Source organism: Pseudomonas cuatrocienegasensis (assembly GCF_900110925.1).
In the GTDB taxonomy this organism is placed as follows: Bacteria; Pseudomonadota; Gammaproteobacteria; order Pseudomonadales; family Pseudomonadaceae; genus Aquipseudomonas; species Aquipseudomonas cuatrocienegasensis.
Genome location: NZ_FOFP01000006.1, coordinates 50021 through 258601 on the forward strand (window position 1 = coordinate 50021; position 208581 = coordinate 258601).

A 208581-nucleotide genomic window follows, 5' to 3' on the forward strand; every position below is an offset into this window, starting at 1 on the left:
ACCCAGGCTACCTTTGCAACTTTTCATTTATTGGCTAGGCCATGGGCTAAGAGCAGTTCACCAGCAAGATTTAAAGCCTGGTGTAGCCAGAGCGGCCAACTGCAACCGCAGATCATCATCAGCCACCGCATGACCCTGGAGGAAGCAACCGAGGGGTATCGCCTCTTCGACAAGAAGGTATTTCTGCGGCGCGAAAATGAGGGCACCCCGTAATATCCAGAAAGTGCGGCCGCTGTCACTACCCCTCCCAAGGCTCAACCCGGATCACCAGGGTGCCCATAAAGCCTGGGCGCACGTTGGGGCCCGTTCCTACCTCAATGCGTATTTCTCGGGCGCCGTTGACCAACTCTTTTTGCTCGGCAATTTCCGGGGCGCTGAGTTGGCCGTGTTTAGAGGTGAAGCCGTATTTAACGCTTTTGTCGCGTACGGCAATGGTCAGGGTGTCTCGGTAGCTGAAGCCTTCGGCGTAGCCGTCAAACCAGAACTTGTGATCCACCTCAAAGGCCGGCACGTGCACACCCAGGTCGAGGGTGAAGACCAGGGCGAGGTCGTGAGCGTCTTTGCCACGGGCATCTTTGAGCAGGTAGCCGGTGAACAGGTAGATGGATTTCTTCCGCTCCTTGATGTCGTCGTATTTTTCCATCAACGCGGACGCCTGGTCGTAGCGCCTTTCGTGCAGGCTGTAGTTAGGCCCGTTGCGCACCCGCGCACTGACATCGAAGTGGTAGATGCCGCCGATGGTTTTGCCTTGGTCCTTTTTCTTTTGAATGTCGGTAGGTAATGGCAGATCTTCGACCTCCAGCGTCACGGTTACCTGGTAGTCGCCGAACAGGAAGCGCCGCAGGTTCTGATAACCCGCCTCAGAGTTGACGATGCCATAGGCGCCGGAATGGCTGCGCGAGATGACCGCCCTGGGCGCGTCCTTCACATAGGCGTTTTCCATCATCACCAGGCCGTCGCTGCTGGGGCCGGTGCCTTTTTTCGACAGGCCAAAAAAGGCTTCATAGTCGCGGTAGTTGGAGCCGATCAGGCAGAAGAAGCGCGATGCGGGGAAGGCGCCATGCAGGTCGTTGACGGCCTGCGTACCCTTTAACCGCAGGTATTCGCGCATGCGCTCACGGTCGAAGTTGCTGATCTGCAGCCGGTCAAACGAGCCGAGATCAGGCACGTTGAACCCCAGAAAATCAATACCGTTATGGGGCGTGCCGTAGGTGAAGACTTTGTCCACCAGTGGCTCGAAAGGCTTACCAGCGCTGACATCAAGGTCTTTGGCGGTGTGGCCCGCCGCCTTCATTTCGGCCTCTGTTAAGCCATGACAGCAGGTGTTCTGCAGGTAGGTTCGGCAGATAAGCCCGCCCATGGAATGCGCCACCAGATGCACGCGGAAGTTTTCCCGGGCCTGCGGGTCGTTACCGCAGATGGTGTCGCGCACTCTGACGATAAACGCGCGCAGGCCGATGGCGAAATCTTCCATGCTCCGCCGCCTGCTGCTGCCGAGCGACTTGGAAACGCTTTCGTAGTAGCGGTAGATCCAGATGGAGCGCACAGGCGCGAGTTTGTCCGCGTAATCGATCCCGCCATTCTGGAAGGCATCGGTATAGCCGTGGTCTTTGATAAGGCGCAGCAGTGGCGACTCGAAGATAAAGGGATGGGCGACCCCTTCAGAGTCCTGCCGGATCATCGCCGAGCCCAGGTTGAAGCCCATGTAGGGGTCAGCTGTGGTGGCTTCAATCTCGTTCATGGTGGCGGCAAAGCCGCGCAGGTAGATGATCGGGTAGTACGGGCGGGCAGTGGCGGCGGGCATGATCGGCACTCCTTGCTGAGATGATGGCCTGTTCAGGCTAGCTCAGTTTTTTAGAAGTGAAATACCGACATGATTATTTGTATATCGCCGAATTTGACGCCAAAAAGCCGCAACGCAATGACAGCATCCCATGCGTGAGAGCCCGGTAATGGGTAACCATACAGGCACACATTGATTGCTCTGCTCATGCCTATGCGTCGTGTTGATTTGACCCCGCCAAGCTCAGTGCATAGGGTGGCGCCCCCCCTGTTTTTCGTTGCCGATACCTTATGTCCACCAGACCACGACTGCCTTTGACCATCTACCTGCTGGGTGCCACGATTTTCTCGCTGGTGACGGCCGAGTTCATGGTTGCCGGGATGATGCCCGCCTTGGCCGAGGCGTTTTCCGTGTCCCTGGGTGAGGTGGGCAACCTGATCGCGTATTACGCCCTGGGCATGGCCCTGGGTGGCCCACCAGTCACGGTGCTGCTGTTGTCGCGCGGCATCGGCAGCAAGCAGGCGCTGGTTGGCTTGCTGGCGGTGTATGTGATCGGCGGCGCGCTTGCGGCGGCGGCACCGAGTTATGCGGTGCTGGCGGTGGCGCGGGTGATCATGGGGGTGTCCAGCGCCGCCTGTATCGGCCTGTGCATGACCTTGTGCGCCGCGATGGTAACGCGTGAGGAGCGCGGGCGCGCCGCCTCGGTGGTGCTCGCCGGGCTGATGTTTTCGCCTGTGGCAGGTGTGCCGCTGACCGCCTGGATCGAGCAGCATCATGGCTGGCGCGCGAGTTCCTGGGCGGTGGTGGCCCTTGCCCTCGCCTGCACACTGCTGGTGACCCTGCGCGTGCCGGCGAGCCAGGCAGGCGGCGAGCCGAAGCTCGGGCAGCAGTGGGCAACGCTGCGCAACCCCAAGCTGTGGAGCGCTTATCTGACCAGCGGGCTGATCATCGGCGCGACGTTCGCGGCGTTCAGTTATTGCACGCCCATCCTTATTGATGAGGTCGGCCTGAAACCCAGCCAGGTCGCGCCCATACTGGCGCTCTATGGCGTGGCGAATCTGATCGGCAATATGGTCGTGGGCCGCTTCGCCGACAGCCATACCTTCACCGCACTGGGCCTGGGGTTGGCGCTGCTCGTGCTCGCGCTGTGCGGCTTTGCCCTGGCGGGTGATCTGACCTGGCTCAACCTGGGCTGCTTTATCGCCATCGGCCTGACCGGCGTCGCGCTCAACCCCGCGATGGTCGCCCGCGTCATGAAGGCTGCCGAGCCCGGTGCGCTGGTCAACACGCTGCACACCTCGGTGATTACAGCGGGGCTGGCCCTGGGCAGTTGGGCGGGAGGTGCGGCGATTGAAGCGGGTTGGGGCTTGCGAGCGCCACTGTGGGTCGGCGCCGGATTGGCCCTGCTTGGGCTGCTCAGCGTGATTCGCCCATTGGCTGCACGCCGTCTGCAAGGCACCTGCGCCTAAACACAGGGACAGGCAAGCCCGCCCTTATTCGCGATTGTGCCGCCAATTTCGCGAATAAATTGGCTCTCATCAAAAAACCTGTATGTAATTGATTTTATGGATTATTACGTTCTATGTGGGAGGGGCCGGGCGGCGCTCCGCGTTAGCCGCGAATGCTTCGCGGTATAGCCAAAGCTTCGCGGCTGAAGCGGAGCGCAGCCCGGCCCCTCCCACAGCAGCGGGCCCCGCGCGCATCCAGTTTGCTGCGCGACAGCGCGGCGTCTGGACGACGGGGGATCTCCTACAGGCAGGCAACAGCCTATTGGGACATCGCCTATGAACAGGCTATGCCCAAAACCGTGTTGCATCCTGTGCAAGCCGTCACGCAGCACCAGGGTGAACGACCGAACACGCGTAGGAGCCCCGCCTCGGGGCGAATCGATTGCAGCCATTCAGTTATTTCGGCGTTGCCCTTGGCATTCGCCGCGGGGCGCGACTCTACGAGAGCGCTATGGCCGCAGCCATCTCGTAGGAGCGCCGCCCCGGCGCGAAGCTTTTGGGCGCGCAACGGCAATGCGCTATGGCTGCCATTCGCTGCGGGGCGGGGCTCCCAATAAAGCATCGTCGCCGTGCAACAGGGCACTGGGGCATCGCCCAAGAAAAGGGGCAGGTTGTTTATTGGCCAATGAAGTGCCAACAAACAAACCTGCCCCTGTTCTCGTCACCACGCGGGTTAAGCGTTAGACGCAGCCGGTAGCACGCGCTTGAGGATATCGGCCAACGTGACGACGCCGAGCAAACGCTCCGCGCTCATCACCAACGCCAGTTGAACGCTCGCTTTGCGCATACGCGCCAACGCCTCGTAGACGGGGGTTTTCGCGTCGAGCACAAAGGCTTCGCGTGCCAGCTCATGCGCAGGGCGCGCCTCCGGTTCCAGCAAGGTATCGCGCACGTGCACCACCGACGGCTGAATGCCTTCAGTGCCCAGCACAAGAATGCGCAGGTGCCCGGACTGGATCGCCGCCGCGCGAACATCCGCGACGGTGGCATCACGGGTCACATGAACCAGCACCTCACCTTCGACCAGCAGCGCATCGACAGGCAGCGTGCCCAGGTCGATCAGGCCGGAGATCTGCTGCTGCATCTGTGGCTGCAGCGTGCCGACCTCTGCCGAATGCTCGACCAGTTGGCGGATGGTCTCGATATCCTGGCCACCCACTGCAGCGCTTTCGACGGGCTCAACGCCCGAGGCCTTCACGAGGCGGTTGGCCAGACGGTTCACCCAGTTCAGCAACGGGCGCAGCGGCCAGATATAGAGGCGCGAGATGATGCCAATCGCCAGCGCGGACTTCTCCGGGTGGGCAATGGCCCAGGACTTGGGCGCCATTTCACCGACCACCAGGTGCAGGAAGGTCACCAGAAACAGCGCGAGGCCGAACGCCGTAGCACCGGCAGCCCACTCGGGCATGCCCCAGGCGACAAACACCGGGCCGAGCCAAAAATCCACCGCAGGCTTGGTCACCGCACCCAGCGCAAAGGTGCAGAGCGTGATACCCAGCTGGGCACCGGCCAGCATCAAGGTCAGATCATTCATGCCGCGCAGGGCCGCCCGCGCGGATGAGCTGTGGACAGCCAGCTCTTCGAGACGGTGACGGCGAGCGCCGAGCAACGCGAATTCGATGACAACAAACACGCCGCTCAACGCAATCAGCGCGACCGTTGCTATGGTGACAATCAGCGGATCATTCATTGCCCGTCCTCCGTCATCGCTATTTTGACGAGTCGCACGCGCACTGCAGTCGGCACATGGCGCTCAATGCGCAGCACATCCACGTCCAGTCGATACCTGATGGGTTCATCGGAGATCAGTTCGGCAGGGTCGATTGGCAGCTCGATGGTGACGGTGTCACCCTCGGCCGGCAGCGCACCCAGCTCGGCGATAAGCATGCCGGCAACGGTCTCGACATCCACACGCGGCAGGTCATGGCCAATCACGCGTCTGACCTCGTCGAGGTGCACGTCGCCCTCCATGACCCAGGTGTCGTCGCCCTCGGGAACAATGGCATCGCCCGCTTCGGCATCGTGCTCATCGGTAATTTCACCGACGATTTCCATGGCGAGGTCCTCAATCGTAAGGACGCCAGCAAAACCGCCGTATTCATCGATCACGCAGGCCAACTGGTTGGTGGTCTGGACCAGCTGGTCCAGCGCATCCGGCAGCAGCATCAGCGTCGGCAGGACCTTGGCAGGGCGCATCAGCGAGGCCACAGTTTCGTGGCCATTACCGGCATCGAGGCGCGCCAGCACGTCGGCCAGGTGTACGACACCGACAGGGGCATCGTCGTCGTCAATCACCGGGTAGCGGGTATGGGCACGCGCCATCAGGCCACGCAACTCTTCAAGCGTCGTATCGGGTTCGACCCAGTCCACTTGCGAGCGGGGCACCATCGCGTGCTCGACATTGCGCTGCGGGAAGTCGAGCATGCGATCCATCATCAGCGAGAGCTCACGCGGCAGGTCGCCGCTGTCACGCGAGTCGGCGATGATGTGCGGCAGGTCGGTAGCAGAGGCGCTCACGTCCAGGTCGTGAATCGGCTCGATACGCAGCAGCTTCAGCAGCAGGTTGGCCGATTTGTCGAAGAAGCTGATCAACCAGCCGAACGCCGACATATAGAACAGCGTGGAGCGGGCAAGGCCCAGCGACAGCGGCTCAGGGTTGGCAATGGCGAGGTTCTTCGGATACAGCTCACCGACGATCATCTGGATAATCGTCGCCGCCACCAGCGCCAGCCCCGTGCCCACGGCCACGCGGGCCTCAACCGGAATATCGGTCCCGGCCAGCAGAACAGCTAATGACTCGCCGACCAAGGGCTCAGCGACATAACCCACCAGCAAGCCGGTGACAGTAATGCCGAGCTGCGCGCCCGAGAGCATAAAGCTGGTGCGCTGGGTAACGGCCAATGCGCGCTGCGCTTTCGTATCGCCGGTAGCCGCCAGCGCGGCGAGCCGGGTACGGTCGACGGCCATATAGGCAAATTCTTGCGCAACGAAATAGCCGTTCACGGCGATGATCGCCAGGATGACCAGGATGCCAAGAAGGAGGGTAAGGAGAGGTTCGATCATTTGGCTGCAAGACCAAATTCAGAAAGGCTGTAGCGGCTGAGTGTTGCAGGGCTGGGGTCCACGAAGGCGTCCATGTAGAAAGGGACAGCGAGAATACGGCTGACAGCCCCATGTCGTCTAGCAGCAGATAGTTTTCCATTTGTAAGTGCCGTAAGCCCCCTATTACCGGGAGCTGAGCCTGAAAAGGCAGGCGCCACCTGTCGACTTAGGTGCAGCCGCCAAATTAAACCGCGAATACCCCTTGCGGCCTTCAGCCACTGCCCCGCTCGATCAACTCGAACCCCACATCCAGCCGCAGAGGCTCGCGCGCCAGGGTCGGATCGGCGATGCGGGCCAGTAGCGCTTCGGCAATGGCGTGGCCGATGCGGGCGCCGTCGACCCGCACGGTAGTCAGCGGCGGGTGGGTATGGGCGGCGCAGGACAGGTCGCCAAAACCCAACACGGCGAGGTCCTGCGGCACGCGCAGGCCGAGGTTGGCGGCCTCAGCGAGCACGCCCTGGGCGAGGGTGTCGGAGCTGCACACCACGGCATCGCCCGCGCTGCCCGCTTGCAGCAGTTGAGCGAGCCCTTCGCGCCCCACCGCCAGGGTCGCCGGCGCCGGCAGTATCTGCGCGGCCAGCAGTTCGAAGCCTTGTTGCGCCAGGGCCTGGGTCAGGCTGCGGTAACGGCGCAGGCCGCGCGGGTCGTCGAGAGTGACCACGGAAATGCGCCGGTAGCCTTTGCTCAGCAGGTACTGCGCCAGGGCCTGGCCCACCGCCTCGTGGGAGAAGCCCACCAGCATGTCCAGCGGCTTGGCGCACAGGTCCCAGGCTTGCACCACGGGTATGCCGACCCGTGCCAGGCGCTCGCGGCTGGTTTGGGTGTGCTCGGTGCCGGTCAGGACGATGCCATCCGGGCGGCGACCCAGCACCGCCTCAAGCAATGCCTCCTCCTGTTGCGGGTCGTAGCCGGTCAGCCCCAGCAAGGTCTGGTAGCCGGCAGCGGCCAGGCGGTCGGTGAGCGCTTGCACGGTGTCGGCAAAGATCGAGTTGGCGATGGTCGGCAAGAAGATCGCCACCAGACGGCTGCGCGCCGAGGCCAGGGCGCCGGCGGCAAGGTTGGGCACGTAGCCAGTGGCACGCACCGCCTCCAGCACTCGCCGACGGGTGGCGTCGCTGACCACCTCGGGCCGGCCCAGGGCGCGGGACACGGTGATGGGGGAAACCCCGGCGACCTTGGCCACATCAATCAGCGTGGGCGTACCGGGGGAGCGGGAACTGAGGGGTTGTCTGCTCATGGGCCTCGCGCATCGGTAGATGAACGGCCCTTAGCTTATGGGACTGGTTGTCACACAACCACCAGAACCTGCAGTGAGACGACCTAGCGCCACCGGCCTGGGGACTGTCGACGTCGCGTCGCGAGCCGTGCATTTATCTGTAAGGAGCGAAAGGGGCGTCTAGCCGTTAATTCACGAAATTCGCGAGACAATCGCGAATAAATTCGCTCCTACCGGGGGTAACAGCTGACAGGCCATAGCCTTTGCATGCCGCGATAGCCAAAGCGGCCACGCTCATATGGGTGGATACAGGCCCGCAGAGCAGCGCACCTGCGAAGACCTATCATCATCACGGCACGAGATACGTTGTCATACAACTATAGGTAGTCATCGCCCTGCCCCACTCAGCGCAAACGCACTGCACCCGCCAAGCAAAACAGCCCGCGGCCACTGCGCCCAGCCAGGAGTATCAGGCTAGAGCCTTCCAAGGCAAACATGCAGTAATCGTTAACGGCCCACTTGGCCCTTCCCCTCGGCGGACACGTGGACGACCAGTCACGTTAATTTTCCACCTAGGTCGCGTTGACATCAGCCCTCTGGGATGTTGATAATCGGTGCAAGTCATACGACAACGTATGACATCCTCATAAAAACAAACAACAAGAGTTCAGGCCCCGCCATGACCACGACTTCCAACGCCAACCCACCCTTCAACCGCCTGCTGCTCACGGGTGCGGCAGGCGGCCTGGGCAAGGTACTGCGCGAACGCCTCCAGCCCTTCACCCGTATCCTGCGTCTGTCCGATATCGCCGAGATGGAACCGGCCCGCGGCCCGCACGAAGAAGTGCAGCTGTGTGATCTGGCCGACAAGCAGGCGGTGCATGAGCTGGTCGAAGGCGTTGATGCCATCCTGCACTTCGGTGGCGTATCGGTTGAGCGGCCGTTTGAAGAGATCCTTGGCCCCAACATCTGTGGCGTGTTCCATATCTACGAAGCGGCCCGCCGCCATGGCGTCAAGCGTGTGATCTTCGCCAGCTCCAACCATGTCGTGGGTTTCTACAAGCAGGACGAAAGCATCGACGCCAGTTGTGCCCGCCGCCCGGACAGCTATTACGGTTTGTCGAAATCCTATGGCGAGGACATGGCCAGCTTCTACTTCGACCGCTATGGCATCGAGACCGTCAGCGTGCGCATCGGCTCCTCCTTCCCCGAGCCTGCCAACCGCCGAATGATGAGCACCTGGCTGAGCTACGACGACCTCACCCAACTGCTCGAACGCGCCCTGCGCACCCCGGATGTGGGTCATACCGTGGTGTACGGCATGTCCGATAACGCCACTGTGTGGTGGGACAACCACATGGCCGCGCATTTGGGTTACCAGCCCAAGGACAGTTCCGAGGTGTTCCGCGAGCAGGTCGAGGCGCAGCCGATGCCGGCCGCCGATGACCCGGCGATGGTCTATCACGGTGGCGCCTTTGTTGCCGCCGGCCCGTTCGGCGACGCCTGAACACCCCGCGACACCCATAACAAGAACAACCAGAGAACCGAGCTGCCATGTCTGCTGAACTGATTCTCGATGCCCGCAATGCCACCGGCGAAAGCCCGGTGTGGAACGCCCGCGAGCAGGCCCTGTACTGGGTCGATATCCCGGCGTGCAAGTTGCACCGTTGGGACCTGGCCAGCGCGACCAGCCAAAGCTGGGAAGCCCCGCAGATGCTTGCCTGCATCGCCGCAGGCGAGAACGGCGGCTGGATTGCCGGCATGCAGAGCGGCCTGTTCCGCCTGGATATCGACGCCCAGGGCGTGCTGCGCACTGAACAGCTGTGCCACGTCGAGCATGCCGACCCGCAGATGCGTTTCAACGATGGTCGTTGCGACCGCCAGGGGCGTTTCTGGGCCGGCACCATGCGCCTGGACATGGCCGCCGGCATCGCCGATGGCGTGCTCTACCGCTACGCGGCCGGCGATACAGCGGCCACCGCGCTGATGCACGAGCTGATCGTACCCAACGGCCTGGCCTTCAGCCCGGACGGTCGCACCCTGTACCTCTCCGACTCGCACCCCACCGTGCAGACCATCTGGGCCTTCGATTACGACATCGACAGCGGCACGCCTTACAACCGCCGCCTGTTCGTCGACATGAACCAGTACCCCGGCCGCCCCGATGGCGCGGCGGTGGATGCCGAGGGCGGTTACTGGATCTGCGCCAACGATGCCGGCCTGATCCACCGCTTCACGCCCGATGGCCGCCTCGATCGCTCCCTCGCCGTACCGGTGAAGAAGCCGACCATGTGCGCCTTTGGCGGGCCGAACCTGGACACGCTGTTTGTCACCTCGATTCGTCCTGCGGGCGACCTTACCGACCAGCCATTGGCCGGCGGCGTGTTTGCCCTCAACCCTGGTGTCACCGGCCTGGAGGAGCCTCGCTTCGCCTTCTGAACCTTATCCCGGAGTGGTCGCAGCAGCGGCCACCCCACCTTGCAACGCTGCACAACCAACAACAAAAAGATGGAGATTCCGATGAATTTCAAACGCAAGTTGCTGATCGCCGCACTTCCTTTTGCTTTCTGCGTGTCAGGTATGGCCCAGGCAGCCATGTCGCTGAAGATTGCTGAAATCCACCCGGCCGGCTACCCCACCGTGGTCGCCCAGGAAAACATGGGCAAGAAGATCGAAGCCGCCACCAATGGCGAACTGACCTTCAAGATGTTCTCCGGCGGTGTGCTGGGTTCGGAAAAGGAAGTGGTCGAGCAGGTGCAGATTGGCGCCGTGCAGATGACCCGCGTCAGCCTTGGCACCCTGGGTCCGGTGGTGCCGGACGTGAACGTGTTCAACATGCCGTTCGTGTTCCGTGACCACGACCACATGCGCAAGGTCATCGATGGCGAAATCGGCCAGGAGATCCTCGACAAGATCACCAACTCCGAATTCAACATGGTCGGCCTGGCCTGGATGGACGGCGGTGTGCGCAACCTCTACACCAAGGAGCCGGTGCGCAGCCTGGAAGACCTCAAAGGCATGAAGATCCGCGTGATGGGCAACCCGATGTTCATCGAAACCTTCAACGCCCTGGGCGCCAACGGTATCGCCATGGACACCGGCGAGATCTTCAGCGCCCTGCAGACCGGGGTTGTCGACGGCGCGGAAAACAACCCGCCGACCATGCTCGAGCACAACCACTTCCGTAACGCCAAGTACTACACCCTGACCGGCCACTTGATCCTGCCGGAGCCGATCGTGATCTCCAAGGCGACCTGGAACAAGCTCACCCCCGAGCAGCAGGAAATCGTCAAGAAGTACGCCAAGGAAGCGCAGTTCGACGAGCGTCGCCTGTGGGATGAGAAGTCTGCCACCAGCGAAGCCAAACTGAAGGAAGCCGGTGTCGAGTTCATCGAAGTCGACAAGAAGCCTTTCTTCGACGCCACTGCACCGATCCGCGAGAAGTACGGTGCTCCTTACGCCGACCTGATCAAGCGCATCGAAGCCGTGCAGTAACCCGCTCTCTCTGAAGAACGTCGTGGCAACGGCTCAATGCCGTTGCCACGTGCGTGGTGAAGTCTCATGAAAAACACGCTGTTACGCATCAACGACGTGATCTATATGGCCTGCATCTGGGTTGCCGGCCTATCGATCCTCGTCATGTCACTGATCATTCCCTGGGGCATTTTTGCCCGTTACGTACTTGGCACTGGCGCCGGCTGGCCCGAGCCGATCGCCATCATGCTGATGGTGGTGTTCACCTTTATTGGTGCGGCAGCCAGCTACCGGGCAGGCGCACACATGGCGGTGACCACGCTGACCGATCGAATGCCCGACCACTGGCAACCCCGCATTACCCTGCTGGTGCAGGTGCTCATGGCGGTGATCTGCCTGTTCATGACCATCTGGGGCATCAAGCTGTGCATCGCCACCTGGAATCAGTTCATGAGTACGCTGCCAACCCTGCGCGTGGGCATCAGCTACGCCCCAATCCCGCTGGGCGGCGCGATAACCCTGATTTTTATCCTCGAACGCCTGGCCTTCGGTGATCAAAGCCACCGCCGTGCGGTGAACTTCGAACTGCTCGAAGACAGCAAGGAGGCCGTGTAAATGGATGCGCTAATTCTGCTGGGTAGCTTCCTCGTACTGATCATGTTGCGCGTACCGGTTGCCTACGCCCTCGGGCTGTCGGCCCTGGCCGGCGCCTGGTATATCGATATTCCGTTCCACGCGATCATGATTCAGATCGCCGGGGGCGTGAACAAATTCTCCCTGCTGGCCATTCCGTTCTTCGTCCTGGCCGGCGCGATCATGGCCGAAGGCGGCATGTCGCGGCGCCTGGTGAACTTCGCCAGCGTGCTGGTCGGCTTTATCCGTGGTGGCCTGTCGCTGGTCAACATCATGGCCTCGACCTTTTTCGGCGCCATCTCCGGCTCGTCCCTGGCCGATACCGCCTCGGTCGGCTCGGTGCTGATCCCGGAAATGGAAAAGAAAGGCTACCCGCGCGAATACTCCACCGCGGTCACGGTCAGTGGCTCGGTCCAGGCGCTATTGACCCCGCCGAGCCATAACTCGGTGCTCTACTCGCTGGCCGCTGGCGGCACGGTGTCGATTGCCTCGCTGTTTATCGCCGGCATCGGCCCGGGCATGCTGCTCAGCGCGGTGATGATGGGCATGTGCCTGTACTTCGCGCGCAAACGCAACTACCCCAAGGGTGAAGTGATCCCGCTCAAGCAGGCGTTGAAAATCTGCGTCGATGCGCTCTGGGGCCTGTTCACCATGGTGATCATCCTCGGCGGCATCCTCTCGGGTATTTTCACCGCCACCGAGTCGGCGGCGATTGCCGTGGTCTGGGCGTTCTTCGTCACCATGTTCATCTACCGTGACTACAAGTGGCGGGATCTGCCCAAGCTGATGCACCGCACGGTGCGTACGCTGTCGATCGTGATGATCCTGATCGCCTTCGCCGCCGCCTTCGGCTACATCATGACCCTGATGCAGATTCCGTCGAAGATCACCGCGATGTTCCTGACGCTCTCGGACAACCGCTATGTGATCCTGATGTGCATCAACTTCATGCTGCTGGCCCTGGGCACGCTGATGGACATGGCGCCGCTGATCCTGATCCTCACGCCCATCCTGCTGCCGGTAGTAACTGGCATCGGCGTCGACCCGGTGCACTTCGGCATGATCATGCTGGTCAACCTGGGCATCGGCCTGATCACCCCGCCGGTGGGTGCGGTACTGTTCGTCGGCGCCGCTATCGGCAAGGTGACCATCGAAAATACGGTCAAGGCACTGCTGCCGTTCTACGCCGCACTGTTCATGGTGCTGATGGCCGTGACCTATATTCCGGCCATCTCGCTGTGGCTGCCGAGCGTGGTTCTGTAGACTGTAGGAGCCTGTCGGACTTAACGCTGTTCTACTGCGGAAAAGCCGGGCTCGGCCATTTTTGCTGCTCTTTCTCGTTAAATAGCGAGCTATTTGCGGGGCGGCCACCCGCCTCGAAAGACCAACAAAACTGGCTCAATCCGGACTTTCCCTCGCTACGAACGGTCAAGCCCGACAGGCTCCTAGCCTAGTCAAACGCCGCCTGCGGGCGGCGTTTTCATTTAGAGGCCCCTCGCATCTGGCCGCGCACGCGGTCCATCGCCACACCCCTGTACAAGGATGCAACCGCTCCATGCCCAACATCACACCCCTGCCCCGTCACTTCGCCGTGCTGATCCTCGCGACACTCGCGAGCTCGTTCGCCGGCAACCACATCGCAGCGCGCATCGCCTTCGACCACGACACAGGGCTGCTGTTGGCCATGCTGTGCCGTTCCGGGGTGACCCTGCTGGCGTTGATCGGTTTGGTGGTCTGGCAGCGCCACCACCTCAACCTGGGCCGCGCGACCTGGGGCTGGCAGGTGCTGCTGGGGCTGTTGATCGCCATTCAGAGTTTTTGCATCTACTCGGCGGTGGCGCGCATTCCGGTGGCCCTGGCGCTGCTGGTGGTCAACCTGGCGCCGATCATGTTGGCGTTGCTCACCTGGGCACTCGGCGGCCCGCGCCCAACCCGCCGCTCGGCCCTGCTGATGGGGCTGATTCTGTTCGGCCTGTTGCTGGCGCTGGACATCCCCGCGCGCCTGGCCGATGAGGCGCAGATGGATGCACGCTGGGTCGAAGGCGTGCTATTCGGTATTACCGGTGCGGCGGTGTTCGCTTGTGCGCTGTGGATCACCGATCACCGCCTGTCGAAGTTGCCGGGCACCGTGCGCAGCATGCTGACCATGGCAGTGGTGTTTCTCAGCTCGGCCCTGGCCGGTGTCGCGGGCTGGCTGCCAGGCGGCATGGACCTGCCCACGGCGAATGCCGGCTGGATCGCCTTGGCGTGTCTGATACTGCTCTATGGGATGGCGTTCTCGACGCTGTTCATCCTGGTTACGCGGCTGGACATCGCGCGCAATGCCCCGGTGATGAACATGGAGCCGGTGGCCGGCCTGGTGTTCGGCTGGCTGATTCTCGGCCAGTTGCTCAACGGGGTGCAGGTGATCGGCGGGGTAATCGTGGTCAGCGGCATCGTCATGCTGGCGATGCGCAAGACCGGCTGATTGATGTCAGGCCTTGAGTGCGGCGGCCTCGGCCGCTTCGTGGGCCTGGCGCAGGCGCTCGCGGCTGTTGGTCAGGTGCAGACGCATGGCGGCGCGCGCCGCATCGGAGTCCTGACGGGCGATGGACTCGTAGATTTGCTCGTGTTCGCGGCTCAGACGCGCCATGTAGTGCTGCTGGTCATCGTGGGCGATGCGCGCCGAATTCAGCCGGGTACGCGGAATGATACTGGTGCCCAGGTGGCTCATGATGTCGGTGAAGTAGCGGTTACCGGTGGCCTCGGCGATCTGCAGGTGGAACTGGAAGTCCGAACCTACGGCATCGCTGTCATGGGAAACGCTGTCATTCAGCACATCGAGTGCCGCGCGCATGCCGGCCAGTTGCTCGGGCGAACGACGTTGCGCCGCCAGGCCAGCCGACTCGACCTCCAGGCTGATGCGCAGCTCCAGCACGGCGAGCACGTCACGCAGGGTGACGATGGTCGCCGGGTCGATACGAAAACCACTGGGGCTGGGCGTATCGAGCACGAAAGTACCGATGCCGTGGCGGGTTTCCACCAAGCCCGAGGCCTGCAGCCGCGACAGTGCTTCGCGCACCACGGTACGGCTGACGCCCTGTTCTTCCATGATCGCCGACTCGGTCGGCAATTTGTCACCGCGTTTGATCACCCCGTCGCGGATGCGTTGCGACAGCTCGGTGACCAGCTCCTGAGCCAGGCTGCGATGCTTGCGGCGCGTACGCGGGGGGGTGTTCTGGGTTTCCATGGTGGCGATCTGTCTCGGCTGTCGGCGTAGCCGTCATGATAGCCCAGCAAGTTGTACGATGACACTCCATCACCGGCGAAGCTGTACGAAAAATCTGTGCACTATCTTTCATAAGGACCGGACATGCCTGCAACGCTTATTCAGCTTCACGACCGTTTGACCACCCTGACCCTGGCCCCCGCCTGTGGCGGCAGCCTGGTCAACTGGACAACCCGCGACAGCGGCCATGCCCTGCTGCGCCACAGCGACGCCGAGGCCCTGGCGGCAAACACGGCGCGGCGCCTGGCTTGTTACCCGCTGCTGCCCTGGTCCAACCGCATCGGCGCTGGTGGCTACCAGACACCAGATGGCTGGTTCGCCCTCAAACCCAACTCCCCCGGTGATGCCCTGCCCATCCACGGCAGCGCCTGGCAGCAGCCCTGGCAGGTCAGCGAGCAGCAGGCCGACAGTGTCTGCCTGACGCTCGACAGCCAGGTGCCCTTCGCCTACCACGCCGAGCAGCGCATCCAGTTACATGAAGGCCGCCTGCACATCGCGCTGCGCGTGCGCCACCTCGATGCCCGCGCCAACTGGCACGGCCTGGGTCTGCATCTCTATATCACCCGCACCGCTCACACCCAGCTGCAAGTGAGCGCGCAGCAGGTCTGGCTGAGTGATGAACAACAGCTGTCCCGTGAGCAGCAGCCCGTACCCGCCGCCTGGGACTTTCACCAGGCCGCGCCGCTGCCCGACAGCCTGGTCGACCACGCGTTTACCGGCTGGGACGGCAGTGCGAGCATTCTGCAACCCGACCTGGGCTACCGCATCGACTGCCAGGCCGAAGGCAGCGATTGTTACCTGCTGTTTTGCCCGGTCGAACGGCCATTCTTCTGCCTGGAGCCGGTCAGCCACCCGGTCAACGCCCACCACTTGCCTGGCCAGCCCGGTCTGCGCCTGCTGCAGCAAGGTGAAGAGGCGCACCTGACTTTAACGTTGCACTATCGACCTGGCCTCGATAACCAGCACGCCGCGAACGTCCAGTAACTGGACATTTACGCCGTGTTCGCGATAATTGCGCCTCGTTGCCGCAGCGCAGACCACAAAAGCAAGCGCGCGGCGCAGGCAGCATCAGCCGCAAGTGTCGACCTGCCTACCAACTTCCGGTGACCGTTACAGCGGTGCAAGCGCCCCGCGTTGTCACCACAGCCTTCAACCCTTGGAAATTTACGTGACGAAAGACGAACTGCGCGCCGAACTTGAGCGCCAGGCGCAGCGTTACAAGGATGTATACGGCGGGGAAGTCATGACCTACGCCGCTCAACCGGATCCCGAGCGCAAGCCGTGGCGCAAGAAGGCCAGCCTGCTGGACCAGGCCTTCGAGAAAGAAATCGAGAAAATCGAAAAAGACCTGGCAAAAGACAGCGAAACCTCACGCTGAACCCGCCCAGTCGGATCTTATGCTGAAGCCAGGATGGCGTAGGGTGCGCCCCGCGCAACTGGAAACTGCCGCTGGCGCCGGTGAGCACAGCGCACCCTACTTCCGCAAGCGATCCGGCAACAGCGCCTAGGGTCTGTTCCCGTTTCGTTCGCGGCCGCGCCGGAGCCCGTTTTAGCGCGAGGCAAGGCACGAGATGCGAAGTTTAGTGGGCTAAATGAGCCATCGAGAAACGCCGCATCGCGCTAAAACGGGCCCGGCCCTTTGGGTTGCGCGCAAAATCTCGCCATGCGGTGTTGGAGGACTTGGCAAGGGAACAACCATTCCCTGCGTCCTCCGCCTAGCGGAACGCCGCCCGGCCTGGCGAGATTTTTCGCAGCAACGCGGCTTGCGACGAAACGGGAACAGACCCTAGCGCCGCTTGCCACCGAGCAATGAGCCCATCAGCCCGCGCACCAGTTGCCGACCTATCTGGTTGGCCACCTGGCGCACGGCGGTTTTCATTGCCTGGCTGGCCAGGTTGCCGAGCAACTCGCCGGCCGCACTGCCCAGGCCTGGCGCCGACTCTGCCGCAGGCGCTGCATGCGCCGCGCTCTGCTGCGCGTCGGCAGCACGGGCCGCCAACACTTCGTAGGCCGACTCGCGGTCGAAAGCGCGGTCATAGCGCCCGCCCAGGGGCGACTGACGGATCAGCGCCGCACGCTCTGTCTCGCTCAGCGGGCCGATGCGCGACTGCGGCGGGGCAATCGCGACGCGCTGCACCATCGCTGGCGTGCCGCGCGCCTCCAGGGTGCCGACCAGTGCTTCGCCGATGCCCAGCTCAGTGAGCACCGCCAGGGTGTCGATCTGTGGGTTGGGCCTGAAGCCATCGGCCACCGCGCGCAGGGCCTTTTGCTCTTTGGCGGTGAATGCACGCAGGCCGTGCTGAATACGCAGTCCCAGTTGCGCCAGCACATCATCCGGCAGGTCGCTCGGCGACTGGGTGACAAAGTACACGCCCACGCCCTTGGAGCGAATCAGCCGCACCACTTGTTCCAGACGGTTCTGCAACGCCTTGGGCGTGCCGTCGAACAGCAGGTGCGCTTCATCGAAGAACAGCGCCAATACAGGCTTGTCGGCATCGCCACGCTCGGGCAGTTGCTCGAACAGTTCAGCCAGCAGCCACAGCAAAAAGGTCGCATAGACCTTGGGCGCTTCGTGCACCAGACGGCTGGCGTCGAGCAGGTGAACCCGGCCGCGACCGTCGCGATCCGGGTGCAGCAGGTCTTCGAGCTGCAGCGCGGGCTCACTGAATAACGCATCAGCACCCTGCTGTTCCAGGCTCGACAGGCGTCGTAACAGGGCCTGTGCCGAGGTGTTGGTGAACAGCGCCGCGTCTTCACCGAGCACTGCCGGGTTGTCCTTGAGGTGGCCGAGCAGAGCCTTGAGGTCTTTCAGGTCGAGCAACAACAACCCTTCGCGGTCAGCCACCTTGAAGGCGGCATACAGCGCTGCCTGTTGGCTATCGGTCAACTCCAAAAGCGCGCCCAACAGCAGTGGGCCCATTTCACTCAGGGTGGTGCGCAGCGGGTGCCCGCTTTTGCCGTGAATATCCCAGAGGGTAACCGGGTAAGCGCCAGGCTGATGCGCCAGCCAGGGCATGCTGGCGATGCGCTCGGCGACCTTGCCACTGGGCGCACCGGCGGCGCCCAGGCCACACAGATCGCCTTTGACGTCAGCGGCAAACACCGCCACGCCGGCATCACTGAAAGTTTCGATCAATCGCTGCAGCGTTACCGTCTTACCGGTGCCGGTAGCACCGGCAATCAGCCCGTGGCGGTTGGCCAGGCGCAGAGACTGACCCACAGCGTGACCATCGCCATCAGCACCCAAAATGAATTGCTGATCCAAAGACATATTCCGCCCCCTGAAATTAAAGCTTTGCAGGCCCTATGCCGATAAAGCCGCCGGCCAATGGCCGATTAGCCCTCACCTGCTGCCAGTAACGCGTTGGCAATCCCGCCAAAAACCGATTCTAGAGACTTATGGACACAAGGTGCCATGATTAGAAATCTGCAGTTCAGCCACAAGATTTTGCTGGCCGCGACCCTGGTAGTCACGGTCGCCTTCGCACTGTTTAGCCTGTACAACGACAGCCGCCAGCGCCATAGCATCCAGCTGGAGCTGCAGAGCAACCTCAGCCAGGCCAGCAAGGCGGCGGCAGGCAATATCGAAAGTTGGCTGTCGGGACGCATCCTGTTGGTCGAAAGCCTAGCGCAGAACCTGGAGCTGGCGATCGCCCGCGCAGACCTGCAAGAGGTTATCTCGCGCCCGGTGTACAAAGACGCTTTTCTCTCGGCCTATGTCGGCCTGCAAAGCGACGGGCGTTTTCTCTCCAGCCCGCCCACGCAGATGCCGGCCGACTACGACCCGCGCGCACGCCCTTGGTACAAGGACGCCGTCGCGGCCAACCGCGCCATCCTCACCGCGCCCTATGTCGATCAGATCACCAATACCCTGGTCATTTCGCCCATCGCACCGGTACGAGGCCCAGACGGCAAGCCCTTTGGTATGGCCGGCGGTGACGTGAGCCTGGATACCCTGGTCAAGATCATCAACTCCATCGAGCTCGGCGAGCTTGGCTATGCCTTTCTGGTCAGCAAGGACGGCACTGTGCTGGTTCACCACCAGGCCGACCTGGTGATGAAGAACCTTCGTGACCTCTACCCCAACATCACCATCGGCCTCGACAGCAAGCTCACCGAGGTGGACCAGGACGGCGAGCAACGCTTGCTGACCTTCGCCCCGGTAGTAGGGCTGCCCGATGTGCAATGGTACGTGGGTCTGTCCGTTGACAAGGCCCAGGCCTACGCCGCGCTGGACGAGTTTCGCTGGTCTGCTGCCGTCGCCACGCTGATTGCGGTGGTGTTGATCATTACCTTGCTGAGCATGCTGATTCGCGTACTGATGCAACCCCTGAAAACCATGGGCAAAGCCATGCAGGACATCGCCCAGGGCGAAGGCGACCTGACCAAACGCCTGAGCATTCAGTCCAACGACGAGTTCGGCGCCCTGGCCACGTCGTTCAACCAGTTCGTCGAGCGCATCCACAACTCGATCCGTGAAGTTTCTTCGGCCACCCGCCAGGTAAACGAGGTTGCGCAGTTGGTGGTCGGCGCCTCGAACGCCTCGATGATCAATTCCGACGAGCAGTCCAACCGCACCCACAGCGTGGCCGCGGCGATCAACCAGCTGGGCGCGGCCGCCCAGGAGATCGCACGCAACGCCGCCGATGCCTCCAACCAAGCATCTGAAGCGCGTCAGCAAGCCGAAGACGGCCGCCAGGTGGTGGAAAAAACCATCAAGGCGATGAACGATCTGTCCGGCAAGATCCGCGCCTCTTGCAGCCATATCGAGACGCTTAACGGCAAGACGGTGAACATCGGTCAAATTCTCGAGGTGATCAAAAGCATCTCCCAGCAGACCAACCTGCTGGCGCTGAACGCCGCCATCGAGGCCGCCCGTGCCGGTGAAGCGGGTCGTGGCTTTGCCGTGGTCGCCGACGAAGTGCGCAGCCTGGCCCACCGCACCCAGGAGTCGGCCCAGGAAATCGAAACCATGATCGAGGAGCTGCAGGTCGGCTCCCGTGAGTCGGTCAGCACCATGACCGAAAGCCAGCGCTACAGCGAGGAAAGCGTGGTGATCGCCAACCAGGCCGGCGAACGCCTGGGCAGCGTGACCCAGCGCATCGGCGAGATCGACGGCATGAACCAGTCCGTGGCCACCGCTACCGAGGAGCAGACTTCGGTGATCGAGTCGCTGAACATGGACATCACCGAGATCAACACCCTCAACCAAGAAGGCGTGGAAAACCTCAACGCCACCCTGCGCGCCTGCGGCGACCTGGAGCAACAAGCCCAGCGCCTCAAGCAGTTGGTCGACAGCTTCCGCATCTAAACCCTGCCGTAAACAAAACGGGGCGCTCACTGAGCGCCCCGTTTTCGTTTCGGCAATACGCTGCAATGAGTTGCGACGCTTGATTCTTTGCCCGTGCGTCCATTATGAATGGCGTCGCATACCGGCATTTTGCCAGCCCAGCCTCATTCAAGCTTTACGGTCCCCATGTCGACATAGGAAACGCCACCGCGTAGTGCGACTATCAGCCGCACGCCGGCATTAAACTGGTGCCAGATCTCATCGGAAGTAAGCCCCATGACCAACGCCCTCAAGTTCAGCCACAAGATCCTGCTCGCCGCCTCTCTTGTGGTCATTGCAGCGTTCTCGCTGTTCACCCTGTACAACGATTATCTGCAACGCAAGGCGATCCGCGCCGACCTTGAGAGTTACCTGCATGAAATGGGCAAGGTAACCGCCAATAACATCCAGAACTGGCTGTCAGGTCGCATCCTGCTGGTGGAAAGTGCTGCCCAGTCAATCGCCCAGGATCCAGCACCGCAACGCGTGGTTAGCCTGCTTGAGCAGAAGGCCCTGACCTCGACCTTCATTTTTACCTACCTGGGCAGTACCGACGGCATCTTCACCAAGCGCCCATACACCGACATGCCGGCCGACTACGACCCACGCAAACGGCCGTGGTATATCGCAGCCAACACGGCAGCGGGCACCACGCTGACAGAACCCTACTTCAGCGCCTCAACCGGGGTGCAGATGATCACCATCGCTACCCCTGCAAAACCCGCAGGTGTTGTCGGCGGTGACCTGGGGCTCGACACCCTGATCAACATTATCAACTCGCTGGATTTCGACGGCATCGGCTACGCCTTCCTGGTCAGCGCCGACGGCAAGATCCTGGTCCACCCGAACAAGGACCTGGTGATGAAGAACCTCAAGGACCTCTATCCCGAAAATACCCCGCGCATCGGCAGTGAACTCAGCGAGTCGATTGGCGAGGACGGCATGCGCATTCTCACCTTCGCCCCGATCGAAGGCCTGCCGTCGGTGAAGTGGTATGTCGGTCTGTCGGTCGATAAAGCAGGGGCCTACGCCGCACTCAGCGAGTTTCGTGCTTCAGCCCTGGTCGCGACCCTGGTTGCCGTGGTGCTGATCATCATCCTGCTGAGCATGTTGATCCGCGTATTGATGCAGCCGCTGACCGTCATGGGCAAAGCCATGCAGGACATCGCCCAGGGCGAAGGTGACCTGACCAAGCGCCTGAGCATCCAGTCCAACGACGAGTTCGGCGCCCTGGCCAAGTCGTTCAACCAGTTCGTCGAGCGCATCCACAACTCGATCCGTGAAGTGTCCTCGGCCACCCGCCAGGTCAACGAGGTGGCAGCCTGTAATATGTCCGGCAAGATCCGCGCCTCTTGCAGCCATATCGAGACGCTTAACGGCAAGACGGTGAACATCGGTCAGATTCTCGAGGTGATCAAAAGCATCTCCCAGCAGACCAATCTGCTGGCGCTGAACGCCGCCATCGAGGCCGCCCGTGCCGGTGAAGCCGGTCGTGGTTTTGCCGTGGTCGCCGACGAAGTGCGCAGCCTGGCCCACCGCACCCAGGAGTCGGCCCAGGAAATCGAAACCATGATCGAGGAGCTGCAGGTCGGCTCCCGTGAGTCGGTCAGCACCATGACCGAGAGCCAGCGCTACAGCGAGGAAAGCGTGGTGATCGCCAACCAGGCCGGTGAGCGCCTGGGCAGCGTGACCCAGCGCATCGGCGAGATCGACGGCATGAACCAGTCCGTGGCCACCGCCACCGAGGAGCAGACTTCGGTGATCGAGTCGCTGAACATGGACATCACCGAGATCAACACCCTCAACCAGGAAGGCGTGGAAAACCTCAACGCCACCTTGCGCGCCTGCGGCGACCTGGAGCAACAGGCCCAGCGCCTCAAGCAGTTGGTCGACAGCTTCCGCATCTAAACCCTGCCGTAAACAAAAACGGGGCGCTCACTGAGCGCCCCGTTTTCGTTCAGGGTCAAGCGAAGGCTTTACCAGCCGACACCAAAGCCGAGGCTGTAGCGGGTTTCATCCAGCTCGCCTTCCGAGCCATTGACCAGGTCACGCTCGGCCTTGACGTTCAAGGACGCCCAGTCAGTGACCTTGTAGCGCAGGCCGACGGCTGCATCGAAGGTGTAATCGGCGGCATTGGCCAGCGGCTTGCCGATTTCGCCATCGCTGAACAGCTCGACGGTCTTGCCCAGCAAGTAGCGGTTGTAGTCCCACTTCATGCTCAGCGAATAGAAGTTGTCCTTTTCACCGTTGGCGAACTCATAGTCCCCGCGGTTGACCAGGCCAGCTACCGAGAAGGCGCCCAGCTCGTTGTCCCAGAACTGATAACCCGGACCGGTACCCACGGTGCGCTGACGCGCCAGGTCTTCGATCTTGTCGCGCTTGTATTCCAGGCGACCTTGCCAGAACCAGTGCTCGTCGATAAAGCGGTCCAGGGCGTACTCGGTGCTCCAGTTGTCGGTAGTCACCACATCGTCGCGCAGCTCGCGGTTGTAGCCAGCCGTGGCATTGTGGCGCCACAGGCCATGGCGCATCTGCGTCTTGAAGTCGATGTCGTAGTCATCGGTGTCGTTTTCTGCGCGTTTGTAATCCAGCGCGGCATCGATGTTACCGGTGATCACCAGGTCTTCGACCAGCGGCTTGGGCTTCATGATCTGCTGAATGCTGGCCAGCTCGATGGTCCGTGGCGCATCGCCGTTAGCCAGCGTCACCTTGCCCGACTCGGCCGCCAACAGGGACTTGGCGCGCTCACCGGAGATCTGCCCTTCCTTGATCAGCAACTCCTGATCGCTTTCCAGGGTCGCGATCTTTTTCCAGGACAGCGGGATCGAGCCACCGTAATCGGTTTCCAGCAGCAGTTTGGTGCCGTCGAAGAACTTGATGGTACCGGTCAAGCGGTCGCCATTCTTCAACCACACGGTATCGGCCAGTACAGGGGTAACGGCCGCAGAAAGGGCCAGGCACAGCAGGGTTCTGGGAAACATGACGGGTGGTCACTGATTAGGTTGGCGAAGGAAGCCGGGCATTATGCGCAAGCGCGGCGGCTGAGCAAGCAATGACCGACGGAATAACCCCAAGTTCAGGCTTATGGACTGTTTTTTCGCTATGTATCCATAGTGTGTTGCAGAGGACAAACAGTGCTACTTAGCCAAGTAGGGTGCGCCGCGCGCACCAAGCGATGCCAGCCGCCACCGAACGCCGTTGTGGGGCAGTCAAAGGATTGTTTGAGCCCAAGATGGCGATATTCTGCCTACAGAAGGCAACAGTGAGGGGGCGGGGAATGACGCAAGAGCAACTCGAGAGTATGCAAACCGGGGCCGACCACCGTCGCCAGGCGCTCTACCTGACCCTGGCGCAGGTGCCCAGCGGTTGCGTGGTCAGCTATGGTCAGCTCGCTGCACTGGCGGGCCTGGGCCGTGCCGCGCGCTGGGTGGGCCGCACCCTGAGCCAACTGCCGGAAGGTTCCAGCCTGCCCTGGCACCGCGTAATTGCCGCCAGCGGCCGGCTAAGCCTGGCCAGCGGTACGCCCTCCGGGGAGGAGCAACGCGCCCGCCTGCGCGCCGAAGGCATCCTGGTTAACCAGGATCGGGTGGACATCCGTCGCCACGGCTGGCGTCCAATGGAGCACAGCGGTTAGAGTGCGCCCTTTATCAGGTCGGCCCAACTCCCTCTCAATGCCTAGAAAAAGCTGGCGCGAAGCCCTCGACGCCTACTCCAGTCCTTCCACCCTGGTGCTGTTGCTGCTCGGCTTCGCCGCCGGTTTGCCGTACATGCTGGTGTTCTCGACGCTGTCCGTGTGGTTGCGCGAGGCCGGTGTGGCCCGCGAAACCATCGGCTTCGCCAGCCTCATCGGCCTGGCCTATGCCTTCAAATGGGTCTGGTCGCCGCTGCTCGACCAATGGCGCCTGCCGCTACTGGGACGCATGGGCCGGCGCCGCTCCTGGCTGGTGCTGTCACAAGTGCTGATTGCCATTGGTCTGGCCGGTATGGCGCTGTGCGACCCGCAAACCCACCTCACCTGGCTGATCGCCCTGGCGGTGCTGGTGGCCTTCGCCTCGGCCACCCAGGACATCGCGGTGGACGCCTACCGCCTGGAAATCGTCGACGACACCCGCCAGGCTGCCCTCGCCGCCAGCTATATGGCCGGTTACCGGGTCGCCGCCCTGCTCGCCACTGCCGGTGCGCTGTATTTTGCCGAGGGCTTCGGCTCCACCGTACTGCTGTACCAGCACGCCGCCTGGGCAGGCACCTACCTGCTGTTCGCCCTGCTGATGCTGCCGGGCCTGCTGACCAGCCTGTGGATGCGCGAACCGGCTGTGCCGCTGCGCACCCAACTGGCCGCCGGGCGCTATGGTTTCAGCCACCAGATCGCCTCGGTGTTGGTGTTGATTGTGCTGCTGGTGTCGGTCCCGGCGCTGTTCACCCAGCTTTACAACACCGACTTCGAAAGCGTGATCAATGGCCAGGCGAGCCTGCTCGATCTGCTGCTGGAAGACCGCGCCTTCCTGCGTGCCCTGCTCTACGCCATCCTCACCAGCCTGTGCCTGTCGACCATGGGTCGGCGTGGCCTGGCGCCGGTGCTGACGCCGGTCAACGACTTCATCCTGCGCTACCGTTGGCAAGCCCTGCTACTGCTCGGGCTGATCGCCACCTACCGCATGTCGGACACGGTCATGGGCGTGATGGCCAACGTGTTCTACATCGATCAGGGCTTCACCAAGGACCAGATCGCCAGCGTCAGCAAGCTGTTCGGCCTGGTCATGACCCTGCTCGGCGCGGGTATCGGTGGTTTGTTGATCGTACGTTTCGGGATTCTGCCGATTCTGTTTATCGGCGGCGCCACCTCGGCGGCGACCAACCTGCTGTTTCTCATGCTGGCCGACATGGGCCCGCACCTGCAAATGCTGATCGTCACCATCAGCGCCGACAACTTCAGCGCCGGCCTGGCCACGGCGGCGTTCGTCGCCTACCTGTCGAGCCTGACCAACCTCAAGTTCTCGGCCACCCAGTACGCGCTGCTCAGCTCGATCATGCTGTTGCTGCCACGGCTGATCGGCGGTTATTCCGGGGTGATGGTGGAGAAGCTCGGCTATGCCCAGTTCTTCCTGGTCACCGCTCTGCTGGGCGTGCCGACCCTGATACTGATCGCCCTGCAGTGGCGCCGCGAACGCCGTGATGGCGCCCTGGTGCCCATCGAGCCGGAAGCAGAGACGGGCTCAAGACCACGGGCTTAACCCGTAGGGTGCGCCGCGCGCACCAACGCCGCCCAGTGAGACGCTGACCAAACAAAAAACGCACGGCACCCTGAGCCTCAGGATGCCGTGCGTTAGCCAACGCCGCCCATGGGGCGACGGCGTATTCAGGCTTGCGGGGCGATCATGTGCACCACGCGCTGCGGGAACGGAATACCGATGCCGACGTCCTTCAGGCGATCACGGGCATGCTCATTGAGCATAAACATCACATCCCAATAATCGGCGGTCTGCACCCATACACGCAGGGAAACAGTGATTGCGCTGTCACCCAGGGTCGTGACCACCGCCTGCGGCCCTGGCTCGGCCAGCACACGTGGGTCCTTGGCCAGCTCCAGCAGCACTTCACGCACCTTCTGCAGGTCCGCCTCGTAATCGACACCCACATCGAAAATCACCCGCCGCGTTGGCTGACGGTTGTAGTTGATGATGGTGTCGTTGGACAGGTTGCCGTTGGGCACGATCACCGTTTTGTTATCGCCGGTGCGCAACACGGTGTGGAAGATCTGGATACTGTCGACAGTGCCCATCACACCCTGGGCCTCGATCCAGTCACCAATGCGGAACGGACGGAACAGCAGAATCAGCACGCCGCCAGCAAAGTTCGCCAGACTGCCCTGCAACGCCAGGCCGATGGCCAGGCCAGCCGCACCAATGGCCGCGATAAACGAGGTGGTCTCGACACCGATCATTGAAGCCACACTGACCACCAGCATGATCTTCAAGGCGATCCCGGCCAAGCTGCTGATAAAACCGCGCAGGGCCTGATCGGTATTGCGCAGGGCCAGGAGCGCGCTGACTCGGTCGCTCAGTTTGTTGATCAGCCACCAGCCAATCAGCAGGGTCACGATGGCCAACAGCACCTGGCTACCGTACTGCACCAGCATCGGTATCCAGGTTTGCGACGTGGCAATGAGCTGATCGAGCTCAGCGTTTAAATCCATGGGTAATTCTCCTGTGCGAATGACGCGCGGCAGCGCCACAGTGAATGCGGTAACGGGCACGTTGCACCCGTTACCGGCGGACAAGGCCTGAACCTTGGTGTGCCCTCAAGGCACGCAGGTTCCGCGCAGCGGGGATCAGTCGCGGAAGTTGTTGAACTGCAACGGCATACCAAAATCTTTCACGCGCAGCGCAGCAATGGCTTCCTGCAGGTCATCGCGTTTTTTGCCGGTGACCCGTACCTGCTCGCCCTGGATGGCGGCCTGGACCTTGAGTTTGATGTCCTTGATGTGCGCGACGATCTTTTTCGCCAGCTCCTTGTCGATACCTTCACGCAGGATCACTTCCTGCTTGACGCTCTTACCGGACGGATAGGCATCCTTGAACTCCAGGCACTGCACGTCGATCTTGCGCTTTACCAGGCTGAGCTTGAGAATCTCGACCATCTGCTCGAGCTGGAAATCGGCATCGGCAGTCAGGTTGACCGTGAGGTCCTTGAGTTCAAAGCTGCCTTTGCCACGCAAGTCATAACGGCGCTCAAGTTCCTTCATGGCATTGTCGATAGCATTAGTCACTTCGTGTTTGTCCAGTTCGGACACCACGTCGAATGAGGGCATGGGTTTCCTCCAGATAGACGGTGCAACCCGACTCACGGGCGGGAAACACCTGGCTTGACGATAAAAACACCCGGCCATTATATATCCGTAGTGACACACACTGCCCGGCGACGTTTCCGGGCTTCGCGATCCCCCTCACGAGCCTGCCTCCATGCCCAACCCCCATCTCAGCATCCTGGTGGTGGACGACGCCAAGTTCTCCAGCGCCATGATCGGCCGTGCCCTGAGCCAGGCGAGCTATCAGGACGTGCGCTTCGCCAGCAGCGCGGCCGAAGCCATCGCCCTGCTCGAGCAGCGCCCGGCCAGCGTGGTGCTGGCCGACTGGCTGATGCCGGAAATGGACGGCCTGGCCCTGACCGGACACATTCGCCAACTGGATGAAATGACCGATCACTACACCTACGTCATCCTGCTGACCGGCAAGGAGGGTGAAAACGTATTGGGCGAGGCGTTCGACCGCGGCGTCGATGACTTCATCAGCAAGGCGGCGATGAACGAGCAACTGGTGCCGCGCGTCTACGCCGCCGACCGTCTGTGCAACACCCTGCAGCGCCTGCTGCAGGAAAATCGCCTGCTCACCGGCAATATCGCCAGCCTGGAACAACGCAACCTGGTCGACTCGTTGACCGGCCTGGGCAATGCCCGCTACCTGCTGCAAAAGTTGCACGACAGCCTGCGCCAGATCGAATCGCGCGGTGGCGCGCTCTGCTATCTGCTGATCGGTCTGGCAGACGCCGACGCCCTGCGCCAGCAGTATGGCCAGCTGTTCTACAACGAGCTGCTGCACGGGGTCGCTCGGCGCCTGCAGCAACTGGTGCGCCCGCTCGATGTGCTGGTGCGCCTGGATGACGGCCACTTCGCCCTGATCACCCTGATCGAAGATCTGCAGGAGTGCTCGCCAAGCAGCTTCAAACGCCTGCACGAGGGCATCAACCTCAAGGCCTTCAAGACCAGCGAAGGCTTTATCAGCCTCAAGGCCGGCATCAGTCTGGTGGGGCTGGACAGCAAAGGGCTGCCCGTTATCCCTGAGACCCTGATCAACCACGCCATGGCCCTGCTGCCCGACTCCTATGGCAGTGGCCGCGTCGCCGCCATGCGCCTGCCGCTGAACTGATGGCCGTCTGGCACATTCTCGGGGCCGGCAGCCTGGGCAGCCTGTGGGCCGCGCGCCTGGCCCGCGCTGGCGAAAGCGTGCAGTTGCTGCTGCGTAACGAAGCGCGCCTGGCCGACTACCAGCGTGCCGGCGGTTTGACCCTGATTGAGCGCGACCAGCCGCAGCACTACCCCATTCCTGCCACGACCCTTGAGCAGGCGCCGCCCATCCAACGCCTGTTGCTGGCCTGCAAGGCCTATGATGCGCCAGCCGTGGCCGAGCGCCTGGCACCTCACCTGCTACCAGGTGCCGAGGTAATCCTGCTGCAGAACGGCCTGGGCAGCCAGGACGAGGTCGCCCGGGCGCTGCCCCAGGCGCGCTGCATGCTCGCCTCCAGTACCGAGGGCGCCTATCGCCCGGCGCCCTGGCAGGTGGTCTTTGCCGGCCAGGGCCATACCTGGCTCGGTGACGGCCAGGCCAGCACCGCCCCCGCTTGGCTGGCCAGCCTGGACAACGCCGCCATCCCGCACACCTGGACAGCCGATATCCTCAGCCGCCTATGGCGCAAACTGGCACTTAACTGCGCGATCAACCCCCTGAGCGTGCTGCACGACTGCCGCAACGGCGGCCTGCTCGACTACCCCGACGCGCTGGCCACACTCTGTGATGAACTGGCGCAACTGCTGCGCGCCAGTGGCCAGGCTGCTGCCGCCGAAGGCCTGCTGGCGGAGGTAATGCGAGTGATCCAGGCGACGGCCGCCAATTACTCTTCGATGCACCAGGACGTCAGTCGCGGGCAACGCACCGAAATCAGCTACCTGCTCGGCTACGCCTGCGCCCAGGCCCATGCACAGGCGCTCGACCTGCCCCATCTCCAGGCACTGCAACAGCGCCTGCTCGACCACCTGACAGCACGCGGATTGCCGCGCCACTGAGCCGCGCGTTACCCTGCCGTTCCCCTTTGTCGAATCCGATTGCCATGCCGCTGCGCCAGCGCCTCGAAAACCTTCCTGTCGGCCGCAAGCTGCTCGCCGCCTTGCTGGTGCTGTTGACCGCCGTGCTGCTGGTGGCCAACCTGGCTTTTATCAGCGCGGCCTACTGGATCTCCCAGGAAAGCGTCGCGCCCCAGGCGCTGCACACCCTCGGCCGGCTGATCGCCAGCCCACCCTTGAGCCAGGAAGCCCTGAGCTCGGCCGATGCCGCCCAAGGCCTGCTGCAACGCCTGGACGATTATGCACCGCTGCGCGCCGCGGCGATCTACGACAACCAGGGCCTGCTGCTGGCCGAGCTGCAACGCGGCGGCATGCTTGAACTGCCGCCGCGCGTAGCCGACCTGGAGCGCTGGCGCCTGAGCGAGTTCCGCGCCAACCAGGTGGTCGAGTTGCCACAACCGGGTCGCCAGTCCGGCTTTCTCCTGCTGGTCGCCTCCAGCGAACTGCCGGGGGCCTTCTACACCGGCACCCTGACCGCCAGCCTGGTGATACTCGCGCTCAGCGTGGTGCTGTGGCTGGTGGTCGCCCGGCAGATTCGTCGCCTGGTGACCAAACCAATCCGCAAACTTGAAGAGCTGTCGCGTCAGGTCACCCGCGAGGAGAACTACGCGTTGCGCGCCAAGCGCGGTAACCGTGATGAACTCGGTAGCCTGGCCGAAGCCTTCAACACCATGCTCGAACGCATCGAGGCCCGCGAGCAGCAACTCAAGCGCGCCCGCGACGAGGCCCAGGGCGCCTATGACAAGGCGCAGAACCTGGCCGAAGAAACCCGCCACTCCAACCGCAAACTGGAGCTGGAAGTGCAGGTGCGCAGCAAGATCGAGAAGAAGCTCACCGGCTTTCAGAATTACCTCAACAGCATCATCGACTCCATGCCCTCGGCACTGATCGCCCTGGACGAGGAGCTCTACGTGACCCAGTGGAACCAGGAGGCCAGCGCACTCTCCGGCAACGCCATCGACGAGGTGCTCAACCAGCCGATCTTCCTCGCCTTCCCGCACTTGAAGCCCTACCTGCCGCACCTCAAGCGTACCGCTGAAAAACACCAGGTCGAGAAGATCGAGCGTGTCACCTGGCCCGGCGATGACGGCCCGCACCATTACGCCCTGACCTTTTACCCGCTGATGGGTGGCACCGGTCGCGGTGTGGTCATCCGTATCGACGACATCACCCAGCGCCTGCGCCTGGAAGAAATGATGGTGCAGTCGGAGAAAATGCTCTCGGTCGGTGGCCTGGCCGCCGGCATGGCCCATGAGATCAACAACCCGCTCGGCGCCATCCTGCACAACGTGCAGAACATTCGCCGGCGTCTATCGCCTGGCCTGGAGAAGAACCGCGAACAGGCAGAGCAGACGCAGGTCAGCCTGGATGCCATCGACCGCTACCTGGTGGCCCGCGAGGTCCCGCAACTGCTCGACGGCATTCAGCAGGCCGGCACCCGCGCGGCGAAAATCGTCAGCCACATGCTCAATTTCAGCCGCCGCAGCGACCGCCAACTGGCACCCTGCGAGCTGCCGGCGGTAATCGACCAGGCCGTGGAAATCGCCAGCAACGACTTCGACCTCACCGACAGCTTCGACTTCAAGAGCCTGGTCATCGAACGCGAATTCGACCCCGCCTTACCCCCAGTCCCCGGCACCGCCAATGAACTGGAACAGGTGCTGCTCAACCTGCTGAAAAATGCCGCCCAGGCCATCCACCAGCGGCCGGACAGCGACATTCCAGGGCGCATCGTGTTGCGTACGCGGCTGCTGCCGAACTGGGCCGAAGTGCAGGTCGAGGACAATGGCATGGGCATGCCGGAAGTCGTGCGCAAGCGCATCTTCGAGCCGTTCTTCACCACCAAGGAGGTGGGCGAAGGCACCGGGCTCGGCTTGTCGGTGTCCTACTTCATCATCACCAACAACCACAAAGGGCAGATGGAGGTGCAGTCGAAACTCGGCGAAGGCACCTGCTTCACCCTGCGCCTGCCGCTGGCGGCTGGCGCCCCCCAGAAGAGGTCATGACCATGGGCTATCGCCTGTCAAAAATCTACACCCGCACCGGTGACGGTGGCGAAACCGGCCTGGCCGATGGCCGTCGCGTAACCAAGGACCACCCGCGCGTGGATGCCATGGGCGAGGTCGACACGCTCAACAGCCACCTCGGCCTGCTGCTGGCCGAGCTACAGACTGCGCGGGCTGACTGCGCCGGTCTGGATGAGCTGATCGAGGTGCTTGAACCCTGTCAGCACCGCCTGTTCGACCTCGGCGGCGAGCTGGCGATGCCGGAGTATCAAGCCCTGCAGCCCCAGGAACTGGAGCGCCTGGAAGCGGCTATCGACCGCTGGAACGAGGAAGTCGGCCCGCTGGAGAACTTCATCCTGCCCGGCGGCTCCCGTCTGATCGCCCAGGCCCACGTCTGCCGAGCCCTGGCCCGCAGTGCCGAGCGCCGTTGCCAGCACCTCAACGCGGTGGAGCCGTTACGCGCCATCGGCCTGGCCTACGTCAACCGCCTCTCGGACCTGCTGTTCGTCGCCGCCCGGCTGATCGCCCGGCGCCAGGGCATCGCCGAGATCCTCTGGCAGGCCGCGCCAAAAACCACAGACTAGTGTCGCAACACGGATCATTTGTCGCTTTCTGTAGGAGCGAATTTATTCGCGATATATCTTGAAAACGCTGAAAGCGTCGCGGCTAAAGCGGAGCGCCGCCCAGTCTCTCCCACGCAGCCTGGCATTGACCGACACTTGATGTGAGACGCCACAATCACCGGTTACGCCGCTCAAAACAGACTGAGGCGACTCTCGAACTGGCGGGCCTGGCCCGTCACCGGGTCGCTGAAGGCCAGGCTGTGGGCCAACAACTTGAGCGGCTTGCTGTAATCGTCGGGGCTGTCCGGGGTAGCCGTCACCTGCGGGTAAAACGGGTCATTGAGGATAGGTGCACCCAGCGCCGCCAGGTGCACGCGTAACTGGTGCTTTTTGCCGGTCACCGGGTAAAGCGCGTAATGCCAGCGTTCCTCCAGCCGCCCAATCACCTCGATGCGCGTCTCGCTATTAGGAACGCCATCGACCTCCTGCATGCGAAAGAACGGCTCGCCCGGCCCCAGACGGGTGTGGCGCAGCAGCGGGAAGGCCAGCTGTGGCAGGGCCGGCGCCAGGGCTTCATAGCGCTTGTCGATGCGCCGCTCGCGAAATAGCGCCTGGTACAGGCCACGGCTGGCCCGGTTGGTGGAGAACAGCACCAGTCCGGCGGTATGCCGGTCGATGCGGTGCAGCGGCACCAGGTCGTCGTTACCCAGCTCGCGGGTCAAACGCGCCTGCAACGTCTGCTCGACATAGCTGCCCGAGGGCATGACCGGCAGAAAATGCGGCTTATCGACCACCAGCAAATGCTCATCAACATGCAGCACCTGGGCCTCGAACGGGATCGGCGTTTCTGCCGGCACTTCACGAAAGTAATGCACCTTGAGCCCGGCCCGGTACGGATGCTCGGCGGTCAGCGGGGTGCCATCGGCACTCAATACACGACCACGGGCCATGCGCTCCAGCCACACAGCCCGCTCGATTGCCGGGAAATGCGCGCACAGGCAATCGAGCACCGTGCTCCAGTTGCCAGGCGGCAGGTGCAGGGTGCTGGGGCGCATATTGGAAGGCGAACGGGCAGTGACGGTCATGGGCGGTCTCGCGGAGCAGGCGCGCATTAGGCCGCAGCCCAGGTGCCGGCGTCAAAGGGGCGTAAGCCCGCCCTGCCGCTCGATCAGGTACAGGCACAGCGACAGGGTCAGCAGCGCGCCCAGGGTCGAATGCAGAATCGTCCGTGACACCACAGAGGCATCCCTCCGGTAAAACTCGGCCAGCATAAACGGCCCCGTTCCCGTCGGCAGCGCACTGAGCAACAGTGCGGAGTACGCCCACAGCGGTGGCAGCGGTAGCAGGTGAAACGCCAGCACCCAGGTAATCAGCGGGTGAGCCACCAGCTTCAGCGCCACCAGGGCATGGCTATCCTGGGCCGACTGCGGCTGCTTCTGTGCCAGGAACAGGCCAAGGGCGATCAGCGCACAGGGCGCCGTGGCCGCAGCCAACAGTTCGAGAAACCGCTGCAGCGGGACCGGTAGCGGCAGCCCACCCATGGCCCACAGACCACCGAGCAGCGGCGCCACCACCAGCGGATTACGCGCCAGTGCCAGAGCGACCTTGAGCACAGCACGGCCCAGGTGTTTCTCGCTCTGCAGGGCCACCTCGATGCACACCACGGCCAGGGCGAAGAGCACGCAGATCACCACCAGGCTGCCGACCAATGCGGGCGGCAAGCCAGCATCGCCGAACACCATCAGGCACAGCGGGATGCCCATATAGCCGGTATTCGCATAGGCGGCGCCCAGGCCCTGCACGCTGGCATCGGCCAGGCCAATGCGGCGCAGGCGCCAGAGCAGCGTAACGACGAACACACTCAAGGTCGACAGGCTGTAGACCAGCACGAAACGCGGTTCCCACAGCGTCGACCAGGCGGTGGTGGCCGTGGCCTGGAACAACAGCGCTGGCAGGCACAGCCAGACCACCATGCGGTTGATCTCCGAGGCGGCGCCCGGGCCGAGCACGCTGAGGCGACGGCAGGCGAAACCGACAAGGATCAGCGCGAAGACCGGCAGAATAACCGTGAAAACCGAGGTCATAAGGCTTCAGCGCGCCACACTCGCCCCACACAGTTGCCTGCCAGGCTGACGCCCATCAACCGGCCTTATCCGCTGGCCAGAACGCGCGTATCCCGGCGACGCCCTGGGCGCCCACCGACCAGGCCTGCTGCAGATCGCCCGGCCCCACTCCGCCCAGCACATAGGCAGGCATATTCACACCTTGCAGCCAGTCCGCCACCTGCGCCCAGCCCAGGGGCACGGCGTCAGGATGGGTCTGGGTGGCCTGCACCGGCGACAGGGTGATGAAGTCCACGCCCATGCGCGTAGCCAGTTGCAGCTCCTCGATACTGTGGCAGGAGGCTGCCAGGCGACGCTCCAGCGGGAAGGGTCGACCGTGCTCAGCGTACTTGCGCAACTGCTTGGCAGTCAGGTGCCAGCCGGCCGCGGGAAAATCCCCCAGCCATTCCAGGGGGCCCTTGAGCATCAGTTGCGCCTTGCCGGCACACAGGCCCTGAATATCCAGGGCCAGGTCGCGGTACTGGGCATCGAACATGCCCGGTGCACGCAGCTGAATCAGTTGGATACCCGCCGCCAGCGCCGCGCGCACACCGCGAATCAGCGCATCGGGCGACAGCTCCTGCGGGGTGATCAGGTACTGCGCTGGCAGCCGCGCGGCCATGACGATGGGCGCATTGGCCGCCGGAAAGCTGTAATCATTGAGCTGTCGCGGGCTGACCCAGGCCAGCGGCTGGCCTTCGGCGCCATGGGGCTCACCGTCGAACGCCGAGACCTCCCAGACATCCAGTAGCACCTGCTTGTCCGGGTAGTCATGACGCACCTGGATCAACGGGCGGGCGCTGGTCGGGCGAATGCCCAACTCCTCTTCCAGCTCGCGGGCCAACGCAGCCTGCACCTGCTCCCCTGTTTCGACCTTGCCACCGGGAAACTCCCACAACCCGCCCTGGTGCTGATCCTCGCCGCGCCGGGCAATCAGGATGCGCCCGTCGGCACCGCGAATCACTGCGGCGGCTACATGTATACGCTTCACGCCAGTTGTTCCTCCTGGGCGGCTTGATACCAGCGCTGGAACGCCGGCCATTGATAGATCGTCTCGACATAGGCGGCCGCCGCTGCCGGCAGCGCCACCTGATAGCTGCGCAAGCGCGCGGCCACGGGCGCAAAGAAGGCATCCGCCAGGCTCGGCTGGCCGAACAGGTAAGGGCCGTCCTGGCCGAAGCGCTGCCGGCACTCGGCCCACAGGACGCAGATACGCTGGATATCCGCCTCGGCATCGGCCGGTATGGCGGCGAGCGCTTGGCTGCGCTTGAGATCCATCGGCAGGTGGCTGCGCAAGGCGACGAAGCCGCTGTGCATCTCGGCGCAGGCACTGCGCGCCAACGCCCGGGCAGCGCGAGCCTGGGGCCACAGCTGGGCAGCGGGGAAACACTCGGCCAGGTATTCGGCAATCGCCAGGGAGTCCCAGATCGCGCCGTCTTCGCTGAGCAGCAGTGGCACCTTGCCGGTCGGCGAGTGCTGCAGGATCCTTGCGCGAGTATCAGCTCGATCCAGGGCAATCAGTTCCTCACGGTACTCAGCGCCCGCCAGCTCCATGGCCAACGCCGCCCGTAACGACCAGGACGAATAGGTTTTGTTGCCGATAACCAGAGTCAGAGACATGGGCCACGCTCACTGCAGAAGGGTCTGCCCGACCTTAAAAGGCCATACCCCGAATAGCAAATTCCCGCGGCTTATGGGGCCATAAGCAGCGGGAATGCAGATCGTCAGAGCGCTCGAATCAGGTGCGATACTCGGCGTTGATCTTCACATACTCGTGGGACAGGTCGGTGGTCCAGATGGTTTCGCTGCAGGTGCCACGGCCAAGCTCGATGCGAATGGTGATTTCCTCACGAGCCATCACCGCTGCGCCCTGCTCCTCGGTGTAACTGGCAGCGCGGCAGCCCTTGCTGGCGATGCACACCTCACCGAGGTAGACGTCGATCAGGCTGACATCCAGCTGCGCCACGCCAGCGCGACCGACCGCGGCGAGGATGCGCCCCCAGTTCGGGTCGGAGGCGAAGAGCGCGGTCTTGATCAGCGGCGAATGGGCCACGGCATAGCCGACATCCAGGCATTCCTGATGAGTCGCGCCGCCGTTGACTTCGACAGTGACGAACTTGGTCGCGCCTTCGCCGTCGCGCACGATTGCCTGGGCCACCTCCATGCACACCTCGAACACCGCGGCTTTCAGTTGGGCAAACAGCTCGCCGTTGGCCTGGGTGATTTCCGGCACAGCCGCCTGGCCGGTGGCGATCAGCATGCAGCAATCGTTGGTCGAGGTATCGCCGTCGATGGTGATGCGGTTGAACGACTTGTTCGCCGCATCGCGCAGCAGGTCCTGCAGCACACCCTGGGCGACCTTGGCGTCAGTGGCGATGTAGCCGAGCATGGTCGCCATGTTCGGTTTGATCATGCCGGCGCCCTTGCTGATGCCGGTAACGGTGACGGTGACGCCCTCGTGGACGAACTGGCGGCTGGCGCCCTTGGGCAGGGTGTCGGTGGTCATGATGCCGATGGCTGCATCGGCCCAGTTGCCTTCGCCCAGGTTGTCCAACGCGGCCTGCAGCGCGCCCTCGATCTTCTCGACCGGCAACGGCTCACCGATCACCCCGGTGGAGAACGGCAGCACTGCGCTTTCATCCACACCGGCCAACTGGGCCAGGGCGGCGCAGGTACGCGCGGCATTGTGCAGGCCCGGCTCGCCGGTGCCGGCGTTGGCATTGCCGGTGTTGGTCAACAGGTAGCGTACTGCACCGCCGAGCACCCGCTTGCGCGCCAGGATCACTGGCGCGGCGCAGAACGCATTGAGGGTGAAAACCCCAGCCACGCTGGAGCCTTCGGCGCAGCGCATCACCACCACATCCTTGCGCCCAGGGCGCTTGATACCGGCGGAGGCAATGCCCAGCTCGAAACCTGGGACCGGGTGCAGGGTGGACAGCGGGCCAAGACCAACAGCCATAGAGTGCGCTCCTTGTGCGATGCAGCAATGAAAGTCGATGGTAAAACGCCGCGAACGGTCAGACCGTTCGCGGCGTTGTCGAGGCAATAGCTATCACAGCTAGCGCCCCTGCCACAGTCAACTCAGATCAGCCGATCTGACCGTGGCAATGCTTGTATTTTTTACCCGAACCGCAAGGGCAAGGCTCGTTACGGCCGACCTTCTGCTCGGTACGTACCGGCGCAGTGGCGACGGCCACATCACCCTCTTCAGCCATTGCCGCCGGCTCAGCCAGGGCCGAGGCCTCGGCGTGCTGGAACTGCATGCGCTGGGCCAGTGCTTCGGCGTCACGGCGCAGACGCGCCTCTTCTTCGGCCGGATCTTCGCGGCGCACCTGAACGTGCGACAGCACGCGGATGGTGTCGCGTTTGATCGAGTCGAGCAGTTCCTGGAACAGGGTGAAGGACTCGCGCTTGTACTCCTGCTTCGGGTTCTTCTGCGCATAACCGCGCAGGTGAATGCCGTGGCGCAGGTGGTCCATGGTCGACAGGTGGTCTTTCCACAGGTCGTCCAGTACGCGCAGCAGAATCTGCTTCTCGAAGGTGCGCAGGGCCTCGGCACTGGCCTCGATTTCTTTCTCGTTGTAAGCCGTTACCAGGGTCTCGAGAATCCGCTCGCGCAGGGTTTCTTCGTAGAGCTTGTCGTCTTCGTCGAGCCACTGCTGGATCGGCAAACGCAGACCGAAGCCGGTGTACAGCGCCTCTTCCAGCCCGGCGATATCCCACTGTTCAGGCAGCGATTGCGGCGCGATGTGCTCGTTGATGATGCCGGTGAGCACATCGCTGCGGAACTCGCTGATGGTCTCGCCGATGTTGTCGGCAGCCAGCAGCGTGTTGCGCATGTGGTAGATCACCTTGCGCTGCTCGTTGGCCACGTCATCGAATTCCAGCAACTGCTTGCGCATGTCGAAGTTACGGCCTTCAACCTTGCGCTGGGCCTTCTCGATGGCGTTGGTGACCATGCGGTGCTCGATGGCTTCACCGGCCTGCATGCCCAAAGCCTTCATGAAGTTCTTCACCCGGTCAGAGGCGAAGATGCGCATCAGGCTGTCTTCCAGCGACAGGTAGAAACGGCTCGAACCCGGGTCGCCCTGGCGACCGGAGCGGCCACGCAACTGGTTGTCGATGCGGCGTGATTCGTGACGCTCGGAAGCAATCACATGCAGACCACCGGATTCGATCACCTGCTGGTGACGCTTCTGCCAATCGGCCTTGATCTGCGCGACCTGCTCGTCGGTGGGGTTTTCCAGGGCAGCCACTTCGACTTCCCAGTTACCGCCCAACAGGATGTCAGTACCACGACCGGCCATGTTGGTGGCAATGGTCAGGGCGCCCGGACGACCGGCCTGGGCGATGATCTCGGCTTCCTTTTCGTGGAACTTGGCGTTGAGCACCTTGTGCTCGATGCCTTCCTGGTCGAGCAGGCGCGACACGTATTCGGAGCTTTCGATGGTCGCCGTGCCCACCAGGATCGGCCGGCCCTGGGCCTGGCATTCCTTGATGTCGGTAACGATGGCGGCGTACTTCTCTTCCTGGGTCAGGTAGACCAGGTCGTTGAAGTCCTTGCGCGCCAGCGGCCGGTTGGTCGGGATCACGATCACCGCCAGACCGTAGATCTGATGGAATTCGAACGCTTCGGTATCGGCCGTACCGGTCATGCCGGACAGCTTGTTGTAGAGGCGGAAGTAGTTCTGGAAGGTGGTCGAGGCCAGGGTCTGGCTCTCGGCCTGGATCGGCAGGTTTTCCTTGGCTTCGATGGCCTGGTGCAGGCCCTCGGACAGACGCCGGCCCGGCATGGTACGGCCGGTGTGCTCGTCAATCAGCAGCACCTGGTTGTTCTGCACGATGTATTCGACGTTGCGGTGGAACAGCTTGTGCGCGCGCAGGCCGGCATACACATGGGTCAGCAGACCCAGGTTGTGCGCCGAGTAGAGGCTCTCACCCTCGGCCAGCAGGCCGACTTCGCTCAGTTGCTCCTCGATGTACTGATGCCCGGCCTCGTTGAGTTCGACCTGACGAGTCTTCTCGTCGATCTTGTAGTGGCCTTCCTGGGTGACTACGCCCTCTTCTTCCTCGATGTGCTGCTTGAGGAGCGGAATCAACTTGTTGATTTCGATGTACAGCTTGGAACTGTCTTCGGCCTGACCGGAGATGATCAGCGGGGTCCGGGCTTCGTCGATGAGGATCGAGTCGACTTCGTCGATCACGGCGAAGTTCAGCTCACGTTGGAACTTGTCTTCCAGGCTGAACGCCATGTTGTCGCGCAGGTAATCGAAACCGAATTCGTTGTTGGTGCCGTAGGTGATGTCTGCAGCATAGGCCGCGCGCTTCTCTTCCGGCGGCATGAACGGCGTGACGATACCCACCGACAGACCGAGGAATTCGTACAGCGGGCGCATCCAGTTGGCGTCACGACGGGCCAGGTAGTCGTTCACCGTGACCACATGCACGCCCTTGCCTTCCAGCGCATTGAGGTACACCGCCAGGGTGCCCACCAGGGTTTTACCCTCACCGGTGCGCATCTCGGCGATCTTGCCCTCGTGCAGGGTCATGCCGCCGATCAACTGAACGTCGAAGTGGCGCATACCCATAACGCGCTTGCCCGCTTCACGGGCCACGGCGAACGCCTCGGGCAGCAACTGGTCGAGGGTCTCGCCCTTGGCCAGACGCGCTTTGAATTCTTCAGTCTTGGCACGCAGTTGCTCATCCGAGAGCGCAAGCATCTTCTCCTCGAAGGCATTGACGGCCGTGACCGTCTTGAGCATGCGCTTGACTTCACGCTCGTTCTTGCTTCCAAAGAGTTTTTTCAACAAAGGCGCAAACATATCGACAGGATCTTCCACGCGTATGGATGGAGGGCGGCCCCGTGAGTCGCCCATGCAGCCTTCATGGCTGCGTGCGAAGGGGGCATTCTACCCGGAAACGAACATGAGGAAAGCGGCGTTATTCGACGCCAGTGACGCGGGCAATGTAGATAGCGGGATTGACCAGACGGCCATCCTTGCTGACCTCAAAATGCACATGGGAACCCGTTGAGCGCCCCGTGCTTCCCACCTTGGCGATGGCCTGACCACGGGTGACTAGGTCACCAACGGCAACCAGATTACGCTGGTTGTGCGCGTACAGGGTGACATAACCGTCACCATGGCTGATTTCCACCGTATTGCCGTACCCTCTACGACGATCCGATGCGGTGACGACACCGGCTGCCACGGCGACCACATCACTGCCCGCCTTGGCGGAGAAATCCACGCCCTTGTGCATGCTCAGGCGCCCGGTCAGCGGATCGCTACGCCGGCCGAAAGGCGACGACATATAGCCCTGCAGCACCGGCCGACCCGCCAGGTACTCGGCCTCCCCCAGACGCCGATCAGCAAGCAGTTGCTCGAGCACTTCGAGCTGCTGCTCACGGCTGTCCATACGCAGGCTCAGCTCATCCAGAGTGGTCATAAACGAGGGCGGCGCATAGGCCGAGGCGCCCAGCGCGTCATCCGGACCGCCCTGACCAACGTTCAGCGAGAAGTCGAACTCACTGGCATCCAGGTCGGCCAGCTCGGTGAGGCGCTCGCCCAGAGCATCGAGCCGGGTCAGGCGCGCCTGCAGTTCGGCCACATGGGCGGAGAAGGCATCGAGCTGGCGCTGAGCATCGAGACGCACGGCCCCGACTTCGGCGCGCTGCTCATCGAGCGCCTGGGAAACCTCGGCGGTATGCTGAACCGAAGCATCCGATTGCGGCGCCCATAAGGCGCCGACCGTAACACCACCGGCCAAAGTCGCGCCGACCAGCAACAGCGCGCCAGCGACCAGCCAGCGAACATCAAGGCTGAGCGAGCGCGCCGCACCATGGCGGCGGCTGAGCAAAATGATGTGCATGAAATCCCCTATCAAGGTGAGCACGGCCGACGGCAGCGAGTCTGCTACCATGGCGCTCTCACTATTCCAGGCGTCCTGCCATGTCTTTTCGTCCGTTGCCGGCCAAGGCTCCCGCCGCGCTGCTGCGTGAAGCCAAGCCGCTGAAAGCGCTGTTTCATCAGGCACAACGCCTGGATCATCTACAGCGTCTAGTGGAAAGCCAGTTACAGCCGGCAGCCCGTGCTCATTGTCGGGTTGCCTCCTGGCGTGAGGGTTGCCTGTTACTGATCGTCACCGATGGCCACTGGGCCACCCGCTTGCGTTATCAGCAGCGCCGGCTGTTGCGCCAGCTGCAGACCCTCGAAGAATTCGCGACCTTAGCGAAAATACAGCTCAAGGTGCAACCGCCAACGGTCGAAAGGCATGCAACCAACCCGCCGATGACGCTGTCCGATAGCGCCGCAGAAAATATCCAGGCCACTGCCGAAGGGGTCCGCGACCCGCGCCTGCGTGAGGCCCTGGAGCGCTTGGCCCGACATACCCGCCCGCGCGATTGACGCTTGAATGCAGAAAAAAAGAGGCCACCCGAAGGTGGCCCCGAAAACATAAGAGAGTGTGTGCTGTACTACACCGCCGCAGCCGGGCGCATGTAGGAGATCGGCGCGGTCAGCGGATCATCGAAGGTCACGACTTCCCAGGCATCCGTCTGCTCGATCAGCGAGCGCAACAAACGGTTGTTCAGGGCATGGCCGGACTTGAAGCCGCGGAACTCGCCAATCAGGCTGTTACCGAGCAGGTAAAGATCGCCGATCGCATCGAGAATCTTGTGTTTGACGAACTCGTCCTCATAACGCAGGCCGTCTTCGTTCAACACGCGGTTCTCATCAACCACGATGGCGTTATCCACACTGCCGCCGAGCGCAAGGTTCTGCGAGCGCAGAAACTCGATGTCACGCATAAAACCAAACGTGCGCGCACGGCTCACCTCTTTAACGAACGAGGTGCTGGAAAAATCGACACTGGCCGACTGGGTGCGGTCGCGGAACACCGGGTGATCGAAGTCGATCTCGAAGCTCACCTTGAATCCTTCGAAAGGCACGAAGGTGGCGCGCTTGTCGCCCTCCTCCACCGTGACTTCACGCAGGATGCGGATGAACTTCTTGTGGGCGTCCTGCTCTTGCAGACCTGCCGACTGAATCAGGAATACGAAGGGACCGGCACTGCCGTCCATGATCGGGACTTCGGGTGCGGAGAGCTCGACGTAGGCGTTATCGATGCCCAGGCCAGCCATGGCCGAAAGCAGGTGCTCTACCGTGTCAACCTTGATGTCACCATTGACCAAGGTGGTCGACATGGTGGTTTCACCGACGTTGCCAGCACGCGCGGCAATTTCCACGACAGGGTCGAGGTCGGTACGACGGAACACGATCCCAGTGTCCACCGGGGCCGGCTTCAGGGTCAGGTATACCTTCTCCCCGGAATGCAGGCCGACGCCGGTGGCACGGATGATGTTCTTCAGGGTGCGTTGTCTGATCATGGGTCTGGCCGCTATTGCGCTAGTTGCGAATTGTTTTCAACAATGGCCGGCGATAATAGCAGAACCGACCTTTGCTGAACACCAATCACCCCAATACTCCTGATAGCTTTCATCAATCTGCCTGACGACGCAGGAAGGCTGGAATGTCCAGATAATCCAGATCGTCCTGCGGGTTCAGCTTGGCCGCAGTCGCGCCGCCGGCATGGCTTTGACGCTGCACGGTGGGGCGCTCGTAATCCTTGTAGTTGACGCTCTGCTCACCGCGAGACGGAGCCTGCTGAGCGGAGGCAGCAGCCACCTGGACGGTGTTATCGATAACCTTGACCGGCTTCTCCATCTTCGCACCCAGACCGGTGGCAACCACGGTGACATGCAGCTCATCGCGCATATCCGGGTCGATCACGGTGCCGACTTTGACGGTGGCGTGCTCGGAGGCGAATTGTTCGATGATGTTACCCACGTCGGAGTACTCACCCAGGGACAGGTCTGGACCGGCAGTGATGTTCACCAGGATGCCACGGGCGCCCTGCAGGTTGACGTCTTCGAGCAGCGGGTTGCGGATGGCTGCTTCGGTGGCTTCACGTGCACGGTTCGGACCGCTGGCGCAGCCAGTGCCCATCATGGCCATACCCATTTCGCTCATCACGGTCTTCACGTCGGCAAAGTCGACGTTGATCATGCCGGGACGCTTGATGATGTCGGAGATACCGCGCACGGCACCGGCCAGCACATCGTCAGCCTTGGCAAAGGCGGACAGCAGGCTTGCGTCCTTACCGAGGATGGTCAGCAGTTTTTCGTTGGGGATGGTGATCAGCGAATCGACGCTTTCAGCCAGGGCACGGATGCCTTCTTCGGCGATCTGCATGCGCTTGCGCCCCTCGAACGGGAACGGACGGGTCACCACGGCAACGGTGAGGATGCCCATTTCCTTGGCCACTTCGGCGATCACAGGCGCTGCACCGGTACCGGTACCGCCGCCCATGCCGGTGGTGATGAAGACCATATCGCAGCCTTGCAGCACTTCAGCGATACGCTCGCGGTCTTCCAGCGCGGCCTGACGACCGACTTCCGGGTTGGCGCCAGCGCCCAGGCCTTTGGTCACGCCTGGGCCGAGTTGCAGCACGGTGCGCGCACCGATGTTCTTCAGGGCCTGGGCATCGGTGTTGGCGCAGATGAATTCAACGCCTTCGATGTTGTTCTTGGCCATGTGATTGACTGCGTTGCCGCCGCCGCCACCGACACCGATAACTTTGATAACCGCGCTTTGCGGGATGTTGTCTACGAGTTCAAACATGATTTCTCTCCTTATGCTTTCTAGTTGTAACGCCTACTGCACACACTTTTTGAAACGTTAGAAGTTGCCTTGCACCCAGCGCTTGATGCGCTCGATGACGGGTAATTTGGGTTCGTCGTTGTAACCGCTTGCCGACAGGGAAATGCCATCGGTCTGCTTCTGCAGGCCGTACAGCAACAGGCCTACACCGGTTGAATAGATCGGGTTACGCACTACGTCGCCCAGGCCCCTGACGCCCTGGGGCATACCCAGGCGCACCGGCATGTGGAAGATTTCCTCGGCCAGTTCGACCGCACCTTCCATCTTCGCCGTGCCGCCGGTCATGACGATGCCGGCCGGGATCAGGTCTTCGTAGCCGCTGCGACGCAACTCGGCCTGGATCAGGGTGAACAGCTCGTCGTAACGCGGCTCGACCACTTCGGCCAGGGACTGGCGCGACAAATCGCGCGGCGGACGATCACCGACGCTCGGTACCTTGATGGTTTCCCCGGCACCGGCCAGTTTGGCCAGGGCGCAGGCGTAGCGAATCTTGATTTCTTCGGCGTACTGGGTCGGCGTACGCAGGGCCATGGCGATGTCATTGGTGACCTGATCGCCGGCAATCGGGATCACCGCGGTGTGGCGGATCGCGCCTTCGGTGAAAATGCAGATGTCGGTAGTGCCGCCGCCGATATCCACCAGGCACACGCCCAGCTCTTTTTCGTCATCGGTAAGCACGGCATAGGCCGAGGCCAACTGCTCAAGGATGATGTCGTCGACTTCCAGGCCGCAGCGGCGCACGCACTTTTCGATGTTTTGCGCGGCATTTACGGCGCAAGTAACCACGTGCACCTTGGCTTCCAGACGCACGCCAGACATACCCAGGGGCTCGCGTACGCCTTCCTGGTTATCGATCACATAATCCTGCGGCAGCGTGTGCAGCACGCGCTGATCGGCCGGAATGGCCACGGCCTGGGCGGCATCGAGCACGCGCTCCAGGTCGGCCGGGCTGACTTCACGGTCGCGGATGGCGACGATGCCATGGCTGTTGAGGCTGCGAATGTGGTTACCGGCCACACCGACAAAGGCCGAGTGGATACGGCAACCGGCCATCAGCTGGGCTTCTTCCACCGCACGCTGAATCGAGGCCACCGTGGACTCGATATTGACCACCACGCCCTTCTTCAGGCCACGGGAGGGATGGGTGCCGATGCCGACGATTTCCAGCTGGCCATCAGCCGTCACCTCGCCCACCAGCGCCACCACTTTGGAGGTACCGATATCGAGGCCGACGATCATCTTGCCGCTCTGCACATTTGCCATGGTTGCTGCCTTCTCCTGATTCACTGCACGACAGCGGTGTCTGCCGCCGTGGGCGCGACCGGTTCACGCCATGCCACGGCCAGGCCGTTGGCATAACGTAGATCGATACGCGCGATATTCGTTTGCTGCTCTTTCAACGCTTTGTCGTAAATCGCGTCGAAACGGCGAATTTTTTCCACCAGATGGTCGCGCCCCAACAGCAGTTCGATGCCCTGGTTAGTAGTCAGGAACCAGCTGCCGCGCTCGCGCAGCTCCAGGCGGGCGATGGAAAACCCCATCGGCCGAAGCATCTGGCTGAACACCTGGTACTGCTGCATTACCTGCTGCTGCGCACGCTTGGGGCCATACAGCTGCGGCAGGTTCTCGTAATGGTTGAGCTCCTTGGGCGCGAAGGCATCACCCTGGTTGTTGAGCAGTGCTTCATCGCCCCAGCGGGCAATCGGCAGTTGCTCTTCCAGGCGTACCAGCACCTGATCGGGCCATACGCGACGCACTTCGGCGTTGGCGATCCAGGGCATCTGCTCCAGCTCCTTGCGCATGCCCAGCAGATCGACGCTGAAGAAGCTGGCGCTGACAAAGGGCGCGATACGCTGCTGTACCGCCTGCTGGCTGATGTAGCTCAGGTCACCTTCGACGCTGATCCGCGCAATCGGCCGGTCGGCATAGGGCAGCAGCCGCTGGCCCAGCTCATAACCACCAAACCCCAACACCAGCAGCAACAGCGGCCAGGTCAGGCGCTTGAACACGCTGAGATTCGGCTTGGGCAGGCGCAGGCTGATCGGTTCCTTGGCCACCATACGGCTCGCACCGCGCGGCACAGGCTTACCACCGCGCAATGGGGCGCGGGTCGAGCCTGGCTGATGGCGAAGGACGGCGCTCATGCTTAACCCCGTGCCTCAAGGCTGTCGGCGAGGATCGCCAACACCAGTTGCTGGAAATCCAGGCCCGCGGCATTCGCCGCCATCGGCACCAGGCTGTGATCGGTCATGCCGGGGACGGTATTGACCTCCAGCAGCCAGAACTTGCCATCGGCGTCCTGCATCACGTCGGCCCGCGCCCAGCCCTGGGTACCCACGGCCTCACAGGCGCGCGCGGTGAGGTCCTTCAACTCGGCTTCCTTGGCGGCGTCCAGGCCGCAGGGAATGCGGTACTGGGTGTCATTGGCCAGGTACTTGGCGTCGTAGTCGTAGAAGCTGTGCGGGGTGCCGAGCGCGATCGGTGGCAGCACTTCGCCACGCAGCATGGCGATGGTGAACTCAGGACCGGCGATCATCTGCTCGACCAGCACCTGTGAGTCGTAACGGCTGGCGTCCTTCCAGGCGGCAATCAGCGCCTCGACATCAGCAACCTTGGCCATGCCGATGCTCGACCCTTCATGGGCCGGCTTGACGAACAGCGGGAAGCCCAGTTCGGCTGCCGCCACATGGCAGTCAGCTTCAGACGCCAGCGCCGCGTGTTTGGGCGTCGGCAGGCCCAGGCTCAGCCAGACCTGCTTGGTGCGCAGCTTGTCCATGGCCAGGGATGAAGCCAGGATGCCGCTGCCGGTGTAGGGAATCCCGGCGCATTCGAGCAGGCCCTGCATGCTGCCGTCTTCACCGCCACGGCCGTGCAGCACGATAAAGGCCCGGTCGACTTTCTCGGCCAGCAAACGCTGGAGGAAGTCATCACCGACATCAATGCCGAACGCATCCACACCCGCACTCTGCAGCGCGCTCAGCACGGCATTGCCGGATTTCAGCGAGACCTCGCGCTCGGCGCTCTTGCCGCCAAACAGCACGGCCACACGGCCAAAGGCGCTGACCGGCAGTTGGGATTTCAGGGTCTCGGCGCTCATTGGGCAGTACCTTTAGCCACGGCGAACAGCGGGCTTTGCAACAGTTGAGGAGCCAAGCCACCAATGTCACCGGCACCCTGGCAGAGCAGGATGTCGCCGGCACGCAGCAGTGGCTTGATCAGGGGTGCGAGGTCGACCCCACGCTCGATATAGATCGGGTCCAGCTGGCCACGCTGACGGATGCTGTGGCACAACTGGCGGCTGTCGGCGCCCGGGATCGGCTCTTCGCCGGCCGGGTAGACTTCCATCAGCAGCAGCACGTTGGCGTCGGCCAGGACCTGGACGAAATCGTCATACAGGTCACGGGTGCGGCTGAAACGGTGCGGCTGGTAGACCATCACCAGACGACGCTCCGGCCAACCACCGCGCACGGCCTTGATCACTGCCGCCACTTCACGCGGGTGATGGCCGTAGTCGTCGACCAGCATCACCGCACCGCCGTCCACCGGCAGCTCGCCGTAAACCTGGAAGCGCCGACCGACACCCTGGAACTGCGACAAGCCCTGCAGAATGGCGGCATCGCTGATGCCTTCATCGGTGGCAATGGCAATGGTCGCCAGGGCGTTGAGTACATTGTGGTTGCCCGGCATGTTGACCGAGACGTCGAGCGGCTCGCAGTCCGGGCGCAGCACGGTGAAGTAAGTCTGCATGCCCTGCTGGCGCACATTGATCGCGCGCACGTCAGCATCTTCCGCAAAGCCGTAAGTCAGGGTCGGGCGGGCGATCTGGGCGAGGATCTCGCGCACATAGGGATCGTCCACGCAGACCACCGCCAGACCATAGAACGGCAGGTTGTGCAGGAACTCGACGAAGGTTTTCTTCAGTTTATTGAAGTCACCTTCGTAGGTGCTCATGTGGTCCATGTCGATGTTGGTGACGACCGAGACCATGGGCTGCAGGTGCAGGAAGCTGGCATCGCTCTCATCGGCTTCGGCGATCAGGTAGCGGCTGCTGCCGAGCTGGGCATTGGTGCCCGCGGCATTCAGGCGCCCACCAATCACGAAGGTCGGATCCAGGCCGCCAGCGGCAAACACCGAGGCCAGCAGGCTGGTGGTGGTGGTCTTGCCGTGAGTACCGGCGACTGCGATGCCGTGGCGATAGCGCATCAGCTCGGCGAGCATTTCTGCGCGTGGCACCACCGGAATACGACGTTCCAGGGCAGTTGCGACTTCCGGGTTGGCGGTGTTGATGGCGCTGGACACCACCAGCACATCGGCCTGCTCGGCGTTCTCGGCACGGTGGCCGATGAAAATCTGTGCGCCGAAGTTTTCCAGGCGCTCGGTCACGGCCGAAGCCTTGAGGTCGGAACCGGACACTTCATAACCGAGGTTGAGCAGCACCTCGGCGATACCGCACATACCAGCACCGCCGATACCGACGAAATGGATACGGCGGATACGGCGCATGCGCCGTACTTCAGCCTTTACCGCTGCGGGCGATTTAGCCACGGGCCACCTCCAGGCAGATGTCGACGACGCTACGGGTGGCATCGGGTTTGGCCAGACGGCGCGCGGTGCGGGCCATCTCGGTGAGACGTTCGGGGTGCATCAAAACCTCATTGAGCTGCGCCGCAAGCGTGGCGGCGTCAGTGGAGCGTTGTGCCAGCAGGACGGCTGCGCCCTCGCTGGCCAGGTAATCGGCATTGCGCGTCTGGTGATCGTCGATGGCGTGCGGCAAAGGCACCAGGAACGCAGGCAGGCCAGCGGCGGCCAGCTCGCTGATGGTCAAGGCGCCGGCGCGGCAGACCACCAGATCAGCCCAGGCGTAGGCACGCGCCATGTCCTGAATGAAGGGGACGACCTGCGCTTCGACGCCAACGCTGCGGTAACGTTCGCCAGTAATCTGATCGTGCTGCTTGCCCGCCTGGTGGAACACCTCGGGGCGCAGCTCGGCGGCGACCTGGGCCAAGGCTTCGGGGAGCAGTTTGTTCAGCGGCTCGGCGCCCAGGCTGCCGCCCAGCACCAGCAGGCGCACACGGCGACCGCTCAGGCTGTCGCGCGGGGTTTCCAGGAACAGCTCCTCGCGCACCGGGTTGCCGGTGGTGCGGCGCTTGTCGCTACGGGCGAAGGTGTCCGGGAAGGCCTCGCAGACACGGCTGGCGAACGGCACCAGGCTGCGGTTGGCGGTACCGGCCACGGCATTCTGTTCGTGAATGATCAGCGGCACACCGGCCAGGCGCGCAGCCAGGCCACCGGGGCCGGTGACATAGCCACCCATGCCCAGTACACACACCGGCTGCAGCTCACGCACCACGCGGCGGGCCTGGAACAGCGCCTTGAGCAGTTGCAGCGGCGCCTTGAGCAGCGACAGCTTGCCCTTGCCGCGCAGCCCGCTGACGTCGATCAGGTGCAGCGGCAAACCGGCCGCCGGGACCAATTCATTTTCGATGCCACGCGGCGTACCCAGCCAATGCACGGCATAGCCGCGGGCCTTGAACTCGCGCGCACAGGCCAGTGCCGGGAACACGTGCCCACCGGTGCCGCCGGCCATGATCAGCACATTACCGCGCATGAGAAACCTCCTGCGGGGCACGCGAACGTTGAGCAGTCTCAGTTTCGGCGAAGTCGGACTCCTCGAACTCCACATCCTCGTTGCCCAGCAGCACGCGACGCTCCCATTCGATACGCAGCAGCAGCGCCACGCTCACGCAGCAGATCACCAGGGAACTGCCCCCGTAGCTGAGGAAGGGCAAAGTCAGGCCCTTGGTCGGCAGCAGGCCAATGTTCACGCCGATATTGATCAGCACTTGGCCAATCCACTGCACAGCGATGCCGTAAGCCACATACGCGGAGAAGAACTGCCGGGCCTTTTCCGCCCACAGGCCGATATACAGCGCCCGCACTGCAACAAAGACGAACAATCCAACGGTCAGCAACGCACCGACCATACCCAGCTCTTCGGCGAGCACAGCAAAGATAAAGTCGGTATGCGCTTCGGGCAGGTAAAACTGCTTCTGAATACTGTTGCCCAGGCCCACGCCCAACCACTCGCCGCGACCAAAGGCAATCAACGCCTGGGACAGCTGGTAGCCGGCGCCGTACTGATCGGCCCAGGGGTCAACAAAGTTGGTCAGCCGCTCGAGGCGGTAAGACTGGCTGACCATCACCAAGCCACCCGCCGCCAGCACCACACCAGCCAGGGGGATAAAGCGCAGCAGGTTGACCCCACCGAGAAACAGCATGGTGATGCACGAACCAACCAGCACCACGGTCGCGCCGAAGTCTGGCTCGGCCAACAACAGCGCCGCCATCGGCCCCAGCACCAACATCGGCTTGAGGAAACCGGAGAGGCGCTCACGCACTTCTTCCTGACGACGCACCAGGTAGCCGGCGATAAAGACCACGGTAAACAGCTTGGCCAGCTCGGATGGCTGCAGGTTGAACAGGCCAAAACCGATCCAGCGCTTGGCACCGTTGACCTCACGACCGATACCGGGGATCAGCACCAGCACCAGCAGAATAAAGCCGATCAGCAGCAGCGTGCCGCTGAAACGCTGCCACATGGACATCGGCACCAGCAGCGTAACCAACGCAGCACTCAGGCCAATGGTCAGGTAAATCAGGTGGCGGATCATGTGGTACAGCGGGTTGCCGGACAGCGCCGCCGCCACTTCGGTACTGGCCGAAGCGATCATCACCAGGCCCAGGCCGAGCAACGCCAGGCAACCAGCCAGCAGGGGGAAATCCAGGTCCATGCCACGGCGGCTGCGCAATGGCGATGAGACGGAGAACAGCGGGCTCAGGAGGTTCATTGCAACGCCTCCACAGCCTGGGCGAACAGACGGCCGCGCTCTTCGAAATTCTTGAACATATCCAGGCTGGCGCAGGCCGGCGACAGCAGCACCGCATCACCCGCTTCAGCCTGCTCGGCGGCACGCTGCACAGCTTCATCGAGGCTGGTGACGCGAATCAGCGGCGCAGCATCGCCCAGGGCAGCGGCCAGGCGTTCGGCATCACGCCCGAGCAGCACCACTGCGCGGCAGAATTTGCCAACAGACAGCTTGAGCGGGGAGAAATCCGCGCCCTTGCCATCGCCCCCGGCGATCAGCACCAGCTTGCCGGCGATATCTGCTCCCAAGCCTTCGATGGCGGCCAGGGCAGCGCCCACATTGGTGGCCTTGGAATCGTCGTAGTAACTCACGCCAGCGCGCTCGCCCACCCACTGGCAGCGGTGCGCCAGACCGGCAAACTGACGCAGAGTGGCCAGCATGACGTCCATCGGCAGCCCCACGGCATGTCCCAACGCCAGCGCAGCCAGGGCGTTAGCCTGATTATGGGCGCCGCGAATCTTCAGCTCGCGTGCCGGCAGCAGCGTATCGAAACGCAGCGCCAGGTATTTCTCGCCCTGCTCGTCGAGCAGGCCGAAGCGCTTGAAGTCCGGCTTGCCCAGACCGAACTCCCAGCACACCACCTGGTCGGCGATCAGCGGTCGCGACAGCGCGTCATCGCGGTTCACCACCACCTGCCGTACGCCACGGAAAATCCGGTGCTTGGCCAGGTGGTACTGCTGCAGATCGGCGTAGCGATCCATATGGTCTTCGCTGATATTCAGGCAGGTCGCCACTTCAGCATTGAGCTGATCGGTGGTTTCCAGCTGGAAGCTCGACAGCTCCATGACATACAGCTCGACTGCATCATCAAGCAGATCCAGCGCCGGCGTACCCAGGTTGCCACCGACGGCGACCTTCTTGCCGGCCGCTGCAGCCATCTCACCGACCAGGGTGGTGACGGTGCTTTTGGCGTTGGAGCCGGTGATGGCGACGATCGGCGCCTTGGCATAACGAGCGAACAGGTCGATATCACCCGACAGCTTCACCCCACGCGCTGCAGCGGCCTGCAACGCTGGCGTGGCGATAGCCAGGCCCGGGCTGACCAGCAGCTCGCGGGCGCGGCAGAGAAACTCCACATCCAGCTCGCCACAACGCACTTCCACCTGCGGGAACTGCTCACGCAAGGTGGCGAGCTCCGGCGGGTTGGCACGGGTGTCGACCACGGCGAACGGCAGGCCCTGGCGCGCGAGAAAGCGCACCAGGGACATGCCGCTCTTGCCGAGGCCGACAACGATGCGGAAGTGGTCAGACGCGATCAGGCTCATGGGTTCCTCAACGCAGTTTCAGGGTGGCAAGGCCGATCAGCACCAGAATCACGGTGATGATCCAGAAACGCACGATCACGCGCGGCTCGGGCCAGCCTTTAAGTTCAAAGTGGTGATGGATCGGCGCCATGCGGAACACGCGCTTGCCGGTCAGCTTGAAGCTGGCGACCTGGATGATCACCGACAGGGTTTCCACCACGAAGATGCCGCCCATGATGAACAGCACGATTTCCTGCCGCACGATCACCGCAATGGTGCCCAGCGCGGCGCCCAGCGCCAGCGCGCCGACATCGCCCATGAACACCTGCGCGGGGTAGGTGTTGAACCACAGAAAGCCCAGGCCGGCACCGATCAGCGCGCCACAGAACACGATCAGCTCGCCAGCGCCTGGCACGTAAGGAATCAGCAGGTACTGGGAGAAATTCACGTTGCCCGACAGGTAGCAGAAAATCCCCAGGGCGCCGCCGACCATCACGGTAGGCAGGATAGCCAGGCCGTCGAGGCCATCGGTCAGGTTGACCGCATTGCTTGAGCCGACGATGACGAAATAGGTCAGCACCACGAAACCGATGCCCAGCGGAATGCTGACATCCTTGAGCAGTGGCACGATCAGGGTGGTTTCCACCGGGCTCTGCGCAGTCATATAAAGGAAGATCGCCGCGCCCAAGCCAAACACCGACTGCCAGAAATACTTCCAGCGACTCGGCAGACCCTTGGAGTTCTTCTCGATCACCTTGCGGTAGTCATCGACCCAGCCGATGGCACCGAACAGCAGGGTCACGGCCAGCACCACCCAGACATAACGGTTGGACAGGTCGGCCCAGAGCAGCGTGCTGACCGTGATGGCCGAGAGAATCAGTGCACCGCCCATGGTCGGCGTGCCTTTCTTCGACAGGTGCGACTGCGGACCGTCGTTGCGCACCGACTGGCCGATCTGGCGAATCTGCAGGGTGCGGATCATCCAGGGGCCCAGGCACAGGGACAGGGCCAGTGCGGTGAGCACGCCGAAGATCCCGCGCAGGGTCAGGTACTGAAAGACCGCGAAGCCCTTGTGGAACTGTTGCAGGTACTCCGCCAGCAGCAGCAGCATTTAGTGAATCTCCCCGGATACGCCACACAAAGCCGCCACGATGTTTTCCATCGCGGCGCTGCGTGAACCTTTAATTAGAATGGTGGTGTCGCTCTGCTCGGCGCCAAGCGCGGCGATCAGGCTGGCTTGATCGGCGAAATGCCGGCCATTTTCTCCGAACGCAGCCACGGCATGGGCCATCAGCGGGCCAACGGCATACAGGGCCGAAACCTTGCCTGCAGCGTAAGCACCCACCTCGCGATGGCTCGCCTCGGCCCAGCGGCCCAGCTCCCCCATATCGCCCAGCACCAGAACGGTGCGCCCGGAAAAGCCGGCGAGTATATCAATGGCGGCACAAATAGACGCGGGGTTAGCGTTGTAACTGTCGTCTATGACGCGTAATCCGCTGCTAGTGAGCTGCGCAACCGCGCGCCCCTTGACCGGCTGCAAACGCTCCAGACCGGCCTTGATATCGACCAGCGGCACGCAGAGCACATGGGCCGCGGCGGCAGCGGCCAGGGCATTGTTCACATTGTGTTCGCCCAGCAGGTTCAGCTGGATGCGTGCCTGGCCATCGGCGCAGTGCAGGGTAAAGCTCGGGCAGCCGCGGGCATCGCGGTCCAGGTCACTGGCATGGAAGTCGGCGCGCTGGTCATGCCGAGCGAAGGACAGGACACTGCGCTCACCCGCCCGCGCACGCCAGATGGCAAACGCTGGGTCATCCAGATTGAGTACGGCGACGCCGCTTTCACCCAGTCCCTCGATGATCTCGCCTTTGGCCTCGACGATTTTCTCCGGGCCGCCAAACTCACCGACATGGGCGGTGCCGGCATTGGTGATGATCGCCACCTGAGGGCGGGTCAGGCCGACGGTGTAGGCGATCTCGCCGACGCGCGAGGCGCCCAGCTCAATGACCGCACCCTTATGTTCAGGCCCCAGCTCCAGCAGGGTCAGCGGCGCACCGAGGTCGTTGTTCAGGTTACCGCGGGTAGCGAGCACGGCATCACCCTGCTCAGCGAACGCCGTGCGCAGGATGCTGGCGAGCATCTCTTTGACCGTAGTCTTGCCGCTGGAACCGGTAACCGCCGCCAGCGAGCCGCCATAGCACTGACGGTTGAGCGCGCCCAACTGACCCAGGGCGAGGCGCGTATCGGCAACCACCAACTGTGGCAGGCTCACGCCGGCGACCTCACGCTCAACCAAGGCCGCGACAGCGCCCTTGGCGGCCACTTCGGCCAGATAATCATGGCCGTCAAAACGCGGGCCGCTGAGGGCGACAAACAGTTGCCCTGGAGCAATGGCACGGCTATCGCTGCTCACGGCTGCAAAGCTGACATCAGAGCCGACCACACGGCCATTCAGTGGGCCGGCCACCTCGCTCAAACACATGGTTTTAAGCATGGGCGGCCTCCCAGGCGACCAGCGCTTTAGCGGCTTCATCCAGGTCGGAGAACGGCAGGCGCTCGCCCTGGATTTCCTGATAATCCTCGTGACCTTTACCGGCCAGCAACACCACGTCGTCGACATCGGCCGCAGCAACGAGCTGGGCAATCGCCTGACCGCGACCGGCGACAAACTGTACGGCGTCGGGGTGAACGAAACCGCCACGAATATCGTTGAAAATCTGCTCAGACGTTTCGCTGCGCGGGTTGTCATCGGTGACCACGACAGCGTCGGCATGCTGTTCGACCACGGCGGCCATCAACGCACGCTTGCCACGGTCACGATCGCCACCACAGCCAAACAGGCACAGCAGGCGGCCTTTAACGTGCGGACGCAGGGCTTCGAGGACTTTTTCCAGGGCATCCGGGGTATGGGCGTAATCGACAACCACCAGCGGCTGTTGCACGCCACCCAGGCGCTGCATACGCCCAACCGGGCCCTGTAGCTTGGGCAGCGCCTTGAGTATTTCGTCCAGTGGATAGTCCATGGCCAGCAAGGTGCCGACCACGGCCAGCAGGTTACTCAGGTTGAAACGCCCGAGTAGCACGCTGCGCAAGCTGCCTTCGCCGCGCGGCGTCACCAGGGTGGCGCGCACGCCATGCTCGTCGAACTGCGCATCGCGGCAATACAGGTAGGCGCTCGGGTCGATCAGGCTGTAGCTGATCAGCCGCGAGTCATGCACCTTCGCAGCCAGATCACGGCCAGTCTCGTCATCCAGATTGATCACCCGGCAGCGCAGCCCACTCCAGGCGAACAGCTCGGCCTTGGCCGCGCGGTAGGCGTCCATGCTGCCGTGGTAATCGAGGTGATCGCGTGACAGGTTGGTAAATACCGCCACGTCGAAGGCCAGCGCAGCCACGCGGCGCTGGTGCAAGCCATGGGAGGAAACTTCCATGGCCACAGCACGGGCACCGGCATTTTTCAGCTCAGCCAGGGTCGCCTGCACGCCAATCGGGTCAGGCGTGGTGTGACGCCCCGCGGCCAGCGCGTTGTAGAAGCCGTTACCCAGGGTGCCGACGATCCCGCAGGGCTCACCGAGCATGTCCAGGGCCTGGGCCAGTAACTGGCTGACGCTGGTCTTGCCGTTGGTTCCGGTGATACCGACCAGATGCAGGCCACGGCTCGGTTCACCATAGAAGCGCCCGGCAATGGCCGACAAACGCGCGCCCAGGCCCTTGACCGCAATCAGCTCGGCGCTGTCGATGCTCATGGCAAAGGCGCCTTCGGCCTCATAGGCCACGGCGGCGGCACCACGGGTCAGGGCATCGGCGATATGCAGACGGCCGTCCTGCTGGGTGCCCGGCACAGCCAGAAACAGGTCGCCCGGACGCACCTTGCGGCTGTCCAGGGTCAATTCGCGAATCAGCACACTGCTGGCGGCCTCAGGCAGCAGTTGATTGAGTGGCATGGGCATCAGCTACGCCCTCCTTTACCAGCGGCAGCCGATGCGGTCTGCGGTTCCTCGGGCGGCGGCAGGTTGTCCGGCGCAATATTCATCAGGCGCAGGGCTCCGGCCATTACCTTGCCGAACACCGGTGCGGAGATCAGACCACCGTAATAACCACCCTTGCTTGGCTCATCGATGACGATGGCCACTGCAATGCGCGGGTCAGCCACCGGGCCGAAACCGGCGAACAAGGCGCGGTAGGCATTTTCGGTGTAGCCCTTGGCGCCGACCGTGGCCTTGCGCGCCGTACCGCTCTTGCCAGCGACGTGATAGCCCGGAACCTTGGCGCGATAAGCGCCGCCTGGCGCCTCGACAACTTGCTGCAACATGCCCTGAATGGTCTGCGCGACCGATTCGGGAATCACCTGCACGCCTTCAGGCTTGCGGTCCATGCGGGTCATCGACAGCGGTACGCTGCGGCCATTGTTGGCCAGCACCGAATAGGCATGCACCAGTTGCACGGCGGTCACCGACAAGCCATAGCCATAGGACAGGGTGGCGGTTTCTGCCTGGCGCCATTCGCGGTGATTCGGCAAATTGCCCACGCGCTCACCGGGAAAGCCCAGGCCTGTGTCCTGGCCCAAGCCGACCTGCTGCATCAGGGTGTAGATCGACTGACCACCGATATCGAAGGCAATTTTGCTCATGCCGACGTTGCTGGACTTGATCAGAATACCGGTGAGGTCGAGCTTGCCACCTTCGGCGCGAGACACATCGCGGATGGTGTAGCGGCCGATACGCAAGGTGCCCGGATACACATCGACGATGTCCGTCGGTTTCCAACGTCCGCTTTCCAGGGCCGCAGCCATAGAGAATGGCTTCATGGTCGAGCCGGGCTCGAACACATCGATCATCGCCCGGTTGCGCATGGCCGCCGGCTGCAGGTTACGGCGATTATTCGGGTTATAGGTGGGCTGATTGACCATGGCCAGGACTTCGCCGGTCTTCACGTCGATCATCACCAGGCTGCCGGCCTTGGCGCCGAACTCGACCAGCGCATTGCGCAGCTCGCGGTGCGCCAGGTACTGCAGGCGCAGGTCGATGGACAAGGCCAGCGCCTTACCTGCCTTGGCATTCTGCGAGACCTGAACATCCTTGATCAGACGGCCGCGACGGTCCTTGAGCACCTGACGCTTGCCCGGCACGCCGGCAAGCCAATCGTCGAAGGCCAGTTCCATACCCTCGCGACCACGGTCATCAATATCGGTAAAGCCGACTACATGGGCAGTGACTTCGCCGCCTGGATAGAAGCGCCGGAACTCTTCGATGGCGTAAACACCCGGCACCTTGAGGTCGAGCACCTGCTGGCCCTGCTCCGGGGTCAGCCCACGGACCAAATAGAGAAACTCGCGCTCGGAGCTGGCCTGCAGACGCTCGGCAAAAGCTTTCGGCTCCTGCCCCAGGGCCGCAGCGAGGGTTGGCCATTGCGCCTTGCCAGCCTGCAGTTCCTTACCGTTGGCCCACAGCGTGGTCACCGGGGTGCTGACAGCCAGCGGCTCGCCATTGCGATCGGTCATCAGTCCGCGATGAGCCGGGATCGGAATATGCCGCACACTGCGCGCGTCGCCATGGGCCTTGAGGAAGTCGTGGTCGAACACGTGCAGGTCAACGATGCGCCAGACGATAGCGCCAACCATCAGCGCCAACAGCAGCAGCACCAGGCGGAAACGCCAAGGGTAGAGCGCACCCTCAAGACGGATCATGGCGCCACCATACGGACTTCAGCCGCTTCGGGAATACGCATCTTCAGCTGTTCGCTGGCGATGGTTTCGATCCGGCTATGGGCCGTCCAGGTGCTTTGTTCGAGGATCAGCCGACCCCACTCGGCCTGCGCCTTGTCGCGCACACTCAGCTCGGCATACAGGCTGTTCAGCAACTGCCGGTTCCAGTGCGCGCTGTACGACACGGCCAGGGCCGATGCGAGCACACAGAGAAACAGCACCAGCATCAGAAAGCTGCCCCGTGGCAGCCCGCGACGCAGGTTGGCGTGGCCGAACAGCGCGCTCATCGCAACTTCTCCGCGACACGCATGACGGCGCTGCGCGAACGCGGGTTGGCCTTGAGCTCGGCCTCGGAAGCGAACTGCGGCTTGCCGATGAGCTTCAGGCGCGGCTGGAAGGCTTCGGGAATAATCGGCAGGTCGCGCGGCAGGGTATCGGCCTCACCCTTGGCATGCCGACGCATAAACTGTTTGACGATGCGGTCTTCCAGCGAATGGAAGCTGATCACCACCAGCCGACCACCAATGGCCAAGGTTTCCAACGCAGCATCCAGGCCACGCTGCAGGTCACCCAACTCGTTGTTAACGTGAATGCGCAAGCCCTGGAAAGCACGAGTCGCCGGGTTCTTGCCCTTCTCCCAGGCGGGATTGGCCACTGTGAGCACCTGAGCCAGGTCAGCGGTACGCTCGAACGGCTGTTCCGCGCGGCGCTGCACCACAGCGCGCGCCATGCGCTTGGCGAAACGCTCTTCACCGTATTCCTTGAATACCCGGGCAATCTCCTCCTCGCTGGCGGTGGCGATAAAGGTCGCCGCACTGACCCCGGCATCCGGATTCATGCGCATGTCCAGCGGGCCGTCATGCAGGAAGCTGAAGCCGCGCGCGGCATCATCGAGCTGCGGCGAGGACACGCCCAGATCCAGCAAAATACCGCTTACAGCACCGGCCAGACCGCGGACCGCAACCTCATCGGAAAGTTCCGCAAAACTGCGCTGCACAACGACAAAGCGGCCGTCTTCGGCCGCCAGCGTAGTCCCTGTCGCGATTGCCAGAGGGTCCTTGTCGAACCCCAGTAGACGCCCATCAGGCCCAAGCCGCTCTAGAATGAGGCGACTGTGCCCACCGCGGCCAAAGGTACCGTCCAGGTAGCAGCCATCGGGGCGCACGGCGAGTCCGTCGACAGCTTCGTCGAGGAGCACGGTGATATGGCGCAAGCTGCTGGTCATGGTCACAGGATCAAATCACGTAGGTCGTCGGACAAAGCACCCGGTTGCTTGATGGCGGCCAGATCGGCATCTGCCACAGCATTCCAGGCGTCCTCATCCCACAGTTGAAATTTATTGAGCTGACCGACCAGCATCGCCCGCTTGTCCAGCTTGGCGTACTCACGCAGACGCGGCGGAACCAGGAAACGACCACTGGCATCCAGCTCCAGGTCCACGGCATTACCGATCAGCAGACGTTGCAGGCGGCGGTTCTCTTCACGAAAGGAGGCCAACTCACGCAGCTTGGCTTCGATCAGCTCCCACTCGGCAAGGGGATAGACACACAAACAAGGGTCGATGGCATCGATGGTGACGATGAGCTGGCCGGCACAACGCGAAACGAGCTCGTCACGATACCGACTCGGCATCGCGAGGCGCCCTTTGGCGTCGAGACTTATAGCGTTAGCTCCGCGAAACACGTCTGCGCTTCCCCTTAAATTAGCTATCCATGCCCAAAAAACCCCACTTCATGCCACTTCTTACCACCCGCGCACACTATAGGAACGCGCAGGCCCCACCGTCAAGGCGCGTCAGAAGGGAAAAACCCTTATAGATCGGAGATTTAGCGCACCAAATCGCAAGTTGAAGCACAACTTACGCAAGAGGAAAAAGATAAAGCTGAGCGCAAGCAAAAGCCTGAGCTTCGAACTTAAAGTGATTTATGAAGAGTGAAGTTTTTTTGCTTGACGGTAAAGCGGGGGATAAACGGTCGCACAAGGCGAAAAGAAAGGTGGAGAGTCGATCTGTAAGCCGGGTTCTGTCGAGGACAGTCATTCCTCTACGACGTACATCACTGCACGTCTTTAGCAACCTACCCGGTTCCAGCGCGGGCCACGCCAATGGAACCCTATTTGGTCTTGCTCCGAGTGGGGTTTGCCTAGCCACGAACTGTTACCAGACGCGCGGTGCGCTCTTACCGCACCTTTTCACCCTTACCGGCACCGAAGCGCTTAGGCGGTTATTTTCTGTGGCACTTTCCGTAGGCTCACGCCTCCCAGGCGTTACCTGGCACTCTGCCCTATGGAGCCCGGACTTTCCTCCCCCGCCTTTCGCAGAACGAAACGCGGCAGCGACTGTCCGATCGACTCTCCGCTAACAAGGGTAACAAAGCCGCAAGCGACAAGCCACAAGCGACACGTAAAAGCCGCTTTACTGCTGCCGTTCCAATGCCACTTGATACAGCAGGTTCTTGCGCACCCCGGTAATTTCCGCAGCCAGTGCCGCAGCGCGCTTGAGCGGCAGCTCCGCCAACAGCAGATCCAGCACCCGCAGCGCCTCGGCACTCACCGCATCTTCACCCTCCGGCGCTTGCCAGCCGGCAACCAGCACCACGCACTCTCCACGCTGCTGATTGCTGTCGGCCGCCACCCAGGCGCACAGCTCGCCCAACGGTAAACCCTTGAGGGTCTCGAAGGCTTTACTCAACTCACGCGCCAGCAACGCCGGGCGCTCCTCGCCAAACACCGCACGCATGTCCTCCAGCGATTCAAGGATGCGGTGTGGCGCCTCATAAAAGATCAAGGTCCGCGGCTCCTCGCGCACCTGCTCCAGACGCGCACGCCGCCCCACCGCCTTGGCAGGCAGAAAACCTTCGAAGATAAACCGGTCCGATGGCAGTCCGGCCGCCGACAACGCCGCGATCAAGGCACAAGCGCCAGGCACCGGGACCACAGCAATACCCGCAGCCCGCGCCTGACGCACCAGGTGGTAGCCCGGATCGGAAATCAGCGGCGTACCGGCATCGGAAATCAGCGCCACATTCTCACCGGCCTGCAGGCGCGCGATAAAACGACTGCCCTCGGCACGCTCATTGTGCTCATGACAAGCCGCCAAAGGGGTCGCGATACCAAAATGCTGCATCAGGCGCGCCGAGTGACGGGTGTCTTCGGCAGCGATCAGACTGACCTCTGCCAGCACCTTGAGCGCCCGTGCACTGATGTCATCCAGATTGCCGATGGGTGTAGCCACCACATAAAGGGTGCCAGGGGACATGGAGCTGGGTGCGGCGGAAAACGACACGGGCCTGCCTCTCGAAACGCGAAAGCGCCCATTGTAGCCGGTTTGCCGTGACCGGCGGCGTCCCACCCGACACTGCTTGCGCAGCTCAACAGCCAGGCCGTGCACCAGTTCTCGACCTTCGGGTTCGCGCCACTGCCCAGGCTTGGGTACAATTCGACGCTCATCTGATCGAATACCAGGACCGTATTACATGATCGCTTGCCTGCGCCCGTTCTTAGTCCTCTGCCTGGCCGGCCTGCTTGCCGCCTGCGCCAGTTCACCGTCATCCACCCTCGGCGAACTTCCGCGCACCCCTCAGGCTACTCTCGAACAGTTGCTGCAGCAGGCTGAGACCAGCGAACCCAATAAGGCAGCAGAGCTACGCTTATCGGCCGCCGACCTGGCGGCACGTCAAGGCGATAATAGCCGCGCCAGCCAGATTCTCGGGCAAGTGGCGCTCGACCAACTCAAACCGGCCCAACAGATCTACGCCAGCACCCTGGCAGCTGAAATGGCACTGGCCCAGGACGAGCCCAAACGCGCACTCCAAGCCCTCACCCACCCCAGCCTTGAGCGCCTGGCCGAGTTGCCTGTCGAACAACAGATTCGCACCCAGTCCGCCCGCGCCAACGCCCTGGAGGCCGATGGACAACTGCTGGCCGCTGCCCGCGAACGCGTCTTCATTGCCCCGCTACTCAGCGGCGAAAACGCCCAGCGCAATCACGAAACCATCTGGCGCCTGGTCAGCGCCCTGCCGGCCGAACCTGCACCAACCAGCCAGGACGCCGACCTGGCCGGCTGGCTGAATCTGGCCAGCGCCACACGCACCCGCGGCACCTTGCAACAACAGCAAGCCGCCATTGCAGCCTGGCAGAGCCAGAATCCCGATCACCCAGCCGCCCGACAACTGCCGCAAGCCCTCAACGAGCTGATGAGCCTGACCCAGCAGCCGCTTGAACAGATCGCTCTGCTGCTGCCCCAGGACGGCCCTTTGGCGTCGGTCGCACGCGCCCTGCGCGACGGCCTGCTGGCCGCGCACTACCAGGCACAGCAGGCCGGCGAGAACCCACCGAACATCCAGCTTTATGACAGCTCCCGCCTGAGCTCACTCGACGACTTCTACCGCCAGGCCCAGGCCGCCGGCGTGCAACTGGTGATTGGCCCCCTGGAGAAACCACTGGTCAAGCAGCTCAGCGATCGTGAAGAACTGCCCATTACCACTTTGGCACTGAACTACAGCGACGCAGGCCAGGAAGGCCCGCCGCAACTGTTCCAGTTCGGCCTGGCCGCTGAAGACGAAGCCCGCGAGGTGGCCCGCCGCGCCTGGGCAGACGGCATGCGCCGCGCCGTGGCCTTGGTGCCACGCGGTGAATGGGGCGAGCGCGTGCTCGATGCTTTCCGCCAGCAATGGCAGGCCCAGGGCGGCGAGCTGCTCGGCGCCGAGCGGGTTGACCAACCGGTCGAGCTGGCCAATCAGATTGCCAGACTGTTCCAGCTGGGCCAGAGCGAAGCACGCAACAAAAGCCTGCAATCGGCAGGGGGGACTGCCGTTGCGGCGCAGCCAACACGCCGCCAGGACGTCGACTTCATCTTCCTCGCCGCGACACCGCAACAGGCCCAACAGATCAAGCCGACCCTGGCGTTCCAGTACGCTGGCGACGTCCCCGTCTATGCGACCTCGCACCTGTTCACCGGAGCACACAGCCAGGCCCAGTACAGGGACCTCAACGGCATCCAGTTCTGCGAAACCCCCTGGCTGCTGGACGTCGACGACCCACTGCGTCGCCAGGTCGACAGCCAGTGGCCACAAGCCGGCGGCAGCCTCGGACGACTCTACGCGATGGGTGTCGATGCCTTCCGCCTGGCGCCGCGTCTGGGCCAACTCAAGGCACTACCGGAGACGCGTATCGACGGCCTTTCCGGCAGACTGAGCCTGAACCCGTCGCAGCGCATCGAACGCCAGTTGCCCTGGGCCGAATTCCGTGACGGCCAGATCCAGCGCCTGCCCGACACCGTCAATTGACCGAGCGCACCAGCACGCAGGCCAGCGGCAGTGCGGCCGAAGCCAGGGCGCTGGCCTACCTGCAAGCGCAGGGGCTGCGCCTGATTGCGCAAAACTGGCGCTGCCGTCGCGGCGAGCTCGATCTAGTCATGCTTCACGCCGATACAGTAGTATTCGTCGAGGTTCGCTACAGGCGGCATGCCGCCTGGGGCGGGGCCATGGAAAGTGTGGATGCACGCAAGCGTGAAAAACTTACCCTGGCTGCGACCCAGTTTCTGCAACAGACGCCACGCTGGGCGCGACAGCCCTGCCGTTTCGACGTAATCGCACTGAGTGGTGCGGCTGATAACGACCTCAACTGGATTCAGAATGCGTTCGACACCTGAGCGCCCGACACTCGACTTAAACCGCCATTGCCTGCACGCAGGACGATGGTCAGTGCGTGCACCCATGCCAGTAATGGTATGCCGACACGCCAGCAGACTCCGCACCGGCTCCGAGCAGCCGCTTTATTGAAGGTTATCTACCCGATGGATATGCACGCCCGCATTCGTCAGCTGTTCCATGCCAGCATCGAAACCAAGCAGCAAGCCGTGGAGGTTCTGGTTCCTTATATCGAACAGGGCAGTCTGGCCATGGTTCAGGCCCTGCTCAGCGAAGGCAAGATCCTTACCTGCGGCAACGGCGGCTCGGCGGGCGATGCCCAACACTTTTCCTCGGAGCTGCTAAACCGCTTCGAGCGTGAGCGCCCGAGCCTGCCAGCCATCGCTTTAACCACCGACAGCTCGACCATCACCTCGATCGCCAACGACTACAGCTACAACGAGGTGTTTTCCAAACAGATCCGTGCCCTCGGCCAACCCGGCGATGTCTTGCTGGCCATCTCGACCAGTGGCAACTCGGCCAACGTGATCCAGGCCATCCAGGCCGCCCATGATCGAGAAATGACCGTGGTTGCCCTCACCGGCCGCGACGGCGGCGGCATGGCTTCGCTGCTACTGCCCGAGGACGTGGAGATTCGCGTGCCAGCCAAAGTCACGGCGCGCATCCAGGAAGTACACCTGCTGGTAATCCACTGCCTGTGCGACCTTATCGACCGTCAACTGTTTGGGAGTGAAGAATGACCCGTTCCCCTCTGATCATCGCGGCCCTGCTGGCCAGTGTCGTGCTCGCCGGCTGCGGCAGCCGCAGCATCGGCAACAAGATCGACGACCAGTTCCTGGCGCCTGCGGTGAGCAACGAAATATCCAAAGCCCATGCCGACCTCGCCGGACCGACCTCGCACATCGTGGTCACCGCCTACAACGGCGTCATCCTGCTTGCCGGGCAAACCCCGCGCAGCGAACTCAAGGGACAGGCAGAGCAAGCCGCCCGCAAGGTTCAGGGCATTACCAAGATTCACAACGAGATCCAGGTTCTGCAACCCACCTCGCTGCTGGCGCGCAGCAACGATTCGCTGCTGACCACCAAGATCAAAGCCCAGATGCTGGCCGACTCGTCCGTGCCAAGCTCGAGCATCAAAGTGGTCACCGAAAACGGCATCGTTTACCTGCTGGGCCTGGTCTCGCGCCAGGAGGCCAATCAGGCAGCCAGCGTGGTGCAGAGTGTTTCCGGCGTACAGAAAATCGTCAAACTCTTCCAGTACACCAACTGACCAACTTAGCGGCATGAAAAAGGCGATCCGAGGATCGCCTTTTTTATTACTTGACCACCTTCAGGCTGGGCCGCCCGCTCGGACGTGGCGGCTCGCCATCTGGCGGATCCTGATCGTCACCGTCACCGTCCTCGACCTGCTCCGCTTCCTGAGGGGCTTCCAGGTCAAACACCATACCCTGGCCATTCTCCCGCGCGTAAATCGCCAGCACCGCTGCCGTAGGCACGTACAAGCTATGCGGCACGCCGCCAAAGCGACCCTCGAAGCTCACCGCCTCGTTATCCATGTGCATGTGACGCACCGCACTGGGCGATACATTGAGCACGATCTGCCCATCACTGGAGAAGCCGGCGGGCACCTGGACTCCGGCATGCTCCGAGCTCACCAACAGGTGAGGCGTGCAGTCGTTATCGACGATCCATTCGTACAGGGCACGAATCAGATAGGGGCGACTGGAGTTCATCAACAAAGCTCCTCAAACGGTAAACACCCGACCTGCGGGCTCAGCGCATATCGCGCTCGACGGATGAAAGGCTAGCCTGAAAGGCCTCACGGGCAAACAACCGATCCATGTAATCGAGCAACGGCTTGGCCGGACGTGGCAGCTCGATACCCAGTTGCGGTAGACGCCAGAGAATCGGTAACAGACAGCAGTCAACCAGACTCATCTCATCACTGAGAAAGAACGCCTTGTCGGCGAACAGTGCCGACACCCCGGTCAGGCTCTCACGCAACTCCTTGCGGGCCTGCACGCGGGCCGGCTCCTTGCTGCGCGGGTCGAGCACCAGATCGACCTTGGTGCACCAATCTCGCTGAATGCGATGGATCAGCAGGCGACTATTGGCTCGCGCCACTGGGTAAACCGGGAGCAGCGGCGGATGCGGATAGCGTTCGTCCAGGTATTCCATCACTACGGTCGACTCGTAGAGCGCCAGATCGCGATCGACCAGTGTCGGCAGGCTGGCATAAGGGTTGAGCTCGAGCAGCCTGGGCGGATAGCGCCCTGGCTCGACAGTGATGATCTCGGCGCTGACACCCTTCTCGGCGAGCACGATACGTACGCGATGCGAATAGTGGTCGGCGGGGTCGGAATAACAGGCCAACCGATTGGTCACGCCCATGGCGATCCTCCTCGCTTATAAAGTTATGGATAGCAGAAAGACCTGCGCGCCCAGGAGGGCGCGCAGGTCAACAACGAAGCGACAGCGGATTAGTGCACGTCCTTCCAGTATTCACGCTTGAGCAGATAGGCGAATACGAAGAAGAACGCCAGGTACAGCAGCACATAGGTGCCAATGCGCTGGCTTTTAAGCTTGACCGGGTTGGCCGAGTAAGCGAGGAAAGTCACCAGATTCTGGATCTTCTCATCGAATTCTGCCTCGGTCAGCGAGCCGGTCTTGGGTTCGATGGTCAACTGGTCGCAGGCCTCATGCGTGATCGGCGTACCGGTCAGCGGGTCGAACTGCTTCTTGCCATCCTCGACGACCTGAACCTGCTTGCAGCCGATGTACTGGCGACCCTGCAGGCCCACCAGCACGTTCGGCATACCTACGTTCGGGAAGACCTTGTTGTTCGCACCCAACGGACGAGTCGGGTCTTCATAGAAGGTACGCAGGTAGGTATACAGCCAATCGTTGCCACGTACCCGGGCGACCAGGGTCAGGTCGGGCGGTGCAGCACCGAACCAGGCCTTACCATCCTCGGGCTTCATGCCGATCTTCATGTGATCGCCGATCTTGGCGTCGTTGAAAATCAGATTCTCCAGCATCACTTCGTGGGGGATGCCCAGGTCGTCGGCAACCCGCTCATAGCGCTGATACTGAGCCGAGTGACAGCCCATGCAGTAGTTGGCGAAGGTACGCGCACCATCCTGCATGGCCGCCTTGTCGGTCAGGTCGATATCAACCTTATCCAAAGCGATACCAGGGCCTGCAGCAAAAGACAGTGTCGGCAGTGCAGCAATTACGAATGCAGCAAATAGCTTTTTCATCAGCCCGTCACCCTTTCCGGAACCGGTTTGGTTTTTTCCATCCTGGTGTAGAACGGCATCAGGATGAAGTACGCGAAGTACAGGAAGGTACATACCTGCGACAGCAACGTACGACCCGGAGTCGGCGCCAGCACACCCAGCACACCGAGGATCACAAAGGAGATGCAGAACACCAACAGCCAGATCTTGCTCAACCAGCCCTTGTAACGCATCGACTTGACCGGGCTACGGTCCAGCCACGGCAGGACGAACAGCACCGCAATCGCCGCGCCCATCGCTACCACACCCAGAAGCTTGTCCGGAACGGCGCGCAGAATCGCGTAGAACGGGGTGAAGTACCACACCGGCGCAATATGCTCAGGCGTCTTGAACGGGTTGGCCGCCTCGAAGTTTGGCTTCTCGAGGAAATAACCGCCCATTTCTGGGAAGAAGAACACCACAAAGCAGAAGATGAACAGGAACACCACCACGCCGACGATATCCTTGACGGTGTAGTACGGGTGGAACGCAATACCGTCGAGCGGAATACCGTTTTCGTCTTTCTTCTTCTTGATGTCCACGCCATCGGGGTTGTTCGAACCCACTTCATGCAGCGCCAGAATGTGCAGTACCACCAGGCCGAGAATCACGATCGGCAGGGCCACTACGTGCAAGGCGAAGAAGCGGTTCAGGGTAATACCGGAAATCAGGTAGTCACCACGGATCCACTGGGTCAGGGCATCACCCACGACCGGGATGGCACCGAACAGCGAAATGATTACCTGGGCGCCCCAATAGGACATCTGGCCCCACGGCAGCAGATAACCCATGAAGGCTTCGGCCATCAGCATCAGGTAAATCAGCATGCCGAAGATCCACACCAGCTCGCGCGGCTTCTGGTACGAACCATAAAGCAGGCCGCGGAACATGTGCAGGTACACCACGACGAAGAATGCCGAAGCACCGGTGGAGTGCAGGTAGCGCAGGATCCAGCCGTATTCGACGTCACGCATGATGTATTCGACGGAGGCGAAAGCCTGTTCCGCCGACGGCGTGTAGCTCATGGTCAGCCATACGCCAGTGACGATCTGATTGACCAGCACCAGCAGGGCCAGCGAGCCGAAGAAGTAGAAGAAGTTGAAGTTACGCGGTGCGTAATACTTGGTCAGGTGGTCTTCCAGCATTTTGGTTGCTGGAAAACGGGCATCGACCCAATCCATTAACTTGCTCATCATGCTTGCTCCTGGTCCACACCGATGATGATGACATCATCCGTCTCATACGTGTGCGGCGGTACCGGCAGGTTCAACGGCGCCGGCTGGGACTTGTAGACGCGGCCGGCCATGTCGTAACGCGAACCATGGCACGGGCAGAAGTAACCCCCTACCCAGTCCGGCCCCATATCGGCAGGCGCAACCTCAGGACGGAAGGACGGCGAGCAGCCCAGGTGGGTGCACAACCCCACCAGCAGCAGCAGCTCAGGTTTGATCGACCGGGTCTTAGGGTCGACGTAGGTCGGCTGGACCGATGCCTGAGAATCGACATCCGCCAGTTGCGATTCGATCTTCGTCAGGTTGCTGAGGATCTCTTCGGTACGGCGCACGATAAACACCGGTTGCCCCCGCCACTCGGCAACCATTTGCTGGCCTGGCTCGATCTTGCCCACGTTCACCTTCACAGGTGCACCGGCAGCCTTCGCCTTGGCGCTAGGGAACCATGACCCCACGAACGGGACCGCGGCACCCACCGCTCCAGCAGCACCCACCACAGAGGTGGCCGCCACCAAGAAGCGACGCCGGCCTGCATTCACGCCGTCATTGCTCATTCAGTCGTCTCCCATCAGCGTTGTAGCCTGTTATTCAGGCTTCTACTAAGTAAAAATCGGGTAGCGCAAAAAATTCGCCAAATGGTAAAGAAAAGCCCCTTTTCTGACAAGGTAATTACCCAGGCAAAGGCCCTTCAAGACCTTGGAGGATGCGGCCCGCAACGCTGCGGCATGATGTCGCAAGCGTTCGAGCGCGCATAAAAAACGCCCAGTTCCGCAAGGAAGCTGGGCGCTTTTGAACGCAGGTAAGCGTATTAACGCTTGGAGTACTGCGGACGCTTACGCGCTTTACGCAGACCAACCTTCTTACGTTCAACTTCGCGGGAGTCGCGAGTTACGAAGCCAGCTTTACGCAGTGCAGGGCGCAGAGCTTCATCGTAGTCCATCAGCGCACGGGTGATACCGTGGCGAATTGCACCAGCCTGACCACTCACACCACCACCGATAACGGTGATGAAGATATCGAACTTCTCGGTCATTTCAACCAGTTCCAGCGGCTGACGAACTACCATGCGGGCAGTTTCGCGACCGAAGAAACCATCGAGAGTACGGTTATTGATGGAGATCTTGCCAGTGCCCGCACGCAGGAAAACGCGAGCGGTTGCAGTCTTGCGACGGCCAGTGCCGTAATTTTGAGTCGCCGACATAATCAACTATTCCGTTAAAACTTCAGTTCTTGGGGCTGCTGAGCAGTATGAGGGTGAGCAGCGCCCGCATAGACCTTCAGCTTGCGGTACATGTCGCGACCCAGCGGGTTTTTCGGCAGCATGCCTTTTACCGCGGTCTCGATCACGCGCTCAGGGGCCTTGGCGATCAGCTTCTCGAAGTTGATCGACTTGATGCCGCCCGGGAAACCGGAGTGGGAGTAGTAGATCTTGTCGGTGGTTTTGGCGCCAGTAACACGAATCTGCTCAGCATTGATCACAACGATGTAGTCGCCGGTATCAACGTGCGGGGTGTACTCGGGCTTGTGCTTGCCACGCAGACGGCTCGCGATTTCGGTGGCCAGACGACCCAGGGTCTGACCAGCAGCGTCGACGACGAACCAGTCGCGCTTTACTGTTTCCGGTTTAGCAGTAAAAGTTTTCATTCTTTATAGCCTCAGGGGCCGCCCTGATAAATAAGACGGCGGATCTTACTGAATAGTGCGTACTTTGACAAGGTCAAAGGCAGCCGGATACAGACGCTATCGGGGGCTCGGGTCAGCGCGTCCGGTATACGGCAAGATTCTTCGGCAGGCGGCGCATCACTTCCACTGCAGAAAGAGGTCGACGATTATGCGCATTGCGAAAAAAATTTCAACCTGCTTGTATGACTCTTTTCAGCGAAGGAGCAACACATGGATTATCGCCAACTGGGCCGCACCGACCTGAATGTCAGCTCCCTGTGCCTGGGCACCATGACCTGGGGTGAACAGAACAGCGAAGCTGAAGGCCATGCGCAGATCGAGCGCGCCAAGGCCTGCGGCATCAATTTCATCGATACTGCAGAGATGTACCCGGTACCACCCCGCCCCGAGACCTACAGCCGTACCGAGCAGATCATCGGTAGCTATTTCAAGCAGCGCGGCGATCGTGCCGACTGGATTCTGGCGAGCAAGATCGCCGGCCCGGGAAATGGCATCAACCATATCCGCGGCGGCAACCTCAAATTCAATCGCGAGCACCTAGTCGCGGCCCTGGATGCAAGCCTAAAGCGCCTGCAGACCGACTGGATCGACCTCTACCAGCTGCACTGGCCGGAACGCCCGACCAACTTCTTTGGCCAGCTTGGCTACCGCCACCAGGAAGTGGACTTCACACCACTGGAGGAAACCCTGGAGGTGCTCGACGAGCAGGTCAAGGCCGGCAAGATCCGCCATATCGGCCTGTCCAACGAAACGCCCTGGGGCACGATGAAGTTCCTGCAACTTGCAGAAAAGCATGACTGGCCGCGTGCTGTATCGGTCCAAAACCCCTACAACCTGCTCAACCGCACGTTCGAAGTGGGCCTGGCCGAGGTGGCGATGCGTGAGCAATGCGGCCTGCTGGCTTACTCGCCACTGGCGTTCGGCATGCTCAGCGGCAAATACGAAGGTGGCGCTCGCCCGGACGGCGCACGCATCAGCCTGTTTAACCGCTTCACTCGCTACACCAACCCGGAAACGGAGGCAGCCTGCTCACGCTATGTCGCCCTGGCCCGCGAACACGGCCTGGACCCGGCACAGATGGCTCTGGCGTTCGTCACCGCCCAGCCGTTCGTCACCAGCAACATCATCGGCGCCACCAACCTGGAGCAACTGGACAGCAACCTGGACAGCGCCGAGCTGAAACTTTCCGACGAGGTGCTGGCCGGCATCGAGGCCATTCACAAGGCGCAGCCAAACCCGGCGCCATGACGATCGTGCAGGAGCGAACGGGCGATACTGCGCCTTAAGACTAAGGCGCCCCCCTTCGCTCCTACATCAGCTGCTTCCTACACCAGCGAGCGGGCAATGATCTCTTTCATGATCTCGTTGGTCCCGGCATAAATGCGCTGCACCCGCGAGTCCGCCCAGGCTCGCGCCACCGGGTACTCCCACATAAAGCCGTAACCGCCGTGCAGCTGCACGCACTCGTCGAGTACCTTGCACTGCAAGTCCGTACCCCAGTATTTGAGCATGGCAGCCGTCGGTACATCGAGCTTGCCCTGCAGGTGCAACTCCAGACAACGGTCAACGAAGACCTGACCAATCTGTAGCTCGGTGGCCATTTCCGCAAGTTTGAAGCGGGTGTTCTGGAAATCGGCGATCGCCTTGCCGAAGGCCTTGCGCTCGCGGGTGTAGTCCAGCGTCCATTGCAGCGCCGCACGCGCCGAGGCGATGGCCCCCACGCCGACGGTCAAACGCTCCTGCGGCAGCTCCTGCATCAGGTAGGCGAAGCCCATGCCTGCCTGCCCCAGCAGATTCTCCTTGGGCACGCGTACATCCTGAAAGAACAGCTCAGCGGTGTCCTGGGCCTTCATGCCGACTTTCTCCAGGCGCTTACCCTTATCGAAGCCAGGTGTGCCCGCCTCGACCAGGAACAGGCTGGTGCCCTTGGCGCCGGCCTTGGGATCGGTCTTGGCGACGACAACCACCAGATCCGCCAGGTATCCATTGGTGATAAAGGTTTTCGAGCCGTTGATCACGTAGCTGTCGCCTTCCAGCACCGCCGTGGTCTTTACCCCCTGCAGGTCCGAGCCAGCACCCGGCTCGGTCATGGCGATGGCGGTGATCAGCTCGCCGGAGACCAGGCGTGGCAGGTATTTCTGCTTGATTGCCTCGCAGCCGTAATGCAGCAGGTAGGGCGCGACTATGTCCGAGTGCAGGGAGAAACCGATACCGGTCAAGCCAAGCCGGCCGATCTCCTCAATGACCACGGTGCTGTAGAGAAAGTCAGCCGCCATTCCGCCGTAAGCCTCTGGAATGTGCGAGCACAGCAACCCGGCTTCGCCGGCCTTGCGCCACAGGTTACGGTCGACATGGCCGTCCTTCTCCCACTGGGCGTGGTAGGGCACCGCTTCCTGCTCGAGAAAGCGCCGTACCGTATCGCGGAAGAGTTCATGCTCGGCACTGAAAAGCGTTCTTGGAATCATAAGGGCACCTGAACCTGCAGCGGATTGAAGTCAGGCTGCGACTGTAGGACAGTCCTACCAGGCACCACACTGGACACAAGCGACAAAAAATAAGACGATCACGCCGCATGCTGACCATTTCCCCATGGCGGCGGTCCGCCACCGAGCGGCAGCCAAACAAAAATAAGAACAGCAATGACCGATCAAGCCCACCCTCCCCTCGTGCGCGTGAGCATCCTCGCCACCGAGGGCGTCTTCGCCTCGACGCTGATGCAGGCCAAAGACTTCTTCCACATGGCCAGCCTGCGTTTTGGCAAGCAGCAAGGCCGTGGCCTGACGCCCACCTTCGCGATTGACCTGGTCAGCCCGGACGGGCAACCGGTGCGCAGTTTCAGCGAGATGATGATTCCCGTGGATGGCAGCCTCGGCGAGGCCGACCTGATCATCCTGCCGGCGTTCTGGGACGACTTCGACGCGCTCTGTCAGCGCCATCCCCAGGTGCTCGATTGGCTCAAGCAACGCCATGCAGCCGGCAGCATAATCTGCGGCGAGGCCACCGGGGTGTTCTGGATGGCCCAGGCCGGCCTGCTCGACGGCAAGGAGGCGACCACCTATTGGCGCTTCTTCAATGAGTTCAGCGAACGCTTCCCAGCCGTCCAGTTGAACCCCGAGAAACACCTCTCGGATGCCGGCAACCTCTACTGTGCCGGCGGCGTCACCTCGGCCTGCGACCTGTATATCTACCTGATTGAGCGCTTCTGCGGCGCCAGCGTGGCCCAGGGCGTGGCCCGCGATATTCTCTACGAAGTGCAACGCAGTTATACCCCAGGGCGCATCGGCTTCGGCGGCCAGAAGCTGCACCACGACCTGACCATCCTGCAGATACAGCAATGGCTGGAAGAGCACTTCGCTGAGAAATTCCGCTTCGAAGACGTGGCCCGCGAGCACGGCATGAGCATCCGCAATTTCATGCGTCGCTTCCAGAGCGCCACCGGCGACAAGCCCCTGCACTACCTGCAGCGTTTACGCATCGAGACGGCCAAGGGCCTGCTCAGCGCCACGCGCAAGAGCATCAAGACCATCAGCTATGAAGTCGGCTACGACGATGCCAGCTTCTTCGCCCGCCTGTTTCGCCAGCACACCGAACTGTCGCCCAACCTGTATCGGCGCCAGTTCCTGCACAAAGACAACCTTAGCTAAACGAAAAAGGGGCGGCCTCTGGCCACCCCCTTCTTTACAACCAGTAAAGCTAAGGCTTGTGCGCGCGCGACAGGAACTCGTGAGACTGCATTTCCAGCAGGCGACTGAGGGTACGCTGGAACTCGAAGTTCAGCCGGCCACCACTGTACAGATCCTTGAGCTCAACCTCGGCAGAAATGATCAGCTTGACGTTGCGGTCGTAGAACTCGTCCACCAGGTTGATAAAGCGCCGTGCCATGTCCTCCTTGGCACCACCCATCTGCTCGACGTTGGCCAACAGCACGGCATGGAAGATCTTGCCCAGCTCGATGTAGTCGTTCTGGCTACGCGGCCCATCACACAGCTCGCGGAACTCGAACCAGGCCACGTCGTCGCCGACCTTGCGCGCGGTGATGGCACGGTTCTCGATTTTCAGCGGCTCGTTTTCCAGTACCTCGCAGTGCTCGGGCAGCAGGCTGACGAAGCTCTTTTCCAGACTTTCTTCGGCCGCAGGGCCCAACGGCCAATGGAACAGCTCGGCCTGCTCGAGTGCGCGCAAGCGGTAGTCGATGCCGCTGTCGACGTTGACGATCTCGGTGTGCTGCTTGAGCAGGGCAATGGCCGGCAGGAAGCGCGCGCGCTGCAGACCGTCCTTGTACAAGCCGTCCGGCACGATGTTGGAGGTGGCCACCAGGCTGACGCCGTTCTTGAACAGCTCTTCGAGCAGTGTTGCCAGAATCATCGCGTCGGTGATGTCAGAGACGAAGAACTCATCGAAACAGATGACCCGCGACTCGTCCGCAAAGCGCTTGCCGATAATGGTCAGCGGATTCTTCTCACCCTTGAGGGTGGACATCTCCTCATGCACTCGCTTCATAAAGCGGTGAAAGTGCGTGCGCGTCTTCCGCTCGAACGGCAGCGCATCAAAGAAGGTGTCGACCAGATAGGTCTTGCCACGTCCGACGCCACCCCAGAAATACAGGCCCTTGACCGGCCCCTGGGGTTTCTTGCTGAACAGCTTGCCGAACAGCCCTGACGCACCCTTGCCATCCTGAGCGACCAGGTCGTCATAGAGGCGCTGCAGGTGGCGCACGGCCGTTTCCTGGGCAGCGTCATGGAAGAATTCGGGCCGTTTGAGATCGGCCTGATAGCGCTCGAGCGGAGTCATAATTCGTTAGCCAGACACGTAAAACGGGGGCGTCACTTTAGCGGCGCCCCCGTTGCTTGGCAATCGGCTTATAGACGGCCTACCGGTCCGCGGGACGGGCTGGGCGGCACTCCGTTTTAGCCGCAACGCGGCGATAGCGAAAAGATGTCGCGGCTAAAGCCCCTCCTACACAAACCTCTAACCGCACGTCACTCCTGAGGCGCCAGCGTCTCGCGCAAACGCGCGATAGCCGCCTCACAAGCGGCGCTGTCAGCGAATGCCGGGCTGTGCGCCACGCATTCGCCGTCCAGCCACACAGCAAAACCGCCATCCTGCTCGCGCACATCCAGTACATCGCCGGATTGCAGGCGTTTATTGACCATGCCCGCAGCCTTGCCATCGGCAAACGCCTTGGACAGCAGTACCTGCTCGCCATCGGCATCTAGCAGGCGGAAACGGAAACGCCCGTCGTCGTCGCGAAAGCTGACGAAACGCGCGCCCTTGGCCGATTTCTTCTTTTCACTAGACGCCACCCGGACCTGCTCACGGAACGAGCGCAGGCCAACAGCCTCACGCAATTCACCGAGAAACGGCGTGGCGATCTTGCGCGCTTTGGCGGCGCCGGCCAGCAGGATGTCTTCGAGGTCCGCCGGTTTCGCGATCAGGGCGTGATAGCGTTCGCGCGCCTCGCCCAACTCCGCCTCGAGCAGGCTGACCAGCGCCTGCTTGGCCTCACCCCAGGCCATCCCGCCTTCCAGCGCAGCGCGGAAATCCGCCTGCTGGGTCGGCGCGGCGAAGGCCTGATACAGAGTAAACAGGTGCGAATTGTCCGGGTCTTTCGGCTCGCCGGGCAGTTTGGAGTCGGTGACGATCCGCGCCACAGCATCCTTGAGCTGCTTGGCGCTGCCGAACAACGGAATGGTGTTGTCGTAGCTTTTGCTCATCTTGCGCCCATCCAGGCCGGGCAGGGTCGCCACGTCTTCCTCGATCACCGCTTCAGGCAGGGTGAACAGTTCCTTGCCCTGGCCAAACAGGTGGTTGAAACGCTGCCCGATATCCCGGGCCATTTCCACATGCTGGATCTGGTCACGGCCGACCGGCACCTTGTGTGCGTTGAACATCAGGATGTCCGCCGCCATCAGCACCGGGTAGCTGAACAGGCCCATGGTGATGCCCGCATCCGGGTCTTCACCGGCTTCGACGTTCTTGTCTACCGAGGCCTTGTAGGCGTGGGCGCGGTTGAGCAGGCCCTTGCCCACCACACAGGTCAGCAGCCAGCACAGCTCAGGAATCTCGGGGATGTCCGACTGGCGGTAGAAGGTCGCCTTGTCGGTATCCAGGCCCAGCGCCAGCCAGGTCGCAGCGATCTCCAGGCGCGAGCGCTGGATACGCGTCGGCTCGTCGCACTTGATCAGCGCATGGTAGTCGGCGAGAAAGTAGAACGAATCCGCATCGGCCGCGCGACTGGCAACGATGGCCGGGCGGATGGCCCCGGCATAGTTGCCCAGGTGTGGCGTGCCGGTGGTGGTGATACCGGTCAGAATACGAGTGGTCATGGCGTTCGCTTGTCAGAATGGGGCGAGTCGGATCAGAGGCGCGGGAGCACCAGCTCCTTCAGATCGGTGAGCTTGCCGTGAAAAAAGTGGCCGCATTCTGCCACTTTCAGCAGCTCATGCGCACGCCCGAGGTTTGCCGACCAGGCGTAGACGGCATGAGGGTCGATGACCTCATCGGTTTCCGGCTGAATCACCACCAGCGGGCACTGGCTGGCGGGCGGCGTATCGGCAGTCAGGCGATGCACCGCCGGGGCAATCATCAACAGCTTGCTGAGGTGCTCGCCTTGTGCCTCCAGGCGTGCGCCCAGGGCCGCGGCGACAAAGCCACCAAAGGAGAAACCGAGCAAGGTCACAGGCAACGCTGGGTGTTGCTCACGCAGCCAACGGGCAACCGCCTCGGCATCATCGACTTCGCCACTGGCCATATCATGACTGCCGGCGCTGCTACCCACGCCGCGGTAATTGAAGCGCAGCGTCGCCAGGCCAGCATCGCGGGCAGTGCGTTGCAGGGTCGAGACCACCTTGTTGAGCATGGTCCCGCCCTGGATCGGGTTGGGATGACAGATCAGCGCAACGCCACGGGCGTCGGCCACATCCAGCCAGAGGGCTTCCAGTTGGCCGCAGGGGCCATCGATATAAAAGGGGGTTTCGCGGGTGAGCAACAGTGAACTCCGTGACCTCTCGGGGGGTCGATTCGTCTAGCTGAAAGCCTGCGCCGCACACACTTGGGCATTGCATTGCGGTATACAGCGCAGGTTCGAGCCGTTAACGTAAAGCAAAGCCGTTTAGAGAGGAAGGACTCGTGGAACAGACGCTCACTGCCTGGTTGCTCCCGGCCATTACCCTGATTGCCGGTATCGCTATCGGCTTCCTGCTGGCTCGCCTGGCACCCAATGCTGCACCTACGCGCAACCAGCGTCAGCTGGACGACATGCAGAACCGTCTGGATGCGTACCAGAGCGAAGTGGTCAGCCACTTCAACACCACCGCGACCATGGTCCGCAAACTCACCCAGAGCTATCAGGACGTTCAGGAACACCTGGCTGACGGCGCCAACCGCCTGGCCCTCGATGAGCTGACCCGGCAACGTCTATTGGCGGCCCTGCACGCCGATGACACGGAAAAGCGCGAGCGCCTGACACCGCCGAAAAACAACGAAATGCCCAAGGACTATGCGCCGAAAAGCGCTGATGTACCGGGTATGCTCGATGCGACCTATGGCCTGAAAAAGCAGCGCTAAGCCTAGCATCGCTGCAGTTCCTGCTGAATAAAAACGCCGCGCCGCCTCTGTGCTCGCGGCGTTTTTTATGGCGATGTCCCAATGCGCCGCCACAACCCTGTGCAGGCCATAACGCAAACTCCCGTAGGAGCGCCGCCCCGGCGCGAAGCGTTTGGACGCTTAGCTATACCGCTGAATGGCCGCTATTCGCCGCGGGGCGCGGCTCCTACGAGAAGCAGCGGCGCCGCAAAACACTGCTGGGACATAGCCATAAAAAACCTCGCCGCAGCGAGGTTTTTTCAGTGAACGCGAGCCTTTACAACGCGCCGCGCTCGCGCAGCAGCGCCAATACCTGCTTGACGCCCTCTTCCACCGACAGCGACTGCGTATCGATCACCAGATCGGCATTCAGCGGCACGTCATAGGGGAAGGACTCGCCCGGGATATTGTCGCCACCGGCTGCGTACAGGCCCTGCGGATCACGCTCAGCGCAGACCTGCGGAGAAGCCTGGACATAGACAGTGATCAGACGCTCGGCGCCGATCAATGCCTTGGCCTGCTCGCGGCCTTCGGCATCCGGCGCAACAAAGGCTGCCAGGGTCAGCAGACCGGCCTCGTTGAACTGACGCGCCACGTGAGCCGCACGACGCCAGTTCTCGGTGCGCCCGGCGCGATCCTGCGGCAGACCTTTGTTCAGGTCATGGCGCAGGTTCTGGCCGTCCAATACATAGACCGCGCGGCCCATGTCGAACAGCTTGCGCTCCACGGCGTAGGCCAGGGTGCTCTTGCCGGCGCCGGACAGGCCGCTGAACAACACGGTGGCCGGCTGCTGGCCAAAGCGCGTGGCACGCTCTTCGGTGGACACGTGTGCCAGCTTGCCATGATGACCACCCGCGCCTGCACCGACGGGTTCGGCGATGATCATCCCGGCACCCACAGTGCCATTGGTCAGACGGTCGATAATGATAAACGAGCCGGTGGTGCGGTTGTGCGCGTAACCGTCCAACGCAATCGGTGCATCCAGGGCGATGCGCACCTGGCCGATTTCATTGAGCTGCAGGCTGCTCGCCGCACCGTGTTCCAGGGTGTTTACGTCAACCCGGTGGGTGATGCTGACAATCGAGCCCGGTACATAGCTGGTGGCGCGCTTGATGTCGTATTTCTTGCCCGGCAACATCGGCTCTTCGGCCATCCACACCAGCATGGCGTCGAAGCTGTCGACCACCTGCGGACGGTTGTCGCCGTGCACCAGCATATCGCCGCGCGAGACGTCGATTTCGTCTTCCAGGGTGATGGTGATCGCCTGACCCGGACCGGCCTGCTCCAGTTCACCTTCGAAGGTGACGATGGATTTGACCTTGCTGCCCTTGCCCGATGGCAGGGCAATGATTTCGTCGCCCTTGCGCACGATGCCGCTGGCCAGGGTGCCGGCGAAACCACGGAAGTTCAGGTTCGGACGGTTGACGTACTGCACCGGGAAACGCAGGTCGGTGAAATTACGATCACCCGCCACTTCCACGGTTTCGAGGATTTCCATCAGCGACTGGCCGGTGTACCAAGGCGACTGCTCGCTCTTGTTGACCACGTTGTCGCCTTTGAGCGCCGACATCGGCACGAAATGCAGCGAGCTTGGCTTGAGCGCGATACCTTCGGCGAACTTCAGGTAATCGGCCTTGATCTGCTCGAATACGCCCTGATCGAAGCCCTTGAGGTCCATCTTGTTGATGGCCACAACGATGTGTTTGATACCCAGCAGGCTGGCGATAAAACTGTGGCGCTTGGTCTGGGTCTGCACACCGTAGCGCGCGTCGATCAGGATGATCGCCAGGTCGCAGGTGGAGGCGCCAGTGGCCATGTTGCGGGTGTACTGCTCATGGCCGGGAGTGTCGGCGATGATGAATTTGCGCTTGGCAGTACTGAAATAGCGATACGCCACGTCAATGGTGATGCCTTGCTCGCGCTCGGCCTGCAGACCATCGACCAGCAGCGCCAGATCCACCTCTTCGCCAGTGGTGCCGGACTTCTTCGAGTCACGGGTAATGGCTTCCAGATGGTCTTCGTAGATCATCTTGGAGTCGTGCAGCAGGCGGCCAATCAGGGTGCTCTTGCCGTCGTCGACGTTGCCGCACGTCAAAAAGCGCAGCAGCTCTTTACGCTCGTGCTGGGCCAGGTAAGCGAGGATGTCTTCGCTGATCAGATCGGATTGGTGCGACATATCAAAAGTACCCCTGACGTTTTTTCTCTTCCATGGAACCGGCAGCATCGTGGTCGATGACGCGGCCCTGACGCTCGGAAGTACGGGTCAGGAGCATTTCCTGGATGATGTCAGTGAGGCTGGTGGCCGTGGACTCCACCGCGCCGGTCAGCGGGTAGCAGCCGAGAGTACGGAAACGCACCATCTTCTTGGTGATCCGGGCTTTCTCTTCGTCGGAAAGGTGCTCGAGGATGCGATCGTCGTCGATCATGATCAGCGTGCCGTTCTTCTCGATCACTTCACGCTCAGCAGCGAAGTACAGCGGCACGATCGGGATCTGTTCCAGGTAGATGTACTGCCAGATATCCAGTTCGGTCCAGTTGGACAGCGGGAACACGCGGATCGACTCGCCCTTCTTGACGTTGCCGTTGTACACGTTCCACAGCTCGGGACGCTGATTCTTCGGGTCCCAGCGGTGCTTGCTGTCGCGGAAGGAATACACGCGCTCCTTGGCGCGGGATTTCTCCTCGTCGCGGCGCGCGCCACCAAAGGCGGCGTCGAAGCCGTATTTATCCAGCGCCTGCTTGAGCCCCTCAGTCTTCATCACATCGGTGTGCTTGGCACTGCCGTAGGTGAAGGGGTTCATATCCTGGGCCACACCATCGGGGTTGATGTGGGTGATCAGGTCCAGGCCGTACTCGTTGACCATCTTCTCGCGGAAGCTGTACATCTCCTGAAACTTCCAGCGCGTATCGACGTGCATCACCGGGAACGGCAGCTTGCCCGGAAAGAACGCCTTGCGTGCCAGGTGCAGCATCACGGCGGAGTCTTTACCGATGGAATAAAGCATTACCGGGTTATCGAATTCGGCGGCCACTTCACGAATGATGTGGATACTTTCCGCCTCCAGCTGCTTCAGGTGGGTCAGTTTATCGAGCATGGCTACTCACGAATGACGGTGTGTTTAGGCCGGCGGGCCGTGGACGAGGGCGCACTCTAGCACAGCACCATCTTCTATTCAGGAGCCTGGTTAGACCGAAACGATCTAGCTTTATACCTGCAGGAAAGGCCGTAATTGCGCCTCAGATTGGGTTTTGACAGTCAATGAAAAGGTGTTCAATGGCAAAACGTCGCGCCAGATAATCGCCCAACGCCTGCACACCGTAACGCTCGGTGGCATGATGCCCCGCGGCGATAAAGCTCACGGCATTTTCCCGGGCGCTATGGAACGTCTGTTCGGAGGCTTCGCCGGTCAGGTAAAGATCGACCCCCGCGGCAATCGCCTGGTCGATATAACCCTGGCCACCACCGGTGCACCAGCCCACCCGACGAATCATCTCGGCGCCTTCGACCAGCAACGGTTCACGACCCAGCACCTGATGCACATGCCGGGCGAAATCACGTGGACTCATGGCCTCGGCCAGTGAGCCGACCAGCCCCACCGTACGCGGATTGCCCGGCTCCAGCGGGCCTTCCACAGTGATGCCGAGCTGGGCAGCCAACTGCACGTTGTTACCCACTTCAGGGTGAACATCCAGCGGTAGGTGGTATGCCAGCAGACTGATATCGGCCGCCAGCAGCGCTTTCAAGCGACGCTGCTTCATACCGGTGACGCAAGGGTTCTCGCCTTTCCAGAAGTAGCCATGGTGCACCAGCAGCACATCGGCATCCGCTTCGATGGCCGCGTCGATCAATGCCTGGCTGGCGGTCACGCCACTGACGATACGCCGAACCTGGGGACGCCCCTCAACCTGCAGACCATTAGGGCAATAATCCGCAATCTTTGCGGCATCGAGGTAGCGGTTGGCTTCCTCGACCAGGGTTGTTAGCGCAATGGCCATTCTGATGTCCTTTATAAACGGATACATGGCGCTACTTTTTATTGCCTGGCGCGCCTCTATAATGGCGCACCTTAAGGGCCTGTTCCGGCCCTCGCAACCCTCAGGATTTCATCGATGCTCCAGGCCCTGCGTTTTCTTGGCTGGCCCCTGCTGACGGGTGTGCTGCTGGCACTGCTGATCATTCAGCACTACCCGCACTGGGTCGGTTTACCGAGCCAGGATGTCGAGTTGCGCCAAGCCCCCCTCCACAGCCGCAACCAACAGGGGCCAGCGTCCTATGCCGATGCGGTGACCATTGCGTCGCCAGCAGTGGCCAACCTGTACACCACCAAGTTCGCCAACAAGCCAGCCCATCCGCTGTTTGAGGATCCGCAGTTCCGCAAGTTCTTTGGCGACAACCTGCCCAAACAGCGGCGCATGGAATCGAGCCTGGGTTCGGCGGTGATCATGAGCCATGAAGGCTACCTGCTGACCAATAACCACGTGACCGCTGGCGCCGACCAGATCGTGGTGGCGCTCAAGGACGGCCGCGAAACCCTGGCGCGGGTAATTGGCAGCGATCCGGAAACCGATCTGGCGGTACTCAAGATTGACCTGCAGGACCTGCCCGCGATTACCCTGGGGCGCTCGGACAACATCCGCATCGGCGATGTCAGCCTGGCCATCGGCAACCCCTTTGGCGTCGGCCAGACCGTGACCATGGGCATCATCAGCGCCACAGGTCGCAACCAGTTGGGCCTCAACACCTACGAAGACTTTATTCAGACCGACGCGGCGATCAACCCGGGGAACTCCGGCGGCGCCCTGGTCGATGCCTACGGCAATCTGGTCGGCATCAATACGGCGATCTTTTCCAAGTCCGGCGGCTCGCAGGGGATTGGCTTCGCCATTCCGATCAAGCTGGCACTGGAGGTGATGCAGGCAATTATCGAGCACGGCCAGGTGATCCGTGGCTGGCTGGGTATCGAGGTACAGCCGCTGACCCCGGACCTGGCCGAATCCTTTGGCCTAAAGGGCCGCCCCGGCATCGTGGTGGCAGGCATCTACCGCGACGGCCCGGCAGCCAAGGCCGGCCTGCAGCCAGGTGATCTGATTTTCAGCATCGACGGCGAAGCAGCGGGTGATGGCCGTCGCTCGATGAACCAGGTGGCACGCACCCGGCCCGGCGAGAAGATCAGCATCGAGGTGATGCGCAATGGCAAGCCCATGACCCTGACCGCCGAGATCGGTGTACGCCCGCCCGCCAACGGTGGCTGACCCTCACCCGATAAAAAAGGCCATGTCGAAAACCCTGTTGTAACCTCAAATCGGCTTGTGCAGGAGGAAGGGGCGCCTAGCCTTTATTCGCGATTGTGCCGCGAATTTCGCGAATAAATTCGCTCCTACAGGCATGCAACAGCCTATTGGGACATAGCCATAAAAAAGCCGGCGTATCCTTTAATAGGCGACGCCGGCTTTTTTCTGGCTGCGTGATTTACAAGCTGGCCAAGGCCTCCAGCAGCGCCTGGTTCTGCTCGGGCGTGCCGATGGTGATACGCAGGAACTGATCAATCCGCGGTTTGTTGAAGTGCCGCACGATCACCCCCTGCTCGCGCAAACCGGCCGCCAGCGCTGCGCCGTCCTTGTGCGGATGACGGGCAAAGACGAAGTTGGCTGCCGACGGCAACACCTCGAAGCCCAGCGCCTGCATGCCCTGAACCACCGCCTCACGACTGTCGATCACCTGCGTGCAGGTCTGCTGGAAGTAGGCGCGATCCTCGAACGCTGCCGCGGCACCAGCGATGGCGATGCGGTCCAGCGGGTAGGAGTTGAAGCTGTTCTTGATCCGCTCCAACGCTTCGATCAGCTCCGGGTGGCCGACTGCCAGGCCCACCCGCAGACCGGCCAGGGAGCGCGACTTGGAGAGGGTCTGGGTCACCAGCAGGTTCGGGTATTTATCCACCAGGCCGATGGCTGACACGCCGCCAAAGTCGATATAGGCCTCGTCTACCAGCACCACACTATCCGGATTGGCCTGCAATAGCTGCTCGATGGCCTCCAGAGTCAGCAGGCAACCGGTCGGCGCATTGGGGTTGGGGAAGATGATCCCACCGTTGGGCCGCGCGTAATCCTCGACCTGAATCTGGTAATTCGCATCCAGGGCAATGGTTTCGTAGGTGATGCCATACAGACCGCAATACACCGGATAGAAGCTGTAGCTGATATCCGGAAACAGCAAGGGTTTACCGTGCTGGAACAGCCCATAGAACGCATGGGCCAGCACTTCATCGGAGCCATTGCCGACGAATACCTGATTGAGCTCTACGCCGTAGTATTCGGCGACGGCCTGCTTCAGGCGTTCACCATTGGGGTCCGGGTACAGACGCAGCGCGTCGCTTACCTCAACCTGCATGGCCGCCAGCGCCTTGGGCGAGGGGCCATAGGGGTTTTCATTGGTGTTGAGTTTGACCAGCTTGCTCAGCTTGGGCTGCTCACCCGGCACGTAAGGCACCAGGTCCTTGACGAAGGGGCTCCAGAATTTGCTCATCTGCCCTTCTCTCCTCAAATTCGTTGCGTTTTTGATGGGCAGCGCGGCGCGACACCCACTCCACGTTTAGCCCTTGATGCGGTATTCGGCGCTACGGGCATGAGCCGTCAGCGACTCGCCGCGAGCCAGCACGCTGGCGACCTTGCCCAACTCGGACGCACCTTCGGCCGAGCAGTGGATGATCGACGAGCGCTTCTGGAAGTCGTAAACCCCCAGCGGCGAGGAGAAGCGCGCAGTGCCCGAGGTTGGCAACACATGGTTGGGACCTGCGCAGTAATCGCCCAACGCCTCAGCGGTGTAGCGGCCCATAAAGATCGCGCCGGCATGGCGGATCAGCGGCAGGTATTGATCGGGGTTCTCCACCGACAGCTCCAGGTGCTCCGGCGCGATGCGGTTGGCCACCTCGATGGCCTGGGCCATATCGGCCACCTGGATCAGCGCACCACGACCTTCCAGCGAGGTGCGGGCAATCGTCTCGCGATCCAGGGTCGGCAGCAGTTTGGCGATGCTTTCAGCGACGCGATCAAGGAAGGCGGCATCCGGGCTGACCAGAATCGACTGGGCGTCTTCGTCGTGCTCGGCCTGGGAGAACAGGTCCATGGCGATCCAGTCCGGGTCGGTCTGACCATCGCAGACCACCAGAATCTCCGACGGGCCGGCGATCATGTCGATGCCGACCTTGCCGAACACATGGCGCTTGGCCGTGGCCACATAGATGTTGCCGGGGCCGACGATCTTGTCCACCGGCGGTACGCTCTCGGTACCATAGGCCAGCGCCGCCACGGCCTGGGCACCGCCGATGGTGAACACCCGATCGACGCCGGCAATGCAGGCCGCCGCCAGCACCAGCTCATTGAGCTCACCACGCGGGGTCGGCACCACCATCACCACTTCTGGCACGCCGGCGACCTTGGCCGGTATGGCATTCATCAGCACGGATGAGGGGTAGGACGCCTTGCCGCCCGGCACATACAAACCAGCGCGGTCCAGCGGGGTGACTTTCTGCCCCAGCACCGTGCCGTCGGCTTCGGTGTAGGTCCAGGAGTCCTGCTTCTGCCGCTCGTGGTAAAGGCGCACACGCTCGGCGGCCCTCTCCAGCGCGGTGCGCTGCTCTGGCGTGATACGGGTCAAGGCCAGTTCCAGGCGCTCACGCGGCAGGATCAGGTCGGCCATGCTGGCCACATCCAGGCCATCGAACTGCCGGGTGAACTCCACCAGCGCCGCATCACCGCGCTCACGCACGGCCTTGATGATGTCCAGCACCCGATGATTGACCGCATCATCCGAAACACTTTCCCAGCTCAGCAGATGATCCAGGTGACGCGCGAAATCCTGGTCAGCAGCATTGAGTCGACGGATGGCAACGGGAGCAGTCATGGCAAAGCCTCATCAGGATGGCAAATCTCAGGTGCCGTAGAGTAACAAGCCCACCCGTGCGGGCACCTGAGAATTTGGCTATGACACGGATAGGTATGCGCGACCTAATGCCGCGCTGAAGAGATTAGCCGCGGTGTCGGGCCTCGACCGCTTCGCGCAGTGTGTCGATCAGCGCCTGGATGCGCGCATGCTGCATCTTCATCGAGGCCTTGTTGACGATCAGCCGCGAGCTGATATGGGCGATCAGCTCCTGGGCTTCCAGGCCATTGGCGCGCAGGGTGTTGCCGGTATCGACCACGTCGATGATCTTGTCGGCCAGGCCTACCAGCGGTGCCAGCTCCATGGAGCCATACAGCTTGATCACATCGACCTGACGGCCCTGCTCGGCGTAGTAACGCTTGGCAACATTGACGAACTTGGTCGCCACGCGCAGACGCCCCTTGGGTTCTGGCACACCAACCGCGCCGGCGGTCATCAGCTTGCACTTGGCAATCTGCAGGTCCAGCGGCTCATAGAGCCCCTGACCACCGTACTCCAGCAGCACATCCTTGCCCGCCACACCCAGGTCGGCCGCGCCATGCTCAACATAGGTCGGTACATCGGTGGCCCGCACAATCAGCAGGCGCACGTCGTCTTGGGTGGTGGGGATGATCAGCTTGCGGCTCTTGTCCGGATTCTCGGTCGGCACGATACCCGCCGCGGCGAGCAGCGGCAGGGTGTCGTCGAGGATACGGCCTTTGGACAGGGCAATCGTCAGCATGGCATCAACCCGGCACACGGCGGATCTTGGCGCCGAGCAACTGCAGTTTCTCTTCGATGCACTCGTAGCCACGGTCGATGTGGTAGATGCGGTCGATCAGGGTGTCGCCATCGGCGACCAGAGCGGCGATCACCAGGCTGGCCGAGGCGCGCAGGTCGGTGGCCATGACTGGCGCACCCTTGAGCTTGTCGACACCGGTGACGATCGCGGTATTGCCTTCAACCTGGATCTGCGCGCCCATGCGCGACATCTCGTAGACGTGCATGAAGCGGTTCTCGAACACGGTCTCGATCACCGTACCGGTGCCTTCGGCAATGGCATTGAGGGCGATAAACTGCGCCTGCATATCGGTGGGAAATGCCGGGTAAGGCGCGGTACGCAGGCTGACGGCCTTGGGCCGCTTGCCGTGCATGTTCAGCTCGATCCAGTCCTCACCGGTGGTGATTTCAGCGCCGGCTTCCTGCAGCTTGAGCAGCACGGCCTCAAGCGTCGTGGGGTCGGTGTCCTTGAGTTTGACGCGGCCACCCGTGGCTGCCGCAGCAACCAGATAGGTACCGGTTTCGATGCGGTCGGGCATAACGCTGAAGCGAGCACCATGCAGACGCTCGACGCCGTCGATGATGATGGTATCGGTACCCGCACCCTGAATCTTCGCACCCATGGCGATCAGGCAGTTGGCCAGGTCGACCACTTCCGGCTCGCGCGCGGCGTTTTCCAGCACGCTGCGGCCCTTGGCCAGGGTCGCGGCCATCATGATGTTTTCGGTACCGGTCACGCTGACGGTATCGAAGAAGAAATGCGCACCGCGCAGGCCACCCTCAGGCGCCTTGGCCTTGATGTAGCCACCCTCGACATCGATGATCGCGCCCATGGCTTCGAGGCCACGGATGTGCAGGTCGACGGGACGCGAACCGATGGCGCAGCCACCTGGCAGGGCCACCTCGGCCTCGCCGAAGCGCGCGACCATAGGGCCGAGCACCAGGATCGAGGCGCGCATAGTCTTGACCAGCTCATAGGGCGCAACCAGCGTCTTGATCGCCCGCGCATCCACCTCGACCGCCAGCTTCTCGTCGATGATCGGCTCGATGCCCATGCGCCCGAACAGCTCGATCATGGTGGTGATGTCGTGCAGGTGCGGCAGGTTGCAGATGGTAACGGGCGCGTCGCCCAGCAGGGTCGCGGCAAGAATCGGCAGGGCCGAGTTTTTCGCCCCGGAGATGCGGATTTCGCCGTCGAGGCGCACGCCGCCGGTAATGATCAGTTTGTCCATGACTCTCTCGGTTTAGGAGCGCGCGGCCCAGTTGGCACGGCTGAAGAATTTCATGCTCACCGCGTGGATGCTGCCGTCGGCGATCCAGTGGTTGAGGTGAGCGTAGATCTGCTGCTGACGCTTGACCGGGCTCAGGCCGGCCAACTCATCGCTGATCAGATTCAACTGGAAGTTGCAGCCTTCGCCTTCAACTTCCACTTGGGTATCGGGGAGTTTTGCCTCCAGGAGGCTTTTTACGTCTTGGGCCTGCATGCTCAACCTCGAACGGCGCATTGATGAACGACAACAGAGCCGAGGCTCGCGGGTCGGGCATCATACAAAAAAAGCCGCGCGCCTGCGAACCTTGCCGACGCGCCGCCATAACCGGCAGCAGCCCCTCAGGCCTGCAGCGGGAGAATCTCCAGCAGCCCGGAGACACCGGCAATCTGCCGCATATCCTCAGGCAGGGCACGCACCTCTAGGGTCTTGCCGAGCGCCTGGGCATCACGCATAAAGGCCAGCAGCAGCGACAAGCCGACACTGCTGGCGCGCAGCACGCCCGCACAGTCGATCACGCAGGTCGCAGCCGCGCTCGCCTGCAGCAGACGCCGGCCGTCTTCACGGACCTGTGGGCCACTGCGATAGTCCAGCTCACCGCTGAGCAACAGCAGCCCTGGCGCCTGTTCGACAATACTCGCGCGACTCACGACTCACCCTTGGCCTGACGTGCACGGGCAACGGTGTCCGCCCAGGTGTCGATAACCTTGTCCAGATCATTGCCATTGGCCTGCATCGACTGGGCGAACTGATCGCGGAACAGCTTGCCGACATTGATGCCATTGATCACCACATTACGCAGCTTCCAGGTACCGTCCTGGGCCACCATGGTGTAGGACAGCGGGTAGACCACGCCCTTGCCGTCGCGGATCTCCATATTCACCGAGCTACGCTTCGGGTCTTGCGCACCGCTTACCGGCAATACGCGAATATCCTGGTTGTTGTACTCCAGCAGGGCATTGCCATAGAACTGCATCAGGCTGCGTTTGAAGCTTTCTTCAAAGCGCGTCATCTGCTCAGGGCTGGCCTGGCGCGAATAGCGCACAGTCATGACCCCGCGGGAAATCCCCTGCACGTCCACCACCGGCCCAAGAATCTCGTTGAGCGCGTTATAGAAGGCGTCCGGGTTGGCGCGGTACTGCTCTTTGTTGGTTTTCAGATCAGCCAGCAAGGTGTTGGTCGTCTGCTCGACCACCTGATGGGCCGATTGTGCGGCGTTCGCCACCAGCGGCAGGGCCGCCAGCAACACCAGCAGGCCATTACGCACGAATGTGATCATCTCAGAGACTCCCGTTTAATTGGTTTCGTCTTTATTGACCGAATTGAGCAGGAATTTGCCGATCAGGTCTTCCAGTACCAGCGATGACTGGGTGTCATGAATGGTGCCGCCATCGGCTAGCACTTCTTCGTCCCCCCCCACACTGATCCCCACGTATTTTTCGCCCAGTAGCCCGGCGGTCAGAATCGAGGCGGTCGAATCGATGGGCAGGTTGTTCACGTCGCCGTCCACCTCCATGGTCACGCGCCCGGTGTAGCTGTCACGATCCAGATCGATGGCGGTGACCTTACCGATGGTAACCCCGGCCATGGTGACCTTGGCGCGCACGGTCAGACCAGCGATGTTGTCGAAATGGGCATAGACCCGATAGGTATTCTCACCCGTCACCACGGTCAGACCACTGACGCGAAGCGCCAGCAGCAGCAGGGCCAGCAGGCCTGCGAGCAGAAACAGGCCGACACCAATCTCCAGCGTGCGGTTTTGCATCAGAAATCTCCAAACATCAAAGCGGTCAAAATAAAGTCCAGCCCCAGCACGGCCAGCGACGCGTAGACCACGGTGCGCGTGGTCGCCCGGCTGATGCCTTCAGAGGTCGGCTCACAGTCATAACCCTGGAATACCGCGATCCAGGTCACGACAAACGCGAAGACCAGGCTCTTGATCAGCCCGTTAAGCACGTCTTCGCGAAAGGAAACACTGCTCTGCATATTGGCCCAGAACGAGCCTTCGTAAACGCCCAGCCACTCCACGGCAACCATGGCGCCGCCCCAGATGCCCACCACGCTGAAGATCATCGCCAGCAACGGCATCGAGATGAATCCAGCCCACAGGCGCGGCGCAACGATGTACTTGAGCGGATCGACACCAATCATCGCCAGGCTCGACAACTGCTCGGTGGACTTCATATTGCCAATCTCCGCAGTCAGCGCAGAACCTGCGCGCCCGGCGAATAGCAGTGCGGTGACCACCGGCCCCAATTCCCGCAGCAGGGTCAGGGCGACCATCTGTCCGACCGCCTGTTCGGAGCCATATTTGGCCAGAATGCTGAACCCCTGCAGCGACAACACCATGCCGATAAACACACCCGACACAACGATAATCGCCAGGGACATGACGCCGATCGAATACAGCTGCTTAACCAGCAGCTGCAAGGCGTTACCCGAGGTACCGCGCCCGAACAGCGCGCGTACCAGAAAAATACACGAGCGCCCCAGCGTAGCGAGCACATCGATACCGGCACGCCCAAACAGGCGCAGCCGCTCGAGCGGAGATTGCTTGCGCATCAGCGCCCCCCCAGTAAATCTTCGCGGTAATTTGCCGCCGGAAAGTGAAACGGCACCGGTCCATCCGGTGTGCCCTTCATAAACTGACGAATACGCGGATTATCCGAGTTCATCAGTTCCTCTGGCGTGCCCTGCCCCAGCACCTGCGTATCCCCCACCACATAGAGGTAATCGGCAATGCTGGCGGTCTCGGCCAGGTCGTGTGACACCACGATGCTGGTAATGCCCAGGGCATCGGTCAGCAGACGAATCAGACGCACCAGCACGCCCATGGCAATCGGGTCCTGCCCGACGAAAGGCTCGTCATAAATCAGAATCTGCGGGTCCAGGGCGATCGCCCGGGCCAGCGCCACCCGCCGTTTCATGCCCCCCGACAGTTCATCGGGCATCAAATCCACTGCACCGCGCAGGCCTACGGCCTGCAGCTTCATCAGCACGATGTCGCGAATCATCTCTTCGGGCAGCTTGGTGTGCACCCGCAACGGAAAGGCGACGTTCTCGAACACGTCCAGATCAGTGAACAGCGCGCCACTCTGGAACAGCACGCCCATCTGCTTGCGCATGTCGAACAGTTCGCTACGCGACAGCTGCGGCAGATTCTGCCCGTTGACCCAGACTTCACCCTGCGACGGCTTGAGCTCAGCACCGATCAGACGCAGCAACGTGGTCTTGCCACAACCAGAAGGCCCCATGATGCCGGTGACCTTGCCGCGCGGCAGGCGAATGTCTATATCGTTGAATATGGCCCGGTCGCCGCGCTTGAAGCTCACGCCTTTCAGCTCGACCGCGTACTCGTTCCCGGCACTCATCTGGACTCCTTGCGTACCTACTCCGTTACAGACGCACGTCCTCGCAGACAGGACACGGTGCCCGTCGGAGAGGGCCGAAAATGGCCGGGCACTATACCATCGCCGAAAGATCGCACCCAAGATGGAACATTTGCTTACGAGACATGTTCGAAGCGTTCAGCTGCCGTTCAGCCAAGCTCCTGAAATTTACGGCCAAAAGATTGGTGAGTGAGCCGTTCCGCCTTTACGGCTATAATCGCGCCTTTTATGCAGGCCAACGACGACGCCATGACCCAGACCAGCGATCTGATCCACTCCGCCCAACGCACCATCCGCCTGGAAATGGAGGCTGTCGAAGAGCTGCTACAGCGCATCGACGCCAATTTCGTGCGGGCCTGCGAGCTGATCCTCACCAGCAAGGGTCGCGTAGTGGTAGTAGGCATGGGCAAGTCCGGGCACATTGGCAACAAGATCGCCGCCACCCTGGCCAGCACCGGCACTACGGCTTTTTTCGTTCATCCAGCCGAAGCCAGCCATGGCGACATGGGCATGATTACCCGCGATGACGTCGTGCTGGCGCTGTCCAACTCCGGCTCTACCGCTGAAATCGTCACCCTGCTACCACTGATCAAACGCCTGGGCATCACCCTGATCAGCATGACCGGCAACCCCGACTCGCCCCTGGCCAAGGCTGCGGAAGTCAACCTGGATGCCCGGGTTAGTCAGGAAGCCTGCCCACTGAATCTGGCGCCCACCTCATCGACCACCGCTTCGCTGGTACTCGGCGACGCGCTGGCCATCGCCCTGCTAGAGGCCCGCGGCTTCACCGCCGAAGATTTCGCCTTCTCCCACCCAGGCGGCGCCCTTGGGCGACGCCTGCTGCTCAAGGTGGAGAACGTCATGCACGCCGGCGCCAGCCTGCCCAGCGTGCAGCGCGGCACTTCGCTGCGTGATGCCCTGTTGGAAATGACCCAGAAAGGCCTAGGGATGACCGTGGTACTCGAAGCGGATGGCAGCCTGGCTGGCATCTTCACGGACGGTGACCTGCGCCGCACCCTGGACCGCGATATAGATGTGCGCAGCGCGCGCATCGACGACGTCATGACCCCGAACGGCAAGACCGCTCGCCCCGAGATGCTCGCCGCTGAAGCCCTGAAGATCATGGAAGACCACAAGATCAGCTCACTGGTGGTCATCGACGACGAGCAGCGCCCCATCGGCGCCTTCAACCTTGGCGACCTGCTGCGCGCCGGAGTGATGTAATGAACCAAGAACTCACACAACGCGCCAAGGGCATCAAGCTGGCCATCTTCGATGTCGATGGCGTACTGACCGACGGCAAGCTTTACTTTCTGGTCGATGGTAGCGAATTCAAGACCTTCAATACCCTGGACGGCCACGGCATCAAGATGCTTATCGCCTCTGGGGTCGCAACTGCAATCATCAGTGGACGCAAGACCCCAGTGGTCGAGCGCCGTGCCCAGAACCTGGGCATCGCGCACCTCTATCAGGGCCGCGAAGACAAGCTGGTGGTCCTCGACGAACTACTGGCGGAACTGGGCCTGAACTACGATCAGGTCGCCTACCTGGGTGACGACCTGCCCGACCTGCCAGTGATCCGCCGTGTCGGCCTGGGTATGGCCGTGGCGAGCGCCGACGGTTTCGTGCGCAGCAACGCCCACGGTGTCACCCAGGCGCGCGGTGGCGAAGGCGCTGCACGTGAGTTTTGCGAGCTGATCATGCGCGCTCAGGGCACGCTGGAAGCGGCCCAGACCGCCTACCTCTAGGGTTGATACATATATGCTGCGCAAACTGCTGACCCCCACACTGTTCATCCTCGCGGCCGCCCTCGTGGCAGCGCTCGGCTACTGGAACATCAACCCGGACAGCTTCTTCGAGCGCCCGGCCACGGCCAGCAGCGAGAACGATATCGACTTCTATGCCGAGAATGCCCGCACCCTGCAATACCAGGCCGATGGCAAGCTGGAATACGAAATGACCGCTGAGCGGGTTGAACACCTCAACAGCAGCGACACCACCCTGATGACCCAGCCACGCATGGACCTTTACCGCGGCACCGAATTGCCCTGGAAAGTCAGCAGTTCGCGTGGCGAAGTCGGGCCTGGCGGTGACGAAGTCGAGCTGATCGACCAGGTCCGCGTCGAACGCACCGACGCCAAGGGCCGCCCAACGCTCCTCACGACCAGTCGCCTGACGGTATTCCCGCAGAAGGAATATGCGCAGACCCAGCAAGCCGTTAGAATCGACGCGGCCAACGGGGTGACCACGGCACAAGGAATGAAAGCGTATTTGAATGACGGCAGGATGCTCCTGCTGTCCAACGTAAGAGGCCAGCATGAGGTTCGTTAAAACCTTCCCCCTTCTGCTCAGCTTGAGCGCGGCGCTCGGAAGCGCCAGTGCCTGGGCACTGCCTTCTGATCGCGAGCAACCGATTCGTGTCCAGGCCGACAGCGCTGAACTCGACGACAAGCAAGGCGTAGCGGTCTACCGTGGCGACGTGGTGATCACCCAGGGAACCCTGAAGATCACCGGCGACACCGTGACCATCACACAGAATGCCCAGGGCGACATCGAGGTCTTCACTTCGGTCGGCAAACCGGCTTACTACGAGCAGAAACCGGCCGTGGACAAGCAGATCGTCAAGGCTTATGGCCTGACCATCCAGTACTTTGCCGCTAACGAACGTATTGTACTGATCGACCAGGCGAAGGTCGTTCAGGAAGGCAATACCTTCGAAGGTGAGAAGATCGTCTATGACACCCAGCGCCAGATCGTCAACGCCGGGCGCGCCACAGGCAATAGCGTCACCACACCGCGTCCGCGCATCGACATGGTGATCCAGCCGAAAAACAAACCCGCGACCCAGGCACCTCAGTAATGGCAACCTTGAAAGCTCAGCATCTGGCCAAGAGCTACAAAGGCCGCCAAGTTGTCCGTGACGTCAGCCTGAGCATCGACAGCGGGCAGATCGTCGGCCTGCTCGGTCCCAACGGCGCTGGCAAGACCACCTGCTTTTACATGATCGTCGGCCTGGTGCAGGCCGACCAGGGCCGCGTACTGATCGACGATCTCGACGTCAGCCACCAGCCCATGCATGGCCGCGCCCGCGCGGGTATCGGCTATCTACCGCAAGAAGCCTCGATCTTCCGCAAGCTCAGCGTGGCCGACAACATCATGGCCATTCTCGAGACCCGCAAGGAACTCGACAGCGCGGCGCGCCACAAGGAACTGGAAAACCTCCTGCAGGAGTTCCACGTTACCCATATCCGCGACACGCTCGGCATGAGCCTGTCCGGCGGTGAGCGACGCCGCGTGGAAATTGCCCGCGCCCTGGCCACATCACCCAAGTTCATCCTGCTCGACGAACCCTTCGCCGGGGTCGACCCGATTTCCGTCGGCGACATCAAGCAGATCATCCATCACCTCAAGGCCAAAGGTATCGGTGTACTGATCACCGACCACAACGTCCGAGAAACCCTCGACATCTGCGAAACGGCGTACATCGTCAGCGATGGTCAACTGATCGCCGAAGGCAGTGCTGAGGCCATTCTGGCCAACCAATTGGTCAAGGACGTCTACCTGGGGCACGAGTTCCGCCTCTGAATGCGACTTTTTCGCGGCGTGATGGCTGCCAGCCCTAGGCAAACCGCTCGCTTTCAGGCATATAATTTGCTTCCTAGTGGCGCTTCGGCGCCCTGTAGTGGATTGCGCTCAGACGCCGGTAAATAAGGTCTGCAATGAAACCATCGCTAGTCCTGAAAATGGGCCAGCAGCTGACGATGACACCTCAGCTGCAACAGGCCATACGCTTGCTCCAATTGTCGACCCTGGACCTGCAACAGGAAATCCAGGAGGCATTGGAGTCCAATCCTATGCTCGAACGCCAGGAAGACGGCGAAGACTTCGATAACTCCGACCCCCTCGCCGACGGTGCCGAAAGCCCCACGCCAACAGCTGAGCAGGAGCCGCAGTACCAGGACACCAGCTTCCAGGAGACCGCGCAGACCGTCGATAACCTGGAAGACGGCGAGTGGAACGAGCGCATTCCTAACGAGTTGCCGGTCGACACCGCCTGGGAAGACGTCTACCAGACCAGCGCCAGCAGCCTGCCGAGCAACGATGACGACGAGTGGGACTTCACCACCCGCACCTCCGCCGGCGAGAGCCTGCAGAGCCATCTGCTGTGGCAACTCAACCTGGCACCGATGTCCGACAAGGACCGCCTGATCGCCGTCACCCTGATCGACTGCATCAACCAGCAAGGCTACCTTGAGGAAACCCTCGAAGAAGTCACCGAGGCCTTCGACCCGGAGCTGGACATCGAAATCGATGAAGTCGAAGCGGTGCTGCACCGCATTCAGCAATTCGAGCCTGCCGGTATTGCCGCCCGTGACCTGCGCGAATGCCTGCTGCTGCAGCTGCGTCAGCTGCCCGCACGCACGCCCTGGCTGGCAGAAGCCCAGCGCCTGGCCAGTGACTACCTCGACCTGCTCGGTGGCCGCGACTACAGCCAGCTGATGCGCCGCATGAAGCTCAAGGAAGACGAGCTCAAGCACGTCATCGACCTGATCCAGAGCCTCAACCCACGGCCGGGCTCACAGATCGAATCCAGCGAGCCGGAATACGTCGTACCCGACGTAATCGTGCGCAAACACAACGATCGCTGGCTGGTCGAGCTCAACCAGGACGCCATGCCGCGTCTGCGCGTCAATGCGCAGTACGCCGGCTTCGTCAAACGCGCCGACTCCAGCGCCGACAACACCTTCATGCGCAACCAACTGCAAGAAGCGCGCTGGTTCATCAAAAGCCTGCAAAGCCGTAACGAAACACTGATGAAAGTCGCCACGCAAATCGTCGAACATCAGCGCGGCTTCCTCGACTACGGCGACGAGGCGATGAAGCCCCTAGTGTTGCATGACATTGCCGAAGCCGTAGGTATGCACGAGTCGACCATCTCTCGGGTGACCACCCAGAAATTCATGCACACCCCGCGTGGCATCTACGAGTTGAAGTACTTCTTCTCCAGCCATGTCAGCACCTCCGAAGGCGGCGAATGCTCGTCCACGGCGATCCGCGCGATCATCAAGAAACTGGTCGCTGCGGAAAATGCAAAAAAGCCGTTGAGTGACAGCAAGATCGCTGGTTTACTGGAGGCACAGGGCATACAAGTGGCCCGTCGCACAGTCGCCAAGTACCGCGAATCGCTCGGCATAGCGCCCTCCAGCGAACGCAAGCGACTGATGTAGCACGGCACGACAGGAGGACTCGCGCAACACGGCTCGAAACACACCTGACGCTTTGTCATCCCTGCCCCGCCTCAAGGGTGCGGTCGATAACAGGCTCAGGTCGCTTCTACCAGAGTCTTCCCGGCCCACAGTGTTCCGGCGGCCGGCACTTCAAGCCGGCCTCTTACACGCGGCAACAAGGAGAAAGCGGTATGCAAGTCAACATCAGTGGACACCAACTGGATGTGACCGACGCCCTGCGCGACTATATCGACGAGAAACTGGGTCGATTGCAGCGCCACTTCGACAAGATCACCAACGTGCAGGTCATCATGGAGGTCGAGAAGCTCAAACAGAAAATCGAAGCCACGTTGCATATTGCCGGCGGTGAAATCGTCGCCAATGCCGAACATGAAGACATGTACGCCGCCATCGACCTACTGACCGACAAACTCGACCGACAACTCATCAAGCACAAGGAAAAGCAGCTCGACCGTCAGCAAGGCGCTATGGCCCGCTGACCTCGCTCACCTCCTATGATCCGACTTGAACATATCCTGACCCCCGGCCGTTCCCTGGTGAACGTGCCGGGCGGCAGCAAAAAACGTGTACTCGAACAGATAGCTAACCTGATCGCGCGTGAACTGCCCGATCTGGATGGCCAAGATATCTTCGAAAGCCTGATTGCCCGCGAAAAGCTTGGCTCGACCGGTTTCGGCAATGGCATCGCCATTCCGCACTGCCGGCTGACCGGCTGCTCAGCGCCCATCAGTGCTTTATTACGCCTGGATGCCGCCGTCGACTTCGATGCCATCGACGGGGCTCCGGTCGACCTGCTGTTCGTCCTGCTGGTACCTGAAGCAGCAACCGACGAGCACCTCGAACTGCTGCGCCAGATTGCCAGCATGCTCGACCGTGAAGATGTGCGCGAGCGCCTGCGCAGCGCGCCTGATAGCGCGGCGCTGTACCAGGTCGTCGTGGACGTACAAAGCAGCTATTAGAGACCGTTGTCCATGCGCTTGATCATCGTCAGCGGTCGCTCCGGCTCCGGCAAAAGTACCGCCCTCGATGTGCTTGAGGACAACGGCTTCTATTGCATCGACAACCTCCCGGCAGGCTTGCTGCCGGAGCTGGCCGAACGCGCCCTGCTGCATACCGAGCTCTTGCACCCGCAGGTAGCGGTATCTATCGATGCGCGCAACCTGCCCAGCCAGCTCAAGCGCTTCCCTGAACTGCTCGATGAGGTTCGCGCACGCAATATTCGCTGCGACGTGCTCTACCTAGATGCGGACGAGGAGACCCTGCTCAAGCGCTTCTCCGAAACCCGTCGGCGCCATCCGTTGACCAACGAAAATCGCTCGCTGGCTGAAGCCATCGCCGATGAGAGCCTGTTGCTTGGGCCGATCATCGACCTGGCTGACCTGAAGATCGACACCACGCACCTGAATCTCTATCAGTTGCGCGACAGCATCAAGTTTCGCCTGCTCAATCAGCCCGAGCCTGGCACGGCTTTTCTCGTCGAATCCTTCGGCTTCAAGCGTGGCATGCCGGTGGATGCCGACCTGGTATTCGATGTGCGCTGCCTGCCCAACCCCTACTGGAAACCTGAACTGCGCGACTTCTCCGGACTGGATCAGCCGGTAATCGACTACCTCGCCGCGCAACCCGAAGCCGACGAGATGTACCAGGATATCTTCGCCTATCTGAGCAAATGGCTACCGCGCTTTGCCGCCAGCAATCGCGCCTACGTCACCGTGGCAATTGGCTGCACGGGCGGCCATCACCGTTCGGTATACCTGGCCAGCCGCCTCGGCGAGGCACTCAAACCCCTCCTGAAGAACGTTCAGGTTCGCCACCGCGACCTCAGCTAAGGACCTGCGATGCCGACCTGCGAAACCACCATCATCAACAAGCTGGGCCTGCATGCGCGGGCCGCGGCGAAGTTCGTTGGCGTGGCCAACCAGTTCCCCTGCCAGGTGAAGGTTGGCCGCAGCGCCGACAGCCTGGTCGACGGTAAAAGCATCATGGCAGTCATGATGCTCGCCGCCGGCAAGGGCACCACTGTGCACCTGCACACCGAAGGCGAGCAGCATGAAGAGGCGCTGCAAGCACTGCTCACACTGATCGGCAACTACTTCGACGAAGGCGAATAACGCGAAACACCTCTGCTCCGCGCGGCCTCAGACCAGCGCGGTATCGAGCACCATCATCAGGCAGAAGCCTACCAGCAGCCCAAGACCTGCAACGCCTTCGTAGCCGCGCGCGCGCGATGCCGGGATGATCTCGCTTAGCACGACGAACAGCATCGCCCCTGCGGCCAGTGACAAGCCCCAGGGCAACAGCGGTGTTGCCACCCCCACCAGCCAGGCACAGAGCACCGCAAATACAGGCTCGACCAGCCCGGATGCGATACCGAACGCCAGCGCATGCCAGCGCGACAGCCCTGCCGCGGCCAGCGCCAATGCCACAACCAGCCCCTCCGGAACATCCTGCAGCGCGATCCCCAGCGCCAAGCCTTGCGCTTCTGCCAACTGCGCGCCCGCAGCAACCCCGACGGCCATGCCTTCGGGAATATTGTGCAGAACAATCGCTAGCACAAACAGCAAGACGCCGAGATCGACTCTGGGCGGCTGGACCGAGGCAGCCCGCGCCATGCGCTGCCCCACCCAGAACAGTCCACCAGCCCCCAGCACCACCCCCAGACTGACCAGCAAGCCACCAGCCCAGGCATTCAGCCCTTGCTGTTGTGCTGCCTGCAGCGCCGGCAGCAACAGAGAGAACATGCTCGCCGCCAGCATCACCCCGCCCCCAAAGCCCAACAGCGTATCCATCAGGCGCGCCGACACGCTGCGCATAAACAACACCGGCAACGCCCCCAACGCAGTCCCCAGCGCGCACAGCAAACCACCTTGCAGGGCATGCCAGATGGGCGTCGGCAGGCTCGCCTGTAAGCTCACCCAGGCCTGCTGAGCCAGCAACAGGCTGCCACCCAGCATGACGCAGCCTCCCACGAAGTAGCGCCAGGCACGGAGGTTGAACGCCAGCAAATTCTGTTCGCGCATGCAGGCGCCTCAGGCGCTGAGCGCGTCGTGGTAACGACGGCTCACTTCAGCCCAGTCGACCACGTTATAGAAAGCCGCGATGTACTCCGGCCGACGGTTCTGATAGCGCAGGTAATAGGCGTGCTCCCACACATCGAGACCCAGAACCGGGGTCAATCCGTTCATCAGTGGGCTGTCCTGATTGCCCGTGCTGTGCACCACCAGAGTCTTGTCGACAGTCACACTGAGCCAGGCCCAGCCACTGCCAAAACGGCTCAGCGCGGCCTGGGTAAACGCCGCTTTGAACGCCTCGAACCCGCCCAGTTGAGTGTCGATGGCTGCTCTCAGCTCAGCCTCCGGTTCGCCGCCGCCCGTGGGGCTCATCACCGTCCAGAACAGTGAGTGGTTGGCGTGTCCACCGCCATTATTGATCACCGCCGCACGCATAGCCTCCGGCAGCTCCTGCAGGCGTGTGAGCAGCGTCTCGACCGGCAGCTCAGCCAGTGCATGACCACTGAGTGCCGCATTGAGATTATTGACGTAGGCCTGATGGTGCTTGCTGTGGTGGATCTCCATGGTCTGCGCATCGACATGGGGCTCCAGGGCAGCGTAGGCATACGGCAAGGGTGGCAAGGTATGGGGCACGGTGAACTCCTCAGTGATAGGTCGGTTGTACTGGCAATGAAAGGGGCGCACCGCGGTTAAGCGCGACAGGCGATGCGGGACGGCCATACTCGGCGCTTACCTGCAAGAGGCGCAGGTAGCTGTGGTTGCTGTGACGTAGCGCGGCATCGCGCAGGCCGGCACTGAGGTGCTCATCGGCCATGGCCCGCAACAGGTACTCGTGGCAGGCACGCAGGTGCGCGATGGCGGCATCCGGGCGCTGCAGTTGCAGGTGCAGATCGGCCAGGTTGTGCTGCGACACAACCAGCGCTGCGACAGCCGCATCAGCATCGGGCCAGCGGTCGAAGAGCACCTGGGCCAACGCCAAGGCCTGCAGGTATTGCTCGCGGGCATCGACCCAGGCGCCTTCGGCAAAGTAACGATTACCAATTTGCATGGTGCGTTTCCAGTGCTCCATCAGACTCACCTCCTCGCCCTCACGGGCTGTCGTGAATGCGGTGTGCGGGCCGCTCAAACGCCGCCAGAAGTCAGGCGCAGTGGATCGAGCATCCGCTGCAACTCATCGCGACTCAGCTCGGTCTGCTCCAGCGCCACCTCGATAATCGGCCGGCCTTCGCGGTACGCCTGCTTGGCGATTTCTGCCGCTTTCAGGTAGCCAATCCGTGCATTGAGCGCGGTCACCAAGATCGGGTTGCGCGCCAGCGCCTCTTCCAGCCGTGGGCCATTGACCTTGAAGCCGGCGATGGCGCGGTCAGCCAGCAGGCGGCTGACATTGCTCAGCAACTGAATGCTGCCGAGCAGGTTGTGGGCGATCACCGGTAACATGACATTCAGCTCGAAATTGCCCGACTGCCCCGCCACGGCTATGGTCGCGTCGTTGCCGATCACCTGGGCGGCGACCATGGCGGTGGCCTCCGGGATGACTGGGTTGACCTTGCCGGGCATGATCGACGAGCCCGGCTGCAGCGCCTCCAGCTCGATCTCCGCCAACCCGGCCAAAGGCCCGGAATTCATCCAGCGCAGGTCGTTGGCGATCTTCATCAGCGACACCGCGCAGGTCTTCAACTGACCGGACAGCGCCACTGCCGTGTCCTGGGAACCGATCAGGGCGAACAGATTGCGCCCGGGGGTGAAGGACTGGCCGGTCAGCCGGTTCAGCTCGACGCAGAAACATTCGGCGAAGCGCACATGGGCGTTAACCCCGGTACCGACCGCCGTGCCGCCCTGGGCAAGCGCCTGCAAAGCCGGGCGCATGGCGTGCAGCAGTTCGATATTGGCCTGGATCTGCTGCGCCCAGCCATCGAGCACCTGACTCATGCGCACCGGCATGGCATCCATCAGGTGAGTACGTCCGGTCTTGACGAAACCCTGAACGGCCAGGGACTTGTCGCACAGCACCGTCAGCAGGTGGCCGAGTGCCGGCAGCAGCCGCTCGTTGAGCTCCATCAGGGCGCTGACATGAATACAGGTGGGGATGATGTCGTTGCTGCTTTGCCCGCAATTGACATGATCGTTGGGGCTGACCGGCTCACCGAGGATGCGCGTGGCCAGGCTGGCGATCACTTCATTGGCGTTCATATTGGTGCTGGTGCCGGAGCCGGTCTGGAATACATCCACCGGGAAGTGCGCCATGAAATCGCCTGCGAGCAACTCGCGACAGGCCGCCACAATCGCCTCGCCCTGGGCCGGCTGTAGCTGCTCGAGGTCAACGTTGGCCTGGGCAGCGGTAGCCTTGGCCAGAATCAGTGCGCGAATAAAGGCGCTCGGCATCAGCAGACCAGACACAGGGAAGTTGTTCACCGCCCGCTGCGTCTGGGCGCCGTAGAGGGCGTCGGCAGGCACGGCCAGTTCGCCCATGCTGTCGCGTTCGATGCGGGTCTCGCGGGTCATGTCACGCATAGGGATTACCCTCCGCCAGTTCGCTAAGGGACAGCGAAGGTCGCATCGGCAGAGTCGCCAGGCGATTACGCAAGTGATTGAGCCGCGCCTGTTGCTCGCGGCTGTGCGCCAGGTGCTGCAACACATAGAGCGCGCGGTAACTTTGGTCCAGACACTGGCTGCGCCAATGCCAGGGCAGGCCGGCATCACTGGCGGTATCGAGCAACAGGCCCAGGGTACTGCTGGCCATGCGCCAGGGGCACAGCTGACCGCGTTCGATCAGTTGCCGGCCCATGGCCCAGTGCAGCTCCAGCAGACGAGGCTCATCCGGCCAGAGCGCGCAGCGAATGCGAAAGCCTTGCCAGGACCAGCACTCCAGACAACCCATATGAGGTGAACCCGAATCCATGCCGGCCTCCGTAATTAATATCGATTAACTTGCGTTAACGATAATCAATATCAAATAGAGACGTAAAGGACTTTATGACGACTGGGCGCTTGGGGCTTCGCGGATGGGCTAAAGCGGACGCCAGCCAGGGCGAGCCGGCAAGGCAGAGAAAAGGCAGCCTGAGGCTGCCTGTAACCGGGGAGAAACACAGCTACAGCGGTAGCAAGAGGCTATGTGGGGGGACCAGACGGCGTTCCGTTTTACCCGCGACGGTTGCAGTGTCTCCACGATCAATCGCGAATAAATTCGCTCCTACACAAGCCCAATCAGGCCGCAACAATCGACTGGACACACCCCCTAGTATGGAGAGAGGCCGCGCTCGACTCTCTCGCCCTACAAGCCTCAACTGCCCGCTACGGTCATCCGCTCGATCAGTACCGAGCCCGTGCGGATAGTGCTGCGCAGCTCCAGATCACTGCCCACGGCAACAATCTGGCGGAACATGTCGCGCATGTTGCCGGCGATGGTGACTTCCTGCACCGGGAACTGGATTTCGCCATTCTCCACCCAGTAACCGCCGGCACCACGGGAGTAGTCGCCGGTGACCATATTCAACCCCTGCCCCATCAGCTCGGTGACCAGCAAACCGCGGCCCATACGGCGGATCAGCGCCGCCTGGTCTTCTTCGCCATGGCTGACAAACAGGTTGTGCACGCCGCCAGTGTTGGCGGTACTGGGCAGCCCCAGCTTGCGCCCGGAATAGGTGCCCAGCACGTAGGAGAGCAACTCGCCGCGCTCGACAAATGATTTCGCGTAGGTCGCCAGGCCATCGCCATCGAACGAGGCGCTGCCCAATGCACGTGGGATATGCGGGCGCTCATCGAGGCTCAGCCATTCGGGGAACAACTGTTGCCCGAGGGTGCCTTCCAGAAACGATGACTTGCGGTACAGGTTGCCGCCCGAGATCGCCCCAAGAAAACTGCTGAACAACCCGGTGGCCAGCTCGGCGGCAAACAGCACCGGCACCTCGCAGGTCGGCACCGGGCGCGCACCCAGCCGGCTGACCGCCCGCAGCGCGGCGCGCTGGCCGATCCCGGTAGCATCCGCCAGGCGCTCGCCCTGACGGTTGACGTCATACCAGTAGTCACGCTGCATCTGCCCGTCGGCCTCGGCGATCATCACGCAACTCAGGCTGTGCCGCGTGCTCGCATAACCGCCGATAAAACCGTGGCTGTTGCCGTAGACCCGGCAACCCTGATGGGTGCTCAGCGTAGTGCCGTCGGCATTGCGGATGCGCGCATCGGTGTCGAAGGCCGCTGCTTCGCAGGCCAGCGCCTGCTCGATGGCCTGCTCGGGGGTGATCGCCCAGGGGTGATAGAGGTCCAGCGACGGCAGTTCACGGGCCATCAGCGCGGCATCGGCGAGACCGGCGCTTTCATCCTCGGAGGCATGTCGGGCAATTGCCAACGCCGCCGCAACCGTCTCACGAATCGCTGCGTCACCGGTTGCCGAGGTGCTCGCCGAACCCTTGCGCTGGCCCAGGTACAGGGTGATGCCGAAGCCCTGGTCGCGGTTGAACTCGACGGTTTCCACTTCGCGCTGACGCACCGAAGTCGACAGGCCCTGCTCCAGCGACACCGCCACTTCACAGGCACTGGCGCCCTGGCGCCGCGCTTCGTCGATAATCTGCTCGACCTGAGCCTGCAAGGCGGGCAGCGCCTGGGGGCCGATCACATCTGTTGCACTCATAACCACTCCGATTCTGCACATAACCACCGGCGGCACACGTGGCGCCGCCGGCATTCGATTCGTCCTGCAGCTTGAAGCTTGCGGCTTGAAGCTGCCCCTACTGCTATCATGACGACGTTTTCCATTGGACCGTCCCCATGTCTGAATACCTCGATGACTTCTCCGGCGAGAAGAGCAAAACCCAGATCAAGCGCGAGCTGCACGCGCTACAGGATCTCGGCCAGCGCCTGACCAGCCTGAAGCCTGACCTGCTGAACAAACTGCCCCTCACCGACGGCCTGCGCCGGGCCCTGGAAGAGGCACCCAAACACACCGCCAACGCGGCCAAGAAGCGCCACGTCCAATTTATTGGCCGGCTGATGCGCGACCAGGACGTCGAGGCCATCCTCACCCTGCTCGACCAGGTCGACGCCTCCACCCGTCAATACAACGAACGCTTCCATAACCTTGAGCGCTGGCGCGACCGCCTGATCAATGGCGATGACGCCACCCTCGAGGCCTTTGTCGGCGACTATCCCGACGCCGACCGCCAGCACCTGCGCCAACTGATCCGCCAGGCCCAGCATGAAGCGGCGCAGAACAAGGCGCCGGCTGCCTCGCGCAAACTGTTCAAATACATCCGCGAACTGGACGAGACGCAGCGCGGGTTACGCTAGATCGCTGCAGTGCCAAGGCTGGAGCCCTACGGTTCCAGCCAGCTAAGCCCTCCGTCGCCTCGCTGCAACCTAGTGTCACGACACACATACATAATTGGTCGCTATCTGTAGGAGCGAAGGGGGCGCCTAGCCTTTATTCGCGATAATCCTTGAAAGCGCTGAAAGCATCGCGGCTAAAGCCCCTCCCACGGAACCTGGCATTGACCGACATTTGATTCGTCTCGCGACACTAGGCGCAATACAGCCAGTACACAAAACCGCCAAGCACTACAGCCACAATTTCTACGAATCCCAGAGTGCTCAGCCAGCGCACACTGCGCACAGTCTTGCGTGGGCGAACCCGACCAAATGTCACAGCAATGACCGTCCAGCGACCCAGCAAATAACACAGCCAATCAAAAAACCAGTCAGCTAACGCACCCAGCAGTTCATCCAAATTCTCAGCTCCCCGTCCCGCCCACGGTGATCGCATCGATCTTCAACGTCGGCTGGCCAACGCCGACCGGCACCGACTGGCCGTCCTTGCCGCAGGTGCCGACGCCGCTGTCCAGGGCCAGGTCGTTACCGACCATCGACACTTTGCTCATGGCCTCCGGGCCGTTGCCGATCAGGGTTGCGCCCTTGACCGGAGCGGTGATCTTGCCGTCTTCGATCAGGTAGGCCTCGCTGGTGGAGAAGACGAACTTGCCGCTGGTGATGTCGACCTGACCACCGCCGAGGTTGGCGCAGTAGATGCCTTTTTTCACCGACCGGATGATTTCTTCCGGGTCGCTCTCGCCGGCCAGCATGTAGGTGTTGGTCATGCGCGGCATCGGCAGGTGCGCGTAGGATTCGCGGCGGCCATTACCGGTGGGTGCCACGCCCATCAGGCGGGCGTTGAGCTTGTCCTGCATATAGCCCTTGAGGATGCCGTTCTCGATCAGCGTGGTGCACTGGGTCTGGGTACCCTCGTCGTCCATGCTCAGCGAGCCGCGGCGCTCGGCCAGGGTGCCGTCGTCGACGATGGTGCAGAGTTTGGATGCCACTTGCTGGCCGACCTTGCCGCTGTAATTGGAGCTGCCCTTGCGGTTGAAGTCGCCTTCCAGGCCGTGGCCAACTGCCTCGTGCAACAACACTCCGGACCAGCCGGCGCCCATTACCACCGGGAAGGTACCCGCCGGCGCGGCGATGGCTTCCAGATTGACCAGCGCCTGGCGCAGCGCCTCACGGGCGTAGCCCATGGCGCGGTCTTCGTTCATGAAATAGCGGTAATCGGTACGCCCACCGCCGCCGTGCCCGCCGCGCTCGCGCCGGCCGTTCTGCTCAACGATCACGCTGACGTTGAAGCGCACCAGCGGGCGAATATCCGCGCCCAGGCTGCCATCGGTGGCAGCTACCAGAATACGGTCCCAGACCCCGGCCAGGCTGACGGTGACCTGCTTGATGCGCGGGTCGAGGGCGCGGGTGGCCTGGTCGACCTGCTTGAGCAGCTCGACCTTCTGCGCCCGGTCAATTACATCCAGCGGGTTACCGGGCGCGTACAACGCCGTTACCTGCGGGGTGCTGAAGGCCTGCACGCGGCCTTCCTGACCAGCCCGGGCAATCGAGCGCGCGGCACGGGCGGCCTGGCTCAGGGCTTCGGCGGTGATCGCATTGCTGTAGGCGAAACCGGTCTTTTCCCCGGATTGCGCACGCACACCAACCCCTTGATCGAGGTTGAAACTGCCTTCTTTGACGATGCCATCTTCCAGCACCCAGGATTCCGACACCTGGCTCTGGAAATACAGGTCGGCGGCATCGATGCCCGGCCCGGCCAATTCGCCGAGTACCCCGGACAGTTGTTCGATGGCCAAGCCACCGGGTGCCAGCAGGTGTTCACTGACGGACAACAGCATCTCGCTCATAACTACTCCAAACCTGGCAGCCGCGGTTCGGCCGCTGCAAAAAATCGTTTATGTCGAATCACCGGCATGCGCTGGCGCAGCGCGGCCTGCTCGGCGGCGTCCACGGTAGCGAGCAATACGCCCTCGCCTTGGGCGTGCTCGGCCAGCACCCGGCCCCAGGGGTCGACAATCGCACAATGACCAAAGGTCTCACGCCCGCCGGGGTGCACACCACCCTGGGCGGCCGCCAACAGGTAACACTGGGTTTCGATCGCCCGGGCACGGATCAGCACCTGCCAATGGGCTGCGCCAGTCACGGCAGTAAAAGCCGAGGGCGCGCTGATCAGCTCGGCGCCGGCAGCGCGCAACAGTCCATAGAGTTCAGGGAAGCGCAGGTCATAACAGACCGTCAAGCCCAGCCGCCCGACCGGCGTGTCAGCCACCACCACCTGCTCGCCATGGGCGTAGTCATCGGACTCACGGTAGCGGCCGCGGCTGTCCGCCACGTCGACATCGAACAGGTGCAGTTTGTCGTAGCGCGCCGCCGTCTGGCCCTGGTCGTCGATCAACAGCGAACAGGCCCGCACCTTGGCATCAGGCTGTCCCTGGGGCGGCAAGGGCAGCGTGCCGGCGACAATCCACAGGCCCAGCTCACGGGCCGTCTGGCGCAACCAGGGCAGAATCGGCCCCTCGCCAAGCGCTTCGGCACGCCCCAGCGCGGCCAGGTCGCGACGGCCCATGGCGGCGAAATTTTCCGGCAGCACGGCCAGGCGCGCACCGCCGGCTGCGGCCTGTTCGAGGCAGCGGCGGGCGCAGTTCAGGTTCTCGGTGACATCCGTCTGGCTGACCAACTGGATTGCCGCGACCGTCATGCAGGCACCTCGCGCAAGGCCTTATGCAGGCTCACTGGGGCTTCTCGAAAGGTTTGTCAAAGGTGATGTCCGGCTCCTGCAGCGGCCCCCGGACGTTGTACTGCACACTGGCGAAGCGCGCGACCCGATCGCCGAGCAGCTTGTCGACCACGAACAGTGCGCCGCCAATCGCCGGCGCGCCAACGATCAGCGCAGCCAGCGGCAGGTTATTGGTGACGGGCAGGGTGACCAAGGCTTTGGCATCAATACGCTGATCGACCATGTCGAGGGTGCCATTGAGTTCCAGGTTACTCGACGGGCCCGTCAGGGTGATCGGCGTGCGCGTCTGGAAGACCCCGGCATTGGCATCCAGCAAGCCCTTGATACGGTCGTAACTGAGGCCTTTGCCAAACAGGTCGGAGAAGTCCAGGCGCAGACGCCGGCCAATCGAGTTGAAGTTGAGCAAACCAAACACCCGCAGCGCCTGGGCCGAGCCCTGCACCTCGACCAACTGGCCTTTGCGCAAGGCGGCGTCCATGCTGCCGGAGAACCGCTTCAGGCTGACCCAGGCCGGCGAGCCCGGCCAATTGCCATCGACATCCAGGCGGAAGCTTTCACTGGTCACGGTGGGCGCGAAGCCCCAGGCCACCAATACATCCTCCAGGGCCTTGCCCTGCAAACGGCCTTTGTACCAACTGCGGGTCACGCCAGGTGTGCCACGCCAGCCCGCCTCGCCGCCCAACTGCAAGCCTTTGAGGCCGATATCCAGATCGCGGAAGATCACTCCGTCGGCCTGGGGCCGGGCCTTCAGCGACCAGGCGCCGAGAAGCTGCTCACCCTGCATGACCTGGGCGATGCGCAGGTCCAGGGCAGGCACACTGCGCGGGTCGAATTCGGCCAGCGGGTCGGGGGTATCGACGGCTTCGGCATCCGCGCCGCGCACTTCGGCAGCAGGCAGCCGCAGGTAATCGAGGTTGGCAACGATAGGCACGCCATCGGCCTCCGGCAGCTCGATTCGGCCCTTGGCCAAGGCACTCTCGACACCGAGCGACCAGCCTGCCGGTCGCGGCTGCAGATCGACGGCCAGGCCGTCGATCTGAGTACCAAAGCCGATGAAGCGGCCAATGTTCAGTTGCACGGCCTTGAGCAGTTGCTGGGCGTCGCCCCGGTCGACCGAGCGGTAAGGTTCCAGCGCCGTTTGCCAGGTCGACAGGTCCAGCTCGCTCAGACGCCCGCGCACCCACAGCCCGGCCGCGCGCGGCAGAATCGCCGGGCCGTCGCCCAGGCGCAGCTCACCCCGCCCCTCACGAATCCGCCCGGCAGGTGCGGCGAACGCCAGGCTGGCCAGGTTGGCGTAATCGAACCAGTACCCCTGTTCGGCACCAGCAAAGGTCATCCGCCACTCGGCATCACGGCTTTCACCAGCAGCCTTGCCGAACGGGGCCGGCAAGTCGACAGCCAAGCCCTTGAGCGATGACTGCACCCGCAGCTCTTTATTGTTCTGCCCCAGGGTGAGGCGCAGCTGGTAAGGCAGTTGACCGCTCAGCGGCAACGCCTGGCGCACGCCGAGCCACTCGGTCAACGTTGCCAGCGGCAACCGCCCATTGGCGTCCAGGCGGCTAACGGCCTGGCCGTTTCGGCCCTCTGCCACGGCCTTACCCTGTACCTGGGTGCCCAGCAGCTGGGCGCGAATGGCCGGTGCACTGAGACCGCGCGCGGTGTCGTAGCGAAATGCGCCGTGGATATCACTCAACGCCAGCACTGGCTGTGGCAGGTTAAGGCTGGCGCCTTCGGCGGCAAAGTCGACCACCACCGTCGGCGCCAGCCCTTTACGCAGCGGCAGGTCGAGGTCCAGCGCGCCTTGTAGCGCCCCGCTGCCCTGCCAGTCAGCGAAGGTCTGTGCCGTGCCCAAAGGCGCTTGCTGGAGAATCTGCAGGGCGTCCTCGACACTGCTCTGCAACTCGGCGGTCAGGCGTAGATGCGGTGCCTGGCCCGGCGTCACGCTGGGAATGTCCGCGCGGACATCGCTCACGCGACTCTCGAGAATCTGCCCCTCGGGAACCCGCACGCGCACCCCGGAATCTTCGACAAACACCTGTCCGCGCGCTTCGCGCAATACCGGCCAGCCTGGCTGGAATGCCAGTTCGGCGCCTTCAACATCGAAATACAGGCTCAGGCTGCGCGACGCGGCATCCGCGCCCTTGTTCAGCGAGCCCTGGTACTGGAAAAAACCCTGATTGATGCGCCCGCCGCGTATCGCGGTTTGCAGCCACTCGGCCAGGGCTGGGCTGAGCCCGGGCGAGCGCGTCGGCAGGTACTTGGCCGTGTGGGCCGCGTCACCCTCGTGCAGGCCGACGCGCAGGTCCATGTAATCTTCGGCGGCCGGGTCGCGGCGCAGGCGAATCAGGAAATCCCCGGCGATCTCGCCCTCCTCGCCACTCACACGCAGGTAAGGGCTGCGCAGGGTGAAAGCCTCGTCGTCGAGCTGCCAGAGCAACCGGGCATGGGCTTCGGGGTAGCGCCAAGGCTCGGGGAACAGGGTGGTCAGGTGCAGCATGAAGTTGCGCGCATCCAGGCGCAGCTCTCCGCCGGCCAGGTCACCCTGCACGCTGCCACTAATATTTTCCGTTGCGGGCGATGCCTGGTAAGCGGCGAAACCAACCCCCTCCAGGTTTGCGGCAAACTGTAGGCGCTGAGCGTCTTCGCGAGCCGGGCGATAATCCAGCGACAGCCGGGCCACCCGGCCATGGGGATTGAGCGACGCCAACAGCGTGCGGGCTGTCTCCGGCAGCGGTGCCAGAGCCTCGACCAGCGGCACCAACGGTGCGATATCCAACCGATCGACGCCCAAGCTCCAGCGTTCTTCATGAGCGGCGTTATCGCGCTGCTGCACCAGGCCCACGCGCACGTCGCCCCAGCGGGTTTCGCCCTGGCTGAAGGCCAGGTCGTCGACGATAGCTTCAAAGCCCTGGTCGCTACGCTGGAAATGCGCGTTGAACGACAAGTCCTGCAGCGCCACGCCATCACGCTCGGCGTAATGGCCGGCCACCTGCGCGGCATTCAAGCGGGCGCTGACGCGCTGCACCTGGGACTCGGCCCAGGACAACCACAGATCGCCGCCGGCCTGTAGCCGCTCGAGGCGCCAGTCGCGCGTCAGGCTGGCCGGCAGCCACTGCGCCCAATCGCTTTGCGGCAAGCTGACATAGAGTTCGGCTTCTGCCTCGCGCCACCTCTGCGGCTGTAGCCGCGTACGCAGTTGCAGGGCCAGGGGCTGCCCGTCCGGCAGGCGCAGACGACCGTCCAGGCGCTGACTGCGCATGCCGTTGCGCAGGCTCAGGTTGATATAGGTGAGGGTCTGCGCGGGAGCGCCAAAAGGCTCCACGGTAAGCTGGCTGTCGAGCACCGAGACCCGCCCAAGGGCCTGGGCGGCCTCCAGCACGCGCGCGATATCCGGCGGCGCTGCATCATCGCGCTGTGGTAGGCCCTTGAGCTGCCAGGCGCCGGCTTCGTCCTGCAGCAGCGCGAGGCGCACGCCCTCAAGTTCGAGGTTGGCGATACGCGGCTGGCGCGCCAGCACGCTACCCAGCACATCGGGCACCAGGCGCACCTGGTCCAGATGAACCGCCTGTTCGCCCTCGCCCAGCTCGACATCATGGGCGATCAGCAGCGGCGCGAAACCCTGCCAACGCCCCTCCAGACTGCCGATGCGCAGCGGCTGGCCGAGCGCATCACGGGCGCGGGTCTCGACCTCCTGCTGGTACTCGGCGACCAGGGGCACCAACTGCCGGCCCAGGCTCACGTAGAGCGCAGCACAAACCAGCAGCAGGGCACACAACCCCAGCCCCCAACGCAGCGCTGCCGCCAGCACGCGTGCTAGTGCGCTCATACAGTCAGGCCTTGCAGGCGCTCAGGTTCGATCAAAGCAGCACCACGTCGTACTGTTCCTGGGAGTACATGGTTTCCACCTGGAACTTGATGGTGCGGCCGATAAAGGCTTCCAGATCAGCGACGTTCCCCGACTCCTCATCGAGCAGGCGGTCGACCACCTTCTGGTTGGCCAGCACGCGATACCCCAGCGGCTGGTAAGCCCGAGCCTCGCGCAGAATCTCACGGAAGATTTCGTAGCAGGTGGTCTCCGGAGTTTTCAGCTTGCCGCGCCCCTGACAGGCACTGCAAGGCTCGCAAAGCACTTGCTCGAGGCTCTCGCGGGTACGTTTGCGGGTCATCTGCACCAGGCCCAGCTCGGTGATACCGATGATGTTGGTCTTGGCATGGTCGCGTTCGAGCTGTTTCTCCAGGGTACGCAGCACCTGGCGCTGATGCTCCTCATCTTCCATGTCGATGAAGTCGATGATGATGATGCCGCCGAGATTACGTAGGCGCAGCTGACGGGCAATCGCAGTGGCCGCTTCCAGGTTGGTCTTGAAGATGGTTTCTTCGAGCGTGCGATGGCCGACGAAAGCGCCCGTGTTGACGTCGATGGTGCTCATCGCCTCGGCCGGATCGATCACCAGGTAACCACCGGACTTGAGCGGCACCTTGCGCTCCAGAGCTTTCTGGATCTCATCCTCGACGCCATACAGATCGAAGATCGGCCGCTCACCGGGGTAATGCTCGAGGCGGTCGGCGATTTCCGGCATCAGCTCATCAACGAACTGGGTGATCTTGCCGAAGGTTTCCCGTGAGTCGACGCGGATCTTCTCGGTGCGCAGGCTGACCAGGTCGCGCAGGGTACGCAGGGCCAGGCTGAGGTCTTCGTAGATCACCGACGGCGTGGCGGCGGTCTGCCGCTGACCGGCCAGTTGGTCCCACAAGCGCCGCAGGTAGCGAATATCGATAAGGATTTCTTCGGCCCCGGCGCCCTCGGCGGCAGTGCGCAGGATAAAGCCGCCGGCCTCTTCGATGCCTTCGGCGGCCACGCAATCGGCCACCACCTGCTTGAGCCGTTCACGCTCGGCTTCGTCTTCGATTTTCAGGGAGATGCCAACATGCGCAGTACGCGGCATATACACCAGGTAGCGCGAAGGGATCGACAGGTGGGTGGTCAGGCGCGCGCCCTTGCTGCCAATCGGGTCCTTGGTGACCTGTACCACCAGGCTCTGCCCCTCGTGGACCAGTGCACTGATGCTCTCCACCGCACTGCCCTCGCGGCTGGAAATTTCCGAGGCATGGATAAAAGCAGCCCGCTCCAGGCCGATATCGACAAACGCTGCCTGCATGCCAGGCAGCACGCGCACTACGCGGCCCTTGTAGATATTGCCGACGATGCCGCGGCGCTGGGTGCGTTCGACATGTACTTCTTGCAGCACGCCGTTTTCGACGACCGCCACGCGTGATTCCATCGGCGTGATGTTGATCAGTATTTCTTCACTCATTGTTCTTCTCGGCGGCGGCTTGATATGCAGCACCTGCTGATGGTCGTAGTCGATTCTAACCGGCATGCGCACCGAAGCCACAGGCTCTAGCTTGAACCTTTGCTCCAACGCGGGAGGCCGAACGCATCAAGCAGCTGCGTGGCTTCGCACAAGGGCAGGCCGACCACTGCGGAATAGCTGCCATGCAACTGACTGACAAATGCAGCACCCCAGCCCTGGATGGCGTAACCACCAGCCTTGTCCACTGGCTCGCCGCTGGCCCAATAGCGCTCTGCCTCGGCGTCTTCGATGGGACGAAAGGTTACCTCGCTAATAACCACACGCACTTCGCAAATCGATCGGCTAGCCAGCGCCACTGCCGTCATAACGCGGTGTGTGCGTCCTGACAAAGCAGCCAGCATCGCCAAGGCATCCTTGCGATCGACAGGTTTACCGAGAATGCGCTGATCGAGCACCACACTGGTATCGGCGCCCAGCACGTAGCCGTCACGGTTGCCTAAACCGGCTAGGCCGGCAAGCGCCTTGTCCCGAGCAACGCGCTCGACATATGCCTCTGGAGATTCGGCCGGCGAGGGTGTTTCATCGACCGCGACGTTTATCAGGGAGAACGGAACGCCGATCTGCGCGAGCAATTCGCGGCGGCGGGGTGATGCCGAGGCAAGAAACAGAATGCCCATGGCGGATCCTCAACGGTAAATAAGCGACAGCGTCGCATATCCGAGCACATTGAGGAAAGCTAAGGTCCCAGGCGCAAGGCTCAAACGGCGGGCGGATCAGAACTTGAAGTTGAGTACCTGATCAGCCTTGAGCGACAGCGTCCGCTGCTGGGTAGTACCGCCGACGGTCACCTGAATCTCGTAAATGCCGCCATCGAGCACCAACGAAACCGGCGTTGCACCGTAATCCTGGTCGTTGATGCGCACCTGATCACCGTACTTGTTGCTACGCACGATCAAGGAATGCATCTTGCTGTCGCATTGCTCGTAGGACACATCAAGGATTGCGCACGGCATCATTTTCTTCGCCGTGACGGTCGCTTCGATATTCATTTGAGCGTTAACGGTACCATCCAGGCTCATACTCGCCTGAACGAAGTCCGTGCGAGTACGGTAGCGATACCAGGCGGTATCGAGCGTAACGTCCGCAACCTGGTCGCGAATATCGGCGGCTAACGCACGCTGATAGTTGTCCAAAACCCATTGCGACATTTGCCCGTCATTGCGGTGCTCGGCCAGACAAGCAGAAAGGCTCTTGCTGGCCGAACAGCGGAAAGACACCGACTGCTCAAAACGAATGGTCTTATCTAGCTTGCGGGCAATAGCCTGAATCTTTCGGCTGTTGCGTTCGCGCATCTCGGCGGCCAGCTGGGATTTTAGACGTTCCACATCACGGGTTGCGACCGAGAACTTTAGGTGTTTGCTGCCCAGATCCTTTTCCAGCGCACTGACCCGCTCAGCGATGGTAGCCGCAGACTCGGCACTGCCTTTGTGCTCGTCAAGCAAGTCATCAAGTCGCTTGCGATCAGTGCTTTGACCGAGAAAACCGTCAACTTCCGAGCGAATCAGTTTCTTGGTGTTCTGCAGCTGCAGCTCGATGGCCGACAGCTCGCTTTTCGCCGTCCGCAGATCACCTTCGAGCTGCTGCTTCTCAAATACAATGCTGTCGAGCTCAGCAATCTTGCTTGCCAGCTGCTCCGCTCGACGCGAATCGACGGCGTCCTCGACACCTGACAGGGTCTCAACCGATAGCCGAGGAGAGCCTGCAGACTGCGGGGCCTGTTCGGCGCTACCAGCCTGAGAATAGCCAGTGCCCGCAACCAACGCCCAAGCCAGACAAGCACTGGTACCGGCGGCAGCCATTGCCGTACGGATGAGGGTAAAAGCCCACTGTGGCCTGGAACATTTCATAACGCCAGCTTCCATACCCTTTCGCCCATGCTGTTGTTCTTTGCATTCTTATAATACAGGGTGCAGTTAATAGCTATAAGCCATCAACTGTTCTCATAATTCCAGAAATAACCCACAGCAGCAAGCCGCAAACCTTGGCAGGCGCACAAGCACCTACAAAACGAATATTGGGGCACTCAGGCTCAAACCGCCATCGCGCTCAATACACGGCAAAGCGTTGCCGAAGCGCTTGCAGCATGAAAAACAGCCATGGCCAGAGCAGTCCACTGATTGGCACCGGCACCAGAAACAGAAGCGTGGGCGGGCGATTGCCAGTCAGCGCATTGAGCCACAGGTGCAGCAGTTGCGCGAGGCCGAACACGACCATAAGCACCATACTCTGCTGCCACATCGGAAACATGCGAAGGCGCTGGTGCAGACTCAGGACCAGAAAAGTAATTAGCGTGAGTATCAGCGCGTTCAGCCCCAGCAAAGAGCCGTTTAGCACATCGGCCAGTAAACCGATGCACCAAGCAGTGGTCATGCCCACCCGGTGCGGCACCGCCAACACCCAATAGGTAAGAAACAGCGCCAACCAGAGCGGTCGACCGATCTCCATGAACTTGGGCAAGGTGGCGACGCTGAGCAACAAGGCCAGGCACAGGCTGGCCCAGATAACCCAGGTATTACGCGAGCGAGCAGCGATCATGGGCGCTCCTCTGGGACAGGTACTGCCGATTCGGCGGGTGGCTCAACGACAGGCGTAGCCGGTTGTTCGCGCGCTTGCCGATCCGCTGCTTCCTGAGCTTCGGCCGAATCGACGGCGCGCTGCTCCGGCGTGCGCGGATCGGTAAATACCAGCAGCATGTAGCGGCTGCGATTGAGATTGGCAGTCGGCATCGCACGCACAATGGCGAAGGGCTGACCGGAATCATGAATAACTTCCGTCACAGTGGCGACCGGGTAGCCAGCCGGGAAACGCTGGCCAAGGCCGGAACTGACCAGCAAATCACCTTTCTTGATGTCAGCCGTATCGGCGACATGGCGCAGCTCAAGGCGCTCGGGGTTGCCGGTGCCGGTGGCAATGGCGCGCAGGCCATTGCGGTTGACCTGTACCGGAATGCTATGGGTGGTGTCGGTCAACAGCAACACCCGCGCGGAGTAAGGCATGACTTCGACCACCTGTCCCATCAACCCGCGAGCATCAAGCACCGGCTGACCCAACATCACCCCATCGCGACTGCCCTTGTCGATGAGGATACGGTGGGTAAAGGGGTTAGGGTCGATACCGATCAGCTCGGTCGCCAGCACTTCGTCATCGACCAGCGCGGCGGAATTGAGCAGCTCGCGCAGACGCACGTTCTGCTCAGTCAGAGCCGCCAGACGCTGCAGTCGGCGCTGCATCATCAACTGCTCGGTCTTGAGCCGCTCGTTCTCGGCAACCAGTTCGGTACGCGAGCTGAGCTCCTGGGTCGCACTATCCCACAGGGTCACGGGCAGACGTCCTAGCCAGTACACAGGCTCAACGATCAGCCCCAGTTGGCTGCGTGCCGATTGCAGCACGCCCAGGCGCGCATCGACCACCATCAGCACGGCCGACAGCACGGCGAACACCAACAGGCGCACGCCAAGCGAAGGACCTTTGGCAAATAGCGGTTTGATGAGCGGCTCCTTAGGACGTCAGCCAGCAAACAAAAGGCTGCAAGCGGATGGGAACCCGGCTTGCAGCCCGAGAGGGAAAGCGTTGCGTTATTCCGAAGACAGCAGGTCCATGCTGTGACGGTCCATCATCTCCAGGGCCTTGCCGCCACCACGGGCAACACAGGTCAGCGGGTCTTCGGCAATAATAACTGGCAGGCCTGTTTCCTGAGCCAGCAGCTTGTCCAGGTCGCGCAGCAACGCGCCACCACCGGTCAGCACCAGGCCACGCTCGGCGATGTCAGACGCCAGTTCCGGCGGCGACTGCTCCAGCGCGCTCTTCACTGCCTGAACGATGGTCGCCAGGGATTCCTGCAGCGCCTCGAGCACTTCGTTGGAGTTGAGGGTGAAGCTACGCGGTACGCCTTCGGCCAGGTTGCGGCCACGCACGTCGACTTCACGCAGCTCGCCACCGGCGTAGGCGGTGCCGATTTCCTGCTTGATCCGCTCAGCGGTGGATTCACCGATCAGCGAACCGTAGTTACGGCGCACGTAAGTGATGATCGCTTCGTCGAAACGGTCGCCGCCAACACGTACGGATTCTGCGTAAACCACACCGTTCAGGGAAATCAGCGCGATTTCAGTGGTACCGCCACCGATATCGACAACCATCGAACCGCGGGCTTCTTCGACCGGCAGGCCGGCACCAATGGCAGCGGCCATCGGCTCTTCGATCAGGAACACTTCACGGGCACCGGCACCGAGGGCCGACTCACGAATAGCCCGGCGCTCGACCTGGGTGGACTTGCAGGGCACGCAGATCAACACACGCGGCGACGGCTGCAGGAAGCTGTTTTCGTGCACTTTGTTGATGAAGTACTGGAGCATTTTTTCGCAGACGCTGAAGTCGGCGATCACGCCGTCCTTCATCGGGCGAATCGCAGCGATGTTGCCGGGGGTACGGCCGAGCATGCGCTTGGCCTCGGTGCCGACTGCTACAACGCTCTTCTGGTTGCCGTGGGTACGAATGGCGACGACCGACGGTTCGTTCAGGACGATACCGCGCTCGCGCACGTAAATGAGGGTATTGGCAGTGCCCAGGTCGATCGACAGATCACTGGAAAACATGCCACGCAGTTTTTTGAACATGGGATATGGGACCCTAGGCAACGCGTGGGTAAAGGCAAGCGCGGAAACACGCAGGTAAAAAGTGCGGCAAACTCTAACAACGGCAGGGATTTTGAGCAAGGCGCCAATATGGTAGATTGCCGGCTTTTACGGGCTTCTGAGCCCATCATCGCGGCCTTTGACCGCACGCTCACGGCATCCGTTCCCTGCCCTCATGTGGCGCGACGAACTGTCGCTTGTCCTACGGCTGCCGCCGTTTCCCTGGAGAACCGCAATGGCGCTTGAACGCACCGAGGTGGAAAAGATCGCCCATCTGGCCCGACTTGGCCTCAATGAAGGCGAAATTCCAAGCACGACCGAGACGCTCAACAGCATCCTCGGTCTGATCGACCAGATGCAAGCGGTCGACACCACCGGCATCGAACCTCTGGCCCACCCACTGGAAGCGACCCAGCGCCTGCGCGCCGATCAGGTCACTGAAAATAATCAGCGCGATGCCTATCAGGCTATCGCTCCGGCTGTGGAAAACGGTCTGTACCTGGTTCCGAAAGTCATCGAGTAAGGAAAGCTTCCTGCCATGCATCATATGACCCTGGCCGAGATCGCCCGCGGACTCGCCGACAAGCAATTCTCCGCCGAAGAACTGACTCGCAGCCTGCTGGCCCGTATCCAGCAGCTCGACCCGCAGCTCAACAGCTTTATCACCGTCACCGCCGACCAGGCCATGAGCCAGGCCAAAGCGGCCGACGCACGCCGTGCGAGCGGTGAGAGCGGCGCCCTGCTCGGCGCGCCGATTGGCCACAAGGACCTGTTCTGCACCCAGGGCGTGCTGACCTCCTGCGGTTCGAAGATCCTGACCGGTTTCAAGGCCCCGTATAACGCCACTGTGGTCGAAAAACTTGCCGCTGCCGGCGCCGTGACCCTGGGCAAGCTGAACATGGACGAATTCGCCATGGGCTCAGCCAACGAATCCAGCCACTACGGCCCGGTGAAAAACCCCTGGGACCTGACCCGCGTACCGGGCGGCTCGTCGGGCGGCTCCGCTGCAGCCGTGGCGGCGCGCCTGCTGCCAGCAGCCACTGGCACCGACACTGGCGGCTCGATTCGCCAACCCGCAGCGCTGACCAACCTCACCGGGATCAAGCCGACCTACGGCCGCGTCTCGCGCTGGGGCATGATCGCCTACGCCTCCAGCCTCGATCAGGGCGGCCCACTGGCACGTACCGCAGAAGACTGCGCGCTGATGCTGCACGCCATGGCCGGCTTCGACGCCAAGGACTCGACCTGCGTCGATCAGCCGGTCGACGATTACCTCGCCGCCCTGAGCCAGCCGCTGGCCGGCCTGCGCATCGGCCTGCCGAAGGAGTACTTCGGCGCGGGCCTGGACGCACGCATTGGCGAGAAGGTCATGGCTGTGGTCGAAGCGCTGAAAAAACTCGGCGCGAGCGTAAAAGAGATCAGCCTGCCGAACATGCAGCACGCGATCCCCGCCTACTACGTGATTGCCCCCGCCGAAGCCAGCAGTAACCTGTCGCGCTTCGACGGCGTGCGCTTTGGCTACCGCTGCGAGAACCCGGTCAACCTCGAAGACCTGTACAAGCGCTCCCGTGGCGAAGGCTTTGGCGCGGAAGTCAAACGCCGGATCATGGTCGGCACCTATGCGCTGTCCGCCGGTTACTACGACGCCTACTACATCAAGGCGCAACAGATCCGCCGGCTGATCAAGAACGACTTCGTCGCCGCCTTTAACGATGTCGACGTAATCCTCGGCCCGACCACGCCGAACCTGGCTTGGAAACTCGGCGAGAAGAACAGCGATCCAGTCGCCGCTTACCTGGAAGACATCTACACCATCACCGCCAACCTGGCCGGCATTCCCGGCCTGTCGATGCCCGCGGGCTTCGTCGACGGTTTACCGGTCGGCGTGCAGTTGCTCGGCAACTACTTCCAGGAAGGTCGCCTGCTCAATGTCGCCCACCAGTACCAACAGGTCACTGACTGGCACACCCACGCACCGAGCGGATTCTGAGGACGACTGAACATGCAATGGGAAACCGTAATCGGGCTGGAAATTCACGCCCAGCTCAGCACCCAATCGAAGATTTTCTCCGCCAGCGCCATCGCCTTTGGCGCCGAGCCCAACACCCAGGCCAGCCTGGTTGACCTGGGCATGCCCGGCACCCTGCCGGTGCTCAACGCCGAAGCGGTGCGTATGGCCTGCAAATTCGGCCTGGCCATCGACGCAGAGATAGCGCCGCAGAACATCTTTGCCCGTAAGAACTACTTCTACCCGGACCTGCCCAAGGGCTACCAGACCAGCCAGATGGACCACCCCATCGTTGGCAAGGGCTTTCTCGATATCACCCTGGAAGACGGTACGCAAAAACGCATCGGCATCACCCGCGCACACCTGGAAGAAGACGCTGGCAAGAGCCTGCACGAAGACTTCCAGGGCATGAGCGGCATCGACCTCAACCGCGCCGGCACGCCGCTGCTGGAGATCGTTTCCGAGCCGGATATCCGTTCGGCCAAGGAAGCCGTGGCCTACGTCAAGGCGATCCACGCTCTGGTGCGCTATCTGGGCATCTGCGACGGCAATATGGCCGAAGGCTCGCTGCGCTGCGACTGCAACGTCTCGGTACGGCCCAAGGGCCAGGCCGAGTTCGGCACCCGCGCCGAGATCAAGAACGTTAACTCGTTCCGCTTTATCGAAAAAGCCATCAACCATGAAGTGCAACGGCAGATCGAGCTGATTGAGGACGGCGGCAAGGTGGTACAGGAAACTCGCCTGTACGACCCGAACAAGGACCAGACGCGCTCCATGCGCAGCAAGGAAGAAGCCAACGACTACCGTTACTTCCCCTGCCCCGACTTGCTGCCGGTGGTGATCGAACAAAGCTTCCTCGATGAAATCCGCGCCAGCCTGCCGGAGTTGCCGGTGCAGAAGCGCGAGCGCTTCCAGGCAGAGTTCGGCCTGTCCGCCTATGACGCCGATGTACTGGCCGCCAGCCGCGAAATGGCCAACTATTTCGAGGCGGTCAACGCTGTCTGTGGCGATGCCAAATTGGCCGCCAACTGGGTGATGGGCGAGCTGTCCAGCCTGCTCAACAAGGACAACCTGGACATCGAGCAATCACCGGTTTCTGCCGAGCAACTTGGCGGGATGATCCTGCGTATCAAGGACAACACCATCAGCGGCAAGATCGCCAAGATGGTCTTCGAGGCCCTGGCCGCTGGCGAAGGCAGCACGGCCGATGAAGTGATCGAGAAGAAAGGCCTCAAGCAGGTCACCGACTCCGGCGCTATCGAAAAGATGCTCGACGAAGTGCTGGCGGCCAACGCCGAGCAGGTCGAACAATACCGCGCGGCCGATGAAGCCAAACGCGGCAAGATGTTCGGCTTCTTCGTCGGCCAGGCCATGAAAGCCTCGAAAGGCAAAGCCAACCCGGGGCAAGTGAACGAACTGCTGAAGAACAAGCTCGAAGGCTGAGGCCGAAACTCTGTGAACGACGCCGGGCACGCCCGGCGTTGCTTTGTGAGCAGCATGGCCAAGGGGAGCCAACATGCGTCCGTTAGCGACTTTACTGATAGCCCTAGCCATGCTGGGCGGCTGCGCCAGCCAAGGCTCGATTGACGCCAACGGCTACCGTAACGAAGGCCAAGCGTCTTACTACGGCGCTCGGCACCACGGCAACAAGACCGCCAGCGGTGAGCGCTTCGACCAGAACGCCCTGACCGCTGCCCATCGCACCTTGCCGTTCGGTACGCGAGTAAGGGTGACCAATCTGCGCAACGAGCGCAGCGTGGTGGTACGCATCAATGACCGGGGGCCTTACGCCCGCGGGCGCATCATTGACCTGTCGCGCAAGGCCGCCGAGCAACTGGACATGATCCGCGCAGGCGTGGTGCCCGTGCGGGTCGAACAACTGCAATAAGCCCGCGCCTACAACCACGAGGATTGACTGTTTATGACTGTAATGACCGCCGTCTACCTGATCGCCGGGCTGGTGCTGCTGGTCGTAGGGGCCGACGTGCTGGTACGCGGTGCCGCCAAACTGGCAGCACGCTTCGGTATTGCGCCGCTGGTGATCGGTCTGACTGTGGTGGCATTCGGCACCAGCGCACCGGAAACGGCTGTTAGCGTACAGGCCTCGTTTGCCGGCAGCGGTGATCTGGCGATTGGTAATGTGCTGGGCAGCAATATCGCCAACGTGCTGCTGGTGCTGGGCTGTACGGCGCTGATCGCGCCGCTGGTGGTATCACGCCAGCTGATTCGTCTCGACGTACCGCTGATGATCGGCGCCAGTCTGCTGGTCTACGCCCTGGCCTGGGACGGCCAGCTCAGCCGCCTTGATGGTGCGCTACTGGTTGCCTGCGTGGTCATTTACACCACGTTCCTGATCATCAGCAGCCGCCGTGCGGCAGTCAGCGAGGATGACGAGTTCGCCCGCGAATTCGGCCTCAAGGAACCCAGCACGCGCTTCGCCTGGGTCCGCGATCTGCTGCTGATCGTGCTGGGTCTGGGTCTGCTGGTGGGTGGCTCGACGCTGCTGGTCGAAGGTGCTGTCAGCCTGGCCCGTGCCCTCGGCCTGTCGGAGCTGATCATTGGCCTGACCGTGATCGCCATCGGCACCTCCCTGCCAGAACTGGCGACATCGGTGCTGGCGGCCTTTCGTGGTGAGCGCGACATCGCCGTGGGCAATATCGTCGGCAGCAATATCTTCAACCTGCTGCTGGTACTGGGCAGTGCATCGCTGGTTTCGCCGGCGGCCATTTCCGTTTCACCCAACGCCCTGGCATTCGACTTCCCGGTGATGATCGCCGTCGCGGTGGCCTGCCTACCGATCTTCTTCTCCGGTTTTCGTATCAACCGCTGGGAGGGCCTGCTGTTTCTGGCCTATTACGCCGCTTACATCGGCTACCTGGCGCTGTTTGCCACTGGCCGCCCACAGGTGAACGCCTTCGCTGATGCCATGCTCGGTTACGTGCTACCGCTCACCGCCATCACCCTGCTGGTGGTGGCCGCACGGGCCTGGAAGCGCCATGGTTTTTCCGACAGCTAAATCCAGCCGCCCCACTGCAGCAGCAACAGCCCGAGGTTGGTGGTCAGCACCGCCATCAGCGTGGTGATCACGATGATCGCCGCGGCCAGCTCATGGTTGCCGTTGACCGCTCGGGCCATGACGAAACTGGCCGCCGCAGTCGGGCTGGCGAAGTAGAGGAAGAGGATCGCCAGATCCGCCTCGCGAAAGCCGTACAGCCAGGCGCCCAGGGTGGCCAGCAGCGGCAGCCAGAGCATCTTCATCAAACTGGAGCTGAGTGCCACGCCGCTGCTGGCACGCAACGATGCCAGGCTGAGGGTGCCACCGATGCAGATCAGCGCCAGCGGCAGGGTCATCTGCGCGAAATACTCGCCGGAAATCAGCGCCCAGCCGGGTAGCGGTATCTGCCAGTAAGCGAAAGGAATAGCCAACAGCACGCCAATAATCAGCGGGTTGCTCAGCACGCTCTTGCAGAGTGTCCAGGGGTCGGAGCGGGTCTCAGGGCTGTAGATCGCCAGGACGATTGAAGACAGGGTGTTGTAGCAGAGAATTACCACCCCACCGAGCACCGCGCCCACCGACAGGCCGTAATCCCCGTACATGCTGGTGGCCAGGGCCAGGCCAATGATGCCGTTGTTGCCGCGAAACGCGCCCTGGGTGTAGATGCCGCGGTCAGCCTGAGGAATCCGCCAGATCGCCCAAGCCCAGGCGAGCAGAAAACACACCAGGGTGGCGCCGATGAAATACAGCAACAGCGCCGGCCGCAGCGCCATGCTCAGGTCGGCTTTGATGATGCCGAGAAACAGCAGCGTGGGCATGGTGCCGCGAAACACCAGGGACGAGGCCGTATTGATAAAGGCGGTATCAATCCAGCCCAGACGCTTGAGCGCAACCCCAAGAAACAGCATGGAGAACACCGGTGCGGTGATGGCGAGGGTCTGCTGGAAGACGGCAAACATGGGAGGCACCGGGAGTTATCTGACAACACATGCTAGCTGGCTAAGCATTAGCCTGCTAGCGAAGGCCGTGACTTCTGCAACGCTTTCAAAAGCTATCGCGAATAAATTCGCGCCTACACCCTTGCGCCTACAACCCCGTGATCAACGCCGTACCGGGCGTTTCTGCAATTTGCGCTGCAGGGTGCGCCGGTGCATGCCCAGGGCGCGCGCTGTGGCGGAGATATTGCCTTCGTGCTCGCTGAGCACGCGTTGGATATGCTCCCACTGCAGGCGGTCCACCGACATGGGGTTTTCCGGCACCAGGGTGTCGAGGTCGGCATGCTGGGTCAGCAGAGCGGCCAGCACGTCGTCAGCATCTGCCGGCTTGCACAGGTAGTTGCAGGCGCCACGCTTGATCGCCTCCACAGCGGTGGCGATGCTCGAATAGCCGGTGAGGATAACCACGCGCATCTCGGCATCCAGCTCGAGCAGCTTGGGCAGCAGCACCAGGCCCGAGTCGCCCTCCATCTTCAGGTCGAGCACGGCGTATTCCGGCAGGTCGGCCTCGGCCATGGCCAAGCCTTCCTCGGCAGAGCCGGCAATGGATACGCGTAAACCACGTCGACTCATGGCACGCGCCATGACCCGGGTAAACGTAGGATCGTCGTCGACCAGCAGCAGGTGCGGCTGCTCTTCGCCGTCGAATAGGGATTCGGTCTCGTCAGTCATGATCAGGTCCTGCTGTAGGCACGCGGCAATTTCAGTTCGGTGAGCGTACCGCCTTCCTCGTGGTTGTACAGTTTTACCGTACCCCCGGCGCGGGTCACGCTGGCCTGGCTGAGAAAAAGCCCCAGGCCGAAGCCCTTGCCCTTGGTGGTGAAGAAAGGTCGGCCCAGCTGCTCGGCAATCGCCAGCGGCACCCCGGCGCCGAAGTCGCGAATACTCAGGCGCAGCCACTGGTGATCCCAGTCCAGGCGGATGTCGAGCTTGTCCGGGCAAGCATCGGCGGCATTATTCAATAGATTGAGCAGCGCCTGGGTAAGGTCGGCGGGCGGCATCATGCGCGGTGGCGCACCACGCCCCAGGCACTGGTAGCGGTAGCTGGCCTCGGGGCGCATCAGGTGCCAGCGGTTGAGGGTGGTCTCCAGCCATTCGACCGAGGATTGCTCGACCACCGCCTGGCGGCGGTCGGCTTCGGCGGCGCGCACCAGTTGCTGCAGGGTTTCCTTGCACAGCTTGACCTGCTCCTGCAGCACCGCCAGATCTTCTTGCAACAAGGGATCCTGGTGCTCGCGACGCAGCTCCTTGATCAGCACGCTCATGGTTGCCAACGGCGTACCCAGCTCATGGGCCGCGCCCGCCGCCTGGGTCGCCACGGCGAGCAACTGCTGGTCACGCAGGCCCTCCTCGCGGCGCTCGGCGCGCAACTCATCCTGGTCGCGCAGCTCCTCGGCCATTTTCGCCACAAAAAAAGTGATCAACGCCGCCGCCAGGGCAAAGCTCAGCCACATGCCGTAAATCAGCAGGCTTTCGCGCGGCCCAGGTGGCAACTCCAGCGGGTGCGACCACACCAGCAACAGCGTATAGCCGGCCAGCGCCAGACCCGACAGGGTGATGGTGAACAGCCACGGCAGGGTCGCCGCGGCGATGGTCAGCGGCACCAGGTAGTAGGACACGAAAGGATTGGCCGAGCCACCGGCGTAATACAGCAACACGCTGTGGATGATCAGGTCGAAGCCCAGTTGCACTGCGTATTCCTGCTCGGTCACCGGCCAAGGGCCGCGCAGGCGCAAGGCGGTGCCCAGGCACAGCACCAGCGACACGGCCAGGGTCAGGCTGAGCTCGGTCCAGGGCAGCGGCAGCAAGCCGGACTTGTAGGCCAGACCGACCGAGCCGGCCTGGGCCGCGAGCACCAGGATACGGATCAGGGTCAGGCGCCAGAGGTTCTGGCGACTGGCCGATAGCAGTTGGACGGGTGCGAGCATCAACAATCCTCTACGCTCTATCTGAGCCTGGCGAGTATAACCAAGCGTACCGATGCGCTACTGCGGCAACACGCCGCAGCGATTACAAGCTGACGCTAGGGTCTGCTTTCGTTTCGTCGCGAACCGCCTTGCTGCGAACGAAACGGCAACAGGCCCTCAGAGAAGGATCGCCTCTGAAAATCGGCGGTCAGATAGTGGCAGATATTTTTTCAACACGGATTAACCCGAATCGGTCATCCGCCTCGTCTACCCTTGTGAACGCGGCCAATGGGCCGCATACGTCACGGATAAGGAATCACCATGCAGCCACTGTCCCGCCTTGCCACCGCCCTGGCCTTGAGCACTGCCGGTCTGTTCAGCATCGCCGCTCAGGCCGATGAGCCGCGCTACAACCAGATATCCATGAGCACTCAGGTCAGCCATGAAGTGGCCCATGATCTGATGCAGGTCACCCTGTACACCGAAGCCCAGCAAAAGGATCCGGCCACTCTCGCCGCGGAGATCACCCGTACCCTCAATGCCGGGCTGACCCAGGCCCGCGGTGTGAAAGGCGTGAGTGTGTCCCAAGGCAGCCGCAACAGCTATCCGGTGTACAGCGAGAAAGGTGAGGAAATCATCGCCTGGCGTGAGCGTGCCGAGATCCGCCTGGAAAGCGCCGATTTCGCAGCCCTCTCAAAGCTTACTGGCGACATGTTGAAAACCCTGAAGATGGGCGGCATGAGCTTCAGCATCGCCGACGCCACACGCAAGAAAGAAGAGGACACGCTGATCAAGGACGCCGTCGCAGCCTTCAAGGAGCGCGCGCAACTGACCACCGATGCGCTGGGTGGCAAGAGCTACAAGCTGGTCAGCCTCGGTCTCAACAGCGGCGGTTTCGTCCGCCCGCCAATGCGTATGGAAGCCATGAAGGGCGCTTCGTTTTCCAGCGATAGCGTGACCCCGGAAGTCGAGGCGGGTACCAGCCAGGTAACACTGACCGCTGATGGTGTTATCGAAGTACAGATGTAATTGAGGTAATCCCCGCGCTGAGCACACTTAGCCATGAGGTTGCGAACACTGTCGCAACCTCATGGCAACACCCCGCCTGGTTTTCGGCACACCCCGTGCATAGCTTCCAACAAGGTCTAGGGTTAAGGCCCGGCTCGTCACGATCTGACACGCCACGCTTTCCTGCAGCAGACCCCTCACGGAAAACACAATAAACATGAGGTAGCCATGCACAAGAACGCCTTTATCCAGGCTTTTGTTGCCGCCGGCTTGATCGCCAGCGCCCCCTTCGCCCAGGCCGCCAGTACGCTGGTGTACTGCTCCGAAGGCAGTCCAGCGGGCTTCGACCCCGGGCTCTATACCACCGGCACCGATTTCGATGCAGGCGCAGAAACCGTTTTCAATCGCCTGTCGCAGTTCGAGCGCGGTGGCACTGCCGTCACGCCTGGTTTGGCGGAAAAGTGGGACATCAGCGATGACGGTCTCACCTACACCTTCCACCTGCGCCAAGGCGTGAAATTCCACACGACGGACTACTTCAAACCCAGTCGCGAATTCAACGCCGATGACGTGCTGTTCACCTTCAACCGTATGCTCAACAAGGACGACCCGTTCCGTAAGGCCTACCCGACGGAGTTTCCGTACTTCACCGACATGGGTATGGACAACAATATCGCCAAGATCGAGAAGCTCGACGATCACAGGGTGCGCTTTACCCTCAACACCGTTGATGCGGCTTTTATCCAGAACATGGCGATGAGCTTCGCATCGATCCACTCGGCCGAGTATGCAGACCAGTTGCTCAAGGCTGGCAAAGCATCGGACATCAACCAGAAGCCCATCGGCACCGGCCCGTTCGTGTTCAGCCGTTACCAGAAGGACGCGCAGATTCGCTACAAGGGCAACAAGGAATACTGGCTCCCCGAGGACGTGAAGATCGACAACCTGATCTTCGCCATCAACACCGACCCGTCCGTTCGCATGCAGAAGCTGCGCGCCGGCGAATGCCATGTCAGCGTGTTCCCGCGCCCAGCCGACCTGGAAACACTGAAGAAAGATCCAAAACTGCAGATGCCCGAACAGGCTGGCTTCAACGTCGGCTACCTGGCTTACAACACCGAGCACAAGCCGTTCGATAAGCTTGAAGTGCGCCAGGCCATGGACATGGCGGTGAACAAGCAGGCGATCATCAACGCCGTGTACCAGGGCGCCGGCCAGGTGGCGGTCAATGGCATGCCACCGACTCAGTGGTCCTATGACGACACCATCAAGGACACCCCCTACAACCCGGAAAAGGCCAAGGAACTGCTCAAGGCCGCTGGCGTGCCAGAAGGCACCGAAATCACCCTGTGGGCCATGCCCGTGCAGCGCCCGTACAACCCCAACGCCAAGCTGATGGCCGAGATGCTCCAGGCCGACTGGGCCAAGATCGGCATCAAGGCACGCATCGTCAGCTACGAATGGGGCGAGTACAACAAGCGCGCCAAGGCCGGCGAGCATGACGCGCTGCTGATCGGCTGGACCGGTGACAACGGTGACCCCGATAACTGGCTGGGCGTGCTCTACGGCTGCGACTCTATCGGCGGCAACAACTACAGCCGCCTGTGCAACAGGGAGTTCGACGGGCTGCTGAAAAAGGCCAAGGCGATCAATGATCGGGAGGAGCGCACGGCGCTGTACAAACAGGCCCAGCATCTGCTCAAGGCCGACGTGCAGAACACGCCAATTGCCCACTCAACGGTGTATCAGCCAATGAGTACGCGGGTTAAGGACTTCAAGATCAGCCCCTTCGGAATCAACTCCTTTTATGGTGTAAGCATCGAGTAACGCAGTCGCGTAAATGAAAACGCCCGGCCGATTGGCCGGGCGTTTCTGTTTCTAGCAAGCTGGTTACGCGCCAAGCCCAAAGGGATCGTCCACCGAATGGCTCGGCTGGGTAAACCAGCGCGGGCCGTTGGCGGTCATGTAGAAATGATCTTCCAGGCGAATGCCGAACTCGCCCGGCACGCAGATCATCGGTTCATTGCTGAAGCACATGCCCTCTGCCAGCGGGGTGTTATCGCCGTCGACCAGATAAGGCCCCTCGTGAATGTCCAGGCCGATGCCGTGGCCGGTACGGTGCGGCAAACCTGGCAAGCTGTAGCCAGGTCCAAGCCCGCCCTCCTCCAGGCTACGCCGCGCCGCAGCGTCCACCGCCGCACAGGGTGCTCCCAGAGTGGCCGCCTCGAACGCCGCCTGCTGAGCGGCTTTCTCTTTGTCCCAGAACGCGCGCTGGCGCGCGCTGGGCGTGCCGAAAACGTAGCTGCGGGTGATGTCCGACAGGTAGCTGTGAAGCTTGCAGCCGGTGTCGATCAGCACCATGTCGCCGTCCTTGAGCCGCTGCGCATGCTTGACCCCATGGGGGAAGGCACTGGCCGCACCAAACAGCACGATGCAAAAGATCGAGCCTGGCGCACCGACACGACGATGAGCCTCGCGGATGAACTCGGCGACTTCGGTGGTGCTGATGCCTTCATGGAGGATGCTCGCAGCCGCCTTGTGTACTTCCAGGGTCATGTCCTTGGCACGCTGCATCAGGGCGATTTCGGCGGGCGATTTACACTGGCGGCAGGCCGTGGTGATGCGTCCGGCGTCGACGAAACGGTAACCGCTGGTCAGTTGGCGGATGCCCTCGAACATGAAAAAAGGCAAGGAAGAACAAATACCTAGCTGCGGCTGCGCACCATCATTGGGCAAAACTTCCAGGCGCTTCAGGCAGTTCAGAAGCAGCGCATAAGGGCTTTCATGCTCCTGCCAGGTATTGATCGCGCCGGGCACGACCTGGAAGTCGTGTATCGTGCCCTCCTCGAACGCCGGCGCCAGATACTCCAGTGCGCCGCTGGCCGGCAGAATTGCGCCGACCATGCGCTCGCTGGCATTCCACTGCACGCCCGTGAAGTACTGCAAGTTGCTGCCTGCAGCAAGAAACAGCGCGGCGATGCCCTGCTCACGCATCAACACCTGAGCCCGTGCGATACGCGCCTGGTACTCCGCCTCGCTGATCGGCAGCGCACCGGCCGTCATGTCCTGCAGGCGCGCCAAGGCCTGCTCCGGCGTGCTGCCGCCCACTCCCAGTGTCATTTGCCCATCCTCGTCTGACGCCCACAACGCACATCGTCGCTGGCAATTCGCTGCGGCAAAATTTAAGTCCAACTTAAATTTTGGTCAAAGTTTTTTTCAGCTGGACTTAAAAGGCTACTCGCACCGGGCTGAAGTCCCTGTCGCTCATGGCTATACTGCGACGATCCGAATAGCGAACCACTTCCATGACCGCAGATCGCATTGGCGAACGCTTGCGCCGCTACCGGCGGGCCGCCGGCAAGACCCTCAATCAAGTAGCGGCCGACGCAGGCCTGACCGCCAGCTTCCTGTCCCAGGCAGAGCGCAACCTGACTGGCGTATCGCTGTCGTCGCTGGCGAGCATCGCCAAGTCGCTCGACATACCGCTCAACATGCTGTTCGACCAACCCGCCCAGGTGCAGCCGGATTCCCACGTCAACGAGCGGGTGCGCTACACCGTAGGCAGCCAATTGCTGGCCTACGAGCGCCTGTCCAGTACCTTTCCCGGCAACTCGATCAATGCGGTGAAGATGAATATCCCAGTGGGGTATCAGTCGGAACTGATCGCTCATGAGGGCGTGGAATTCTCCTACGTGCTCAGCGGGCAGATCGTCTACACCATCGAGGGTCGCGAGTATCCCCTAGGCCCCGGCGACTCAGTGCATTTCGATGCCGGCAAGCTGCATCGCCTGGCCAATATCGCCGATGCGCCGGCCGAAGTGCTGACCATGACCACCATGGCGCTATTCGGCGACCACCCTGCCAACGAGTGAATTTTTGCTCCAATTCGGGGCAATTATGCGCAATGTTAGTGCTGCTTAATTTTTGTTGACCGCAATTTCAGCATGACTTAATTTCGAGCTCGACCCGGTGGGCTATCCGCCTTCACCGCATTCCGAGCTCGCGCTGAACCCAGGCGCGAACAAAAAGAAAAAGAGGTTCGCATGCGCATGTCTCCCCTGTGCAAGGCCCTGCTCACCGCAGGCCTGCTCACCAGTGCTTCGTTCGCCCAGGCCAGTAACCTGGTGTATTGCTCCGAAGGCAGCCCGGGCGGTTTCGACCCCGGCCTGTACACCACCGGCACCGACTTCGATGCCTCGTCGGAAACCATGTTCAACCGCCTGGCCGAGTTCGAGCGCGGCGGTACCAAGGCGCAACCGTCGCTGGCCACCTCGTGGGATATCAGCGAAGACGGTCTGACCTACACCTTCCACCTGCGCGAAGGGGTCAAGTTTCACAGCACCGATTACTTCAAGCCGACCCGCGACTTCAATGCCGACGACGTACTGTTCACCTTCCAGCGCATGCTCGATCGCGACCACCCGTTCCGCAAGGCGTACCCCAGCGAGTTCCCGTACTTCACCGATATGGGCCTGGACCAGAACATCGCCAAGATCGAGAAGACCGACGACAAGACCGTGGTCTTTACCCTCAACGCCGTAGACGCCGCCTTCGTGCAGAACCTGGCGATGAGCTTCGCCGCCGTGCACTCGGCCGAATATGCCGACCAGTTGCTCAAGTCCGGCAAGGCATCGCAGATCAACCAGCAGCCAATCGGCACCGGCCCGTTTGTGTTCAGCCGCTACCAGAAGGACGCGGTGATCCGCTTCAAGGGCAACAAGGAATACTGGGCGCCCGAGCAGGTGAAGATCGATAACCTGATCTTCTCGATCAACACCGACACCTCAGTGCGCACCCAGAAACTGCGCGCCGGCGAATGTCACGTCACCCTCAACCCGCGCCCGGCCGACCTCCAGGGCCTGCAAGCGGACAAGAACCTCAGTGTGCCGACCGAGCCGGGCTACAACCTCGGCTACATCGCCTACAACATATGGCCGTGAACAAGTCAGCGATCATCGATGCCGTGTACCAGGGCGCCGGCCAACTGGCCGTCAACGGCATGCCGCCGACCCAGTGGTCCTATGACGAGTCGATCAAGGACGCGCCCTACAACCCGGAAAAAGCCAAGGAGCTGCTCAAGGCCGCCGGGGTGAAGGAAGGCACCGAGATCACCCTGTGGGCCATGCCTGTACAGCGCCCCTACAACCCCAACGCCCGGCTGATGGCTGAAATGCTGCAGAACGACTGGGCCAAGGTCGGTATAAAGGCACGCATCGTCAGCTACGAGTGGGGCGAGTACATCAAGCGCGCCCATGCCGGCGAGCACGACGCCATGCTGATCGGCTGGACCGGCGACAACGGTGACCCCGACAACTGGCTCGGCACCCTGTACGGCTGCGCCTCGGTAGACGGCAACAACTTCTCCAAATGGTGCGATGCCGAATACGACAAGCTGGTGGTCGCCGCCAAGCGCGTCACCGATCAGCAAGAGCGCAGCGAGCTATACAAGCAGGCTCAGGTGGTGCTCAAGCGTGAGGTGCCGATTACCCCGATCGCCCACTCCACCGTCTACCAGCCGATGCGCGCCAGCGTGAAAGGCTTCCAGATCAGCCCCTTCGGGCGCAACAGCTTCATCGGTGTGAGCAACGACTGATAGCTTTCGCGCACCGCCTTTAAACGGTGAACCCGGGCAAACGCCCGGGTCCCGCCGTGGTCGAACAGCTAACCTGCAACGTGGGCGGAGGAATCGCCAGAATTCCAGGCTGCTCGATACCGTTCTGATTAGGAGTTACCCACCCACATGCTGAGTTTCATTGCGCGCCGTCTGGGCTTGCTGATTCCCACCTTCTTCGGCATCACCCTGCTGACCTTCGCGCTCATTCGCATGATCCCCGGAGACCCGGTGGAGGTGATGATGGGTGAACGCCGGGTCGACCCGCAGATGCACGCCGAAGCCATGGAGCGCCTGGGCCTGAACAAGCCGTTGTACGCTCAGTACATCGACTACATCAGCCAGTTGGCCCGCGGTGATCTAGGCGAGTCGCTGCGTACCCGCACACCGGTGTGGGACGAGTTCACCACCCTGTTTCCCGCCACTCTGGAACTCACCCTCGCGGCTCTGCTGTTCGCTGGCAGCCTGGGGCTGATCGCCGGAGTGATTGCCGCGCTCAAGCGTGGCTCGCTATTCGATCATGGCGTGATGGGCATTTCCCTGGCCGGCTACTCCATGCCGATCTTCTGGTGGGGCCTGCTGCTGATCATGTGCTTCTCGGTATGGCTGGGCTGGACGCCGGTGTCCGGGCGTATCGACCTGCTCTACGACATCCCGCCAGTGACCGGTTTCATGCTCATCGACACCCTGCTCAGCGATGAGCAGGGTGCATTCGCCGACGCCCTGCACCACCTGATTCTGCCGGCCATCGTGCTCGGTACCATTCCGCTGGCAGTAATCGCCCGCATGACCCGCTCGGCAATGCTCGAAGTGCTGCGTGAGGACTATATCCGTACCGCGCGGGCCAAGGGCCTGTCGCCGGCGCGGGTGGTGTTCGTGCATGGTCTGCGCAACGCACTGATCCCGGTACTCACAGTGTTTGGCCTGCAGATCGGGGCGTTGCTCGCCGGTGCCGTGCTGACCGAAACCATTTTCTCCTGGCCGGGCATCGGCAAATGGCTGATCGAGTCGATTGGCGCGCGTGACTACCCGGTGGTGCAGAACGGCATCCTGCTGATCGCCTGCCTGGTGATCCTGGTCAACTTCGTGGTGGACATCCTGTATGGATTGGCTAATCCACGTATTCGCCATCAGAAATAAGGAAGGCGCCGTGCACGACTACACCGATTGCGTAGGGTGGATGACGCTTCACCCATCCACCCTCACGACACCCGACTGGTGGATGGAAAAAGCGTCATCCACCCTACAGGATGCACGTCCATGACCACCTCCACTCCGCTCGATCAAGCACTGCTCTACCCCTCGCCGCTGAAGGAATTCTGGAGCGCCTTCAGTCAGAACAAGGGCGCTGTCGCCGGTCTCGGCTTCATGATCCTGATGGTCTTCTGCGCCCTGTTCGCCCCCTGGATCGCGCCCTACTCACCCAGCGAGCAGTTCCGTGACGCCTTGCTGACCCCTCCAGCCTGGCTGGAGGGCGGCCAATGGCAGTTTCTGCTGGGCACTGATGAAGTCGGCCGCGACCTGCTCTCGCGGTTGATCCATGGCGCACGCCTGTCGCTGCTGATCGGCCTGGCCTCGGTGCTGCTGTCGCTGATTCCCGGCATTCTCCTGGGCCTGCTCGCGGGCTTCTTCCCGCACCTGCTCGGGCCATCAATCATGCGCCTGATGGACGTCATGCTGGCCCTGCCCTCATTGCTGCTGGCGGTGGCCATCGTCGCCATCCTCGGCCCAGGACTGATCAACACCATCTTCGCCATCGCCATCGTCTCGCTGCCGTCCTATGTACGCCTGACCCGCGCCGCGGTGATGGGCGAGCTGAACCGCGATTACGTCACCGCCGCGCGCCTGGCCGGTGCCAGCCTGCCGCGGCTGATGTTTATCACCGTGCTGCCTAACTGCATGGCACCGCTGATCGTGCAGGCCACCCTGAGTTTTTCTTCGGCGATTCTCGATGCCGCCGCCCTGGGTTTTCTCGGCCTCGGCGTGCAACCACCAATCCCCGAATGGGGCACCATGCTGGCCTCGGCGCGTGATTACATCGAACGCGCCTGGTGGGTCGTGACCCTGCCGGGGCTGGCCATTCTGCTCAGCGTGCTGGCGATCAACCTGATGGGCGACGGCCTGCGCGATGCGCTGGACCCGAAACTCAAGAACGCGACCTGAGGAGGCCTGCATGCACAACGTCAATTCGGTGCGCGCGGCGCACCCTACTCCAGTGCCGCAGCACCGCCACGCGGAGGCCCACCCATGAGCCTGCTGGATATTCGCAACCTCAGCGTACGCTTTGGCGACACCAATGCCATCCCGGTGGTCGACGGCCTCGACCTGAGTGTGCAAGCCGGCGAAGTGCTGGCGATTGTCGGTGAGTCCGGCTCCGGCAAATCGGTGACCATGATGGCGCTGATGGGCCTGATCGACGCCCCCGGCATCGTCACCGCCGACAGCCTGCAGTTCGACGGCACCGACATGCTGCGGCTCAAGGGCCGTCAGCGTCGGCATATCGTCGGCAAGGACCTGTCGATGGTCTTTCAGGACCCGATGACCGCGCTCAACCCCAGCTACACCGTGGGTTTCCAGATCGAGGAAGTGCTGCGCCAGCACCTCGGTCTCAAGGGTCAGGCCGCCCGCCAGCGCGCCCTGCAACTGCTCGAACGGGTGGAAATTCCCGCCGCCGCCAGCCGCCTGGATGCCTACCCGCACCAGCTTTCTGGCGGCATGAGCCAACGGGTGGCGATTGCCATGGCCATAGCGGCTGAACCGAAACTGCTGATCGCCGACGAGCCGACCACGGCCCTGGACGTGACCATTCAGGCGCAGATCATGGAGCTGCTGCTCGATCTGCAACGGGAACAGAACATGGGTCTGGTATTGATCACCCACGACCTGGCGGTAGTCGCCGAAACCGCCAACCGCGTCTGCGTGATGTACGCCGGCCAGGCGGTGGAGCTGGGCCAGGTACCGGCGCTGTTCGACGCACCGACCCATCCGTATAGCGAAGCGCTGATCAAGGCGATTCCCGAGCACAGCCTGGGTGCCACGCGCCTGTCGACCCTGCCCGGCATCGTGCCCGGACGCTACGACCGCCCGGCGGGCTGCCTGCTGTCGCCACGCTGCCCCTATGCCCAGGCCCATTGCCGTGACCAACGCCCCAGCCTGGATGCCCATGAGCGTGGCGCGGCGCGCTGCTTCTACCCGCTCAACCTGACTGCGGAGGTGGCCTGATGAGCGCCGTCCTGACTGCCCGAGACCTCACCCGCCACTACAGTTTGTCCCTCGGGCTGTTCAAGCCCGCTGCCACACTCCAGGCCCTCAATGGCGTGTCCTTCGACCTGGCAGCCGGCCGCACCCTGGCCGTGGTCGGCGAATCCGGCTGCGGTAAGTCCACCCTGGCCCGTGCCCTGACGCTGATCGAGGAGCCCAGCTCGGGCTCGCTGCAGATCGCCGGGCAAGAGGTGACGGGCGCCAACAAGGCGCAGCGCAAGCAGCTGCGCCGCGACGTGCAGATGGTCTTCCAGAACCCCTATGCCTCGCTCAACCCGCGGCAGAAGATCGGCGACCAGTTGGCCGAGCCTCTGCTGATCAACACCCGCCTGAGTGCGGCCGAACGGCGCGAGCGGGTGCAGGCGATGATGCAGCAGGTGGGCCTGCGCCCCGAGCATTACCAGCGCTACCCGCACATGTTCTCCGGCGGCCAGCGCCAGCGCGTCGCCCTGGCCCGGGCGATGATGCTGCAACCCAAGGTGCTGGTGGCAGACGAGCCGACCTCGGCGCTGGACGTATCGATCCAGGCCCAGGTGCTCAACCTGTTTATGGACCTGCAGGAGCAGTTCAACACTGGCTACGTGTTTATCTCGCACAACCTCTCGGTGGTGCGCCATGTCGCCGACGATGTGCTGGTGATGTACCTCGGCCGCCCGGCGGAAATGGGCCCCAGCGAGCTGATCTACAGCCGCCCGTTACACCCATACACCCAGGCGCTGCTGTCGGCGACGCCGACCATTCACCCCGACCCGAACAAACCGAAGATCAAACTCAGCGGTGAACTGCCCAACCCCCTGTCGCCGCCCAGCGGCTGCGCCTTCCATCAACGCTGCCCGCATGCCAGCGAACGCTGCACGCTGGAACGCCCGGCGCTGCGCCCGCTGGACGGGCGCCAAGTGGCCTGCCATCACGCCGAGGAATTGAGTTAAGACGTGACACGAATCAAGCCAGACGGCTTGGGAGCGACCGGGCGGCGCTGCGCTTTCGCCGCAACACTTGCAGCACACCTCCACGATCAATCGCGAATAAAGGCTTGTGTCACAACACAGGTCATATGTCGCTCTCTGTAGGAGCGAATTTATTCGCGATATATCTTGAAAGCGCTTCAGAAGTCGCGGCTAAAGCGGAACGCCGCCCGGCCCCTCCCACGACCTGGCGTTGACCGATATTTGATTCGTGTCGCTCACTAGTAAACATCCCGCCGATAGCGGCCGTCCTCGACCAACGTCTGCAGTGCCGTCTCGCCGAGCAGCTCGCGCAGCACGCCATCCACCTCAGCCGCCATGCCCTGTAGGCTGCCGCAGACATAGAGCGCCGCACCGGCCTGCAGCCAGCTGCGCAACTCATCGGCGGCCGCCCCCAGGCGCTGCTGCACGTACAGCCGCTCGGCCTGATCGCGGGAAAACGCCAGGTCCAGGCGCGCCAGGCTGCCATCGGCCAGGTAGCCTTGCAGCTCCTCCCGGCAGTAGAAATCATGGGCCGCGCTGCGCTCACCGAATAGCAGCCAATTACGCCCCTGGCCAGCCGCAACCCGCGCCCGCAGTAGGCTGCGCAAACCGGCCAAGCCCGTGCCGTTGCCGATCAGGATCAACGGGCGGTCATCCCTCGGCAGGTGGAAACCGCGGTTGTCTCGCAGCCGCGCCCGCAGTTGCTGGCCCAGCGGCGCATGGGCGGTCAGCCATCCCGAGCCGAGACCCAGACTGCCATCGGCCTGGTGCTGCTGACGCACAAGCAACTCCAGCACCCCATCGGCCGGCAGAGAGGCAATCGAATAATCGCGCCGCGGTAGCGGCGCCAGCGTCTGCAGCAGCGCCTGCGGAGCCAGGCCAAACAGTGCCTGGGTATCCTCCGGCAACACACGTTCGGCCAGTACCTCGCTCAACGGGCGCGCCTCACCGTCGTGACTCACCTGCTGCTCAGCCAGGCCAAGGCCCTGCATCCACTCATAAACCCGCGCCGGGGCCTGGCACACCTGCACCTCAAGAATGTCACCGGCCTGCCAGGTACAAGGCTGCAGTGGTTGCAGACCGACCAGGTAAGTGGGGGCGCCCAGGCTGCCGGGGTTCAGGCACTCGCGGCTGACCAGGCGCCAGGTTAATAGCGGCTCGACCGCTGCCTGCATCTGCACCCCGGTCAACGTGCCCAGTTGGCTGCGCCAGTGGTCCAGGGCCTGGGCATCACCGGCATCGACCTGCACCGGCTCGAACAGGGTCTGCGCGCCCTGTTGCTGCAACCAGCCGCGCACCCGCTCGGCGAAGCCGCAGAATTGCGGGTAATGCCGGTCACCCAGGGCCAACAGGGCGAAGCGCAGGTGATCGAGGCCCAGGGCCTGGCCCAACACGCGCCGCTCGAAGGCACGGGCGCTGTCCGGCGCCTCGCCATCGCCAAAGGTGCTCACCACGAACAGCGCCCGGCGCGCCTCGCGCAGCGTCTGCTCGCCCAGTTGGCTGAGCGACTGAACCTGCACCGGATGCCCGGCAGCCTGCAGGTGCGCCGCACTCTGCCAGGCCAGTTGTTCGGCAAAACCACTCTGGCTGGCGAAACCGATCAACCAGGCCTCACCGCCAGCAGCGCCACCCAACTCACCCTGGGCGGCACGGATGGCGCGCTTCTTACGCCGCCGATCGAGGTACAGCAGCCAGCCGGTCACGGCGAACAGCGGCATGGCCAGGCTCGCCAGCAACATCAGAATGCGCCCCGGCAAACCGAAGAACTCGCCCACATGCAGGGCGTAGACGCTGGCCAGCAACTGCGCGCCGAGCGGTTTTTCGCTGTAGCGCTCGACCCGGCTGACCACACCGCTGGCCGGGTCGAGACTGAGCTGATCAAGTGCACGCGGGTGCGCCGCGCCTTCGAGCAGGTAAAAAACCGTGGCTGGCTGGCCACCCAACGGCGGCAGGCGCAGGTTGTAGGTGTGCAGTTGCGGGCCTGCCGTATTGCGGATCGCAGCCCACACCGCGGCGTAATCCACCACCAACGCGGGCCCATCCTGGGGCTCGGCAGGCGGCCGACCACGCCCTGCACTGCGGCGCTCGCCCGCCTGGCCTGCCGGCGCATCGGTGAACAGACGCTGCACCCCTTCGCGGTACCACTCGTAAGACCAGAACAGCCCGGTCAGCGCGGCCAACAAATACAGCGCCAGGCACCAGGTCCCGGCTACCGCATGCAGGTCCCAGTTGAAGCTGCGGCCCTTGCGCGCCCAGTCCAGGGTCAGCCAGGCGCGCCAGCTAGCCGCCTGGCGTGGCCAGCGCAGGTACAGCCCGGACAGACAGAAGAACACCAGCATCAGCGTGCAGGCGGCGGTGATCTGCTTGCCGAACTCGCCCAGGGCGAGAAAACGATGCAGCTGCAGCATCAAATCGAAGAACCCCTGCCCGCGCAGCTCGGGCAGTTGCGCACCGCTGTAGGGGTCAACATAGCGCGACGCACCGCGGCGCTCCCCCGCGGGTGGAGTAAAGAACACGCGCGCCGGACGCTCGCCGGTGACATCCACCCATAAGCCTGCCATCTGGGCGCCACTGTCACGTTCGGCCCGCGCAACCAGTTCGCCCGGGGTCAGTACCGGCCCCGCCTGCTGCTGTATCACCTGCGGGTTGAGCAGCAACAGCAACTCATCGCGAAACGCATAGGCCGCGCCCGTTACCCCCATCAGGGCCAACACCAGGCCGCCGGTAATACCGAACAGCCAGTGCAGTTGAAACACGGTTTTCTTGAACACCTGACACCCACGACAGCGGCGAAGACAAGCGCGGAATATTAGACGAGAACCAGTTGCAAATGTATTGATTTCCCATGTCCTGAAAGAAGCAGACCCGTCCCTTACGCCGCCACTTACAAAATTTACACCTTCCTCCAGGCCTTGCCGGCTCTGGCTTTGCGCTCATTCACCGGGCACCGGAAGGAGCCGCCGGGAGAAACGAATTGAACCTTATTTGCAAGTCATTACCATTCGCTCGCTTTTTCATACCGATAATCGATTTGCTTCAGGAGCATTCACGATGTCTTCCCTGCCTGCCCGTACCGCCCTCGCCAGCGCCATTGCCCTCACCGGCGCTGTCAGCGTCCACGCCAACGAGCCCATCGCACTGCAAGATGTCGTGGTCAGCGCCGCGGGCTTCGAGCAGAAGGTGACCAACGCGCCGGCCAGTATCAGCGTGATCTCCCAGCAGGATCTACAGCAGAAACGCTATAACAACCTGGCTCAGGCACTGGGCGATGTGGAAGGGATTGATATCGGCCAAGGTACCGGCAAGACCGGCGGCCTGAACATCAGCATTCGCGGCATGCCGAGCCAGTACACCCTGATTCTGATCGATGGCCGTCGGCAAAACGCCGCAGGTAACGTCACCCCCAACGGCTTTGGCGAAACCTCCACCAGCTTTATGCCGCCACTGTCGGCAATCGAGCGTATCGAAGTAATCCGCGGCCCAATGTCCACACTGTATGGCTCCGACGCCATGGGCGGGGTGATCAACATCATCACCCGCAAGGTAGGCAAAGAGTGGACGGGATCCATTACCCAGGATTACACCTACCAGGAGAACCGAGAATTCGGTGACACCCGCAGCTCCAGCCTGTATGCCAGCGGCCCGTTGGTAGAAAACCTGGTGGGCCTTCAGCTCCGCGGCAGCCTGTTAAACCGAGAAGAGTCTGAGCTGAGCTATGGCAACGGCATCGACGTCAGCAAGCGCGGCCCGTCGCCGGTCGAAGGCCGTAACAACACCTTGGGCGCTCGTCTGACCCTGACTCCCAACGAAAACCACGATTTTGGTCTTGATGTAGAGCGCGGCCGGCAAACCTACAACAACGATGAGTGCCAACTCGGCACCCTGGACGGACAAAACAATAGCTGTACAGCGACCACCACAACCGCCAACGGCTATACCGACGAACAACGTTTCGAACGTGAACAAATCGCTCTGACGCATACCGCACGCTTGGGCTTTGGCACCCTGGACTCCAGCCTGATGCACAACACGACCGAAACCATTGGACGCACCATTCCGGGCACCATCGGTTTGCCGACGGCGGTCCCAGGCGCCATTGGTGGTGCTGATCGTGAACTGAAGACCACCAACCTGGTCTTCGATACCAAGCTGGCCGCACCCATCGGCGAATCCCACATCGGCACCATTGGTGCTCAGTGGTGGGATGCCGAGATGACCGACGGCATTGCCCAAACCGACTTCGAGCAGAAAACCTGGGCGGTCTTCGCCGAAGACGAGTGGCGCCTGCGTGACAATCTGGCCCTGACCCTGGGCGCCCGTTACGACGACCATGAAAGCTTTGGCGGGCATGTCAGCCCGCGCGCCTACCTGGTATGGAACACCACCGACTACTGGACGCTCAAGGGCGGCATCAGCCGGGGTTACCGCACGCCAGACCTGAACGACCTGCACAGCGGAGTCAATGGCGCCACCCGCCAGGGCCAGGTCATCACCATCGGCAACCCGAACCTAGAACCAGAGACCACCACCAATACCGAGTTCGGCATCTACTTCGACAATCTGGCGGGCTTCAATACCAACGCCACCTTGTTCCACAACAAGTTCAAAGACCGGATAGCCGAAGGTGATCCAGTCCAGATAAGCGGCCAGGCTGGTATTCCTGATGGCAGTTATGCCCAGCAGGTCAACATTGACGAAGCCATCACTCAGGGCCTCGAGCTGGCCGCTAGCTGGACCTTTATGCCCGCCTGGACACTCTCGGCGAACTACACCTACACCGACAGCGAACAGAAGAGCGGGGAAAACCAAGGACAGCCACTGACCAACACCCCCGAGCATTTGGCCAACGCCAAACTCAACTGGCAGACCAGCGACCGCCTCAATTTGTGGCTGAAAACCGAGTACCGTGGCGAGCGCGCGCGCTTCACTTCCTCCTACGAAAACCTGGCCAACACCAATGGCACCTACTCCACCAACCAGTCGATCTACGACAGCCTGGGCAAGAACACCAAAGCCTATACCCTGTTCCACCTGGGCGGTTCCTACCGAGCCACGGAAAATCTGACGCTCAACGCCACCATCTACAACCTGCTGGACAAGGACTTCGTCAAAGGCCGGGCCTACTCCACCTACACCGCCCCCAACGGTGCAGGGGTTGGTGGTGGTGTCGCCAACGGCACGGCATACGGCACCGACTACTCCCAGAGCACCCAGTCCACCACCGGGGTAATGGAAGAAGGCCGCCGCCTCTGGCTCTCTGCCAACCTGACGTTCTAAGTCACTCGCCGCCGCACGGTTCGCTGCGTCAGTCTCGGAGATTGGCGCAGCGAATCAAGGGCAGCACTAATGAGAACGTATAGTGTTGGTAAATATTTCCCGTCTTCTTCTGCCGCCTCCTAGAATCGCCGGCCTTTCCCCTCCGAGCGAACGGCAATGAAGGTCTCCCTCAGTTTCGGCACCCTGCGCCAATGGCACTGGATCAGTTCGGCCCTGTGCCTGGTCGGCATGCTGCTGTTCGCCATTACCGGCATCACTCTCAACCATGCCGCGCAGATCGAAGCCCGCCCCAGCGTCACGCTACACCAGGCGCAATTGCCCAAGCCGCTGCAGAACCAGCTCCTGGCGGTCGACCCGCTGCCCGAGAACCTGCCCGCTGCACTGCGCACCTGGCTGGAGGCTGAACTGGCCATCGACCTGGCCGGCCGCGAGGCCGAGTGGGAAGACGGCGAGCTGTACATCGGCCTGCCACGCCCGGGTGGCGATGCCTGGCTGAGCCTGGACCTGATCAGCGGCGAGCTGCTCTACGAATCCACCGAGCGTGGCTGGATCGCCTATTTCAACGACCTGCACAAAGGCCGCCACAGCGGCGTGGCCTGGTCCTGGTTTATCGATGTATTCGCCGGTGTCTGCGTGCTGTTCTGCCTCACCGGCCTGTTGCTGATGCAGCGCTACGCCAGCGGGCGCCCGACCACCTGGCCGGTACTCGGCTTGGGGTTACTGGTGCCGCTGCTGCTGGCGCTGCTGTTTATTCACTGACGAGGTGTTCATGCGTAAACCCCTGCTGTACGGCCTGGGCAGCCTGTTCGCGGCGCCCGCTCTGGCCGCTGAAATGAGCCTGAGCGTGGAAATCCCGCGCCTCGACGTCGCCGAATACCACCGCCCTTACGTAGCCATCTGGCTGGAAGGTAGCGGCCAGCAACACGTGGCCGACCTGGCGGTCTGGTACGACCTGAAACTGGCCGATGCCGAAGGCGAAAAGTGGCTCAAGGACCTGCGCCAGTGGTGGCGTCGCAGCGGCCGCAACCTGCAGATGCCGGTCGACGGTATCAGTGGCGCAACCCGCGCCGTGGGCACTTACGCGCTGCAACTGAACGACCAACAGGGACCACTCAAAACCCTGGCCGCTGGTGACTACCAACTGGTCGTGGAAGCCGCCCGCGAAGTCGGTGGCCGCGAACTCCTGCGCCTGCCGTTCAGTTGGCCGCCGCAGCAAAACCGTACGGAAAGCGTCCAGGGCCAGCACGAGCTGGGCGCCATCACACTCGAACTGAAACCCTGAGAAATCACCATGAAAATGACCTACAAATGGGCAGCCCTGACCCTGGCCCTGTGCCTGCCGCTCTCCGCCCAGGCCCACCGCGCCTGGATGCTGCCCTCGGCCACCGTACTCTCCGGTGACGAGCCCTGGATCAGCGTCGACGCCGCCGTGTCCAACGACCTGTTCTACTTCGAGCACTTCCCGCTGCGCATCGCCGGTATCGGTGCCCTGGACCAGGCCCCTGCCGGCGGCCCACCAGGTATGCGCCCACGCCCAGCCGCCGTTCTGCAGGTGCTCGCGCCCGATGGCAGCCAGCTGCAGCCGCGCAACGGCGCCATCGGCCGCTACCGCAGCACCTTCGATGTGCAGTTGCCGCTCAAGGGCACCTACAAACTGGCCATCGCCAACCAGGGCCTGTTCGCCCGCTACAGCGAAAATGGTGAGAACAAACGCTGGATGGGCAAGGCCGATGAACTGGCCAAGGCCATCCCGGCCGATGCCAAGGACCTGGTGGTGACCCAGAACGACAGCCGCATGGAAGTCTTCGTCACCTCCGGCGCGCCCAGCGAGACCGTGCTGAAGCCAACCGGCAAAGGCCTGGAACTCAAGCCCGTGACCCACCCCAACGACCTGTTCGCGGGTGAAGCGGCCACATTCATCTTTCTGCTGGACGGCAAACCGGCCGCCGATGTCGAGGTCAGCGTGATCCCCGGCGGTAACCGCTACCGCGATCAACTCGGCGAGATCAAGACGCGCAGCGACGCCAACGGCCACGTCAGCATCACCTGGCCGAGCCCTGGCATGTACTGGCTCGAAGCCGAGCTGAGCATCAGCGAGAACGTCGCCAAACCGGCCACTGAACGCCGCGCCAGCTACAGCGCGACGCTGGAAGTGCTGCCGCAGTAAAGCCTCCGCCGCCCAGCCCGACAGGCCTCTGTTGCGCTGGGCGGCGCCGTTTCCCCTCTGCCGAGAGTGCCTTGCCCTGATCACTCGCGCCCACCTGCGGCCGCTCTGGCTATTCGGCCTGCTGCTGGTCCAACCCGTCAGCGCCACAGCGGAACCTGCCGCAGCAACCCGCTTACTGACGGCCAGCCAGTTGGCGATGAGCGTTCGCCAGCAGCGACCCGATCTGCCTGTACGGCAGATTCAGCTGCCCGGCGACCCGCAGCAGCCGGCCCAGGTCAGCTTCGCCAATGGTCAGCAGGCGCTCGTGACACGCAGCAGCGGTGCCCTGCTGGGCGCGCCACAAGCCGGCAGTAACAGACGTCCGCTGACACCCATGACATGGGCTCTGCTGCTGAGCCTGTTGTACCTGATCGGATGCCTGGGCATCGCCTGGCGCTGGCGTCGCCGGCATCCGCAGAGCAACGCGCCCAGCCCGTTACTTATCAGCTACGCCAGCCAGAGTGGCCAGGCCGAGCGTCTGGCCCGCGAGGCCGCCAGCTACCTGCAGGTCCACGGCCAGCCCGCGCGCCTGTTATCGCTGGACCAGGTCGATGCACAGGTGTTGGATGACAGCCGTCAGGCATTGCTGGTACTCAGCACCTATGGCGACGGCGAAGCACCGGACAACGCCGCCCGCTTCGCCCGCCAGTTGCTCGGCCGTAATGTCGCGCTCAGCCACCTGGATGTGGGCGTGCTCGGCCTGGGTGACCGGCATTACCCGCACTTCTGTCGGTTCGCCCAACAGGTCGAACAGTGGCTGCGGCACAACGGCGCGCAGCCGCTGTTCACCCCGCTATGGGCCGACCAGCTAGACCCCGCCACCCTGCAACAATGGTCCCAACAGTTGGCAAAGCTGGCCGGCGACAAGCAGGTGCCGCCAACTGACGCGCCGCTGCGGCCGGTCCATCTGGCCGAACGGCAGTTGCTCAACCCAGGCAGCCCAGGTGCGCCGGCCTATCGCATCGAACTGCAGGCCGATGCGCTACCGAGCTGGCAGGCGGGCGATGTGCTGGAACTGCGCCCCCAGGTACCCACCGCCCAGGTCGCTGCGGGCCTGCAGCAACTAGGTCTGGCGCCAGACACGCTGGTCGAAGGCCTAGCGCTGGCCGAACAGTTGGCGCACCGCCAGCTACCCACAGATGCTGGCGCCTGGCAGGCCCTGCGGGGCCTCGATGCCGACGCCTTGCTCGCACACTTGCCGCCGCTACCCCTGCGCACCTATTCCCTGGCGTCGCTGCCCGCCAGCGGCAGGCTCGAACTGCTGGTGCGCCTGGTGACCCTGGCCGATGGCCAACCGGGCCTGGGCTCCGGCTGGCTGTGCCAGCACGCCCCGCTGGGCGCCGCCATGCAGGTGCGGCTGCGCGCCAACCCGGCGTTTCACCACCCGCCGACAGCCACTCCGCTGATTCTGATCGGTGCCGGCACCGGCCTGGCCGGCCTGCTCGCTCACCTGCGTACACGCCAACCCGGCGCGGCAGACACATGGCTGCTATTCGGCGAACGCAGCCCAGAGCATGACCGCTGGTACAGCGACGCGCTGCAGCAAGCGCTACAGGATGGTCGACTGCAGCACCTGGACTGTGCCTTCACCCGCGCCGAACCGGCGCAGTACGTGCAAGACCTGCTCAGCCTGCACAGCGAGCGCCTGCGCGCCTGGCTCGCACGCGGCGCGGCACTCTATGTCTGCGGTCGCCTGGAAGGCATGGGCCAGGGTGTCGAACAACGCCTCATCGACCTGCTCGGCGCCAGCACCGTCGACGACCTGCGCACCAGCGGCCGCTACCGCCGTGACCTGTACTGAGCCCACAAAACCCACACACAGCAAAACGCCGCGACAATGCGCGGCGTTTTCCTAAAGCGATAGCGTAGTTGCTGCTGCAGCGTCGATCTGAACGGTGTAGGAGCGAATTTATTCGCGATCATGCTGCGAACTTCGCCCCTACAACGTATTCAACCCGCCCCCTCCAGCAGAAGCCTTATAGAAAGAACGACTTCAGCGGCGGAAAGCCGTTGAACTCAACAGCGCTGTAGCTGGTGGTGTAGGCACCGGTGGAGAACCAGTACAGACGATCACCGCTGGCCAGGTTCAGCGGCAGGCCGTACTTGTAGTGCTCGTACATGATGTCGGCGCTATCGCAGGTCGGGCCGGCGATCACCACTTCCTCCATCTCGCCCTTCTTCTCGGTCCAGATGGGGAACTTGATGGCTTCGTCCATGGTTTCGATCAGGCCGCTGAACTTGCCCACATCGGTGTACACCCAGCGCTCCACGGCGGTACGCGATTTGCGCGCGACCAGCACCACTTCACTGACCAGCACACCGGCGTTGGAGATCAGCGAGCGGCCCGGCTCCAGAATGATTTCCGGCAGCTCGTCGCCGAAGTCATCCTTGAGGAAGCGGATGATTTCTTCAGCGTAGGTTTCCAGGCTGTTGGTGCGGGTGATGTAGTTGGCTGGGAAGCCGCCGCCCATGTTGATCATCTGCAGGACGATGCCGTCTTCTTCCTTCAGCCGCTCGAAGATCACCTTGACCTTGGCCACGGCGGCGTCCCATACGTCGATGTCACGCTGCTGCGAGCCGACGTGGAAGGAAATCCCGTAAGGCACCAGGCCCAGTTGCTTGGCCAGAATCAGCAGGTCCATGGCCATGTCGGTCTGGCAACCGAACTTGCGCGACAGCGGCCAGTCAGCCGAGGTCGAGCCTTCAGTAAGGATGCGCACGTAGATCTTCGAACCCGGCGCGGCCTTGGCGATATTGCGCAGGTCGGCTTCGGAGTCGGTGGCGAACAGGCGCACGCCCTTCTCGTAGAAGTAGCGCACATCGCGGGCTTTCTTGATGGTGTTGCCGTAGCTGATGCGCTCCGGGCCAACGCCGCAGCCCATCACCTTGTCCAGCTCGTAGATCGAGGCGATGTCGAAGCTCGAACCCTTGTCCTTGAGCAGGTTGATGATTTCCACCGCTGGGTTGGCCTTGACCGCGTAATAGATCTTGGCGAATTCGAAACCGGCGCGCAGGTCATCGTAGGCTTTGCTGATGATGTTGGTGTCGATCACCACGAACGGGGTTTCGTGCTGATCGGCGAAGGCCTTCATCTTCTGAAAAGTGGCGGGTGCGTAATAATCTTCGACCTTGATCGACATGCTTGGACTCCAATGGCAAAACCAGAAACACATGAATTCGGGCAGCAAAACCTGCGACAGGTTCAACGGCCCAACGGGGGTGTCCGCAACTAACGCTGCCGACATGAACGCCTGATCAGTTTCCCCACTTTGGTTCGCCTACTTCCCAAGGCATGTCGCCGAGTACCGCAAGGGTCTCTCGTCGTCAGTACTTGAGCCGGATGGATCGTTGCCAGCATGGACGTTCGGCCGCGGACTTTAAGACCATGCGCCCCTCAGATCAACCGGAAATTACCCCTATTTTCAACAGTGCCACGCAACGTTCCGGATATCGCACAAAACGCGCTGGAATGCTGAACGCACGCGGGGTACAGCCTGTTCGGCCGGGCATTTCCTGCAGCCTAACCCGGACGTGTTTCATTGCCATTGCAATACAAGGTTGTCCACCTGCGCAAAACCTTGCAAATGCCGCCGCACGACCTCCTGCAGCTCTGCCATTTCGTGCGCACTCGGCGCCGTACAGGTCAGGTATAGAGCGTCATCATCAGCCTGCAGCACGCACTCGCCGATAGAAAACAGCAGGCGCCCTTCCTTCTCACTGCAGTGCACCTCGACCTTGTGGGCGAAATGCGTGCACAGGCGGCGCAGCAAGCGCGGCGCCTGCTGGCTAGGGAACTGGCTATAACTGCTCAGCATGAACGATGCGCTCCGAAATCAGTGGATGGTCCGCCAAGACCAGAGGAAAACCCTGCGAACACTGCTCGATCCGCGCCTCGATGGCGTAAGCGTGGCGCAGCCAGGCGGCATCCAGCACCTCGCCTGGAGCACCGAAGCGATAATCACCATTCGGCGCCAAAAGCAGCACGCGGTCGCAGAAACGCAGTGCCAGGTTGAGGTCGTGACAGGCCAGCAGGGCAATCGCGCCAGCATCGCGGCAGCGCGCGGCGACGCACGCCAGTACGCGCAATTGCCAGTGCAGGTCGAGGGCGCTGGTGGGCTCGTCGAGCAACAGCAAGTGCGGTTCGCCGACCAATGCCTGAGCCAGGCCGACCAACTGGCGCTGTCCGCCGGACAAGCGATCCATGCGCTGCAGGGCCAGGGGCTCAATGCCCAGTTGTTTGACGATGGCCGTGACACGCGCGGCCAACGCGTCGCTGCCCAGGTGCGCGCAGCGTGCACGCGCAGCCGCTTGCAGCGCTTCATAGGCGAGTAGCGACGTGGCCTGTGGCAGTTGCTGCGGCAGGTAGGCCACCCGTGCCTGCTGACGCCAGGGCGGCACGCCGCTCAGCGTCGCACCGGCCAATGCCGCCTGTCCCTGACAGGGCTGCAGGCCGGCGAGGGCGCGCAGCAGCGAAGACTTGCCAACACCATTGGGACCGAGCACAGCGACCAGGCTGCCGGCCTGGATAGACGGCAGACTCAGTGCATGCAGCACCCTGCGATCGCCGTAGGCCAGACCGAGACCCTCGATATGCAGGCTCATGCGCTACGCCCCCGCGCCAGGATCAGTACGATAAACAGCGGCACGCCAACCACCGCAGTGACCAACCCCACCGGCAGGATCACCCCCGGCAACAGCGCCCGACTGGCCAGCGAGGCCAACGACAACAGCAAGGCGCCGGCCAGAGCACTGCCGGGCAAGTAGAAGCGGTGGTCCTCGCCCAGCAGCAGGCGCGCCACATGGGGGCCGACCAGGCCGATAAAGCCCACCTCGCCGACGAAGGCCGTGGCCACCCCGGTCAGCAGGCTGACCCGCAGCAGCACGGCCGTACGCAGCCAGCCGACGCGAATCCCCAGGCTGCGCGCCTGCTCCTCACCGCCGCGCAGGCTGGTCAGCGCCCAGGCCTGACGCAGCGCCAGCACCAGGCACAGGCCAAACACCAGGGTGACCAGCGCCACCCGCTGCAGGTCGGCGCGGGCCAGGCTGCCCAGGGTCCAGAAGACGATCTGCTGCAGCGCATCGGCATCAGCGAGAAACTGCAGCAAACCGACCAGGGCATTGAGGCCAAACAGCAAGGCGATACCGAACAGCACCAGGGTATGCAGTGCCTCGCCGAGCAGCCGCGCCACCAGCAGCAAGAGCAGACAGGAGAGAAAGGCGCAGGCGAACGCCGCCAGCGGCAACAGCAGATCGGCGCCCAGGCCGCCCAGGTTTGGCCGCAGCAGAATCACCAGCGCCGCGCCGAGGGTGGCCGCCGCGCCGACACCGAGGGTGAAGGGGCTGGCCAGCGGGTTGTTCAGCGCTGTCTGCATTTCCGCGCCGGCCAGGCCCAGGCTGGCGCCCACCACCAGGGCCATCAGCGCATAAGGCACGCGCAGCTCCAGGATGATCACCGCCTGCGCCGCATCCAGGCGGCCTGGCTGCAGCAGGCCGCGCGCCACATCCCACCAGCCCAGCCCAGCCGGGCCCGTCGCCAGGTCGCTGATAAAACTGGCCAGCACCAGCGCCGTCAGCACGCCCAGGCACAGCCAGCGGCTCAGCAAGGTGCGCCGATAAGCCCGCTGCAGGCTGTTAGCCCCCGGCATCATCTGCTCGTTCATAGGCTGATCCAGTACTGACCGTCCAACGCCACCGGCTGGAACTCGGCGTAGAAGGCTGCCAGCGTCTGCTGCGGGTCGAGGTCGGCGAAGGCTTCGGGATGTAGCCATTTGGCGAACACCTGCACCGCGACCACGTTGAACGGGCTGTTGTAGAAGCCATGCCAGATGGCATGCGCCCTGCCCTCACGCACCGCAGCCAGGTGCTGCAGGCCACCGCGACTCAGCAGCCGCGCCAGCGAAGCACGCGCCGGCTCACCCGCCACACCTGGGCCGAGGGCGATATAGGGCGCGCCTTCGGCGAGACTGTCGGCCGAGCCCACGGCGCTGGCGATATACAGCTGCGGCGGCTGGCTGAGCAGCAGCTCCAGGCTCAGGGTACCGGCATGTCCAGGCAGCAGCGCACGGGCGATGTTCTCGCCGCCGGCTTCAACCAGCAGGTCGGCGAGCATGCCGCGCGCCATGCTCTCGCAGCAGCCATCGCCGAGACCGGCCCGACTGTGCAGAAATACCCGCGGTCCGGCGCCCTGCGGCAGGCGCTGACGCACCGCCGCCAGTGCCTCGGCATGGGCGCTATTGAAGGCCTCGGCGCGTGCCTGGCGGCCCAGCGCACGGCCGAGCAACGTCATGCTACGCGGGGTATTGAGTAACGGCTGCTCGCGGAAATCGACAAACAGCACCGCCACACCGGCACGCTGCAACTGCTCGACCATGCGCCCCTGGGTGCTGCCCGGGCCATGCCCGGAGAGGCTGAAGATGGCCAGGTCCGGCCGCAGTGTCAGCACCTGCTCCAGGCTAAAACTATCGGCCGAACCCTGGCCAATGCGCGGCACCGCAGCCAGCGCGGGAAACGCCTGCTGGTACTGCCGCGCGCTGCCTGGGTCGACCAGCGCCAGGTCAGCCGGCATGCCGACCAGGCGCTGCAACAGCTGCTCGCCTTCGAGAACCGCCAGCACCGGCAACAACCGGCCTTCGCCGAGGACGATCCGTTCAACCCGCTCAGGCACCTGCACCTGGCGTCCAGCCAAGTCGGTCAGCACCTGCGCCTGCAACGGGGTCAGCACCGCCAACCCCAACACAACCGCCATGATCAGCCGGCGCATCAGATACGCCACGCCACACCCAGGCGCAGTTCGCGACCCGGCTCGTAGGAACCGCGCACGATGTTGTAGCCGGGGATATGAGTAAAGTCCTCGTTGCTGGCATGATCCAGGTACTGCTTGTCCAGCAGGTTCTTCAGCGTCAGGGTGAAGGTCAGTTGCTCAGGCAGCGCCTGCCATTCGGCATACAGGTCATGCACCCCATAGCCAGGCTTGGAGACATCGCCATCCACCGTATGCAATGTGTCAATGCCGCGTACGAACCGCCCCTGCCAACCGAGGGTCAGGTTATCGCTGGCACGATAATCGGCGAAGGTCGTCCAGGTATTGCCCAGGCTAGTGCCCAGGCCATTGTGTTCGTAGGCATTGAGCCGCTGACCATCCAGGCGAGCGAGGTTGCGGTGCAAGCTCAGACCCAGACTGAGCTGCTGCCAGTGATAGGCAGTACTGAGCAGCACACCCTTGATCTTCAGGTCGCCGAGGTTGCGGTACAGGTTGGCCATATCCGGCGTGTAGGAAATGGCATCGCGGATATGGGTAATGTATCCCTTGGCCATGAACTCCAAGCCACCGTTGCGGTAGTCGAAACCGACTTCCTCGGTTCGCGCCTTCTCCGCCTTCAGGCTCGGATCGTTGCCAGCAACGTCGAGTTTGAAGGCATCACGCACCTGCGGGCCGCGTAGTGCCTGGGAGTGTCCAGCGAACACCGCCAGTTCGGGTGTGAGCTGATAACGCAGGCTCAGGTTGGGGCTGAGGCCATCTTCCTTGAACGTCTGACTGTCGCGGTCGTCCAGCTCGTAGCGGTCATAGCGCAGACCCGCATTGAGCAACAACTGCGAGGTGATCTGGTAGGCGTCCTGCACATAGAAGCCAAGCACTTCACCGTTCTCACTGTCGCGCTCGCGGTCACCTTCCGGGCCGAGGGTCGTGCGGTCGTCGCGGTAGTCGACGCCGTAGGTCAGCTTGTGCGAGGTAAAATGGCTGGTGTTGCGCAGATCGAAACCGTTGCTGCGGGTATCACCGAAGTACAGGCCGAAGCGGCCGTCCTGCTGCAACTCGTTGGTGGTGTGGTAGGTGGTCAGTTCGAGATCGAACAAGTCGTTGTTCATCGGCTGCCAGGCGTAGTTAAGCGTCCAGGTCTCACGCTCGGTCTGTAAGGGGTACGCCGCGTTGCGCGGCAGCGAAACCATCCACTGCGGACGTTGTGGGCGCTCGCCTTCATCAAGGCGGCGCTCGTAGCTCAGGCGCAGTGTCTGCGCGTCGTCGAGCTTGCCGACCAGCTTGGCGTAGCCGAGCTTCTGCCGTGCGCCCGTGCCGAGCACATCGTCGTTGTTGGCGTCCTCGTAATCGTTCTGATCCTGGTAGCTGGTCATCGCCAGCGCTGACCAGTTTTCGTTGAAACGGCCGAATAGGCTGGCGCTGCTCTTGTAGCCCTCGCCATTGCTGAAATAGCCACTCTTGAGCAGGGCACCGACGGACTCACCTTCACGCAGCAGGTCGTCCGGATCCTTGGTGACGAAGCGGATCGCACCGCCCAGCGCGCCCGGCCCGGCGGTGGCATCCCCCGTGCCGGCCTGCACCTCGGCTCGCTTGAGCAGTTCAGGCTCGATACTGATGCGTCCGGTGTGGTGGAAGGTCTGCCCCGGCTGGCTGGCGCCGTCGATGGTGATATTCAGCAGGGTGTCTTCCAGACCGCGCAGGTAGAGCTTTTGCGCCACGCTGGAACCGCCAGCTACCGATACCTCTGGATTGGACTCGAAGACTTCCTGCAAATCGCTGGCCTGATAGCGCTGCAACTGCTCGGCCTCGACACTCTCGTTACGGTCGGCAGCGACGCCGGTAATCTGCTGCGCCTGCAGTTCAACTGCCGGCTCGGCACTCTGGGCTGACAGTGCACCGAACAGGCTGGTGCAGGTGATGGCGCCCAATAGGCTCAGGCGGTAAGGGCAATGCGGCATGATGGTTCCTCCCCAGGAAAGATGTGAATATTTCGCATTTGCGAATTCTCATCATCACCCCCACCCAAGGGAATCACTTTTACAACTGTTACACACCGGCATGGGGCAGGCGCAGCTCCATCAGCAAACCGCCGGCTGCGCGGTTACAGGCGCGAATGCTGCCGCCCGTGGCGTTGACCTGGCGCTGCGCCAACGCCAGGCCCAAACCGAAACCGGCGCGCTCGCCCGCGCCGCGAAAGAACGGCTGAAAGATCCGCTCCAGCCATTGTTCGGCGACCCCTGGCCCTTGGTCGGTGACACTGAGCAACCAGGCATCACCCTCCTGGGTCAGGCTGACTTCGACCTGACCGCCCGCGGGGGTGTGATCCAGCGCATTGCGCACCACATTTTCAATGGCCTGGCCCAGGGCGCGACTGCTGCTGCCGTGCAGCGGTGCGCTGTCCGGTAGCTGGCAGACGATATGCCGGTCCGGGTACTCGAAGCGCGCATCGTCGAGGATGCTGTCGAGCAGCTCGGACAGATCGAGGTTTTCGTCGCGCAGCTCGGGCCGCTCATTCTCCAGCCAACTCAGGGTCAGGGCGTCTTCGACCAGACGGCGCATGCCGGCGCAATCACTGCGGATGCGTTCGAGCAGGCCCGCCCGGTCAGCGCCCTGTTCGGCCAGGCTTACCGCCATTTCGATGCGCGTCAGCGGGGTGCGCAGTTCATGGGACATATCCGCCAGGCGCTGACGCTGGTCGATGATCAACTGCCCGGTACGCGCCGCCATGGCATCGAAGGTCTCGGCCAGACGCGCCAACTCATCGTTACGCGAGCCGAGCAATGAGCGCACGCGTACATCCAGACGCCCCTCGCTGAACTGCCGGGTGGCCTGTTCCAGACGGCTTAGTGGCTGCATCAGATGGCGGTAGAGCACCAGACAGACGATCAACATCAGCACCAGCGGCACCACCAGTTGCAGCAGCAGCTTGGCGTAGTGCCAATACAGGCCGGGGCGCATGCGCTGCGGCAACTGGATCAGAAAGCGCACCTGGCCGTCGCTGAACGGGATATCCATGATCGGGTTTTCATGGAAATACAGGTGGATCTTCCAGCTCAGGTCGCGGCCCAGGGTAAAGCTCTCGACGAAGCGTTCCGACAAACTGCCGGCCAGCGGCCGTACCTCGGACTCGACCACGGCGGCCCAGGTCTGCTCCTGCTGTTGCAGAGTCTCCAACCAGCGTTGCAACGCCGCATGATCACCGGCGCGGTACAGCGTTTCAGCCTGCTCGGCGTAGTGGCGCAGGGTGCGCTGGTCCTCGGCATCGATAAAGCTCATGCGCTCTTCGGTTTGCCAGGCCACCCGGGCGATCACCCAGAACAGCACCACGCTACCCAGGGCGATGACCAGGCACAGCTTCCAGAACAGGCGGCGGTTCATGTGAAGGCGTAACCGCGGCCGTGCAGGGTCTGCAGGCGATCAGCGCCCAGCCCGGCATCGGCCAAGCGCCGGCGAATGCGGCTGATGTGCATATCCAGGCTGCGGTCGTACTGGCTGTATTCGCGCTCTAACGCCATGCGGTACAGGTAGGGTTTGCTCAACGCCTCGCCGCGATGACTCACCAGCAACCAGAGCAGACGAAACTGCAGCGGCGTCAGTGCCAGGTCGCAGTCACCGACCCGCGCCTGCTGGGCGTGGCGATCCAGGTGCAACGCATCAACCTGCAACTGCTGCGGCTGCGCGCCGCGGGCCACCTCCGGCGTACGGCTACGGCGCAGCACGGCATCAATGCGCAACTGCAGCTCGGTGATGTTGAACGGCTTGGGCAGGTAATCGTCGGCGCCGTGGCGCAGGCCACGAATGCGCTCCTCCTCGGCACCACAGGCGGTGAGCATGATCACCGGCGTCTGCTGTTGTTCGCGCAGCCGGCGCAACACGGCCAGGCCATTGATATCCGGTAACAGCACATCAAGCAGGAGCAAGTCCGGCGGCTCGGCCAGGGCCATGCTCAGCCCCGCCTCGCCCAGATGGCTCGCCTGGGTGGCATAGCCCTGGCCGCGCAGCAGCTCGCCGAGCTGGGCAGCCAGGGTGCGGTCGTCCTCGATGATCAGAATGCGGCCCAGGCTGGTGGTCATGGCAGCGTGCTCGGCAGGAAAGCATGCAAAATATAATAATTCTCATCTACATGCTATTAACCGATGCTCCTTGGCCTGGCAGCGCACTGCAAAGTGCCACCACTGCGCGTCCCGCACCCTCGGCTGGCACGATAACGTCCGCCAAAACGCGCCCGGACAGACCGATCTGGCCATTTCAGGGCACCTCCCCGCAGTGGCATGTTCGCTGCACAGGCCTTGCACATCCACGCCCGTAGTCTTGGAGAGTGCCATGCATACGCAGTCCGCCTACTCGCCCCGCAACGCCGTCAAGCAGGATGCACTAGACAACACCATGGGCCAGATCAAAAAGCTGGTCAGCGACCTGGAACACAACGCCAACGAAATCAGCGGCATCGTCAATGTCATCCGCGACGTGGCCAAACACACCAACCTGCTGGCCCTCAACGCGGCCATAGAAGCGGCCCGTGCAGGAGAAGTCGGACGCGGTTTCGCCGTGGTAGCCGATGAGGTGCGGGCCCTCGCGCAACGCACCGCCACAGCCACCAGCGACATCGCGCAGAAAGTCCAAAGCATCGGTGTGGACACCCGTAATGCGGTAAAAGGCGTCGAACTGGCCGAGCGCGATGCCATGCAGGAAACCGCACGCCTGCTGGCCGCCCAGGAAGCGGCCCGCCTGGAAACTCGCCTGGCCAAGCTGGCCGCCACCCTGCATGGCCTCAAGCGCGTGATCGAAAGCTTGAAACAAGCCAATCTCGGCCCGCAGCGTGAAGCGATCAACGCGGTAATGGCAGCCAACCTGAAAGCCGACAAGGATGTGCTGGCCTACTCCTGCTGCCTGGAGGCCAACGTGCTGGATGGCCGCGACAGTGAGTTCTGCAGCGCGCCGGGGCACGCCCCTGACGGCCGCTTTATCCCCTACTGGAACCGTGGCCAGGGCTCAATCGCTCTGGAGCCATTGGCCGACCACGACAAACCCGGCCTGAACGACTGGTATGAAATACCCCGGCGCAGCAACCATGACCTGATGATGGAGCCCTACGACTACTCCGTGAATGGCCGTAGCGTACGCATGACCTCGCTGATGGTGCTGGTAAAGTTCAACGAACGCTTTGCCGGCGTACTCGGCGCCGACTTCGCCCTGGACAACCTGCAAAAGGATTTGTCCGAGCACAAACCGCTGGGCGTCGGCTACCTGGCGCTGCTGTCGACCGCAGGCTCCTACATCACCCACCCAGACCCGGCCTGGGCCGGCAAGAACGCCAGCGACCTGAACAGTGATGCGCGCCAGGCGATCAAAACCGGCAAGGCCTACCGCTATGTGCAAAACGGCGATCTGGTGCGGGTGTTCTGCCCGGTCAATACCGGCGTTGCGCAAACACCCTGGGCACTGATGGTGTGTTTCAGCATCGAGGCGGCGCTCAAGGCCCAATCCGGCGCCTGAGCGGCGGCTCAGCGAGGCGTCTGGCGTCAGCAAACGCAGCGGGCATCCTGTATACTTCGCGGCCAATTTCCAGCTCCACGATCAGGTTCCCGCATGACCACCCAGGCCGCCGAAGTCGCCAAGCGCCGCACGTTCGCGATCATTTCCCACCCCGACGCCGGTAAAACCACCATTACCGAAAAGCTTCTGCTGATGGGCAAGGCAATTGCCGTGGCCGGTACGGTGAAGTCGCGTAAATCCGACCGCCATGCGACCTCCGACTGGATGGAAATGGAGAAGCAGCGCGGTATCTCCATCACCACCTCGGTGATGCAGTTCCCCTACCGCGAGCACATGGTCAACCTGCTCGACACCCCGGGCCACGAAGACTTCTCGGAAGACACCTACCGCACCCTGACCGCAGTGGACTCGGCGCTGATGGTGCTCGACGGCGGCAAGGGCGTCGAGCCACGCACCATCGCCCTGATGGACGTCTGCCGCCTGCGCGACACGCCCATCGTCAGTTTCGTCAACAAGCTCGACCGCGATATCCGCGACCCGATCGAGCTGCTCGACGAGATCGAAGCGGTCCTCAAGATCAAGGCCGCGCCCATCACCTGGCCGATTGGCTGCTACCGCGACTTCAAGGGCGTGTACCACCTGGCCGATGACTACATCATCGTCTACACCCCGGGCCACGGCCACGAGCGTACCGAAACCAAGATCATCGAAAAGCTCGACTCCGATGAAGCCCGCGCCCACCTGGGTGACGAGTACGAGCGCTTTGTCGAGCAGCTTGAATTAGTGCAAGGCGCCTGCCATGAATTCGATCAGGACGAGTTCATGAACGGCCAACTGACCCCGGTGTTCTTCGGCACCGCCCTGGGCAACTTCGGTGTCGACCATGTGCTTGATGCCGTGGTCGATTGGGCGCCCAAGCCGCTGGCGCGGGTGGCCAACGAGCGCACCGTGGAGCCGGTGGAAGAGAAGTTCTCAGGCTTCGTGTTCAAGATCCAGGCGAACATGGACCCGAAACACCGCGACCGCATCGCCTTTATGCGCATCTGCTCGGGCAAATACAGCCAGGGCATGAAGATGCGCCACGTACGCACCGGCAAGGACGTGCGCATCGGCGATGCCCTGACCTTTTTCTCCAGCGAGCGCGAGATGCTGGTCGAGGCCTATGCCGGCGACATCATCGGCCTGCACAACCACGGCACCATCCAGATCGGCGACACCTTCACCGAAGGCGAAGCCCTGGGCTTTACCGGCATCCCGCACTTCGCCCCGGAACTGTTCCGCCGCGTGCGCTTGAAAGATCCGCTGAAATCCAAGCAGCTGCGCCAGGGCCTGCAGCAACTGGCCGAAGAAGGCGCGACCCAGGTGTTCTTCCCCGAGCGCAGCAACGACATCATCCTCGGCGCCGTCGGTGTGCTGCAGTTCGACGTGGTCGCCAGCCGCCTGAAAGAGGAATACAAGGTCGAGTGCGGCTACGAGCCGATCACCGTCTGGTCAGCGCGCTGGATCGAGTGCAGTGACAAGAAGAAGCTCGAGGAATTCTCCAACAAGGCGGTGGAAAACCTCGCCCTGGACGGCGGCGGCCACCTCACTTACCTGGCCCCGACCCGGGTCAACTTGGCGCTGATGGAAGAGCGCTGGCCGGATGTGAAATTCCGCGCCACCCGCGAACATCACTGACAGGAGGCCCGCAATGCGGGCCTCCATGGGGGTTAACAGGCCGTTGAAAAACGTTGGCGAGGCAGTCAGCGCAAGGCAAAAACAGGCGAGGAAGCGGAGTGTACGAGCTGTACATGAGCATTCCGAGCCTGTTTTTAACGCCGCGATGGCAACGCAGGTAGTTTTTCAACAGCCTGTTAAGGCGCAGCGTCTACGTCGAGAGTCCAGGCCACCAGCGAATCGCCGATGCGCGTACCGAACGAGCCGTGTCCGCCGGCCATCACCACCACATACTGCTTGCCGGTCTTCTCCGACACATAGCTGATCGGCGTGGCTTGCCCACCCGCCGGCAGACGATCCTTCCACAGTTCTTCCCCGGTGCGCAGGTCGTAGGCCCGCAGGTAGTAATCCAGGGTGCCGCTAAGAAAACCTACGCCACCGGCCGTGATCAGCGGCCCGCCCAGGGCCGGTACGCCAACGCTGAAGGGTATGCCCAACGGTGCACTGTCACGGCTGGTGCCGTTCTTGTGCTGCCAGACCTTTTCCATGCTGCGCAGATCAACGGCGGTGACGTAGCCCCATGGCGGCGACTGGCATGGCAAACCCAGTACCGAGAGGAAGGGCTCCAGGCTGACCATATAGGGCGCGCCCAGGTTGGGTTGCAGGCCCTGCTCACCACCGCCCATGCGGGCGTCTTCGGGAACCTCTTCACGTTTGACCAGGCGCGAGACAAACGCCAGGTAGTTTGGCGCGCCGAACAGCATCTGCCGCACCGGATCGACCGCCACCGACGGCCAGTTGAACACCCCGACATTGCCCGGATAGATCAGCGAACCCTGCTCCGAAGGTGGCGTGAAATCCCCCTCATAGCGCAGCTGGCGGAACTGGATGCGGCACATCAGTTGGTCGAACGGCGTGCCGCCCCACATGTCACGCTCACGCAGCGCCTGCTCGGGTGCATAACTGAGGGCCGAGGCCGGCTGGGTCGGCGCGGTGAAATCGCCTTCCACCGTGCCCTGGGGCACCGGCTGCTCGCTGACCGGCACTATGGGTTCGCCAGTGCGCCGATCGAGCACATAGAGATCGCCACGCTTGGTCGGCTGGATGATCGCCGGCACCGTACCCTGGGGGCCGTCGATATCGACCAGAGTGGGCTGGGACGGCAGGTCGCGGTCCCAAAGGTCGTGGTGTACGGTGCGAAATTCCCAGCGCACCTGGCCGCTGGCCAGATCCAGGGCGACCAGCGCAGCAGTGAAGCGCTCGGCCTCGGGAGTACGCGGTACGGCCCACTGGTCGGGCGTCTGATTGCCCGTGGGGATATACACCAGCCCCAGGGTTTCGTCCGCCGTGGCGATGGTCCAGGAGTTGGGTGTGCTGCGCACATAGGTCTCGCCCGCCGGCAACGGTTCGGTGGCATCCGGACGGCCGGGGTCAAAATTCCACACCAACTCGCCCGTGCGCACGTCATAGGCACGGATCACCCCACCGGGGGAATCCACCGCGCCGTTGTCGGTGACCGAGCCACCGACGATCACCAGTTTCTCGGTGACCACCGGCGGCGAAGTCGGCAGATAGACGCCCAGGGCGTCGTCGCCCAGAGCGACCTTGAGGTCGACCATGCCGCCTTTGCCGAAATCCTCACAGGGCTGGCCATCGTGCAGGTCGAGGGCGTACAGCGTCGCGTCATTGGTCGGCAGGAACAGCCGCTGCGTGCAACGCTCGACCGCTTGCGCGGATGCCACCGGGGTACGTTGCCGGGTGTCGCTGGGCACGATACTCGGCTCACGCGCCTGCGCCGCCATGACCGGCTTCGCGGGCTCGGTGTAGACCGCCGCATCGTGATAGGCCAGGCCACGGCAGGTCATGTGCTGGTAATACTCGGCCTGCCGGTTGATGGCCGGATCGAAGCGCCAGCGCTCCTCGCCGGTATCGGCATCCACCGCGATGGCGATGCTGTGCGGGGTGCAGATAAACAGGTTGTCACCGACCTTCAGCGGCGTGACCTGGTTGGTCAGCTCGCCTGGGTCGCCTTCGCCCGGCAGGTCGCCGGTGTGGAATTCCCAGGCCTTTTTCAACTGACCGACATTCTCCGGACTGATCAGATCGGCCGTGGCGTAACGGTCACCACGGTCCGAACCGCCATAGGCGCTCCACTCACTGGCCGAGCGACCGGCCTGCGCCGCCGGGTTACCGCCGGCCAGGCGCGCGCTGTCGAAGGTGCCATCCAGGCGATGGTAATCCTGGGTAAGCGAGTAGCCGGCCATGCTCGCACCGAGCAGCAGACCCAGCCCGAGCAGCCCCGTTGCGCCGTCACGCCAGTAAGGCTGCGGGCCGATATGCCGGTTGATAAACGGCAGGAACAACCACAGACCGAGCAGGCACCAGAGGTCGATACGCGGCGCCAGCTGCCACCAGTCGAAGCGCACCTCGAACACGGTCCAGGCCAGGCTCGCCAGTAGCAACACGGCGTACAGCCAGAGCGCAGCACGCTGACGTCGACGGATCAGCACACCCACCAGCAGCAACCCCACGCCCGCCAGCAGGTAGTACCAGGAGCCACCCAACCAGGCCAGAGAGACCCCACCCAAGGCCAGCAGCCCGCCCATCACCCCTGCCACCCAGGCCGTCAGCACCACGCGCAGCGGTTGTGCCGCGTATCCGTCCGTCATCGCTCTCTCCATTTTCTGCCAGCCCGCCGACGACGGACACCTGCTCAATGGATTTGGAGCAGCCTCCAGAGTTCAGGGATTCTGCGGCCATTACCTGTGGGAGCCCCGCCCCGGGGCGAATCGATTGCAGCCGTTCAGTGACTTCGGCGTTGTACACGGCATTCGCCGCGGGGCGCGGCTCCGACAAACAGCAATCGTCGCTGGGCAACCCTGCACTGGGAGGCACGGATCGCGGATAAGCCTGAGGCTAAGGCTTCTCCGGCCACGGCAGGATTGGAATGGCGGTAACCGCGTTCTGCGGGCTGCCTTCGATCACCCGGTCGCTGTAAACCAGGTACACCAGGGTATTGCGCTTGCGGTCGTAGAAACGCACCACCTGCATGGTCTTGAACACCAGCGAGGTGCGTTCGCGGAATACTTCTTCGCCTTCCTTGAGCTCGCCGGAGAAGCGAATGGCCCCCACCTGACGACAGGCGATGGAGGCTTCGGCGCGGTCTTCGGCCAGGCCCAGGCCGCCCTTGACGCCACCGGTTTTGGCGCGCGAGAGGTAGCAGGTCACGCCCTCGACCTTGGGATCATCGAAGGCCTCGACCACGATCTTGTCGTTCGGCCCCATCCACTTGAAGACCGTTGAGACCTCGCCGATCTCTTCAGCCAGCGCCATCCCCGGCAGCAGCATTGCCCCCAACAGCCATACCTTGATGCCTTTCATCGCGTCACCTCAGACCAGAATCATGTTGTCGCGGTGGACCAGCTCCGGCTCATCGACATAGCCCAGCAGGCGTTCGATGGCATCCGACGGCTGACCGAGGATTTTCTGCGCTTCCAGGGCGCTGTAGTTGGCCAGACCGCGCGCCACTTCCGTCCCGTCGGCCGCCACGCAGACGACCATCTCACCACGCCGGAAACTGCCTTGCAGCGCCTTGACGCCAACCGGCAGCAGGCTTTTGGTGCCCGTGCGCAGCGCCCGCACAGCACCGTCGTCGAGCACCAGGGTGCCACGGGTCTGCAGGTGGCCAGCCAGCCACTGCTTGCGCGCAGCGAGCATGCCGCGCTCGGGGGCGAGCAAAGTACCCAGCCGCTCGCCCGCCTTGAGCCGCGCCAGCACCTGTTCGATAGCGCCGCCAACAATCACCGTATGCGCACCGGAACGGGCTGCCAGGCGCGCGGCGCGCAGCTTGGTCTGCATGCCGCCACGCCCCAGCGCACCGCCCACGCCACCGGCCACGGCGTCCAGCGCCGGGTCGTCCGCCCGCGCCTCGAAGATCAGCTCAGCAGCGGGGTTGTGCCGGGGGTCGGCGTTGTACATGCCGTCCCGGTCGGTGAGGATCACCAGCAAGTCGGCCTCGACCAGGTTGGCCACCAGCGCGGCCAGGGTGTCGTTGTCGCCAAAACGGATTTCATCGGTGACCACGGTGTCGTTCTCGTTGATCACCGGCACCACATCCAGGTCGACCAGCGTGCGCAGGGTGCTGCGCGCATTCAGGTAGCGCTTGCGGTCGGACAGGTCATCATGGGTCAGGAGGATCTGCGCGGTGCGCCGGCCATGCTCGGCGAAGCTCGACTCCCAGGCCTGGATCAACACCATCTGACCAATGGCTGCTGCCGCCTGCAATTCGTGCATGGCACTCGGGCGCGCACCCCAGCCCAACTTGCTCATACCCGCTGCCACCGCACCGGACGACACCAGCACCAGTTCGACGCCCTGCTCGCGCAGCGCCACCATTTGCTTGACCCATACCGCCATGGCCGCGCGATCCAGACCGCGGCCGTCCGCCGTCAGCAGCGCGCTGCCAATCTTCACCACCCAGCGCTGTGCGCTCGTTACCTTGTCACGCATGATCATCCAACCCCAGCAGCGACCTGTGATTACCAAAACCCTTGTATGCCTACAAAAACGCTATGTCCCAATAGGCTGTTGCTACCCCGAGCAGGCCATAACGCAGCACCGGCATAAACTCAGGTGCAGGAGCCCCGCCTCGGGGCGAAGCGATTGCAGCCATTCAGTTACCTCGGCGTTGCCCATGGCCTTCGCCGCGGAGCGCGGCTCCCACAAAAGCATCCTCGCCGCGCAACACAGTACTGGAACACAGCCTACAAAAACGCCGCAATTAAGCGGCGTTGGCGTAGTGCTTAATCCCGGACGTAAATGATTTCCGGGCCGTCTTCAGCATCCTCTTCATCCCAGAAGCTGTCGTCTTCAGTCTCATCACCCACAGCCCTGACACCGGAGCGACGCAGCGCACGCTTGTCGTCCAGCGCCTGCAACTGGGCGCGCGCTTCGTCTTCGATACGCTGATCGAGCGCGGCCAGCTCGGCGGCAAATTCCGGGTTCTCCTGAATGCGCTCGGAGCGCGCCTCAAGGTATTCCATGATGTCGTAGCAGAGCTTCTCGGTGCCTTCGCGCGCCAGGGCGGAAACCACATAGACCGGGCCTTCCCAACCCAGCCGCTCGACAATCGCCGCCACACGCGCATCGCGCTCGTCATCGGGCATCTGGTCAACTTTATTCAACACCAGCCAGCGATCGCGCTCGGCCAGCGCCGGGCTGAACTTGGTCAGCTCATCAACGATAGTCACCGCCGACTCACCCGGATCGGTCAGGTCCAGCGGCGCCATATCAACCAGGTGCAGCAACAAGCGCGTACGCGACAAGTGCTTGAGGAAGCGGATCCCCAGGCCCGCGCCGTCGGAAGCGCCTTCGATCAAGCCCGGAATGTCGGCAATCACGAAGCTCTTGTAACGCTCGACACTGACCACGCCCAGGTTTGGCACCAGGGTGGTAAAAGGGTAATCAGCAACCTTCGGTTTGGCCGCCGACACCGCACGAATAAAGGTGCTCTTGCCGGCATTCGGCAAACCGAGCAGCCCCACATCGGCCAGCACTTTCAGCTCCAGCTTGAGGTCGCGGGCATCGCCCGGCTTGCCCGGCGTGGTCTGGCGCGGCGCACGGTTGGTGCTGGACTTGAAGCGGGTGTTGCCCAGGCCGTGCCAGCCGCCCTGGGCGACCAGCAGGCGCTGACCCGCCTTGGTCAGGTCGCCAATCACTTCCTGGGTGGAGGAGTCGATCACCGTGGTGCCGATCGGCACCGGCAGGATCAGGTCTTCGCCCTTGGCGCCGGTGCAGTCGGTGCTGCCACCCTTTTCGCCGTTCTGCGCCTGGAATTTACGCGTATAGCGGTAATCGACCAGGGTATTGAGGTTCTCGGCCGCTTCGATATACACCGAGCCGCCATCACCGCCATCGCCACCGTTGGGGCCGCCCTTCTCGATAAACTTTTCACGACGAAAAGCCATCATGCCGTTACCGCCGTCGCCGGCTTTTACAAAAATCGATACTTCATCGACGAATTTCATCAGTACGCCTCCCGCTGCAAGCGGGTCAACAAATCAAAACAATCAGGCTCTTGCCGGATAACCCCGCGCACCGAGCGCGGCAACCTGGGTGATCGGGCAAGAACCCCTAGAATACAGAAACAAAAAAAACGCCTGGTGCGTTTTTTAACGTCGCTTGCGACGGCCCGTAGGGTGGTCACCATGGATGGCAGACCAATAAAAAAGCCCCGTCGCAAGGACGGGGCTTTCCCAGCAGTCGCGCGATTAGGCCGCGACGACGCTCACGTAACGGCGGTTGAACGCGCCTTTTACTTCAAACTTGATCACGCCTTCGATTTTCGCGAAGAGGGTGTGATCTTTACCCATGCCTACGCCGTAACCGGCGTGGAACTGGGTGCCGCGCTGACGCACGATGATGTTGCCAGGAATGATTTTCTGGCCGCCATACATCTTCACGCCAAGGCGTTTGGCTTCTGAGTCGCGACCGTTGCGGGTACTACCGCCAGCTTTTTTGTGTGCCATGAGTTCAATACTCCTATAAAGGGATCAGCGCTTAACGAATTAAGCCTGAATACCGGTGATTTTGATCTCGGTGTACCACTGACGGTGGCCCTGACGCTTCATGTGGTGCTTACGACGGCGGAACTTGATGATGGTCACTTTATCGTGACGGCCTTGAGCAACAACCTCGGCCACGACTTTGGCGCCTTCAACAACCGGTGCGCCGATGGTCACATCGTCGCCGTTGCCGATCAGCAGTACACGGTCGAAAGTCACGGCTTCGCCAGTGGCGATTTCGAGTTTCTCGACCTTAAGGAATTCGCCTTCGGTGACTTTGTATTGCTTGCCACCAGTAACAATTACAGCGTACATGGTAAATCTCCGTTGATCCTGCTCACCCAGCGCTTTATAGGAATAAGTGTCGGCTGGCATGGCTGCTTGGGGCCGGAAGGACACCCTTGCAATTGCGTAAGGCAGGGAAATACCCAGGGGGAAGTTCAGGGTGCGCGATTGTACGCAAGCCCACTACAACGTGCAAGCGCCAAGGTGCTTCGCCTTGACAGTGCGCAGGCGGCCCACCTAGCATGCCGCGCAACCTTCGAGGAGCACGTCCCGCTGATGCAACCCCAGGCTTTCTACCGCGTCGTGGCGGATGACTTCACCGCCGTCGACGGCATTATCCGTCAACAACTGGTATCGCGCGTACCGCTGGTAGAAAAGATCGGCGACTACATTATCTCGGCCGGTGGCAAACGCCTGCGTCCGCTGCTGGTGCTGCTCAGTGGCAAAGCCCTGGGCCTGGAGGGCGACAAGCTACGCCTGCTGGCGGCGACTATCGAGTTCCTGCATACCGCCACCCTGCTGCACGATGACGTGGTCGATATGTCCGACATGCGCCGCGGCCGCAGCACCGCCAACGCGCAATGGGGCAATGCACCCAGCGTGCTGGTCGGCGACTTCCTCTATTCGCGCTCGTTCGAAATGATGGTCGAGCTCGGCTCCATGCCGGTGATGAAGATCCTTTCCAAAGCCACCCGGGTGATCGCCGAAGGCGAAGTGCTGCAACTGTCCAAGGTGCGCGACGCCAGTACCACGGAGGCCATCTACATGGAGGTGATCCGTGGCAAGACCGCCATGCTGTTCGAGGCCTCGACCCATAGCGCCGCCGCCCTGGCCGGCGCGAATACCGAACAGAGCGAAGCGCTGCGCACCTTTGGCGACCATCTGGGTGTGGCCTTCCAACTGGTTGACGACCTGCTCGATTACCGCGGCGATGCCGAGGCACTGGGCAAGAATGTCGGCGACGATCTGGCGGAAGGCAAACCTACCCTGCCGCTGATCTACACCATGCGCGAAGGCACGCCCGAGCAGGCGGCACTGGTGCGCAAGGCGATCCAGAAAGGCGGTATCGAAGACCTCGAGCAGATCCGCGAGGCCGTGGAAGCCTCCGGCGCACTCGATTACACCGCGCAGATGGCCCGCGACTATGTGGAACGCGCCATCGCCTGCCTCGACAGCCTACCGGCCAGCGAATACCGCGACGCCCTGATCGAGCTCAGCCGCTTCGCGGTCGCCCGCACGCACTGACACCACCCGGCAACCCTGAAAGCCCGTCCTCGTGATGGGCTTTTTGCATTCGGCGCGACGAAAGGCAGCGATTAATTCTTGCTATAAATGAAATAAGAATTATTCTCATCTTACTACTTGAAGGGAGATGAGCCATGACTTACATGATCGACGCCTGGCTGGACCGGCCACACCCGTACCTGCGCATCCTGCATCGCGACACCGGCGAGGTCTGCGCCGTGCTCGAGGAAGATGCCCTGGATGAACTACGCGACCAGGGCGACCTCGACCTGCACGAACTGGGCTCCAGCGAGCCGCTGGTGCTCAAGGAGCTGGTGCGCAACCTGTTCCTCTACTGCTATGCCCGCGCCCTGCGCCCGTAAGGCCTGTACTGCGCGCCGGTGCGCGCAGCGCACCCTACCCACGCGTCACCCGCACTAACGGCGCCGGCCCGCCGCACAGCGAAGCAGCACATACCGTAGGGTGCGCCGTGTGTTCACCAAGGCTCGGCACGCAGAATCGGTGTGCGCGGCGCACCTTACGTATATTGGAGCGCCTTACGCCGCTCGTGATGAATACGCGGCCAATAAAAAACCCGCCATTTAGGCGGGTTTTTTATTTTCAAGCAAGCTTGAAATGGTGGGTCGTGTAGGATTCGAACCTACGACCAATTGGTTAAAAGCCAACTGCTCTACCAACTGAGCTAACGACCCTAAAATGGTCGGGGTAAGGGGATTCGAACTCCTGACATCCTGCTCCCAAAGCAGGCGCGCTACCGGACTGCGCTATACCCCGATAAGAAGTTTGGCTCCGCGACCAGGACTCGAACCTGGGACCCAATGATTAACAGTCATTTGCTCTACCGACTGAGCTATCGCGGAACATCATACTTCTGCTCTTTTACAGTATCCGGCGTCGCCGTTTCCCGTATCAGAGGCGCGCCATTTTACGGTTTAAAAGCACCCTGTCAACCCCTTAAATTGCTTTTATGACAATGCTTTGCAGACTTAGGGTCTGTTAACCTTTCAGCCACGAGCTTCGAGCCGCGAACGAAACGCCAACAGCCCCTTGGGTGGCCTACTATATGTCCATCGGTACAGTGATCGCCGCAGGACGTACCAACCGCCACGGCTCAGCCAGGAATATCCATGAGTACTCAGGGTACGCCACCCAAACCACCCGCCACGGTTCATACGCTGGCTAGTCGCGGGATCCAGCCACGCTTTGGCGATTTGGTGCAAAGCTGCCGCAAGCTGGTGATGAACCACCTGGCCGAGCGCCTCACTCTGGTCTTCGCCCATGTCGACGACACCTTGTTCGAGTGCGCAGAAAAGGCCGAGAACAATCAGGTACAAACGCTGTTCTTCGACGCCATGCGCGACATTCGCCGGCAACGACCACAGATCGAGCGGCGCTACCACCAAACAGTCGCCCAACAGTTCGCCGACTTTCTTGACGGCAAGCTTGCCGTCCCACCCAGCGAGGCCGTCGACGCCGAGCATCTGGCGCTGGTACAGAACGAGGATTACGAGGAAAGCCTGCAGATCACCAATATGGTCAGCCGGGTCAAGGCGCGAAGTGCACAGAGCCTGTTCGCGTTGGAGCAACGCCTGGCCCTGCTCAACAATGGTCAGAAGCTGCTTGAGGACGGCAACCCGTTCGGCCCGCAGATGATCGCCCAGGCATGTCGCGAGGCCCTGGCGCCCTGCCCCTTTACGCTACGCATCAAAGTCATCCTCTATGCGCTGTTCGACAGCCATGTCATGCAGAGCCTGGAAGCGCTCTACGGCGCGCTGAATCAACGCCTGATCGACGCCGGCGTACTGCCCAATCTCAAATACAGCGCACCACGCAATACCAATCCAGTGCCACGCAGCACACCAGCGCCTGCCGCTCCCGTTACGGCCAGCAGCCCAGGCACATCAGCGGTCACCGGGCCGGCAGCGAGCAGTGTGCAAACCCGCGAGTCGCGTACTGGCGCACCTGGTACAACGCCGTTCGACCTCAATGGCCCGCCGCCCAGCGACCCGGACAACCTGCTCGACGGCCTGGCTCAGTTACTTGGCGAGCATCGCCAGCGCAACCGTGACGCCCCCTTGCTCGGTGGCACCCGTAGCATCGCCAGCTTCGCCTCACGAGATGCGACCCGCACCTACAGCGCCGCCGAACTGCTCGAAGCACTCAACCGCATGCAACGCGCGTCGGCCGATGAGCTGAGCCAGCGCCTGCACAGCCCACAGCCGGTCGAGGCGCTGAAAGCTGGCTTGCAGCACCAGCTTGACTCACACAGCAGTCAGCCAGGTCAGCAGAAACTGGCTGATCCGGAAACAGATGTCATCGACCTGGTGGGCATGCTGTTCGACTTCATACTCGACGACGACAACCTGCCGGACCCTTGCAAGACCGCCCTGTCACACTTGCACACGCCCTACCTGAAGGTGGCGCTGCAGGACAAGGCACTGTTCACCCAGCACAATCACCCCGCCCGCCGCCTGCTCAACGCCATGGCTCAGGCGGGTGTGCTCTATGGTGGTGACGGCGACGAGCGCGGACTGCTGGCCAAGATGCAGTGGGTGGTCGAACGGGTAATCCATGGCTTTGAGGGCGACCTGCGGGTATTCGAAGAACTGCTGGACGAGTTCAGCGAGTTCGTCGCCACCCTGCGCCACAAGGTCGAGCTGCGCGAGCGCCGTGCCGTGGAAGCAGCCAAAGGCCGCGACAAACTCCTCGGCGCGCGCCAGCAAGCGGTAGACGAGATCGTCCGTTGCCTGGGTAGCCGCCAGCTACCGAACATCATCCGTAATTTTCTCGAACTCACGTGGGCTGACGTGCTGGTCTTCGTACTGCTACGGCATGGCGATCAGGGCCCGGAATGGCAACGCGCCCGCGAGGTTGCCGAGCAACTGGCCTGGAGCGGCACACCACTGGATGCGGCCGGCAACGAGCAACTGCAACGCCTGCGCGCGCCGCTGCTGGACGATCTGCGCAAGGGCCTGGAGCTGCTCGGCGGCTATCACGACGATGGCATCCGCCGCCTGCTGCAAGACCTCGTCGCCTGCCAGTACGCGGTGCAGGCCAAACAGCCACAGGTAGCCGCCAAACTCAACCCGGCACTCCCCGAGAGCCCACTGGGCGCCATGCTCGGGGAAGATGCCAGCCTGGCGACCTTGGCGCCCCGTGCAGCCGGTCTGTCCAGCCGCGCCCAGGCACTGGCGCGCGAACTGGGGCATATCGAGTTCGGCACCTGGTTCGAGTTCGTCACGGGCGAGCAAATAAGCACGCTCAAACTGTCCTGGTTCAGCCCAACCACCCACAACTACATGTTTGTCGACCACAGCGGTCAGCGCGTGGCGATCAAGCCCCTGACACTGCTGGCCAGCGAAATGGAGCAGGGCCTGGCGCGCATTGTGGTACGTGACCGTGGCGCGCCCATGGTCGACCGGGCGCTGAATGCCATTTACCGCGTGCTGCAGCGCGTCACCGGCCGCACGCACGAAACCCGCTAAGGAGTCGCCATGGACGATCGTCGTCAGCACAGTCGCTTCAGCACCCAGCTGCAGCTTGAAGTCTTCGAGTTGCACAGCGGTACGCGCATCGGCCGCGTGGTCGACCTTTCGGCCGACGGCTTCATGCTATTTAGCGACACCCCGCAAACCCCAGACGCGCTGGTGGAATGCCGACTGGTTAGCGAGCAACTAATTGAGGGCATTGGCGAAGTGCGTTTCGGCGCAGACTGCCTGTGGTCACGCCCGGGCGCGGATGGTCAACACAGCTGGGCCGGTTACCACATCATCGACCTGGCCGACGATCAGGCCAACGCCCTGGCGGTTGTGCTGCAGCATCTCTGAGCCCGAAGGTATCGCACTAGAGGCGTAACCAGCACAGCAAGCCGTCTTAAAAATAGCCTGGGTTGAGCGTAGCGACACCCAGGGATAGAGTCTCCCGGGTATCGCTGCGCTCAACCCAGGCTACCGGACTGCCGGCCCCATGGTAGGAGCATCACCGCAGGGCGCCTGCTTAGTGAAAGACGATTTCGTCGTCTTTCACCGTGCCGGTGACGCGGCTGCCGGGCTCGAACTTGCCGGCCAAAATCAACTGCGCCAGCGGATTTTCGATCCAGCGCTGGATCGCACGCTTGAGCGGGCGGGCGCCGTAGACCGGGTCGTAGCCAATGGCGATCAGCTTATCCAGCGCTTCGCCGCTCAGGTCCAGGCCCAGCTCGCGCTCGGCCAAGCGCTCACGCAGGCGGTCCAGCTGGATTTGCGCGATGCCGGCGATCTGCTCGCGCGCCAGCGGCTCGAAGATCACCACCTCGTCGATACGGTTGATGAACTCGGGACGGAAGTGCGTGCTCACCGCATCCATCACCGCCGCGCGCTGCGCCTCGCGGTCGCCGACCAGCTCCTGGATCTGCGTCGAGCCGAGGTTGGAGGTCATCACCACCACGGTGTTCTTGAAGTCCACGGTGCGCCCGTGGCTGTCAGTCAGGCGGCCGTCTTCGAGCACCTGCAGCAGCACGTTGAACACATCCGGGTGGGCCTTCTCCACCTCATCCAGCAAGATCACCGAGTAAGGTTTGCGGCGTACTGCTTCGGTCAGGTAGCCACCCTCTTCGTAGCCGACATAACCGGGCGGTGCGCCGATCAACCGAGCCACGGAGTGCTTCTCCATAAACTCGGACATGTCGATGCGCACCAGCGCCTCTTCGGTATCGAAGAGGAACTCGGCCAGCGCCTTGCACAGCTCGGTCTTGCCCACCCCGGTCGGGCCGAGGAAAAGGAACGAACCACTCGGCCGGTTCGGGTCCGACAGCCCGGCACGGGAACGGCGCACGGCGTTGGCCACTGCGACCACGGCCTCTTCCTGACCAATCACCCGCTGGTGCAACAGGCCTTCCATCTTCAGCAGCTTATCGCGCTCGCCTTCGAGCATCTTGCTGACCGGGATGCCGGTCCACTTCGACACCACCTCGGCGATCTCTTCTTCGGTGACCTTGCTGCGCAGCAGCTGGTTCTCGGTCTTGCCATGCTGGTCGACCATCTGCAGGCTGCGCTCCAGATCCGGAATGATCCCGTACTGCAGCTCGGCCATACGGTTGAGGTCGCCCTTGCGCCGCGCCGCTTCCAGCTCCTGACGCGACTGCTCGATGCGCTGCTGAATCTGTGCCGAACCTTGCACCTCGGCCTTCTCGGATTTCCAGATGTCTTCCAGATCAGCGTATTCGCGCTCCAGCCGGGCGATGTCTTCGTTGAGTTTGGTCAGGCGCTTGATGGCAGCGTCGTCGTCTTCCTTTTTCAGCGCCTGGGCTTCGACCTTGAGCTGAATCAGACGGCGTTCCAGACGATCGAGCACTTCCGGCTTGGAGTCGATCTCCATGCGGATACGGCTGGCAGCCTCATCGATCAGGTCGATGGCTTTGTCCGGCAACTGACGGTCGGTGATATAGCGGTGCGAGAGCTTGGCCGCGGCGATGATCGCGCCATCGGTGATCGCCACCTTGTGGTGCACCTCATAGCGTTCCTTGAGGCCGCGGAGGATGGCGATGGTGTCTTCCTCGCTCGGTTCATCGACCAGCACTTTCTGGAAGCGCCGCTCCAGCGCCGCGTCCTTCTCGATAAACTGGCGGTACTCATTTAGCGTCGTGGCACCCACACAGTGCAGCTCACCGCGCGCCAGGGACGGCTTGAGCATATTGCCGGCGTCCATCGCGCCCTCGCCCTTGCCGGCACCGACCATGGTGTGCAACTCGTCGATAAACAGGATGACCCGGCCTTCCTGCTTGGACAGCTCGTTGAGCACGGCTTTCAGGCGCTCCTCGAACTCGCCGCGGAACTTCGCCCCGGCGATTAGTGAGCCCATGTCCAGGGACAACAGGCGCTTGTCCTTGAGGCCATCCGGCACTTCGCCGTTGACGATGCGCTGAGCCAGGCCCTCGGCAATGGCGGTCTTGCCCACGCCGGGCTCGCCGATCAGTACCGGGTTGTTCTTGGTACGCCGCTGCAAGACCTGGATGGTGCGACGGATTTCATCGTCGCGACCGATCACCGGGTCGAGCTTGCCTTCTTCGGCACGCTTGGTCAGGTCGACGGTGTACTTGTCCAGGGCCTGGCGCGATTCCTCGACATTCGGGTCGTTCACCGCATCGCCACCACGCAGGTTGCTCACGGCGTTTTCCAAGGCTTTCTTGCTAACGCCTTGACCGAGCAACAGCTTGCCGAGCTTGGTGTTGTCATCCATGGCGGCGAGCAGCACCAGCTCGCTGGAGATGAACTGGTCACCCTTCTGCTGCGACAGGCGGTCGGCCTGGTTGAGCAGGCGCGCCAGGTCCTGGGACAGGTTGACGTCGCCGGTGGGGTTCTGAATTTTCGGTAGCTGGTCCAGCTCCTTGCTCAGGGCCTGGCGCAGACTGTTGACCTCGAAGCCGACCTGCATCAGCAGCGGGCGGATCGAGCCGCCCTGCTGGTCGAGCAGCGCCTGCATCAGGTGCAGCGGCTCGATGGCGGCGTGGTCGTGGCCGACGGCCAGGGATTGGGCGTCGGACAGGGCGAGTTGCAACTTACTGGTTAAACGGTCGATTCGCATGGCGTCATCCTTCCTTTAAAGGCAGGCCGGCGCGATGCATGCGCCTGAAACTACAAACCTGCCGAGATGCAGACTAGATGAGGCCGATTGTGCGCGTTTCAAGCGGCACGCAGTTGATATGGATCAGAGGCATCCGCGCGAACGCAAGAGGGTAGCCTGGGTTGAGCGCAGCGATACCCGGGAAGGTGTTAGCGATCAGACAGCCAGATCAGCGAAGCAAAGCGCCCAGTGCGCGAGGCAAGGCGGTAGGAGTAGAAGCGCGGGTCGCTGTGGGTGCAGAAGCCACCGCCATACACAGCCGTGACCCCGCAGGCGGCCAGGCGGATACGCGCCAACTGGTAGATATCCGCCATAAAACGCCCGGCATTGACGCTCGGCACAAAGGCACTGGCGGCCTGGGGATGGCTGGCCACGAAGGCGTCGCGCACCTCGCCGCCGACCTCGAAGGCTTGCGGGCCGATGGCCGGCCCCAGCCAGACCAACACATCCTCGGGCGCACAAGCGAGCGCCGCAACCGTGGCTTCCAGCACCCCTGCCGCCAGCCCACGCCAGCCGGCATGGGCCGCAGCGACGCGGGTGCCGGCACGGTCGCAGAACAGCGCCGGCAAACAATCGGCAGTCATGACCGTACAGGCCAGGCCAGGGGTTGTGGTCCAACTGGCATCGGCTTCATGCACCTGCGCCGGGTCGGCCGCAACCACCTGCACGCCGTGCACCTGGCTTAGCCACGCCGGTTGGCAACCGAGCTGGCTGACCAGGCGCTGGCGGTTCTTGGCCACGGCCTGGGGCTCGTCGCCAACGTGATCGCCGAGGTTGAAACTGTCGAACGGCGCCTGGCTGACGCCGCCATCACGAGTGGTGACGCAGGTGCGCACCCAGGCTGGCGCCGGCCAGTCCGGGCTCAGCCAGTCATGGGCACTCACCCGATAAACGCCTCGCGGTCCTGGCGCAGCAAGGTCAGCAGCCAGACCAGATCATCCGGCAGCGGCGACTGCCACTTCATGCGCTCACCAGTGATCGGATGATCGAGTTCGAGAAAACGCGCGTGCAGCGCCTGACGCGGGAAAGCCTTGAGGCTTTCGACCATGGTTTGGCTGGCTGCTGGCGGAATGCGGAAACGCCCGCCGTAGACAGGATCACCGACCAGCGGATAACCGACGTGGCTCATGTGCACACGAATCTGGTGCGTACGCCCGGTTTCCAGTTTGACCCGCGCATGGGTGTGCGAACGGAACCGCTCCAGTACCCGGTAATGGCTGACCGCCGGCTTGCCGCCATCACTCACGGCCATGCGCTGGCGCTGCGAGGAACTGCGACCGATGGGTGCATTGATCTTGCCGCCGGCGGTGATCACACCGATGACGATGCATTCATAGATGCGGCTGACCGTGCGCTTCTGCAGTTGATCGACCAGACGGGTCTGCGCCTCGATGGTCTTGGCCACCACCATCAGCCCGGTGGTGTCTTTGTCCAGGCGGTGCACGATGCCGGCACGCGGCACGTTGACGATATCCGGTACGTGGTGCAGCAGCGCATTGAGCAGCGTGCCGTCGGCATGCCCGGCTGCCGGGTGCACGACCAGACCAGCAGGCTTGTCGATCACCAGAATCTGCTCGTCTTCATAGACGATGTTCAACGCGATGTCCTGGGCAATCCACTCGCCCTGGGCTTCCTGCTCGGCCTTGAGGGCCAACTGCGCACCGCCGTGGACGATGTCGCGCGGGCGAATCACCTCACCGTCGACGGTCAGCAGACCTTCCTTGATCCAGGCCGACAGGCGCGAGCGCGAGTGCTCCGGGAACAGCTGGGCGGCGACTTGGTCAAGGCGTTGACCGCCCATATCGGACGGCACCTCGGCGCTCATTTCTATGGTCTGCGTATTGATAGAGGACATGCTCGGCAACGGCGGGGAGGTCTGAGAAGGTCTAGCCTTTGGTTTCGGCTACACGCTTGTGGTTAAATACGGCGTCTTTGCCCCAGGGATACCGGGGGCGCTCATCATAACAGGACGGCCCCGCTCAAGACAGCCGCCGTCTCAGGGACGCTAGCCGCCATGCACGTGAAACACCTGCTGCTGATCGCCATCCTCGCCCTTACTGCTGCCTGCTCCTCCAACGAGGTGCTGGACGAAAACCTGAGCGAGACCGAGCTCTACCAGCAGGCGCAGACCGACCTGGACAACAAGAGCTACACCAGTGCGGTGACCAAGCTCAAGGCGCTGGAGTCGCGCTACCCGTTCGGGCGCTATGCCGAGCAAGCGCAACTGGAGCTGATCTACGCCTACTACAAGAACGTCGAGCCGGAAGCTGCACGTTCCTCGGCCGAGCGTTTCATTCGCCTGCACCCGCAGCACCCGAACGTCGACTACGCCTACTACCTCAAGGGTCTGGCCTCGTTTGACCAGGACCGCGGCCTGCTGGCGCGCTTCCTGCCGCTGGACATGACCAAGCGTGACCCTGGCGCGGCCCGCGATTCCTACAACGAGTTCGCTCAGCTCACCAGCGGCTACCCGAACAGCCGTTATGCACCCGATGCCAAGCAGCGCATGATCTACCTGCGCAACCTGCTGGCGGCCTACGAAGTGCACGTGGCCCACTACTACCTGACTCGCCAGGCCTATGTCGCTGCCGCCAACCGTGGCCGTTACATCGTTGAGAACTTCCAGGAAACCCCAGCCGTTGGCGACGGCCTGGCGATCATGACCGAGGCCTACCAGCGCCTGACTCTGGACGACCTGGCGGCCACCAGCCTGGCCACCCTCAAGCTCAACTACCCGGATCACCCGACCCTGGTCGATGGCGAGTTCGTGCCAAGCCAGGAAGAAGCAGACACCCGCTCCTGGCTGGCCAAAGCCACCCTCGGCCTGATCGAGAGCGAAACACCTCTGCCGCCGGGCCAGACCCGCGCCAGCCAGGACGTGATCCGCCAGTACGAAGACGCCCAGGAGCAAATCCCGGATGAACTCAAGCCGGAAAATCAGGAAGCCGTGCGCCAAGAGGAACAGGAAGCCGAAGGCAACAACAGCGACCGTTCCTGGTTTAGCTACATGACCTTTGGTGTGTTTGACTGATCACTCAAGCCATGAAAAAGGGAAGCCTCGGCTTCCCTTTTTTGTGCGCGCTACTTTTCAAAGGCTATGTAGCAATTGAGTGTTTCACTACATAGCAAAGTAGGGTGCGCCGCGCGCACCAAGCGTAACCAGGCCTCCGGTGCGCACGGCGCACCCTACGGAATGCAGCGTCCCTTCGCGCCAGGCACGCACCAATCAGTCACCCAGCCGCCAGCCCGAGGTGATCGGGTAGCGGCGATCGCGACCAAAGCCGCGCTGAGTCACCCGCACGCCCACTGCCGCCTGGCGACGCTTGTATTCGTTGAGGTCGACCAGACGCAGCACGCGGCGCACGGTCTCGGCCTCGAAGCCGGCGGCGATGATGGCATTGGCCGACAGGTCGTGCTCGATATACAGGCGCAGGATTTCGTCGAGTACCGGGTACGGCGGCAGGGAGTCTTCGTCCTTCTGGTCCGGCGCCAGCTCGGCAGATGGCGGCCGGTCGATAACCCGCTGCGGGATCACCAAACCAAGGCTGTTGCGGTATTCGCAGAGGCGAAAGACCAGGGTCTTGGGCACATCCTTGAGCACGTCGAAACCACCCGCCATGTCGCCGTAGAGCGTGGCGTAGCCCACCGCCATCTCGCTCTTGTTGCCAGTGGTCAGCACCAGATAGCCCTTCTTGTTGGAGATGGCCATCAGCAGCGTGCCACGGCAGCGTGCCTGCAGATTCTCCTCGGTGGTGTCACGGCCCATGCCTTCGAACACCGGCGCCAGGGTGCCCATAAAGGCTTCGACCATCGCCGCAATCGGCAGCACGCGATAGACCACCCCGAGCGCCTTGGCTTCGGCCTCGGCATCATCCAGGCTCATTTGCGCGGTGTAGTGGTAAGGCATCATCACCGCCTCGACATGCTCGGCACCCAGCGCATCGACGGCCACGGCCAGGGTCAGTGCCGAGTCAATGCCGCCAGACAAGCCCAATACCACGCCCTTGAAGCCATTCTTGCGCACGTAATCACGCACCCCGACGACCAGCGCCTGGTACACGCTGGCTTCAATGCTCGCCAGCGGCGCGCAAGCGGCCCCCGGCACCTGCAGCGACGCTCCATCAATCTGCAGCTCTACGAGCTGCAAGCCTTCACTGAACGCCTCGCTGCGCTGCAGTACCTGGCCGTCGGCCGCCACCACGCAACTGCCGCCGTCAAATACCAGCTCATCCTGCCCACCGACCTGGTTGACATAGACCACCGGCATCGCACCTTCACGGGCGCGCGCGGCGAGGATGGTTTCACGCTCGCGCTGCTTGTCGAGGTGAAACGGCGAGGCATTCAAGCTGAGCATCAGTTGGGCACCGGCGGCGCGGGCCTGGGCCATCGGCTCGGCAAACCAGATGTCTTCGCAGATGGTCACGGCAACCCGTACACCCTTGAGCGAGACCACACACGGCTGGTCACCGGCCTCGAAATAACGCTTCTCATCGAACACCCGATAGTTGGGCAGCTTCTGCTTGTAATAGCGCGCTTGCACCTGGCCGTCGGCGATAAAGGCCGCGGCGTTATAACGCCGCTCGCCCTCCAGCCAGGGGAAACCCACCACCAGGGTGATGCCCTGGGTTTCTGCCTGCAGACGCTGCAGCCCCTGTTCGATACGCAGCTGCATGCTCGAGCGCAGCAGCAGGTCTTCCGGCGGATAGCCGCACAGGGTCAGCTCGGGGAACAGAATCAGGTCAGCCTGAAACTGATCGCGAGCCTCATGGGCCGCCGCGATAATGCGGTCGACATTACCGTGCACATCACCGACACGCATGTTCAACTGGGCCATTACAACCCGCAGGGTCTGGCTCAAGCGCCACCTCCAGAAAAAACTCGTTTGCGACGCCAAGCGCTGTCGCGGCTTACTATCATTGTCCCGCATCGTCACCCGCGGAAACAACGCATAGCCGAGGGTCTGTTCCCATTTCGTTCGCGGCCGCGCCGAAACGAGAACAGACCCTACGCTTTCGAGGCTGTGCGCTACCGACGCAGTTAGCTAAACTCGCCGCTCAATTCACCAGAAGAGCACACCATGGGCCTGTTCCGCCTGCTAGTTATCATCGCCATCGTGGCCACTGCTGTCTGGCTCTGGCGTCGGTTCAGCAGCCGGCCCAAGGCTCAGCCGCCCCGGCAGGACGCGCCAGCGCCCATGATACGCTGCGCCCATTGCGGCGTTCACGTCCCACGCGACCTGGCGATCAATCAGGATGAGCACTGGTACTGCAGCCAGGCGCACCTTGTGCAAGGCCCGGCCTCCGGTGGGCGCTGACGCTCTCGCCCTGAGCGGGATACAGGGGCGGCGGGTCCTGCGGCTGTACCATCTATACCGGCTGACCATCGGCCTGGCGCTGGTGCTGCTGGTCTCCAGCGACCTGGACCAGCAGCTGCTCGACCTGCATCACCCCACACTATTTCGCAACGGCAGCTGGCTGTACCTGATACTGAATATCCTCGTGACCTTCACGGTCAGGCAGCCACGACGGCTGACCCAGGTGTTCAGCCTCGCCCTGGTCGATGTAATCCTGCTGGTCGGCCTGTTCTATGCCGCTGGCGGTACCCCTAGCGGCATCGGCAACCTGATCATCGTTGCAGTGGCCATCGCCAATATTCTGCTGCGCGGGCGGATCGGCCTACTGATCGCCGCGGTGGCGGCCATCGGCCTGATCTACCTGACCTTCTACCTCAGCCTCGCCAATCCGGCAGCCGCAGCCCAGTACGTACAAGCCGGCGCCCTGGGCGCACTGTGTTTCGCTGGGGCGCTGTTCGTCCAGGCCGCAACCCGCCGCCTGCAGCTTAGCGAGAGCCTGGCCGAGCAGCGTGCCGCCGACGTACGCAACCTCGAGACCCTCAATGCGCTGATCATCGAGCGCATGCGCACCGGTATTCTGGTTCTGGATGACCAACACCGTGTGCTGCTGGCCAACCAGGGCGCCCTCACCCTGCTTGGTCGCGAGGCGCTGGCGGGGAAAATTCTCGACCCTCACGCGCCTGAGCTGATCAAACGCCTGCAACACTGGCTACACAACCCGACCCTGCGCCCCGCCAACCTGAAACCCCATGCGGACGGCCCGATGCTGCAGCCCAGTTTTATCCCGCTGCAAGGCGCCGAACAGCGGCACATCCTGGTGTTTCTCGACGATATCTCGCAGATCGCCCAGCAGGCCCAGCAGCTCAAGCTCGCCGCCCTCGGCCGCCTGACCGCCGGCATCGCTCACGAGATTCGCAACCCGCTCGGCGCCATCAGCCACGCCGCCCAGTTACTGCAGGAATCGGAAGACCTCGCCGGCCCCGACCAGCGCCTCGCACAGATCATTCAGGACCATTCGCGGCGCATGAACCTGGTTATCGAAAACGTGCTGCAACTGTCGCGACGACGCCAGGCTGAACCGCAGTTGCTCGATCTCAAATACTGGCTGCACCGCTTCGCCAGCGAATTCCGAAGCGCCGCCCCCGCCAATCAGCAACTGCACCTGGAGACCCAGGCCGGCACCCTGCAAACGCGTATGGATCCACACCAGCTGAACCAGGTGCTGACCAACCTGGTGCAGAACGGCCTGCGCTACAGCGCTCAGCACAACGCACTGGGCCAGGTCTGGCTAAGGCTGTTTCGCGACCCCGAGAGCGACCTGCCGGTGCTCGAAGTGCTGGATGACGGTATCGGCGTGCCAGATGAGCAGGTCCAGCATATTTTCGAGCCCTTCTACACTACCGAGAACAAGGGCACCGGCCTTGGCCTGTATATCTCCCGCGAACTGTGCGAAAGCAACCAGGCCCGCCTTGATTACAAACCCCGTGAAAGTGGCGGCAGCTGCTTTCGCGTCACCTTCGCCCACCCGCGCAAACTGAGCTGACCATGACCCGCCAGAGAGCCCTGATCGTCGATGACGAACCCGATATCCGCGAACTCCTGGAGATCACCCTCGGGCGCATGAAGCTCGACACGCGCAGCGCGCGCAACGTCAAAGAAGCGCGCGAATGGCTGGCCCGCGAGCCATTCGATCTGTGCCTGACCGACATGCGCCTGCCCGATGGCACCGGCCTGGATCTGGTCCAGCACATTCTGCTGCGCCACCCGCAGGTGCCGGTCGCGATGATTACCGCGTATGGCAGCCTCGACACGGCGGTCAACGCCCTCAAGGCGGGGGCTTTCGACTTTCTGACCAAACCGGTTGACCTCACTCGCCTGCGCGAACTGGTCGCCACCGCCCTGCGCCTGCGTAACAGTGACGGCGCCGAAATGCCGGTGGACAGCCGCTTGCTCGGCGACTCCCCGCCCATGCAGGCGCTGCGCAAGCAGATCCTCAAACTCGCACGCAGCCAGGCACCGGTGTATATCAGTGGTGAGTCTGGCAGCGGCAAGGAGCTGGTCGCCCGACTGATTCACGAACAGGGCGCCCGCACCGAGCAGCCATTCGTCCCGGTGAACTGCGGTGCCATTCCCTCAGAGCTGATGGAGAGCGAATTCTTCGGCCACAAGAAAGGCAGCTTCACCGGTGCCATCGAAGACAAGCAGGGCCTGTTCCAGGCCGCCAATGGCGGCACCCTGTTTCTCGACGAGGTCGCCGACCTGCCGCTGCCGATGCAGGTCAAGCTGCTACGGGCGATCCAGGAAAAGGCCGTGCGCACGGTCGGCGGGCAACAGGAGATCGTCGTCGACGTGCGCATCCTCTGCGCCACCCACAAAGACCTGGCCGCCGAAGTCGCCGCCGGGCGCTTCCGCCAGGATCTCTATTACCGTCTCAATGTCATCGAGTTACGCGTACCGCCGCTGCGCGAGCGCCGCGAAGACATCGTCCAGCTGGCCGACGCCATGCTCCGCCGCCTGGCCGAAGGCGCCGGGCTAAGCCCTGCCAAACTGGATCCCGAGGCCCTGGAGAAACTCAAGAGCTACCGTTTTCCCGGCAACGTGCGCGAACTGGAAAACATGCTCGAACGCGCCTACACGCTCTGCGAAAACGACCGCATCAGTGCCTGCGACCTGCGCCTGGCGGACGCTTCGGGTGCCGGCGAGGGTAACGAAACCAGTCTGGCGAATATCGACAATATCGAAGACTACCTAGAGACCATCGAGCGCAACCTGATCATGCAGGCCCTGGAAGAAACCCGCTGGAACCGCACCGCCGCCGCCCAACGCCTGGGCTTGAGCTTTCGCTCCATGCGCTACCGCCTGAAAAAGCTCGGCATTGACTGAGCAGCCCAACTACCGTGTAGAAGCCTACGCCACAGTCCGAGGGGCCTCCACATAGCCCCTCTGTAGGAGCGAAGGGGGCGCCTAGCCTTTATTCGCGATAATCACGGCGCAATCTCGAACAAAGGCCAGCCCCCCTTCGCCCTTACACACGCCTAATCAGCGCTGCGACAGCCGGTTGGAACTAATAGCCGATGCTGGTTTATAGCCCAACTCAGCCGAGCCGCCCTGCAGGCGAATAAGGCGTCGGATCAATAATCGGTTCACGCCCCGCCATCAGGTCAGCCAATAACTGACAAGACGCCGGCGCCAGCACCAAGCCATTGCGGTAATGACCACAGTTTAGCCACAGCCCCTCATAACCCGGCAGCGCTCCAATAAAAGGAATGTCCTCGGGCGACCCTGGCCGCAGCCCCGCCCAATGCCCCACTACCTCAGCATCGGCCAACGCCGGCAACAGCTCGATTGCCGAAGCGCGAAGGCTGGCCAACGCCTGCTCGGTCGGTGTCTTGTCGAAGCCAGCGTGCTCCAGGGTACTACCGACCAGCACATGACCATCGCGCCGCGGAATCGCATAGCGCCCCTTGGCCAGCACCATACTCGGCAAAAAATCCTCGGCACACTTGAACAGAATCATCTGCCCCTTCACCGGCTCCACCGGCAGCTTCAGCCCCAAGGTCGCCAGCAACTCACCACTCCAGGCGCCGGCAGCCAGTACCACGCGCTGCGCACGAATCTCGCCGGCGGCAGTAGTGACGCCGCAAATCAGCCCACCTTCCTGAATAAAACCAGTAACCGGACAGTGCTCACGCAACGTTACGTTCGGCATTGCCAGCAATGCCGCACGCAATGCCTTGACCAATCGCGGGTTACGCACATTGGCCACACCTGGCATATGGATAGCGCGCTCAAAGCCCGGTCCCAGCACCGGCACCCGCTGGTGTACCTCGAGGATATCCACCGCCCGCAACACCCGCCCTTCGCGCGCGGCCCAGGCCAGCGCCTGGGCCTCGTCATCCAGATCCAGCCAGTAGAGGCCAGAGGCATGCACCTCGGGATCAATCCCGGTCGCCGCCAGCAACAGCTTGCCGAAACCCGGATAGAAATCCTGCGACCAGTGCGCCAGCGCCGTTACCGCAGCGCCGTACCGCCAGGGATAAAGCGGCGAAACAATACCGCCGCCAGCCCAGGAGGATTCCTTACCTAAAGAGTGCTCCTCAAGCAAATGAATAGCTGCACCACTTCTCGCAAGCAATAGTGTGGAAAGCATGCCAATGGCACCGCCCCCCACCACCAGAACATCTTTCGACATCGAACCTCCCACTTGCCCTTTCCATTTCAAAGGTCTAAACCTTTCAACACCAGGACGGTAAACATGCAAGGATGCATATATGCGCCACTATCAACAATGGGCCTTCAGCCTGCCAGAGCTCCTCATAACCCTCACCGTTTTCACCATTTTGGCGAGTATTGCAGTTCCCCACACGGCTCAGTTGATCGAAAAGAACCGACAACAGGCTTCCGGAGATCTGCTACTGCGAAGCCTACAAATTGCCAGAGCCAAAGCGATTGCCGAGAAAAGAACTGTTCTGCTCTGCCCCTCATCCAGTGTCGAGTGCATGGAGGATTGGAATGAGGGCTGGATCCTGAAGTCACCAGCAAGCAACGAAGTACTGAGCCGAGACAAAATCTCCGAACCTAACAGCACACTCCGCTGGACAGGCTATCGGAAAGAGATTCTATTCAGGAGAGACGGCACCAGTCCTACGGGAAACGGCCGCTTCTTCCTATGCACCCAACACGGATTGGCATGGCAGTTAATCATTAACCGACAGGGCCGTATTCGAAGGTCCGAGCCAAAGGAAGACCTCACGGATGCGCATCGTTGCAACTGATAATCTGCGACGCAAGGCAGCGTGACCCAGAGCACACAACCGCGCAATAGACAACCGACCGTCTCCCCAGAGAAGCCAACCGTCACGCTGCGCAGGACTTCCATGCCCCTTGTCGGCCATCATCCACTCAAAGTTAGGAGTGGAGTCAATCATGCCGGACAAAACGAACACGAGCGGATTCACCTTGGTCGAGTTGATGGTCGTCATCGCGCTGCTCGCTATCGTTGCGCTGATCGCAGCGCCAAGCTTCACCGACATGATCGAGCGCAATCGTCTGCAAAGCCAGGCAGAAGAACTCAAGTCTTTTCTTATCTATGCACGGGGCGAAGCAGTAACCCTAAGATCAACCATTACTGTCGAGACAGATGACGAAGAAGCTTGGGTAGTTGAGCGAGGCGGCACCATCATTCGCCAGTTCGAGCAAAACCCTGACCTGGTAACCATACGCTCAAGTACAGAGACCATAACCTTCAGAGGTAATGGTACTGCGACCGCAGCGACTTTCACTGTTTGCCACGACGACGACCCTGATCGAGGCTACTTCCTAGAAATTCAAGCTAGCGGCGCAACCAACTTATACCTGCCGGGGGAAAAGGATGCCAATCATACAGATCTCGATAGTTGCACCTTGTGAGGATGCGTATGAGCAATAACCAAGGTTTCAGCCTCATTGAGGTACTTGTAGCTCTTCTGCTAACCACCATTGGTGTTCTCGGCATGGTTGCCTTGCAAGGACGAAGCATTCAGTACACACAGGATTCAGTACAGCGTAATACGGCCGTTTCGCTGACCAACGAACTGATCGAAATAATCCGAGCGAATCCGCAAGAGCTCTACAACTCGCCGGCCCCGAAATTCCCGGTTAATAGTGGAATGAAAGAAAGCTCTCTGTTTTACAAAGAGAAAGGTGAAGGCTTCACAGACCGCGAAGAGTGCGTCACCACTACAACGCGCCTTGCTGAAACGCCGAAAGAGCAACGCGACTGCTGGGCCGATAAGGCCGAAGCGATACTGCCTGGCGGAGCAGCTTTGTTCGAGAGTGAGGTCAGTATCTGCCGTAGCTCAAGCCCCGGTGATTGTGACGACGCAGGCTCCATGCTCGAAATCCGTCTTGCTTGGCAGGTCCGTGACAGAGCATGCCTAGATGCTGGCGACCCAGATGCCACCGTATGCACCTACACCGTTCGGGTAGAACCATGAATACAGTTAAACCCCAGTTTGGTCTTTCGCTTATCGAGCTACTGATCGCGTTGGCGATTAGCAGCCTGCTGATCCTTGGTATTACCCAAGTCTATATCGACAACAAGCGTAACTATGTCTTCCAGCAGAACCAGGCTGGAAATCTAGAAAATAGTCGCTTTGCCAGCTTGATGCTCAATGAATATCTTGGAAAAGCAGGATATCGACGCGATCCTGTCATCCTGATTGAAGAAGCTTTTCCTGACAGAAGCGCCAGCGGTGATTGCCAAGCATTCGGCGCCGGCCACTCCATTACGGGGCTGGCCCCGAACGTAGGTATAGGCTTTTGCATTCGCTACCAGCCGAAAATCAGCGGCGAACTGGATTGCCAAGGTGCAGCCAGTGCAAGTTTCGATGACACTGTGGCTTTTTCATCCCCACCAACTTCCAGCCTAATAATATTGGCATTCAAGTATGCCCCCAGCACAGATAACGAACTCCCAAACGGCCGCCTACTCTGCAAGAGCCTAAATGTTTCGTCCCCACAGTACGGCGAACTGCTACGCGGGATAGCCGATATGCGCGTGGATTTTGGAATCGGTAATTCTGACATTCTAGAAAAAAAAATCTCAGGTTTTGTTCCTCAATCAGACTGGACGGCAGCAAACGGTGCAATCCGAAGCGTACGCTACTCATTACTGATGGCCAGCCGAAGCGGTCAACGCGATAGCGATGACTCGAAAATCCTAGACGACTGGCTGGCAACTGCGGCGACGGACGATAAGACGCGCCTGCAAGACGCTGACAACCGACATTTGTATCAAGTAACCAGTAGCACCCAGACCGTCAGGAACCTTATGCCATGACAGCCATTACTTATCAAAAGCAAAGGGGTGCAGTTTTATTTATCGCCCTCATTATGTTACTTGTTCTGACATTGCTGGCAATCAATAGCATGCGAGGCGTAACACTGGAAACACGTATCACTGCAAATCGCGCTCAAGAAACAAAGTTAATCAACGTCGCCGATGCTGCGCTGCGCGAAGCCGAGTTCCGCTACTACGGTCCGGGCAATATTCCCGACAAGCTTGAGCCAAAGGCAGCCAACTGCAGCACGGATAACACATTGAACGTAAATGGCATTAACAAGCCATGCCTTCTTGCTATCCAGACCAGCAACCTACTCGACTTTGTGAATCATCCTGAAGGTGCAAGTGAAGACTACCTCGGCGATGACTCATCGGGAGGCCTGCTTTGGATGCCCTATCGCGGCACCGATGCCCAGGAGACTACGCAAGCGAGCGCACAGGCAGACGCCCACTGGAACAGCATCCAAGCTGGCGAAGCAGGTAATGCGGCAGTCAACGCCGAATACGGGATGGTTGCTGAGGGCCAGGGCACCTATTTCTATATGAATAATGGCAAGGCTGGAGAAACGCTGTTTTTGCAGTCAACGAACGCCAATATCTACCTTGGCATCAACAATTGAGCGCCGATATCATGAGCCACCTCCTTTATTCATCTCGCGCTAAAACAATTTCATATGCTCTGCTTGGCACCGTGATCCTCAGTGCTGCCGACGCCTATGCCAACGTTTCGCAAAGTCCATTGAGCCTGACCATTGGCGTCCCACCCAACATGGTGATGACGCTGGATGACTCCGGCAGTATGCGCTGGGCCTTTGCACCAGATGGGATCGATGACATACACGCCACACGCCGGGCAAAATCAAGCGACTTCAACCCGCTTTATTTCAACCCAAACACTACCTACAGTGCTCCCATCGTTTTCAACACCGCAGGTGACGAAGTAGCACTTCCCACAAGCTTTAGCGCAGCCTCAATAAATGGCTATAAAAGTAATCTTGGTGCTATTGACCTGCGCAACGACTACAAATTCACATGGAGTTACGATCTACTGACTGGCCAGGCTACCAGCTATGGTTATAGCAATACATCCAATCGACTTGGGGAAAATCCGCCGGACGACTTCAGAACCACTGTAACTTTATCATCTAACGGTTCGACCACGCAGCAAACACCGGGCGGAATAGTTTTTAACATCACGCGTACTAGCCGCACTGAAAGTTGCGGACGCCGCTGCACCACAACTATTATAGAATGCACGGCTACAGCGACTCATGCGAGCCTTACTACAACTCTTACACCGTCTTGCACCGTAAACGGAAACAACATGACTGCCTCGCTATCAAGGCAAGGCGTACCTGCTTATTACTATACATACAACCCAAGCCTGGCAAACAATTGCACTAGAGCCGATGAAAGCTGCTATGACCTCAACTTCGTTAACGCAGAACAAGAACAGAACTTTGCCAATTGGTATTCGTTCTATCGCAACCGTGCATTGGCGACGATCTCTGCTGCAGCCCTTTCCTTCTATGACCTCTCCCCCGCCGTACGCTTGACATGGCAGGGACTGGGCAACTGCACCACCCTGGATGGAGGGTCAACTACCGATTGCTATGACAACACTTTCCAGGCATTTACAACGGAACATAAAGGTCAACTGTACTCCTGGATGCAAAATATAAAATTCAATCAGAGCACTTATTTGCCCGCTGCAATAAAGCGCGCTGGCGAGTTTCTCAAGACCGATACTGCCTGGCAGAAGACCCCGAACGGTTCAGGCAATACAACTCAGAACACTTACGCGTGCCGGGCCAGCTACCATATTCTGATGACAGATGGTCAGTGGAACGCCACCACAAGCATGCCAAGCGATTTCCTAGATGATGCATCCACATTCGAGCTGCCAGATGGCCGCACTTACAGAGAGCGCCGCCCATACTATGATGCGAAATCGGAAACTCTGGCTGACCTAGCCATGCATTATTGGGCCACAGACCTTAATCCTTCTCTGGGTAACGATATTCCGGCATATATTCCGTTCAAGTCCGGGGATACGACAACAGATTACTGGGATCCCCGTAACGATCCTGCGACTTGGCAGCACATGACCAACTTCGTAATGGGGCTGGGACTTACCGAGTCCCTGAACAACACCAATGTACCTTGGGCCGGCAGCACCTTCGCAGGCGAAGGTTACAACAAATTACTGGCCGGAACGGCCAACTGGCCAGAGGCCTCCAGCGGTAGTTCAAATAACGTCTACGATCTCTGGCATGCTGCGATAAACTCACGTGGCGAATTCTTCAGCGTCGACAGCCCCGAAGCTATGGTTCAGGCGTTTGATGACATCCTTTCACGCATCGCCGACCGTAAATCCACTGCAGCCCGCCCCGCTATCAACTCAGGGCAAATAAGTACGGATGAGGATGACAATGGCACTGTGAAAACGGTGTCTTATCAGACCTCCTATGCCAGCGACGATAACTGGTCTGGAGATGTGAAACGCTTCGAGAAATCCTGGAACCCCCAAACCAGTACATTTGAAACGCGCGAAATTTGGAGCGCCAAGAGCTTGGTTCCCGCCGCAGCGAGTCGAACAATCAAGATGGCGGGTGAAAGCAATAGCGGGCTTGTAGATTTTCGGTGGAGAAACGCAGGTGAAAGTACAACGGCAGGCACTCTTGCCTATTTCCTGAGCCGTGACCCGGAAAACAGTAATATAGCGGATAATAAAGGCTCCCAACGCCTCGACTATATACGTGGCGAACGGACGGGAGAAGGCACCACCTTCCGTCAGCGTAGTAGTGTGCTGGGAGACTTTTACGCCTCCACGCCTGCAGTAGTTTCCGGACCACGCTCCCTGGTCAATTTTTCAAATCGCTTGGAAAACAACACAGCCTATAGTGACTTTGCACAAGACCAAGCAGAGCGGCAGCCACGGATATACGTGGGCGGCAACGACGGAATGCTACATGGCTTCAATGCCACTACAGGCATTGAAGAATTTGCGTTCATCCCAACCGCTGTGTTTCAAAAGTTAAATAAACTAACTGGCACCAACTACAGCCATGAGTTCTACGTCGATGGTCCGCCCGTAGTCGCGGATGTGTTCAATGGCACCGAATGGCGCACCATTCTAGTAGGCACACTCAAGGCCGGCGGGAAGTCCATATTCGCACTGGACATCACCACTCCTGGGCAAGAAAAACTGCTGTGGGAATTCGATGACAGCGATTTGCCGGCAGATGCACAAGCCAAGATGGGCTACAGCTTCTCCCAACCGACCATCGCTCGCCTGCATACAGGTACGTGGACCGTCGTATTCGGTAACGGTTATGAAAGTGCCAATAACACCAATGGCAAAGCAGCACTGTTCATCGTCGACGCAATGGAAGGTGCCCTCTTGAAAAGCTTGGAGGTTTCTGGGGCAGATGGCGTAGCCAACGGTTTGTCAACTCCCAAACTAGGAGACTACAACGCTGATGGCATAGCGGACTACGCCTATGCAGGAGACTTGCAAGGTAATCTCTGGCGTTTCGACTTGCTGCGAGACGACCGCAGCGACAGAGCCCCCTTCACCCGGGACGATGACGGGGATATAGCTATTGATGACTTTGAAGTTGCTTATGACGGTGAGCCACTGTTCAGTGCCACTTCCAGTAACAACGATAGCAGCCAACCTATCACTTCTGCACCCAGCCTGGTTCGCCACCCAACCGGCATCGGATATTTGGTGATTTTCGGAACAGGTAAATTCTTCGAGACTAATGACAAAGAAGGTGACAAAACCATGCCCCAGACCGTTTATGGCATCTGGGACAAACAAACGCTTGGTGAAGAGGCAAGTAACCCGAATATTAACCGTAGCAGCCTGCAAGAACAGGAGATAACCAATCAAGTAACGGTAGCAGCCGATGGCTCATCCAGGCAGGGTTTGGTCATCAGCAACAACCCTGTCAACTGGAACGGCTCTGATACCCTGAACGCGCAGAACGGCTGGTGGCTCGACCTTCGCCAGAGCGAAGGCGAGATGGTCGTAGAAAACATGTCGCAACTTGGCCGTACGGTTTTCTTCCAGACCTTGATCCCTAACGATGACCCTTGTGGTGACGGTGCAACCAACTGGACCTTCGCCATCAATCCATTCACAGGCGGCAGAACTCCGCATAACGCTTTCGACTACACCCCTACTTCGGATATTGGCACCAACAATATCTCAGCCATTCGCCAAGATGGAGAGGGCGGCGGTACGCTGTCGCAGAACTCTGACAACTCGTTCCAGTATTGCACCGGTCAGGAGTGCACCAATATTTATCCAGACCCATCCAGCATCGGACGTCAAAGCTGGCACAGAGTCGAACTAGAGTGAAGATGAACAGACAGCCCCATGGAGTATTCGATGAAATCCGCTCAAACCGGCTTCACGCTGATTGAAGTCATGATAGTAGTCGTGGTCATAGGTATTCTGGCCGCGATCGCCTACCCGAGCTATACGGAGTACGTACAGCGCGCTAACCGAAGCGAAGGTCAGGCACTACTGGCCGACGCCTCCGCTCGCCAGGAGCGCTACTTTGCCCAAAACAATGTGTACATCACCAATAACGACGACCTGGATAAGCTAGGGCTTGGTGGAAAGGAATCGGAAACCGGTAAATACAATCTTTCCGTTGCCCGCGTTGATGGTGACGGCGGCTATACCTTTACGGCAGAAGAAACATTTGGCGATACCAAATGCGGTGATCTGACCCTCAACGCATTAGGCAAAAAAGATCGTAGCGGCAGTGTGAAAAGCATTGAAGATTGCTGGAAATAGGTCAGCCTGCTCAAGGAGACTGGAAATAAAAAGCGCAGGCAGAGTTACCCGGTTTTTTGCTATAAGACCTTAACCCGCAACTCCTTCGGCATCGAGAACGTCACGTTCTCGGGCCGACCATCCAGTTCGCTCTCCCCTTCCGCGCCCCAGTTGCGCAACTGGCTAACCACGCCACGCACCAGCACTTCCGGTGCTGAGGCGCCGGCGGTGATGCCGATGCCCTGCACGCCGTCGAACCACTCCTGCTTGAGGTCTTGCGCCCCGTCGATCAGGTAGGCCGGGGTGCCCATGCGCTCGGCCAGTTCGCGCAGGCGGTTGGAGTTGGAGCTGTTGGGGCTGCCGACCACCAGCAGCACATCGCACTCGGCTGCGAGCTGTTTGACCGCGTCCTGGCGGTTTTGTGTGGCGTAGCAGATGTCATCCTTGCGCGGCCCGCCGATGGCGGGAAACTTGGCGCGCAGGGCGTCGATGACTTTGCTGGTGTCGTCCATGGACAAAGTGGTCTGGGTGACGAAGGCCAGCGCCTCGGGGTTGCGTACCTGCAACCCGGCCACGTCCGCCTCATCTTCCACTAGGTAGATGGTGCCGCCATTGCTGGCGTCGTACTGACCCATGGTGCCTTCGACTTCGGGGTGCCCAGCATGGCCGATCAGGATGCACTCGCGCCCTTCGCGGCTGTAGCGCACCACTTCCATATGCACTTTGGTCACCAACGGGCAGGTGGCGTCGAATACCTTCAGGCCGCGCCGGTCGGCCTCGCTGCGTACGGCCTGGGAAACGCCATGGGCGCTGAAGATGACGATGACATCATCCGGTACCTGGTCCAGTTCCTCGACGAAGACCGCGCCACGGGCGCGCAGGTCTTCGACCACGAACTTGTTATGCACCACTTCATGGCGCACGTAGATAGGCGGGCCAAAAACTTCCAGGGCACGGTTGACGATTTCGATGGCGCGATCCACGCCCGCACAGAAGCCACGGGGGTTGGCGAGTTTGATATGCATGGTGGTTATCTCGGTTGGCACCGGTATGAGCAGGCTTGCACGCACTGCAGCTCAAGCGTTCAAGGGTATTCCTGACGGGAGTGAAGAACGCTGACCACCTCGATGCAATCAGCGGCCACTCGATAGACCAGAACATAATTGGGATGGGCGACCAGCTCACGCGTACCGGGCACTCGTCCGGTACGATATAAGTACGGGTGTTCGGCCAAGGACAACACTGCAGACTCCAGTCGGTCCTTGAGCTGCCTTGCTGCCTGAGGATCTTCATTCGCGATGTAGTGGATGATTTGCATCAGCTCGGTTCTGGCGCTAAGGCGCCAGATGATCGGTAGCATCAGTTACCGCCTCGCTTTGCCTCAGCCTCGGTGATGATGGCCTCCATCTCAGCCATCACCTGATCATGCGCAACACCTGGGCGTGAATCATCGAGAGACGCCTGTACCTTGCGGCGAAACCAACGATCGTGGCTGTCCGCCTGCTCCTGGGTCTCGAACTCGGAAACGATAGGGGAAAGTTGCACGCTCATACTGGAGGCCTCCGTATTGGCGATGAGTTTACACCGCATCAAGCGCTTTGACCTCGATCACTTCAACATCGAACTGCAGCTGCTTGCCGGCGAGCGGGTGGTTGAAGTCGATGGTCACCTGGTTGTCATCGAAGGTTTTAACCACGCCGGGCAACTCGGTGTTCGCCGCATCGTTGAAGATCACCAGCAAGCCTTCGGAGAGCTCCATGTCCTGGAACTGGCTGCGTGGCATGATCTGCACATTTTGCGGGTTACCCTGACCAAAACCCTGCTCAGGGGCAATCGGCAGGCTGCGCTTGTCGCCGGCCTTGAGACCGAAGATGGCCTGCTCGAAGCCCGGCAGCAGATTGCCGTCGCCAACTTTGAAGGTGGCGGGCTGCTTGTCGAAGGTGCTGTCGACCACATCGCCATTCTCGAGCTTGAGGGCGAAATGCAGGGTAACTTCCTTGTCCGGGCCAATGCGTACATCTGTCATGGGGTGACCTCGGCGGACTTGTTGCTCTTGAACATGTCCAGCGCCAGGAGGATGGCGCCGACGGTGATGGCTGAGTCAGCAATGTTGAATGCCGGGAAATACCAGCGGTTCTGCCAGTGGACCAGGATAAAGTCGACTACATGGCCGAACACCACGCGGTCTACCAGATTGCCCAGCGCTCCGCCCAGCACCAATGCCAGAGCCGCTGCCAGCCAGGTTTCCTCAGGTTTCAGACGCTTGAGCCAGACCACCAGAATCACGCTGACCACCAGGGCGATGGCCGCGAAGAACCAGCGCTGCCAACCCGAGGCACCGGCCAGGAAGCTGAACGCAGCGCCGGTGTTATAAGCCAGAGTCCAGCTGAAGTAGTCCGGGATGATCACGATCTGCTGATACATGCTCAGGTTGTTGTCGAACCAGAACTTGGTGACCTGATCGACCACGAACACCAGCAGGGTTAACCACAGCCAACCGAGCTTGCCGAAACGCGCGCTCATGAGGGCATCTCCAGCACGAGAACCAGAGCCTTACGCATGATGGCGCACCTCGCCCTGGCCATCGATATTGCTCACGCAACGGCCACAGATGTCCGGATGGTTGGCATGGCTGCCGACGTCGGCGCAGAAGTGCCAGCAGCGGGCGCACTTGGTCAGGCCTGATTTGACGATCTTCAGCTTCAGCCCGCTGACTTCGGTCTGTACCGCATCAGCCGGCGCAGCGGCTAGCGGTGCCAGGCTGGCACCGGAGGTGATCAGTACGAAACGCAGCTCATCGCCCAGACGGGTCAGGTCGGCGACCAGCGCCTCTTCAGCGTAGAGGGTCACTTCGGCCTGCAGGTTGCCACCGATCAGCTTGGCGCTGCGCTGGTTCTCCAGTTCCTTGTTGACTGCGGTCTTGACCGCCATGACCCGCTCCCAGAATGCGCGATCCAGCGCGAAACCTTGCGGCAGCTCGCTCAGGCCTGCGTACCAGGTATTGAGCATCACCGACTCGTTACGCTCGCCCGGCAGGTACTGCCAGAACTCGTCTGCGGTGAACGAGAGGATCGGCGCGATCCAGCGCACCAGCGCTTCGGCGATATGGAACATCGCGGTCTGGCAGGAGCGCCGCGCCACGCTGTCGGCGGCGGTGGTGTACTGGCGGTCCTTGATGATGTCGAGGTAGAAGCCACCCAGCTCCTGTACGCAGAAGTTGTGCACCTTCTGGTACACGTTCCAGAAGCGGTAGCTGGTGTAAGCCTCTTCGATCTCGCGCTGCAGCAGCAGCGCGCGATCCACCGCCCAGCGGTCCAGCGCCAGCATATCTTCGGGGGCCAGCAGGTGCTGCGCCGGGTCGAAGCCGCTGAGGTTGGAGAGCAGGAAGCGTGCGGTGTTACGAATACGCCGATAAGCATCGGCGCTGCGCTGCAGGATCTGGTCGGAGACGGCCATCTCGCCCGAATAATCGGTGGAGGCGACCCACAGGCGCAGGATGTCGGCGCCCAAGCTGTCGATGACCTTCTGCGGCGCGACCACGTTGCCCAGCGACTTGGACTGCTTGCGGCCCTGCTCGTCGACGGTGAAGCCGTGAGTCAGCAGTTCCTTGTAGGGCGCGTGACCATCGATAGCGCAGCCGGTCAGCAAGGAGGAATGGAACCAGCCGCGGTGCTGGTCGGAGCCTTCCAGATACAGGTCGGCGGCCGGGCCATTCGGGTGCGCCAGCTCGGCATGGGAGCCGCGCAGCACGTGCCAGTGGGTGGTACCCGAATCGAACCAGACGTCCAGGGTGTCGCGGCTCTTGTCGTATTGATCGGCTTCGGCGCCCAGCAGCTCGGCGGTGTCGAGCTTGAACCAGGCTTCGATGCCTTGCTGTTCGACGCGCTTGGCCACTTCTTCCATCAACTCGGCAGTGCGCGGGTGCAGCTCGCCGCTTTCCTTGTGGGTGAAGAACGGGATCGGCACGCCCCAGTTGCGCTGACGCGAGATGCACCAGTCCGGGCGGCCGGCGATCATGCTGTGCAAGCGCGCCTGGCCCCAGCCCGGTACGAACTGGGTTTCTTCGATGGCAGCCAGTGAACGCTCACGCAGGGTTTTGCCCTCGTGCGGCTGCTTGTCCATGCCGATAAACCACTGCGCGGTGGCGCGGTAGATCAGCGGCGTCTTGTGGCGCCAGCAGTGCATGTAACTGTGGCTGATGGTTTCATGCTTGAGCAGCGCGCCGACTTCTTCGAGCTTGGCGACGATGGCCGGGTTGGCCTTCCAGATAAACTGGCCGCCAAAGAACGGCAGCGAATCGACATACACGCCGTTGCTCTGCACCGGGTTGAGGATGTCGTCGTTGCTCATGCCGTAGCGCTTGCAGCTGTAGAAGTCGTCCTCACCGTAGGCCGGTGCGGAGTGCACCACGCCCGTGCCGGCGCCCAGTTCGACATAGTCGGCCAGGTACAGCGGCGACAGGCGCTCGTAGAACGGATGACGGAAGTTGATCAGCTCCAGCGCCGCACCCGCCGCGGTGGCGATGACTTCGCCCTGCAAGCCGTAACGTTGCAGGCTGCTCTCAACCATTTCTTCGGCCAGCAGCAGCAGGCGATCACCGACATCCACCAGGGCGTAGTTGAACTCCGGGTGCACGTTCAGCGCCTGGTTGGCCGGGATGGTCCAGGGTGTGGTGGTCCAGATGACGATGCTAGTCGGCTTGCTCAGGCTGGCCAGGCCGAACGCGGCGGCCAGCTTGTCGGCGTCTTCGACCGGGAAGGCGACGTCGATGGCTTCGGACTTCTTGTCCTGGTATTCGACCTCCGCTTCGGCCAGGGCCGAGCCGCAATCGAAGCAGAAGTTGACCGGCTTCAGGCCCTTGAACACGAAGCCTTTCTTGACGATCTCGGCCAGGGCGCGGATTTCCCCGGCTTCGTTGGCGAAGTTCATGGTCAGGTAGGGATTGTCCCACTCACCCAGCACGCCGAGACGGATGAAGTTGCCCTTCTGCTCTTCGACCTGCTCGGCCGCGTAGGTGCGGCAGCGCTCGCGGGTCAGGTCAGCCGGCTGATTCTTGCCGAAGGTGGTTTCGACCTTGTGCTCGATCGGCAGGCCGTGGCAATCCCAGCCCGGTACATAAGGCGCATCGAAGCCGGCGATGGTCTTGGAGCGGGTGATGATGTCCTTGAGAATCTTGTTCAGCGCGTGACCGATGTGGATGCTGCCGTTGGCATAGGGCGGGCCGTCGTGCAGGACGAATTTCGGCCGATCGGCGCCAATCTCACGCAGCTTCTGATACAGGCCAATCTCGTTCCAGCGCTGCAGAATCTGCGGCTCGCGCTGCGGCAGCCCGGCTTTCATCGGGAACTGGGTATCAGGAAGATTCAACGTGGCTTTGTAGTCGGTCATCTCAGGCTCTTCACGTAAGCGGTTGACCCTGCCAATGGGCGCGGGCGGCGGCAATATCGGCAGCAATTGCCGTCTTCAGTGCCTCGAGAGAGGCGAAACGCTGCTCATCACGCAGCTTGTGGTGGAAGGCCACCATCAAACGCCGGCCATACAGGTCGCCGGCAAAATCCAGCAGGTGCACCTCGAGGTGGGCGCTCCCGTCGCCAGCCACGCTGGGGCGCACACCAATATTGGCGACCCCGGGCCATGGCTGGCCGTCTATCTCGGCGCTGACCAGGTAAACCCCGGTCAGCGGTACACGCTTGCGCTTGAGCTGCACATTGGCGGTTGGCGCATTCAGCTGGCGACCGAGCTTCTGCCCGTGCAGCACCCGCCCGACGATGCGGAACGGCCGACCGAGAAGGCGCTCGGCCAACGCGAAGTCCGCCTCAGCCAGGGCCTCACGCACTCGCGTGCTGCTGACCCGGGCGCCATCGAGTTGCACCGTGCTGGCGGCTTCGACACTGAAGCCCTCACGCACACCGGCCTGTTCGAGAAAGGCAAAATCCCCTGCCCGGTCACAGCCGAAACGAAAATCATCGCCCACTTCCAGGTGCTTGACGCCCAGCCCCTCGACCATGACCTCATGGACAAACTGGCTGGCGCTCAGCTCGCGCAGGCGCCGGTTGAAACTCAGGCACAGCACCCGGTCGACACCCTCGGCCGCGAGCAGCGCAAGCTTGTCACGCAGCCGGGTGATACGCGCAGGCGCCGTCTGGGGAGCGAAGAACTCACGCGGTTGCGGCTCGAAAATCACCACGCAGGTCGGCAGCCCCAGCTCGGCACCCCGTTCGCGCAGGCGCGCCAAAATCGCCTGATGGCCACGGTGGACACCGTCGAAATTGCCAATGGTGGCGACACAGCCCCGATGCTGGGGCCGCAAGTTATGAAGGCCTCGAACCAGCTGCATAGCGCGCTTCTTGCTCACAAAGTCGCCAATTATACGCACAGCCGCGCGCCGACAACAGGCGCGCGAACATCAATGCGCGGTGCGCCGGGCGAAATCACCCAGGCGAAAGCCCAGCCCCAGCAACACCGCGAAATAGCTCAACACGCCCAACAGCACCAAGCCTGCCAGGCGCGTCAGGCGCCAGAGCATGTCGCCCTCGGCCCAGGCCGGCATCCAGTGCAGCGCCAGCAGCAAGCTGGCCACCATAGCAATAAGGGCCAGCAGCAGCTTGCCGACAAACAGCAGCCACCCCGCCTGGGGCTGGAACATGTTCAGGCGACGCAACTGCCAGTAGAGCAAGCCGGCGTTCAGGCAGGCCGCCAAGCCAATCGACAAGGCCAAGCCGGCATGGGCCAGCGGGATCACGAAGACGAACAACAGGTTCATCAACTGCGTAGCCGCCAGGGTCACCAGACCGATCTTTACCGGCGTCTTGATGTTCTGCTGGGCATAGAAGCCCGGCGCAAGAATCTTCACCAGAATGATCCCCAGCAAACCCACGGAATAGGCAACCAGAGCCTGCTGGGTCATGGCTGCATCATTGGCGGTGAACTTGCCGTACTGGAACAGCGACACCGTCAGCGGCTCAGCTAACAATGCCAGCGCCACCGCACACGGCAGCACCAGCAGAAAACACAGACGCAAGCCCCAATCGAGCAGGCGCGAGTACTCGGCAGGATCAGCACTGGCGTAGCTCTTCGACAGAGCCGGCAGCAGGATGGTCCCCAGCGCCACCCCAAGCACACCTGAGGGCAGCTCCATCAGGCGGTCGGCGTAGTACATCCAGGACACCGAACCGGCGACCAGAAAGGAGGCGAACACCGTATTGATGATCAGCGAAATCTGGCTGACCGAGACCCCGAAGATCGCCGGCCCCATCTGCCTGAGCACACGCCAGACCCCAGCATCGCGCAGGTTCAGGCGCGGCAGCACAAGCATGCCGATTTTTCTCAGGTGGGGCAGCTGGTAGAGCAGCTGTAGCAGGCCGCCAACCAGCACGGCCCAGCCCAGGGCCATGATCGGCGGGTCGAAATAGGGTGTGAGGAACAACGCGAAGACGATCATGCTGAGGTTCAGCAGGGTCGGCACGAACGCCGGCACCGAAAAACGATTCCAGGTATTGAGCACAGCGCCAGCCAGCGACGACAGCGAGATCAGCAGAATATAAGGAAAGGTCACGCGCAGCAGATCGGTGGTCAGGGCAAAGCGCTCGACCTCATCGGCGAACCCCGGTGCCGATAGCCACACGATCCACGGCGCCGCCAGTACACCCAGCAGCGTGACCACAGCCAAGACCAGGGTCAGCAGACCACTCACATAGGCCACAAAGGTACGAGCCGCCTCATCACCCTGCTGGGTCTTGTATTCGGCCAGAATCGGCACGAAGGCCTGGGAGAAGGCACCCTCGGCAAAGATCCGACGCAACAGATTGGGCAGTTTGAACGCCACCACAAAGGCGTCCGTGGCCACGCCGGCACCAAAGGTGCGAGCAATGATGGTGTCGCGTACAAAACCCAGGACACGCGAGAGCATGGTCATGGAGCCGACCGCAGCCAGCGACTTGAGCAGATTCATGGGATCATTCGGCTTCCGCGAACAGGCGCAGCCGGTTGCAATCAGGCGCTGCGCAAAGGCGAGGAGTGTAACGGCCCGCCACTGGTCAGGCCAGCACATGCGTAGACCGACAGGCTTGACAGCACGCCCTCATATCGGCATGATTCGCGGCCTTATTCGTTCGTAACCCCCCAGATTTTTTCGAGGAGCTTGACGGTGGCCAATACACCTTCTGCCAAAAAACGCGCAAAACAGGCTGAGAAGCGTCGTAGCCATAACGCCAGCCTGCGCTCCATGGTCCGTACCTACATCAAGAACGTGGTCAAGGCTATCGACGCCAAAGACCTGGACCTGGCCAAGAACGCCTACACCCTGGCTGTGCCGGTAATCGACCGTATGGCCGATAAAGGCATCATCCACAAGAACAAAGCCGCTCGCCACAAGAGCCGCCTGAACGGCCACATCAAAGCACTCGGCGAAGCCGCTGCTGCCTGATTGGTTGCTCGTTCTTGAAAAACCGACCTCAGGGTCGGTTTTTTATTGCCTGCCGATAACGCACAGGCGGCAAGATCGGCGCTGCTCAGGCTATGCACCAGCTCGTATTGCACAGCGTCGCTGCTTCTCGTAGGAGCCGCGCCTCGCGGCGAATAGCGACCATTCAGCGGCATGTCAGCTAGCCCAAACGCTTCGCGCCGGGGCGGCGCTCCTACGGGAGTGCGTGATGGCTTGCATGGGGGTGCAACAGCCAATGGGGACATAGCCAATAAAAAAGGACCGCCGAGGCGATCCTTTTTCGTACAGCAGCGACGCTTACAACGCTTGATCCCACGGACGGTCGCCGTGCTCGTCCTTGATCCGGGTAGGCAAGCCCATTACATCAAGAAGCTTGAGGAACGGCTCGGCCGGCAGTTGCTCGACGTTGACCATACGCTGCGCATCCCACTCGCCACGGGCCACCAGCAGGGCGGCGGCCACCGGCGGTACGCCAGCGGTGTAGGAGATGCCCTGGCTATCGGTCTCGACGTAAGCGTCCTTGTGGTCGGCAACGTTGTAGATGAACAGCTCGGTCGGCTTGCCGTCCTTGCTGCCCTTGACCAGATCACCGATGCAGGTCTTGCCGCTGTAGCCCGGCGCCAGCGACGAAGGGTCGGGCAGCACGGCTTTGACTACTTTCAACGGCACCACTTCCACGCCCTCGGCGGTTTTCACCGGCTGTTCGGAAAGCAGGCCAAGGTTCTTCAGTACGGTAAATACGTTGATGTAGTGATCGCCGAAGCTCATCCAGAAGCGCACGTTGGGCACATTCAGGTGCTTGGACAACGAGTGCACTTCATCGTGACCGGTCAGGTAGAGGTTCTGCTCACCGACCACCGGCAGGTCATCGGTGCGTTTGACCTCGAACATCGTGTTGCTGGTCCACTGGCTGTTCTGCCAGCTCCAGACTTGCCCGGTGAACTCACGGAAGTTGATTTCCGGATCGAAATTGGTGGCGAAGTACTTGCCGTGGGAACCGGCGTTGACGTCGAGGATATCGATCGACTCGATGCTGTCGAAGTACTGTTGCTGCGCCAGGGCAGCATAGGCATTGACCACGCCCGGGTCGAAACCGACGCCAAGGATCGCGGTGACGCCCTTCTCCTGGCACTCGGCCAGATGCTTCCACTCGTAGTTGCCGTACCACGGTGGGGTTTCACAAATCTTGTTCGGCTCTTCGTGAATCGCGGTGTCCAGGTAGGCCACACCGGTGTCGATGCAGGCGCGCAGCACGGACATGTTGAGGAACGCCGAGCCGACGTTGATGACGATCTGCGATTCGCTTTCGCGGATCAGGGCCTTGGTCGCTTCAACGTCCAGGGCGTTCAGTGCATAGGCCTTGATTTCACCGGGCTGCTTGAGGCTGCCCTTGGCCTGTACGCTGTCGATGATGGCCTGGCATTTGGAGATGTTGCGCGACGCGATGGCAATACGACCGAGTTCGTCGTTGTGCTGCGCGCACTTGTGGGCCACCACCTTGGCGACACCTCCTGCACCAATGATAAGAACGTTCTTCTTCAATTGTTTCACCCCCTTGAACTGCGGCCTCAGGAGAGGCTGGACAGGTAGTCGTTAAAACCAAACTCGCGAACCACCTCGACGCTGCCGTCGAGTTGCTTCACCACGATGGACGGCATTTTCAAACCGTTGAACCAGTTTTTCTTGACCATTGTGTAACCCGCTGCGTCGATAAACGACAGACGATCGCCGATGGCCAACGGACGCTCGAATTGGTACTCACCAAAGATATCGCCGGCCAGACAGGATTTACCGCAGACCATGTAGGTGTGCTCACCCTCGCTGGGCGCCAGCTTGGCGTTGAGGCGGTAGATCAGCAGGTCGAGCATGTGCGCTTCGATGGAGCTGTCGACCACCGCCAGGTGCTTGCCGTTGTACAGGGTGTCGAGCACGGTGACTTCCAGCGAAGCGCTCAGAGTGATCGCCGCTTCGCCCGGCTCCAGATAGATCTGTACGCCGTATTTTTCCGAGAAGGCTTTCAGCCGCGCGCAGAAGGCATCCAGCGGATAGCCCTCACCGGTGAAGTGGATGCCACCTCCAAGACTGACCCACTCGACCCGGGCAATCAGATGGCCGAAGCGCTCCTCGATGGTGCTCAGCATCTGGTCGAACAGCTCGAAGCTGCCGTTCTCGCAGTTGTTGTGGAACATAAAGCCGCTGATCTTATCCATCACCGCGGCAACCTTCTCCGGGTCCCACTCGCCCAGGCGGCTGAACGGACGCGCCGGGTCGGCCAGCAGGTAGTCGGAGCTGCTCACTTGCGGGTTGACCCGCAAGCCGCGGATGGTGCCTTCGGTGCGCTCCGCGAAACGCTCGAGCTGGCCTATGGAGTTGAAGATGATCTTGTCGCAGTTGGCGACCATCTCGTCGATTTCGTCGTCGGCCCAGGCCACGCTGTAGGCATGGGTTTCGCCGGCGAACTTCTGCCTACCCAGCTTGAGCTCGTACAGCGACGACGAGGTGGTGCCGTCCATGTACTGCTGCATCAGGTCGAACACCGACCAGGTGGCGAAGCACTTGAGCGCCAGCAGCGCCTTGGCCCCGGAATGCTCACGCACGTAGGCGATCTTCTCCAGGTTGCCCAAGAGCTTCTGTTTGTCGATGAGGTAGTACGGCGTCTTGATCATCGGTATGCCCCAAAACTGGTCGGCCGGTGAGGCGTCAGCTGTAGCTGAGCCCCCTAAAAAATCGGACGCGAATTGTGCCGGCAACCGGCGCAGATCGAAAGAGCAAAGGGGGTATTTCGTCCGAGATCGGCGCGTTTTCCACCCAGTAATTGCCGGCCAGGGTGCCTGCCTGGGATGACAGCCACATGACGCACGCCGCCCGGTACTCGGGCGAAGCCGTGCAATGCAGTACAATCGGCGCTTTTCAAATTGAGCGACCGGCCCTTTCGATGATCGATCCCAAGCGCGTACTGCGCGCCCTTGCCGAACACTGGACGTTACTCGAACCGCTCTGCGAGCGCTTCGACGCCGGTACCCTGAGCCTGATCGAGCTGCGCAACCAACTGGCCGCGCAGTTGCCCGACAGCACCGTGGTGGAGATCACCGCGCTGCTCGATCAGTGGATCCGCCTGGATATCCTGGTGCCGGTGGCCAAGAGCCCCAACCGCTTCGAGCTGAACGCGCAGATCCACGATTTCCTCGCTTACCTGCGCCGCGAACACCGCCTGGGCCTGTGCCTGGAAATCGAAGCCTACCTGCGCCACCTGGAGCGTCTGGCTGGTTATATCCAGGACGCATTCGAGGTACGCGATGCCCATGACCTGACCCGCCAACTGCGCCTGCTCGACATGCGCGTGCGCGACGTGCTGAAGAAGCTCGGCAATGACGAGCAGGCGCTGATCGCCGTGGCCGAACGCGCCAAGACCAGCGACCGACAGATCCCCCTGCGCCAGCGCTATGCCGAAGTACTGGCGACCTGGGACGAATACGTCGAGCCGATGATCCAGCTGGTCGCCGCCGATGGTGCCTTCGAGCAGGGTGTGTACCGCGTCGAGCACGTCTTGCTGCGCTTGCTCGGCGAGCAGCAGCGCCTCGGCCAGTTGGTCGACGATGACCTGTTGCTGCGCACCCACGCGCGCATTCTGGAGATGCAGACCAGCGCCCAGTTGACCCTGCGCAAGGCCCGCGAACTGCTGCTGCCGTTGCGCGAGGAAGCGCGCCGGCACAACGCAGTCACCCGTGGCGCGGCATTGGCCTTGTCGGTGATCCGCAAAAAGGGCCTGGACGCCGTGCCCCAGGCGGCCCTGCCGCTGTTCAGCCGGCCGCAGAGCACCTTTCTTGGCAGCGCCAGCCAGGTCGAGGCCTATGTCTACGCCCTGGCGCGTTTCGAGGCCAAGCCCGCGCACTTCCCCAAGGCCAGCGGCAAGCGCACCGGCGACAGCCCACGCGCACCGAAGACCGCGCGGGAAATGCTCGATCGCTGCGAACAGGCCCTGCCGCTGCCTGACCTGATGACCTGGCTGCTGGAGCAGGAGCCCGAAGGCGCCACCGACGAGTTGCTCTATTGGTTCTCGCGCCTGTCGCGCGATAACCGCTTCCAGCGTGACCGCCTGGAACGCCGCCAGTACCTGACCCGCGACCACGAAGTCAGCCTGAGCTCCGTTGCCCTGGTGGGCCGCCCCAGTGCCTGACCTGCCACTAGGGTGCGCTCGCACCAAAACTGCCGAAATGGTGCGCATGACGCACCCTACGATTGCCTGTGAGCATTGCGTATGAACATTGATTTGAAAGAAATGACCCAGCTCTCGGCCATCTTCCGTGAGCTGTTCAAGGGCTACCACCTCTCGCGCAGCGAGCCGGAATGCTACGCCCAGCTGACCAGCCAGCAGGACCAATACCGCGCGCTGTTCAAGGCCCTCGGCTTCGAGCTGGTATGCGACCCGCGCGGCTTCTATTACTTCGTCCCCGAGCAGATGGGCGCCCAGGTCAACAAGACCGCCCAGCGCCTGGCGCTGTTCACCTTTATTCTGGTCGAACACCTGGCTGACCAGGGCCGCGACCCGCTGTCGGTACTGGATGGTGGCAGTATCGGCCGTGATGAGTTACCGGCGCTGCTCGACAAGTACCGCGACCTGTTTCTACAGGCCGAAGTCACCACCCACGAAGAACTCGAAGACAAGGTCATCCGCCGCCTGACCCAACTCGGTTTCGCCGAGGACAGCAACGGTGTGTACCGCTTCCTGCCGCCGATGCACCGCTTCCTCGATGTCTGCCTGGCCGTGCAACACGACCGCGACCTCGCCGCCAGCCTGCACAGCAACAACCTACCACTGCCGGCCCCGGTGCTGATCGACGATGACAGCGGCGACCCGATCATCAGCCTCGACGAAGCCGTCGAAGAGTCCGAGGACGAGGCCATGGCCCGCGCCCTGGCCGAAGAACGCGCTGCACAGGAGCACGACGTATGAGCCAGGAACGCTACGGCATTCGCCGCTTCGCTCTACTGAACACCGCCGGTTACAGCCTAGGCCTGTTTCCGCTGGAAAACCCGTTGTCGGTATATGGCGCCAACAACCTGGGTAAATCGGCGTCGATCAACGCGCTGCAGTTCCCCATCCTCGCGCGCATGTCAGACATGAGCTTCGGCAAGTACAGCCTGGAGCAGTCGCGCAAGTTCTACTTCGCCACCGACACCAGCTACATCCTCGTGGAAGTCGCCCTGCCCCACGGCCCCCATGTCATCGGCGTGGCCGGACGAGGGCCGGGCGGCGGCTTCGGTCACCAGTTCTTCGCTTACGCCGGCGAGCTGGACCTGGAGCACTACCAGCAAAACGGCACCTGCCTGCGTCAACGTGAGCTGTTCAACAACCTGGAGCGCGCCGGCATCAAAGCCTTCGAGCTCAAGCCAGATGAGCTGCGCCGCCTGCTGGTGGGTGGGCACACCAGCATCCCGCTGGACCTGACCCTGATCCCACTGCGCTCGACCAGCGAACAGAGCCTGAAGACCTTCCGCGCACTGTTTATCAACCTGCTGCACATGCGCGAGATCACTGCCGCCAAGCTCAAGCAGCTGTTCCTCGATGCCTTCGAGCACAGCCTGCGTTCGGGCAGCGTCGACTATATCGCCGCCACCGAAGAAGCCTTCCGCGACGTGCGCCGCATGGAGCAGGACTACCAGGCGATGGTCACCGCCGGCCCATTGATCGAAGCCCTGGCCGGCGGCCTGGCCCAGCGCGATCTGCTGCGTGGGAAGTTACATCGCCTGTCGCCGCTGCTCGACTCACTGCTCGGCACCTGGCACGACTACGCCGATGCGCGTAAAGAAGAGCTGGTGATCCAGGCCGAGCACTACAAAGGCGAGCAGGACGGCCTGCAGAACGAACAACGCGGCGGCACCGCCGAGCTGATGCGCCTGGAGCGGGCAATCAGCGAGATCCAGCGCTGGCTGGGTGAACTCTCGGTGCTGAAGAACCGCTTCGCCCTGGTCGATGACGTCAAGCAACTGGAGGCGCAACTGCTCGCCGCCAAGGATGCTCACGATGAGCTGGCCGGCGCCCTGGCGCAATCGCGGCAGTTCTCCGCCGAAGACCTCGACGAGCGCCTGCGTGACCTGGACAAGCGCCTGAAATCGGTGAAACAGCAACTCGACCACGCCGACAACAACAGCTACTCGCGCCTGCGTGAAGAATTCAGCCAGGCCGATGTCGACCGCCTGATGCGCCTGTTCAACGGTCAGCTGTTCAGCCTGCCCCTGGGCGAGAAAGGCATTCAGGTGGCCGACGGCGACACCTGGGTCAAATCCCTCGAAGCCATCCTCGATGGCTTTAACGGTGAGCACTTTGAAGTGCCTGGACTGAGCATCGACCTCTCGCATATCGAGCCGCCCGCCCTGCAAGCCCTGGCCGACCGTGCCGCCCTGCGCGACCAGAAGGATCGCCTGGAGCGTGAATACAAACAGCTCAAGACCCAGCAGGCAGTAGCCGCCGACCGTGCCGCGAGCAAGGCCCAGGCCGAGCAGCTGTACCAGGCCGTGCTGGATGCACAAAAAGCCCTGGAAGATTTCCGCCGCAGCCAGACCCTGGCGGTCGAGGAAGCTGGCAAGCTGGAACAACTGGCCCAGCTGGAAGCCGCCCAGGACGACCTGCGCCGCGCCAGCGATGCCTTCACCGAGCGGGTGCAGCAGCTGTCCGCCAAGCTGCAACTGATCGGCCGGCAGATCGCAGACCTGGAAGCCAAGGAGCGCACCCTCGAAGACGCCCTGCGCCGTCGCCAACTGCTGCCGGCCAACCTGCCGTTCGGTACACCCTTTATGGAGCCGGTGGATGACTCGCTGGACAACCTGCTGCCGCTGCTCAACGACTACCAGGACGCCTGGCAGGGCCTGCAGCGCGTGGACGGGCAGATCGAGGCGCTGTACGCCCAGGTGCGCCTCAAGGGTGTAGCCAAGTTCGACAGCGAGGACGACGTCGAGCGCCGCCTGCAGCTGCTGGTCAACGCTTACGCCCACCGCCAGGACGAAGCCCTGACCCTGGCCAAGGCGCGCCGTGCAGCGGTGACCGACATTGCGCGGACACTGCGCAATATCCGTAGCGACTACGACAACCTGGAGCACCAACTGGCGCTGTTCAACCGCGAGATCAACAAGCGTCAGGTCTCCAACCTGGAGAGCTTCCGCATCGTCCTGGCGCCGAACAAGGACGCGCTCAAGCACATCGACCAGATCATCCACAGCGCCGGCCAGTACGAAGAAGGCGAAACCCTCTCAGTATTCGACCTGCAACAAAGCAGTGATCAGGATGCGAAGAACGAGCAGGCCAAGGACTACCTGTCGCGCCTGGTGGCCGCCAACGGCAACCAGCTGGGCCTCAAGGACCTGTTCGAGCTGGCCTTCGAGATCACCAAGGTGCATGGCCAGCCGGTAATCCACACCGACATCGATGGCGCCGCCTCCAACGGCACCACCATGACCATCAAGGCGCTGACCAACATGTACCTGCTGTTGCACCTGATGGACCGCGAGCAGGCCGGGCGCATTCGCCTGCCCTATTACCTCGACGAGGCGGCGGACATCGACGAACGCAACCAGCAGGCGCTGATCGAAACCAGTCTGCAGCTCGGCTTTGTGCCGATCCTGGCCTCGGTAAAACCGCAGGTTTCCGCCCACGTGGCCATCGATCTGGAGGGCGGCAGCGGCCCGGCCGGTATCTACATCGACGAAGCCGACTGGAAATACATCAAGCGCCGCGAGACGGCAGCCGCCGAAACCGTCTAGCGGGTAGCATAAAAGACCAGGGCCGCTAATGCGGCCCTTGGTTTTTCTGGCTGACTAAAAGCTATGCCTGAGCGAAGGTCTGTAGGAGCGAATTTATTCGCGATACGATCGCGGATAAACGGCCACTCCCTCGCACCTATTCAAACCCAATCGGGGTATGCAACAACGCTATCTTGAACGCTACGGCTTAGGCTCCAGCGCAATCTTCGGCGCCCAGTTCAGCCATTCAGGCAGGGGGTCGTCGAACAGGGCAAATGTCTGCCCCGGCTGTGCAGCCGAGCCCATCTGAGCAATATCCGGGGTCGCAAAGGCAACGCCCCCTTCAATCAGCGTTTCCAGCGACTCCGTGCGCAGTTTGACGCCTTTGAACAGGCCCGCGTCGACCCCAAACCCGGTGGTGTTCCAAAAACGGCTTCCGGTTCTTACCAGTGGCGCATAACGCGGTTCGATCAGTACATGGATCAATACTCGATCTGCCGTCGCCCCCAGCTCATAGCTCAGCACCTTGCCGACCGGCACCTCGCGGTAGGTAACCGGCACGCCTTCCTTCAGCGAACTGCGCCGCGCCGAGCTCAGGGTCAGGCGCAGGCCTTGTTCGGTGGCGGTCTGGCTAGGCGGGTTCAACAACGCCTCGAACTCGGTCTGCCGAGCGCCCGGCTGCTCCGCTGGCAACACTTCCAGGTATTGACCGCTGACCAGGGTCTCCAGATTGGCCGCCCCCGTCAGGCTGACTTGCGGCTTAACCACCCAGAAACGTGTACCGGCGCGGGCAATCTGTGCCTGTGCCTGGGTCAGGCGGGCGCGCAACACCACGCTTTGCAAATCGTCACTCAACCCGATCTGCTCGACCTTGCCGACCTCCAGCCCGCGGTAACGAATCGTGGTGCCGGCACTCAGGCCGTCACCACGGGGAAGGCGAATGGTGATGTCAGTGCCCGTTGTCATCGCCGCATCGCGGTTGGCATGCAGGGTAAAGCGCGGGACCCGCTCTTTCGACCGCGACGCTTGCAGGTTACGAGTTTCAAAAGCGATGCCGCCGGCCAACAAGGTTTGCAGGGACTCACTCTTGACCTCGATACCGGACAACCCACCGCTTAAGGTGATACCGCTGGCATTCCAGAAGTGTGTGCTGCTGTTGACCAGGTGTACATACTCCGGCTCGATGTGCACGCCCAGTACCACCTGACGGTTATCCCGAGACAGCTGAAAGCTCTGCACCGAACCGACCTTGACCTGACGGTAGAGAACGGGACTGCCGATTTCCATGGAGCCCAGGTTGTCGCTGAACAGCACCAGATGCAGGCCAGGGGCCTTGAGGTCGAGCGGCGGCGCCTTGGCCCTTGCCTCGAACTCACGGACCGGCGGCGCACCTTTGTCGCCGGGTCGTATCGCGATGTAGTTACCCTTGACCAGCGCTTCCAGCCCAGTGATGCCGGCCAACGAAATAGACGGTTTGACCACCCAGAACTGGGTGCCGTCGACCAGATAGTCTTCTGCCAGTGGGTCCATGGCCAACTCCGCAACGGCGGAGGTCAGGTCAGATTCTACCTTTAGGGTTTTCAGGGTGCCCGCCTGGATGCCCTTGTACATCACTGGCGTACGTCCGGCCTGCAGGCCGTCAAAGTCGGTGAGCCGCACCATGACTCTGATACCCGCCTGGGCCGCATCGAAGTCTTCATAAAGACGGAATGGCTTGCTCGGGTCAGTCGGCGGACTGTCACTGCGGTGCTCTGGCGTGGCGAAGGCAATACCGCCGGCAACGATGCTGGCCAGGGACTCACTGCGTAACTTGAAGCCGGACAGGTCAGCGTTGACGCTGATGCCGCTGGCGTTCCAGAAGCGCGTGTGTTTACGCACCAGGCTGGCATAAGCAGGCTCGATGAACACCTTGACCTCGACCGTGCTCTGGTCGCTGGCCAGCTCATAACTCTTCACCCGCCCGACCTGGATCTGCTTGTAGAACACCGGGCTGTCCTTATCCAGGGAGCCGAGGCGTTCCGCCTTGAGCGTCAGGTGCAAGCCAGGCTGACTGTCAGACAAAGGCGGCGCTTCTGGCAGGGCGACAAAACTTCGGCTGGGCTCGCCTTCTCCCGGTGCGACCGTGATGTAGTTACCCGAGACCAGGGTTTCCAAGCCGGTGATACCAGCAAGGCTGACACTCGGCTTGACCAGCCAGAAACGCGTGCCGGTCACTAGGTGCGGCTCGGCTTCCTTGTCGACCTCGACGGTGGCGATCACACCACGGGCTTCATCGCTGCGGTCGAGCCGCAACGCCACAACCTTGCCGACTGACATGCCCTTGTAAATCAGCTCGGTCTTGCCAGCCTGAATACCTTCACCGCTGGTAAACACGACTTCGATCTGAATGCCCGCCTCGCTATACGCGCGCCAGGCCAGCCAGCCGCCAATCAGCAAGGCAATCAGCGGCAGGACCCAGATGGCCGACCAGTTGGACGCAGGCCGGGTTTTGGCCAGGGGCAGATCAGTCATGGTCGTTATCCGACTCCGTGTTATCCCAAATCAAGCGGGGGTCAAAGGTAAGCGCAGCCAGCATGGTCAGGATCACTACCACGGCAAACGCCGCAGCACCCGGGCCGGGTTCAATACTTGCCAGATTGCCGAAACGCACCACCGCCACGAGGATGGCGATGACAAAAATATCGAGCATCGACCAGCGGCCGATCCACTCAATAAACCGGTACATCAAGTTACGTTGGCGCGCGGACATTGGCTGATGCCGTTGCACGGAATACAGCAGCAGTGCCAGACCAACCAGCTTGAAGGTCGGCACCAGAATACTGGCAATGAACACCACCGCCGCAATCGGCAGCATGCCGTGGCCAAGTAGCGTCAAGACGCCGGACATGATGGTGTCCGACTGCCCCTTGCCGAGACTATTGACCGTCATGATCGGCAGCAAGTTGGCCGGTATGTAGAGAATCGCTGCAGTAATCAATAGTGCCCAGGTACGCACCAAGCTATTAGGTCGACGCGCATGCACCCGGGCACCACAGCGCGCACAGTATTGCTTGGTTAAGGCGCTGTCCTGCGGGTTGAGGTGGTGACATTCGTGACAGACCAGCAAACCGGCATCAATCGCCCGCATGGCTGTCCTCCCCAGACAGAGCACTCCAGATCTGATGAGCCTCCATTGTCACCTCCAACCAGACCTGCACGAACAACAACGCCACGAAACACAGCAGACCAAAACCCAGGCTCAACTCGGCGATGTCGCCCAGCTTGACGATGGAAACCAGCACACCCATCAGGTAGACCTCGAGCATGCCCCAGTCACGCATATGGTGGTAAATGCGATACAGCAGCAAACCGTAGCTGCGCCCCCAGTTGAAACGGATGCTCAGCAACACGAAAAACTGGCACAGCAACTTGAGCAGCGGCACCGCCATGCTGCACAGGAAGACCAACAGAGCAATCGATTGCATACCGCTGTCATAAAGCCCTAACACCCCACTCCAGATCGTGTCTTCACGGGTCTGCCCAAGCAGGTTGAGCTGCATAAGCGGCAAAAAGTTAGCCGGTATATAGAGCAACAACGCAGCACACACCAACGCCAGGCTGCGCCGGATAACATGATGACGATGGCTGTAGAGCTCATAACCGCAACGCGGGCATTGCGCGCACTCGCCATCGGCCAATTGCGGCTTGCGCATCAGCAGATCACATTCGTGGCAGGCAATAAGCGCCTCCAGGGGCAATTCGGTCAATTGCACGGGGCCAGGCTCTGACATGGCGAACTCTCGTTTAGACCGCACAGTGTAACCATCTAACCAACAAGACAAGCCAGAAGCAGACTAAGGCGATTTTCCTGCGCACAAAGAAGAAACCCCAGATCTCGTAAGAGATCTGGGGTTTCGGTATAGGCGCTTGACGATGACCTACTCTCACATGGGGAAACCCCACACTACCATCGGCGATGCATCGTTTCACTACTGAGTTCGGGATGGGATCAGGTGGTTCCAATGCTCTATGGTCGTCAAGCAATTCAGCTGAGGTACCGTGCTGCTG

At 62.0% G+C, this 208581-nt stretch carries 185 protein-coding genes, 3 tRNA genes, 1 rRNA gene, 1 other RNA gene and 5 pseudogenes; 80 read left to right on the forward strand and 115 right to left on the reverse strand.

What is annotated here, in order from left to right; genetic code table 11:
- Window positions 1-213 (forward strand): hypothetical protein (locus BMW49_RS24970; protein WP_244168330.1); only part of this gene is annotated, 213 nt, incomplete at its 5' end.
- Between the two features lie 25 nt (window positions 214-238).
- On the opposite strand, the gene BMW49_RS10260 is transcribed toward BMW49_RS24970, so the two are convergent.
- Entirely contained in the window at window positions 239-1804 is a 1566-nt protein-coding gene (locus BMW49_RS10260; RefSeq protein ID WP_069522292.1) for an esterase/lipase family protein, read from the reverse strand.
- Between the two features lie 269 nt (window positions 1805-2073).
- On the opposite strand from BMW49_RS10260, the gene BMW49_RS10265 reads away from it, so the two are divergent.
- The gene (locus tag BMW49_RS10265) at window positions 2074-3252 is read left to right on the forward strand and encodes an MFS transporter (RefSeq protein WP_069522290.1); all 1179 of its coding nucleotides are present in this window, start codon (window positions 2074-2076) and stop codon (window positions 3250-3252) included.
- Between the two features lie 712 nt (window positions 3253-3964).
- Here the strand turns inward: BMW49_RS10265 and BMW49_RS10270 are convergent.
- The 3 genes from BMW49_RS10270 to BMW49_RS10280 form a co-directional block, all read right to left on the reverse strand.
- A complete protein-coding gene (locus BMW49_RS10270; RefSeq protein ID WP_069522288.1) occupies window positions 3965-4981 on the reverse strand; it encodes a CNNM domain-containing protein in 1017 nt (338 codons plus the stop codon).
- Entirely contained in the window at window positions 4978-6354 is a 1377-nt protein-coding gene (locus tag BMW49_RS10275) for a hemolysin family protein (protein WP_069522287.1), read from the reverse strand. The genes BMW49_RS10270 and BMW49_RS10275 overlap by 4 nt, the downstream gene beginning before the upstream one ends.
- Window positions 6355-6604: 250 nt before the next feature.
- Complete coding sequence (locus tag BMW49_RS10280; RefSeq protein ID WP_069522285.1) at window positions 6605-7630, reverse strand: LacI family DNA-binding transcriptional regulator; 1026 nt, start codon at window positions 7628-7630, stop codon at window positions 6605-6607.
- A gap of 658 nt (window positions 7631-8288) precedes the next feature.
- On the opposite strand from BMW49_RS10280, the gene BMW49_RS10285 reads away from it, so the two are divergent.
- The 6 genes from BMW49_RS10285 to BMW49_RS10310 all read left to right on the forward strand — a co-directional run bounded on the left by BMW49_RS10285 (window position 8289) and on the right by BMW49_RS10310 (window position 14183).
- Complete coding sequence (locus BMW49_RS10285) at window positions 8289-9116, forward strand: NAD-dependent epimerase/dehydratase family protein (RefSeq protein WP_069522283.1); 828 nt, start codon at window positions 8289-8291, stop codon at window positions 9114-9116.
- A gap of 47 nt (window positions 9117-9163) precedes the next feature.
- Window positions 9164-10048, forward strand: a complete 885-nt coding sequence (locus tag BMW49_RS10290; protein ID WP_069522281.1) for an SMP-30/gluconolactonase/LRE family protein — start codon at window positions 9164-9166, stop codon at window positions 10046-10048.
- A gap of 81 nt (window positions 10049-10129) precedes the next feature.
- Entirely contained in the window at window positions 10130-11104 is a 975-nt protein-coding gene (locus BMW49_RS10295; RefSeq protein ID WP_069522280.1) for a TRAP transporter substrate-binding protein, read from the forward strand.
- A gap of 66 nt (window positions 11105-11170) precedes the next feature.
- Entirely contained in the window at window positions 11171-11698 is a 528-nt protein-coding gene (locus tag BMW49_RS10300; RefSeq protein WP_069522278.1) for a TRAP transporter small permease, read from the forward strand.
- Entirely contained in the window at window positions 11699-12979 is a 1281-nt protein-coding gene (locus tag BMW49_RS10305) for a TRAP transporter large permease (protein ID WP_069522276.1), read from the forward strand.
- A gap of 292 nt (window positions 12980-13271) precedes the next feature.
- On the forward strand, window positions 13272-14183 hold the full coding sequence (locus BMW49_RS10310) for an EamA family transporter (RefSeq protein WP_069522274.1): 912 nt from the start codon (window positions 13272-13274) through the stop codon (window positions 14181-14183).
- A gap of 6 nt (window positions 14184-14189) precedes the next feature.
- Here the strand turns inward: BMW49_RS10310 and BMW49_RS10315 are convergent, their stop codons facing one another.
- The gene (locus tag BMW49_RS10315) at window positions 14190-14945 is read right to left on the reverse strand and encodes a FadR/GntR family transcriptional regulator (RefSeq protein ID WP_069522272.1); all 756 of its coding nucleotides are present in this window, start codon (window positions 14943-14945) and stop codon (window positions 14190-14192) included.
- Window positions 14946-15068: 123 nt separating this feature from the next.
- Between BMW49_RS10315 and BMW49_RS10320 the strand changes: the two genes are divergently transcribed.
- Together BMW49_RS10320 and BMW49_RS10325 are read left to right on the forward strand one after the other, a co-directional pair.
- On the forward strand, window positions 15069-15968 hold the full coding sequence (locus BMW49_RS10320; RefSeq protein ID WP_069522270.1) for an aldose 1-epimerase: 900 nt from the start codon (window positions 15069-15071) through the stop codon (window positions 15966-15968).
- Window positions 15969-16152: 184 nt separating this feature from the next.
- Window positions 16153-16362 carry a hypothetical protein gene (locus BMW49_RS10325; protein WP_069522268.1) on the forward strand — a complete coding sequence of 70 codons (210 nt, stop codon included), beginning with the start codon at window positions 16153-16155 and terminating at the stop codon, window positions 16360-16362.
- Window positions 16363-16770: 408 nt separating this feature from the next.
- On the opposite strand, the gene BMW49_RS10330 is transcribed toward BMW49_RS10325, so the two are convergent.
- On the reverse strand, window positions 16771-18255 hold the full coding sequence (locus BMW49_RS10330) for a helicase HerA-like domain-containing protein (RefSeq protein WP_069522266.1): 1485 nt from the start codon (window positions 18253-18255) through the stop codon (window positions 16771-16773).
- Window positions 18256-18399: 144 nt separating this feature from the next.
- On the opposite strand from BMW49_RS10330, the pseudogene BMW49_RS25580 reads away from it, so the two are divergent.
- From BMW49_RS25580 to BMW49_RS25595, 4 genes and pseudogenes are all read left to right on the forward strand, one after another.
- Window positions 18400-19437: pseudogene (locus tag BMW49_RS25580) on the forward strand (HAMP domain-containing protein); the annotation flags it as partial.
- A 93-nt stretch (window positions 19438-19530) separates the two neighbouring features.
- The gene (locus BMW49_RS25585; protein ID WP_425272761.1) at window positions 19531-20295 is read left to right on the forward strand and encodes a methyl-accepting chemotaxis protein; all 765 of its coding nucleotides are present in this window, start codon (window positions 19531-19533) and stop codon (window positions 20293-20295) included.
- Window positions 20296-20550: 255 nt separating this feature from the next.
- Window positions 20551-21570: pseudogene (locus BMW49_RS25590) on the forward strand (HAMP domain-containing protein); the annotation flags it as partial.
- Window positions 21571-21714: 144 nt separating this feature from the next.
- A pseudogene (locus tag BMW49_RS25595) lies at window positions 21715-22221 on the forward strand (methyl-accepting chemotaxis protein); the annotation flags it as partial.
- Window positions 22222-22289: 68 nt separating this feature from the next.
- On the opposite strand, the gene BMW49_RS10345 reads toward BMW49_RS25595, so the two are convergent.
- Window positions 22290-23294 carry a DUF481 domain-containing protein gene (locus BMW49_RS10345; RefSeq protein WP_069517799.1) on the reverse strand — a complete coding sequence of 335 codons (1005 nt, stop codon included), beginning with the start codon at window positions 23292-23294 and terminating at the stop codon, window positions 22290-22292.
- Window positions 23295-23590: 296 nt separating this feature from the next.
- On the opposite strand from BMW49_RS10345, the gene BMW49_RS10350 reads away from it, so the two are divergent.
- Together BMW49_RS10350 and BMW49_RS10355 are read left to right on the forward strand one after the other, a co-directional pair.
- Window positions 23591-23947 (forward strand): MGMT family protein, encoded by a 357-nt coding sequence (locus BMW49_RS10350; RefSeq protein ID WP_069517801.1) that lies wholly within the window; start codon window positions 23591-23593, stop codon window positions 23945-23947.
- A 37-nt stretch (window positions 23948-23984) separates the two neighbouring features.
- Window positions 23985-25544: an AmpG family muropeptide MFS transporter gene (locus tag BMW49_RS10355; RefSeq protein WP_069517803.1), complete on the forward strand. Its 1560-nt coding sequence runs from the start codon at window positions 23985-23987 to the stop codon at window positions 25542-25544.
- Between the two features lie 125 nt (window positions 25545-25669).
- Here BMW49_RS10355 and BMW49_RS10360 read toward each other — a convergent pair whose 3' ends face one another.
- Both BMW49_RS10360 and BMW49_RS10365 read right to left on the reverse strand, forming a co-directional pair.
- Window positions 25670-26506, reverse strand: coding sequence for a mechanosensitive ion channel family protein (locus BMW49_RS10360; RefSeq protein WP_069517805.1), 837 nt, complete (start codon window positions 26504-26506; stop codon window positions 25670-25672).
- 135 nt (window positions 26507-26641) lie between these two features.
- Window positions 26642-27121 carry a YajQ family cyclic di-GMP-binding protein gene (locus tag BMW49_RS10365; protein ID WP_069517807.1) on the reverse strand — a complete coding sequence of 160 codons (480 nt, stop codon included), beginning with the start codon at window positions 27119-27121 and terminating at the stop codon, window positions 26642-26644.
- Between the two features lie 151 nt (window positions 27122-27272).
- On the opposite strand from BMW49_RS10365, the gene BMW49_RS10370 reads away from it, so the two are divergent.
- Genes BMW49_RS10370 through BMW49_RS10385 form a run of 4 tightly spaced genes read left to right on the forward strand, consistent with a single transcriptional unit; the run spans window position 27273 to window position 31796 of the window.
- Window positions 27273-28235 (forward strand): GGDEF domain-containing response regulator, encoded by a 963-nt coding sequence (locus BMW49_RS10370; protein WP_069517809.1) that lies wholly within the window; start codon window positions 27273-27275, stop codon window positions 28233-28235.
- Entirely contained in the window at window positions 28232-29149 is a 918-nt protein-coding gene (locus tag BMW49_RS10375) for a putative 2-dehydropantoate 2-reductase (protein WP_090390930.1), read from the forward strand. The genes BMW49_RS10370 and BMW49_RS10375 overlap by 4 nt, the downstream gene beginning before the upstream one ends.
- Before the next feature lie 44 nt (window positions 29150-29193).
- Window positions 29194-31212 carry a HAMP domain-containing sensor histidine kinase gene (locus tag BMW49_RS10380; RefSeq protein WP_069517814.1) on the forward strand — a complete coding sequence of 673 codons (2019 nt, stop codon included), beginning with the start codon at window positions 29194-29196 and terminating at the stop codon, window positions 31210-31212.
- A 2-nt stretch (window positions 31213-31214) separates the two neighbouring features.
- Window positions 31215-31796, forward strand: coding sequence for a cob(I)yrinic acid a,c-diamide adenosyltransferase (locus BMW49_RS10385; RefSeq protein ID WP_069517816.1), 582 nt, complete (start codon window positions 31215-31217; stop codon window positions 31794-31796).
- 170 nt (window positions 31797-31966) lie between these two features.
- On the opposite strand, the gene BMW49_RS10390 is transcribed toward BMW49_RS10385, so the two are convergent.
- The 7 genes from BMW49_RS10390 to BMW49_RS10420 form a co-directional block, all read right to left on the reverse strand.
- Window positions 31967-32860, reverse strand: coding sequence for an RluA family pseudouridine synthase (locus BMW49_RS10390; RefSeq protein WP_069517818.1), 894 nt, complete (start codon window positions 32858-32860; stop codon window positions 31967-31969).
- Between the two features lie 51 nt (window positions 32861-32911).
- Window positions 32912-33859 (reverse strand): AEC family transporter, encoded by a 948-nt coding sequence (locus BMW49_RS10395; RefSeq protein WP_069517820.1) that lies wholly within the window; start codon window positions 33857-33859, stop codon window positions 32912-32914.
- A 55-nt stretch (window positions 33860-33914) separates the two neighbouring features.
- The gene (locus tag BMW49_RS10400; protein ID WP_069517822.1) at window positions 33915-34868 is read right to left on the reverse strand and encodes a Nudix family hydrolase; all 954 of its coding nucleotides are present in this window, start codon (window positions 34866-34868) and stop codon (window positions 33915-33917) included.
- The gene (locus BMW49_RS10405; protein WP_069517824.1) at window positions 34865-35497 is read right to left on the reverse strand and encodes a glutathione S-transferase family protein; all 633 of its coding nucleotides are present in this window, start codon (window positions 35495-35497) and stop codon (window positions 34865-34867) included. Before BMW49_RS10405 ends, BMW49_RS10400 begins: the two co-directional genes overlap by 4 nt.
- A 118-nt stretch (window positions 35498-35615) precedes the next feature.
- Window positions 35616-36836 carry a bifunctional glutamate N-acetyltransferase/amino-acid acetyltransferase ArgJ gene (argJ, locus tag BMW49_RS10410; protein WP_069517826.1) on the reverse strand — a complete coding sequence of 407 codons (1221 nt, stop codon included), beginning with the start codon at window positions 36834-36836 and terminating at the stop codon, window positions 35616-35618.
- 127 nt (window positions 36837-36963) lie between these two features.
- On the reverse strand, window positions 36964-39699 hold the full coding sequence (gene secA, locus BMW49_RS10415) for a preprotein translocase subunit SecA (RefSeq protein ID WP_069517828.1): 2736 nt from the start codon (window positions 39697-39699) through the stop codon (window positions 36964-36966).
- Window positions 39700-39817: 118 nt separating this feature from the next.
- A complete protein-coding gene (locus BMW49_RS10420; protein ID WP_069518105.1) occupies window positions 39818-40747 on the reverse strand; it encodes a M23 family metallopeptidase in 930 nt (309 codons plus the stop codon).
- A gap of 80 nt (window positions 40748-40827) precedes the next feature.
- Between BMW49_RS10420 and BMW49_RS10425 the strand changes: the two genes are divergently transcribed.
- Window positions 40828-41283, forward strand: coding sequence for a DciA family protein (locus BMW49_RS10425; protein WP_069517830.1), 456 nt, complete (start codon window positions 40828-40830; stop codon window positions 41281-41283).
- 68 nt (window positions 41284-41351) lie between these two features.
- On the opposite strand, the gene lpxC is transcribed toward BMW49_RS10425, so the two are convergent.
- From lpxC to rsmI, 18 genes are all read right to left on the reverse strand, one after another.
- Window positions 41352-42263: a UDP-3-O-acyl-N-acetylglucosamine deacetylase gene (gene lpxC, locus BMW49_RS10430; protein ID WP_069517832.1), complete on the reverse strand. Its 912-nt coding sequence runs from the start codon at window positions 42261-42263 to the stop codon at window positions 41352-41354.
- A gap of 112 nt (window positions 42264-42375) precedes the next feature.
- Entirely contained in the window at window positions 42376-43557 is a 1182-nt protein-coding gene (ftsZ, locus tag BMW49_RS10435; protein WP_069517834.1) for a cell division protein FtsZ, read from the reverse strand.
- A 57-nt stretch (window positions 43558-43614) separates the two neighbouring features.
- Window positions 43615-44859 (reverse strand): cell division protein FtsA, encoded by a 1245-nt coding sequence (gene ftsA, locus BMW49_RS10440; protein ID WP_069517836.1) that lies wholly within the window; start codon window positions 44857-44859, stop codon window positions 43615-43617.
- Between the two features lie 20 nt (window positions 44860-44879).
- A complete protein-coding gene (locus BMW49_RS10445; RefSeq protein ID WP_069517838.1) occupies window positions 44880-45740 on the reverse strand; it encodes a cell division protein FtsQ/DivIB in 861 nt (286 codons plus the stop codon).
- 2 nt (window positions 45741-45742) lie between these two features.
- Entirely contained in the window at window positions 45743-46693 is a 951-nt protein-coding gene (locus tag BMW49_RS10450) for a D-alanine--D-alanine ligase (RefSeq protein ID WP_069517840.1), read from the reverse strand.
- A complete protein-coding gene (murC, locus tag BMW49_RS10455) occupies window positions 46690-48099 on the reverse strand; it encodes a UDP-N-acetylmuramate--L-alanine ligase (protein ID WP_218187055.1) in 1410 nt (469 codons plus the stop codon). Before murC ends, BMW49_RS10450 begins: the two co-directional genes overlap by 4 nt.
- A gap of 34 nt (window positions 48100-48133) precedes the next feature.
- Window positions 48134-49204, reverse strand: coding sequence for an undecaprenyldiphospho-muramoylpentapeptide beta-N-acetylglucosaminyltransferase (murG, locus tag BMW49_RS10460; RefSeq protein ID WP_069517843.1), 1071 nt, complete (start codon window positions 49202-49204; stop codon window positions 48134-48136).
- Complete coding sequence (gene ftsW, locus BMW49_RS10465) at window positions 49194-50444, reverse strand: putative lipid II flippase FtsW (protein ID WP_069517845.1); 1251 nt, start codon at window positions 50442-50444, stop codon at window positions 49194-49196. Before ftsW ends, murG begins: the two co-directional genes overlap by 11 nt.
- Window positions 50441-51787: a UDP-N-acetylmuramoyl-L-alanine--D-glutamate ligase gene (gene murD / locus BMW49_RS10470; RefSeq protein WP_069517847.1), complete on the reverse strand. Its 1347-nt coding sequence runs from the start codon at window positions 51785-51787 to the stop codon at window positions 50441-50443. Before murD ends, ftsW begins: the two co-directional genes overlap by 4 nt.
- A 7-nt stretch (window positions 51788-51794) precedes the next feature.
- Window positions 51795-52877, reverse strand: coding sequence for a phospho-N-acetylmuramoyl-pentapeptide-transferase (gene mraY, locus BMW49_RS10475; RefSeq protein ID WP_069517849.1), 1083 nt, complete (start codon window positions 52875-52877; stop codon window positions 51795-51797).
- Window positions 52878-54245 carry a UDP-N-acetylmuramoyl-tripeptide--D-alanyl-D-alanine ligase gene (locus BMW49_RS10480; RefSeq protein ID WP_371850865.1) on the reverse strand — a complete coding sequence of 456 codons (1368 nt, stop codon included), beginning with the start codon at window positions 54243-54245 and terminating at the stop codon, window positions 52878-52880. It abuts the gene before it with no gap.
- Window positions 54246-54249: 4 nt separating this feature from the next.
- The gene (locus BMW49_RS10485; RefSeq protein ID WP_069517853.1) at window positions 54250-55713 is read right to left on the reverse strand and encodes a UDP-N-acetylmuramoyl-L-alanyl-D-glutamate--2,6-diaminopimelate ligase; all 1464 of its coding nucleotides are present in this window, start codon (window positions 55711-55713) and stop codon (window positions 54250-54252) included.
- Window positions 55713-57449: a peptidoglycan D,D-transpeptidase FtsI family protein gene (locus BMW49_RS10490; RefSeq protein WP_069517854.1), complete on the reverse strand. Its 1737-nt coding sequence runs from the start codon at window positions 57447-57449 to the stop codon at window positions 55713-55715. The genes BMW49_RS10485 and BMW49_RS10490 overlap by 1 nt, the downstream gene beginning before the upstream one ends.
- Window positions 57446-57754, reverse strand: a complete 309-nt coding sequence (gene ftsL / locus BMW49_RS10495) for a cell division protein FtsL (RefSeq protein ID WP_069517856.1) — start codon at window positions 57752-57754, stop codon at window positions 57446-57448. The genes BMW49_RS10490 and ftsL overlap by 4 nt, the downstream gene beginning before the upstream one ends.
- Window positions 57751-58692 carry a 16S rRNA (cytosine(1402)-N(4))-methyltransferase RsmH gene (gene rsmH, locus BMW49_RS10500; RefSeq protein ID WP_167362798.1) on the reverse strand — a complete coding sequence of 314 codons (942 nt, stop codon included), beginning with the start codon at window positions 58690-58692 and terminating at the stop codon, window positions 57751-57753. Before rsmH ends, ftsL begins: the two co-directional genes overlap by 4 nt.
- A gap of 2 nt (window positions 58693-58694) precedes the next feature.
- Window positions 58695-59150, reverse strand: coding sequence for a division/cell wall cluster transcriptional repressor MraZ (mraZ, locus tag BMW49_RS10505; RefSeq protein WP_069517860.1), 456 nt, complete (start codon window positions 59148-59150; stop codon window positions 58695-58697).
- A 311-nt stretch (window positions 59151-59461) separates the two neighbouring features.
- An RNA gene (rnpB, locus tag BMW49_RS10510) (RNase P RNA component class A) lies at window positions 59462-59820 on the reverse strand.
- Window positions 59821-59880: 60 nt separating this feature from the next.
- Entirely contained in the window at window positions 59881-60723 is an 843-nt protein-coding gene (gene rsmI / locus BMW49_RS10515; protein WP_069517862.1) for a 16S rRNA (cytidine(1402)-2'-O)-methyltransferase, read from the reverse strand.
- A 217-nt stretch (window positions 60724-60940) separates the two neighbouring features.
- Between rsmI and BMW49_RS10520 the strand changes: the two genes are divergently transcribed.
- From BMW49_RS10520 to BMW49_RS10535, 4 genes are all read left to right on the forward strand, one after another.
- Window positions 60941-62752, forward strand: coding sequence for a penicillin-binding protein activator (locus BMW49_RS10520; protein WP_069517864.1), 1812 nt, complete (start codon window positions 60941-60943; stop codon window positions 62750-62752).
- Window positions 62749-63117 (forward strand): YraN family protein, encoded by a 369-nt coding sequence (locus tag BMW49_RS10525; protein ID WP_069517865.1) that lies wholly within the window; start codon window positions 62749-62751, stop codon window positions 63115-63117. Before BMW49_RS10520 ends, BMW49_RS10525 begins: the two co-directional genes overlap by 4 nt.
- 144 nt (window positions 63118-63261) lie before the next feature.
- Complete coding sequence (locus tag BMW49_RS10530; protein ID WP_069517867.1) at window positions 63262-63855, forward strand: phosphoheptose isomerase; 594 nt, start codon at window positions 63262-63264, stop codon at window positions 63853-63855.
- A complete protein-coding gene (locus tag BMW49_RS10535; RefSeq protein WP_069517869.1) occupies window positions 63852-64385 on the forward strand; it encodes a BON domain-containing protein in 534 nt (177 codons plus the stop codon). Before BMW49_RS10530 ends, BMW49_RS10535 begins: the two co-directional genes overlap by 4 nt.
- Before the next feature lie 46 nt (window positions 64386-64431).
- On the opposite strand, the gene BMW49_RS10540 is transcribed toward BMW49_RS10535, so the two are convergent.
- From BMW49_RS10540 to rplM, 7 genes are all read right to left on the reverse strand, one after another.
- Window positions 64432-64848 carry a ClpXP protease specificity-enhancing factor gene (locus tag BMW49_RS10540; RefSeq protein ID WP_069517871.1) on the reverse strand — a complete coding sequence of 139 codons (417 nt, stop codon included), beginning with the start codon at window positions 64846-64848 and terminating at the stop codon, window positions 64432-64434.
- Between the two features lie 40 nt (window positions 64849-64888).
- Complete coding sequence (locus tag BMW49_RS10545) at window positions 64889-65506, reverse strand: glutathione S-transferase N-terminal domain-containing protein (RefSeq protein WP_069517872.1); 618 nt, start codon at window positions 65504-65506, stop codon at window positions 64889-64891.
- Between the two features lie 89 nt (window positions 65507-65595).
- Entirely contained in the window at window positions 65596-66375 is a 780-nt protein-coding gene (locus tag BMW49_RS10550) for a cytochrome c1 (protein WP_069517874.1), read from the reverse strand.
- Window positions 66375-67586 (reverse strand): cytochrome b, encoded by a 1212-nt coding sequence (locus BMW49_RS10555; protein ID WP_069517876.1) that lies wholly within the window; start codon window positions 67584-67586, stop codon window positions 66375-66377. Before BMW49_RS10555 ends, BMW49_RS10550 begins: the two co-directional genes overlap by 1 nt.
- Complete coding sequence (gene petA / locus BMW49_RS10560; protein WP_069517878.1) at window positions 67586-68179, reverse strand: ubiquinol-cytochrome c reductase iron-sulfur subunit; 594 nt, start codon at window positions 68177-68179, stop codon at window positions 67586-67588. The genes BMW49_RS10555 and petA overlap by 1 nt, the downstream gene beginning before the upstream one ends.
- Window positions 68180-68433: 254 nt before the next feature.
- The gene (gene rpsI, locus BMW49_RS10565) at window positions 68434-68826 is read right to left on the reverse strand and encodes a 30S ribosomal protein S9 (protein WP_069517880.1); all 393 of its coding nucleotides are present in this window, start codon (window positions 68824-68826) and stop codon (window positions 68434-68436) included.
- A 14-nt stretch (window positions 68827-68840) separates the two neighbouring features.
- Window positions 68841-69269 carry a 50S ribosomal protein L13 gene (gene rplM, locus BMW49_RS10570; protein ID WP_019693576.1) on the reverse strand — a complete coding sequence of 143 codons (429 nt, stop codon included), beginning with the start codon at window positions 69267-69269 and terminating at the stop codon, window positions 68841-68843.
- A 249-nt stretch (window positions 69270-69518) separates the two neighbouring features.
- Between rplM and BMW49_RS10575 the strand changes: the two genes are divergently transcribed.
- Complete coding sequence (locus BMW49_RS10575) at window positions 69519-70556, forward strand: NADP(H)-dependent aldo-keto reductase (protein ID WP_069517882.1); 1038 nt, start codon at window positions 69519-69521, stop codon at window positions 70554-70556.
- A gap of 77 nt (window positions 70557-70633) precedes the next feature.
- On the opposite strand, the gene BMW49_RS10580 is transcribed toward BMW49_RS10575, so the two are convergent.
- Complete coding sequence (locus BMW49_RS10580) at window positions 70634-71773, reverse strand: acyl-CoA dehydrogenase family protein (RefSeq protein WP_069517884.1); 1140 nt, start codon at window positions 71771-71773, stop codon at window positions 70634-70636.
- 273 nt (window positions 71774-72046) lie between these two features.
- Here BMW49_RS10580 and BMW49_RS10585 point away from each other — a divergent pair, with 273 nt between their 5' ends.
- Complete coding sequence (locus tag BMW49_RS10585; RefSeq protein WP_170829043.1) at window positions 72047-72952, forward strand: GlxA family transcriptional regulator; 906 nt, start codon at window positions 72047-72049, stop codon at window positions 72950-72952.
- A 49-nt stretch (window positions 72953-73001) separates the two neighbouring features.
- Here the strand turns inward: BMW49_RS10585 and zapE are convergent, their stop codons facing one another.
- The 3 genes from zapE to BMW49_RS10600 form a co-directional block, all read right to left on the reverse strand.
- Window positions 73002-74099 (reverse strand): cell division protein ZapE, encoded by a 1098-nt coding sequence (gene zapE, locus BMW49_RS10590; protein WP_069517888.1) that lies wholly within the window; start codon window positions 74097-74099, stop codon window positions 73002-73004.
- A 188-nt stretch (window positions 74100-74287) separates the two neighbouring features.
- Window positions 74288-75634 (reverse strand): tryptophan--tRNA ligase, encoded by a 1347-nt coding sequence (locus BMW49_RS10595; RefSeq protein WP_069517890.1) that lies wholly within the window; start codon window positions 75632-75634, stop codon window positions 74288-74290.
- Window positions 75635-75666: 32 nt separating this feature from the next.
- Window positions 75667-76296: an alpha/beta hydrolase gene (locus BMW49_RS10600; protein WP_069517892.1), complete on the reverse strand. Its 630-nt coding sequence runs from the start codon at window positions 76294-76296 to the stop codon at window positions 75667-75669.
- A gap of 140 nt (window positions 76297-76436) precedes the next feature.
- On the opposite strand from BMW49_RS10600, the gene BMW49_RS10605 reads away from it, so the two are divergent.
- Window positions 76437-76874, forward strand: coding sequence for a Z-ring associated ZapG family protein (locus tag BMW49_RS10605; RefSeq protein WP_069517894.1), 438 nt, complete (start codon window positions 76437-76439; stop codon window positions 76872-76874).
- Window positions 76875-77169: 295 nt separating this feature from the next.
- Here the strand turns inward: BMW49_RS10605 and cysN are convergent, their stop codons facing one another.
- The 3 genes from cysN to BMW49_RS10620 all read right to left on the reverse strand — a co-directional run bounded on the left by cysN (window position 77170) and on the right by BMW49_RS10620 (window position 80888).
- Window positions 77170-79068 carry a sulfate adenylyltransferase subunit CysN gene (gene cysN, locus BMW49_RS10610; protein ID WP_069517896.1) on the reverse strand — a complete coding sequence of 633 codons (1899 nt, stop codon included), beginning with the start codon at window positions 79066-79068 and terminating at the stop codon, window positions 77170-77172.
- A 1-nt stretch (window position 79069) separates the two neighbouring features.
- Window positions 79070-79987 (reverse strand): sulfate adenylyltransferase subunit CysD, encoded by a 918-nt coding sequence (gene cysD, locus BMW49_RS10615; protein ID WP_069517898.1) that lies wholly within the window; start codon window positions 79985-79987, stop codon window positions 79070-79072.
- Between the two features lie 142 nt (window positions 79988-80129).
- Window positions 80130-80888: a Nif3-like dinuclear metal center hexameric protein gene (locus BMW49_RS10620; RefSeq protein WP_069517900.1), complete on the reverse strand. Its 759-nt coding sequence runs from the start codon at window positions 80886-80888 to the stop codon at window positions 80130-80132.
- Between the two features lie 114 nt (window positions 80889-81002).
- Here BMW49_RS10620 and algW point away from each other — a divergent pair, with 114 nt between their 5' ends.
- Window positions 81003-82145, forward strand: a complete 1143-nt coding sequence (algW, locus tag BMW49_RS10625; protein ID WP_069517902.1) for a Do family serine endopeptidase AlgW — start codon at window positions 81003-81005, stop codon at window positions 82143-82145.
- Window positions 82146-82362: 217 nt separating this feature from the next.
- On the opposite strand, the gene hisC is transcribed toward algW, so the two are convergent.
- The 10 genes from hisC to BMW49_RS10675 all read right to left on the reverse strand — a co-directional run bounded on the left by hisC (window position 82363) and on the right by BMW49_RS10675 (window position 90229).
- Window positions 82363-83415 carry a histidinol-phosphate transaminase gene (gene hisC / locus BMW49_RS10630; RefSeq protein WP_069517904.1) on the reverse strand — a complete coding sequence of 351 codons (1053 nt, stop codon included), beginning with the start codon at window positions 83413-83415 and terminating at the stop codon, window positions 82363-82365.
- A gap of 66 nt (window positions 83416-83481) precedes the next feature.
- Window positions 83482-84792 (reverse strand): histidinol dehydrogenase, encoded by a 1311-nt coding sequence (gene hisD, locus BMW49_RS10635; RefSeq protein WP_069517906.1) that lies wholly within the window; start codon window positions 84790-84792, stop codon window positions 83482-83484.
- A gap of 124 nt (window positions 84793-84916) precedes the next feature.
- Entirely contained in the window at window positions 84917-85552 is a 636-nt protein-coding gene (gene hisG / locus BMW49_RS10640; protein ID WP_069517908.1) for an ATP phosphoribosyltransferase, read from the reverse strand.
- A gap of 4 nt (window positions 85553-85556) precedes the next feature.
- A complete protein-coding gene (murA, locus tag BMW49_RS10645) occupies window positions 85557-86822 on the reverse strand; it encodes a UDP-N-acetylglucosamine 1-carboxyvinyltransferase (RefSeq protein WP_069517909.1) in 1266 nt (421 codons plus the stop codon).
- Window positions 86823-86834: 12 nt separating this feature from the next.
- A complete protein-coding gene (locus BMW49_RS10650) occupies window positions 86835-87074 on the reverse strand; it encodes a BolA family protein (protein ID WP_069517911.1) in 240 nt (79 codons plus the stop codon).
- Between the two features lie 125 nt (window positions 87075-87199).
- Window positions 87200-87508 (reverse strand): STAS domain-containing protein, encoded by a 309-nt coding sequence (locus BMW49_RS10655; RefSeq protein ID WP_069517913.1) that lies wholly within the window; start codon window positions 87506-87508, stop codon window positions 87200-87202.
- Window positions 87505-88137 carry an MlaC/ttg2D family ABC transporter substrate-binding protein gene (locus tag BMW49_RS10660; RefSeq protein ID WP_069517916.1) on the reverse strand — a complete coding sequence of 211 codons (633 nt, stop codon included), beginning with the start codon at window positions 88135-88137 and terminating at the stop codon, window positions 87505-87507. The genes BMW49_RS10655 and BMW49_RS10660 overlap by 4 nt, the downstream gene beginning before the upstream one ends.
- 15 nt (window positions 88138-88152) lie before the next feature.
- Window positions 88153-88623, reverse strand: coding sequence for an outer membrane lipid asymmetry maintenance protein MlaD (gene mlaD, locus BMW49_RS10665; protein ID WP_069517918.1), 471 nt, complete (start codon window positions 88621-88623; stop codon window positions 88153-88155).
- Window positions 88623-89420 carry a lipid asymmetry maintenance ABC transporter permease subunit MlaE gene (gene mlaE, locus BMW49_RS10670; RefSeq protein WP_069517921.1) on the reverse strand — a complete coding sequence of 266 codons (798 nt, stop codon included), beginning with the start codon at window positions 89418-89420 and terminating at the stop codon, window positions 88623-88625. Before mlaE ends, mlaD begins: the two co-directional genes overlap by 1 nt.
- Window positions 89420-90229 carry an ATP-binding cassette domain-containing protein gene (locus BMW49_RS10675; RefSeq protein WP_069517923.1) on the reverse strand — a complete coding sequence of 270 codons (810 nt, stop codon included), beginning with the start codon at window positions 90227-90229 and terminating at the stop codon, window positions 89420-89422. The genes mlaE and BMW49_RS10675 overlap by 1 nt, the downstream gene beginning before the upstream one ends.
- A 267-nt stretch (window positions 90230-90496) precedes the next feature.
- Between BMW49_RS10675 and BMW49_RS10680 the strand changes: the two genes are divergently transcribed.
- From BMW49_RS10680 to BMW49_RS10725, 10 genes are all read left to right on the forward strand, one after another.
- Complete coding sequence (locus BMW49_RS10680; RefSeq protein ID WP_069518107.1) at window positions 90497-91471, forward strand: KpsF/GutQ family sugar-phosphate isomerase; 975 nt, start codon at window positions 90497-90499, stop codon at window positions 91469-91471.
- Complete coding sequence (locus BMW49_RS10685; protein ID WP_069517925.1) at window positions 91471-91995, forward strand: KdsC family phosphatase; 525 nt, start codon at window positions 91471-91473, stop codon at window positions 91993-91995. Before BMW49_RS10680 ends, BMW49_RS10685 begins: the two co-directional genes overlap by 1 nt.
- 13 nt (window positions 91996-92008) lie before the next feature.
- On the forward strand, window positions 92009-92578 hold the full coding sequence (lptC, locus tag BMW49_RS10690; RefSeq protein ID WP_069517927.1) for an LPS export ABC transporter periplasmic protein LptC: 570 nt from the start codon (window positions 92009-92011) through the stop codon (window positions 92576-92578).
- The gene (lptA, locus tag BMW49_RS10695; protein ID WP_069517930.1) at window positions 92565-93107 is read left to right on the forward strand and encodes a lipopolysaccharide transport periplasmic protein LptA; all 543 of its coding nucleotides are present in this window, start codon (window positions 92565-92567) and stop codon (window positions 93105-93107) included. The genes lptC and lptA overlap by 14 nt, the downstream gene beginning before the upstream one ends.
- Complete coding sequence (gene lptB, locus BMW49_RS10700) at window positions 93107-93832, forward strand: LPS export ABC transporter ATP-binding protein (RefSeq protein WP_069517932.1); 726 nt, start codon at window positions 93107-93109, stop codon at window positions 93830-93832. Before lptA ends, lptB begins: the two co-directional genes overlap by 1 nt.
- A gap of 134 nt (window positions 93833-93966) precedes the next feature.
- The gene (locus BMW49_RS10705) at window positions 93967-95475 is read left to right on the forward strand and encodes an RNA polymerase factor sigma-54 (RefSeq protein WP_069517934.1); all 1509 of its coding nucleotides are present in this window, start codon (window positions 93967-93969) and stop codon (window positions 95473-95475) included.
- Between the two features lie 191 nt (window positions 95476-95666).
- Window positions 95667-95975 carry a ribosome hibernation-promoting factor, HPF/YfiA family gene (hpf, locus tag BMW49_RS10710; RefSeq protein WP_069517936.1) on the forward strand — a complete coding sequence of 103 codons (309 nt, stop codon included), beginning with the start codon at window positions 95667-95669 and terminating at the stop codon, window positions 95973-95975.
- A gap of 15 nt (window positions 95976-95990) precedes the next feature.
- Entirely contained in the window at window positions 95991-96455 is a 465-nt protein-coding gene (gene ptsN, locus BMW49_RS10715; RefSeq protein ID WP_069517939.1) for a PTS IIA-like nitrogen regulatory protein PtsN, read from the forward strand.
- 12 nt (window positions 96456-96467) lie between these two features.
- Window positions 96468-97325: an RNase adapter RapZ gene (rapZ, locus tag BMW49_RS10720; RefSeq protein ID WP_069517941.1), complete on the forward strand. Its 858-nt coding sequence runs from the start codon at window positions 96468-96470 to the stop codon at window positions 97323-97325.
- 9 nt (window positions 97326-97334) lie between these two features.
- Window positions 97335-97607, forward strand: a complete 273-nt coding sequence (locus BMW49_RS10725; protein ID WP_069517943.1) for an HPr family phosphocarrier protein — start codon at window positions 97335-97337, stop codon at window positions 97605-97607.
- Between the two features lie 27 nt (window positions 97608-97634).
- Here the strand turns inward: BMW49_RS10725 and BMW49_RS10730 are convergent, their stop codons facing one another.
- From BMW49_RS10730 to pmbA, 6 genes are all read right to left on the reverse strand, one after another.
- Window positions 97635-98516: a ZIP family metal transporter gene (locus tag BMW49_RS10730; protein ID WP_069517945.1), complete on the reverse strand. Its 882-nt coding sequence runs from the start codon at window positions 98514-98516 to the stop codon at window positions 97635-97637.
- A 9-nt stretch (window positions 98517-98525) separates the two neighbouring features.
- Window positions 98526-99140 (reverse strand): superoxide dismutase, encoded by a 615-nt coding sequence (locus BMW49_RS10735; RefSeq protein ID WP_069517947.1) that lies wholly within the window; start codon window positions 99138-99140, stop codon window positions 98526-98528.
- Between the two features lie 10 nt (window positions 99141-99150).
- Window positions 99151-99576: a hypothetical protein gene (locus BMW49_RS10740; protein WP_069517949.1), complete on the reverse strand. Its 426-nt coding sequence runs from the start codon at window positions 99574-99576 to the stop codon at window positions 99151-99153.
- 53 nt (window positions 99577-99629) lie between these two features.
- Window positions 99630-101009: a class II fumarate hydratase gene (locus tag BMW49_RS10745; protein ID WP_069518108.1), complete on the reverse strand. Its 1380-nt coding sequence runs from the start codon at window positions 101007-101009 to the stop codon at window positions 99630-99632.
- A 1-nt stretch (window position 101010) separates the two neighbouring features.
- Window positions 101011-101406 carry a hypothetical protein gene (locus BMW49_RS10750; protein ID WP_069517951.1) on the reverse strand — a complete coding sequence of 132 codons (396 nt, stop codon included), beginning with the start codon at window positions 101404-101406 and terminating at the stop codon, window positions 101011-101013.
- A gap of 381 nt (window positions 101407-101787) precedes the next feature.
- A complete protein-coding gene (pmbA, locus tag BMW49_RS10755) occupies window positions 101788-103134 on the reverse strand; it encodes a metalloprotease PmbA (RefSeq protein WP_069517953.1) in 1347 nt (448 codons plus the stop codon).
- A 137-nt stretch (window positions 103135-103271) separates the two neighbouring features.
- Here pmbA and yjgA point away from each other — a divergent pair, with 137 nt between their 5' ends.
- A complete protein-coding gene (gene yjgA, locus BMW49_RS10760; RefSeq protein WP_069517955.1) occupies window positions 103272-103790 on the forward strand; it encodes a ribosome biogenesis factor YjgA in 519 nt (172 codons plus the stop codon).
- Window positions 103791-104019: 229 nt separating this feature from the next.
- Here the strand turns inward: yjgA and BMW49_RS24520 are convergent, their stop codons facing one another.
- From BMW49_RS24520 to mreB, 10 genes are all read right to left on the reverse strand, one after another.
- Complete coding sequence (locus BMW49_RS24520; protein WP_139133810.1) at window positions 104020-104226, reverse strand: hypothetical protein; 207 nt, start codon at window positions 104224-104226, stop codon at window positions 104020-104022.
- Window positions 104227-104230: 4 nt separating this feature from the next.
- Window positions 104231-105673 carry a metalloprotease TldD gene (gene tldD / locus BMW49_RS10765; RefSeq protein WP_069517957.1) on the reverse strand — a complete coding sequence of 481 codons (1443 nt, stop codon included), beginning with the start codon at window positions 105671-105673 and terminating at the stop codon, window positions 104231-104233.
- Between the two features lie 2 nt (window positions 105674-105675).
- A complete protein-coding gene (locus BMW49_RS10770; protein ID WP_069517959.1) occupies window positions 105676-106524 on the reverse strand; it encodes a carbon-nitrogen hydrolase family protein in 849 nt (282 codons plus the stop codon).
- Window positions 106525-106555: 31 nt separating this feature from the next.
- Window positions 106556-110389, reverse strand: coding sequence for a YhdP family protein (locus tag BMW49_RS10775; protein ID WP_069517961.1), 3834 nt, complete (start codon window positions 110387-110389; stop codon window positions 106556-106558).
- Window positions 110390-110420: 31 nt separating this feature from the next.
- Complete coding sequence (gene rng / locus BMW49_RS10780) at window positions 110421-111878, reverse strand: ribonuclease G (RefSeq protein WP_069517963.1); 1458 nt, start codon at window positions 111876-111878, stop codon at window positions 110421-110423.
- Between the two features lie 86 nt (window positions 111879-111964).
- Window positions 111965-112555, reverse strand: coding sequence for a Maf family protein (locus BMW49_RS10785; protein ID WP_069517965.1), 591 nt, complete (start codon window positions 112553-112555; stop codon window positions 111965-111967).
- 96 nt (window positions 112556-112651) lie between these two features.
- Window positions 112652-113800: a PEGA domain-containing protein gene (locus tag BMW49_RS10790; RefSeq protein WP_069517967.1), complete on the reverse strand. Its 1149-nt coding sequence runs from the start codon at window positions 113798-113800 to the stop codon at window positions 112652-112654.
- A 184-nt stretch (window positions 113801-113984) separates the two neighbouring features.
- The gene (mreD, locus tag BMW49_RS10795; protein WP_069517969.1) at window positions 113985-114473 is read right to left on the reverse strand and encodes a rod shape-determining protein MreD; all 489 of its coding nucleotides are present in this window, start codon (window positions 114471-114473) and stop codon (window positions 113985-113987) included.
- On the reverse strand, window positions 114470-115426 hold the full coding sequence (gene mreC / locus BMW49_RS10800) for a rod shape-determining protein MreC (RefSeq protein WP_083251698.1): 957 nt from the start codon (window positions 115424-115426) through the stop codon (window positions 114470-114472). The genes mreD and mreC overlap by 4 nt, the downstream gene beginning before the upstream one ends.
- Before the next feature lie 87 nt (window positions 115427-115513).
- Window positions 115514-116551, reverse strand: a complete 1038-nt coding sequence (mreB, locus tag BMW49_RS10805; RefSeq protein ID WP_069517973.1) for a rod shape-determining protein MreB — start codon at window positions 116549-116551, stop codon at window positions 115514-115516.
- A gap of 253 nt (window positions 116552-116804) precedes the next feature.
- Between mreB and gatC the strand changes: the two genes are divergently transcribed.
- The 5 genes from gatC to BMW49_RS10830 all read left to right on the forward strand — a co-directional run bounded on the left by gatC (window position 116805) and on the right by BMW49_RS10830 (window position 121593).
- Window positions 116805-117092, forward strand: coding sequence for an Asp-tRNA(Asn)/Glu-tRNA(Gln) amidotransferase subunit GatC (gene gatC, locus BMW49_RS10810; RefSeq protein WP_069517975.1), 288 nt, complete (start codon window positions 116805-116807; stop codon window positions 117090-117092).
- Window positions 117093-117107: 15 nt separating this feature from the next.
- Complete coding sequence (gene gatA / locus BMW49_RS10815) at window positions 117108-118559, forward strand: Asp-tRNA(Asn)/Glu-tRNA(Gln) amidotransferase subunit GatA (RefSeq protein ID WP_069517977.1); 1452 nt, start codon at window positions 117108-117110, stop codon at window positions 118557-118559.
- Between the two features lie 12 nt (window positions 118560-118571).
- The gene (gatB, locus tag BMW49_RS10820; RefSeq protein WP_069517979.1) at window positions 118572-120020 is read left to right on the forward strand and encodes an Asp-tRNA(Asn)/Glu-tRNA(Gln) amidotransferase subunit GatB; all 1449 of its coding nucleotides are present in this window, start codon (window positions 118572-118574) and stop codon (window positions 120018-120020) included.
- Between the two features lie 73 nt (window positions 120021-120093).
- A complete protein-coding gene (locus BMW49_RS10825; RefSeq protein ID WP_069517981.1) occupies window positions 120094-120465 on the forward strand; it encodes a septal ring lytic transglycosylase RlpA family protein in 372 nt (123 codons plus the stop codon).
- Between the two features lie 33 nt (window positions 120466-120498).
- Window positions 120499-121593, forward strand: a complete 1095-nt coding sequence (locus BMW49_RS10830; RefSeq protein ID WP_069517983.1) for a calcium/sodium antiporter — start codon at window positions 120499-120501, stop codon at window positions 121591-121593.
- Here the strand turns inward: BMW49_RS10830 and BMW49_RS10835 are convergent.
- From BMW49_RS10835 to BMW49_RS10845, 3 genes are all read right to left on the reverse strand, one after another.
- Entirely contained in the window at window positions 121590-122531 is a 942-nt protein-coding gene (locus BMW49_RS10835) for an AEC family transporter (protein WP_069517985.1), read from the reverse strand. The genes BMW49_RS10830 and BMW49_RS10835 overlap by 4 nt on opposite strands.
- A gap of 141 nt (window positions 122532-122672) precedes the next feature.
- The gene (locus tag BMW49_RS10840; protein ID WP_069517987.1) at window positions 122673-123239 is read right to left on the reverse strand and encodes a response regulator transcription factor; all 567 of its coding nucleotides are present in this window, start codon (window positions 123237-123239) and stop codon (window positions 122673-122675) included.
- Window positions 123240-123241: 2 nt separating this feature from the next.
- A complete protein-coding gene (locus BMW49_RS10845) occupies window positions 123242-124495 on the reverse strand; it encodes an ATP-binding protein (protein ID WP_069517989.1) in 1254 nt (417 codons plus the stop codon).
- Window positions 124496-124795: 300 nt separating this feature from the next.
- Between BMW49_RS10845 and BMW49_RS10850 the strand changes: the two genes are divergently transcribed.
- Window positions 124796-125503, forward strand: coding sequence for an SIMPL domain-containing protein (locus BMW49_RS10850; RefSeq protein WP_069517991.1), 708 nt, complete (start codon window positions 124796-124798; stop codon window positions 125501-125503).
- A 207-nt stretch (window positions 125504-125710) separates the two neighbouring features.
- Window positions 125711-127309 carry an ABC transporter substrate-binding protein gene (locus BMW49_RS10855; protein ID WP_069517993.1) on the forward strand — a complete coding sequence of 533 codons (1599 nt, stop codon included), beginning with the start codon at window positions 125711-125713 and terminating at the stop codon, window positions 127307-127309.
- Between the two features lie 63 nt (window positions 127310-127372).
- Here BMW49_RS10855 and BMW49_RS10860 read toward each other — a convergent pair whose 3' ends face one another.
- Window positions 127373-128602, reverse strand: coding sequence for a M24 family metallopeptidase (locus BMW49_RS10860; RefSeq protein ID WP_069517995.1), 1230 nt, complete (start codon window positions 128600-128602; stop codon window positions 127373-127375).
- 185 nt (window positions 128603-128787) lie between these two features.
- On the opposite strand from BMW49_RS10860, the gene BMW49_RS10865 reads away from it, so the two are divergent.
- The 6 genes and pseudogenes from BMW49_RS10865 to BMW49_RS10890 all read left to right on the forward strand — a co-directional run bounded on the left by BMW49_RS10865 (window position 128788) and on the right by BMW49_RS10890 (window position 135283).
- Window positions 128788-129354 carry a cupin domain-containing protein gene (locus BMW49_RS10865; protein ID WP_069517997.1) on the forward strand — a complete coding sequence of 189 codons (567 nt, stop codon included), beginning with the start codon at window positions 128788-128790 and terminating at the stop codon, window positions 129352-129354.
- Window positions 129355-129531: 177 nt separating this feature from the next.
- Window positions 129532-131075 (forward strand): annotated as a pseudogene (locus BMW49_RS10870) (ABC transporter substrate-binding protein).
- A 147-nt stretch (window positions 131076-131222) separates the two neighbouring features.
- Complete coding sequence (locus tag BMW49_RS10875) at window positions 131223-132233, forward strand: ABC transporter permease subunit (protein WP_069517999.1); 1011 nt, start codon at window positions 131223-131225, stop codon at window positions 132231-132233.
- A 120-nt stretch (window positions 132234-132353) separates the two neighbouring features.
- Window positions 132354-133256 carry an ABC transporter permease subunit gene (locus BMW49_RS10880; RefSeq protein WP_069518001.1) on the forward strand — a complete coding sequence of 301 codons (903 nt, stop codon included), beginning with the start codon at window positions 132354-132356 and terminating at the stop codon, window positions 133254-133256.
- Between the two features lie 84 nt (window positions 133257-133340).
- Window positions 133341-134315 carry an ABC transporter ATP-binding protein gene (locus tag BMW49_RS10885; protein WP_069518003.1) on the forward strand — a complete coding sequence of 325 codons (975 nt, stop codon included), beginning with the start codon at window positions 133341-133343 and terminating at the stop codon, window positions 134313-134315.
- On the forward strand, window positions 134315-135283 hold the full coding sequence (locus BMW49_RS10890) for a peptide ABC transporter ATP-binding protein (protein WP_069518005.1): 969 nt from the start codon (window positions 134315-134317) through the stop codon (window positions 135281-135283). The genes BMW49_RS10885 and BMW49_RS10890 overlap by 1 nt, the downstream gene beginning before the upstream one ends.
- 257 nt (window positions 135284-135540) lie before the next feature.
- Here the strand turns inward: BMW49_RS10890 and BMW49_RS10895 are convergent, their stop codons facing one another.
- Window positions 135541-138072 (reverse strand): PepSY domain-containing protein, encoded by a 2532-nt coding sequence (locus tag BMW49_RS10895; protein ID WP_069518007.1) that lies wholly within the window; start codon window positions 138070-138072, stop codon window positions 135541-135543.
- 280 nt (window positions 138073-138352) lie between these two features.
- Between BMW49_RS10895 and BMW49_RS10900 the strand changes: the two genes are divergently transcribed.
- The 5 genes from BMW49_RS10900 (at window position 138353) to BMW49_RS10920 (ending at window position 144585) form a co-directional block, all read left to right on the forward strand.
- Window positions 138353-140578 carry a TonB-dependent receptor domain-containing protein gene (locus tag BMW49_RS10900; protein WP_069518009.1) on the forward strand — a complete coding sequence of 742 codons (2226 nt, stop codon included), beginning with the start codon at window positions 138353-138355 and terminating at the stop codon, window positions 140576-140578.
- Between the two features lie 156 nt (window positions 140579-140734).
- Window positions 140735-141337: a PepSY-associated TM helix domain-containing protein gene (locus BMW49_RS10905; protein WP_069518011.1), complete on the forward strand. Its 603-nt coding sequence runs from the start codon at window positions 140735-140737 to the stop codon at window positions 141335-141337.
- Window positions 141338-141347: 10 nt separating this feature from the next.
- On the forward strand, window positions 141348-141860 hold the full coding sequence (locus BMW49_RS10910; RefSeq protein ID WP_069518013.1) for a DUF2271 domain-containing protein: 513 nt from the start codon (window positions 141348-141350) through the stop codon (window positions 141858-141860).
- Between the two features lie 9 nt (window positions 141861-141869).
- Window positions 141870-142745, forward strand: a complete 876-nt coding sequence (locus BMW49_RS10915) for a DUF4198 domain-containing protein (protein WP_069518015.1) — start codon at window positions 141870-141872, stop codon at window positions 142743-142745.
- 196 nt (window positions 142746-142941) lie between these two features.
- Window positions 142942-144585: a sulfite reductase subunit alpha gene (locus BMW49_RS10920; protein WP_139133811.1), complete on the forward strand. Its 1644-nt coding sequence runs from the start codon at window positions 142942-142944 to the stop codon at window positions 144583-144585.
- Between the two features lie 175 nt (window positions 144586-144760).
- Here BMW49_RS10920 and BMW49_RS10925 read toward each other — a convergent pair whose 3' ends face one another.
- The 8 genes from BMW49_RS10925 to BMW49_RS10960 form a co-directional block, all read right to left on the reverse strand.
- Complete coding sequence (locus tag BMW49_RS10925) at window positions 144761-145924, reverse strand: type III PLP-dependent enzyme (protein ID WP_069518017.1); 1164 nt, start codon at window positions 145922-145924, stop codon at window positions 144761-144763.
- A 396-nt stretch (window positions 145925-146320) separates the two neighbouring features.
- A complete protein-coding gene (locus tag BMW49_RS10930; RefSeq protein WP_069518019.1) occupies window positions 146321-146599 on the reverse strand; it encodes a DUF2218 domain-containing protein in 279 nt (92 codons plus the stop codon).
- On the reverse strand, window positions 146583-147386 hold the full coding sequence (locus BMW49_RS10935) for an ABC transporter ATP-binding protein (RefSeq protein WP_069518021.1): 804 nt from the start codon (window positions 147384-147386) through the stop codon (window positions 146583-146585). The genes BMW49_RS10930 and BMW49_RS10935 overlap by 17 nt, the downstream gene beginning before the upstream one ends.
- Window positions 147383-148444 (reverse strand): FecCD family ABC transporter permease, encoded by a 1062-nt coding sequence (locus tag BMW49_RS10940; protein ID WP_069518022.1) that lies wholly within the window; start codon window positions 148442-148444, stop codon window positions 147383-147385. The genes BMW49_RS10935 and BMW49_RS10940 overlap by 4 nt, the downstream gene beginning before the upstream one ends.
- Window positions 148441-149544 carry an ABC transporter substrate-binding protein gene (locus BMW49_RS10945; protein WP_069518024.1) on the reverse strand — a complete coding sequence of 368 codons (1104 nt, stop codon included), beginning with the start codon at window positions 149542-149544 and terminating at the stop codon, window positions 148441-148443. The genes BMW49_RS10940 and BMW49_RS10945 overlap by 4 nt, the downstream gene beginning before the upstream one ends.
- Window positions 149544-151499 (reverse strand): TonB-dependent receptor domain-containing protein, encoded by a 1956-nt coding sequence (locus BMW49_RS10950; RefSeq protein WP_069518025.1) that lies wholly within the window; start codon window positions 151497-151499, stop codon window positions 149544-149546. The genes BMW49_RS10945 and BMW49_RS10950 overlap by 1 nt, the downstream gene beginning before the upstream one ends.
- 88 nt (window positions 151500-151587) lie before the next feature.
- The gene (locus tag BMW49_RS10955; protein ID WP_069518027.1) at window positions 151588-152919 is read right to left on the reverse strand and encodes a sensor histidine kinase; all 1332 of its coding nucleotides are present in this window, start codon (window positions 152917-152919) and stop codon (window positions 151588-151590) included.
- Window positions 152916-153614: a response regulator transcription factor gene (locus BMW49_RS10960; RefSeq protein ID WP_069518029.1), complete on the reverse strand. Its 699-nt coding sequence runs from the start codon at window positions 153612-153614 to the stop codon at window positions 152916-152918. Before BMW49_RS10960 ends, BMW49_RS10955 begins: the two co-directional genes overlap by 4 nt.
- Before the next feature lie 364 nt (window positions 153615-153978).
- On the opposite strand from BMW49_RS10960, the pseudogene BMW49_RS25775 reads away from it, so the two are divergent.
- The 3 genes and pseudogenes from BMW49_RS25775 to BMW49_RS10970 form a co-directional block, all read left to right on the forward strand.
- Window positions 153979-154194: pseudogene (locus BMW49_RS25775) on the forward strand (methyl-accepting chemotaxis protein); the annotation flags it as partial.
- Between the two features lie 30 nt (window positions 154195-154224).
- Entirely contained in the window at window positions 154225-155037 is an 813-nt protein-coding gene (locus tag BMW49_RS25330; RefSeq protein WP_482822334.1) for a PDC sensor domain-containing protein, read from the forward strand.
- A 93-nt stretch (window positions 155038-155130) separates the two neighbouring features.
- Complete coding sequence (locus BMW49_RS10970; RefSeq protein ID WP_069518031.1) at window positions 155131-156714, forward strand: peptide chain release factor 3; 1584 nt, start codon at window positions 155131-155133, stop codon at window positions 156712-156714.
- A gap of 176 nt (window positions 156715-156890) precedes the next feature.
- On the opposite strand, the gene BMW49_RS10975 is transcribed toward BMW49_RS10970, so the two are convergent.
- The 6 genes from BMW49_RS10975 to rplU form a co-directional block, all read right to left on the reverse strand.
- On the reverse strand, window positions 156891-159362 hold the full coding sequence (locus BMW49_RS10975) for a membrane-bound PQQ-dependent dehydrogenase, glucose/quinate/shikimate family (protein ID WP_069518033.1): 2472 nt from the start codon (window positions 159360-159362) through the stop codon (window positions 156891-156893).
- 247 nt (window positions 159363-159609) lie between these two features.
- A complete protein-coding gene (locus BMW49_RS10980; RefSeq protein WP_069518035.1) occupies window positions 159610-160074 on the reverse strand; it encodes a CreA family protein in 465 nt (154 codons plus the stop codon).
- 9 nt (window positions 160075-160083) lie between these two features.
- On the reverse strand, window positions 160084-161202 hold the full coding sequence (gene proB / locus BMW49_RS10985; RefSeq protein ID WP_069518038.1) for a glutamate 5-kinase: 1119 nt from the start codon (window positions 161200-161202) through the stop codon (window positions 160084-160086).
- 293 nt (window positions 161203-161495) lie between these two features.
- Complete coding sequence (gene cgtA / locus BMW49_RS10990) at window positions 161496-162719, reverse strand: Obg family GTPase CgtA (protein WP_069518040.1); 1224 nt, start codon at window positions 162717-162719, stop codon at window positions 161496-161498.
- A 243-nt stretch (window positions 162720-162962) separates the two neighbouring features.
- Window positions 162963-163220: a 50S ribosomal protein L27 gene (rpmA, locus tag BMW49_RS10995; protein WP_003176049.1), complete on the reverse strand. Its 258-nt coding sequence runs from the start codon at window positions 163218-163220 to the stop codon at window positions 162963-162965.
- 39 nt (window positions 163221-163259) lie between these two features.
- On the reverse strand, window positions 163260-163571 hold the full coding sequence (rplU, locus tag BMW49_RS11000; RefSeq protein ID WP_069518042.1) for a 50S ribosomal protein L21: 312 nt from the start codon (window positions 163569-163571) through the stop codon (window positions 163260-163262).
- Window positions 163572-163817: 246 nt separating this feature from the next.
- Here rplU and BMW49_RS11005 point away from each other — a divergent pair, with 246 nt between their 5' ends.
- Window positions 163818-164786: a polyprenyl synthetase family protein gene (locus BMW49_RS11005; protein WP_069518044.1), complete on the forward strand. Its 969-nt coding sequence runs from the start codon at window positions 163818-163820 to the stop codon at window positions 164784-164786.
- Window positions 164787-164920: 134 nt separating this feature from the next.
- Complete coding sequence (locus tag BMW49_RS11010) at window positions 164921-165148, forward strand: PA4570 family protein (RefSeq protein ID WP_069518046.1); 228 nt, start codon at window positions 164921-164923, stop codon at window positions 165146-165148.
- Between the two features lie 254 nt (window positions 165149-165402).
- Here BMW49_RS11010 and BMW49_RS11015 read toward each other — a convergent pair.
- The 3 genes from BMW49_RS11015 to BMW49_RS11025 form a co-directional block, all read right to left on the reverse strand.
- Window positions 165403-165478 (reverse strand) — tRNA-Lys (locus BMW49_RS11015).
- A 5-nt stretch (window positions 165479-165483) separates the two neighbouring features.
- Window positions 165484-165560, reverse strand: a tRNA-Pro gene (locus BMW49_RS11020).
- Window positions 165561-165570: 10 nt separating this feature from the next.
- A tRNA-Asn gene (locus BMW49_RS11025) sits at window positions 165571-165646 on the reverse strand.
- A 267-nt stretch (window positions 165647-165913) separates the two neighbouring features.
- Between BMW49_RS11025 and BMW49_RS11030 the strand changes: the two genes are divergently transcribed.
- The gene (locus BMW49_RS11030; RefSeq protein WP_069518048.1) at window positions 165914-168271 is read left to right on the forward strand and encodes a DUF1631 domain-containing protein; all 2358 of its coding nucleotides are present in this window, start codon (window positions 165914-165916) and stop codon (window positions 168269-168271) included.
- Window positions 168272-168280: 9 nt separating this feature from the next.
- On the forward strand, window positions 168281-168613 hold the full coding sequence (locus BMW49_RS11035; protein ID WP_069518050.1) for a PilZ domain-containing protein: 333 nt from the start codon (window positions 168281-168283) through the stop codon (window positions 168611-168613).
- Window positions 168614-168782: 169 nt separating this feature from the next.
- Here the strand turns inward: BMW49_RS11035 and clpB are convergent, their stop codons facing one another.
- The 3 genes from clpB to rluD form a co-directional block, all read right to left on the reverse strand.
- Window positions 168783-171347 (reverse strand): ATP-dependent chaperone ClpB, encoded by a 2565-nt coding sequence (clpB, locus tag BMW49_RS11040; protein WP_069518051.1) that lies wholly within the window; start codon window positions 171345-171347, stop codon window positions 168783-168785.
- A gap of 188 nt (window positions 171348-171535) precedes the next feature.
- The gene (gene pgeF, locus BMW49_RS11045) at window positions 171536-172270 is read right to left on the reverse strand and encodes a peptidoglycan editing factor PgeF (protein ID WP_069518052.1); all 735 of its coding nucleotides are present in this window, start codon (window positions 172268-172270) and stop codon (window positions 171536-171538) included.
- On the reverse strand, window positions 172267-173241 hold the full coding sequence (rluD, locus tag BMW49_RS11050; RefSeq protein WP_069518053.1) for a 23S rRNA pseudouridine(1911/1915/1917) synthase RluD: 975 nt from the start codon (window positions 173239-173241) through the stop codon (window positions 172267-172269). The genes pgeF and rluD overlap by 4 nt, the downstream gene beginning before the upstream one ends.
- A gap of 159 nt (window positions 173242-173400) precedes the next feature.
- On the opposite strand from rluD, the gene BMW49_RS11055 reads away from it, so the two are divergent.
- Complete coding sequence (locus BMW49_RS11055; RefSeq protein WP_069518054.1) at window positions 173401-174417, forward strand: outer membrane protein assembly factor BamD; 1017 nt, start codon at window positions 173401-173403, stop codon at window positions 174415-174417.
- Between the two features lie 195 nt (window positions 174418-174612).
- On the opposite strand, the gene BMW49_RS11060 is transcribed toward BMW49_RS11055, so the two are convergent.
- Entirely contained in the window at window positions 174613-176244 is a 1632-nt protein-coding gene (locus BMW49_RS11060; RefSeq protein ID WP_069518055.1) for an NAD+ synthase, read from the reverse strand.
- A 219-nt stretch (window positions 176245-176463) separates the two neighbouring features.
- Here BMW49_RS11060 and BMW49_RS11065 point away from each other — a divergent pair, with 219 nt between their 5' ends.
- Genes BMW49_RS11065 through BMW49_RS11075 form a run of 3 tightly spaced genes read left to right on the forward strand, consistent with a single transcriptional unit; the run spans window position 176464 to window position 179622 of the window.
- Window positions 176464-176700: a PP0621 family protein gene (locus BMW49_RS11065; protein ID WP_069518057.1), complete on the forward strand. Its 237-nt coding sequence runs from the start codon at window positions 176464-176466 to the stop codon at window positions 176698-176700.
- On the forward strand, window positions 176690-178282 hold the full coding sequence (locus BMW49_RS11070; protein ID WP_069518059.1) for a two-component system sensor histidine kinase NtrB: 1593 nt from the start codon (window positions 176690-176692) through the stop codon (window positions 178280-178282). The genes BMW49_RS11065 and BMW49_RS11070 overlap by 11 nt, the downstream gene beginning before the upstream one ends.
- 2 nt (window positions 178283-178284) lie before the next feature.
- On the forward strand, window positions 178285-179622 hold the full coding sequence (locus BMW49_RS11075; RefSeq protein ID WP_069518061.1) for a sigma-54-dependent transcriptional regulator: 1338 nt from the start codon (window positions 178285-178287) through the stop codon (window positions 179620-179622).
- Window positions 179623-179833: 211 nt separating this feature from the next.
- Here BMW49_RS11075 and thiO read toward each other — a convergent pair whose 3' ends face one another.
- Entirely contained in the window at window positions 179834-180931 is a 1098-nt protein-coding gene (thiO, locus tag BMW49_RS11080) for a glycine oxidase ThiO (protein WP_069518063.1), read from the reverse strand.
- 79 nt (window positions 180932-181010) lie between these two features.
- Between thiO and BMW49_RS11085 the strand changes: the two genes are divergently transcribed.
- From BMW49_RS11085 to BMW49_RS11115, 7 genes are all read left to right on the forward strand, one after another.
- A complete protein-coding gene (locus tag BMW49_RS11085; RefSeq protein WP_069518065.1) occupies window positions 181011-181514 on the forward strand; it encodes a GspH/FimT family pseudopilin in 504 nt (167 codons plus the stop codon).
- A 151-nt stretch (window positions 181515-181665) separates the two neighbouring features.
- Window positions 181666-182148, forward strand: coding sequence for a GspH/FimT family pseudopilin (locus BMW49_RS11090; RefSeq protein ID WP_069518067.1), 483 nt, complete (start codon window positions 181666-181668; stop codon window positions 182146-182148).
- Between the two features lie 8 nt (window positions 182149-182156).
- Window positions 182157-182714 (forward strand): type IV pilus modification protein PilV, encoded by a 558-nt coding sequence (gene pilV, locus BMW49_RS11095; protein ID WP_069518069.1) that lies wholly within the window; start codon window positions 182157-182159, stop codon window positions 182712-182714.
- Entirely contained in the window at window positions 182711-183559 is an 849-nt protein-coding gene (locus tag BMW49_RS11100) for a PilW family protein (RefSeq protein WP_069518071.1), read from the forward strand. Before pilV ends, BMW49_RS11100 begins: the two co-directional genes overlap by 4 nt.
- Window positions 183556-184182, forward strand: a complete 627-nt coding sequence (locus tag BMW49_RS11105) for a pilus assembly PilX family protein (RefSeq protein ID WP_069518072.1) — start codon at window positions 183556-183558, stop codon at window positions 184180-184182. Before BMW49_RS11100 ends, BMW49_RS11105 begins: the two co-directional genes overlap by 4 nt.
- Window positions 184183-184193: 11 nt before the next feature.
- Window positions 184194-187931: a pilus assembly protein gene (locus tag BMW49_RS11110; protein WP_177342779.1), complete on the forward strand. Its 3738-nt coding sequence runs from the start codon at window positions 184194-184196 to the stop codon at window positions 187929-187931.
- 30 nt (window positions 187932-187961) lie between these two features.
- Window positions 187962-188375: a type IV pilin protein gene (locus BMW49_RS11115; protein ID WP_069518074.1), complete on the forward strand. Its 414-nt coding sequence runs from the start codon at window positions 187962-187964 to the stop codon at window positions 188373-188375.
- A gap of 59 nt (window positions 188376-188434) precedes the next feature.
- Here the strand turns inward: BMW49_RS11115 and ispH are convergent, their stop codons facing one another.
- The 8 genes from ispH to murJ form a co-directional block, all read right to left on the reverse strand.
- On the reverse strand, window positions 188435-189379 hold the full coding sequence (gene ispH, locus BMW49_RS11120) for a 4-hydroxy-3-methylbut-2-enyl diphosphate reductase (protein WP_069518114.1): 945 nt from the start codon (window positions 189377-189379) through the stop codon (window positions 188435-188437).
- A 59-nt stretch (window positions 189380-189438) separates the two neighbouring features.
- Complete coding sequence (locus tag BMW49_RS11125) at window positions 189439-189714, reverse strand: type II toxin-antitoxin system RelE/ParE family toxin (protein WP_069518076.1); 276 nt, start codon at window positions 189712-189714, stop codon at window positions 189439-189441.
- Entirely contained in the window at window positions 189714-189905 is a 192-nt protein-coding gene (gene relB / locus BMW49_RS11130) for a type II toxin-antitoxin system RelB family antitoxin (RefSeq protein WP_069518078.1), read from the reverse strand. Before relB ends, BMW49_RS11125 begins: the two co-directional genes overlap by 1 nt.
- 28 nt (window positions 189906-189933) lie before the next feature.
- Complete coding sequence (fkpB, locus tag BMW49_RS11135; protein WP_069518080.1) at window positions 189934-190380, reverse strand: FKBP-type peptidyl-prolyl cis-trans isomerase; 447 nt, start codon at window positions 190378-190380, stop codon at window positions 189934-189936.
- Window positions 190377-190877 (reverse strand): signal peptidase II, encoded by a 501-nt coding sequence (gene lspA / locus BMW49_RS11140; protein WP_069518082.1) that lies wholly within the window; start codon window positions 190875-190877, stop codon window positions 190377-190379. Before lspA ends, fkpB begins: the two co-directional genes overlap by 4 nt.
- A gap of 30 nt (window positions 190878-190907) precedes the next feature.
- Window positions 190908-193742 (reverse strand): isoleucine--tRNA ligase, encoded by a 2835-nt coding sequence (gene ileS, locus BMW49_RS11145; protein ID WP_069518084.1) that lies wholly within the window; start codon window positions 193740-193742, stop codon window positions 190908-190910.
- A 10-nt stretch (window positions 193743-193752) separates the two neighbouring features.
- Complete coding sequence (gene ribF, locus BMW49_RS11150; protein ID WP_069518086.1) at window positions 193753-194691, reverse strand: bifunctional riboflavin kinase/FAD synthetase; 939 nt, start codon at window positions 194689-194691, stop codon at window positions 193753-193755.
- A gap of 69 nt (window positions 194692-194760) precedes the next feature.
- Window positions 194761-196305, reverse strand: a complete 1545-nt coding sequence (gene murJ, locus BMW49_RS11155) for a murein biosynthesis integral membrane protein MurJ (RefSeq protein WP_069518116.1) — start codon at window positions 196303-196305, stop codon at window positions 194761-194763.
- Window positions 196306-196500: 195 nt separating this feature from the next.
- Between murJ and rpsT the strand changes: the two genes are divergently transcribed.
- Complete coding sequence (rpsT, locus tag BMW49_RS11160; protein ID WP_069518088.1) at window positions 196501-196779, forward strand: 30S ribosomal protein S20; 279 nt, start codon at window positions 196501-196503, stop codon at window positions 196777-196779.
- A 315-nt stretch (window positions 196780-197094) separates the two neighbouring features.
- On the opposite strand, the gene BMW49_RS11165 is transcribed toward rpsT, so the two are convergent.
- Window positions 197095-198339 (reverse strand): saccharopine dehydrogenase family protein, encoded by a 1245-nt coding sequence (locus BMW49_RS11165; RefSeq protein WP_069518090.1) that lies wholly within the window; start codon window positions 198337-198339, stop codon window positions 197095-197097.
- A gap of 26 nt (window positions 198340-198365) precedes the next feature.
- Entirely contained in the window at window positions 198366-199463 is a 1098-nt protein-coding gene (locus BMW49_RS11170; RefSeq protein WP_069518092.1) for a carboxynorspermidine decarboxylase, read from the reverse strand.
- A 269-nt stretch (window positions 199464-199732) separates the two neighbouring features.
- Between BMW49_RS11170 and mksB the strand changes: the two genes are divergently transcribed.
- The 3 genes from mksB to mksF all read left to right on the forward strand — a co-directional run bounded on the left by mksB (window position 199733) and on the right by mksF (window position 204555).
- Entirely contained in the window at window positions 199733-200974 is a 1242-nt protein-coding gene (gene mksB / locus BMW49_RS11175) for an Mks condensin complex protein MksB (protein WP_069518094.1), read from the forward strand.
- An 81-nt stretch (window positions 200975-201055) separates the two neighbouring features.
- On the forward strand, window positions 201056-201751 hold the full coding sequence (mksE, locus tag BMW49_RS11180; RefSeq protein WP_069518096.1) for an Mks condensin complex protein MksE: 696 nt from the start codon (window positions 201056-201058) through the stop codon (window positions 201749-201751).
- On the forward strand, window positions 201748-204555 hold the full coding sequence (gene mksF, locus BMW49_RS11185; protein WP_069518098.1) for an Mks condensin complex protein MksF: 2808 nt from the start codon (window positions 201748-201750) through the stop codon (window positions 204553-204555). The genes mksE and mksF overlap by 4 nt, the downstream gene beginning before the upstream one ends.
- Window positions 204556-204735: 180 nt before the next feature.
- Here the strand turns inward: mksF and BMW49_RS11190 are convergent, their stop codons facing one another.
- From BMW49_RS11190 to rrf, 4 genes are all read right to left on the reverse strand, one after another.
- Window positions 204736-207045: a PqiB family protein gene (locus BMW49_RS11190; RefSeq protein WP_069518099.1), complete on the reverse strand. Its 2310-nt coding sequence runs from the start codon at window positions 207043-207045 to the stop codon at window positions 204736-204738.
- Entirely contained in the window at window positions 207038-207661 is a 624-nt protein-coding gene (locus tag BMW49_RS11195) for a paraquat-inducible protein A (protein WP_069518101.1), read from the reverse strand. Before BMW49_RS11195 ends, BMW49_RS11190 begins: the two co-directional genes overlap by 8 nt.
- Complete coding sequence (locus BMW49_RS11200; protein WP_069518103.1) at window positions 207648-208304, reverse strand: paraquat-inducible protein A; 657 nt, start codon at window positions 208302-208304, stop codon at window positions 207648-207650. The genes BMW49_RS11195 and BMW49_RS11200 overlap by 14 nt, the downstream gene beginning before the upstream one ends.
- A 134-nt stretch (window positions 208305-208438) precedes the next feature.
- Window positions 208439-208554, reverse strand: a 5S ribosomal RNA gene (rrf, locus tag BMW49_RS11205).
- Window positions 208555-208581: the final 27 nt, after the last annotated feature.

Coding starts and splice junctions, on each gene's coding strand:
- BMW49_RS10535 (WP_069517869.1), top strand. CDS start 63,852: ATGACCCGTTCCCCTCTGATCATCGCGGCCCTGCTGGCCAGTGTCGTG.
- ftsZ (WP_069517834.1), bottom strand. CDS start 43,557: ATGTTTGAACTCGTAGACAACATCCCGCAAAGCGCGGTTATCAAAGTT.
- relB (WP_069518078.1), bottom strand. CDS start 189,905: ATGAGCGTGCAACTTTCCCCTATCGTTTCCGAGTTCGAGACCCAGGAG.
- BMW49_RS10950 (WP_069518025.1), bottom strand. CDS start 151,499: ATGCCGCATTGCCCTTACCGCCTGAGCCTATTGGGCGCCATCACCTGC.
- cgtA (WP_069518040.1), bottom strand. CDS start 162,719: ATGAAATTCGTCGATGAAGTATCGATTTTTGTAAAAGCCGGCGACGGC.
- BMW49_RS10350 (WP_069517801.1), top strand. CDS start 23,591: ATGACGCAAGAGCAACTCGAGAGTATGCAAACCGGGGCCGACCACCGT.
- BMW49_RS10680 (WP_069518107.1), top strand. CDS start 90,497: ATGACCCAGACCAGCGATCTGATCCACTCCGCCCAACGCACCATCCGC.
- rsmH (WP_167362798.1), bottom strand. CDS start 58,692: ATGACCAGCAGCTTGCGCCATATCACCGTGCTCCTCGACGAAGCTGTC.
- BMW49_RS10555 (WP_069517876.1), bottom strand. CDS start 67,586: ATGAGCAAGTTAATGGATTGGGTCGATGCCCGTTTTCCAGCAACCAAA.
- ftsL (WP_069517856.1), bottom strand. CDS start 57,754: ATGAGCGCGCTGTTCGGCCACGCCAACCTGCGTCGCGGGCTGCCACGG.
- BMW49_RS10320 (WP_069522270.1), top strand. CDS start 15,069: ATGCCTGCAACGCTTATTCAGCTTCACGACCGTTTGACCACCCTGACC.
- BMW49_RS10835 (WP_069517985.1), bottom strand. CDS start 122,531: ATGTTTGCCGTCTTCCAGCAGACCCTCGCCATCACCGCACCGGTGTTC.
- rng (WP_069517963.1), bottom strand. CDS start 111,878: ATGAGTGAAGAAATACTGATCAACATCACGCCGATGGAATCACGCGTG.
- BMW49_RS10405 (WP_069517824.1), bottom strand. CDS start 35,497: ATGTCTCTGACTCTGGTTATCGGCAACAAAACCTATTCGTCCTGGTCG.
- rpsI (WP_069517880.1), bottom strand. CDS start 68,826: ATGTCGGCGACTCAAAATTACGGCACTGGCCGTCGCAAGACTGCAACC.
- BMW49_RS10520 (WP_069517864.1), top strand. CDS start 60,941: ATGATCGCTTGCCTGCGCCCGTTCTTAGTCCTCTGCCTGGCCGGCCTG.
- ptsN (WP_069517939.1), top strand. CDS start 95,991: ATGATCCGACTTGAACATATCCTGACCCCCGGCCGTTCCCTGGTGAAC.
- rluD (WP_069518053.1), bottom strand. CDS start 173,241: ATGTCCTCTATCAATACGCAGACCATAGAAATGAGCGCCGAGGTGCCG.
- BMW49_RS10420 (WP_069518105.1), bottom strand. CDS start 40,747: ATGCACATCATTTTGCTCAGCCGCCGCCATGGTGCGGCGCGCTCGCTC.
- hpf (WP_069517936.1), top strand. CDS start 95,667: ATGCAAGTCAACATCAGTGGACACCAACTGGATGTGACCGACGCCCTG.
- BMW49_RS10445 (WP_069517838.1), bottom strand. CDS start 45,740: ATGAGCGCCGTCCTTCGCCATCAGCCAGGCTCGACCCGCGCCCCATTG.
- BMW49_RS10370 (WP_069517809.1), top strand. CDS start 27,273: ATGCCCAACCCCCATCTCAGCATCCTGGTGGTGGACGACGCCAAGTTC.
- BMW49_RS10675 (WP_069517923.1), bottom strand. CDS start 90,229: ATGAGTGCCGGGAACGAGTACGCGGTCGAGCTGAAAGGCGTGAGCTTC.
- rplM (WP_019693576.1), bottom strand. CDS start 69,269: ATGAAAACTTTTACTGCTAAACCGGAAACAGTAAAGCGCGACTGGTTC.
- BMW49_RS10305 (WP_069522276.1), top strand. CDS start 11,699: ATGGATGCGCTAATTCTGCTGGGTAGCTTCCTCGTACTGATCATGTTG.
- BMW49_RS10845 (WP_069517989.1), bottom strand. CDS start 124,495: ATGCTCGCACCCGTCCAACTGCTATCGGCCAGTCGCCAGAACCTCTGG.
- algW (WP_069517902.1), top strand. CDS start 81,003: ATGCTCCAGGCCCTGCGTTTTCTTGGCTGGCCCCTGCTGACGGGTGTG.
- cysN (WP_069517896.1), bottom strand. CDS start 79,068: ATGTCGCACCAATCCGATCTGATCAGCGAAGACATCCTCGCTTACCTG.
- murA (WP_069517909.1), bottom strand. CDS start 86,822: ATGGACAAACTGATCATTACCGGCGGCGTGCGCCTCGACGGCGAAATC.
- BMW49_RS10295 (WP_069522280.1), top strand. CDS start 10,130: ATGAATTTCAAACGCAAGTTGCTGATCGCCGCACTTCCTTTTGCTTTC.
- BMW49_RS10740 (WP_069517949.1), bottom strand. CDS start 99,576: ATGGAGCACTGGAAACGCACCATGCAAATTGGTAATCGTTACTTTGCC.
- BMW49_RS10855 (WP_069517993.1), top strand. CDS start 125,711: ATGCACAAGAACGCCTTTATCCAGGCTTTTGTTGCCGCCGGCTTGATC.
- pilV (WP_069518069.1), top strand. CDS start 182,157: ATGAGCAATAACCAAGGTTTCAGCCTCATTGAGGTACTTGTAGCTCTT.
- BMW49_RS10540 (WP_069517871.1), bottom strand. CDS start 64,848: ATGAACTCCAGTCGCCCCTATCTGATTCGTGCCCTGTACGAATGGATC.
- BMW49_RS10860 (WP_069517995.1), bottom strand. CDS start 128,602: ATGACACTGGGAGTGGGCGGCAGCACGCCGGAGCAGGCCTTGGCGCGC.
- murG (WP_069517843.1), bottom strand. CDS start 49,204: ATGCGCGGTAATGTGCTGATCATGGCCGGCGGCACCGGTGGGCACGTG.
- BMW49_RS10915 (WP_069518015.1), top strand. CDS start 141,870: ATGAAAATGACCTACAAATGGGCAGCCCTGACCCTGGCCCTGTGCCTG.
- BMW49_RS10750 (WP_069517951.1), bottom strand. CDS start 101,406: ATGGATTCGGGTTCACCTCATATGGGTTGTCTGGAGTGCTGGTCCTGG.
- BMW49_RS25585 (WP_425272761.1), top strand. CDS start 19,531: ATGATCAATTCCGACGAGCAGTCCAACCGCACCCACAGCGTGGCCGCG.
- BMW49_RS10770 (WP_069517959.1), bottom strand. CDS start 106,524: ATGACGGTCGCGGCAATCCAGTTGGTCAGCCAGACGGATGTCACCGAG.
- BMW49_RS10545 (WP_069517872.1), bottom strand. CDS start 65,506: ATGGGCGTGACCAATCGGTTGGCCTGTTATTCCGACCCCGCCGACCAC.
- BMW49_RS10975 (WP_069518033.1), bottom strand. CDS start 159,362: ATGACGGACGGATACGCGGCACAACCGCTGCGCGTGGTGCTGACGGCC.
- BMW49_RS10270 (WP_069522288.1), bottom strand. CDS start 4,981: ATGAATGATCCGCTGATTGTCACCATAGCAACGGTCGCGCTGATTGCG.
- BMW49_RS11195 (WP_069518101.1), bottom strand. CDS start 207,661: ATGCGGGCGATTGATGCCGGTTTGCTGGTCTGTCACGAATGTCACCAC.
- BMW49_RS10485 (WP_069517853.1), bottom strand. CDS start 55,713: ATGCCCATGCCACTCAATCAACTGCTGCCTGAGGCCGCCAGCAGTGTG.
- BMW49_RS10550 (WP_069517874.1), bottom strand. CDS start 66,375: ATGAAAAAGCTATTTGCTGCATTCGTAATTGCTGCACTGCCGACACTG.
- BMW49_RS10290 (WP_069522281.1), top strand. CDS start 9,164: ATGTCTGCTGAACTGATTCTCGATGCCCGCAATGCCACCGGCGAAAGC.
- lptB (WP_069517932.1), top strand. CDS start 93,107: ATGGCAACCTTGAAAGCTCAGCATCTGGCCAAGAGCTACAAAGGCCGC.
- gatA (WP_069517977.1), top strand. CDS start 117,108: ATGCATCATATGACCCTGGCCGAGATCGCCCGCGGACTCGCCGACAAG.
- BMW49_RS10900 (WP_069518009.1), top strand. CDS start 138,353: ATGTCTTCCCTGCCTGCCCGTACCGCCCTCGCCAGCGCCATTGCCCTC.
- BMW49_RS10660 (WP_069517916.1), bottom strand. CDS start 88,137: ATGATCACATTCGTGCGTAATGGCCTGCTGGTGTTGCTGGCGGCCCTG.
- BMW49_RS11200 (WP_069518103.1), bottom strand. CDS start 208,304: ATGTCAGAGCCTGGCCCCGTGCAATTGACCGAATTGCCCCTGGAGGCG.
- BMW49_RS10790 (WP_069517967.1), bottom strand. CDS start 113,800: ATGGAAGCTGGCGTTATGAAATGTTCCAGGCCACAGTGGGCTTTTACC.
- BMW49_RS10650 (WP_069517911.1), bottom strand. CDS start 87,074: ATGCAGGCCCAAGACGTAAAAAGCCTCCTGGAGGCAAAACTCCCCGAT.
- lptA (WP_069517930.1), top strand. CDS start 92,565: ATGAGGTTCGTTAAAACCTTCCCCCTTCTGCTCAGCTTGAGCGCGGCG.
- BMW49_RS11105 (WP_069518072.1), top strand. CDS start 183,556: ATGACAGCCATTACTTATCAAAAGCAAAGGGGTGCAGTTTTATTTATC.
- BMW49_RS11115 (WP_069518074.1), top strand. CDS start 187,962: ATGAAATCCGCTCAAACCGGCTTCACGCTGATTGAAGTCATGATAGTA.
- BMW49_RS10830 (WP_069517983.1), top strand. CDS start 120,499: ATGACTGTAATGACCGCCGTCTACCTGATCGCCGGGCTGGTGCTGCTG.
- BMW49_RS10365 (WP_069517807.1), bottom strand. CDS start 27,121: ATGCCCTCATTCGACGTGGTGTCCGAACTGGACAAACACGAAGTGACT.
- murC (WP_218187055.1), bottom strand. CDS start 48,099: ATGCGCCGTATCCGCCGTATCCATTTCGTCGGTATCGGCGGTGCTGGT.
- ftsA (WP_069517836.1), bottom strand. CDS start 44,859: ATGGCAAATGTGCAGAGCGGCAAGATGATCGTCGGCCTCGATATCGGT.
- BMW49_RS10275 (WP_069522287.1), bottom strand. CDS start 6,354: ATGATCGAACCTCTCCTTACCCTCCTTCTTGGCATCCTGGTCATCCTG.
- BMW49_RS25330 (WP_482822334.1), top strand. CDS start 154,225: ATGCAGGAAACCGCACGCCTGCTGGCCGCCCAGGAAGCGGCCCGCCTG.
- BMW49_RS10450 (WP_069517840.1), bottom strand. CDS start 46,693: ATGAGCGCCGAGACCCTGAAATCCCAACTGCCGGTCAGCGCCTTTGGC.
- BMW49_RS10930 (WP_069518019.1), bottom strand. CDS start 146,599: ATGCTGAGCAGTTATAGCCAGTTCCCTAGCCAGCAGGCGCCGCGCTTG.
- BMW49_RS10945 (WP_069518024.1), bottom strand. CDS start 149,544: ATGCGCCGGCTGATCATGGCGGTTGTGTTGGGGTTGGCGGTGCTGACC.
- zapE (WP_069517888.1), bottom strand. CDS start 74,099: ATGACTCCGCTCGAGCGCTATCAGGCCGATCTCAAACGGCCCGAATTC.
- BMW49_RS10360 (WP_069517805.1), bottom strand. CDS start 26,506: ATGGATTTAAACGCTGAGCTCGATCAGCTCATTGCCACGTCGCAAACC.
- BMW49_RS10355 (WP_069517803.1), top strand. CDS start 23,985: ATGCCTAGAAAAAGCTGGCGCGAAGCCCTCGACGCCTACTCCAGTCCT.
- lptC (WP_069517927.1), top strand. CDS start 92,009: ATGCTGCGCAAACTGCTGACCCCCACACTGTTCATCCTCGCGGCCGCC.
- hisD (WP_069517906.1), bottom strand. CDS start 84,792: ATGACTGCTCCCGTTGCCATCCGTCGACTCAATGCTGCTGACCAGGAT.
- BMW49_RS10330 (WP_069522266.1), bottom strand. CDS start 18,255: ATGTCTTTGGATCAGCAATTCATTTTGGGTGCTGATGGCGATGGTCAC.
- pmbA (WP_069517953.1), bottom strand. CDS start 103,134: ATGAGTGCAACAGATGTGATCGGCCCCCAGGCGCTGCCCGCCTTGCAG.
- ileS (WP_069518084.1), bottom strand. CDS start 193,742: ATGACCGACTACAAAGCCACGTTGAATCTTCCTGATACCCAGTTCCCG.
- BMW49_RS10300 (WP_069522278.1), top strand. CDS start 11,171: ATGAAAAACACGCTGTTACGCATCAACGACGTGATCTATATGGCCTGC.
- rsmI (WP_069517862.1), bottom strand. CDS start 60,723: ATGTCCCCTGGCACCCTTTATGTGGTGGCTACACCCATCGGCAATCTG.
- murD (WP_069517847.1), bottom strand. CDS start 51,787: ATGAGCCTGATCGCGTCTGACCACTTCCGCATCGTTGTCGGCCTCGGC.
- BMW49_RS10775 (WP_069517961.1), bottom strand. CDS start 110,389: ATGAGCGCACTAGCACGCGTGCTGGCGGCAGCGCTGCGTTGGGGGCTG.
- BMW49_RS11030 (WP_069518048.1), top strand. CDS start 165,914: ATGAGTACTCAGGGTACGCCACCCAAACCACCCGCCACGGTTCATACG.
- argJ (WP_069517826.1), bottom strand. CDS start 36,836: ATGGCTGTTGGTCTTGGCCCGCTGTCCACCCTGCACCCGGTCCCAGGT.
- ftsW (WP_069517845.1), bottom strand. CDS start 50,444: ATGAACCTCCTGAGCCCGCTGTTCTCCGTCTCATCGCCATTGCGCAGC.
- BMW49_RS11110 (WP_177342779.1), top strand. CDS start 184,194: ATGAGCCACCTCCTTTATTCATCTCGCGCTAAAACAATTTCATATGCT.
- BMW49_RS10385 (WP_069517816.1), top strand. CDS start 31,215: ATGGGCTATCGCCTGTCAAAAATCTACACCCGCACCGGTGACGGTGGC.
- yjgA (WP_069517955.1), top strand. CDS start 103,272: ATGTCTGAATACCTCGATGACTTCTCCGGCGAGAAGAGCAAAACCCAG.
- BMW49_RS10840 (WP_069517987.1), bottom strand. CDS start 123,239: ATGACTGACGAGACCGAATCCCTATTCGACGGCGAAGAGCAGCCGCAC.
- BMW49_RS11055 (WP_069518054.1), top strand. CDS start 173,401: ATGCACGTGAAACACCTGCTGCTGATCGCCATCCTCGCCCTTACTGCT.
- rpmA (WP_003176049.1), bottom strand. CDS start 163,220: ATGGCACACAAAAAAGCTGGCGGTAGTACCCGCAACGGTCGCGACTCA.
- gatB (WP_069517979.1), top strand. CDS start 118,572: ATGCAATGGGAAACCGTAATCGGGCTGGAAATTCACGCCCAGCTCAGC.
- BMW49_RS10910 (WP_069518013.1), top strand. CDS start 141,348: ATGCGTAAACCCCTGCTGTACGGCCTGGGCAGCCTGTTCGCGGCGCCC.
- BMW49_RS10960 (WP_069518029.1), bottom strand. CDS start 153,614: ATGACCACCAGCCTGGGCCGCATTCTGATCATCGAGGACGACCGCACC.
- mlaE (WP_069517921.1), bottom strand. CDS start 89,420: ATGCGCAAGCAATCTCCGCTCGAGCGGCTGCGCCTGTTTGGGCGTGCC.
- BMW49_RS10530 (WP_069517867.1), top strand. CDS start 63,262: ATGGATATGCACGCCCGCATTCGTCAGCTGTTCCATGCCAGCATCGAA.
- BMW49_RS10685 (WP_069517925.1), top strand. CDS start 91,471: ATGAACCAAGAACTCACACAACGCGCCAAGGGCATCAAGCTGGCCATC.
- BMW49_RS10880 (WP_069518001.1), top strand. CDS start 132,354: ATGACCACCTCCACTCCGCTCGATCAAGCACTGCTCTACCCCTCGCCG.
- BMW49_RS10380 (WP_069517814.1), top strand. CDS start 29,194: ATGCCGCTGCGCCAGCGCCTCGAAAACCTTCCTGTCGGCCGCAAGCTG.
- BMW49_RS10980 (WP_069518035.1), bottom strand. CDS start 160,074: ATGAAAGGCATCAAGGTATGGCTGTTGGGGGCAATGCTGCTGCCGGGG.
- BMW49_RS10315 (WP_069522272.1), bottom strand. CDS start 14,945: ATGGAAACCCAGAACACCCCCCCGCGTACGCGCCGCAAGCATCGCAGC.
- thiO (WP_069518063.1), bottom strand. CDS start 180,931: ATGTCGAAAGATGTTCTGGTGGTGGGGGGCGGTGCCATTGGCATGCTT.
- mksF (WP_069518098.1), top strand. CDS start 201,748: ATGAGCCAGGAACGCTACGGCATTCGCCGCTTCGCTCTACTGAACACC.
- BMW49_RS10925 (WP_069518017.1), bottom strand. CDS start 145,924: ATGTCGATCAAGGTCGAAGATTATTACGCACCCGCCACTTTTCAGAAG.
- BMW49_RS10885 (WP_069518003.1), top strand. CDS start 133,341: ATGAGCCTGCTGGATATTCGCAACCTCAGCGTACGCTTTGGCGACACC.
- BMW49_RS10425 (WP_069517830.1), top strand. CDS start 40,828: ATGTCTTTTCGTCCGTTGCCGGCCAAGGCTCCCGCCGCGCTGCTGCGT.
- BMW49_RS10585 (WP_170829043.1), top strand. CDS start 72,047: ATGGCCAGCCTGCGTTTTGGCAAGCAGCAAGGCCGTGGCCTGACGCCC.
- mreB (WP_069517973.1), bottom strand. CDS start 116,551: ATGTTCAAAAAACTGCGTGGCATGTTTTCCAGTGATCTGTCGATCGAC.
- cysD (WP_069517898.1), bottom strand. CDS start 79,987: ATGCTCGATAAACTGACCCACCTGAAGCAGCTGGAGGCGGAAAGTATC.
- BMW49_RS10390 (WP_069517818.1), bottom strand. CDS start 32,860: ATGACCGTCACTGCCCGTTCGCCTTCCAATATGCGCCCCAGCACCCTG.
- BMW49_RS10260 (WP_069522292.1), bottom strand. CDS start 1,804: ATGCCCGCCGCCACTGCCCGCCCGTACTACCCGATCATCTACCTGCGC.
- secA (WP_069517828.1), bottom strand. CDS start 39,699: ATGTTTGCGCCTTTGTTGAAAAAACTCTTTGGAAGCAAGAACGAGCGT.
- mraY (WP_069517849.1), bottom strand. CDS start 52,877: ATGCTGCTGCTGCTGGCGGAGTACCTGCAACAGTTCCACAAGGGCTTC.
- clpB (WP_069518051.1), bottom strand. CDS start 171,347: ATGCGAATCGACCGTTTAACCAGTAAGTTGCAACTCGCCCTGTCCGAC.
- fkpB (WP_069518080.1), bottom strand. CDS start 190,380: ATGACAGATGTACGCATTGGCCCGGACAAGGAAGTTACCCTGCATTTC.
- BMW49_RS10490 (WP_069517854.1), bottom strand. CDS start 57,449: ATGATCCGTCTTGAGGGTGCGCTCTACCCTTGGCGTTTCCGCCTGGTG.
- BMW49_RS11010 (WP_069518046.1), top strand. CDS start 164,921: ATGACTTACATGATCGACGCCTGGCTGGACCGGCCACACCCGTACCTG.
- proB (WP_069518038.1), bottom strand. CDS start 161,202: ATGCGTGACAAGGTAACGAGCGCACAGCGCTGGGTGGTGAAGATTGGC.
- hisG (WP_069517908.1), bottom strand. CDS start 85,552: ATGCTGACGATTGCCCTGTCCAAAGGCCGTATCCTCGACGACACCCTG.
- mksE (WP_069518096.1), top strand. CDS start 201,056: ATGAACATTGATTTGAAAGAAATGACCCAGCTCTCGGCCATCTTCCGT.
- ribF (WP_069518086.1), bottom strand. CDS start 194,691: ATGCAGCTGGTTCGAGGCCTTCATAACTTGCGGCCCCAGCATCGGGGC.
- mreD (WP_069517969.1), bottom strand. CDS start 114,473: ATGATCGCTGCTCGCTCGCGTAATACCTGGGTTATCTGGGCCAGCCTG.
- rapZ (WP_069517941.1), top strand. CDS start 96,468: ATGCGCTTGATCATCGTCAGCGGTCGCTCCGGCTCCGGCAAAAGTACC.
- ispH (WP_069518114.1), bottom strand. CDS start 189,379: ATGCATATCAAACTCGCCAACCCCCGTGGCTTCTGTGCGGGCGTGGAT.
- tldD (WP_069517957.1), bottom strand. CDS start 105,673: ATGAGCGAGATGCTGTTGTCCGTCAGTGAACACCTGCTGGCACCCGGT.
- BMW49_RS10730 (WP_069517945.1), bottom strand. CDS start 98,516: ATGCGCGAACAGAATTTGCTGGCGTTCAACCTCCGTGCCTGGCGCTAC.
- BMW49_RS10825 (WP_069517981.1), top strand. CDS start 120,094: ATGCGTCCGTTAGCGACTTTACTGATAGCCCTAGCCATGCTGGGCGGC.
- BMW49_RS10705 (WP_069517934.1), top strand. CDS start 93,967: ATGAAACCATCGCTAGTCCTGAAAATGGGCCAGCAGCTGACGATGACA.
- hisC (WP_069517904.1), bottom strand. CDS start 83,415: ATGAGCAAATTCTGGAGCCCCTTCGTCAAGGACCTGGTGCCTTACGTG.
- BMW49_RS11075 (WP_069518061.1), top strand. CDS start 178,285: ATGACCCGCCAGAGAGCCCTGATCGTCGATGACGAACCCGATATCCGC.
- BMW49_RS10395 (WP_069517820.1), bottom strand. CDS start 33,859: ATGACCTCGGTTTTCACGGTTATTCTGCCGGTCTTCGCGCTGATCCTT.
- lpxC (WP_069517832.1), bottom strand. CDS start 42,263: ATGATCAGACAACGCACCCTGAAGAACATCATCCGTGCCACCGGCGTC.
- BMW49_RS10920 (WP_139133811.1), top strand. CDS start 142,942: ATGAGCGTTCGCCAGCAGCGACCCGATCTGCCTGTACGGCAGATTCAG.
- BMW49_RS10480 (WP_371850865.1), bottom strand. CDS start 54,245: ATGTGTTTGAGCGAGGTGGCCGGCCCACTGAATGGCCGTGTGGTCGGC.
- BMW49_RS10785 (WP_069517965.1), bottom strand. CDS start 112,555: ATGGGCATTCTGTTTCTTGCCTCGGCATCACCCCGCCGCCGCGAATTG.
- BMW49_RS10595 (WP_069517890.1), bottom strand. CDS start 75,634: ATGACCACTCGTATTCTGACCGGTATCACCACCACCGGCACGCCACAC.
- BMW49_RS10850 (WP_069517991.1), top strand. CDS start 124,796: ATGCAGCCACTGTCCCGCCTTGCCACCGCCCTGGCCTTGAGCACTGCC.
- BMW49_RS10580 (WP_069517884.1), bottom strand. CDS start 71,773: ATGATTCCAAGAACGCTTTTCAGTGCCGAGCATGAACTCTTCCGCGAT.
- BMW49_RS11090 (WP_069518067.1), top strand. CDS start 181,666: ATGCCGGACAAAACGAACACGAGCGGATTCACCTTGGTCGAGTTGATG.
- BMW49_RS10575 (WP_069517882.1), top strand. CDS start 69,519: ATGGATTATCGCCAACTGGGCCGCACCGACCTGAATGTCAGCTCCCTG.
- BMW49_RS10745 (WP_069518108.1), bottom strand. CDS start 101,009: ATGACCCGCGAGACCCGCATCGAACGCGACAGCATGGGCGAACTGGCC.
- BMW49_RS10265 (WP_069522290.1), top strand. CDS start 2,074: ATGTCCACCAGACCACGACTGCCTTTGACCATCTACCTGCTGGGTGCC.
- BMW49_RS10345 (WP_069517799.1), bottom strand. CDS start 23,294: ATGTTTCCCAGAACCCTGCTGTGCCTGGCCCTTTCTGCGGCCGTTACC.
- BMW49_RS10905 (WP_069518011.1), top strand. CDS start 140,735: ATGAAGGTCTCCCTCAGTTTCGGCACCCTGCGCCAATGGCACTGGATC.
- BMW49_RS11125 (WP_069518076.1), bottom strand. CDS start 189,714: ATGCTACCGATCATCTGGCGCCTTAGCGCCAGAACCGAGCTGATGCAA.
- BMW49_RS11085 (WP_069518065.1), top strand. CDS start 181,011: ATGCGCCACTATCAACAATGGGCCTTCAGCCTGCCAGAGCTCCTCATA.
- BMW49_RS11065 (WP_069518057.1), top strand. CDS start 176,464: ATGGGCCTGTTCCGCCTGCTAGTTATCATCGCCATCGTGGCCACTGCT.
- lspA (WP_069518082.1), bottom strand. CDS start 190,877: ATGAGCGCGCGTTTCGGCAAGCTCGGTTGGCTGTGGTTAACCCTGCTG.
- BMW49_RS10940 (WP_069518022.1), bottom strand. CDS start 148,444: ATGAACGAGCAGATGATGCCGGGGGCTAACAGCCTGCAGCGGGCTTAT.
- BMW49_RS10620 (WP_069517900.1), bottom strand. CDS start 80,888: ATGGCCATTGCGCTAACAACCCTGGTCGAGGAAGCCAACCGCTACCTC.
- BMW49_RS11035 (WP_069518050.1), top strand. CDS start 168,281: ATGGACGATCGTCGTCAGCACAGTCGCTTCAGCACCCAGCTGCAGCTT.
- BMW49_RS11170 (WP_069518092.1), bottom strand. CDS start 199,463: ATGATCAAGACGCCGTACTACCTCATCGACAAACAGAAGCTCTTGGGC.
- BMW49_RS10890 (WP_069518005.1), top strand. CDS start 134,315: ATGAGCGCCGTCCTGACTGCCCGAGACCTCACCCGCCACTACAGTTTG.
- BMW49_RS10310 (WP_069522274.1), top strand. CDS start 13,272: ATGCCCAACATCACACCCCTGCCCCGTCACTTCGCCGTGCTGATCCTC.
- BMW49_RS10955 (WP_069518027.1), bottom strand. CDS start 152,919: ATGAACCGCCGCCTGTTCTGGAAGCTGTGCCTGGTCATCGCCCTGGGT.
- BMW49_RS10970 (WP_069518031.1), top strand. CDS start 155,131: ATGACCACCCAGGCCGCCGAAGTCGCCAAGCGCCGCACGTTCGCGATC.
- petA (WP_069517878.1), bottom strand. CDS start 68,179: ATGAGCAATGACGGCGTGAATGCAGGCCGGCGTCGCTTCTTGGTGGCG.
- BMW49_RS10285 (WP_069522283.1), top strand. CDS start 8,289: ATGACCACGACTTCCAACGCCAACCCACCCTTCAACCGCCTGCTGCTC.
- BMW49_RS10725 (WP_069517943.1), top strand. CDS start 97,335: ATGCCGACCTGCGAAACCACCATCATCAACAAGCTGGGCCTGCATGCG.
- rplU (WP_069518042.1), bottom strand. CDS start 163,571: ATGTACGCTGTAATTGTTACTGGTGGCAAGCAATACAAAGTCACCGAA.
- BMW49_RS11100 (WP_069518071.1), top strand. CDS start 182,711: ATGAATACAGTTAAACCCCAGTTTGGTCTTTCGCTTATCGAGCTACTG.
- BMW49_RS11005 (WP_069518044.1), top strand. CDS start 163,818: ATGCAACCCCAGGCTTTCTACCGCGTCGTGGCGGATGACTTCACCGCC.
- mksB (WP_069518094.1), top strand. CDS start 199,733: ATGATCGATCCCAAGCGCGTACTGCGCGCCCTTGCCGAACACTGGACG.
- mlaD (WP_069517918.1), bottom strand. CDS start 88,623: ATGCAAAACCGCACGCTGGAGATTGGTGTCGGCCTGTTTCTGCTCGCA.
- BMW49_RS10865 (WP_069517997.1), top strand. CDS start 128,788: ATGACCGCAGATCGCATTGGCGAACGCTTGCGCCGCTACCGGCGGGCC.
- BMW49_RS10280 (WP_069522285.1), bottom strand. CDS start 7,630: ATGAGCAGACAACCCCTCAGTTCCCGCTCCCCCGGTACGCCCACGCTG.
- gatC (WP_069517975.1), top strand. CDS start 116,805: ATGGCGCTTGAACGCACCGAGGTGGAAAAGATCGCCCATCTGGCCCGA.
- murJ (WP_069518116.1), bottom strand. CDS start 196,305: ATGAATCTGCTCAAGTCGCTGGCTGCGGTCGGCTCCATGACCATGCTC.
- BMW49_RS10935 (WP_069518021.1), bottom strand. CDS start 147,386: ATGAGCCTGCATATCGAGGGTCTCGGTCTGGCCTACGGCGATCGCAGG.
- BMW49_RS11190 (WP_069518099.1), bottom strand. CDS start 207,045: ATGACTGATCTGCCCCTGGCCAAAACCCGGCCTGCGTCCAACTGGTCG.
- BMW49_RS10875 (WP_069517999.1), top strand. CDS start 131,223: ATGCTGAGTTTCATTGCGCGCCGTCTGGGCTTGCTGATTCCCACCTTC.